The 212,772-nt window shown below is 70.6% G+C and carries 196 protein-coding genes, 2 tRNA genes and 4 pseudogenes; 106 read left to right on the forward strand and 96 right to left on the reverse strand.

Annotated elements, in window-relative coordinates; genetic code table 11:
- Positions 1–191 precede the first annotated feature (191 nt).
- A complete protein-coding gene (locus ACLF6P_RS11475) occupies positions 192–3,284 on the reverse strand; it encodes a VCBS repeat-containing protein (protein WP_415949939.1) in 3,093 nt (1,030 codons plus the stop codon).
- A gap of 305 nt (positions 3,285–3,589) precedes the next feature.
- Between ACLF6P_RS11475 and ACLF6P_RS11480 the strand changes: the two genes are divergently transcribed.
- The 6 genes and pseudogenes from ACLF6P_RS11480 to ACLF6P_RS11505 all read left to right on the forward strand — a co-directional run bounded on the left by ACLF6P_RS11480 (position 3,590) and on the right by ACLF6P_RS11505 (position 13,506).
- Positions 3,590–9,904, forward strand: coding sequence for an RHS repeat domain-containing protein (locus tag ACLF6P_RS11480; RefSeq protein ID WP_415949940.1), 6,315 nt, complete (start codon positions 3,590–3,592; stop codon positions 9,902–9,904).
- Positions 9,901–10,329: a hypothetical protein gene (locus tag ACLF6P_RS11485; RefSeq protein ID WP_415949942.1), complete on the forward strand. Its 429-nt coding sequence runs from the start codon at positions 9,901–9,903 to the stop codon at positions 10,327–10,329. The genes ACLF6P_RS11480 and ACLF6P_RS11485 overlap by 4 nt, the downstream gene beginning before the upstream one ends.
- A gap of 18 nt (positions 10,330–10,347) precedes the next feature.
- Positions 10,348–10,527: pseudogene (locus ACLF6P_RS11490) on the forward strand (type II toxin-antitoxin system RelE/ParE family toxin); the annotation flags it as partial.
- Positions 10,528–10,803, forward strand: a pseudogene (locus tag ACLF6P_RS11495) (citrate/2-methylcitrate synthase); the annotation flags it as partial.
- Between the two features lie 140 nt (positions 10,804–10,943).
- Positions 10,944–11,372 (forward strand): hypothetical protein, encoded by a 429-nt coding sequence (locus ACLF6P_RS11500; RefSeq protein ID WP_415949943.1) that lies wholly within the window; start codon positions 10,944–10,946, stop codon positions 11,370–11,372.
- Positions 11,373–12,144: 772 nt separating this feature from the next.
- On the forward strand, positions 12,145–13,506 hold the full coding sequence (locus tag ACLF6P_RS11505) for a hypothetical protein (protein WP_415949945.1): 1,362 nt from the start codon (positions 12,145–12,147) through the stop codon (positions 13,504–13,506).
- Positions 13,507–13,545: 39 nt separating this feature from the next.
- Here the strand turns inward: ACLF6P_RS11505 and ACLF6P_RS11510 are convergent, their stop codons facing one another.
- Complete coding sequence (locus ACLF6P_RS11510) at positions 13,546–13,956, reverse strand: hypothetical protein (RefSeq protein ID WP_415949946.1); 411 nt, start codon at positions 13,954–13,956, stop codon at positions 13,546–13,548.
- 259 nt (positions 13,957–14,215) lie between these two features.
- On the opposite strand from ACLF6P_RS11510, the gene ACLF6P_RS11515 reads away from it, so the two are divergent.
- Entirely contained in the window at positions 14,216–15,067 is an 852-nt protein-coding gene (locus tag ACLF6P_RS11515) for a helix-turn-helix domain-containing protein (protein WP_415949947.1), read from the forward strand.
- Between the two features lie 18 nt (positions 15,068–15,085).
- The gene (locus ACLF6P_RS11520; protein WP_415949949.1) at positions 15,086–15,277 is read left to right on the forward strand and encodes a hypothetical protein; all 192 of its coding nucleotides are present in this window, start codon (positions 15,086–15,088) and stop codon (positions 15,275–15,277) included.
- Positions 15,278–15,619: 342 nt separating this feature from the next.
- Here ACLF6P_RS11520 and ACLF6P_RS11525 read toward each other — a convergent pair whose 3' ends face one another.
- Positions 15,620–16,198, reverse strand: coding sequence for a GNAT family N-acetyltransferase (locus tag ACLF6P_RS11525; RefSeq protein ID WP_415949951.1), 579 nt, complete (start codon positions 16,196–16,198; stop codon positions 15,620–15,622).
- 182 nt (positions 16,199–16,380) lie between these two features.
- Here ACLF6P_RS11525 and ACLF6P_RS11530 point away from each other — a divergent pair, with 182 nt between their 5' ends.
- Positions 16,381–17,976: a PAS domain-containing protein gene (locus ACLF6P_RS11530; protein WP_415949952.1), complete on the forward strand. Its 1,596-nt coding sequence runs from the start codon at positions 16,381–16,383 to the stop codon at positions 17,974–17,976.
- 157 nt (positions 17,977–18,133) lie between these two features.
- Here the strand turns inward: ACLF6P_RS11530 and ACLF6P_RS11535 are convergent, their stop codons facing one another.
- Positions 18,134–18,928, reverse strand: a complete 795-nt coding sequence (locus ACLF6P_RS11535) for an SIS domain-containing protein (RefSeq protein ID WP_415949953.1) — start codon at positions 18,926–18,928, stop codon at positions 18,134–18,136.
- Positions 18,929–19,250: 322 nt separating this feature from the next.
- On the opposite strand from ACLF6P_RS11535, the gene ACLF6P_RS11540 reads away from it, so the two are divergent.
- Together ACLF6P_RS11540 and ACLF6P_RS11545 are read left to right on the forward strand one after the other, a co-directional pair.
- Positions 19,251–19,943 (forward strand): metal-dependent transcriptional regulator, encoded by a 693-nt coding sequence (locus ACLF6P_RS11540; protein ID WP_415949954.1) that lies wholly within the window; start codon positions 19,251–19,253, stop codon positions 19,941–19,943.
- Between the two features lie 669 nt (positions 19,944–20,612).
- On the forward strand, positions 20,613–21,485 hold the full coding sequence (locus tag ACLF6P_RS11545; protein WP_415949955.1) for an alpha/beta fold hydrolase: 873 nt from the start codon (positions 20,613–20,615) through the stop codon (positions 21,483–21,485).
- A 95-nt stretch (positions 21,486–21,580) separates the two neighbouring features.
- Here the strand turns inward: ACLF6P_RS11545 and ACLF6P_RS11550 are convergent, their stop codons facing one another.
- On the reverse strand, positions 21,581–22,249 hold the full coding sequence (locus ACLF6P_RS11550; RefSeq protein ID WP_415949957.1) for a bifunctional DNA primase/polymerase: 669 nt from the start codon (positions 22,247–22,249) through the stop codon (positions 21,581–21,583).
- A 288-nt stretch (positions 22,250–22,537) separates the two neighbouring features.
- On the opposite strand from ACLF6P_RS11550, the gene ACLF6P_RS11555 reads away from it, so the two are divergent.
- The gene (locus tag ACLF6P_RS11555) at positions 22,538–23,971 is read left to right on the forward strand and encodes a transcriptional regulator (protein ID WP_415949959.1); all 1,434 of its coding nucleotides are present in this window, start codon (positions 22,538–22,540) and stop codon (positions 23,969–23,971) included.
- A gap of 100 nt (positions 23,972–24,071) precedes the next feature.
- Positions 24,072–25,781, forward strand: a complete 1,710-nt coding sequence (locus tag ACLF6P_RS11560; RefSeq protein WP_415949961.1) for a hypothetical protein — start codon at positions 24,072–24,074, stop codon at positions 25,779–25,781.
- Positions 25,782–25,898: 117 nt separating this feature from the next.
- Here the strand turns inward: ACLF6P_RS11560 and ACLF6P_RS11565 are convergent, their stop codons facing one another.
- Positions 25,899–27,209, reverse strand: a complete 1,311-nt coding sequence (locus ACLF6P_RS11565; RefSeq protein WP_415949962.1) for an ABC transporter substrate-binding protein — start codon at positions 27,207–27,209, stop codon at positions 25,899–25,901.
- Positions 27,210–27,379: 170 nt separating this feature from the next.
- Between ACLF6P_RS11565 and ACLF6P_RS11570 the strand changes: the two genes are divergently transcribed.
- The 5 genes and pseudogenes from ACLF6P_RS11570 to ACLF6P_RS11590 all read left to right on the forward strand — a co-directional run bounded on the left by ACLF6P_RS11570 (position 27,380) and on the right by ACLF6P_RS11590 (position 31,013).
- Positions 27,380–27,829 (forward strand): SCO4402 family protein, encoded by a 450-nt coding sequence (locus ACLF6P_RS11570; protein ID WP_415950176.1) that lies wholly within the window; start codon positions 27,380–27,382, stop codon positions 27,827–27,829.
- A 101-nt stretch (positions 27,830–27,930) separates the two neighbouring features.
- On the forward strand, positions 27,931–28,815 hold the full coding sequence (gene purU / locus ACLF6P_RS11575) for a formyltetrahydrofolate deformylase (protein ID WP_415949963.1): 885 nt from the start codon (positions 27,931–27,933) through the stop codon (positions 28,813–28,815).
- A gap of 111 nt (positions 28,816–28,926) precedes the next feature.
- On the forward strand, positions 28,927–29,730 hold the full coding sequence (locus ACLF6P_RS11580; RefSeq protein ID WP_415950177.1) for a putative protein N(5)-glutamine methyltransferase: 804 nt from the start codon (positions 28,927–28,929) through the stop codon (positions 29,728–29,730).
- 212 nt (positions 29,731–29,942) lie between these two features.
- Positions 29,943–30,299: pseudogene (locus tag ACLF6P_RS11585) on the forward strand (TetR-like C-terminal domain-containing protein); the annotation flags it as partial.
- Between the two features lie 51 nt (positions 30,300–30,350).
- Positions 30,351–31,013, forward strand: coding sequence for an HAD family hydrolase (locus ACLF6P_RS11590; RefSeq protein ID WP_415949964.1), 663 nt, complete (start codon positions 30,351–30,353; stop codon positions 31,011–31,013).
- On the opposite strand, the gene ACLF6P_RS11595 is transcribed toward ACLF6P_RS11590, so the two are convergent.
- Complete coding sequence (locus ACLF6P_RS11595; protein ID WP_415950178.1) at positions 30,994–32,217, reverse strand: helix-turn-helix transcriptional regulator; 1,224 nt, start codon at positions 32,215–32,217, stop codon at positions 30,994–30,996. The two genes, ACLF6P_RS11590 and ACLF6P_RS11595, sit on opposite strands and share 20 nt — an antisense overlap.
- A gap of 185 nt (positions 32,218–32,402) precedes the next feature.
- On the opposite strand from ACLF6P_RS11595, the gene ACLF6P_RS11600 reads away from it, so the two are divergent.
- The 5 genes from ACLF6P_RS11600 (at position 32,403) to ACLF6P_RS11620 (ending at position 34,546) form a co-directional block, all read left to right on the forward strand.
- On the forward strand, positions 32,403–32,687 hold the full coding sequence (locus tag ACLF6P_RS11600; RefSeq protein WP_415949965.1) for a DUF7848 domain-containing protein: 285 nt from the start codon (positions 32,403–32,405) through the stop codon (positions 32,685–32,687).
- Positions 32,684–32,866: a hypothetical protein gene (locus ACLF6P_RS11605; RefSeq protein WP_415949966.1), complete on the forward strand. Its 183-nt coding sequence runs from the start codon at positions 32,684–32,686 to the stop codon at positions 32,864–32,866. The genes ACLF6P_RS11600 and ACLF6P_RS11605 overlap by 4 nt, the downstream gene beginning before the upstream one ends.
- A 20-nt stretch (positions 32,867–32,886) precedes the next feature.
- The gene (locus ACLF6P_RS11610) at positions 32,887–33,123 is read left to right on the forward strand and encodes a DUF397 domain-containing protein (protein WP_415949967.1); all 237 of its coding nucleotides are present in this window, start codon (positions 32,887–32,889) and stop codon (positions 33,121–33,123) included.
- Between the two features lie 78 nt (positions 33,124–33,201).
- Positions 33,202–34,113: a JmjC domain-containing protein gene (locus ACLF6P_RS11615; protein WP_415949968.1), complete on the forward strand. Its 912-nt coding sequence runs from the start codon at positions 33,202–33,204 to the stop codon at positions 34,111–34,113.
- A gap of 43 nt (positions 34,114–34,156) precedes the next feature.
- Complete coding sequence (locus tag ACLF6P_RS11620) at positions 34,157–34,546, forward strand: hypothetical protein (protein WP_415949969.1); 390 nt, start codon at positions 34,157–34,159, stop codon at positions 34,544–34,546.
- A 92-nt stretch (positions 34,547–34,638) separates the two neighbouring features.
- Here the strand turns inward: ACLF6P_RS11620 and ACLF6P_RS11625 are convergent, their stop codons facing one another.
- Together ACLF6P_RS11625 and ACLF6P_RS11630 are read right to left on the reverse strand one after the other, a co-directional pair.
- Positions 34,639–35,931: a zf-HC2 domain-containing protein gene (locus ACLF6P_RS11625; RefSeq protein WP_415949971.1), complete on the reverse strand. Its 1,293-nt coding sequence runs from the start codon at positions 35,929–35,931 to the stop codon at positions 34,639–34,641.
- Entirely contained in the window at positions 35,928–36,515 is a 588-nt protein-coding gene (locus ACLF6P_RS11630) for a sigma-70 family RNA polymerase sigma factor (RefSeq protein ID WP_415949973.1), read from the reverse strand. Before ACLF6P_RS11630 ends, ACLF6P_RS11625 begins: the two co-directional genes overlap by 4 nt.
- A 383-nt stretch (positions 36,516–36,898) precedes the next feature.
- Between ACLF6P_RS11630 and ACLF6P_RS11635 the strand changes: the two genes are divergently transcribed.
- Positions 36,899–37,273, forward strand: a complete 375-nt coding sequence (locus tag ACLF6P_RS11635) for an STAS domain-containing protein (protein ID WP_415949974.1) — start codon at positions 36,899–36,901, stop codon at positions 37,271–37,273.
- A gap of 89 nt (positions 37,274–37,362) precedes the next feature.
- Here ACLF6P_RS11635 and ACLF6P_RS11640 read toward each other — a convergent pair whose 3' ends face one another.
- On the reverse strand, positions 37,363–37,797 hold the full coding sequence (locus ACLF6P_RS11640) for a hypothetical protein (protein ID WP_415949976.1): 435 nt from the start codon (positions 37,795–37,797) through the stop codon (positions 37,363–37,365).
- Between the two features lie 229 nt (positions 37,798–38,026).
- Here ACLF6P_RS11640 and ACLF6P_RS11645 point away from each other — a divergent pair, with 229 nt between their 5' ends.
- Positions 38,027–38,542: an EF-hand domain-containing protein gene (locus ACLF6P_RS11645; RefSeq protein WP_415949977.1), complete on the forward strand. Its 516-nt coding sequence runs from the start codon at positions 38,027–38,029 to the stop codon at positions 38,540–38,542.
- A gap of 135 nt (positions 38,543–38,677) precedes the next feature.
- Here ACLF6P_RS11645 and ACLF6P_RS11650 read toward each other — a convergent pair whose 3' ends face one another.
- The 4 genes from ACLF6P_RS11650 to ACLF6P_RS11665 all read right to left on the reverse strand — a co-directional run bounded on the left by ACLF6P_RS11650 (position 38,678) and on the right by ACLF6P_RS11665 (position 44,614).
- The gene (locus ACLF6P_RS11650) at positions 38,678–39,955 is read right to left on the reverse strand and encodes an MFS transporter (RefSeq protein ID WP_415949979.1); all 1,278 of its coding nucleotides are present in this window, start codon (positions 39,953–39,955) and stop codon (positions 38,678–38,680) included.
- Positions 39,948–41,096 carry an aromatic ring-hydroxylating oxygenase subunit alpha gene (locus tag ACLF6P_RS11655; protein ID WP_415949980.1) on the reverse strand — a complete coding sequence of 383 codons (1,149 nt, stop codon included), beginning with the start codon at positions 41,094–41,096 and terminating at the stop codon, positions 39,948–39,950. Before ACLF6P_RS11655 ends, ACLF6P_RS11650 begins: the two co-directional genes overlap by 8 nt.
- Positions 41,097–41,145: 49 nt before the next feature.
- Positions 41,146–42,588 (reverse strand): alanine/glycine:cation symporter family protein, encoded by a 1,443-nt coding sequence (locus ACLF6P_RS11660; RefSeq protein ID WP_415949981.1) that lies wholly within the window; start codon positions 42,586–42,588, stop codon positions 41,146–41,148.
- Positions 42,589–43,054: 466 nt separating this feature from the next.
- Positions 43,055–44,614, reverse strand: a complete 1,560-nt coding sequence (locus ACLF6P_RS11665; protein WP_415949982.1) for a class I adenylate-forming enzyme family protein — start codon at positions 44,612–44,614, stop codon at positions 43,055–43,057.
- Between the two features lie 168 nt (positions 44,615–44,782).
- On the opposite strand from ACLF6P_RS11665, the gene ACLF6P_RS11670 reads away from it, so the two are divergent.
- From ACLF6P_RS11670 to ACLF6P_RS11685, 4 genes are all read left to right on the forward strand, one after another.
- On the forward strand, positions 44,783–46,072 hold the full coding sequence (locus tag ACLF6P_RS11670) for an amidohydrolase family protein (protein WP_415949984.1): 1,290 nt from the start codon (positions 44,783–44,785) through the stop codon (positions 46,070–46,072).
- A 15-nt stretch (positions 46,073–46,087) separates the two neighbouring features.
- Positions 46,088–47,242, forward strand: coding sequence for an acyl-CoA dehydrogenase (locus tag ACLF6P_RS11675; protein ID WP_415949985.1), 1,155 nt, complete (start codon positions 46,088–46,090; stop codon positions 47,240–47,242).
- Between the two features lie 10 nt (positions 47,243–47,252).
- Positions 47,253–48,149 carry an acyl-CoA dehydrogenase family protein gene (locus ACLF6P_RS11680; protein ID WP_415949986.1) on the forward strand — a complete coding sequence of 299 codons (897 nt, stop codon included), beginning with the start codon at positions 47,253–47,255 and terminating at the stop codon, positions 48,147–48,149.
- Between the two features lie 463 nt (positions 48,150–48,612).
- A complete protein-coding gene (locus tag ACLF6P_RS11685) occupies positions 48,613–49,071 on the forward strand; it encodes an ATP-binding protein (RefSeq protein ID WP_415949988.1) in 459 nt (152 codons plus the stop codon).
- Positions 49,072–49,490: 419 nt separating this feature from the next.
- Here the strand turns inward: ACLF6P_RS11685 and ACLF6P_RS11690 are convergent, their stop codons facing one another.
- On the reverse strand, positions 49,491–50,417 hold the full coding sequence (locus ACLF6P_RS11690) for a cyclase family protein (RefSeq protein WP_415949990.1): 927 nt from the start codon (positions 50,415–50,417) through the stop codon (positions 49,491–49,493).
- A 101-nt stretch (positions 50,418–50,518) separates the two neighbouring features.
- Here ACLF6P_RS11690 and ACLF6P_RS11695 point away from each other — a divergent pair, with 101 nt between their 5' ends.
- The 4 genes from ACLF6P_RS11695 to ACLF6P_RS11710 all read left to right on the forward strand — a co-directional run bounded on the left by ACLF6P_RS11695 (position 50,519) and on the right by ACLF6P_RS11710 (position 53,505).
- Entirely contained in the window at positions 50,519–51,430 is a 912-nt protein-coding gene (locus tag ACLF6P_RS11695; RefSeq protein ID WP_415949991.1) for an SDR family NAD(P)-dependent oxidoreductase, read from the forward strand.
- Between the two features lie 172 nt (positions 51,431–51,602).
- A complete protein-coding gene (locus tag ACLF6P_RS11700) occupies positions 51,603–52,670 on the forward strand; it encodes a Zn-dependent alcohol dehydrogenase (RefSeq protein WP_415949993.1) in 1,068 nt (355 codons plus the stop codon).
- Positions 52,671–52,767: 97 nt separating this feature from the next.
- Complete coding sequence (locus tag ACLF6P_RS11705) at positions 52,768–53,088, forward strand: type II toxin-antitoxin system Phd/YefM family antitoxin (RefSeq protein WP_415949995.1); 321 nt, start codon at positions 52,768–52,770, stop codon at positions 53,086–53,088.
- Entirely contained in the window at positions 53,089–53,505 is a 417-nt protein-coding gene (locus tag ACLF6P_RS11710) for a type II toxin-antitoxin system VapC family toxin (RefSeq protein ID WP_415949997.1), read from the forward strand. It begins immediately after the preceding gene.
- 29 nt (positions 53,506–53,534) lie between these two features.
- On the opposite strand, the gene ACLF6P_RS11715 is transcribed toward ACLF6P_RS11710, so the two are convergent.
- A complete protein-coding gene (locus ACLF6P_RS11715) occupies positions 53,535–54,893 on the reverse strand; it encodes an MFS transporter (protein ID WP_415949999.1) in 1,359 nt (452 codons plus the stop codon).
- A gap of 71 nt (positions 54,894–54,964) precedes the next feature.
- Between ACLF6P_RS11715 and ACLF6P_RS11720 the strand changes: the two genes are divergently transcribed.
- The 3 genes from ACLF6P_RS11720 to ACLF6P_RS11730 all read left to right on the forward strand — a co-directional run bounded on the left by ACLF6P_RS11720 (position 54,965) and on the right by ACLF6P_RS11730 (position 56,867).
- Positions 54,965–56,128: a GlxA family transcriptional regulator gene (locus ACLF6P_RS11720; RefSeq protein WP_415950000.1), complete on the forward strand. Its 1,164-nt coding sequence runs from the start codon at positions 54,965–54,967 to the stop codon at positions 56,126–56,128.
- Positions 56,129–56,194: 66 nt separating this feature from the next.
- Entirely contained in the window at positions 56,195–56,434 is a 240-nt protein-coding gene (locus ACLF6P_RS11725; RefSeq protein WP_415950002.1) for an AbrB/MazE/SpoVT family DNA-binding domain-containing protein, read from the forward strand.
- Complete coding sequence (locus tag ACLF6P_RS11730) at positions 56,424–56,867, forward strand: type II toxin-antitoxin system VapC family toxin (RefSeq protein ID WP_415950003.1); 444 nt, start codon at positions 56,424–56,426, stop codon at positions 56,865–56,867. The genes ACLF6P_RS11725 and ACLF6P_RS11730 overlap by 11 nt, the downstream gene beginning before the upstream one ends.
- Positions 56,868–56,958: 91 nt before the next feature.
- On the opposite strand, the gene ACLF6P_RS11735 is transcribed toward ACLF6P_RS11730, so the two are convergent.
- The 13 genes from ACLF6P_RS11735 to ACLF6P_RS11795 all read right to left on the reverse strand — a co-directional run bounded on the left by ACLF6P_RS11735 (position 56,959) and on the right by ACLF6P_RS11795 (position 69,069).
- The gene (locus tag ACLF6P_RS11735) at positions 56,959–57,552 is read right to left on the reverse strand and encodes a flavin reductase family protein (protein ID WP_415950180.1); all 594 of its coding nucleotides are present in this window, start codon (positions 57,550–57,552) and stop codon (positions 56,959–56,961) included.
- A gap of 66 nt (positions 57,553–57,618) precedes the next feature.
- Positions 57,619–58,344, reverse strand: a complete 726-nt coding sequence (locus tag ACLF6P_RS11740; RefSeq protein ID WP_415950181.1) for an enoyl-CoA hydratase/isomerase family protein — start codon at positions 58,342–58,344, stop codon at positions 57,619–57,621.
- Positions 58,345–58,487: 143 nt separating this feature from the next.
- The gene (locus tag ACLF6P_RS11745) at positions 58,488–60,719 is read right to left on the reverse strand and encodes an acetate--CoA ligase family protein (protein WP_415950004.1); all 2,232 of its coding nucleotides are present in this window, start codon (positions 60,717–60,719) and stop codon (positions 58,488–58,490) included.
- A 190-nt stretch (positions 60,720–60,909) separates the two neighbouring features.
- The gene (locus ACLF6P_RS11750) at positions 60,910–61,632 is read right to left on the reverse strand and encodes an HAD family hydrolase (protein ID WP_415950006.1); all 723 of its coding nucleotides are present in this window, start codon (positions 61,630–61,632) and stop codon (positions 60,910–60,912) included.
- Between the two features lie 86 nt (positions 61,633–61,718).
- A complete protein-coding gene (locus ACLF6P_RS11755; protein WP_415950007.1) occupies positions 61,719–61,991 on the reverse strand; it encodes an acyl carrier protein in 273 nt (90 codons plus the stop codon).
- Between the two features lie 51 nt (positions 61,992–62,042).
- The gene (locus ACLF6P_RS11760; protein WP_415950008.1) at positions 62,043–63,071 is read right to left on the reverse strand and encodes a beta-ketoacyl-ACP synthase III; all 1,029 of its coding nucleotides are present in this window, start codon (positions 63,069–63,071) and stop codon (positions 62,043–62,045) included.
- A 29-nt stretch (positions 63,072–63,100) separates the two neighbouring features.
- Positions 63,101–64,084, reverse strand: a complete 984-nt coding sequence (locus ACLF6P_RS11765; RefSeq protein WP_415950010.1) for an AvrD family protein — start codon at positions 64,082–64,084, stop codon at positions 63,101–63,103.
- Between the two features lie 94 nt (positions 64,085–64,178).
- Complete coding sequence (locus ACLF6P_RS11770) at positions 64,179–64,574, reverse strand: nuclear transport factor 2 family protein (RefSeq protein ID WP_415950011.1); 396 nt, start codon at positions 64,572–64,574, stop codon at positions 64,179–64,181.
- Positions 64,575–64,663: 89 nt separating this feature from the next.
- The gene (locus tag ACLF6P_RS11775; RefSeq protein ID WP_415950012.1) at positions 64,664–66,193 is read right to left on the reverse strand and encodes an FAD-dependent monooxygenase; all 1,530 of its coding nucleotides are present in this window, start codon (positions 66,191–66,193) and stop codon (positions 64,664–64,666) included.
- Between the two features lie 29 nt (positions 66,194–66,222).
- Positions 66,223–67,152 carry a DMT family transporter gene (locus ACLF6P_RS11780; protein ID WP_415950013.1) on the reverse strand — a complete coding sequence of 310 codons (930 nt, stop codon included), beginning with the start codon at positions 67,150–67,152 and terminating at the stop codon, positions 66,223–66,225.
- A 31-nt stretch (positions 67,153–67,183) separates the two neighbouring features.
- Positions 67,184–67,597 (reverse strand): nuclear transport factor 2 family protein, encoded by a 414-nt coding sequence (locus ACLF6P_RS11785; RefSeq protein ID WP_415950015.1) that lies wholly within the window; start codon positions 67,595–67,597, stop codon positions 67,184–67,186.
- Positions 67,598–67,656: 59 nt separating this feature from the next.
- Positions 67,657–68,250, reverse strand: a complete 594-nt coding sequence (locus tag ACLF6P_RS11790) for a flavodoxin family protein (protein WP_415950016.1) — start codon at positions 68,248–68,250, stop codon at positions 67,657–67,659.
- A 108-nt stretch (positions 68,251–68,358) separates the two neighbouring features.
- The gene (locus ACLF6P_RS11795) at positions 68,359–69,069 is read right to left on the reverse strand and encodes an ATP/GTP-binding protein (protein ID WP_415950018.1); all 711 of its coding nucleotides are present in this window, start codon (positions 69,067–69,069) and stop codon (positions 68,359–68,361) included.
- Positions 69,070–69,313: 244 nt separating this feature from the next.
- Here ACLF6P_RS11795 and ACLF6P_RS11800 point away from each other — a divergent pair, with 244 nt between their 5' ends.
- Positions 69,314–69,889: a TetR/AcrR family transcriptional regulator gene (locus ACLF6P_RS11800; RefSeq protein WP_415950019.1), complete on the forward strand. Its 576-nt coding sequence runs from the start codon at positions 69,314–69,316 to the stop codon at positions 69,887–69,889.
- 474 nt (positions 69,890–70,363) lie between these two features.
- The gene (locus tag ACLF6P_RS11805) at positions 70,364–71,095 is read left to right on the forward strand and encodes a DUF7873 family protein (protein ID WP_415950021.1); all 732 of its coding nucleotides are present in this window, start codon (positions 70,364–70,366) and stop codon (positions 71,093–71,095) included.
- Positions 71,096–71,502: 407 nt separating this feature from the next.
- Here ACLF6P_RS11805 and ACLF6P_RS11810 read toward each other — a convergent pair whose 3' ends face one another.
- The 6 genes from ACLF6P_RS11810 to ACLF6P_RS11835 all read right to left on the reverse strand — a co-directional run bounded on the left by ACLF6P_RS11810 (position 71,503) and on the right by ACLF6P_RS11835 (position 74,838).
- On the reverse strand, positions 71,503–72,177 hold the full coding sequence (locus ACLF6P_RS11810) for a helix-turn-helix domain-containing protein (protein WP_415950022.1): 675 nt from the start codon (positions 72,175–72,177) through the stop codon (positions 71,503–71,505).
- Entirely contained in the window at positions 72,174–72,572 is a 399-nt protein-coding gene (locus ACLF6P_RS11815; protein WP_415950024.1) for a type II toxin-antitoxin system RelE/ParE family toxin, read from the reverse strand. Before ACLF6P_RS11815 ends, ACLF6P_RS11810 begins: the two co-directional genes overlap by 4 nt.
- Before the next feature lie 217 nt (positions 72,573–72,789).
- Positions 72,790–73,437: an HAD family hydrolase gene (locus ACLF6P_RS11820; RefSeq protein WP_415950025.1), complete on the reverse strand. Its 648-nt coding sequence runs from the start codon at positions 73,435–73,437 to the stop codon at positions 72,790–72,792.
- A 32-nt stretch (positions 73,438–73,469) separates the two neighbouring features.
- Positions 73,470–73,808 (reverse strand): Uma2 family endonuclease, encoded by a 339-nt coding sequence (locus tag ACLF6P_RS11825; protein WP_415950183.1) that lies wholly within the window; start codon positions 73,806–73,808, stop codon positions 73,470–73,472.
- Positions 73,772–74,017: a DUF397 domain-containing protein gene (locus ACLF6P_RS11830; RefSeq protein ID WP_415950027.1), complete on the reverse strand. Its 246-nt coding sequence runs from the start codon at positions 74,015–74,017 to the stop codon at positions 73,772–73,774. The genes ACLF6P_RS11825 and ACLF6P_RS11830 overlap by 37 nt, the downstream gene beginning before the upstream one ends.
- Positions 74,014–74,838 carry a helix-turn-helix domain-containing protein gene (locus ACLF6P_RS11835; protein ID WP_415950028.1) on the reverse strand — a complete coding sequence of 275 codons (825 nt, stop codon included), beginning with the start codon at positions 74,836–74,838 and terminating at the stop codon, positions 74,014–74,016. Before ACLF6P_RS11835 ends, ACLF6P_RS11830 begins: the two co-directional genes overlap by 4 nt.
- Before the next feature lie 59 nt (positions 74,839–74,897).
- Between ACLF6P_RS11835 and ACLF6P_RS11840 the strand changes: the two genes are divergently transcribed.
- The gene (locus ACLF6P_RS11840) at positions 74,898–75,431 is read left to right on the forward strand and encodes an ATP-binding protein (RefSeq protein WP_415950185.1); all 534 of its coding nucleotides are present in this window, start codon (positions 74,898–74,900) and stop codon (positions 75,429–75,431) included.
- Here ACLF6P_RS11840 and ACLF6P_RS11845 read toward each other — a convergent pair.
- Positions 75,353–76,522, reverse strand: a complete 1,170-nt coding sequence (locus ACLF6P_RS11845) for a flavin-containing monooxygenase (RefSeq protein WP_415950030.1) — start codon at positions 76,520–76,522, stop codon at positions 75,353–75,355. The two genes, ACLF6P_RS11840 and ACLF6P_RS11845, sit on opposite strands and share 79 nt — an antisense overlap.
- Before the next feature lie 308 nt (positions 76,523–76,830).
- On the opposite strand from ACLF6P_RS11845, the gene ACLF6P_RS11850 reads away from it, so the two are divergent.
- From ACLF6P_RS11850 to ACLF6P_RS11865, 4 genes are read left to right on the forward strand one after another with little or no spacing between them, the layout of a single operon-like run.
- On the forward strand, positions 76,831–77,280 hold the full coding sequence (locus tag ACLF6P_RS11850; RefSeq protein ID WP_415950032.1) for a DoxX family protein: 450 nt from the start codon (positions 76,831–76,833) through the stop codon (positions 77,278–77,280).
- A gap of 5 nt (positions 77,281–77,285) precedes the next feature.
- On the forward strand, positions 77,286–77,744 hold the full coding sequence (locus ACLF6P_RS11855) for a Zn-ribbon domain-containing OB-fold protein (protein WP_415950033.1): 459 nt from the start codon (positions 77,286–77,288) through the stop codon (positions 77,742–77,744).
- 33 nt (positions 77,745–77,777) lie between these two features.
- Positions 77,778–78,062: a type II toxin-antitoxin system Phd/YefM family antitoxin gene (locus ACLF6P_RS11860; protein ID WP_415950034.1), complete on the forward strand. Its 285-nt coding sequence runs from the start codon at positions 77,778–77,780 to the stop codon at positions 78,060–78,062.
- A complete protein-coding gene (locus ACLF6P_RS11865; protein ID WP_415950036.1) occupies positions 78,055–78,459 on the forward strand; it encodes a type II toxin-antitoxin system VapC family toxin in 405 nt (134 codons plus the stop codon). Before ACLF6P_RS11860 ends, ACLF6P_RS11865 begins: the two co-directional genes overlap by 8 nt.
- A gap of 49 nt (positions 78,460–78,508) precedes the next feature.
- Here the strand turns inward: ACLF6P_RS11865 and ACLF6P_RS11870 are convergent, their stop codons facing one another.
- A complete protein-coding gene (locus ACLF6P_RS11870) occupies positions 78,509–79,450 on the reverse strand; it encodes an NAD(P)-dependent oxidoreductase (protein ID WP_415950038.1) in 942 nt (313 codons plus the stop codon).
- A 139-nt stretch (positions 79,451–79,589) separates the two neighbouring features.
- On the opposite strand from ACLF6P_RS11870, the gene ACLF6P_RS11875 reads away from it, so the two are divergent.
- Complete coding sequence (locus ACLF6P_RS11875; protein WP_415950040.1) at positions 79,590–79,955, forward strand: winged helix-turn-helix transcriptional regulator; 366 nt, start codon at positions 79,590–79,592, stop codon at positions 79,953–79,955.
- A gap of 124 nt (positions 79,956–80,079) precedes the next feature.
- Here the strand turns inward: ACLF6P_RS11875 and ACLF6P_RS11880 are convergent, their stop codons facing one another.
- On the reverse strand, positions 80,080–81,261 hold the full coding sequence (locus ACLF6P_RS11880) for a thiolase C-terminal domain-containing protein (protein WP_415950041.1): 1,182 nt from the start codon (positions 81,259–81,261) through the stop codon (positions 80,080–80,082).
- A 245-nt stretch (positions 81,262–81,506) separates the two neighbouring features.
- Here ACLF6P_RS11880 and ACLF6P_RS11885 point away from each other — a divergent pair, with 245 nt between their 5' ends.
- A complete protein-coding gene (locus ACLF6P_RS11885; protein WP_415950042.1) occupies positions 81,507–82,769 on the forward strand; it encodes an acyl-CoA dehydrogenase family protein in 1,263 nt (420 codons plus the stop codon).
- Positions 82,770–82,789: 20 nt separating this feature from the next.
- A complete protein-coding gene (locus tag ACLF6P_RS11890; protein ID WP_415950043.1) occupies positions 82,790–83,254 on the forward strand; it encodes a nitroreductase/quinone reductase family protein in 465 nt (154 codons plus the stop codon).
- A gap of 115 nt (positions 83,255–83,369) precedes the next feature.
- Here ACLF6P_RS11890 and ACLF6P_RS11895 read toward each other — a convergent pair whose 3' ends face one another.
- Entirely contained in the window at positions 83,370–84,017 is a 648-nt protein-coding gene (locus ACLF6P_RS11895) for a TetR family transcriptional regulator (protein WP_415950044.1), read from the reverse strand.
- A gap of 448 nt (positions 84,018–84,465) precedes the next feature.
- Here ACLF6P_RS11895 and ACLF6P_RS11900 point away from each other — a divergent pair, with 448 nt between their 5' ends.
- Entirely contained in the window at positions 84,466–86,868 is a 2,403-nt protein-coding gene (locus ACLF6P_RS11900) for an outer membrane protein assembly factor BamB family protein (RefSeq protein ID WP_415950045.1), read from the forward strand.
- 147 nt (positions 86,869–87,015) lie between these two features.
- Here the strand turns inward: ACLF6P_RS11900 and ACLF6P_RS11905 are convergent, their stop codons facing one another.
- Genes ACLF6P_RS11905 through ACLF6P_RS11915 form a run of 3 tightly spaced genes read right to left on the reverse strand, consistent with a single transcriptional unit; the run spans position 87,016 to position 89,425 of the window.
- A complete protein-coding gene (locus tag ACLF6P_RS11905) occupies positions 87,016–87,786 on the reverse strand; it encodes an enoyl-CoA hydratase/isomerase family protein (protein ID WP_415950186.1) in 771 nt (256 codons plus the stop codon).
- Entirely contained in the window at positions 87,786–88,265 is a 480-nt protein-coding gene (locus tag ACLF6P_RS11910; RefSeq protein WP_415950047.1) for a Zn-ribbon domain-containing OB-fold protein, read from the reverse strand. Before ACLF6P_RS11910 ends, ACLF6P_RS11905 begins: the two co-directional genes overlap by 1 nt.
- 5 nt (positions 88,266–88,270) lie before the next feature.
- Complete coding sequence (locus ACLF6P_RS11915) at positions 88,271–89,425, reverse strand: lipid-transfer protein (RefSeq protein WP_415950048.1); 1,155 nt, start codon at positions 89,423–89,425, stop codon at positions 88,271–88,273.
- A 110-nt stretch (positions 89,426–89,535) separates the two neighbouring features.
- Here ACLF6P_RS11915 and ACLF6P_RS11920 point away from each other — a divergent pair, with 110 nt between their 5' ends.
- Positions 89,536–91,200: a FadD3 family acyl-CoA ligase gene (locus tag ACLF6P_RS11920; RefSeq protein WP_415950050.1), complete on the forward strand. Its 1,665-nt coding sequence runs from the start codon at positions 89,536–89,538 to the stop codon at positions 91,198–91,200.
- Between the two features lie 23 nt (positions 91,201–91,223).
- Here ACLF6P_RS11920 and ACLF6P_RS11925 read toward each other — a convergent pair whose 3' ends face one another.
- From ACLF6P_RS11925 to ACLF6P_RS11935, 3 genes are all read right to left on the reverse strand, one after another.
- Positions 91,224–91,601, reverse strand: coding sequence for a VOC family protein (locus ACLF6P_RS11925; RefSeq protein WP_415950052.1), 378 nt, complete (start codon positions 91,599–91,601; stop codon positions 91,224–91,226).
- Positions 91,602–91,796: 195 nt separating this feature from the next.
- Positions 91,797–91,949: a hypothetical protein gene (locus tag ACLF6P_RS11930; RefSeq protein ID WP_415950053.1), complete on the reverse strand. Its 153-nt coding sequence runs from the start codon at positions 91,947–91,949 to the stop codon at positions 91,797–91,799.
- Positions 91,950–92,259: 310 nt separating this feature from the next.
- Positions 92,260–95,205 (reverse strand): AfsR/SARP family transcriptional regulator, encoded by a 2,946-nt coding sequence (locus ACLF6P_RS11935; RefSeq protein ID WP_415950055.1) that lies wholly within the window; start codon positions 95,203–95,205, stop codon positions 92,260–92,262.
- A 348-nt stretch (positions 95,206–95,553) separates the two neighbouring features.
- On the opposite strand from ACLF6P_RS11935, the gene ACLF6P_RS11940 reads away from it, so the two are divergent.
- The 8 genes and pseudogenes from ACLF6P_RS11940 (at position 95,554) to ACLF6P_RS11975 (ending at position 105,710) form a co-directional block, all read left to right on the forward strand.
- A complete protein-coding gene (locus ACLF6P_RS11940) occupies positions 95,554–96,786 on the forward strand; it encodes an amidohydrolase family protein (RefSeq protein ID WP_415950056.1) in 1,233 nt (410 codons plus the stop codon).
- A 175-nt stretch (positions 96,787–96,961) separates the two neighbouring features.
- Positions 96,962–97,377, forward strand: a pseudogene (locus tag ACLF6P_RS11945) (PaaI family thioesterase).
- 151 nt (positions 97,378–97,528) lie between these two features.
- Positions 97,529–98,470, forward strand: a complete 942-nt coding sequence (locus tag ACLF6P_RS11950) for an LLM class F420-dependent oxidoreductase (protein WP_415950057.1) — start codon at positions 97,529–97,531, stop codon at positions 98,468–98,470.
- A gap of 119 nt (positions 98,471–98,589) precedes the next feature.
- Entirely contained in the window at positions 98,590–99,372 is a 783-nt protein-coding gene (locus ACLF6P_RS11955; RefSeq protein WP_415950059.1) for an SDR family NAD(P)-dependent oxidoreductase, read from the forward strand.
- 186 nt (positions 99,373–99,558) lie between these two features.
- A complete protein-coding gene (locus ACLF6P_RS11960) occupies positions 99,559–100,680 on the forward strand; it encodes an LLM class flavin-dependent oxidoreductase (RefSeq protein WP_415950060.1) in 1,122 nt (373 codons plus the stop codon).
- Positions 100,681–100,800: 120 nt separating this feature from the next.
- The gene (locus ACLF6P_RS11965; protein WP_415950062.1) at positions 100,801–102,540 is read left to right on the forward strand and encodes an N-acyl-D-amino-acid deacylase family protein; all 1,740 of its coding nucleotides are present in this window, start codon (positions 100,801–100,803) and stop codon (positions 102,538–102,540) included.
- Positions 102,537–103,994 (forward strand): aldehyde dehydrogenase family protein, encoded by a 1,458-nt coding sequence (locus tag ACLF6P_RS11970; protein WP_415950064.1) that lies wholly within the window; start codon positions 102,537–102,539, stop codon positions 103,992–103,994. The genes ACLF6P_RS11965 and ACLF6P_RS11970 overlap by 4 nt, the downstream gene beginning before the upstream one ends.
- Before the next feature lie 159 nt (positions 103,995–104,153).
- Complete coding sequence (locus ACLF6P_RS11975; RefSeq protein ID WP_415950065.1) at positions 104,154–105,710, forward strand: APC family permease; 1,557 nt, start codon at positions 104,154–104,156, stop codon at positions 105,708–105,710.
- Positions 105,711–105,745: 35 nt separating this feature from the next.
- On the opposite strand, the gene ACLF6P_RS11980 is transcribed toward ACLF6P_RS11975, so the two are convergent.
- Entirely contained in the window at positions 105,746–107,284 is a 1,539-nt protein-coding gene (locus ACLF6P_RS11980) for a CehA/McbA family metallohydrolase (protein WP_415950066.1), read from the reverse strand.
- 199 nt (positions 107,285–107,483) lie between these two features.
- Between ACLF6P_RS11980 and ACLF6P_RS11985 the strand changes: the two genes are divergently transcribed.
- On the forward strand, positions 107,484–108,242 hold the full coding sequence (locus tag ACLF6P_RS11985; protein WP_415950067.1) for an FHA domain-containing protein: 759 nt from the start codon (positions 107,484–107,486) through the stop codon (positions 108,240–108,242).
- A 229-nt stretch (positions 108,243–108,471) separates the two neighbouring features.
- On the forward strand, positions 108,472–109,827 hold the full coding sequence (locus ACLF6P_RS11990) for a protein kinase domain-containing protein (RefSeq protein ID WP_415950068.1): 1,356 nt from the start codon (positions 108,472–108,474) through the stop codon (positions 109,825–109,827).
- 30 nt (positions 109,828–109,857) lie between these two features.
- On the opposite strand, the gene ACLF6P_RS11995 is transcribed toward ACLF6P_RS11990, so the two are convergent.
- Positions 109,858–110,322, reverse strand: a complete 465-nt coding sequence (locus ACLF6P_RS11995; RefSeq protein WP_415950069.1) for a hypothetical protein — start codon at positions 110,320–110,322, stop codon at positions 109,858–109,860.
- 148 nt (positions 110,323–110,470) lie between these two features.
- Between ACLF6P_RS11995 and ACLF6P_RS12000 the strand changes: the two genes are divergently transcribed.
- From ACLF6P_RS12000 to ACLF6P_RS12010, 3 genes are all read left to right on the forward strand, one after another.
- The gene (locus tag ACLF6P_RS12000) at positions 110,471–111,328 is read left to right on the forward strand and encodes a TIGR03619 family F420-dependent LLM class oxidoreductase (protein WP_415950070.1); all 858 of its coding nucleotides are present in this window, start codon (positions 110,471–110,473) and stop codon (positions 111,326–111,328) included.
- Positions 111,329–111,411: 83 nt separating this feature from the next.
- Positions 111,412–114,081, forward strand: coding sequence for a bifunctional FO biosynthesis protein CofGH (locus tag ACLF6P_RS12005; RefSeq protein ID WP_415950071.1), 2,670 nt, complete (start codon positions 111,412–111,414; stop codon positions 114,079–114,081).
- A gap of 82 nt (positions 114,082–114,163) precedes the next feature.
- Positions 114,164–114,598, forward strand: a complete 435-nt coding sequence (locus ACLF6P_RS12010; RefSeq protein WP_415950072.1) for a hypothetical protein — start codon at positions 114,164–114,166, stop codon at positions 114,596–114,598.
- Positions 114,599–114,611: 13 nt separating this feature from the next.
- Here the strand turns inward: ACLF6P_RS12010 and ACLF6P_RS12015 are convergent, their stop codons facing one another.
- Both ACLF6P_RS12015 and ACLF6P_RS12020 read right to left on the reverse strand, forming a co-directional pair.
- Positions 114,612–114,815 (reverse strand): DUF397 domain-containing protein, encoded by a 204-nt coding sequence (locus ACLF6P_RS12015; protein WP_415950073.1) that lies wholly within the window; start codon positions 114,813–114,815, stop codon positions 114,612–114,614.
- Positions 114,815–114,931 (reverse strand): Scr1 family TA system antitoxin-like transcriptional regulator, encoded by a 117-nt coding sequence (locus tag ACLF6P_RS12020; protein WP_415950187.1) that lies wholly within the window; start codon positions 114,929–114,931, stop codon positions 114,815–114,817. Before ACLF6P_RS12020 ends, ACLF6P_RS12015 begins: the two co-directional genes overlap by 1 nt.
- 224 nt (positions 114,932–115,155) lie before the next feature.
- On the opposite strand from ACLF6P_RS12020, the gene ACLF6P_RS12025 reads away from it, so the two are divergent.
- The 3 genes from ACLF6P_RS12025 to ACLF6P_RS12035 all read left to right on the forward strand — a co-directional run bounded on the left by ACLF6P_RS12025 (position 115,156) and on the right by ACLF6P_RS12035 (position 119,398).
- A complete protein-coding gene (locus ACLF6P_RS12025; protein ID WP_415950074.1) occupies positions 115,156–117,249 on the forward strand; it encodes a LamG domain-containing protein in 2,094 nt (697 codons plus the stop codon).
- Between the two features lie 209 nt (positions 117,250–117,458).
- Entirely contained in the window at positions 117,459–118,118 is a 660-nt protein-coding gene (locus ACLF6P_RS12030; protein WP_415950075.1) for a Uma2 family endonuclease, read from the forward strand.
- Positions 118,119–118,285: 167 nt separating this feature from the next.
- Entirely contained in the window at positions 118,286–119,398 is a 1,113-nt protein-coding gene (locus ACLF6P_RS12035; protein ID WP_415950076.1) for an ADP-ribosylglycohydrolase family protein, read from the forward strand.
- A gap of 149 nt (positions 119,399–119,547) precedes the next feature.
- On the opposite strand, the gene ACLF6P_RS12040 is transcribed toward ACLF6P_RS12035, so the two are convergent.
- On the reverse strand, positions 119,548–120,330 hold the full coding sequence (locus tag ACLF6P_RS12040; RefSeq protein ID WP_415950077.1) for an SDR family oxidoreductase: 783 nt from the start codon (positions 120,328–120,330) through the stop codon (positions 119,548–119,550).
- 100 nt (positions 120,331–120,430) lie between these two features.
- On the opposite strand from ACLF6P_RS12040, the gene ACLF6P_RS12045 reads away from it, so the two are divergent.
- Complete coding sequence (locus ACLF6P_RS12045; RefSeq protein ID WP_415950078.1) at positions 120,431–121,270, forward strand: hypothetical protein; 840 nt, start codon at positions 120,431–120,433, stop codon at positions 121,268–121,270.
- A 130-nt stretch (positions 121,271–121,400) separates the two neighbouring features.
- Here the strand turns inward: ACLF6P_RS12045 and ACLF6P_RS12050 are convergent, their stop codons facing one another.
- The 3 genes from ACLF6P_RS12050 to ACLF6P_RS12060 form a co-directional block, all read right to left on the reverse strand.
- Positions 121,401–121,610 carry a DUF397 domain-containing protein gene (locus ACLF6P_RS12050; RefSeq protein WP_415950079.1) on the reverse strand — a complete coding sequence of 70 codons (210 nt, stop codon included), beginning with the start codon at positions 121,608–121,610 and terminating at the stop codon, positions 121,401–121,403.
- 286 nt (positions 121,611–121,896) lie between these two features.
- Positions 121,897–122,754 (reverse strand): helix-turn-helix domain-containing protein, encoded by an 858-nt coding sequence (locus tag ACLF6P_RS12055; protein ID WP_415950081.1) that lies wholly within the window; start codon positions 122,752–122,754, stop codon positions 121,897–121,899.
- 225 nt (positions 122,755–122,979) lie between these two features.
- Positions 122,980–123,723, reverse strand: coding sequence for a GOLPH3/VPS74 family protein (locus ACLF6P_RS12060; RefSeq protein WP_415950082.1), 744 nt, complete (start codon positions 123,721–123,723; stop codon positions 122,980–122,982).
- 278 nt (positions 123,724–124,001) lie between these two features.
- Between ACLF6P_RS12060 and ACLF6P_RS12065 the strand changes: the two genes are divergently transcribed.
- Positions 124,002–126,608, forward strand: a complete 2,607-nt coding sequence (locus tag ACLF6P_RS12065; protein WP_415950084.1) for a D-alanyl-D-alanine carboxypeptidase — start codon at positions 124,002–124,004, stop codon at positions 126,606–126,608.
- Between the two features lie 90 nt (positions 126,609–126,698).
- Here the strand turns inward: ACLF6P_RS12065 and ACLF6P_RS12070 are convergent, their stop codons facing one another.
- The 5 genes from ACLF6P_RS12070 to ACLF6P_RS12090 form a co-directional block, all read right to left on the reverse strand.
- Entirely contained in the window at positions 126,699–127,637 is a 939-nt protein-coding gene (locus tag ACLF6P_RS12070) for a MerR family transcriptional regulator (RefSeq protein WP_415950086.1), read from the reverse strand.
- Positions 127,638–127,752: 115 nt separating this feature from the next.
- Positions 127,753–129,462, reverse strand: coding sequence for a TlrC/CarA/OleB/SrmB family ABC-F type ribosomal protection protein (locus ACLF6P_RS12075; RefSeq protein WP_415950088.1), 1,710 nt, complete (start codon positions 129,460–129,462; stop codon positions 127,753–127,755).
- Positions 129,463–129,714: 252 nt separating this feature from the next.
- Positions 129,715–130,656, reverse strand: coding sequence for an endonuclease/exonuclease/phosphatase family protein (locus ACLF6P_RS12080; protein WP_415950189.1), 942 nt, complete (start codon positions 130,654–130,656; stop codon positions 129,715–129,717).
- Between the two features lie 179 nt (positions 130,657–130,835).
- Positions 130,836–131,969, reverse strand: coding sequence for a sensor histidine kinase (locus ACLF6P_RS12085; protein WP_415950089.1), 1,134 nt, complete (start codon positions 131,967–131,969; stop codon positions 130,836–130,838).
- Entirely contained in the window at positions 131,962–132,702 is a 741-nt protein-coding gene (locus ACLF6P_RS12090; protein WP_415950090.1) for a response regulator transcription factor, read from the reverse strand. The genes ACLF6P_RS12085 and ACLF6P_RS12090 overlap by 8 nt, the downstream gene beginning before the upstream one ends.
- A gap of 86 nt (positions 132,703–132,788) precedes the next feature.
- On the opposite strand from ACLF6P_RS12090, the gene ACLF6P_RS12095 reads away from it, so the two are divergent.
- The gene (locus ACLF6P_RS12095; RefSeq protein ID WP_415950092.1) at positions 132,789–133,535 is read left to right on the forward strand and encodes a M15 family metallopeptidase; all 747 of its coding nucleotides are present in this window, start codon (positions 132,789–132,791) and stop codon (positions 133,533–133,535) included.
- A 146-nt stretch (positions 133,536–133,681) separates the two neighbouring features.
- Entirely contained in the window at positions 133,682–134,530 is an 849-nt protein-coding gene (locus tag ACLF6P_RS12100) for a GNAT family N-acetyltransferase (RefSeq protein WP_415950093.1), read from the forward strand.
- 503 nt (positions 134,531–135,033) lie between these two features.
- On the opposite strand, the gene ACLF6P_RS12105 is transcribed toward ACLF6P_RS12100, so the two are convergent.
- The 5 genes from ACLF6P_RS12105 to ACLF6P_RS12125 form a co-directional block, all read right to left on the reverse strand.
- Positions 135,034–135,540, reverse strand: a complete 507-nt coding sequence (locus ACLF6P_RS12105; RefSeq protein ID WP_415950094.1) for a DinB family protein — start codon at positions 135,538–135,540, stop codon at positions 135,034–135,036.
- A 141-nt stretch (positions 135,541–135,681) separates the two neighbouring features.
- Entirely contained in the window at positions 135,682–136,974 is a 1,293-nt protein-coding gene (locus ACLF6P_RS12110) for an NAD(P)/FAD-dependent oxidoreductase (RefSeq protein ID WP_415950095.1), read from the reverse strand.
- Positions 136,971–137,168 (reverse strand): ferredoxin, encoded by a 198-nt coding sequence (locus ACLF6P_RS12115; RefSeq protein ID WP_415950096.1) that lies wholly within the window; start codon positions 137,166–137,168, stop codon positions 136,971–136,973. The genes ACLF6P_RS12110 and ACLF6P_RS12115 overlap by 4 nt, the downstream gene beginning before the upstream one ends.
- Before the next feature lie 141 nt (positions 137,169–137,309).
- Positions 137,310–138,242 (reverse strand): pyridoxamine 5'-phosphate oxidase family protein, encoded by a 933-nt coding sequence (locus tag ACLF6P_RS12120; protein ID WP_415950097.1) that lies wholly within the window; start codon positions 138,240–138,242, stop codon positions 137,310–137,312.
- 176 nt (positions 138,243–138,418) lie between these two features.
- A complete protein-coding gene (locus ACLF6P_RS12125) occupies positions 138,419–138,874 on the reverse strand; it encodes a VOC family protein (RefSeq protein ID WP_415950098.1) in 456 nt (151 codons plus the stop codon).
- A gap of 167 nt (positions 138,875–139,041) precedes the next feature.
- Here ACLF6P_RS12125 and ACLF6P_RS12130 point away from each other — a divergent pair, with 167 nt between their 5' ends.
- Positions 139,042–139,611: a CGNR zinc finger domain-containing protein gene (locus ACLF6P_RS12130; protein WP_415950099.1), complete on the forward strand. Its 570-nt coding sequence runs from the start codon at positions 139,042–139,044 to the stop codon at positions 139,609–139,611.
- A 145-nt stretch (positions 139,612–139,756) separates the two neighbouring features.
- Here the strand turns inward: ACLF6P_RS12130 and ACLF6P_RS12135 are convergent, their stop codons facing one another.
- Positions 139,757–141,088, reverse strand: a complete 1,332-nt coding sequence (locus ACLF6P_RS12135) for a YncE family protein (RefSeq protein ID WP_415950100.1) — start codon at positions 141,086–141,088, stop codon at positions 139,757–139,759.
- Positions 141,089–141,356: 268 nt separating this feature from the next.
- Positions 141,357–141,692 (reverse strand): deoxyxylulose-5-phosphate synthase, encoded by a 336-nt coding sequence (locus ACLF6P_RS12140; RefSeq protein ID WP_415950101.1) that lies wholly within the window; start codon positions 141,690–141,692, stop codon positions 141,357–141,359.
- Between the two features lie 556 nt (positions 141,693–142,248).
- Here ACLF6P_RS12140 and ACLF6P_RS12145 point away from each other — a divergent pair.
- Together ACLF6P_RS12145 and ACLF6P_RS12150 are read left to right on the forward strand one after the other, a co-directional pair.
- Positions 142,249–143,667 carry an ATP-binding protein gene (locus ACLF6P_RS12145; RefSeq protein WP_415950102.1) on the forward strand — a complete coding sequence of 473 codons (1,419 nt, stop codon included), beginning with the start codon at positions 142,249–142,251 and terminating at the stop codon, positions 143,665–143,667.
- Between the two features lie 1,265 nt (positions 143,668–144,932).
- Positions 144,933–146,054: an ATP-binding protein gene (locus ACLF6P_RS12150; protein ID WP_415950103.1), complete on the forward strand. Its 1,122-nt coding sequence runs from the start codon at positions 144,933–144,935 to the stop codon at positions 146,052–146,054.
- 120 nt (positions 146,055–146,174) lie between these two features.
- On the opposite strand, the gene ACLF6P_RS12155 is transcribed toward ACLF6P_RS12150, so the two are convergent.
- From ACLF6P_RS12155 to ACLF6P_RS12165, 3 genes are all read right to left on the reverse strand, one after another.
- Entirely contained in the window at positions 146,175–147,020 is an 846-nt protein-coding gene (locus ACLF6P_RS12155) for a protein kinase domain-containing protein (RefSeq protein ID WP_415950105.1), read from the reverse strand.
- 70 nt (positions 147,021–147,090) lie between these two features.
- On the reverse strand, positions 147,091–147,534 hold the full coding sequence (locus ACLF6P_RS12160) for a glycine-rich domain-containing protein (protein WP_415950107.1): 444 nt from the start codon (positions 147,532–147,534) through the stop codon (positions 147,091–147,093).
- 205 nt (positions 147,535–147,739) lie between these two features.
- The gene (locus ACLF6P_RS12165) at positions 147,740–147,982 is read right to left on the reverse strand and encodes a hypothetical protein (RefSeq protein WP_415950108.1); all 243 of its coding nucleotides are present in this window, start codon (positions 147,980–147,982) and stop codon (positions 147,740–147,742) included.
- Between the two features lie 113 nt (positions 147,983–148,095).
- Here ACLF6P_RS12165 and ACLF6P_RS12170 point away from each other — a divergent pair, with 113 nt between their 5' ends.
- Complete coding sequence (locus tag ACLF6P_RS12170) at positions 148,096–149,445, forward strand: helix-turn-helix domain-containing protein (protein WP_415950109.1); 1,350 nt, start codon at positions 148,096–148,098, stop codon at positions 149,443–149,445.
- On the opposite strand, the gene ACLF6P_RS12175 is transcribed toward ACLF6P_RS12170, so the two are convergent.
- The gene (locus ACLF6P_RS12175; RefSeq protein ID WP_415950110.1) at positions 149,423–149,962 is read right to left on the reverse strand and encodes an NUDIX hydrolase; all 540 of its coding nucleotides are present in this window, start codon (positions 149,960–149,962) and stop codon (positions 149,423–149,425) included. The two genes, ACLF6P_RS12170 and ACLF6P_RS12175, sit on opposite strands and share 23 nt — an antisense overlap.
- A 187-nt stretch (positions 149,963–150,149) precedes the next feature.
- Between ACLF6P_RS12175 and ACLF6P_RS12180 the strand changes: the two genes are divergently transcribed.
- Positions 150,150–150,560 carry a hypothetical protein gene (locus ACLF6P_RS12180; RefSeq protein WP_415950112.1) on the forward strand — a complete coding sequence of 137 codons (411 nt, stop codon included), beginning with the start codon at positions 150,150–150,152 and terminating at the stop codon, positions 150,558–150,560.
- A gap of 114 nt (positions 150,561–150,674) precedes the next feature.
- Here the strand turns inward: ACLF6P_RS12180 and ACLF6P_RS12185 are convergent, their stop codons facing one another.
- From ACLF6P_RS12185 to ACLF6P_RS12200, 4 genes are all read right to left on the reverse strand, one after another.
- Entirely contained in the window at positions 150,675–152,372 is a 1,698-nt protein-coding gene (locus tag ACLF6P_RS12185; protein ID WP_415950114.1) for a relaxase family protein, read from the reverse strand.
- Positions 152,373–152,376: 4 nt separating this feature from the next.
- Entirely contained in the window at positions 152,377–152,778 is a 402-nt protein-coding gene (locus ACLF6P_RS12190) for a plasmid mobilization protein (protein WP_415950116.1), read from the reverse strand.
- 395 nt (positions 152,779–153,173) lie between these two features.
- Positions 153,174–154,499 (reverse strand): DUF3631 domain-containing protein, encoded by a 1,326-nt coding sequence (locus tag ACLF6P_RS12195; RefSeq protein WP_415950190.1) that lies wholly within the window; start codon positions 154,497–154,499, stop codon positions 153,174–153,176.
- Between the two features lie 523 nt (positions 154,500–155,022).
- Positions 155,023–155,256 carry a helix-turn-helix transcriptional regulator gene (locus tag ACLF6P_RS12200; RefSeq protein ID WP_415950118.1) on the reverse strand — a complete coding sequence of 78 codons (234 nt, stop codon included), beginning with the start codon at positions 155,254–155,256 and terminating at the stop codon, positions 155,023–155,025.
- Between the two features lie 465 nt (positions 155,257–155,721).
- Between ACLF6P_RS12200 and ACLF6P_RS12205 the strand changes: the two genes are divergently transcribed.
- Positions 155,722–155,988, forward strand: coding sequence for an XRE family transcriptional regulator (locus tag ACLF6P_RS12205; RefSeq protein WP_415950119.1), 267 nt, complete (start codon positions 155,722–155,724; stop codon positions 155,986–155,988).
- Positions 155,989–157,227, forward strand: a complete 1,239-nt coding sequence (locus ACLF6P_RS12210; protein ID WP_415950121.1) for a tyrosine-type recombinase/integrase — start codon at positions 155,989–155,991, stop codon at positions 157,225–157,227. It abuts the gene before it with no gap.
- A 75-nt stretch (positions 157,228–157,302) separates the two neighbouring features.
- Here the strand turns inward: ACLF6P_RS12210 and ACLF6P_RS12215 are convergent, their stop codons facing one another.
- From ACLF6P_RS12215 to ACLF6P_RS12240, 6 genes are all read right to left on the reverse strand, one after another.
- Positions 157,303–157,638: a deoxyxylulose-5-phosphate synthase gene (locus ACLF6P_RS12215; RefSeq protein WP_415950122.1), complete on the reverse strand. Its 336-nt coding sequence runs from the start codon at positions 157,636–157,638 to the stop codon at positions 157,303–157,305.
- A 105-nt stretch (positions 157,639–157,743) separates the two neighbouring features.
- A complete protein-coding gene (locus ACLF6P_RS12220; RefSeq protein ID WP_415950123.1) occupies positions 157,744–158,076 on the reverse strand; it encodes a hypothetical protein in 333 nt (110 codons plus the stop codon).
- 113 nt (positions 158,077–158,189) lie between these two features.
- Positions 158,190–158,262: transfer RNA gene (locus ACLF6P_RS12225), tRNA-Arg, on the reverse strand.
- 347 nt (positions 158,263–158,609) lie between these two features.
- Positions 158,610–159,740 (reverse strand): hypothetical protein, encoded by a 1,131-nt coding sequence (locus ACLF6P_RS12230; protein WP_415950124.1) that lies wholly within the window; start codon positions 159,738–159,740, stop codon positions 158,610–158,612.
- 221 nt (positions 159,741–159,961) lie between these two features.
- Positions 159,962–160,690: a cysteine hydrolase family protein gene (locus ACLF6P_RS12235; protein ID WP_415950125.1), complete on the reverse strand. Its 729-nt coding sequence runs from the start codon at positions 160,688–160,690 to the stop codon at positions 159,962–159,964.
- Entirely contained in the window at positions 160,690–161,274 is a 585-nt protein-coding gene (locus tag ACLF6P_RS12240; protein WP_415950126.1) for an isochorismatase family protein, read from the reverse strand. The genes ACLF6P_RS12235 and ACLF6P_RS12240 overlap by 1 nt, the downstream gene beginning before the upstream one ends.
- Positions 161,275–161,474: 200 nt before the next feature.
- Here ACLF6P_RS12240 and ACLF6P_RS12245 point away from each other — a divergent pair, with 200 nt between their 5' ends.
- The 12 genes from ACLF6P_RS12245 (at position 161,475) to ACLF6P_RS12300 (ending at position 175,783) form a co-directional block, all read left to right on the forward strand.
- A complete protein-coding gene (locus tag ACLF6P_RS12245; protein WP_415950127.1) occupies positions 161,475–162,473 on the forward strand; it encodes a GlxA family transcriptional regulator in 999 nt (332 codons plus the stop codon).
- 218 nt (positions 162,474–162,691) lie between these two features.
- Entirely contained in the window at positions 162,692–163,051 is a 360-nt protein-coding gene (locus tag ACLF6P_RS12250) for a zinc-binding metallopeptidase family protein (RefSeq protein WP_415950128.1), read from the forward strand.
- A gap of 373 nt (positions 163,052–163,424) precedes the next feature.
- Complete coding sequence (locus ACLF6P_RS12255; protein WP_415950191.1) at positions 163,425–164,915, forward strand: APC family permease; 1,491 nt, start codon at positions 163,425–163,427, stop codon at positions 164,913–164,915.
- A gap of 149 nt (positions 164,916–165,064) precedes the next feature.
- Positions 165,065–166,753, forward strand: a complete 1,689-nt coding sequence (locus ACLF6P_RS12260) for a flavin monoamine oxidase family protein (protein ID WP_415950129.1) — start codon at positions 165,065–165,067, stop codon at positions 166,751–166,753.
- A 122-nt stretch (positions 166,754–166,875) separates the two neighbouring features.
- Positions 166,876–167,976 (forward strand): Lrp/AsnC family transcriptional regulator, encoded by a 1,101-nt coding sequence (locus ACLF6P_RS12265; protein WP_415950130.1) that lies wholly within the window; start codon positions 166,876–166,878, stop codon positions 167,974–167,976.
- Positions 167,977–168,185: 209 nt separating this feature from the next.
- On the forward strand, positions 168,186–169,754 hold the full coding sequence (locus tag ACLF6P_RS12270; RefSeq protein ID WP_415950131.1) for an ABC transporter substrate-binding protein: 1,569 nt from the start codon (positions 168,186–168,188) through the stop codon (positions 169,752–169,754).
- Complete coding sequence (locus ACLF6P_RS12275; protein ID WP_415950132.1) at positions 169,754–170,752, forward strand: ABC transporter permease; 999 nt, start codon at positions 169,754–169,756, stop codon at positions 170,750–170,752. Before ACLF6P_RS12270 ends, ACLF6P_RS12275 begins: the two co-directional genes overlap by 1 nt.
- Positions 170,752–172,626: a dipeptide/oligopeptide/nickel ABC transporter permease/ATP-binding protein gene (locus tag ACLF6P_RS12280; RefSeq protein ID WP_415950133.1), complete on the forward strand. Its 1,875-nt coding sequence runs from the start codon at positions 170,752–170,754 to the stop codon at positions 172,624–172,626. Before ACLF6P_RS12275 ends, ACLF6P_RS12280 begins: the two co-directional genes overlap by 1 nt.
- The gene (locus tag ACLF6P_RS12285; protein ID WP_415950134.1) at positions 172,623–173,504 is read left to right on the forward strand and encodes an ABC transporter ATP-binding protein; all 882 of its coding nucleotides are present in this window, start codon (positions 172,623–172,625) and stop codon (positions 173,502–173,504) included. Before ACLF6P_RS12280 ends, ACLF6P_RS12285 begins: the two co-directional genes overlap by 4 nt.
- Positions 173,501–174,841, forward strand: coding sequence for an amidohydrolase (locus tag ACLF6P_RS12290; protein ID WP_415950136.1), 1,341 nt, complete (start codon positions 173,501–173,503; stop codon positions 174,839–174,841). The genes ACLF6P_RS12285 and ACLF6P_RS12290 overlap by 4 nt, the downstream gene beginning before the upstream one ends.
- Before the next feature lie 105 nt (positions 174,842–174,946).
- Positions 174,947–175,387 (forward strand): DUF6325 family protein, encoded by a 441-nt coding sequence (locus ACLF6P_RS12295; protein WP_415950137.1) that lies wholly within the window; start codon positions 174,947–174,949, stop codon positions 175,385–175,387.
- Positions 175,388–175,420: 33 nt separating this feature from the next.
- Positions 175,421–175,783, forward strand: coding sequence for an SHOCT domain-containing protein (locus tag ACLF6P_RS12300; RefSeq protein ID WP_415950138.1), 363 nt, complete (start codon positions 175,421–175,423; stop codon positions 175,781–175,783).
- 112 nt (positions 175,784–175,895) lie between these two features.
- On the opposite strand, the gene ACLF6P_RS12305 is transcribed toward ACLF6P_RS12300, so the two are convergent.
- Positions 175,896–176,153 (reverse strand): response regulator transcription factor, encoded by a 258-nt coding sequence (locus tag ACLF6P_RS12305; RefSeq protein WP_415950192.1) that lies wholly within the window; start codon positions 176,151–176,153, stop codon positions 175,896–175,898.
- A 262-nt stretch (positions 176,154–176,415) separates the two neighbouring features.
- On the opposite strand from ACLF6P_RS12305, the gene ACLF6P_RS12310 reads away from it, so the two are divergent.
- Positions 176,416–177,654, forward strand: coding sequence for an RNA-guided endonuclease InsQ/TnpB family protein (locus tag ACLF6P_RS12310; RefSeq protein ID WP_415950139.1), 1,239 nt, complete (start codon positions 176,416–176,418; stop codon positions 177,652–177,654).
- Between the two features lie 113 nt (positions 177,655–177,767).
- Here the strand turns inward: ACLF6P_RS12310 and ACLF6P_RS12315 are convergent, their stop codons facing one another.
- Positions 177,768–178,241, reverse strand: coding sequence for an NAD(P)/FAD-dependent oxidoreductase (locus ACLF6P_RS12315; RefSeq protein ID WP_415950140.1), 474 nt, complete (start codon positions 178,239–178,241; stop codon positions 177,768–177,770).
- A 133-nt stretch (positions 178,242–178,374) separates the two neighbouring features.
- Between ACLF6P_RS12315 and ACLF6P_RS12320 the strand changes: the two genes are divergently transcribed.
- Complete coding sequence (locus ACLF6P_RS12320) at positions 178,375–179,052, forward strand: TetR/AcrR family transcriptional regulator (protein WP_415950141.1); 678 nt, start codon at positions 178,375–178,377, stop codon at positions 179,050–179,052.
- 134 nt (positions 179,053–179,186) lie between these two features.
- The gene (locus ACLF6P_RS12325) at positions 179,187–180,827 is read left to right on the forward strand and encodes an acyl-CoA dehydrogenase family protein (RefSeq protein WP_415950142.1); all 1,641 of its coding nucleotides are present in this window, start codon (positions 179,187–179,189) and stop codon (positions 180,825–180,827) included.
- Between the two features lie 29 nt (positions 180,828–180,856).
- On the opposite strand, the gene ACLF6P_RS12330 is transcribed toward ACLF6P_RS12325, so the two are convergent.
- Positions 180,857–181,327 (reverse strand): pyridoxamine 5'-phosphate oxidase, encoded by a 471-nt coding sequence (locus ACLF6P_RS12330; protein ID WP_415950143.1) that lies wholly within the window; start codon positions 181,325–181,327, stop codon positions 180,857–180,859.
- Positions 181,328–181,351: 24 nt separating this feature from the next.
- The gene (locus ACLF6P_RS12335; protein WP_415950144.1) at positions 181,352–182,650 is read right to left on the reverse strand and encodes a M6 family metalloprotease domain-containing protein; all 1,299 of its coding nucleotides are present in this window, start codon (positions 182,648–182,650) and stop codon (positions 181,352–181,354) included.
- Between the two features lie 270 nt (positions 182,651–182,920).
- Between ACLF6P_RS12335 and ACLF6P_RS12340 the strand changes: the two genes are divergently transcribed.
- Both ACLF6P_RS12340 and ACLF6P_RS12345 read left to right on the forward strand, forming a co-directional pair.
- Positions 182,921–183,601, forward strand: a complete 681-nt coding sequence (locus ACLF6P_RS12340) for a TetR/AcrR family transcriptional regulator (RefSeq protein WP_415950146.1) — start codon at positions 182,921–182,923, stop codon at positions 183,599–183,601.
- Positions 183,602–183,797: 196 nt separating this feature from the next.
- Complete coding sequence (locus ACLF6P_RS12345) at positions 183,798–185,321, forward strand: MFS transporter (protein WP_415950147.1); 1,524 nt, start codon at positions 183,798–183,800, stop codon at positions 185,319–185,321.
- 125 nt (positions 185,322–185,446) lie between these two features.
- On the opposite strand, the gene ACLF6P_RS12350 is transcribed toward ACLF6P_RS12345, so the two are convergent.
- Positions 185,447–185,962, reverse strand: a complete 516-nt coding sequence (locus ACLF6P_RS12350) for a MarR family winged helix-turn-helix transcriptional regulator (protein ID WP_415950149.1) — start codon at positions 185,960–185,962, stop codon at positions 185,447–185,449.
- A gap of 188 nt (positions 185,963–186,150) precedes the next feature.
- Between ACLF6P_RS12350 and ACLF6P_RS12355 the strand changes: the two genes are divergently transcribed.
- Positions 186,151–186,912, forward strand: coding sequence for a dioxygenase family protein (locus ACLF6P_RS12355; RefSeq protein ID WP_415950193.1), 762 nt, complete (start codon positions 186,151–186,153; stop codon positions 186,910–186,912).
- A 551-nt stretch (positions 186,913–187,463) separates the two neighbouring features.
- A complete protein-coding gene (locus tag ACLF6P_RS12360; protein WP_415950150.1) occupies positions 187,464–188,471 on the forward strand; it encodes a sigma-70 family RNA polymerase sigma factor in 1,008 nt (335 codons plus the stop codon).
- A gap of 280 nt (positions 188,472–188,751) precedes the next feature.
- Here the strand turns inward: ACLF6P_RS12360 and ACLF6P_RS12365 are convergent, their stop codons facing one another.
- Positions 188,752–189,726, reverse strand: a complete 975-nt coding sequence (locus ACLF6P_RS12365; protein ID WP_415950152.1) for a helix-turn-helix transcriptional regulator — start codon at positions 189,724–189,726, stop codon at positions 188,752–188,754.
- Positions 189,727–189,788: 62 nt separating this feature from the next.
- On the opposite strand from ACLF6P_RS12365, the gene ACLF6P_RS12370 reads away from it, so the two are divergent.
- The 3 genes from ACLF6P_RS12370 (at position 189,789) to ACLF6P_RS12380 (ending at position 192,856) form a co-directional block, all read left to right on the forward strand.
- Positions 189,789–191,369 (forward strand): MFS transporter, encoded by a 1,581-nt coding sequence (locus tag ACLF6P_RS12370; RefSeq protein WP_415950154.1) that lies wholly within the window; start codon positions 189,789–189,791, stop codon positions 191,367–191,369.
- 240 nt (positions 191,370–191,609) lie between these two features.
- Positions 191,610–192,371, forward strand: a complete 762-nt coding sequence (locus ACLF6P_RS12375) for a DeoR/GlpR family DNA-binding transcription regulator (protein WP_415950155.1) — start codon at positions 191,610–191,612, stop codon at positions 192,369–192,371.
- A 155-nt stretch (positions 192,372–192,526) separates the two neighbouring features.
- On the forward strand, positions 192,527–192,856 hold the full coding sequence (locus tag ACLF6P_RS12380; protein ID WP_415950157.1) for a hypothetical protein: 330 nt from the start codon (positions 192,527–192,529) through the stop codon (positions 192,854–192,856).
- 104 nt (positions 192,857–192,960) lie between these two features.
- Here the strand turns inward: ACLF6P_RS12380 and ACLF6P_RS12385 are convergent, their stop codons facing one another.
- From ACLF6P_RS12385 to ACLF6P_RS12395, 3 genes are all read right to left on the reverse strand, one after another.
- Entirely contained in the window at positions 192,961–193,719 is a 759-nt protein-coding gene (locus ACLF6P_RS12385) for a DUF6227 family protein (protein ID WP_415950158.1), read from the reverse strand.
- A 207-nt stretch (positions 193,720–193,926) separates the two neighbouring features.
- Positions 193,927–195,039 carry a P1 family peptidase gene (locus tag ACLF6P_RS12390; RefSeq protein WP_415950159.1) on the reverse strand — a complete coding sequence of 371 codons (1,113 nt, stop codon included), beginning with the start codon at positions 195,037–195,039 and terminating at the stop codon, positions 193,927–193,929.
- Between the two features lie 131 nt (positions 195,040–195,170).
- Entirely contained in the window at positions 195,171–196,403 is a 1,233-nt protein-coding gene (locus ACLF6P_RS12395) for a low temperature requirement protein A (RefSeq protein ID WP_415950160.1), read from the reverse strand.
- Between the two features lie 110 nt (positions 196,404–196,513).
- On the opposite strand from ACLF6P_RS12395, the gene ACLF6P_RS12400 reads away from it, so the two are divergent.
- On the forward strand, positions 196,514–196,714 hold the full coding sequence (locus tag ACLF6P_RS12400) for a hypothetical protein (RefSeq protein ID WP_415950161.1): 201 nt from the start codon (positions 196,514–196,516) through the stop codon (positions 196,712–196,714).
- Positions 196,715–196,748: 34 nt separating this feature from the next.
- Here ACLF6P_RS12400 and mscL read toward each other — a convergent pair whose 3' ends face one another.
- From mscL to ACLF6P_RS12430, 6 genes are all read right to left on the reverse strand, one after another.
- Positions 196,749–197,261 carry a large conductance mechanosensitive channel protein MscL gene (mscL, locus tag ACLF6P_RS12405; RefSeq protein ID WP_415950162.1) on the reverse strand — a complete coding sequence of 171 codons (513 nt, stop codon included), beginning with the start codon at positions 197,259–197,261 and terminating at the stop codon, positions 196,749–196,751.
- Positions 197,262–197,390: 129 nt separating this feature from the next.
- Positions 197,391–197,789 (reverse strand): hypothetical protein, encoded by a 399-nt coding sequence (locus ACLF6P_RS12410; RefSeq protein ID WP_415950163.1) that lies wholly within the window; start codon positions 197,787–197,789, stop codon positions 197,391–197,393.
- Positions 197,790–198,181: 392 nt separating this feature from the next.
- Positions 198,182–199,015, reverse strand: coding sequence for an S-methyl-5'-thioadenosine phosphorylase (locus ACLF6P_RS12415; protein ID WP_415950164.1), 834 nt, complete (start codon positions 199,013–199,015; stop codon positions 198,182–198,184).
- Positions 199,016–199,107: 92 nt separating this feature from the next.
- Positions 199,108–199,440 carry an FmdB family zinc ribbon protein gene (locus ACLF6P_RS12420; protein WP_415950165.1) on the reverse strand — a complete coding sequence of 111 codons (333 nt, stop codon included), beginning with the start codon at positions 199,438–199,440 and terminating at the stop codon, positions 199,108–199,110.
- A gap of 67 nt (positions 199,441–199,507) precedes the next feature.
- Entirely contained in the window at positions 199,508–200,779 is a 1,272-nt protein-coding gene (locus ACLF6P_RS12425; RefSeq protein WP_415950166.1) for an MFS transporter, read from the reverse strand.
- A 429-nt stretch (positions 200,780–201,208) separates the two neighbouring features.
- On the reverse strand, positions 201,209–202,702 hold the full coding sequence (locus ACLF6P_RS12430) for a potassium/proton antiporter (RefSeq protein WP_415950195.1): 1,494 nt from the start codon (positions 202,700–202,702) through the stop codon (positions 201,209–201,211).
- Between the two features lie 263 nt (positions 202,703–202,965).
- On the opposite strand from ACLF6P_RS12430, the gene ACLF6P_RS12435 reads away from it, so the two are divergent.
- A complete protein-coding gene (locus ACLF6P_RS12435; protein WP_415950167.1) occupies positions 202,966–205,734 on the forward strand; it encodes a penicillin acylase family protein in 2,769 nt (922 codons plus the stop codon).
- Positions 205,735–205,752: 18 nt separating this feature from the next.
- Here ACLF6P_RS12435 and ACLF6P_RS12440 read toward each other — a convergent pair whose 3' ends face one another.
- Positions 205,753–206,382, reverse strand: coding sequence for a 5-formyltetrahydrofolate cyclo-ligase (locus ACLF6P_RS12440; RefSeq protein ID WP_415950196.1), 630 nt, complete (start codon positions 206,380–206,382; stop codon positions 205,753–205,755).
- Between the two features lie 102 nt (positions 206,383–206,484).
- On the opposite strand from ACLF6P_RS12440, the gene galU reads away from it, so the two are divergent.
- The 7 genes from galU (at position 206,485) to ACLF6P_RS12475 (ending at position 212,211) form a co-directional block, all read left to right on the forward strand.
- On the forward strand, positions 206,485–207,390 hold the full coding sequence (gene galU / locus ACLF6P_RS12445; RefSeq protein ID WP_415950168.1) for a UTP--glucose-1-phosphate uridylyltransferase GalU: 906 nt from the start codon (positions 206,485–206,487) through the stop codon (positions 207,388–207,390).
- Positions 207,387–208,715, forward strand: coding sequence for a molybdotransferase-like divisome protein Glp (gene glp, locus ACLF6P_RS12450; RefSeq protein ID WP_415950170.1), 1,329 nt, complete (start codon positions 207,387–207,389; stop codon positions 208,713–208,715). The genes galU and glp overlap by 4 nt, the downstream gene beginning before the upstream one ends.
- 214 nt (positions 208,716–208,929) lie before the next feature.
- Positions 208,930–209,418, forward strand: a complete 489-nt coding sequence (moaC, locus tag ACLF6P_RS12455; RefSeq protein WP_415950172.1) for a cyclic pyranopterin monophosphate synthase MoaC — start codon at positions 208,930–208,932, stop codon at positions 209,416–209,418.
- Positions 209,419–209,516: 98 nt separating this feature from the next.
- Positions 209,517–210,017: a MogA/MoaB family molybdenum cofactor biosynthesis protein gene (locus tag ACLF6P_RS12460; protein ID WP_415950197.1), complete on the forward strand. Its 501-nt coding sequence runs from the start codon at positions 209,517–209,519 to the stop codon at positions 210,015–210,017.
- Positions 210,018–210,034: 17 nt separating this feature from the next.
- Positions 210,035–210,649, forward strand: coding sequence for a GNAT family N-acetyltransferase (locus ACLF6P_RS12465; protein ID WP_415950173.1), 615 nt, complete (start codon positions 210,035–210,037; stop codon positions 210,647–210,649).
- Between the two features lie 188 nt (positions 210,650–210,837).
- On the forward strand, positions 210,838–212,052 hold the full coding sequence (gene sepX, locus ACLF6P_RS12470; protein ID WP_415950174.1) for a divisome protein SepX/GlpR: 1,215 nt from the start codon (positions 210,838–210,840) through the stop codon (positions 212,050–212,052).
- Between the two features lie 85 nt (positions 212,053–212,137).
- Positions 212,138–212,211, forward strand: a tRNA-Ala gene (locus tag ACLF6P_RS12475).
- 19 nt (positions 212,212–212,230) lie between these two features.
- On the opposite strand, the gene ACLF6P_RS12480 is transcribed toward ACLF6P_RS12475, so the two are convergent.
- Positions 212,231–212,614, reverse strand: a complete 384-nt coding sequence (locus ACLF6P_RS12480) for a DUF4265 domain-containing protein (RefSeq protein WP_415950175.1) — start codon at positions 212,612–212,614, stop codon at positions 212,231–212,233.
- Positions 212,615–212,772: the final 158 nt, after the last annotated feature.

Consider the following 212,772-nt stretch of genomic DNA (forward strand, 5'->3'; position numbering starts at 1 on the left):
GCCCCTCGGCCCGCTACGTGGGCCCGCCGACCCGCACCCTGGACGACGTCCAGGGTTACGAGGCCTGACCCAGTGCCGGGCCCGCGCCCAGGCCCCACGCCCACGCCACGCCCTCGTGGACGTGGGCGTGGCTGTGGGCGCGTACGGCCCCTTGCGGTACGGAGGTTCCCGTATCGCAAGGGGCCGGGCCGTCAGCTGATCGCCTGGTAGCCGGCGAATGCGAGGGATGCCTCCTTGTAGGTCGTGTGCCCGGTGTCCACTTCGTGGTTGCCGAGGAAGCGCAGGCGGCCGGACCCGGCCGTCGTGGCGAAGAAGTCGAGCGGGTTGCCGCTGTTGTCCGCATCCGGTGCGAGGGCGAACTGCGGCACGGTGTCGGTGGACCAGTTCCAGCCGATGCTGCTGCGCTCGTCCACGCTGATGTCGTAGCCGTACTCGTTCTCCCTGCCGTGGAAGACGAAGAGGCCGCCGGTGTCAGGCCGGTCGTACCGGACCACCAGGTCCGCCTGACCGTCCTTGTTCCAGTCGCCCGGTGCCGCCAGCGTGACTTCGCCGACCGTGGAACTGCCGGTGGCGATGGGGTCGTCCGGTCCCGCCAGGAGCACCGGTTCGCGGTCGCTGTCGAGGCGTCGGTCGGGGTTCCCGTAGTAGAGCCAGATGTGTGTGCTGTCGTTGACGAGCAGGTCGGGGTAGCCGGGAATGTCCTCGGTTCCGTCGCCGTCCGTGTCGATGCCGCCGTCGACGTCGCCGATCGCGAGGATCTGCTTGGCGCCGCCTGACCAGTGGTTGTTCGCCGGATCGTAGACAGTCAGCTCCTGACGTGTGTACGCCGTGCTGCAGTCGGTGCAGGCGAAACCGAAGCCGCTGTTGGGGTGCAGCCACAGGCGGCTTGTGCCGGTGGCGCTGTCCGGCCGGAGGGCGATGAGGTCCTCGTATCCGTCGCTGTTCCAGTCGCCGCGGTGGCTGATCAGGACGTCGTTCCAGTTGTGGTTCGAGGCGGTCCTGTCCGCCTCGGTGACGGTGCCGTCGCCCGCCCCGTAGAAGCGGCGCAGTGTGCCGTCCTTGTCGACGCCCCACAGGTCGGCGTTGCCGTCGCCGTTGAGGTCACCGGGCTTGTCGGGGGTCTTGGGGCCGTTGGCGTAGAACAGGTAGACGGCGGTGTCGGAGGGGTTGTTCGCCTTGTCGTAGCTCTTGGCGTAGACCTGGTTGGCTCCCGTGTTGGTGGGCGTCAGCTTGATGCTCACGGAGCCGCCCGGGCCGGACGGTGTGGCGGTGCGGCGGGTGGAGTCCCAGTCGGTCCAGTACTCGTACTTGGTGACGTCGGAGACCCCGCCGCTGGAGAGGGTGAAGGTGCCTTCGGTCCGCACGGAGCTGGTGTTGTAGGGCCAGCCGTCACTGCCGTCGGGGAACTGGGTGGAGGTCACGCCCGGTGGATAGGAGGGACGGTCGGGATCGAAGACGAAGCGGCAGGTGGTGCTGGGCGTCCAGCTGGACGAGGCGGTGGAGTCCTGGGCGCGGACCTTCCAGCCGAAGATGCCGCCGGCCTTGTCGAGGGCGGCTGCCAGGGTCGCCTTCGGCACCCTCACCTTGGCGATGGTGCCCGAGGAGACGGAGACGGTCTGGTCGAAGATCTCGGCGCCGCCGGCGTAGCTGTTGTTGCCCCACAGCCGGAACTGCGCCTTGACGGTGCCGCCGTCGCGGTCGGAGACCTTGGCGGTGAGGTAGACGTCGGTGTTGCCGATGATCGGGTACGGCGATGTCGTGTCGCAGCCGGTGCTCGGGTTGGTGTCCAGGCTGCCGGGAACGTCGGGAACGGTGTTGTAGGTCGTGGAGAGCACCGCGCTGGTGGCGGTGAAGCGCTTGTAGGCGAACCGGTCGCCCTCACTTGTGGCACGCATCCCCAAGGTGATGTTGTTCCACTTGGAGGACTGCGCCTTCTTGGCTCCGGTGGTCACGTCGAAGGCCAGGTTGCCCGCGGGGCAGGAGGAGCTGTAACCCTTGGCCTCGCTGACGGTGTCAAGCTTCTGGGCCCAGGAGGGCTGTTTGTTCCAGGTGGTGGCGGAGCTGATGCCCCCGGTGAGCCAGAGCTGGACCTCCCGGTGGGTGCAGGAGTACGAGTAGGCGTTCTTGATCCGGAAGACGGAGCTGGAGATCACCTTGTTGGTGTTCCAGAGGTTGTTGGTGTCCATCCGGAAGAACGAGCGGGAGGTGCCGTCGCCGGGGTTGCCGACCCGGGCGTAGGAGGTGACGGAGTCGCCGTCGCCCTCCTGCCAGCCGTTGCCGTTGTAGAAGCCGGTGTTGGCGGCGCTGGAGTAGGCGATCGTCCAGGCTTCGCGTGCCCCGGAGACGGACGGGTCGATGTAGACCGGATACCGGGTGCCTGGGCCTCTGAGGACATCGGTGTCGGGGGTCAGGGCCAGGTGGCCCGCCTCGATGTCGGTGCCCATGGCGGCCTTCTTCGCGCCATAGGGCGGCTCGAAGTCGTGTGCGGGCGGCGGGGGCGGGGGTTCGGTGCTGCGGGCAGATGATGCCGCGGGCCGGGAGCTGTCCCACATCATCGGGGTCGGCGCTGTGAACACCTCCTGTCCGGCCGGGTTGACGGCCCGGAGACTCCCGTGCTTGTCGGCCTCGACGCGCAGTCCCTTCGTGTCCAGGGGCAGCTTGATCTTCCTGAGGGCCGGGTTGGCCGCCGCCTTCGCATTGCGCACGATGAGGAGCTGGCCGAATCCGGCCGATCCCGCCGTGAGCTTCAGGTCCACGTCCGGGAGGACGTCACGGTAGACGACGCTGTCACCGTCCACGTCGGGTGCCGGCAACTTCCCTGGCCAGGACCAGGAAAGGCTCCGGCCGTCACGGGTGACGGTGGCCAGGGGGCCCTTGCCGCCGCCGGAGAAGATCACGCCGACCTCGGTCGCCTTGGCCGAAAATGTGCCGTTCTTGTTCCGCGTCAGCGTGGTGTCGATGTCGACGAACTTGCCTCCGCGGCGGACCCGCTGAGCGGTCGCGAACTGATCTGTGGTGAATGAGCCGTCCGGGTTGGCGAAGGTCTGCGCGGTCTCGGATCTCCGGGACAGGACCTCCACCCGTTTGCCCGACTCGACGGCCTCGGCGAGCGCCTTGGCCTCCTCGGTCGCCTGTTTTTGCGGTGCCGGAGGGGCGGCGGGTGGCTGTCCTGCGGCGGGAGCCGCGCCGAGCAGGGGTGCGGCCAGGGCCACGGCAAGGCCTGCCCCGAGCAGCGCGGTTCGCCTTCTGCGTATACCTGATGGCTCTCTAGATTTTCTTTTCATGGTGTCTCCTTTTCAGTTCCTTCACAACTCATTTCCTGGGGTTGCCCCTCCCGACGCCTGAGCGGGAGGAATGGTTGTACGGGGGGGGGCAAAGGAAAGCCGCAAGGATGTGGAGAGGCGGGAATTACCGCCGTTGAGGCCGGGTTGGGTCGCTTTGCCCCGTTCGGAAACCGGCAGGAGAGGCTTCCTCGTAATCTGCTGGTGGTCCCAGAATTCCGGTGATAGGTTCACGCCTGCTTTTCTGTCGTGTGGTTTCTGTGGGGGGAACTGTGACTCGATCGCGCCCTATGGCGTTTCGTCGTCCTGTGCGAGCGCTCGGGAGACGGGCGCGGATCATCGCCCTGCTGCTCGTCGCCTATCTGGTGGCCGGCCTGCTGGGTGGTCCGATAGCTGCGGCAGCGGAGTTGGAGCTGCGGAAGCTTCAGGAGCCGGACCCGGTGCCTGTCAGCGCGGTCAAGGGCCACAAGCTGAACAAGCCCGACGAGACGAAGAAGCATCCCTTCAGGCCTGATACGAGGGCGAGTTGGCCCACCCCGGGCATGGCTGTCGTGCCGGTGGGGGAGTCACCCAGGAAGCCTGGCCGGGGCAAGGCCGGATCCCTGCCGGTCGCGGCAGCCGAGGGCAAGGAGTCCGGGAAAAGGGCAGCGGTGGCCGCTGAGCAGGCCCAGGTCCAGATCCTCGACCGGAGTGCCGCACAGGCAGCCGGAGTCGATGGCATCCTCGTCGCGGTGCGCGGCCACGGCGACAAGAAGGGCAAGGCTGCCGTCGGGGTCACCCTCGACTACTCCAGCTTCGCGGGCATGTACGGCGGCGACTGGGCCTCCCGTCTGACGTTCCGTGAGGTACCTGCCTGCGCGCTGACCACTCCGGGCAAGAAGGGCTGTGCGCCCGGACGGAGCCTGCCGAGCCACAATGACGCGCAGCGGGAGACTCTCTCCGCCGAGATCGCCACCGATGTCACCACAGCTTCCGCGGACGAGACCGGGCAGCCGGTCCAGCAAGCCTCACCGGTCAGCCGGATCCGCACCTCCACGGTCGCCGACGGCGCCACACTGCTCGCCGTGACCGCCGCCCCCTCCGGCGCGAACGGTACTTTCTCCGCCACCTCGCTGTCCCCGTCGGGGAAGTGGGAGGTCGGTGGCTCGTCCGGCGGCTTCTCCTGGTCGTACGACCTGCAGACCCCGGACGTTCCGGGCGGACTCGGGCCGGATCTGGGCCTGTCCTACTCCTCGCTCGCCATCGACGGGCGCACCGCGGCGACCAACAACCAGGCCAACTGGGTCGGCGACGGCTGGTCGTTGTCGCCGGGCTTCATCGAGCGCCGCTACACCTCCTGCCAGGACGACAAGTCCGGCGGCAACAACCCCTCCCACAAGGTCGGCGACCAGTGCTGGAAGACCGACAACGCCACTCTGTCGCTGGGAGGCAGCTCCGGCGAGCTGGTGAAGGACGACGCCACCGGGGTGTGGAAGAAGAAGATCGACGACGGTACGCGGGTCGAGCGCTTCCACAACTCCGCGCTGGCCAACGGGGACAACGACAACGAGTACTGGCGGGTCACCGCACCTGACGGAACCCGCTACTACTTCGGCTACAACCGCCCCAACGGCTGGGCCGAGGGCAAGGCGGAGACCAACTCCACCTGGACCGTGCCGGTCTTCGGCAACCACGCCGGTGAGCCGTGCCATGCGAGCGCGTTCAAGGACTCGTGGTGCCGGCAGGCCTGGCGATGGAACCTCGATGCGGTGATCGACCCGCACGGCAACGCGATGACGTACTACTGGGCCAAGGAGTCGAACCACTACCAGCGCAACATCGACGCTTTGTACAAGGGCACGCTGACCTCGTACGACCGTGGCGGCTACCTGAAGCGCATCGAGTACGGACTGCGCAGCTCGAACTTCTACGGCACGCCCGCGGCGAAGGCGGACTTCACGGTCGCCGAACGCTGCCTGCCCACCGAGAGCTTCGACTGCGCGGCGGGCAAGTTCACCGAGTCGAACGCCAAGAACTGGCCGGATGTCCCCTTCGACCAGTACTGCGATGCCGACGACGCGTGCGAGTCGAATTCATCTCCCTCGTACTTCACGCGCAAGCGCCTGACCGGCGTCAGCACCTCGGTACGCAATGCCGGTGCCTATCAGAAGGTCGACTCGTGGGCGTTCACCCACCAGTTCCCCTCCACCGGTGACGGCACCGATCCGGCGCTCTGGCTGGCCTCCATCACCCGTACCGGACACACCTCCGGGACGCCGGTCACCCTGCCGGCGGTCACCTTCAAGGGCCGGCAGATGCCCAACCGGGTCGCAGCGGTGATCGACGAGATCCCCGACTACAACCGGTATCGCGTCTACGCCGTCAACACGGAGACCGGCTCCACCATCGGCGTCACCTACTCGGCGCCTGACTGCAGTAGGGACTCCCTGCCGAGCCCGTCGTCGAACACCAGGCGCTGCTACCCGGTGATCTGGTCCCCGCCGGACGCGCCGGCCGAGAACTACGAGCCGTATCAGGACTGGTTCCACTCCTACGTGGTCACCCAGATCCTCGAATCGGACAACACCTCCGGCGCTCCGGTCAAGCGCACCGACTACTCCTACCCGGGCGGGCTCGCCTGGGCGAAGAACGACGACGAGTTCACGAAGGCCAAGCACCGCACCTACGGCGACCGCAAGGGCTACGCGCGCGTCCAGGTCCGTACCGGGGATCCGGCCGAGGGCCAGCAGACGCTGAGCGAGACCCGCTACTTCCGCGGGATCGCCGGCGCGAAGGTCGCCGACGGCGAGGGGAACGAGGTCGCCGATCACGAGGCCTTCAGCGGGATGGTCCGGGAAGAGGCCACGCATAACGGATCGGGTGGCGCACTGGTCTCCGCGACCAGCTACACGCCATGGCGTTCGGCGCCGATTGCGACCCGCTCGCGCTCGGCGGACAACCTGCCGACGGTGTACGCGTACCGGACCGGTACCGCGAAGGAGCAGACCCGCACGACGATCACGGGCGGCAATCTGCGCCGCAGCGAGACGAGCCGCACGTTCGACTCCTACGGCATGGTCGCCTCGGAGTCGCAGAGCGGGGACCTGGCGAAGAGCGGCGACGAACGGTGCACGACCACGTCGTATGCCCGCAACACCGGCAAGAACATCCTGAACACGGTGTCGGAGAGCACCACGGTCGCCAAGGCGTGCGGCACCACTCCGTCCCTGCCCGCGGACCTGGTCGGCATCAAGCGGAACTACTACGACGGCTCGACCACGCTGGGCGCCGCCCCCAGCAAGGGTGCTGTGACCCGCAGCGACGAGAACGACGGCGCGGGCACCGGCTTCGTCACGGTCAGCAAGGCCGCCTATGACGCCTACGGACGGCAGACCGAGGCGACCGACGCGGCCGGAGCCACGACCACCACCGCGTATACGCCGACGACGGGGCAGATTCCCACCGAGACCACCACCACGAACGCGCTCGGCCACACCGCGAAGACCATCACCGATCCGCGGCGGGGCCTGACCACGGCGACGGTGGACGCGAACGGCAAGCGCACCGACATGGAGTACGACGCGCTCGGACGCCTCCTCAAGGGCTGGGGTCCGGGCTGGGCGAAGGCGGACCACCCGACCCAGCCGACAGCCGAGTTCGCCTACCGCGTCTCGAGGTCGGAACCGAACGTCGTCACGACCAAGGTCCTCAACTACCAGGGCTATTACGAGACGTCGTACACCTTCTACGACGGTCTCACCCGCCCACGCCAGACCCAGACGGCGGCGATCGGCGTGAGCGACGGCCGGATCGTGACCGAGACCCGCTACGACACCCGCGGCCAGGTCTGGAAGAGCTACGGCGCCTACTACGCGGCCGGAGCGCCCACGGCCACTCTGGTCGAGGGCGACGACTCCAAGACGCCTGCCGGCGCCGAGACGAAGTACGACGGAGCCGGTCGCACCACGGCCGTCATCTCGCTGAAGTTCGGCGACGAGACCAAGCGCACCGTGACCCAGTACGCCGGTGACCGCACCACGGTGATCCCGCCCCAGGGCGGTACCGCGGTCACGACCATCGTGGACGCGCTGGGCCGCAAGACCACGACCCGCTCGTACACGAACGCGGCACGCACCGAGTTCCAGGACACGACGTACGCGTACAACAAGCACGACAAGCTGGCGAGGATGACCGACCCGGCAGGCATCTCCTGGACCTGGACCTACGACGCCCGCGCCCGCCTCATCGAGGCGGACGACCCGGACAAGGGCGTCTCCAGGACCACGTACGACGCCGCTGACCGGCCGGTGACCACGACCGACGCCCGCGGCATCACGCTCACCACCACCCACGACAAGCTCGGCCGCCCCACGCAGCTCAAGCAGGGCTCCACGGTCCGCGCCTCCTGGGCGTATGACACCGTGGCCAAGGGCAAGCCCGCCTCGGACACCCGATACCTGAACGGCGAGGCGTACACCACGAAGATCAACACCTACAACGACCAGTACCAGCCCACTTCGTCCACCACCACGTTGCCCGCCGGCTCCGGAAGCCTCGCCGGGAGCTACACCTGGACCTTCGGCTACAACCAGTACACGGGCGTCCAGGAATGGGTGAAGCACCCCACGCTCGGCAACCTGCGGGGCGAGCGTCAGACCACCGTGTTCGGCCAGGGCAACCTGCCGCAGACCACATCCGCCGGTGGAGTGGTCATGGTCAATGCCACCAACTACGACGTCTACGGCCGACAGATCCGCACCGAATACGGCACCCTGGGCCAGAAGCTCTACCGCACCCAGGACTTCGACGAGCACACCGGTCAACTCATCCGCTCCACCGTCGACGGCGACATCGCCCTGCGCGTCGAGGACACCCGCTACGGCTACGACCCGGCCGGTAACACCACCCGCATATCCAGCACCTCCGGCCAGGACGCGGCCGCGGTCACCGACACCCAGTGCTTCTCGCTCGACGCCCTGCGCCGCATGACCGAGGCCTGGACGACCCAGTCACCCACGGACAACTGCCTCTCCGGCCCGTCCGCGAGCACGGTGGGCGGCCCGGACTCGTTCTGGCACTCGTACAGCTACGACGCGGCAGGCAACCGCACCAAGGAGACCCGGCACGCCACGGCGACCGGCTCCTCCGACATCACGCGCACCTACAGCTACGACCCGGCAGCCACGACCGCCCCGCACGCCGTGCGCTCCGTCTCGACGACCGGCGGCGCGGACAACGGCAAGACGGAATCCTTCAGCTACGACGCGGCCGGTAACACCGACCAGCGCACCGGAGGCGCACGGGATCAGGACCTGACCTGGGACGCGGAGGGCCACCTCGCCAAGGTCGTCGAGGACGGCAAGACCACGGAGTACCTCTACGACTCCGCGGGCAACCGCATGCTCGCGAAGAACGCGGACGGCTCCACCGTCGCGTACCTGCCCGGTGGCAACGAACTGAAGGTGACCGCAGCCGGCACGAAGACAGCCACCCGCTACTACACCCACGGCGGCGAAACCGTCGCCGTGCGCACCAGCGAGGGCATCTCCTTCCTCTTCGCCGACACCAAGGGGACGGCCCTGATCGCCGTCACCATGGGAGCCGCACAGACGGTCACCCGCCGCAAGCAACTCCCGTTCGGCGCCTCCCGCTCCACGACCGGCATCAGCTCCTGGCCGGGCGACCGTGGCTTCGTCGGCGGCACCACCGACCCCACGGGCCTGACCCACCTCGGCGCCCGCGAATACGACCCGGTCCTCGGCCGCTTCCTCTCCGTCGACCCCCTCCTGATCACCGAGGACCCGACCCAGCACAACCCGTACGTCTACGGCAACAACAACCCCGCCACCTTCGCCGATCCCACCGGCGAGGCGTACCCGGAGTGCGCCAGCGGCCAGTACCACTGCACGTACGGCAAGGGCGGCAGCGGCGACATCAAGACGATCACCTACGGCAAGAACTACGAGAAGGTCACCAAGTCCGTGGGCGGCACCCTCGCCCCGTCGTACGTCAAGTACCGCAACAAGATGCAGTACGCGTGCAGCAAGGACCCCAGCTGCAAGAGCTGGGACGGCAGCCACATCACCAAGGCCGCCAGGGCGGCCGAACGGGCCGCACTTGCCGCCGAGAAGGCGCGGCAGGAGAAGGAAAAGAAGGAAAGCGGGTTCTGGTCAAGCCTTAAACGTGGCGACTTCAAGGGGGCATGGGATGCCAGCGGAGGAAAGGTGGTGAGTGCTACGCATGACTTCATTCAGGACAACAGCACTCTGCTGGGATGGATAGGTGTCGGTTTGGGCATCGCTTCCATGATCACCCCTCTGGGCTGGTTCGCCGGGGCTGCTCTCGTCGGGGGTCTCGTATTGGGTGCAGTGACGACTGCGGATGCGTGCCTTTCCAGCCAATGGGGAAGTTGCGTGATGGGGGCAGCGAGCCTGGGTATGGCCGGCACTGCCGTCGGCGCCAGCAGGTTGGCGTCGTCGGCGCTTCGGGAAGCGGCAACCTCGGGGTTCATAATGCGCCCTGTGTTCAAGGGGGCCGCGTACTTCAATCGAGCTCTCGAGGGAATCGCCAATGTGGCCTCGGTAGGATTCGCGACGGCAGGAACCGTGACGGGTGGAAACCTGGGAGACAACAGGAAGCGATGAGCGACATGATCCCGGCCGATGTGAAAATCGACACGCCGCTGACGGGGGTTAAATTCTCCGTCCGGCGTCGGCTCCGCAGTATCAAGAGGTCGGGTAGAACGGGACTCCTGCTGGTGTCCGAAATTAGAGAGCCCGTAAGGAGCTTCACCTTCAAGGCGGGTGTCGTTTCGGTTCACGAACGGGGAAACGAGCTCTGCTTCGGGAGTCGCGACAGCAAGCGCCCAAAGTTTGTTGAACTGGAGCCCGGGAGTCATAGTCTCGAACTTCGGGTCACGCGTATGCAGGCCGGTAGAAGCACTGTTGCCTCGACGGATATGGAGTTGAACGCGGGGGATATTCTGGTGATTGTGTGCGATCCGGTACAGGCGAACGTGTTCTATCGGCGCAGCCCCAGTAGGGACTCATGGACCGTGGGAATTGCCTGAGAGGGGCATGGTCCCGGCCTGGGGCATCCGCTGGAGGGTTCGCGGGTGCACAACCTCAAGGAGCTGCGCCCCGGCTCTGAGGGACGCCCCGAGATCAGGATTGTGTTCGCGCTCGACCCGTGGCGCTCGGCGATCCTGCTGATCGGCGGTGGCAAGTCGGGGGATTGGTCGGCCTGGCACTGGCGGGCCATCCCCGCTGCCGAGGCCCTGCAGAAGGCGGCCCTCGCCGAACTCCACGCCCGCCGCCCGGACCGCGTCCTGGCCACGAACGTCGAGTTCTGGGCGGCCATCGTCCTCGACTTCGCCGAGGTCCCGGCGAACATGTTCACGTCGATGTTCACCTGCGCCCGCACGGCCGGCTGGTCCGCCCACATCCTGGAACAGAAGCGCACGGGCCGCCTGGTCCGCCCCTCGGCCCGCTACGTGGGCCCGCCGACCCGCACCCTGGACGACGTCCAGGGCTACCGGCCCTGACCCGGGCCACGTTTACGCTCACGCTCACGCGGACGTGGGCGGCCCCTGCGGTACGGAGGTTCCCGTATCGCAGGGGCCGCCGGACCCGGCCGTGGTGGCCCGGGGGACCGCTCGCAGGACCTGGGAGACAGCAGGAAGAGATGAGCGAAATAATCCCGGTCGAGGTGAGAATCGGCACGCCACTGACCGGAGTGAAATTCTCGGTCCGGCGTCGGCTCCGCAGTATCAAGAGGTCGGGCAGAACGGGACTCCTGCTGGTGTCCGAAATCAGAGAGCCAGTAAGGAGCTTCACCTTCAAGGCGGGTGTCGTTTCGGTTCACGAACGGGGAAACGAGCTCTGCTTCGGGAGCCGCGACAGCCGGCGCCCGAAGTTCGTTGAACTGGAGCCGGGGAGTCATCGTCTCGAACTTCGGGTCACGCGTATGCAGGCCGGTAGAAGTACCGCTGCCTCGGCGGAGACGGAGTTGAACGCCGGGGACATTCTGGTCATCATGTGCGACCCGGTGCAGGCGGACGTGTTCTACCGGCGCAGCCCTGGTGGGGACTCATGGACCGTGGGAATTGTCTGAAGGCGGAGTGGGGTGGGGTGGGGTGGGGCCCTGGGGTTGTCGCGGGATCAGGCGCCGGATGATCTTTTGGGCGTCGCCCCGCCACTCTCAAGGCAGAGTGCGCCAGGAGTCCTTGCCGGCCGCTACTGGCGACAGGCCGCATCCCAGGTGTGAAGATCACGATCTGCAGCCGGAGCAGTAGGTATACCCTCAGCGCGGCCCGTGCTGGAATGGCCGGAATCCGGTTGATCGATTGATGGAGCTGGCTGTGTCCGCGATATCCCACGGCGTCACACGCCGCGCCTGGCAGGTGTACCGGAAGCGTGCGCGGATGTGGGCAGCGGCCGGGCCGGCGGCGGTTGTGGGGACGGTTCTGGGCGTATCCGTCGGGTGGGAGGACGCCGCCGTAGCGCTGCTGGGCGGCGGGATGGTCGTCTGCGCGATCGGGGTGGGCGCGCTTGTGATTGCCCGTCGGATGAAGCGGGCGTTGAGCGGAGGGCCGTGGGTGGCTTGCTCTGCTGTGAGGCTGTCGGGGGGCATGGGCGCTCCCATGGTCGTGTTGCGAGACCCCGTCGGCGGCGGGGTGTGGCCGATGGTCGTGGTCGCGGTTCAGCAGCGCTATCACCTGGCGGATCCCGGACCTCGCGGGGTGCTGTGGTGGTGCGGCGACCCGCGGACCGGCGGCGTCCTATCGGTGCCAGGGGGCGAGACGCTGCTGTGGACCCGTCTGCCGCGTACCGCCTTGGAGCGGCGGCGTGCGGTGAGACGTGCGGAGGAGCAGGGGCTCCTGCGTATGCCTGACCCACGACCGGTCGCCCCACAGCCGCCGCTCGCGCCGCCGTCGTTCGCCGCGGGTTCGACGGCGGCGGCGCCCTCTCCTGTGGAGCGACAGGAGACCGGTCGGCGGCGTCCCGTATTCCGGTGGTTGTTGCTTGCCGGGGTGCTGGTGACGGCCCTGGGCGTGTGGGGAGGCAACTCTGCCGACCAGGACCCCTTGATCGAGCTCACGGTGCTTGAGGAGGAGTCGTCCGGCGCGTGCACGGTGCGGTTCACCGACCCGTTCGACGGCCGCAGCCGTACCGAAGCCTTCGTCTGTGACAGTGAACGCTCTGAGCTGCTGTACGACTGGGATCTGGCCTGGGTCGTCTCGTACGGGCCGTGGAAGGGCGACCTGTACAACTCCGACTGGCAGGGCACCCCCTCCAATCATGTTGTCGTGACCGTCCTCCTCTGTGGTGCCGGACTGCTCGCCGTCGGTGGGATCGGGGGGACCGTACGCGGGGTGGGCCGGTTGCGGCGGCGCTGGCGCCCGGCGGATGCGGACGAGGCGGCATGGGCGCAGAGTCCAGGGCTCGGCGCCCGTGTATCACTCGTCAAGCAGAGCGACGAGGAGGAACCACCGCCCGCATCCGAGCTCACCTACGGTTCACTGGCCGCCCTCGCCCGCGCCACCGAGAAGCCCCAGGCGCTTCCGTGGACGCAGCCGGTTTTCGAGGGCGACGTGCGCGGTGTGCCGTGGTGGCGGGTGCGCAGTCTGCTGGTCCTGTCCGGGCTGTACGAGGTGGGGAAGAACACCGCAGCCGTGGTGGGGGCGGTCGCCCTCGCCGTGTTCCTGGTGGGCATCCCCGGGTATCTGATGGCCGCCATGTTCGGGCTGGCCGCCGTGCGGGCGGGCTGGGGAGCGTGGCACAACGTCCCGGCCGCCCGGCTGATCGAGCAAGCCGCCCGGCAGCCCGCCGACCGGCGGGTGCGCTATGTGATGCTGCGCAGGGCCGCGGACGATGCGCCCGTCATGGCGCTCTTTCCCGCCGTTGACGCCGAGGCGGATTCGGAGGCCGACGGCGAGGCCGCAGGCGCCGGGCAGGCGCCCACGGAACTCCTTGAGGTCCGCATACCCGGAACCTCGGGCAAGCAGGTGGAGCGCGCCCCGGCCCCCGAGGGCATCGCCGAACTGCGTTACGCGCCCGCTGATCGCGACATCGTCGTTCCGTTCGTCGAAGGCATGCCGCTCTGGCCGATGCATCCGGTGTGGCGCCTGGATCCAGAGGCTCCCAAGGGTGAGGAGGGTGCGGTCGCCGAGGAGTACCTGCGCGAACTTGTCGAAGATGCGCGCCATGTGATGCCGCGCGATCGGCCGATGAAACAGGACCAGTAGCAGGTGCAGGAGCGGGAGTGAGGTTCCGCGGGGTCGGCGTCAGCGGGGCAGGCGGACCCATGTTCCCGAAGGGTGCGGCGGGGGCGTAGGGGTGGTGGTCCAGGTGCCGTCCCAGTCGTCGACCGCGGCTGCCAGGAGCCAGAGGTCGCGGTGGGTTCTGCGTGGGCTGCTGTCGATGGACGCGATGTGGAGCGTCGTCGGGTGGGCGGTCGTCGCGAGGGAGAGGCGGAAGGGCGCGCCCGGGGCCACACGGGCCGCTGCCGCGGAGAGTTCGGTGACCGTCAAGGCCGTGATCCCGGCGAAACGGTCGTGCCCGTAGCGGTGCAGACTCGCGGTGAAGGCGGTGCGGGCGATGGCGGCCGATGCCGGTACGCCCGGGAGTGTGAGGGTGAGTGCCAGGCCGCCGGTGGTGCGGGTGGGTTGGGTGAGGGGTGCCGTCGGTAAGGACATGCGGGGCTCCCGTCGTTGAGGTGCGGGTTTCGTGAGTTGTGGCTCGTCTCCCTGACGCGGGCCCGGCCCCTCCCAGGGCAGGAGGCTGCGGGCAGGCACGCGCGATGCACTGCAACTCGCTTGCGTGAGCGCTGCGTTACATACGGTAGCGCAAAGAGTGGAACTTTAGGCCCATAAGTTGGGGAACTGTCGGCCCCTTCTGGTTGTCCGGTCTGCTGAGCAGGCAGACTGCACGTCAGTACGGCCCGAAGGGAGCGGCATGGCGGCGAGGACGGCCCCCACCGAGCGGCAGCGGCGGCTCGGTGCCGAGCTGCGCAAGATGCGGAACTCTGCTGGGATGACAGCCGAGTTCGCGGCCGGTCTGCTCGGTGTGGACCGCGGCAAGATCTCCCACATCGAGCTGGGGGTACGGGCGATCAACGCCGAGCGCGTACGCACCCTCGCCTGCAACTGCGGCTGCCGGGATGAGGAGTACGTGCAGGCCCTGGTCGGCATGACCCGGCAAGGGCGGCGCGGCTGGTGGGAGCGCTACCGGGGGTCGCTTCCCGTCGGGATGCTGGACATCGCCGAACTCGAGGCCCATGCGGTCGCGATGCGTGCGGCGTACTCGATGCACATGCCGGGGCTGCTGCAGACGTCCGATCACGCGCTGGCCCTCTTCCGTATGGTGATTCCCCGTCTGCCGGAACAGGAGATCGCGCTCAGGCTCGCGCACCGTCTGGCACGGCAGGAGGTGCTGGACGGCGATGGCGCGCCTCCGTACACCGCGATCGTGCACGAGGCCGCTCTGCGGATGCGGTTCGGCGGCCCCGACGCGGCACGCGCGCAGCTCGCGTATCTCCTGGAGAAGTCCGAGCAGGAGAACGTACGGCTGCTCGTCATCCCCTTCACCGCGGGCGGCTTCCCAGGCGCCGGGCAGACCGTGCTCTACGCCGAGGGGCCGGTGCCGCAGCTCGACACCGTTCAGATCGACAACTCGCACGGGCCGGACTTCCTTTACGCCGACGGACAGTTGGCCAAGTACCGGGCGCATCTCGACCTGATGGAACAGCTCGCGCTGTCGCCCGGCGGTTCACGCGACTTCATCCGGGCCATCGCACGCGAACTCTGAGTGGAGAAGGGACGATCCATGCCGGACATCACCTGGGACGAGCCGTTCTGCGGGGAGGGCAACTCCTGCTTCCGCCTCGGCACGGACGCCCACGGCAACGCCTACATCGCCGTACGCGGGCAGGAGGACCGCTACCTCACGGACAGCCGGGCGGCGCTGCGGCAGATGATCGAGGACATCAAGGCGGGCAGGGTGGATCATCTGTTGTGAGGTGGCGGGGCCTACGGACGCGGCGCCGGGCGCGTCACTGAAGTGCGCTGGTCGCGTACCGGCCGTGGAAAACCGGTTGAAGGTGCGGGCGGGCCTTCCTAGTGTGTGGGGCACACGAGAAGGGAGGTGGTTCGGCAGATGTATGGAAACCGGACGCGTGAGGTGACTGCGGGCTAGCGGCCCGTCGCCACACACAGTGCGGTGCCGGACCAGTGCGGGAGCGAACCGTACAGCCGGCCCAATCCCAAGCAGTCACCCGACCCGCGGGCTCGCCGGTACGTCCGGCCGGCTCCCCTCAGGGGGAACCCGAGCCCGCGGGTCGTCTGCGTTCTCAAGTCGGTATCAAGCCGACCGCAGGTCGAGCCGCATCAGCGCGCGCGGATGCCGCGCCAGTACCGACGTCGTGTCCGCCGCCCACGTGAACCCCGCGCGTTCGAAGTTCTTGCGCAGTCCGGGGTAGGCCATCGTCAGGTCGACGTGGGCGTCGCCGTTGTCCAGGGGATACGCCTCGATCGCCGGGGCGCCGTGCTCGCGGGCAAAGGCCACCGCGCCCTCGATCAGCGCGTGCGAGATGCCCTGTCTGCGGTGGCCGGGGCGGACGCGGATGCACCACAGGGACCAGACCGGGAGGTCGTCCACATGCGGGATCTTGCGGTTGCGGGCGAAGGTGGTGTCCGCGCGCGGGGCGACGGCCGCCCAGCCGACCGGGGTGTCGCCCTCGTACGCGAGGACGCCCGGAGGCGGGTCGGAGCGGCAGAGGCCGGCCACGTAGTCGGCGCGGGCCGAGGGCGTGAGGGAGTTGTTGAGCTTCGACGGGATGCGGTAACTCAGGCAGAAGCAGACGTTGGACGTGGGTTTCCTGGGGCCGATGACGGCTCGTACGTCCTCGAAGTCCGTGGCCGGGCGGACGGTGATGGTCATGGGATCAAGGCTGGCACGGAGGGGGCGGGATGGTCCGGTGGTTCGGGCGGGACGTTTCCGGGGTGCAACGATTTCCGTGAATCAGGTGTGTGCTGTGTCACGTTCGAGTTGAATGATCCGTGATCGATGTTCGGTGGTCTGTGCAATCCGACCGATGGAGTCGACCTGCAGGGGGTGGCCAGGTGAGTGCTTCCCGGCGCAGCGGAACTGCGCAGCCCGCGGACCCGGAGAACCCCGGTGAGGGTTCCGGTGGCGCTTCGGGTGACGAGGGCTCGGATGAGGTGAACCCCGGGGCGGCGGAGCATCCGGGCGGGCCGAGCTCGGCCGGGCTGCTCGCCGCGCTGCTCAACGGGATGGACGCGGCGCTCTGCGCCTTCGACGCGGACGGTGTGGTCACGCACTGGAACCGCGAGGCGGCCCGGATCCTCGGCTGGAGCGCCGAGGAGGCGGTGGGCAGGCGCGGTTTCGCCGGCTGGGCGGTGCGCAGGGCCGATGCGGACGAGGTCGAAGGGCGGCTGCTCGCCGCGATGCACGCGCCCGGGCGGCAGGTGCACGAGTTCGCGCTGGTCACGAAGGACGGCGGGCGGGTGCTCGTACGGACCCAGTCGGCGGCCGTGCCGGGGCCCGACGGGAAGCCGGCCGGGCTGTACTGCGCGTTCAGCGAGGTGCACGCGCAGATCGACCTGGAGCGGTCGATCGCGCTGAGCGAGGCGCTGTTCGACGATGCCGCGTGGGGCGTGGTGCTCGTGGACGCGGATCTGCGTCCCGCGGTGGTCAACTCGCATGCGGCACGGGCCTTCGGCGTGGGGCGTACGGCGGTGCTCGGGCGGCCGCTCGGGGAGCTGCTGACGCAGGGATCGGAGGAGCTGGAGAGCGCGCTCGCGCATGTCCTCGCGGAGGGGGCGCCGCCGGCTCCGGCGGACATGTGGGTTTCGGTACGGGGCGGGGGTTCGGCGGCCGGGGGTGCGGGTGGCTCCCGAGCTGGTGCTGGTGCTGGTGCTGGTACCGGTGTCGGTGCTGGTGCCGGACCCGGTGCGGGGTCCAGAACCGGTGCCGGGTCCGGAGCCGGTTCCGCCGGGGAGCGGCGGTGCTGGCGGAACGGGTTCCTGCGGCTCGGCTCGCCCCTCGCGGAGGAACCGGTTCCGCTCGGGGTGGGCTGGCTGTTCCAGGATGTGACGGAAGCCAAGCTCATCGAGCAGGAGGCGGCGCAACTGCGCTTCCGCAGCAACCAGTTGCACCGGGCGGCCCGGGCGGCCGGCGAGTGCGAGGACCCGATGGAGGCGGCGACCGTACAGCTGGACTTCGCCCTCGCGGGCTTCGCGGACCACGCCCTGGTCGACCTGGCCGCATCCCTCGAACCACCCCGCCTGGTCCGTCTCGCGGCCAGCCCGGCGGGTTCCCCGGGACCAGTGCTCGCCGTCGCTTCCGCGGGGCTGCCGGTGCGGTATCCGGAAGGCCACCCGGCGCTGCAGTGCGTGCAGCGCACGGGGACCGTACGTGCCTCGGCGGGCGGGGCGGGAGCAGGCGGGGCAGGAGCAGGCGGGGCGGGAACGGGCGCGGTGGGAACGGAGGCCGCACAGGGCTGGGCGCGGGCGCGCCAGTGGCCGGAGACGTCGGTGCACGCGCTGTGCGCGGTGCTGCGCAGCCGCGGGCGGACGGTCGGGGTGCTGACGTTTCTGCGCGGCGAGAGCCGGGCGCCGTTCGAGCGGGCGGATGCGATGTACGCGGAGAGCGTGGCGGCCCGGGTGGCGGGGGCGGTGGATCTGGCGGGGCTGTGAGGGCGGGCGGGTACAGCGCGCCCATCCGTCACGGCGATTCCGTCGGTCGGAGCGATCCCGCTGACCGTGGCGGTCCCTCGCCGGTCGCAGCGATCCCGCTGACGTGGCGAGTCCGCCGGTCGCAGGGAACCCGGCCCCACCCGCGCGGCCGACCGCCTCAGTGCCGGTAGAAGATCCGTTCCCCGTACTCCCGCATGATGCGCCCGTTCCACTCGTGCCCGCCGTCCACGTTGCCCGAGCGCAGCAGTGGGGGCTCGATGCCGCGGGAGGCGAGTTCGCCGGCCGCGGAGGCGAGGGTGGCCTGCAGGAGGGCGCTGGTGACGACCGTGGACGCGGGGGCGAAGGGCGCCTCGATGCCCTCGGCCGTCAGTTCCGCGTCGCCGACCGCGATCTTGCTGTCGAGGACGACGTCGCAGTGGTCCTTCAGGTACGTCCCCGAGACGTGCCGGGAACGTGTCTGATCCGCGTAGGCCACGGACGTGACGCCGATGACGCGCAGCCCCAGCGCCTGCGCGTTCATCGCCATCTCGACCGGCAGCGCGTTGCGCCCGGACAGCGAGATGATCACCAGGACGTCGCCGGGCCGGGCGGGCGAGGAGTCGAGGACCGCGCCCGCGAGGCCGTCGACCCGCTCCAGGGCGGAGCCGAGCGTCGCCGGCATGACGTCGACACCGACGACACCCGGCACGGCGAGCAGGTTCATCAGGGCGAGGCCGCCCGCCCGGTACACGAGGTCCTGCGCGGCCAGCGAGGAGTGGCCCGCGCCGAAGGCGAAGAGCCGGCCGCCCGCCTCGACGGTGTCGGCGATCATGCCGCCCGCCGCGGCGATCTGCCCGGCCTCCTCGTCGCGCACCCGCTCCAGGAGCCCGATGGCCGCGTCGAAGTACTGGTCGGCGAGCTTGTCGCCGGCGGACTGGTCGCCGGCGGTCTTGTCGTCGCGCGCAGGGCTCATCGCCTGGGGTCCCTTTCCGGGGGATGGGTGCCAATGTGCCGCGGATCACGGTGCGGTCTGGACCAACCTGCTGTCAATACGGGACCAAGGCGCGGTACGACACGGAATCGGCCGCGCGCGACCCGGAACCGGGCGCCGTACGACCCGGAACCGGGCGCCGTACGACAAGGAACGCAGGTCCCGTACGCCCCGGGAACACCCCCGGCGGACCCCGGAGGGCGCCCGGATCGCCCGGCGCGGCACGGTTGTCGGTCCGATGCGCAACAATTGAGCTCAGGGCGGCGGCAGGACCCGCGCGACGAGACTCATCCGAGGGGCACGTATGTCCGGACTGATCGATACCACGGAGATGTATCTCCGCACCATCCTCGAACTCGAGGAGGAAGGTGTGGTCCCCATGCGCGCCCGGATCGCCGAGCGTCTGGACCAGAGCGGTCCGACGGTCAGCCAGACGGTCGCACGCATGGAGCGGGACGGCCTCGTGGCCGTGGCCGCGGACCGCCACCTGGAGCTGACCGACGAGGGCCGCAGGCTCGCCACCCGGGTGATGCGCAAGCACCGCCTCGCCGAGTGCCTGCTCGTGGATGTGATCGGCCTGGAGTGGGAGCAGGTGCACGCGGAGGCCTGCCGCTGGGAGCACGTGATGAGCGAGGCCGTGGAGCGCCGCGTGCTCGAACTGCTGCGCCACCCGACCGAATCGCCCTACGGGAACCCGATCCCGGGCCTCGAGGAGCTGGGCGAGAAGGCCGAGGCGGACCCGTTCCTCGACGACGGCATGGTCTCCCTGACCGACCTCGAGCCGGGCACCGAGGGCAAGACGGTGGTGGTACGGCGGATCGGTGAGCCCATCCAGACCGATGCCCAGCTGATGTACACGCTGCGGCGTGCGGGCGTGCAGCCCGGCGCGGTGGTCAGCGTGACGCAGGGCGCGGGCGGTGTCCTGGTGGGCAGCAGCGGCGAGGCGGCGGAGCTCGACACGGACATCGCCTCGCACGTCTTCGTCGCCAAGCGCTGAGCCGGGTGTGGGGGCTGACGCCCCCACACCCCCGCTCGGCGGGGCAAGGTGTGGCGGGCTCGGCGCCCCCGTTCTCCCACAAGGTGTCAACTCTCCCCCGCGTCGCGGTAGTTGTGGAGAGTGAATCCAAGATTCACCGGCCGAACGGGCCCGCGGAGAGCGTTTGCGTGACACGCTGTGGTGAGGCATATGAGGGCTCTTGACCGCGTGGGCACCGGCGAGGGAGGGGCGGGAAGATGTGCCGTACAACCCGCCGTACGGAAACGGCGCACGCCTGCCCTGCGCCGCACCGCGGCCGCACCGCAGCCGACCCGCAGGGCGGCCACCTGGCCCTGTGCGGCAGCCGCGCAGCAGAGTGCCCCGGCACCTTGCGGTGCCGGGGCCTGTCCTCCCCTGTGCCGACCCGGAGCCCCGAGCTCCCAGGGTCGGCCCCGCCGGACCGGTTTCCCCGAGCGGTCCGCCTCCCGCAGAAGATCTCCCCTCGGCCGCGCCGGTCAATCCTTGAGCGCTGTCACTCGAACGAGGGGTGTTGCCTGGCGAAGCGGCGGCATCGAATGGGAGTTCGATAATCTGGCCGTACGTTGGACGTGAACGTATGGCCAGGGCAGTGATCTGGGGAGTCAGCGGCGACCGAGGGCAAGAAGCCTGAGCGAGGGGGTGCCAGAACGGATGGTGCGGCGCATCGACGTGACAGGAGCGGGCGGAGTGCGCCTTGCCGCCTGGGAGTTCGCCGATCCCCCGAAGGACGGCCAGCGGCGCGCCGGGCTCGGCCGCGAGCCCGGGGTGCTGTTACTGCACGGCCTCATGGGCCGCGCCGCGCACTGGGCGGGCACGGCACGCTGGCTCGCCGAGCGGCACCGCGCCGTCGCCCTCGACCAGCGAGGCCACGGCCGGAGCGAGAAGCCGCCCGGCGGCCCCTTCACCCGGGAGGCGTACGTCGCCGACGCCGAGGCCGCCCTCGTCCAGCTCGACCTCGCGCCCGCCGTCCTCGTCGGCCACTCCATGGGCGCCCTGACCGCCTGGCAGCTCGCCGCCCGCCGCCCCGACCTCGTCGCCGGCCTCGTCATCTGCGACATGCGCGCCTCCGCGCTCGGCGCGGCCACGCAGCGCGAGTGGACCGACTGGTTCCGCGCCTGGCCGCTTCCGTTCGCCACGCTCGCCGACGTCCGCAAGTTCTTCGGCGAGGACGACCCGTGGGTCGAGCGCCCCAACCCGGCGCGCGGCACGTTCTACGCCGAGGTCATGACCGAGACCGAGGACGGCTGGCGCCCGGTCTTCGACCGCGAGCAGATGCTCAGCACCCGCGAGGCCTGGGTGTACGACGCGCACTGGGAGGAGCTTGCCCAGGTGCAGTGCCCCGCGCTCGTGGTCCGCGGCCTCGACGGCGAACTGGGCCGCGCCGAGGCCCAGGAGATGGTCCGCGTCCTCCCGCGCGGCAGGTACGCGGAGGTCCCCGACGCGGGCCACCTCGTTCACTACGACCAGCCGGAGGCCTGGCGCGCGGCCATCGAGCCCTTCCTGGACGGGGTCCTGACGGCCTGACGGCCTGACGGCCTGAGGGCGGTACGGGGACGACTCGTCTCACGAGAACGGGGGTAAACCGGACACCGGGTGAGACGATCCGTCCCCCAGCCCCGTCAGCGCCGCGCCTCCCGGCCGCAGGCGTAGGCGAGGGCGCTGATCAGCTCCTCCGCGTCCGGGAGCCAGCGGTTGGCCGGAGTGGGGCGGCGGGCCCACTGGGACGCACCCTGGGCGCCGAAGCGGGTCGGCGGCGCGGCGATCCAGTCGCCCTCGCCGAGGGCGCGCAGATCGAGGGAGGCCGGCGGCCAGCCCAGCTTCCGTACGAGATCGGGGGCCTTCGCGGAGGCGCCGGGGAGCACGAAGAACTGCATCCGGCGGTCCGGTGTCAGCGTCACCGGGCCGAGCGTCAGCTCCATCCGCTCCAGCCGGGCCAGCGCCAGGAAACCGGCCGTCTCCGGCACGTCGAGCGCGTCGAAGGTGCGGCCCGTCGGCAGCAGGATCGAGGACTTCGGTTGCTTCGACCACAGCCGCCGCGCCACCGTGGCGCTGCCGGTGGCCTGCGTCGGCCAGTCCTCCCGGGCCGGGTGCGCCCCCGGCAGCGCGCACGCGGGCGCACCGCACGAACAGGACTCCCTGCCGGAGGCGTCCTCGCGGATCTCGAGCCAGGTGCCGGGGAACACGTCCCAGTGCCGCTCCTCCGCATACCGCACCGCGGTTTCGAGCAGCGTCTCGCCTCGCTGCTGGGGGATCCGGTCGGTGGCCTGGGGAGTGATGGTCTCTTCCACGGGGTGTTCAACTCCGCCCCTCACCCCGGGTTACGGGCGACGCGCGCGCCGCGCAGGCGCATCGTTCCTGCATACGGGGCGCATGGGTGCATGGGCGGGGGCGCGCGGGCGGAACGGCCGCGGGGACGGGTAGCCGGACGTGTGGGGTGGTCACGGGGTGTACGGGTGCCCGCATCTTCCCCTTCGTACCTGGGCATTGATCGCACAAGCCGACATAGCCACCTCAAAGTTCCCAACTGCTCTTCACCTGCCGTTACCGACCATTTCGGCGCACACAGGGGGTATCTCATGACCGCGAGGTCTCTCGTGGCGCGGCAGCCGAACGAACGGCTGCAGGCGCTCATCCAGGAAGCAGGCTGCTCCAACGCGGGGCTCGCCCGCCGGGTCAACCTGTGCGGCGCGGAGCACGGGCTCGACCTGCGCTACGACAAGACCTCCGTGGCCCGCTGGCTGCGCGGCCAGCAGCCGCGCGGGCGGGCGCCCTCCGTCATCGCGGAGGCACTCGGCCGCAAACTCGGCCGTACGGTCACGATCGACGAGATCGGGATGGCGGGCGGCAGGAACCTGGCCTCCGGGGTGGGGCTGCAGTTCTCGCCGACCGTGCTCGGGGCGGTCGAACAGGTCTGTGAACTGTGGCGCAGCGATGTGGGACGGCGGGAGTTCCTCTCCGGGTCGGCGGTGGCCTCCTCCGCGCTCGTGGAGCCGAGCAGGGACTGGCTGATCACGGCGATCGACCAGCAGGTCGCGCGGACCGCCGGGGCGCGGGTGGGCGCCGCGGACGTCGCGGCCGTACGGGCGATGACCGAGGCGCTCACCGGGCTCGATCACCAGTTCGGCGGCGGGCATGTGCGGCAAGTGGTTGTGCACTACCTGAACTCCGTGGTCTCCGGGCTGCTCGCCGGCTCCTACCGGGAGGCCGTCGGACGGGAACTCTTCGCGGCGGTGGCACGGCTGACCGAACTCGCCGGCTACATGGCCGTCGACACCGGCCAGCCGGGGCTCGCACAGCGCTACTACATCCAGGCGCTGCGGCTCGCGCAGGCGGCGGGGGACCGCGGGTACGGAGGGTACGTACTGGCCGCCTCCATGAGTCACCTCGCCGTACAGCTCGGCAACCCGCGCGAGATCGCGCAGCTCGCGCGGGCCGCGCAGGAAGGTGCGCGGGGGCGGGTCACGCCGCGCGTCGAGGCGATGTTCCACGCGGCGGAGGCGCGGGGGCACGCGCTCCTCGGGGACGCGCGGGCGACGCAGCTGGTCCTCGCGCGGGCGGAGGCGGCGATGGAGCGGGCGGAGGGGAGCGCGGGGGCTTCGGGCGGGGGCGGTGGATCGGGGTCGGGGTCGGGTTCCGGTGGGTCGGGGGACGATCCGGAGTGGATCCGGCACTTCGACCGGGCGTATCTGGCCGATGAGCTAGCCCACTGCTACCGCGACCTGGGGCAGGCCGGGGCGGCCGAGCGGGCGGCGCTCGAAGCGCTCGACGGGCATCCGCAGACGCGGGTACGGAGGCGGGCGGTCGGGCTCGTCCTGCTCGCGTCGGCGCAGGTGCAGCGGCGGGAGGTGGAGGAGGCGTGCCGGTCGGGGCTGCGGGCGGCGGAGCTGCTCGGGGGGCTTCGGTCGAGCCGGGGGACGGAGTATCTGGAGGACCTGCGGGTGCGGCTCGAGCCGTTTCGGGAGGAGGCGGTGGTGCGGGAGTTCGGGGCGCGGGTGGGGAGGGCCGCGTGAGGGGCGTCGAGCGGGCAGAAGGGTGGTGTGTGTCGGGGGGTTGGTGGGAGCCGGTAGCGTAGGCACGTTTCCAGCGTTCCCCCATTGGTAGGAGTCTCCGGTGACGCAGAGCGGTCAGGGCGAGGAGTCGGCCGTACCCGCAGGTGGTCAGCCGTGGGGTCAGCCATGGGGGCCGGAGTCCGCGCCCGCGCCCGCCCCGGCGCCTGCGGCCGGGGCTGATGCCGATGCCACGCAGTACATACAGCCGATGCCCGGCCAGGGGATACCGGCCGCTCCACCGCAGCCGCAGATGCCGCCCGCCCAGCCCGCGTACGCGCCGCAGGCCGCCCAGCCCGCGCAGGCTCCGCAGGCCGCCCAGCCCGGATACGCCCCGCAGGCCGCCCAGCCCGCGTACGCCCCGCAGGTTCCCCCGGCGTCTCAGCCTCCGCACGCCCCGCAGGGCGCCCAGGCGCCGCAGGCTCCCCCGGCCGCGCAGCCCGCGGCTCAGGTTCCGCCGCAGGCTCCCGCCGCGCCTGCCTTCAACGAGGCCGCGACGCAGATGTTCCAGCCCGTCGTCGATGGTCCCGGGGGCGGGTCCGGGGCGGCCGGTCCCGGGCAGTCGCTGCCCGCGCAGGGTGCGCCCGGTGCGCTGCCGCCCGAGCGGGACCCCGAGGCCACGTACCTCTTCGGCGCGCCCGGTGGCACCCAGGGCGCCCACGGCGGCGCCCCCTCCGCCCACGGCGGCGCCCCCTCCGCCCACGCTGACGCCTCCTACGGCGCCCCCGCCGGTGCGGACGCGCAGGCCACGCAGTACCTTCCGCCCGTGCCGTCCCCCCAGGGCCCCGGTGCCGTGCCGTCCGGTGGGGATCCGTACGGGGCTCCGGCCGGTGGGGCGGGGGACCGGCAGCCGCCCGCCGAGTTCGACCGTCTCTTCCGCAGCGAGCCGGCCGGTGGCGCTGCCGACTCGACCCAGCAGATGCCGCGCTTCGAGCAGCCTGCCCCGCCGCCCGCGCAGGGCCACGGCGGCCGCGCGGCCCGCCGCCGCGCCGAAGACGGTTACGGCAACGGCGGTCACCCCAACGGCGGCTACGGCAACGGGGGACACCCCAACGGCGGTTACGGCGACGGCGGTTACGGCGATGACGGCTACGCGGACGACGGATACCACGGCGGACGCGGGGGCGGCGGCGCCCCCAGCCGCAACCGTGTGCTCGCCGTCGTCGGCGCGGGGATCGTCGTTGTGGGCCTGGCGGCCGGCGGTCTGATCGGGCTGCTCGGCGGCGATGACGACGACAAGGCCGGGAAGGACTCCGAGCCCGCAGCGGCCTCCGTCTCCCCGACGCAGGAGTCCCCTTCGGCCTCCCCGTCCGCCGATCCGGCCGAGGCACAGGCCATCGAGCTCAACAAGCTGCTCGCCGACTCCAACAACAGCCGGGACGCGGTGGTCCGTTCCGTGGAGTCCATCAAGGCCTGCGAGAACCTGGAGGCCGCCGCACGCGATCTGCGGGACGCCGCCCGGCAGCGCAAGGAGCTGGTGACACGGCTGTCCGGTCTGAAGACCGACAAGCTGCCGCAGAACCGGAAGCTTCGGGACTCGCTCAACAAGGCCTGGCAGGCCTCCGCCTCGGCCGACAATCACTATGCGGCGTGGGCGGATCAGGTGGCGCAGAAGAAGGGCTGCCCGAAGGGGAAGCCCAAGGCGACGAACCACCTGCGGGCCGGGAACGCGGCGAGCGGCGAGGCGACGGAGGCGAAGAAGACCGCCGCGCCGCTGTGGAACGAGATCGCCCGCAAGTGGGATCTGTCGACCCGGGCGCCCCACCAGCTCTGACGGCGCGGGGCGTCCGCGGAGCGTCACGGGGCGTCGCGGGGGCGTCGCGGGATGTCCCGAGGAGTGTCGCGGGACGTCCCGAGGAGTGTCGCGGGCGTCGCGGGGTGTCGCGGGACGTCAGATCGTCTGCTCCAGCGTTGCCGTCATGTCCATCGCCGTCCGGCTCACGGGGCGCAGCTGTCCGCCTCGCACCTGCTGGAACCAGACGTGGGCGTTGACCATGCGCGGGTAGTCGCGGACCGCGATCGTGTCCTCGAAGCGCCAGCTCAGCGTGGGGGTCAGGCCGTCCGTGTCGACGCGGACGCCGTCGTTCAGGGCACGGACGACCGCGCGGGCGTTCACGGTGTCGTCGCCGAGTGACTCGACGACCTGCCTGAGGACCGTGTACGCGATCCACGTGTTCTGGACGCTCGCGTCCGCCGGGTCGATCCGGTTGTCGTCGAAGGCGTGCTCGCTGATCACCTTCAGCATCGGATCCCAGCGCACGTCGTTCGCCGCCGGGTACCAGCCGGTGACGTAAGCGCCTTCGTAGATACCGGACTTGCCGCCGCCGCGGTTGATCGCGGTCTGGTCGAGCGAACCGGCCACGGATCCGATCCGTACGTCCTGGAAGTCCTCGCGGACCCGGCGCATCGAGTCGAAGAACGTGGGCGTACGGTCGCCGAGCACCGCCGTCACACACCCCTCGCGGGCCTGCTCGCGCGCACCGTCCTTGCCGAGCGTGGTCGCGAGCGAGACGGGCGCGCCCGCCTTGGCGAGGGCGAGCTCCGCCTGCCGGGTGAAGTCGTTGCCGTCCTCCTTGGCGCGGATGTCCGTGGCGGTGGGGCGGCTGGCCTTCTCCAGGGAGTAGTTGAGGAGTTCGGGCAGGTCGTCGCCGGCGATGGTGTCGGGGCGTACGAGGGAGACCTTGCGGCATTCCTCGGCGAGCTGGCGCCCGTTGCCGGCCATCAGCGCGACCTGCCCGCCGTTCACGGGATACGAGAGCGGGCTGGTGAACTCGTCCTCGGTGAGCCCGAATCCGCCGATGAAAGGGATCTCGGCCGCTTCGAGGGGCGAGAGGAAGGAGCGCCCGTACTGGCTGTACGAGCCGACCACCGCCGTCACCTCGGCCTCCGCCGCGCGCCGGGCGCAGTCCGCGGCGCCGTCGACCGTGTTGTGCTCGTTGCAGGTGAGGACCTTCAGCTCGCGGCCGCCGATGCCGCCGTTGGCGTTGACCCAGCGGGCGTAGGCCTGGGCCATCGCCGGGACGCCAGGCGCGTTGGTGCCGCTGGTGTTCTCCGGCGCCCAGGTCATCACGGTGACCGGCCCGCCCGTGTCGTCGGAGGCGAGGCCGGGGATCGCGCCGCAGCCCGCGGTCAGCGCGGCGGTGACGGCGAGCGAGGCGAGGGCCGAGAGGCGCGAACGGAGGCGAAGAGGGCGGGAAGTCATGGACTGTACCTTCGCGGCGCGGACCGAACCCCTGAGTGAGACGAGCGCAACGGAACGTGACGTCGAGGTGAACAAGGGGGGCCGAAGGGGTCCGGTTGGCGAAGAACGTACGATCGGCAACCGTGCAAAGCTCGGAGAAGTCTTCACGCCGTGGCCGCCGCTCCTCCACCATGGGCGGCATGCCACTGAACGACATGCCTTGGTGGCGCTGGCGCAGCAATGTGCGCTCGGCGCTGCACATGCTCTCCGACCCGGGCTTCCAGCAGGAGTGCTGGCTGGCCGGGCGCGAGGAGGAGTACGGGGACGTCACCGACGCGGTGTACCGCCTGGTCGAGGACACCTGGCTCGACAACTGGTCGGCCGAGAAATACGTCGGCACGATCTTCCGGGACCAGCAGGAGGCCGTCCTCGTGGACGCGGCCGTGCTGCGGGTGCTGCGGATCATGCACGAGGTCGGCGCCGACGCCCCCGTACCGACGTATCTGCAGCACCCCGGCTGGCCCGAGGCCGTACGGGCCGCGCGTGAGGCGCACGTACGGCTCGCGCAGAGCGACGGGGACGATCCGGACGCGCCGCCGCGCACGCTCGAAGTGCTGCGGATCATGACGCGTTCGGCCTGAGGGCTCGATGCGCTCGGCCTGAGGGCCGCGGGTTTCGGCGCAGGTGTCCGCGGGGCGGTACGCGACCCCGGTCACCGGGCCGCGTATGGGATCCTGCCTGGATGAGCGAGCAGTCCGCCCCCGTGCCGTCGCCGTCAGCCGACCAGTACGTCCTCACCCTGTCCTGCCCGGACAAACAGGGCATCGTGCATGCCGTGTCCTCGTATCTCTTCATGACGGGCTGCAACATCGAGGACAGCCAGCAGTTCGGCGACCGTGACACCGGACTGTTCTTCATGCGGGTGCACTTCTCGGCCGAGGCGCCGGTCACCCTGGAGAAGCTGCGCGCCTCGTTCGCGGCCGTCGGGGACTCCTTCCAGATGGACTGGCAGCTGCACCGGGCCGAGGACCGGATGCGGATCATCCTGATGGTCTCGAAGTTCGGGCACTGCCTGAACGACCTGCTGTTCCGCGCCCGGATCGGGGCGCTTCCCGTGGACATCGCGGCGGTCGTCTCGAACCACACGGACTTCGCCGAGCTCGCCGCCTCGTACGGCACCCCCTTCCACCACATCCCGGTCACGAAGGACACCAAGGCCGAGGCGGAGGCGCGGCTGCTTGACCTCGTACGGGAGGAAGAGGTCGAGCTGGTCGTCCTCGCCCGCTACATGCAGGTCCTGTCCGACGACCTGTGCAAGCAGCTCAGCGGGCGGATCATCAACATCCACCACTCCTTCCTGCCGAGCTTCAAGGGCGCCAAGCCCTACCACCAGGCGCACACCCGCGGGGTGAAGCTGATCGGCGCCACCGCGCACTACGTGACCGCGGACCTCGACGAGGGGCCGATCATCGAGCAGGAGGTCGAACGGGTCGGCCACCAGGTCACGCCCGAGCAGCTGGTCGCGGTCGGCCGTGACGTGGAGTGCCAGGCGCTCGCGCGGGCCGTGAAATGGCATGCGGAACACCGGATCCTGCTCAACGGGCGCCGGACGGTCGTCTTCGACTGAGTCCGCGTCTTCGGGAGCCCTGTGCTTCGGTGCCCTCCGCGCCGGAGCCCGCCCTTTCGGAACCCTCCGCCCCGAAAGCCGGCATCGGTCCCGTACGCTGCGAGCGTGATCATGGACGACGAGCCCGCCGCGCCGCCCGCCCTCGCCCCGCTGGCCGCGCGCCTGCGTGCGGCGGGCTGTGTCTTCGCGGAGGACGAGGCCGAACTGCTCCTCGATGCCGCCGCTTCCTCACCCGCCGGCCTGGAGTCGATGATGCTGCGCCGCATCGCGGGCGAACCGCTGGAGCAGGTCGTCGGCTGGGCCTCCTTCGCGGGCCTGCGCATCCACCTCGACCCCGGCGTCTTCGTGCCGCGCCGCCGTACGGAATTCCTTGTCACGGTGGCGCTCGGACTGCCGTGTCCGACGCCGACCGTGGCCGTGGACCTGTGCTGCGGCTCGGGCGCGGTCGGCGCGGCGCTCGCCGCCGCCCTGCCCTCCTGCGAACTGCACGCGGCCGACATCGACCCGGCGGCGGTGGCCTGCGCCCGCCGCAACCTGCCGCCGTCGAGCGTCCACGAAGGCGACCTGTTCGAGGCGCTGCCCGCCTCTCTGCGCGGCCGGATCCACCTCCTGGCCGCCAACGTCCCGTACGTCCCCACCCGCGACATCCCCTTCCTTCCCGCGGAGGCCCGCGAGCACGAGCCCCACACGGCCCTGGACGGCGGCGAGGACGGCCTCGCGGTGGCGCGCAGGGCCGCCGAGGGCGCGGCCGAGTGGCTGGCGCCCGGCGGCCACTTCCTGATGGAGGCGACCCAGGCCCAGGTCCCGCTCGCCCTGCGCGTCTTCGAGGACTCGGGGCTCACCGGGCGGGTCGTCGTGGACGAGGAGTGGGAGTGCCGGGTGGTCGTGGGGACGCGGGCGGGGACGGGCGGCTGAGGAGCGGGGCGGGCGGCTGAGGAGCGGGACGGGCGGCTGACGAGCGGGACGGGCGACCGTCTGGCTGTCCGGCCGTGAGCATGCGCCGCGGCGGCTCGGGCGCCGCTTGGCCGTCCGGCCGTGAGCGTGCACCGCGGCGGCTCGGGCGACCGCCTGGCTGTCCGGCCGCGGGCGGTGTATCGCGGTGGCCTCAGACGAGCACGGTGACCAGCAGTGTGAAGGCCGCGACCGCCGCCGCGGACGGGCCGCGCGAGCGCGTCGCCGCCCTCGCGTACGCGTATCTCGACTTCGCCGAACGCAACCCCGCGGTCTACGAGGCGCTGTTTGACCTCGACGGCGGCCTCCCGTACGCGCGGGAGGACACGCCCGAGCCGCTCAAGGACGCCTTCGCCGCCCTCCTGGAGACCCTGGGCGAGGCCGCCGGCGACGCCTTCGAACCGGCCCTGTTCACCGAGGTTTTCTGGGCCTGCCTGCACGGAGTCGCCACCCTCACCCGCACCGACCGCCTGCCCTCGGAGTACACCGACCAACGCGTGAACCTCTTGGTGGACCGCCTCGGCGTGTACTGACCGTCTTGGGTGCCGTTTCGTCATACCGCCTCGTGGCCCTAGGGTCTGCCCATGATTCGCGCAGTGGTGTTCGATGTCGGTGAGTGCCTGGTGGACGAGACGCGGGAGTACGGCACGTGGGCCGACTGGCTCGGCGTGCCCCGCCACACGTTCGCTGCGATGTTCGGCGCGGTGGTCGCTCAGGGACGGGACTACCGTGACGTGTTCCAAGAGTTCCGGCCAGGCTTCGACCTCTACGAGGAGCGCGAGAAGCGGGCACAGGCCGGCCAGGCGGAGCACTTCGGCGAGGGTGACCTGTACCCGGACGTACGCGACTGCTTCGCGACCCTGCGCGCGGACGGGCTGTGGCTCGGCATCGCGGGCAACCAGACCGTGCGCGCTGGTGGCATCCTCCGCGCACTGTTCGCGGAGGACGTCGACTTGATCGGGACCTCCGACGACTGGGGCGCCTCGAAGCCCGACCGCGAGTTCTTCGTGCGGGTCGCGGATGTCGTCCCGTACGACAACGAGGAGATCCTTTACGTCGGCGACCGCGTCGACAACGATCTGGCCCCCGCCGTCGCGGCCGGCATGCGCACTGCGCTGGTGCGGCGGGGGCCTTGGGGCACCATCCAGTGGGACACCGAGGAGGCGAAAGCGCTCCCGACGTTCCGCGTCGAGAGCCTCCTCGAGCTGCCCGAGCTGATCAAGACGTTCAACGAGCAAGCGCGCTGACCGTCGTCGACCAGCCGTACAGGCGGTCGTCGAGGTTGCGGACACACGACTCGCTCTGGTGCGGGGCCAGCGCACGCCGCACGTCCCGCACTCTGTCCATGCCCGTCGCGTACCAGGTGACCTCCAACTGGTCCAAGGCCTGAGTCGCGTAGCTGCACGCCTCCTCGGGGTTTCCGGCAGCGGCCTCGACGGCGGCGAGATCACCGAGGACGACGGTGCGTTGCTTTGCTGCGTCCTCCGGCAGGTCGTTGAGCACGTGCTGCAGCGTCGTCCGGGCCTGTGGAAGGTGTCCGGCCTGCAACTGCGTGTTCCCCTTGAAGGCAGCCAGCCGGGTTGGGCCGAACCAGTCCAACCACCCTGGCGACACGTTCTCGGAACCTGCCGCGAGGGTGTCCTCGGCATGCCCGATGAGGTGCAGGGCGGTGCGCGCGTTGCCGCACCGGGTCTCGCACTCGGCTTCGACCGCGTCCAGCCAGGCGAGGAACTCGGCTGAGGCAGCCTCGCGGCGAGCGTAGGTACGAGCAGCCACCATGCGCTCAGTGGCCGTGTCCCGCTCACCGGCCCATCCCGGGATGAATGCGGTATGCGCCAGGATCGCCGCTCCCATGATGGCGTCGTCCGCCTCACCCGCGGCCTGCAGCGCTCGAAGCCATGTGCTCTGTGCGCGATCGGGTTCACGGAGGTCGAAGAACTCGATGCGGCCGGCCAACAGCCATGTCTCTGCGAGCGCAGTTGCCACCGACTGCCTTGTCCGACCGGCGGTCTCCTCCAGGAGCGTGCACCCGAGCGTGGCGTGGGCGACCGCGGCGGGATGCAGTGTCGCAGGCGCAACCGTCCAGTACAGACGCCGGTGCGAGCGCGTCACCGCCTCATAGTCCTGGCCGACCGTGGACGGTTGCAGGGCTTGTGTGGATCCGCGCGGGACGGCCGTCAGCGGGACGGCGCCGAGGGCCGGGCGCCGCGCCTCCCGGGCAGGCAGATCGCGCGTCGCCCCTGCGGGAAACCCCAGGTCCGCCAAGGTCTGCCCGAGCAGCCGTGACAATGCCTGCGCGACCTCGGGATGAGGTAGGGGAGGATTCGCGGACTCCCACCTTCGGACCTGGCGCACGCCCACGCTCAATGCGTCGGCCAGGTCTTGCTGGTTTGCGTACCCTGCGGCGACGCGCGCCGACTTGAGCCGCGTGTTTCCCGGTGTTCTCGACACTTCGTCCTCCTCCGCCTCGCTCCGAAGCGTGCCACAACAGGCCCTGTTGAAGCCATAGTTCACGCGCTCGGGCGCAAGAAAGTCCTCTTTGGTGCAGAGAAGTGACCTATTGAAGTCCTCGAACCGGGCTCGCTCGGGCGGGAGTCTGAACACCCACAGAGTCGAGGTGATCGAGGAGCCCCCACATGCAAACGAGACGCACCGTCACCCCCACAGTCCTTCGCCACCCGTCGTGGACGATCGCCGCGGACCGTACCCGGGGCGCCTCGGCTCCGCTGCGGCATGTCGAGTGCACGACGTGCGGCGACGAGTCCCCGACGGTCGCCGTGACCGAGCAGGCCGCCACCGACAGCTGGGCCGTGCGTCACGCCGGAGCCGTTGGACACACCGGATTCCGCGAGGTCGTGACCGCGTACTTGCGAGCCACCGCGGCACCCGGAAAGAAGGGCGCGTCATGGAAGCGAGCATGATCTGTCGCCACTGCGACAAGCCGATCGTGCCCGGCCAGAACTACATCGCGCTCGACAAGTTCAGTGCCAGCGGTGGCGGCATCACCCTGCACGAGCACACGAACTGCCCGCGCACTCCGGCCTACCCGCCCGCCCCGAGGCGCTTCGAGAACTCGGGCGAACACGACACCGAGAAGTGATCTGTCCAAAGGGAGTGACCATGTCTCAGAGCCTGTACGACCGCGACGTGACCGGGCCGTTCGCTGCGCTGTGCGGCGGCGGTACGGACAACGACGGGAACATGGAGTCCTGCATCTCGCTCGCCGAGCTCGCCGGTGGCGGCTACGCGCTCGGTGACACCAAGCCCGAGGGCGCGGGCCGCGAACTGCGCATGAGCGCCGAGGAGATTACGGCCTTCGCGCGGGAGTGGCTCGCCCGCGCGCAGGCTGCGGACTGACCACTCCACAGGTGCCCCGGCCCACAAGGTCGGGGCGCTACCGTCTCTCCCTCAGCTGCGACGGGCCAGGAGATACCCGTGCCTCTTGCTTCGCTGCTCGACAACCCCGCAAAGACACTGACGCCATGGCCGCGTCAGCCGCTGTTCTTCCCGCACGCTCCCGACGCCTTCGAGAACCTGCTCACGCTCAATGAGGCGCTCGACCTCATCGACCACGAGTGCCTCGCCGCGCGCAACGTCGTCCTGGTCAAGGACGGCAAGGTCCTCGAACGACATACGTACATCGACGGTGAGATGCCGCGCCCGGGAGCTCTACGCGCCCACCTCGACGACGGGGGTACGGTCTCGCTGCGCCAACTGCAGAGAGTCAAGCCGTCGCTGGCCCGGCTGCAGCGCGAGATCCAGCAGGAGACCGGCTGCCTGGTCCACGTGAACGCATACCTCACCCCGCCCGGCGCTCAGGGGCTGAAGTATCACTACGACCCGTACGTCACGCTCATCGTCCAGCTCGCAGGCCGTAAGACATGGCCGCTGCACGAGCCTCTCGTCGAGAACCCAGTGACCGAGTACGGCAACTTCCTCGGCCGCGGATTCACCGACGCCGAGCGCAGGTTCCTCGCCAACACCCCGCCCTCGCAGTCCTTCACCCTTACACCCGGCGACGTCTTCTGGCTGCCTCGCGGCTTCATCCACTCTCCGTACGCCGAGGGCGATGAGCCGAGCCTGCACCTCACGTTCGCACTCAAGGAGCGCACGTACCACTGGCTCGCCGAGCAGGTGGTACGCGAGGTTCTCGACCAGGCGCTCGTCGACCCCGCGATGCGCGAGGCAATCCCACCGGGCGAACTCCGGGGAAAGCCGTGGGCCGCAGTGGAGCACGTCCGCGAGTACCTCATCGGTGCGCTCCTTCTCACCGACCCCGAGGAGATGGCCGACCGCGCCCGGACCACGGCCCGCGGATCGACCGCCACTGTCAGCGCCTCGCGCTAGGTCCTGTCTTCCTCGCCCTTCGCTGACCCTCCTGGGAGCCGCCATGCCCCTCTCCCCGCACTGGCACGCCTACGCGTACACCGGCCGTTCTTACACGGATGCACTCATCCGACGGGGTGAAACCCCCGGTAACTACCCACCGATCGAGATCAAGAACTGGCTGACCAGGCCACGCGGCCACATCGCAGCCACCTTCACCGAGATCGAGGAAGCCGTCTCCTGGCTCAAGCAGGAACTCGTCGCCATGCCACCCGCCGGAACCGACTTCTTCCCGATCGACGAGCGCCTGGAACACAGTCGGTCGACTCTGGCCCAGACGGCGGGGAACGATGTGGTCTACGGCTACTACTCGACCTCCGGCCGGTATGTATCGCGCGCACTGATCGCGTGCCCCCGCCGCGGCATCTCCGTATGCCCCGAGAGGCGAACGTAGTCCGCACTGCACAAGAAACCAGCCGCGGGCCCGACCTGTTCGCGTCGGGCCCCGCGGCATGTGCGGGCGGGAGCGGCGGGCGGTACCCGCCGTCACATCCGGCTCAGCGAAGCCGCCGCCGACAGGACCTCGTGGATGGCCCGGCGGTCGCCGTCCTGCCCGGCCGCCGCCTCCTCCGGCAGGACGTGACCGGCGGTGAGGCGGCAGAACTCCACGCCGTCCAGGGCGACATGCGCCACCTCGTGCTCGGCCGAGCCGAGGGCGCCCGGCGAGTCGAGGGCGATCAGCCACTCGCCGCCACCGACCCCCTCCACCTCCAGGCGCAGGCTGCGTCCGGGCGTACCGGCGCGCACCAGGCCGCTGGCCGGTGCGGCCCGCCCCTCGCGGCGGCGCCGGGCGAGGGCACGGGGCAGCTGGCGGGCGGCGAGGTCGATCATCCGGTTGAGGTGGCGCGGTGTCGGCGGTGTGTACGGGTAGTCGACCGCGTCCGCGATATCGCCGGCGTGCACCCAGCAGGCGAAGGCGCGGTCCAGGAGGGAGTCCCGCAGCGGCAGGCTGAACCGCCCGTACGGCACGGACAGCTCCCCGGATCCGCCGCCCGCGAACGACACCGTGCGCACCAGCGCATGCGTCTGTTCCCGCCACGGCATCCGTACGGTGCGCGTCGGCGGGAAGTGCGAGGCCCGCCAGTACGTCTCGGTGCGTTCGCCGGGCGAGGCCTCCTCGGGGGCGATCGGGCCGAGCGGATCCTCCAGGCCGAGCGCGAGCGCCACGAGCCCGTCCACGCTCAGCAGATGCGCGATCACCCCGGCCACGGTGGTCCGCCGGTTCGCGGGACGGTCCGACTCGCCGTCGTACCACTTCAGGCGTACGGGCGCGTGCCACTCGCCGTCGCCGATGTCCTGGAGCAGCGCGTCGAGCCGCGCCGTCTCCGCGTCGTACGGGGCGGCCCAGTCGGGCACGGGTATCCGCGGCGGCCGCCGGTCCAGGCAGCCGGCGAGGACCCGTGAGCGCAGCCCCGGGTCGAGGTCGAGGCTCTCCTCGGGCTGCAGCAGCCCCACCGCGTCCCGCAGCCGCAGCGCCTCGTCCGCGCAGGAGCCGCAGTCGCCCAGGTGCAGTTCGACCGCGGTGGCCTCCTCGGGCGAGCAGGCCGCGAGCGCCCAGGCGCCGAGCAGCGACTTCAGTACGTCGTGCGGCAGTGCCAGGGGCGCGGGCTCCACCGGTTCGGGCAGCGGGCGGCCGCTGTCCTCCACGGACGTCCGCGGCGGCGGGATCCGGGTGGGTGCAGGGGCGCCCGGGTGCTCGTCCCTGTCCGGCCCCTGGCCCCGGCCCCCGCCCGGCTCGTCGTCCGGCTCTTCGTCCGGATCGTGCGGGCCGGGGTTCATGTCGCTCTCCCGTACCCCTGCCGTCCCCGGCCTCCGCCGCCGTTGCCGCGGTCGTTGGCCGAGGAGAGCAGTTGCAGCCCCAGCCGCAGTCGGCGGCGTGCCTCGTCCTCGGTGACGCCCAGGTCGGCGGCGGTCTGGCGGTAGTCGCGGCGCTGGAAGTAGGCGAGTTCGAGTGCGGCGCGCAGCGGGGCGGGCATGGACGTGACGATGTAGTCCGCGCGTGCGGCCACCGAGGCCTCGCGGACCTTGCGCTCCAGGTCCTCGGCGCTGCCGGGGCCGCCCTCGGCGAGCGCCGCCGTGCCCTGGGTGCGCAGCCGCTGCACGGCCTGGCGCTGGGCGAGGCCGGCGATCCAGGAGCGCAGCGGGCCGTTCCTCGGGTCGTAGGCCTCCGGGTTCTCCCAGACGAGGGCGAACACCTCGCGGGTGACCCGGTCCGCGGCGTCCTCGTCCTCCAGGACGCGGTGCGCGAGGCTGTGCACGAGCGAGGCGAAGCGGTCGTACAGCTCGCCGAGCGCGGCGGCCTCGCCGCGCGCGAGCCGCTGCTGCATTCTGCGGTCCCACCGGGGTGGTGCGTTGTTCGCCATCAGGCCCCTCCCGAACCTCTTGACCCGTGCGTGCAGCGTGCGCGGTGCGGGTGTCTGGTGTCCCCTCCCGCCGCTCCCGCCGCGCTGCGTTGTCCCCCGGCTCGAATGTAGTCCGAGTTGTTGTCCGTGTACGCCCCTTTACTGCAATGTGCGTCCGCGGCGGGGCCCGGGATGGTAACGAATGCGTCACCTTCACTCACCCGAGGCAACTGAATGAACCTGACCGAAGTCGATCTAGTTAGATCGAATCAGGCGAAACGTGATAGGGCTTCGGAGGTAAGCCAGGTCTCAGTGGAGAACTGTTTCAGCGGGTAACCGCGAGGGCAGCCGCGAGACCAGGAAGCGAAAGGACTGCTTCCGGATCTTCGAGCGAGAGGCATGGTGTGACGCTCAAGGTGACCGAGGCGGATCGGGGCGGCTGGGCCGTCATCCAGGTCAGCGGTGAAATGGACCTGGTGACCTCCCCGGCCCTGCGCCAGCGTGTCCACGACGCGGTCGCGGACGGCCGCCGCAGCGTCGTGCTCGACCTCTCCGAAGTCCTGTTCTGCGACTCCTCCGGCGTCGGCGTGCTCATCGCCTCCCGCCGCCTGCTGCGCTCCTGCCAGGGCCGCCTCCGCCTGATCCTGCCCGCCCGCGGCGCCGAGGACGGCTCCCACGTCAACCGGGTCCTCGCGGCCCTCGGCGTCCGCCGCCTCTTCGAGGTCTACCCGGACGCGGCCTCCGCGGCGGACGACTCGGCCCAGCCACTGACGGCCTGAGCGGCCCGCCCCCTGCCTCTGAGCGGCCGGCCCCGGCTCCGGGCCGTCCCCGGCTCCGGGCCGTCCCCGTGCTGGCTGCCGGCTGCCGGCTAGAGCTTCTCCTTGGCGACGGCCACCAGCGCGTTGACGGCCGCCTTCGCCCGGGCGGTGCGCGCGTCAAAGTCCTCCCGGCCCTCCGCCTTCGGGATCAGCGACACGAGGTCCAGCGCCCGCTGCGCCGCCTCGGGTACCTCCGGTCCCTCTGTGATGAGCCGCAGCCGGAACAATCCCTCGTACACCTCCACCCGCAGGTCGAAGGCGCGCGCCTTCAGCGCGGCATGCGTCTCCTCGAACTCCCCGCCGTTGCAGATGAGCCACCGCTCCATCTGCGCCCGCCGGTACATCATCAGCGCGCCCGCGTACGCGCTGTACACCTGCAGCCGCTCCTGCCGCAGCTGCTCGCCGCGCGCGAACTTCTCGCCGCGGACCAGCGCCCGTTTCTGGTAGCCCTGGCTCACCACGACGCCCAGCAGGGTTCCCAGCACGGCTATGACACTCGCAACAGCCTCCATACGCACAGTCGATCATGCGGACACCCCGCGCAGCGGCTTGTCCCGGATTCTCGACAGCCTCGATACGGAGCCGAATTTTCCGGGTGTGCAGCGCATACGCCGACGTACGCTCACCTCTGACGTGATTGCCACCGCATCCGAGACTGCCGCGGCATCCGTGACCGCCATCGCACCCCGACGAGTTTCGAGTGAGGCCGCCGAAATGGACAGCGCAGAATACGAGCGCAGGATCGCCGCCCGCTTCGCCCGCTTCGACCAGAACCGCAACGGCTATATCGACCGCGAGGACTTCTCCTCGACGGCGCAGGCCCTGCTCGCCGAGTTCGGCGTGACCGCCCGCTGCGACAAGGGGCAGGCGCTGTACATCGGGGCCGAGGCCTTCTGGCAGGGCATGGCGGGGATCGCGGACGTGATCGGCGACCAGCGGGTCTCGCGCGAGGAGTTCGTGACCAGCGCGGTCAAGCGCCTGCGGGACAGCCCGCAGCGCTTCGCCGAGATCGCCCGCCCGTTCCTGCGCGCGGTCCTCGCGGTCGCGGACCAGGACGGCCAGGGCGTGAAGCCCGCGGACGCGGAACGCGTCCTGCGCGTCCTGGGCGTCGCCCCCTCCGCGATCCCCGTGGTCATGTCCACCCTGGACCCGGCGGGCACGGGCCGCATCCTCGCCGAGGACCAGCTCCTCGCCGCGCTCGCCGAGTACTTCACGACGCCGGAGCCGTAATCCGGCCGGCCTGGGCGAACACGTGCTGCGGCGTGCGCGCGGCTGCGGCTGCGGCAGCGTGCGCGCAGCCGCAGCCCAAGCAGTCGGCCGGCTCGCCCTTGGCAGTCGGTCAACTCACCCTTGCCCGCCCGGGATTCACAGACGGCCGTGAGCAGCGCCTGCCTCGCGCGGGTCCGGCCGGTCCGGCACCACGCGCCCACCGTCGGCTGCGAGACCCCGGGGCCAGGTCTCGGTCGAGCGGAACGCGCCGAGCAGCCCGAGCGCCGAGGTGCCTGCCATGAGCGACAGCGCCGTGGTCCAGCCGGCGCCGCTGTCCGCCACCCATCCGAACAGGGGTTGCAGCGCCGCGGAGGTGGCGAACACTCCGGCGTTGAGCACGGCCAGGGCGGTGGCCGCCACCGCCGGGGAGACCGACTCGCGCAGGGCCGCGAACGACACGGTCACCTGCGAGGCCGCGGCACCCAGCAGTACGTAGAGCAGGACCCCCTGCCATCCCGCGGTCCAGGGCAGCACCGCCAGACCGGTCCAGCCGGCGAGCGCCATCGCGCTGGTGGCCAGCAGGAACGGCTTGCGTCGGCCGGCGCGGTCCGACCAGAGGCCGATCACCAGGCATCCCACGCCGTACGTCACCAGCGCCGCCGTGGTGTACACGGCCGCGGAGGTGTTGGACAGTCCGCGGGTCTCGGTCAGCAGCGGGACGCCCCACAGCCCGGCGAAGGCGTAGAACACGCCATTGGTGCCCATGGTCGCCAGCAGCAGCGGCCACATCTCCCGGCAGCGCAGCGCGGCCACCAGGCCGGCACGCCCACCGGGGCCCGCCCCCGCGGATGCGGCGGGAGCGCCGGGCGGGCGGTCGCGGACCGCCACCGCCACGCCGAGCGAGAGGACGAGTCCGATGAGCGCCACCGCGGCGAACAGCTGCCGCCAGCTGAAGTGCTCCAGCAGCCACGCCGCGGGCGAGCCCGCGACGACGGCCCCGGCGGCGGCCAGCAGCATGGTGACCCCGGTGATCGCTCCGTAGGTCTCGGGCCGGAACCAGTCGGCGTTGTACTTCATGATGCCGACGAACACCACGGACAGACCGGCACCCGTCAGCACGGGCCCGGCCGAGCCCGCGGCCAGGCCGTGGGCGCCGGAGAGCACCAGCGAGCCGGCGGCGGTGACCATGGAGCCCACGGCCACACAGATCCGGGATCCGTAGCGGTCCACCAGGAGCCCGGCGGGAATCTGCGCCACGGTGTAGATCCAGAAGTGCCACGAGGCCAGTGCGCCCAGCTCGGCTCCGCTCGCGTTCAGGCTCGTGGAGAGGGAATCGGCGAAGGTGGCGGGGGCGAACCGGTGGAAGAACCCGAGTACGAAACACCCCGCGAGCACCGACCAGCCCGCGAGCCGGCGCACGCGGTGGTCAGACATCGAGCACCTGGTCCAGGATCCAGTTGTCCAGTCGGTGCACCACGTGCTCCTCGGACACGTAGCACCCGGGCGCGGAGGCCTTCAGTCCTCTCTGCTGGTATTCGGTGATCCAGTCGTCCTCTTCGATGACCTGGTCCAGTCGCTTGTAGTAGCGCTTGGCGACCTCGCTGAAGTCGGGCCGCTCGACGGTGGAGGCGGGGAAGGAGTACCCGACGCGCACGCGGGTGCGCGTCGCGGAGTCCGGGATCTTGTGGATCCACCACATGACGTCCTGGGCGGTGACGAGGAAGAATCCGGGCAGCAGGATGGAGAAGTGCGCTCCCTTGGCGGCGGCGCCGGTCAGACCGCTGGTATGCGGGAAGCCCTGGTCCCGCTCACCCGGATGCAGGGCCGGGGTGTGCTCGGATTCGTGGTAGACGCCGATCCAGTTCCCTTCGGAGACCGGAAGGGTGACCGGCTGTTCACCGATCGAGTCACGATGGATGTGCTTGGTGTGCAGCGTCTCCATGTCCACTTCGGCATAGAGCTTCCAGTTGGATTCGAGGACGTATTCACGCTGCTCGACCGCGACCATCTGCCCGGTCCGGTGCGGGGCGGCGACGGTCGGGATGTAGTTTCCGAGGTATGCGTCCAGGGTGGGTGAGTTCTTGGTGTCCCCGAGGTGCACGAAGATCAGCCCCTCGCGGATTCCGGAGGGCACCTGGAGCAGGTTCCGTCCGAGTCCGGCGAGTTCCTCGCGGCTGTGACCGTCCAGGCCGGGCGCGTGTTTGAGTACGCCTTCCAGGCTGTAGGTCCAGGAGTGGTACGGGCAGCGCATCCCGCGGCAGGTGCCGGACGCGTCCTCGACGACCAGGGATCCGCGGTGCCGGCAGGAGTTGCGGAACACCCGCACTTCGTGGTCGTCGCCGCGCACGACGAGGAGCGGCTCGTCCAGTAAGCGAAGGGTGAAGAAATCACCGGGGTTGGGGACGGATGAGGCCAGTCCCGCGAAGTGCCAGGCAGGGCGGAACATGGCCGCCATCTCACGCTCGAACCATTCCTGATCGCTGTACACCCAGTGCGGCAGGGTTTCCGCGCGTTCACGTGGCAGGCGGGTCCTGGCGTAGTGCCTGGGATCGAATATGTCTTTCGGTGTTTCCATCGGAATTGGACTTCCCTTGTTCTGCGGCGGGTTGAGACTGCTGCGGTCCTCAGGAGTTGGGTGTGACGTTCTTGGCCGGGATCCAGAAGTCGGCGTTCTCGATGCCCAGCTTCACCGGATCGAAGACGGGGTCGATGCCCGCCCGCCGCTGGGCCTCGTAATCCCGCAGTGCGACCAGTGCGGGCTTGGCGAGGAAGATGACGCAGACCATGTTCACCCAGCCGAGCGCGGCGTAGCCGACGTCGCCGATGGCCCAGATGATGTCCGCCGACTCCACCGATCCGTAGAAGACCATGGCCAGGATGGCGATACGCAGCACGTGTACGAGCGCGGAGCTGCTTGTTCCGCCGGTGAGGTAGGTGAGACTGGTGTCCGCGATGTAGAAGAAGGCCACCAAGGTGGTGAAGGCGAACAACGCCAGGGCGATGGCCACCACGTGTGAGCCGCTTCCCGCGAAGACCGTGTCGACGGCCTGCTGTGTGAACGCGGGCCCGGCGTCCACACCCGGAAGGTGCGTCGCGAGCTTCTCGCCGTTCTCCGTCCGGACGTTGTAGCTGCCGGTCACCACGATCATCAGCCCGGTGGCCATGCAGACGAACAGCGTGTCGACGTAGATCGAGAACGACTGGACGAGTCCCTGCTTGGACGGGTGCGAGACCTCGGCCGATGCCGCGCCGTACGTCCCTTCGCCGACGCCTGCGACGTTGGAGAAGATGGCCCGGCGGACACCCCAGGCGATGGCCGCGCCGACGATCCCGCCGAAGACCGAATCGGCTCCGAAGGCGCTGGACAGGATGGTGGCGATGGCGCCCGGTACCCGTTCGGCGTTGACCGCGAGGACGACGAGCGCCACCAGTACGTACGCCAGTGCCATGAAGGGCACCACCCGGTCGACGACGGCGATGATGCGCCTGCGTCCGCCGATGATGACGAAACCGAGGGCGACGACGAGTACGAGGGCGGTCGCCCATGGGCTGATCCCCATGGCCTGTTCGAAGCCCGCCGCGATGTTATTGGACTGGACGCCGGGGGCGAGGACCGCGTACAGGACGAGCGCGGCCGTCGCGGCCACGACCGCAAGCCACTTCTTCCGCAGCCCCTTCTCTATGTAGTACGGGATGCCGCCACGGAACTGGCCGTCGACTCTGCTCTTGTAGATCTGGGCGAGCGTCGACTCGACGAACGCGGTGGCTCCTCCGAGGAAGGCCATGACGGCCATCCAGAACAGCGCGCCGGGTCCGCCGAATCCGATCGCCGTGGCCACACCGGCGATGTTCCCGACCCCCACCCGGCTGGAGAGCGTGAGCGCGAGTGCCTGGAACGACGACACTCCCGCCTCGGAGCGCTCTCCGGTCCGGATCAGACGGATCATGTCCGGTATGCGGCGTATCTGGATGCCGCGCGTGAGCACCGTGAGTATCAGGCCGAGGCCGAGCGCCAGCACGACCAGCGGATTCCACAACCAGTCGTTGAGAGCGACGAGGAAGTCCATGTTCACCCTGCTTTCGGAGGTCAAGGATGAGGAGTGCCTGACGTGGCGTCCGAGGTTCGGGACTGCCGCGAGCGGCAGGTGTGTCCGGAACACGAAGTCGCAGGGCTGCGATGAGTTCGAGGTACCCGCCCGAGCCGATGGTCGAGATGAGCTGCGCCGGAGGGTCACTCCGAGGCTGATCGGCTCCTGTGTTGCACGGCGCTCCCACCAGCCGGTTTTGCCTGCCGGGGAGCGCAGGACCCATGTGTACCATGTTACATGTCACATGTTCTAGGCATGCGTGTGCCGTTGACCCAGCGTGCCGGGCGGGCGTTCATCACGTGGACGGGTCGTAGAGGTCCGGCGGGCCGGGGAGAAGGAGGCGTGCGGACGAACTTGAGCGAACGGACGTCAGCGAGGGGACGTCAGTGAACGGACGTCAGTGAACGGACGTCGGTGAACAGCCTCGCGGGAGGCGGACGGCGCCTCAGGCGAACCGCTCCCGCAGCTTGTACTTGAGTACCTTCCGCAGCGTCTCGTTCCGGGGCAGCGCCGCCACCACCTCGAGCTGCTCCGGCAGCTTGTGCGTGGAAAGGCCCTCCGCCCGGAGGTAGTCCGTGACCTCGGTGAGGGTCAGGGGCGCGGCGCCGGCGGGCTGTTCGACCACCGCGCAGACCCGCTCGCCCCGCGCCTCGTCGGGCAGCCCGATGACCGCCGCGTCACCGACCGCCGGATGCCGGTGCAGGAGATCCTCGATCTCCTTCGCCGAGATGTTCTCGCCCTTGCGGATGATCACGTCCTTCGCGCGTCCGGTGAGCACAAGATGGCCGGATTCCGTCAGATGCCCGAGGTCCCCGGTGATCAGGTAGCCGTCCGCATCGAAGACCTCGGCGGTCTGTGCCGGGTCCAGGTAGCCCTGGCACACCGCCTCGCCCTTCAGCCGCACCTCCCCATCCGTACCGGCGGGCAGCTCCTTGCCCTCCGGGGACGTGATCCGGACGGACATGGCGGCAGGCGGACGGCCCTCCGTCGTCGCCAGGTGCTCCGTGGTGTCGTCCGGCGCGCCCATCGTGATCATGGGCACCTCCGTCATCCCGTACCCGTGGGTGAGTTGGCAGCTCATCTCCCGTACGACGGCGTGGTAGACCTCGGGGGGCTTGGGTGCGCCGCCGCCCGCGAGCAGGCGGAGTGTCGGGATCAGCTTCTCGCCGGGCTGTTTGCGCTGTTCGGCGAGGAACATCGAGTAGAAGGCCGTCGATCCGCCGGCCGTCGTGACCCCGTGGCGCCGGTAGCCGTCCAGCGCCCCGGGCAGCGCGAACTTCTCGAAGAGCACCGCGGGGAACCCGTACAGGAGCAGCATCACCAGGTAGTCGGGCCCGCCGATGTGCGCGTACGGGAAGGCGATCGAGCCCACGTCCTCGGCAGACAGGCGCAGCGCGTGTGCCAGGCAGGAACCGCCCGCGATCAGTGACCGGTCCGTGTGCAGTACGCCCTTGGGGTCGGATGTCGTGCCCGAGGTCCAGTAGATCCACCGCACCGAGGTGCCCTCGGCGGGCGGCGGCGGCAGGATGCGCGGATCGCCGTCGGGGAGCGTGTCATAGGCCTCGAAGATGCCGCGCGCCCCGAGCCGCCGCGCCATCTCCGTGTGGTCGAAGCCCCGCCATACGCCGGGGGAGGCGAAGAAATCCGCTTTGGACTCGCGCAGCGCGAAGCCGACCTCCTTGTCCCGGTAGAAGGGGATGACCGGCGACTGCACGGCCCCGATGCGGGCGAGGGCGGCCGAGAGCAGGACGGTCTCGATCCGGGTGGGAAGCTGCCAGGCGACCACCGTGCCGGGGCGTACGCCCATCTCCCACAGCCCGGCCGCGACCCGCTCGCCGCGGTCGCGCAGCTCGGCGAAGCTCAGGCCGCGGTCGTCGGCGGGGGAGTCCTCGGCCTGGATCAGGGCGCGGCGGTGCGGGGTGCGGGCGGCGCGGCGGCAGATCAGCTCCCAGAGCGTGGGCGCCGAATCAAGACCCGTTCCCGACGTGCCTGCTGACTCGCTCATCACGGACCTCCGTAGCCCCAGGACCACCACAGCTGACGGGTTGTCAGATTGTCGGAGAGCGTATGTCTCCGCGCCTTGTCGGTCCAGAGGTCAGGAAGCTAGCCTCTATCTGACGATCCATCAGAAACAGTCGACGCCCCAAGCGCGTCGGGTGAGGGGACCCCACAAATGGAACTGCCTCGGATCATCAGCGTCGACGACCATGTGATCGAACCCGCGCATCTCTTCGAGACCTGGCTGCCGAAGAAGTACCGGGACCGCGGCCCCAAGCCGCTCACCGCGGGCATCGGCGAACTCGCCTACACCGGTGGCAAGTACCAGATCACGATGGACCCGGAGGGCCCGCCGACCGACTGGTGGATCTACGAGGACCTGAAGTTCCCGTACAAGCGCAATATCGCCGCCGTCGGCTTCGACCGCGACGACATGACCCTGGAGGGCATCACCCGCGCGGAGATGCGGCGCGGCTGCTGGGATCCCGGGGCGCGCCTGGCGGACATGGACCTCAACCACGTCGAGGCCTCGCTCTGCTTCCCGACCTTCCCTCGCTTCTGCGGCCAGACCTTCGCGGAGGCGGGTGACAAGGAGGTCGCGCTGGCCTGCGTGCGCGCGTACAACGACTGGATGGTCGAGGAGTGGTGCGGCGACTCCGGCGGCCGTCTGATCCCGCTGTGCATCATCCCGCTGTGGGACATCGATCTCGCGGTCGCCGAGATCCACCGCAACGCGGCGCGCGGCGTACGCGCCGTCACCTTCTCCGAGATCCCCACCCATCTGGGCCTGCCGTCCATCCACTCCGGTTACTGGGATCCGTTCTTCGCGGCCTGCCAGGAGACCGGCACCGTCGTCAACATGCACATCGGCTCCAGCTCCCAGATGCCCGCCGCGTCGCCGGACGCCCCGCCCGCCGTGCAGGCCTCGCTCAGCTTCAACAACGCGATGGCCTCGATGATGGACTTCCTGTTCAGCGGCGTCCTGGTGAAGTTCCCGCGCCTCAAGCTCGCCTACTCCGAGGGCCAGATGGGCTGGATCCCGTACGCCCTCGAGCGCGCCGACGACGTATGGGAGGAGCACCGCGCCTGGGGCGGGGTGCGCGATCTGATCCCCGAGCCGCCGTCCTCGTACTACTACCGGCAGATCTTCTGCTGCTTCTTCCGTGACAAGCACGGCGTCGCGTCCCTCGATGTCGTCGGCCGCGACAACGCGACCTTCGAGACCGACTACCCGCACGTCGACTCGACCTTCCCGCACACCAAGGAGGTCGCCCTCGACCACGTCAAGGGCCTCGACGAGGAGACGGTCTACAAGCTGATGCGCGGCAACGCGATCCGCATGCTGGGACTGGACTTCGACCGGGGGCTGACCTTCCCCTGGACGGATGGGGCGGCCGGGGCGGCCGGGGTAGCCGGGGTAGCCGGACCCGCTGGACCCGCTGGACCCGCCGGACCCGCGAAGTAGCCGGACGGACGGGCCATGGACCTCACGTACACGCAGGAGGAAGAGGAGTTCCGGGCCGGGCTGCGCGAGTGGCTCGGCCGGGTGCTGCCCACGCTGCCCCCGAAGCCCGATCCGAACGACTGGCCCGGTCGGCGCGCGTACGACACGGGCTGGCAGCGCAGGCTGTACGAGGCGGGGTACGCCGGTCTGCACTGGCCCGTGGACGCGGGCGGGCAGGGCGCGACCCCGACGCAGCATCTGATCTTCCTGGAGGAGACCGAGAAGGCGGGCGCGCCCTACGTCGGCGCCAACTTCGTGGGCCTGCTGCACGCCGGACCCACCATCGCCGCCGAGGGCACCCCGCAGCAGCGCGCCCGCTGGCTGCCGCCGGTGCTGCGCGGCGACGAGATCTGGTGCCAGGGCTTCAGCGAACCCGACGCGGGCAGCGACCTCGCGGCCCTGCGCACGAAGGCCGTACGCGACGGCGACGACTACGTGATCACCGGCTCCAAGATCTGGACCTCGCACGCCGAGGTCGCCGACTGGTGCGAACTCCTCGTCCGTACCGACCCGGACGCGCCCAAGCACCGCGGCATCTCCTGGCTCGCGATGCCCATGGACGCACCGGGCGTCACCATCCGGCCGCTGCGGACGCTCGCCGGGTCCACCGAGTTCGCCGAGATGTTCCTCGACGAGGTGCGGGTGCCCGTCGCGAACCGGGTCGGGGAGGAGAACGACGGCTGGCGCGTCACCATGGTCACCCTCTCCTTCGAACGCGGCACCGCCTTCGTCGGCGAGGTCGTCGCCTGCCGCAGAACCCTCGCCGCCCTGGCCGGCGAGGCGCGCAGGAACGGCCGCTGGGAGGATCCGGCCCTGCGTCGCAGACTCGGCCTGCTCGCCGCCGAGTTCGCGGCCCTGTGGCGGCTCACCCAGTGGAACGTCAGCGAATCCGAGGCCACCGGATCGGTCCCCGGCACCGGCGGCTCCGTCTTCAAGCTGCGCTATTCGCACGCCCGCCAGGATCTCTACGACACGGCCGCCGACGTCCTCGGCGCGGGCGCCCTCGACATGGACCACGCCTGGGTGCTCGACCGGCTCTCCTCGCTCTCGTACACGATCGCCGCGGGCACCTCGCAGATCCAGCAGAACATCATCGCCGAGCGCATCCTCGGCCTCCCGAAGGGCCGGTGAGCAAGCCGCCATGCACTTCCAACTCACCGAGGACCAGCAGGCCCTGCGAAGCGGGATGCGTGAACTGCTCGCCGGACGCTTCGACCGCGAGGCCCTGCGCGCCGCCGTCGACACCGCCGCCGGGGCCCCCGGCGCGCTCGACCGGGGGCTGTGGCGGGAGCTGGGCGAGGCGGGGTTCTTCGCGCTCCGGCTCCCCGAGGACGAGGGCGGGGTCGGCCTCGGCCTCCCCGAGGCGGTCCTCCTCTTCGAGGAGGCGGGCCGCGCGCTGCTGCCGGGACCGCTGATCGCCACCCACCTCGCCGCCGGCCTTGTGCCGGGCGCGGCGGCGGGCAAGGTCGTCGTCACCCAGGCCGACGGGCCGCTGATCGAGTGGTACGAGGCCGCCGACGCGGTCGCCGGGGAGGCGCTCGCCGACGGCGCGGGCACCCCCGTACGCTCCGTCGACCCGCTCACCCCGCTGCACCGGCTGACCGAACCGGCCCCCACCACCGGGCCGCTCGTCGGGCTCCTCACCGCCGCCGAACAACTCGGCAGCGCCGCCCGCACCACCGAGATGGCCGTCGCCCACGCGCGCGAACGCGAACAGTTCGGCGCGGCGATCGGCTCCTTCCAGGCCGTCAAGCACCTGTGCGCCCAGATGCTCGCCCGCACGGAACTCGCCCGCTCCGCCGTCTACGCGGCCGCCGTCACCGAGGACCTCGCCGACATCGCGGGCGCCAAACTGCTCGCCGACGAGGCGGCCGTGCGCTGCGCGCGGGACTGCCTGCAGGTGCACGGCGGAATGGGCTTCACCTGGGAGGCCGACGTCCACCTGCATCTGAAGCGCGCCTGGGTGCGCAGGGAGCGGTGGGTGTCGCAGACCGGATTGACGGAACTCCTCGCCGAGCACCTCGCCGAAGCGGGCTGAAGGGCCCCGGAAGTGGGTGGGAGGACCCCGGAAGGGGGTCGAAGGACCCCAGCTTTCCCCTGAACGGTGGCGCTGAGTGACCGGGCGGGACCCACGTTCGGGTTGAGTCCGCTGGGCGACCCGTCACGGCGCGGAGTTGGGCACTTGCTCCGGTACGCTCCGTGAGGTGCGTGTGGTGGAGCGGTCGAGCCCGTACGGAGTCGCCGAAGCGGCGGCGCCGGAAGCCGCGATGCGCCCCGCACACAGTCCCCGGCCGCGTTTGGGCCCCGGTTGTTCGAGCCCCGCGAGTGCGCGTCGCACAGTATGGCGTATGTGTACTCCTTCGCGCTGGAATATGCCCGAAGCGCTTGTTGGGGTGACTGTACGTCAACCATGCTGTCCCGTACGGGGATCACGTTCCGTGACCCCGCCGTGGCACGAGGCTGTATTCCCAACGGTCCCGCCGGTTCGGATGGTGTGAGCGGTGCAGGTGCTTCAGGTTCAGATGGAGGTCGGAGCCGACCCCGCCGAGGTGGGGCGCGCCCGGAGGTGGGCCCGGTCACGGCTCGCCGTGTGCGGGATGGAGGCGGACGAGCCGGCGGCCGAGACGCTGGTGCTGCTGATCTCCGAGCTGGTCACCAACGCCGTGGTGCACACGGGGCGTCCGGCCGTCGTCCGCATGCTGCTGCCCGAGGTCCCGGCCCCCGCGGGCACGGTCCGCGTCGAGGTCGACGACTCCTCGCCCCGCGCGCCCCAGCCGCGCAGTGCCGACGGCGAGGAGACCAACGGCCGCGGGCTCGCCCTGGTCGACGGGCTCGCCGACCGGTGGGGCTGGCAGGTGGCGTCGAGCGGGGGCAAGCGGATCTGGTGCGAGGTGGACCGGGGTTCGCTGCCGCTCGCGGGGCCTTCGACCTCGTACGAGGACACGCTGCTGATCAGTTGAGGTGCGCCGTTGATGCACCGAGGCGTGCCGACGCGCACGACTGGCGTACCGACGCGCACGACTGGCGTGCCGGCGCTCACGGGTCTGTGTGCTGACGCGCGAGGGTGGTGTGCCGACGCGCACCGGCCGGTGGCGCGCTCACGGCCCGCCCCGAGCACGGGGAGCGCACCCACCGGCCGACACCGGCGATCCAACAGCCGCCCCGCTGGCCCGAGAGGCCGTCCCGGCCTCCGAGAAGCCGTCGCCGATCGCGCGAATCGCACTCGCCGAGGCCGCGGTCGCCCGCATGCGCGGCCGTCCGCACATACGCCCTCGACGTCCCCTCGCGACGAATCGCCACAGACAAGAGTGATGAAACGGACACGTCACGTCAATACCCGGTCAGCGGCCGACTGCACCGGACCCGCAGGTCCGCACGCTCAGAGAACGGCCACCGGTGCCACCGGAGTCCCCGTCCCGCCGACGAAGGGCTCCGGCATCGCGGAGAGCAGGAAGCTGTAACGCCCCTCCTGTGCACAGGCTGTGGACAGTTCCTCCAGATTCCAGTTCTGGCCCTGCAGCATCCCCATCTCGACCAGATGCAGCCCGTGCACCCCGAGCCACAGGTTCTCGATCTCCGGCGGGAAGATCTCGAAGACCATCGTGTCGTTCGCGACCGCCGCCACGTCCCGGGCGTGGAACCACTGCGGCGTACGGATCGAAAGCCCCGGTGAGGGTGTTGCGTAGGCGTGCTTGTCGCTCTGCAGGTACAGCCCCATCTGCCCCGTGCGCACGAGCACGACATCCCCGGCCCGCACCCGGACCCGCCCGAACTCCTCGGCCTCCGCGAGATCCTCCGGCGTCACGGCGTGATCCCCGGGCAGCCGGTCGACCCCCTTCGCCGCCGCCACGTCGAGCAGCACTCCGCGCGAGACGACATGCCGCGCCTTCTCGATCCCGCTGTGCGCGGCGCCGCCGTGCGCCGTGATCGTGTCCGCGGGACGCCCGTTGTAGATCTTCCCCGAGTGCGATACGTGGGTGAGCGCGTCCCAGTGCGTGGCGCACTGCAGGCCCATGGTCACCGCGTCGTCGCTGGTGGCGATCGTGCCGGGCCCGAACATCTCGAAGTTGAGCATCACCATCGTGTGCATCGGATTGACCCGGCCCGGGATCATGCCCGTCTGCACGCCGTTGTCCTGCAGATCGAGCGCGAGCGCTATCCGCCGTCCGCTCCTCACCTCGGCCGCCGCCTCCCGGACCACGTCATCGGTGATCAGGTTCAAGGTCCCCATCTCGTCGTCGGCGCCCCAGCGCCCCCAGTTGTTGACGCGCTTGGCGATGTCGTGGAACTCGGCGGGAAGGCCCATGACGCTCTCCTCAACTTCCTTGGTTGCTGGGGCTTGTGCTCGCGTATCAAGTGCACTCTAGAATCTAACGGTCCGTCAGAAACCGCGGGAAGGGGCACGACGTGGGGAACTTCTTGGCCGGCAAGGTCGTGGCAGTGACCGGAGCGGGCCGCGGCATCGGCCGTGCGGTCGCGCTCGCAGCCGCCGCCGAGGGAGCCAAGGTCGTCGTCAACGACTACGGCGTCTCCATCGAGGGCGGCGAACCCTCCTCCGAGGTGGCCGAACAGGTCGTCAAGGAGATCGAGGCGGCCGGGGGATCCGCGGTCGCGGTCGCCGACGACATCTCGACGATGGCGGGCGGTCAGCGCATCGTCGACACGGCCGTGTCCGCGTACGGGCGGATCGACGGCGTCGTCTGCGTCGCCGGGATCCTGCGCGAACGCATGCTCTTCAACATGTCCGAGGAGGAATGGGACCCGGTCGTCGCCACCCACCTCAAGGGCACCTTCACCGTCTTCCGCGCGGCCTCCGCGGCGATGCGTAAACAGGGCGGCGGCACGCTCATCGGCTTCACCTCCGGCAACCACCAGGGCTCCGTCGCCCAGGCCAACTACTCCGCCGCGAAGGGCGGGATCATCTCCCTGGTCCGCTCGGCGGCGCTCGGACTCCACAAGTACGGGGTGACCGCCAACGCGGTCGCGCCCGTCGCCCGTACCCGAATGTCGGCGAACGTGCCGATGGAACTGAAGGAGATCGGCACCCCGGAGGACGTGGCCTCCCTGGTCGTCTACCTCCTCTCGGACCGCGCCCGCGAGGAGAAGATCACCGGCCAGGTCTACACGATCGCCGGCCCCAAGATCGCGGTCTGGGCCCAGCCGCGTGAACTGCGCGCGGGCTACGCGGAGGGCCCCTGGACCCCGGACCGCATCGCGGACTTCCTCCCGGGAACGGTCGGCACGGACCCGATGCCGATGCTGGCGCAACTGGAGGCGATGGCGAAGGCGGCAGCGAAGAAGGACCGGCCGAACGCGTAGGTGCCGGGCCGGCAACTTCATCCCGTCCAGGGCCACCTCGCACGCCCTTGAGGCAGTGGGGGAGTTTGAGGACGAGCGCGTTCAGCGCGATCGGGGGCATGGGGCGAAGCCCCAATAGGGGGTCCAGGGGCGAAGCCCCCGGGGAGCCCAGGGATCACTAGGAGGAGCCCGCATGAAAGGCGTCATCTTCGACGGCAAGCAGACCCACGTGGTCGACGACCTGGACATCCGCGACCCCGGCCCGGGGGAAGTCCTCGTCGCCCTCGCCGCCGCCGGACTGTGCCACAGCGACCTCTCCGTGGTCGACGGCACCATCCCCTTCCCCGTACCGGTGGTCCTCGGCCACGAGGGCGCCGGCATCGTGGAGGCGGTGGGCGCGGGCGTCACCCATGTGACGCCCGGCGACCACGTGTCCCTCTCCACCCTCGCCAGCTGCGGCGCCTGTGCCGACTGCGACCGCGGCCGCCCGACGATGTGCCGCAAGGCGATCGGCAGGCCGCAGCAGCCGTTCTCCCGCGGAGGCGAACCGCTCTTCCAGTTCGCCTCCAACTCCTCCTTCGCCGAACGTACGATCGTCAAGGCCGTCCAGGCCGTGAAGATCCCCCACGACATCCCCCTGACCTCCGCCGCCCTCATCGGCTGCGGCGTTCTCACCGGCGTGGGCGCGGTCCTCAACCGCGCGCGCGTCGACCGGGGCGAATCGGTCGTCGTGATCGGCGCGGGCGGTATCGGCCTCAACGTCCTGCAGGGCGCCCGGATCGCGGGCGCCACGACGATCGTCGCCGTGGACGCGAACCCCGCGAAGGAGGACTCGGCCCGCCGCTTCGGCGCGACCCACTTCATCGACGCCTCCGCGGTCGAGGACACGAGCGGAGCCGTCCGCGAGATCCTCCCCACCGGCGCCGACCACGTCTTCGAATGCGTGGGCAGCCCGAAGCTCATCCGCCAGGCCGTCGACCTCCTGGACCGCCACGGTCAGGCGATCCTCCTCGGCATGACCGGCGCGAAGACGGAGGCCTCCTTCCTCCCCGCGGCGATGTTCCTCGACAAGTCGATCCTCGGCTGCCGCTACGGCTCCTCCCGCCCCCAGCGCGACATCCCTCTCTACGCCTCCCTCTACCAGCAGGGCCGCCTCCTCCTCGACGAACTCGTCACGTCCACGTACCCGGTCGAGGACTTCACGAAGGCGGTGGAGGACCTGCACGGCGGGCGGGTGGCTCGGGGGGTGCTGACCTTCTGAGTGCGGTGGGTGACGGCACGGTGCGACAGCGGCGGCCAAGGTACGGGCTGTCGCACCGTGCTGTAGTAATGTCGCATTCAGGTCTATCATGTGCGACATGGGCGACGAAGTGTGCGACGTGAAGATCACGGTGCGGGACCTGCAGCGCAATGCCGGTGCCGTGCTCAAGCGTCTTGAGCACGGACAGACGATCACGGTGACGAGGCATGGCCGGACAGTCGCCCGGATACTGCCACCGGACCCTGCCGAGGAGGCGCTCAACCAGGCGGTGGCTGAGGGAATCCTGGACACCGCAGAGCTGTCCCGTGCGCGTACGGCTGCGCAGACCGCCCGGATCCGCAGGGAGCAGCCCTCGCCGGACGGTGACGTCGCCAGTCAGGCGTTGCAGGACCTGCGTGCCCTCGAAGGGGAGCGCTAGATGGCGGCGATCTATCTGGACACATCAGCCGCGATCAAGCTTTTCAAGTCGGAGGCCGAGAGCGACGAACTGGAGCGCTGGCTCGAGCGTCAGGGTTCGCTGGCTGTCCTGACGAGCGACCTCACACGAACCGAGCTGCGCCGGGCACTCTCGGCATGCCAGGCCAAGGACGAAACGGTTGCGGAGGCCGAAGAGTGGCTTGAGGACTGCGCTCTTGTGCGCCTGCGTCCCGTCGTCTTCGACCGCGCGGGGAAGCTGCCGCACACGGGCAGGCTGCGTTCGCTGGACGCCTTGCACTGCGCGGCGGCGCTGAGTCTGGGCAGTGCCGTGAGTGCCTTCGTCGCCTACGACCACCGGCTGGTCGAGTGCGCACGGGCTCTGGGACTGCCCGTCGCCAGCCCGGGAGTCGACTGCTGAGCGGGTCCGGTTGACGCTCGCTCCTGACCCTACGTCGGCTGCGGCGCCCCCGTCCGGTCACCCTTCCGTATCACCACCGCCATCAGCGCCGCCGCCGCGCACAGCGCCCCCGAGGCGTACCAGACCACGTCGTAGGAGCCGAAGGTGTCACGGGCGACGCCGCCGAGGAAGGTCACGACCGCCGCGCCCACCTGGTGGGAGGCGAGGACCCAGCCGAAGACGATCGCCGAGTCCTCGCCGTAGTGCTCGCGGCACAGGGCGATGGTGGGCGGGACGGTGGCGACCCAGTCGAGGCCGTAGAAGACGATGAAGAAGACCATCGGCGGCTGTACGGAGTCCGCGAGCAGCATCGGCAGGAAGAGCAGCGAGATGCCGCGCAGCGCGTAGTAGACACCGAGGAGGCGGCGGGAGTCGAAGCGGTCGGTGAGCCAGCCGGAGAAGACCGTGCCGAGGATGTCGAAGACGCCGATCACGGCGAGCAGTGACGCGGCGGCCGGGACGGGCATGCCGTGGTCGTGCGCGGCGGGCACGAAGTGGGTCTGGATCAGGCCGTTCGTGGAGGCGCCGCAGATCGCGAAGGTGCCGGCGAGCAGCCAGAACGGGCCGGTGCGGGCGGCCTTGAACAGGACGGTGAGGGTGCGCCTGGCCGCGCCCTCGACGGGCGGCGGCTTGGGCACGAACTCCTTCGCCCCGTACGGTGCCACGCCCACGTCGGCGGGGTGGTCGCGAAGCAGCAGCCATACGAAGGGGACGACGGCGAGCGCGGTCAGCGCGACCGTGACCGAGGCGGGCCGCCAGGCGCCGTCCTCGACCATCCACGCCAGCAGCGGCAGGAAGACCAGCTGCCCGGAGGCGCCCGCGGCGGTGAGCAGGCCGGTGACGAGGCCGCGGCGTTCGGTGAACCAGCGGTTGGTGACGGTCGCCGCGAAGGCCAGGGCCATCGAGCCGGAGCCGAGGCCGACGAGGAAACCCCAGTAGAGGATCAGCTGGAGCGGGCTCGACATCCAGACGGTGAGGCCCGCACCGACCGCGATCATCGTGAGGGCGACGGCCACGACCTTGCGGATGCCGAAACGGTCCATCAGGGCGGCCGCGAAGGGCGCGGTCAGGCCGTACAGCGCGAGGTTCACGGAGACCGCGAGGCCGATGGTGCCGCGCGACCAGCCGAAGTCGGTCTCCAGCGGTTCGAAGAGCAGTCCGGGCAGCGAACGGAAGGCGGCCGCGCCCAGGATCGTCACGAAGGCGACCGCGGCGACCCACCAGGCGCGGTGGATGCGCGGGGTGCGGGGCGCGCCGGGCGTGCGCGGCGCGTCCGGGATGCGGGGGGCGTCGTTCGGGGTCCTGGCGCTGGTGGGGCGGCGGGTAGCGGCGTCGGAAGTCTGGGTCACGGGGAACATCCTGTGCGCCGGGGGCGGGCGGAACGAGTGGCCTGATGGTCACTGTTCGATAGGATCGGGCCATGGGATCCAGCGGAGTTGCCGGGCGCGGGGCGTTGTCCGAGAGGGCGTCGTCCGAGGGGGCGTTGTCAGTGGTCGCCGATAGGGTTGAAAGGGCTCGGCCCCCGGGAGGGAGGGGTCTGTCCAGCGCACCCTGTGCACAGCGCGCATCCCGCACACCCGGCGACCACACCCCCCGCCACCGCGTAGCCGTCCTCGCCCTCGACGGCCTGCTCCCCTTCGAACTCGGCATCCCGCACCGCATCTTCGGCCGCCCCGTCGGCCCGGACGGGCAGCCGCTCTACGAGGTGATCACCTGCTCGGTCCGCCCGCCGGGCCCCGTGCAGACCGATGCCGACTTCGCGATCCACGTCGAGCACGGCCCGGAGGCCCTGGCCACGGCGGACACCGTCGTCGTCCCCGCCTCGTACGAGCTGGGCCCGGTGTACGAGGAGGGCCGCCTCACGCCCGGACTGGCCGCCGCGCTCGCCCGTATCCGCCCCGGCACCCGCCTCGTCGCGATCTGCACAGGCGGCTATGTCCTCGCCGCCGCCGGATACCTGGACGGCCGCCCCGCCACCACCCACTGGTGGCACTCGGAGCACTTCCAGTCCCTCTTCCCGCAGGTCTCCGTAGACGCGGACGTCCTCTTCGTCGACGACGGCGACGTCCTGACCTCGGCCGGAGTCGCCGCCGGTATCGACCTGTGCCTGCACATCGTGCGCCGCGACCACGGCATGGCCGTCGCCAACGAGATCGCCCGCCGCACCGTCGTACCGCCGCACCGCGACGGCGGCCAGGCGCAGTTCATCCAGCGCCCGATCCCCGCGGCGGAGCTGACCGCCACCTCCGCGGCCCGCGCCTGGGCCCTCGAGCGCCTGCACCAGCCGATCCAGCTGCGCGACATGGCGCGCCAGCAGTCCATGTCCGTGCGCACCTTCACCCGCCGCTTCCGCGACGAGGTGGGCGTGAGCCCCGGCCAGTGGCTCACCCGCCAGCGCATCGAACGCGCCTGCCACCTCCTCGAATCCAGCGCCCTGACCATCGACCAGGTGGCACACGACTGCGGCTTCGGCACCGCCCAGTCCCTACGGCAGCACCTCATGAGCACCCTCGGCGTCACCCCGACGGCGTACCGCCGCACGTTCCGGGTGGACGGTGCTGCTCGGCTGCGAGCGGTGGTCTGAGCGGCCTGACGAGTAGTATTACGTGTCTCGTGTGACATGTATCGGCCCCCTCGGGAGGCGTGAGACATGCTGCTCAACAGCAAGGGTCAGGTGACCATCCCCGCCGCGCTGCGCGCCAGGTTCAATCTGCGGGAAGGCGATGAGGTCGACGTCATCGAGGTCGATGGCGTTCTGCAGATCGTGCGCGCCGAGGCTGCTCTCACGCCCGGACAGCGGATGGTCCGCCGCATGCGCGGCAGTGCGACGAGCAAGGACGTGGAAGGGCTGAGCACCGACCAGATCATGGAGCTGTTGCGTGGCGAGTGAACGGCTGCAGCTCGCGGGGGACGACGCCCGGCCGCGTACGCTCGTGGACTCGTGCGTCATCCTCGATGTCCTGACGGACGACCCCGCATGGGCGGAGTGGTCGGCCGGGCAGCTCGCACAGGCCAGAGATCAGGGCCTGCTCGTCATCAACCCGATCGTGTACGCGGAGATCTCGGTCGGCTTCGATGCCATCGAGACCCTCGACGCCATCCTCGACGAGGACTACACCCGGCACCCGCTGCCGTGGACAGCCGGGTTTCTGGCGGGCAAGGCCTATCAGCGCCACCGGAAGAGCGAGGGGCAGAAGCGCTCGCCGCTGCCTGACTTCTACATCGGCGCACACGCGGCGGTGGCCGGCTTCCGGCTCCTCACCCGGGATGCCAAGCGCTACCGGATGTACTTCCCGAAGGTGGAGATCATCTGCCCCGTTTGAGCGTCATGGCCGCCTGATCGCCGTGCCCGCCTGATCGCCGTGCCCGCCTGATCGCCGTGCCCGCCTGATCGCCGTGCGCGGCGGTCAGGACTCAGCGGATGAACTGGCCGAATTTCCCCTGGTGGAAGAGGAGCGGCTCGCCCTGTTCCTCGGCGCCGAGGGCGTTCACGCGGCCGACCACGATCAGGTGGTCGCCGCCGGTGTGGACGGCGTGGATGCGGCAGTCGAGCCAGGCCGGGACCTCCGCGAGGCGCGGGGCGCCGGAGACCGGGGCGGCGTCGAAGGTGACGCCGGCGAACTTGTCGGCGCCGCTGACCGCGAAGCCGCGGCACAGCTCGCCCTGGTGCGCGCCCAGGATGTTCACGCAGAACGAGCCCGCCTCGGCGATCTTCGGCCAGGTCGTCGACGTACGCGCGACCATGAACGCGATCAGCGGCGGGTCGAGGGAGAGCGAGGCGAAGGACTGGCAGGCGAAGCCCACGGGGATGCCGTCGGGTGTCGTCGCCGTGATGACCGTGACACCGGACGCGAAGTGCCCGAGCACGCGCCGGAATTCGCCCGGGTCGAGCGGTAACCGCTCGTCCTCGCGCACGGCCCTGAGATCGGGGCGGGGAAGCGCCTCGACGGGTTCGGCGGCCGGAAGCGCGCCGGTTGACCTGAGATATCGGATGGTGGTGGCCGCCATCCCTGCGTGTCCCATCACGCCACTCATTGAACCTGACGGATCGTCAGATTGGAAGGGGTGTGAGGGTCATCGGCCCTCGTACGCAGGTGAGCGGCGTTCCACGAAGCTCGCCACGCCCTCCTTGGCGTCCCGCGTCGTCATGTTGATCTCCTGGGCCGTCGCCTCCGCCGCGAAGGCGGTGGTGCGGTCGGTGTCCAGGGAGGCGTTGACGAGCTGCTTCGTCAGGGCGAGGGCGCGGGTCGGGCCCTGGGCGAGGCGTTCGGCCCATTCGCGGGCCGTCTTCTCCAGGTCCTCCGCGGCCACGACCCGGTTGACGAGGCCGAGCCGTTCCGCCTCTGCCGCCGGCACCGCATCGCCGAAGAACATCAGCTCCTTGGCCCGCTGCGGCCCGACCAGCCGGGGCAGCAGATACGCCCCGCCGCCGTCGGGCACCAGCCCGCGCCGTACGAAGACCTCGATGAACCGGGCCGATTCGGCGGCGATCACCAGATCGCAGGCCAGCGCCAGGTGCGCCCCGATGCCCGCCGCCGTGCCGTTCACCGCCGCGATCACCGGCTTCTCGCAGTCCATGACCGCGGCGATGAAACGCTGCGCACCTCGGCGGATCATCCGCGCCACATCGCCCGCCACGCGCTCGCCACCACCGCTGCCGGGGGACCCCCGCAGATCCGCCCCCGCGCAGAAGCCCTTGCCCTTCGCGGTGATCACCACCGCCCGTACGGAGGCGTCCGCGGAGGCCTCGGCGAGCAGCGCCATGATGCGCTCGCGCTGGTCCCAGGTGACGGCGTTCATCGCCTCGGGGCGGTTCAGTGTGATCCACGAGACGCCGTTCTCGACGGCGTGCAGGACCTCTACGTCTTCAGGCACGAGCTCCCTCTCCTGTGCGTATGTACGTACATCTCTCAGCTGTACGTACGCCCCTCCACGTACGCCTCTCAGCGGCACACAGCCAGCGCGTCCAGCGCCACCGCCCCCTGCCCGCGCGGCAGCACCATCAGCGGGTTGATGTCCAGCTCGGCGAGGTCGTCCCCCAGCTCCAGCGCCATCCGCTGGACCCGCAGCACCACCTCCACCAGCGCGTCCACGTCCACGGGAGGCCCGCCCCGTACGCCGTCCAGAAGTGCCGCTCCCCGCAGTTCGCCGAGCATCGCCCGCGCCTGGTCCTCCGTGAACGGCGGTACGCGGACCGCCGCATCCCGCAGCACCTCCACGAGCACCCCGCCGAGCCCGACCGTCACCGTCGGCCCGAAGAGCGCGTCGTGCGTGACGCCGACGACCATCTCGACGCCCTTCTCCACCATCTGGCAGACCAGGATCCCGTCGAGATCGATGCCCTCGTAGCGCGCGATGTCGGTCAGCTCGCGGTACGCGTCGCGTACCTGGCTCGCGGAGGTCAGTCCGACCTTCACCAGGCCCAGTTCGGTCTTGTGGGCGAGCTGCGCGCCGGAGGCCTTCATCACCACCGGGTAGCCGACGAGCCCCGCCGCCCGTACGGCCGCCGCCGCGCTCGTCACCAGCTGCTCGCGCGGCACCCTGATCCCGTACGCGCGCAGCAGCTGCTTGGCGGCGTGCTCGCTGAGCTGCTGGCCCGGGCGCATCAGCGCCTGCGCCTTGCGGAAGGACGGGGACGGGGTGCGCGGGGCCTCGTCGAAGGGGGAGCGGTAGCTCGCGGTGAAGGAGTGGTGGTCCAGCCAGGCCCGTACCGCCGTGATGCAGTTGGAGAACGTACGGAAGGTCGCGACGCGGGACGAGCCGAGGAGCGTCTCGCGGTACGCGTCCTCCGTGCCGATCGGCGAACCCCAGACCACGCAGACCAGCTTGTCGGTCTGCTCGGCCGCGTCCACCAGGTCCTGCGCCAGCTTGTCGCTCATCGGCGGGAAGGGGCCGGTGATCGGGCAGATCAGGACACCCACGGAAGGGTCGGCGAGGATCGCGTCGATGATCTTCCGCCCGCGCCAGTCGCCGACCGGGTGGCCGCCGTTGTCCACGGGATTCGCCACATTCAGATACGAGGGAATCCACTCGTGCAGCTCGTCCTGCTTGGCCTGCGAGAGCTTCGGCAGCTTCAGCCCCGCCTCGGTCGCGAGGTCCGAGAAATGAGCCCCCGTACCACCGGAGATCGAGTACACGACCACCCCGTCGGCCTGCGGTTTCCGCGCCCGCGCCAACAGGGCGCTGGTGTCCTGGAGTTCGTCGAGCCCGTCGACCCGTATCACCCCGAACTGCCGCATCGCCGCGTCCACCACGTCATCCGCACCGGTCAGCTTCCCGGTGTGCGAGGCGGCCATCCGCGCGCCCGCCTCCGTCCGCCCCACCTTGACCGCGACGACCGGCACGCCGCGCTGCGCGGCCCGGTCGGCGGCCAGCAGGAACGACCGGCCGTCCTTCAGCCCCTCGATATAGCAGGCGATCGCCCCGACCTCGGGCTGCTCCGCGAAGTACGAGAGGAAGTCGGCGGTCTCCAGATCGGCCTCGTTGCCGGTCGGCGCCCAGTGCGAGAGCCGTACGCCGATCTCCTGCATCGCGAAGACCGGACGGCCCTGATGGCCGGACTGGGTGATCAGCGCGATCGCCGGTCCGTCCAGGTCATCGCGGAACTTCTCGAAGGCGTTGAGGTTGGTGTTCGGGCCGAGGAGGCGGATACCGGAACGCTCGACCGCGGCGGTGAGCCGGGTCTGCGCGAGCGCGCCCTGTTCCCCCGTCTCCGCGAAACCGGAGGCGAAGGCGACGGCGAACTTCACCTTCGCCTCGGCGAGTTCCTCGATCACGGGGAGAGGATCACCGACCAGGAGGACCGCGAGATCGACCTGCTCGGGCAGATCGGCGACGGAGGGTGCGCAGGGCAGCCCGAAGACACTCCCGCGCGTCGGATGCACGGGATGGAGCCGGGCCCCGACCCGCTCGGCCCAGGCGATGAGTTGCTTGGTGATCCCGGTGTTGGGCCGGCCCTCCGCATCGGAGGCGCCGACCACCGCCACCGACTCGGGCCGGAAGAACCGGTCCAGATCGGGCGCGTCCGCGTGCAGCGGCCGCCCGCCGACATCGAGATCGGCGGCCCCGCGCGGGGCCGCGACACTGTGCACCGCCGGCGTGGGGCGCTCGCCGCAGGCCACGACGCGGGCCGGGCGGGAGTCGGTGGTGAGGGTGCCGTGAGTCGATCCAAGCATCGCTGACGCCCGCCTCCTGTGTTGTACGTCCTTACGGCCAACAGAACTGACGCGTAGTCAGATTACTGAACTGACGGCCCGTCAGGAACAGGTCTGCGTCGGAAAGTGCGCGGGAGGGGTGTGCGTCGTGCTGTGGGGCAGGCCGGGAGCGTGCTCGGAAAGCGGTGCGGGGCGTGCCGCCCGTTATTCCCTACCCGGCCGCATGAGCCGTCAGGCCTTGCGGCGCCGTGTGAGGTCGGGATGGCTTGGGAGCCCCTGGCAGCAGCAGCCAGGAGCGTGAGCGAGCCAGGCTGCGCAGCTCCTCGTCCCCGCCGACGACCACGGCCGAGCCGGTGAGCCCGAGCATGGGCACATCGGAAATGTGGTCACCGTAGGAGATGCAGTGGCTTGGTGTGGTGCGGTACGCGCCGGCGATCAACCGTACGGCTGTCGCTTTGGCCTCACCGATCATCGGGGGGCGGATGAGCCTGCCCGTGTAGCGCCCATGCGTGATCTCCGGCGGAGTACACCACGTTTCGTCGGCTCCGAGGTATGCGGCGACGGGTTCGAGGCAGGCGGGGAAGGAGCCGGAGACGAGCACCACCGGGTCGCCGTCCCGCTGGTGCCGGCGCAGCGCGGCAAGCGCATGGGGGTTGAGGAATCCGCCATGACGCAGTTCGGTGGCGAACCATTCCCGTGCGAGGCGGGTCACCACAGGGGCACTCGCGCCCTTGAAGTTCTCGAAGTACGCCCGGTTGGTCTCCTCCCGGGGGACACCGATGTCCGTCATCGCCTTGAGGCGCTGGCGACGCTGCTCGTACACGTGCGGGGCGTGGCCGTGGGCGGCCAGGTAGTAGCGCAGAAACCGGAAGAGAGTGGTGTCTGTCGTCAGGGTGCCGTCGACATCGAAGAATGCGATCCGGGTGTGTTTCATCGGGTTCCCGTCAGGTGTGGGGGGAGGGGGCCGGTGCCGGGCGGCACCGGCGGCCTCCCTCTCCCCGTCCCCGGCTTGGCAGGGCGTCAGGCGTCGACGCCCTTGGAGCGGAGGAGCTCGACGACCCCGTCGACGGTGGCGGCTTCGTGGACTTCGTCGTCGGTGACCTCGACCCCGAAGCGCCGGGTGAGGCCGACAGCGAACTCGACGAGGATGAGGGAGTCGAAGCCGAGAAGCTCGAACTGCGTGGTGCCGGTCGTGTCTTCGGGGGCTTCGAACTCGGCTGTCAGGATGCCGAGGAGCTGGTCGGCCAGGGGCTGCGGCTGGGTCTGGGTCTGGGTCTGGGTCTGTGTGGTCATGTCGTATCGCCGATCTGTGCGTGAGGAGATGAATCGCCGTGTGGCCCGGTTTCAGACGGCAGTGAGACCGTCCGGCCAGGTCAGCGCCACCGAACCCCAGGTCAGTCCGCCGCCGAAGGCGGTGAGGAGGACGCGTGAGCCCGGGGTCAGCCTGCCGGAGGCGGTCGCGTGGGCCAGGGCGAGGGGGATGGAGGCGGCCGAGGTGTTTCCGACCTGGTCGATGTTGATGACGGCCCGCTCCTCGGGAATGCCGAGGTGGCGGGCGAGTGCCTTCAGGATGCGTGCGTTGGCCTGGTGACCGACCAGATGGTCGACCTGGTCCGTGGTCCAGCCGATACGGTCGAGCAGCGACATGGCCGAGTGCTGCATCCGGGTCACGGCGGCCGCGAACACCTTCTTGCCCTGCATGGTGAAGTACGGATCGCCCAGCTCGGGGTCGTCGGGGTTGGCCCGCTGCCGCGAACCTCCCGCGGGAATGCGGATGAGGTCCGCCTGGCTGCCGTCGGCACCGAGATCCACGCCGAGCAGTACCCCGGGCTGTTCCACGGTGCGGGCCGCGGACAGGACGACGGCACCGGCTCCGTCGCCGAAGATGACGGACGTGGTGCGGTCGGCGGGGTTGAGGATCGTCGAGTAGGTCTCGGCTCCGATGACCAGGATGCGTTCGGCCTGCCCGGCGATGATCTGCGCGGATGCCGTGGCCAGCGCGTACAGGAACCCCGAGCACACGCCCGAGATGTCGTACGCGGCGGCGGTGCCCAGCTGCAGGCGGGCGGCGACTTCGGGGGCGGTCGCCGGGCAGGGGTGGTCGGGGGTGGTCGTGGCGAGGACCACCGCATCCACCGCACCCGGCTCGGGGGACAGCCCGGCGGACTTCAGCGCTCGGTGTCCGGCCTCGACGGCGAGGTCACCGGTGGAGGTGCCGGGCGAGGCCCAGTGCCGGACACTGATGCCCGTCCGGGTGGTGATCCACTCGTCGCTGGTGTCCAGGCGGGTGGCCAGTTCGTCGTTGGTGATGCGGCGGGGCGGCAGGTAGCTTCCCAGGCCTGTGACGGCGGCGGCCGGCTGGTGGTGTGCCATGTGTGTCTCCTGCGAACTGCGGCGGGCGGTCAGGGCAGAAGGTGGGCGACGTTGCAGGTCAAACGCTTTCCTGCGACCGTCGCGACGATCTGTCCCGTGCGCCAGGTGCCCCGGGAGGTGGGAAGCTTCGCCGGCTTGGCGAGCTCCACGTGAAAGCGCCCGTCGTCGGTGCTGTCCCCGGCGGACGGCGCGATGGTGGTACCGCGCATCCACAAGGTGTTGGACGTGGCGCGGTCCAGGCCGTCCAGCCGGTAGAGAAGGATCTGACCGAGCTGCAGTGCCGCGGTGAACAGGTCGATCATCGTTGGCGGCAGCGCGGCGCGGCGCGTGCCGTCCGGATCCGTGGTGATGCTGAGTTCCGCGCTCGCCGTATGCGCCTCGATGTCGGCCTCGATGGCGTCGAGGAACTGGTGACGGCCCAGGTGGGAGGCGCCGTAGGGGGCGTCGTTCCAGGGGCCGGGAAGATCTTCCGGACGGGCGTAGAAGCCCTCGGCCCGTGAAGCCTCGGCCGTCACGGCGTGTTCCACCACCACGCGCACGGTCATCGAGCCGATGCCGCAGTCCATCGTGGTCAGGCGACGGCCCAGTGCGGCGATGTCGTTGGTGGAATGGTGGGTCGCGAAGACGGCGAAGGAATCGAGGCTCTCCTCGTCCGGCGCGGGACCCGCCTTGATCACGAGAGACCGGATCAGGAACGGGCTGGTGGGCGGCAGGCCGAAGGAGTGCGCGGCGTAGAGCCCGGTGAGCTGGGCAGCGAAGAGCATCGCGTCGATGGTCGACAGGTGCGGGCGCTGCTGGGTGTCCCCCTTACGGGACCAAGTACCGGGTATGCCAAGGCCGGCTGTGGCGTCGACGCGTCCGGGCACTTCGTCTGTGGTGGTCCGGATGGTGATGTCGGTGAGAACGTGTGTGACCCGCTTGAAGCCCTCTCCGAAGAAGCGTCCCTCACGGTTTCCCAACTCATCGTCAGCGGAGCTGATGCGGAGAATGTCCGGCAGAACTGCGGTGTCCATGGAATTGCCCCCTGTGTGACTCCCCGCCCCACGGCGAAGAGGTGTTCGTCGGTCCTCCCGTCCCGCGGCGGCATCACCGCGGGACGGGAGGAGCTCAGTGTTCGTCGGCGAGCTGGGCCGCGAACACGCCGTGGTGGAAGTAGGCCCACAGCTCGGCGATCAGGCCCTGCTCATCGAGGCGGTAGACGTGGATGCCCGCCCAGTTGACGGGCTTCCCGTCGGTGGTGACGACAGCGCCGCGCCAGGAGACGGCGGTCTGGCCGCCGGTGGTGTACGCGTCGATCGGCGTGATGCCGAGGAACGGATCGAAACGGGGAATCACGTTGTGCAGCTTGGCCCGGATGGCCTCGCGCCCCTCGATCGGCCGGCTGCCGACCGGGTCGTGGAAGATCCCGTCCTCGGCGAAGGCCTCGGCCCACAGGTCGGCATCCGCGGCCTGGGAGCCTGCGTAGAACTGATGGACGGCCTTGGGCATGGCGGGAAACGTCATGAGCGGATGAACTCCTGATCAGTAGAGATATGTTGAGAAGAAAGGATATTTGCCACCTGCCGAAGGCTGGGACGGCAGGTTCTGCGCCGCTATGCCGTCGACAGCGCGGGTCGACGCGGGGCATCGACAGCGAGCACTGCGGCAACGCGCCGGTCGGGACGGACCAGCAGGGCGGCCGCGTCCTGCGGCCACATCGCACGGGCGCGCGGATGATGTGCGTCCAGGCGCACCGTGTGGACCACGCCGACGGGCGGACAGCCGGCCAGCGCGGCCCGGTTGTCGGCAAGGTCACGCACCTGAGCGGGGGAGGACCGGTGCCGGACGAGCAGCGTGCTGAGCGTGGCATCTGCCGCCGCGGGCAGCAGACCGACCTGCTCGCCGCCCTCGCGTACCGCCGTGGGCACCCGCGTGCCCTCCTCCAGCCGGTAGGCGCCGGGCAGTTCCGGTGCGTTGGGGGCGGGGTGGTGCGGGTAGAGCTGGCTCCAGCGCGGGGCGTGCCCGGTCAGCTGCTGCTGCAGTGCTTCCTTGTCCGCCGCACTGTGGGCCGTACGCATGCGCTGGACCAAGGGCAGAACGTCGGCGGCCGCGATGGCCTCGGCTGCGGCTTCCCGCCGCTCGGCCTCGTACGCGGCCATGTCGACGGTACCGCCGTGGCGTATCGCGTGGACGATGCGCCAGGCCAGAGCGAGAACATCGCCGATGCCGAGGTTGAGTCCCTGCCCTCCGGCGGGGGCGTTGAGGTGGGCGGCGTCTCCGGCCAGTGCAACCCGGCCGTCCGCCATGCGGGAGGCGATGCGTTCCTGCACCGTGTACTGGGCCACCCGCTCCACCTGCCGCAGCCGCAGCCTGTCACCGAAGCCGAGGGCATCCACGAGAGTGGCGACCTGGTCCGCGGTGACGTGAGCGTTCTTCTCCAGGGCGAGCATCATGTCGGCGGGCCCGGCGATGCGTACCCGCCCCGCGGGCAGGGGAGCGAGGGTGACCATTCCCGCCTCGCCCACATAGATGCCGGTCTCGGGCGCGGTCGCAGGCCGGAGGGGTACGCCTTCGACCAGGAGATAGCTGGCGGGCGCGTGGCGGCCTTCCATGGAGGAACCGAGCCGCGCGCGCACCCGGCTGCCCGCACCGTCGCACCCGACCAGGTACCGGCATCGCACCGTGGTCGGGCCGTTGCCGTCGTCGAGCTGCACGGTCAGCGGCTCGTCCGGCGAGTGGTCCCCGCCCAAGTGGCCTGTGTACGTGGTTCCGTGGCGGAAGTCGACGCCGCTGTCGCGGGCGACTTCCTCGAGGAGTTCCTCGTAGGCGGGCTGGGGCAGATTGAGGTAGCCGTCGACGTTGCTGTCCAGGCCGGTCAGCGGACCGTGGTAGGAACCTTGATGCGTGTGGAAGGAGATCCGCTCCAGCGGGAGGCCCTGTTCCCGGACCGCGGCCAGCAGGCCGAGCGCGTCGAGGAACTCCAAGGTGGGGGCGTGCAAGGTGATGGCCCGTGTCCGCCGGTCACGACTGGTGCTCCGTTCCACGACCGTCACCCGCAGCCCTGCCCGGCGCAGTAGGACGGCCAGGGCAAGACCGGTCGGGCCCGCACCGACCACGAGGACGTCGGTTTCCTGATCGGCCATGAAATGTTGCTCCTCTCAGTCGGGTACGGTCAACGCCGGTCGGTCAACGGGGCCACGGGGTCCGGATCCAGCGCGGGCGGCGGTGTGTCGGGCACGGTGTCCGGGAGGGCCTTCGGCTTCCGCGGCCAGGTGGCTGCGAGGACCGACACGAGGACGGTCACGCCACCGAGCAGCTGCAGCGGGGCGAGGGTCTCACCGGCGATGAGCCAGCCGAAGAAGCCGGCACTGACGGGGCCGAGCAGCGGCAGGGGCGCCGACAAGGAGATGGGCAGCGCCTGGAGACCGGACAGCAGCAGGTAGTAGGCCAAGGCCGAGCAGCCGAACGCGACCCAGAGAAGACCGCCGAACTGCGACAGGCTGATGGAGGGGGGAGCGCCCTCGGTGAGGACCGCGATGGGCAGCAGGATCACGCTGCCGCCGAGCAGGGTCCAGGAGGCGAAAGTGACACCGCCGATCCCCTCGGGCCTGCCCCAGCGGCGTGACAGGACGCTGCCGAGCCCGAGGCTGAGGGCGGAGCCTAGGCCCGCCAGGACACCGAGCAGGTCGAGGCTGCTGTCACCCCGGAACACCAGCAGGGCGACACCGCAGACGCCGACCACCGCGGCCGCGTACTGAACGGGCCGGATCCGTTCCCTGAGTACCGGAACGGCGAAGCCGATGGCGAAGAGGGTGGACAGGGCGCCGATCGTGGCGGAGACCCCACTGGACAGACGCTGTGCCGAGACGAACAGCAAACCGAAGAAGAGGCCGATGTTGAGGGCCCCGACCACGAGGCTGCGCCACCACCACATTCCCTTCGGAAGGGCGGGCTTGAGGGCCAGCAGCAGCAGTCCGGCCGGGGCGGCACGCAGGACCGCGTCCCAATAGGGGCTGGGCGGGAGGTATTGGGCGACGAGATAGGAGGTGCCGCCGATCGTGGGGCCGAGGGCCGTGCGCAGCAGCAGCTTGGTTTGATTCATGGCAGCTCGCTTTGAGGCGTGGGGTGCGCGATCAGGCGGTGAACGCCTCGTGGATGGCGTAGCTGTCCTCGTACATGCGGTAACCGGCGATCCGGCCGTCGACGACCTTGAAGTGCAGCGCGTAACTGTTGGTGAACTTCTTGCCCGTGGCGAGGACCCCGAAGACACAGGTGGCGAACACCACCGCGTCCTGACCATCGGTGACCTTCCCCGTGATCGCGAAGGACTCCGGCGGCGTGAGCACCTGGCCGAAGAGCCCGAAGAACTCGGCGATCTCTTCCTTGGTGGACCTGCTGCCCGCCCACGGCACGTTGGGGGCGCCCGCGACGGTGAAGTCGACCTTGTCGGCGAACAGTTCGAGCAGAGCCGACTGGTTTCCCGTTCCGAAGGCCTCGAAGAAGGCATCGACGGTGTCGGCGGTCGACTTCCGGGTGGTGGTGGACATACGTGTTCTTCTCTTCTCTCGTGAGTCGGGGGCGGTTCGGCCGGTCCTCGGCGGGGACGTCAGACGCCCAGAGCCACTCGGCCGGCGAGGACGACAGCCGTGTGCCGGGCGACACGGGCCCCCAGGTACTCGGCGGTGGCGATATCGGCCTTGTGCACGCCGTCGGCGGGAAGGTCGGCCGGTGTGGTGGCCGCGGCGCCGTTGAAGTACCCCAGGCGGTTGAGGTCGTTCTCGCTCTCGGAGCTGGTGTGCCAGCCCGGGTGCAGACCGAGGTTCACCCAGTTCATCTGGTGCTGGGCGCCGAGCGTGGCGAAGTAGCCGAGCGTGGAGTGCTTGTCCCCTGCCTTGCAGGCGGCGTTCGTGAAGCCGGCGCCGACCTTGTCCCGCCAGGCGCTGGACGCCCAGCGCTTGCTGGTCGACTCGGCGAAGACGTGGAACTTCCCGGCCGCCGAACCCATGTAGGTGGGCGATCCGAAGATGATCGCGTCCGCAGAGTCGAGCACCGCCCACTGCTCGTCGGTGATGGTGTCGACACGGATCAGCGTGACCTCGGCCCCCGCATCGGTCGCACCGGCCTGGACGGCTTTGGCCAGGACGTCGGTGTGTCCGAAGCCGGAGTAGTAGGCGATGGCGACGGTCGGCTTTTCGGGCATGGCGAATTTCCTTCTGTGCGTGAGGTTTGCGGTGTGCGGCTGAGGGAGGGAGAGGGGTGGGTGGCAGAGCCACGGGCGACGAGCGCGCCGGAGCCGTGCAGCACCGTCTCAGGCGGCTGCGGGCGCTCGCTCCGTCTCCATACGGAAGTCCTGCTTGGCGTAGTCCTGCCAGGCCAGATCCATGGCCTCCTGCGTGCTCATCACCGGCTTGAGGTCGAAGAGCCCCGCGATGGTCTCAAGGCGCTCCGGCATGGTTCCGCTGACCACGTGGCAGGGGATCTCCAGCTCATCGAGCGTCTGAAGCAGCATCGTGTCGATGGTCGCGCGGAAACTCTCGTTCATCGGCCGGTGCCCGTCGGCCGCGATGGGCAGTTCGTGCCGCAGGTGCACGTACGCGTCGTAGGTGTCCTTGACGTGCCGCTTGAGAGCGTGCCCGTACTGGTCGACCACCTTGCTGAAGAAGCGCATCTCCTCAGTGAGTTCAACGGCGCGGCCGCCTTCGAGACCGGCTGTGTCGTTCGGGTTCATGCCATGGATGACCCGGCCGGCGCCGTAGAGCCACTCCTGAAGTGACGAACCGTCGGAGATGAACCGGTCTCCGAGGAGCGCCTCTTGAACGGCACGTCCGGTGTGCCTGCGGAGCATCAGCTGCAGGAACTCATCCGGCGACACTTCCGCGAGCTTCTTGCCGGGGAACGTCTCGGGCAGGATCTCGCGGATCGTCCTCGCCAGGGTGCGAGGCACACCGGTGTAGTGGGACAACGCCATCACTGTGGACGTCTTGCCTGCGGAGTAGGTACCGGAAATCGATATGCGCATTCAGGGCAGCCCTTCGAGTCGGAAAGACGTGACGGTCCGTCCGTCTTGAAACCTGGCAAGGGAAACCCATGGGTACGACCGCCCATGGAAAGCCCCCGTGACGTGGCTGGAGCGGCGCTTCCAACCTGTTGGTTGGATCATGGCATAGGCCAATCGCATATGTCCAACCAACCGGTTGGGTGAGTCCTGGCGGGTGTGTGCCGTCGTGCCCAACCAACTAGTTGGGTGAGAGTACCCTTGGGGTATGACAAGAGACACAGACGAGACCAAGCGCCTGCTCCTGGGCGCGGCGCGAGCCGAGTTCGCGGAGTACGGCATCGCGGGCGCACGCGTCAACCGCATCGCGGAGAAGGCGGGAGTCAACAAGGAGCGCATCTACGGACACTTCGGGAACAAGGAGGGGCTCTTCAACGCGGTCCTCGCCCAGGCGATGGCCGAGCTCGCCGAAGCGGTCCGCCCCGGCGAAGGGCCGGTGGGGGAGTACGTGGGACGGGTCTTCGACTTCCACAGTGAAGATCCGACGCTGCTGCGGCTGCTGATGTTCGAGGCGCTCTACTACGGAGATCAGCTGGCGGACAGGACATCCAGTCGGGCCTCCCAGTATGCGAACGCGGCCGAGGGCCTGCGGGACTCCACCGGTTACACCTCGGACCAGGCGGCCCAGCTGTTGCTGACCTTGATCGGCCTCGCGGCGTGGCCGGTGGCGATGCCGCAACTGGCCCGCCTCGCACTTCGCGAGCAGCCGGACAGCACCGAGGCGCGGGGCGATCTGCGGGACTTCCTCGTCGCCTTCGCGGAACGCGCCACCACGCCGGCTTGATCCGAGGCCCGAAGACGGTCTGGACTCTCGGCGCGGAGCCGAGGTGTACGAGGTGAACGGGCCCGGTGCCGGGGGAGCGGCCTTGCGTACCGCAGTCGCTCCCGCGCGTCGGGTGCACGGCGCGCGGCCGCACCCCGACCCGCTCGGCCCAGGCCGTGAGCTGGCCGGTGATTCCGGTGTTGGGCCCGCTCCTCCGGGTCGGAGGCGTCGATCACCGCCACCGACTCGGGAGAGAAGGCAACCGGCCGAGATCGGGCACATCCATGTGCAGCGGCCGCCAACGGAACTGGTGCATGGTGAGACCTCCACCGAGCTGACGGACCGTCGAAAGCGGGTCTGCGCCGGAAAGTACGGGGAGGGGCGGGCGGGGACGGTTCAGCCGCACTCGGGGCGCGTACCAGCCGCACTCGGCGCGCGTACCGACCGCGCCTAAATTCGGATGTCTGTACGGCCCGGGGTTGCTAGGTTCTCCGTGTGCCGAAGTTGAATCAGATCATCGCAGTCGAGAAGGGCGTCAAGTCCAAGGCCCTCCAAGAGCTCACCCAGGCTCACCAGGACGTGCAGAAGCCCGCCCTGCTGGCCGGTATCTCCCGGACGTACCAGCCCAAGGACGAGGAGGGCGAGCAGCTTCCGCCCGAGTCCACTCGGGTGCAGATCAAGGCCGAGGACGCTCTGCGGGCGACCGCCGGAACGCTGACCCGGCTCTTCGATGTGACCGCGACGAAGGACTGGGCGAACCGGTCCGCCGCCGCGGACGTGGTGGTCGACGGTGCGGTGCTGCTGGCCCAGGTGCCCGTCCCGTATCTGCTGTTCCTGGAGAAGCAACTCACCGACCTGCACACCTTCGTGCGCAAGCTGCCGGTGCTCGACGCCTCCGAATCGTGGAACCTGGACCCCTCGACGGACGCGTGGAAGACCGACCCGGTGCGGACCATCCGCACGAAGAAGGTCCCGCGCAACCACGTGAAGGCCGAGGCCACGGACAAGCACCCGGCACAGGTCGAGGTGTACTACGAGGACGTCCCGGTCGGATACTGGACCACGGTGAAGTTCTCCGGCGCGCTGCCCGCCCGGCGGGTCAACGAACTGCTGGACCGGGTCGAGAAGCTGCAGCAGGCGGTCAAGTTCGCCCGTGAGGAGGCGAACAACACCGAGGTCACCGACCAGCGGGTCGGCGACGCGGTATTCGGCTACCTCTTCCGGTAGCCCCCACATTCGCCCTCCGTCGCGAGCGGAGGGTGCGCGATGAGCGCAAGCTGAAACTGATGTTGAAGCTGATCAAGGGGTGTCAGTTGGGGGTTCGAATCCCTCCCCCCGCACCACATGCGGGGGTGGCCCAAGCCTGGCAGAGGCGGCCCCATCAAACTCAGATTCTCGCTCCAGTCTCAGCATTCGCCGCCGAACACCGGATCGACCGAGCGTGGGCGAACATCGACGGATGGGGGTTCAAGTCCCTCCGGCGCCTCTCCCGTGGCGCTGTAGTTCAAAGGCAGAACACGTCGATCTCAACATGACCCGCGGTTCTTAAACGCCGCCGGTGTGCGCAATTGGGTGGCAAGCAGGAGCCCGGGAGCTGGACATGCTCCCGGGCTCCGTCACGTTCCGCTTCCGCATCATGTGTATTCGAGGTTCGCGCCCAGCGGCCTGTACTCGGCGAGGCTGTCCGTAGCCGGGCGATCCTCGTCCCATTCCGGAGTGAACCCGCCGGCCGCGTGAATGGCGGTGCGGATCACCGTTCGCGAAAGACTCACGGCGTCGTCCCGGTCTCCGTAGACGGTCAACTGCACTGTGACCTTGTTCGTGTCGAGGTTTGCCTCGATGTGTCCACTCCCTATGGCGGGGTTGCACTCCCGGAGAGCGGCAAGCTGTTCCTGCACGCTTGCCAGGTGAGCGTTCATGGCATCGGCATTCTCCTGGGCGCTGCCGTCCCCGTGGTTGGTGAGCTTCAGACGCCATGTCACCTGAGTGCGCAGTGGGGGGCTCGCCGCATGATTCTCCTCGAGCGTGATGCTGAGCTTGGCTTCGAGAGCCTCGGCCAGGCGGGTGAGGATGGGGATGGTGGGGGTGACTCCGCCGCCTTCGATGCTGGAGATCTGCGGCTGTGTCATACGGGCGCGCTTGGCCAGCTCGGCTTGGGACAGGCCCAGCTCGGTGCGGCGGTCGTAGACGAGTTGTCCGAGGTCGAACGCGGCCTTGATCTCGGCGCGGCGTGCCTCCACCTCCGGAGGCTCGGTGTGGCCCTCGGTGAGCTTGCGCTCGCGGGCGAGCTTCCATCGGCTGTGGCTCATCGGAGGTCTCCCTTCGTCACGTTCCGCGTCCAAGCCGGGTCATGTCCCGGTTCGTGTGCCGGGCCCTGTTCCTGGCAGGCCTTTATCACCAGGCGTGCCCGGTCCACCTGAGCGGTCTCGCGCTGCTTGGTCTTGCGGAACACGGTCAGCAGAACGATGCGCTGGTCAGGAGCCAGCCAGTAGGTGATCCGGACTGCGAGGCCATCCTGCCCGAGGTGGAATCGCAGTTCGCGCAAGCCATCGCCGAGGTGGCTGGTGTAGGGGTGTCCCAGGGTGGTCGGCGCGTCCACGAGCCGGGACACCGCGTGGTCGGCGTGCAAGTACTCATCGCCGGTCAATCCGCCGAGCCACTCCTTAACCTCCGGCTCCACGTCAACCTGCCAGGGCGCGTCCATACCTCAACTCTATATCTAATCGGTTGTATATTCGCTGAGAAGTACGGGGGGATTCTGGAAGCGGACACCGGGGAGTGTCGATGCGTGGCGTCAGTTGGGAGGAAGTCAAGCGCCAGGTCCGAGAACGGCGGATGGCGGCGGGGCTTCCGGTTCGCTCACGCGAGGAGAAGCGAGCGGCGACGGAGCGGCTGTCCGCCGAGGTGCTTGCGTTGCGGGCTCAGGCCGGGCGTGGTGCGCGCGGGGCAGACGGGAGCAGACCGGTCACGGCCTCCTGGAGCTGACCTGGGTGCTGATAGTGCAGGCCCGTCAGGCCCGCTTCCCGTGCCGCTGTCACGTGACCTGCCGTGTCGTCGACGAACAGGCAGCGGTTCGGTTCGGCCCTCGCGCGGCGCGCGGCCTCCGCGAAGACGCGCGGGTCCGGCTTGGCCGCGCCGACGCGAGCGGTGTTGACCACCGAGTCGAACGCGTCGGACAGGCCGTGCGAGGCCAGGGTCGCTTCGAGGCGCGTGGTGGCATTGGAGACCAGGACCACGGGAACCACGCGTCGTACGGCGGCGAGCAGCTCCATGACCTCCGCGTCGACGCGGCCCGTCTGCGCGCTCCACGCCCCCACCAGCGCCTGCGCCTGCTCTTTCCCGCCGCATGCCCCGGCCAGGTCCGCCGCCACCTGCTCCCGCCACTGCTCGTCGGTGAGCCGGCCGGTGACCGCCGCATCGAGCAGCTCGGTACGGAACGCGGCACGGGCGAGCGTCCCCTCGGCCAGACCCCAGGACCGGTCGAGCGCGCTCATTCCGTCCGGATCCCACAGGTGCACGACTCCGTCGAAGTCGCACAGCACGGCGTCGAAGGGCAGTTGCTCATTCATGCCTGGCGATCATGCCAGCTCCCGGTCCGGGCTCAGGACGGGTGTCTCGGGAAGGTCGAGCTGTCGATGGTCCAGGTGCCGAGTTGGAACGTGTCGCCGAACTTGTACACGCGCGGGGCGGCGCGGTAGCGCGGCTCGCCGCTGGTCGTGTCCGGGTCGGAGTGGACCGTGATGGTCCCGTTCCGGGGGTCGATGATCGCGTAGACCGGGACACCCATACGGGGGTAGTCGCGGAGCTTGGTGATGGAGGCGTTGCCGGGGTTCGACGGGGAGACGACCTCGATGGCTGCGGAGACCGTGGGGGCGAAGGCGGCGAAGTCGTCATCGTCATCTGCTACCGGTCGGCGGCGGCCTGCGTGAAGGCGGTCCAGGTGGCCGGGGCGACGGTGAGGATGGCGGCTTCGGGGCGTTTGGAGTCGCGGATGTGGATGGCGGTGGGGTGGGTGGCTACCTCCACACACCGGTCGTGGACGTTGTCGCTGTACGTCGACTTGCGCCAGTTGTAGGCGACTTCCACGCAGTCCCCGCCGTCGCTACCGCTGTAGCTCGACTTGAACCAGTGCAGTGCGGTGCTGCTCATCGCTCTCCTAGCAGGTGGCCCAGGAGGCCCAGGGTGTCATGCGGGGTGAGGGCCTGTGCTCGTAGCATGGCATGCCTGCGTTGGAGGATGGAGACCTCGTCAGGGTCGGCCACCCATTGGCTGCCTCGTTGGGACTCGGTGTAGGCCAAATGCTGGTGTTCGGGCGTCTCCAGCAATGTGAACGGTCCGTCGAGCGCGGCGTGATGGCGGCTGCCGAGCGGCAGGATCTGTAGTGAGAGGCCGGGGAGCTCGGCGCATGACCGCAAGTGCTGAAGCTGCTCGCGCCCAATATCCGGACCGCCGAAGCTGAGCCCGAGCGCCGGTTCCCAGATGACGAAGCTGACGGTCGGCGGCACCTTTTTGTGCAGGATCTCCTGCCGAGCCATGCGGGCAGCGATCTTGGCGCCGATCTCATCCTCGTCGTAGGCGGGGATGCGTTCTTGAAAGACTGCCCGTGCGTAGCCAGGGGTCTGCAACAGGCCCGGCACCACGGTCGCGTCGTACTTCGAGAGCGCGATGGCCTCGCTCTCCTGCTGGATGTACGACTCAGCCCACAACGGAAACTGATCCACTTCCGGCAAATTGGCCACCGCAGCGGCCAACACCCAACCGGTGCACAGCAGTCGGTCGATCGCTTCCGCGAGATCCGGCAGCAGGGCCCTCCGCCCCTGCTCGATCGACGCGATCGTCACCTCGGCGACGAGGAGCCGTTCCGCCAGCTCCCGCTGAGTCAGCCCGGCGGCCTGGCGCAGGCAGGCGACCTGGGAGCCGATCATCCTCATCACCGAGGCGTTCTTCTGCGGACGTTTCCTCGTGCTCATGCCGGGCAATGTCCCCACCCCCACGCGTACTTGATCCCGTGGCGACTCATACAGCCGAGCTGTACGGGTCGACGCACTGTTCCACGGTAGCCACACTCCGTGACTCTCGACCCGTGAACCTGCGAGAAAGATTCCTCCCGAGGGACCGCCGTTCCGTCCCCGCCGCCAGGCGTTTCGCCCGCGAGGTGCTCGCCGGCTGGGGCTGGCCCGAACCGGACGACCCCTTGCTCTGCGTGAGTGAGCTGGCGACCAATGCCCTGCTGCACGGCGTACCGCCCGGACGCGGTCTGCTGCTGCAACTCCGCTGCGACGGACGCGTACTCCGGATTGAGGTGCACGACAGCGGCGCCGGTGTTCCGCGGATCGTCGACGCCGCTGACGAGACCGGCCGCGGGTTACGCATCGTGGACGCGCTGGCCGACAAGTGGGGCGTGGGGGAGCGGGACCCGGGCAAGACGGTGTGGTGCGAGTTCGTGGCGCGTCCGGCCCCGCGCGCCGGCAGCGGGACCGACGGTCAGCGCGCCACCGCCCGCGCGATCCGCTCCGCGTCGCGGGCGATTTCGCGGAGCATGCCGGAGATCGGGTTCGTGTAGCCGTTGAAGTACAGGCCGGGGGCCGAGGGGGAGGTGCGGGCGCCGTGGACGGTCGGGCGGCCGCGGTCGTCGAGGACGCCGAGGTGGCCGACCAGGGAGTCCAGTCCCCGCTCGTATCCGGTCGCCGCGATCACCACCTCCGGTGCGATCCACGAGCCGTCCGCCAGCTTCACCTTGCCGTCCTCGAAGGATTCCACGGCCGCGACCGGCTCGACGCGCCCCTTGCGTACGGCGTCGATGAGGCCCACGTCCTGGACCGGGATCGCACCTTCCCGTACGCGCGAGTACAGGCCGGTGTCCGGGCGGGGCAGACCGTGGGCGGACAGGTCCGGGACGGACAGTTTGTTCATGGGGCGGGCCAGGAGGTCGACCAGGCCGGTCGGCAGGCGGCGGACCAGGACGCCGGTGCGCTGGGCCGGCCAGCCCGCCGTCGAGCGGCGGACGATGTGCGGGGCGGTGCGGACCGCGAGGCGGACGCGCGAGGCGCCGCCCTCCACCAGGTCGACCGCGATCTCCGCGCCCGTGTTGCCGACACCGACGACGAGGACGTCGCGTCCCTCGTACGGCTTCGGGTTGCGGTAGTCGCTCGCGTGCAGCAGTTCGCCCTCGTACGAGGAGCGGCCGGGCCAGTCCGGCAGGCGCGGGGTGTGGTTGTAGCCGGTGGCGACGACGACCGCCGAGCCGGTCAGTTCGCGGCCGCCGCTGCCGTGCAGCAGCCAGCCGGAGCCGTCGGGGGCGGGGTCGATCCGGGATATCTCGACGCCGGTGATGATCTCCAGCTCGTGGAACTCGGCGTATTTGTCGAGGTATTTGATGAGATCGTCCCGGGCGACCCAGCGGCCGAAGCGGCGCGGGATCGGCAGGCCGGGCAGCGCCGAGAGGCGGCGGGTGGTGTGCAGGTGGAGACGGTCGTAGTGCCGGCGCCAGGACGCGCCCACCCGGTCGGACCGTTCGAGGATCACGGCCCGTACGCCCTTGGCGCGCAGCGCGGCGGCGCTCGCCAGGCCACCGGGGCCGCCGCCCACGACGTACACGGGGCGGTCCTCGGTGCGGTCGATCCCGGGGGGCGGGGTGTGGGAGGTGTCGGCCATAGCGGCAGCGTAATTGGGTGTGGGATTGATAGGGCGCGGTCAAGCGGTAAAGCGGTTGCGAATTGATCACGGGTGGTGTGTGAGGGCACGGGTGGTGCGCGAGGGCACGGGTGGTGCGCGAGGGTACGAGGACGCGCGAGGGCCTGGGGTGCGCGAAGGTCGGGGGTGCGCGAAGGTCGGGGGTGCGGTGGTGCCGCGGATCCGCGCCCGTCCGGTGTGATCGGGTCCAGCCCCTTGCGCACAGCCGCCCCCATCCGCTGAACTGACGTACCGTCAGATGCGGCTCTCGCGTGAGGGGATGTACCCGGATGGAAACGATCTGGCTCAGCGGAGCCGAGTGGGCGGCCGTGCTGCGGATCGGGCTCGGCCTGTGGTGGCTGGAGAGCTGGCGGCACAAGGACCGGAAGGGCTGGTTCGAGCGCGGAACAGGCATCGCCTGGGCCGCCGATGTGGCGGGCAAGCACAAGTGGGGGTTCGTGACGGCCGGGTTCCGGAAGGTCGTCGAACCCCGGCCCAAGGTGATGGCGTACATCGTCGTCTACGCCGAGCTCGCCCTCGCGCTCGGGCTGATCTTCGGCTTCCTGACCCCGGTCGCCCTGATCGGCGGGCTGCTGCTCAACCTGCTGTACCTCGTGCTGATGATCCACGACTGGGCCGAGCAGGGGCAGAACTCGATGATGGCGCTGATCTCCGTCGTCGCCCTCTTCACGATGTCCTGGCAGGCCTGGTCGCTCGACAGCGCGATCGGAGTCTTCTGATGGCCGTGTCTGCGTCTGTCTCCACCTCTGCGTCCGCCTCTGCCGCCGCCCCGGCGTCCGTACGGTACGACCTCCCCGAACCCGACGCCTTCACGGAGCCCTACTGGGCGGCCGCGGCCGAGGGGCGGCTGCTCCTGCGCCACTGCCGCGACTGCTCGCGCACCCACCACTACCCGCGCGAGTTCTGTCCGCACTGCTGGAGCGAGAACGTGGTCTGGGAGCAGGCGAGCGGCCGCGCCACGCTCTACACGTGGTCCGTCGTGCACCGCAACGACCTGCCGCCGTTCGGCACGCGCACGCCGTATGCGGCGGCCGTCGTGGACCTGGCCGAGGGCCCGCGGATGATGACGGAGATCGTGGACTACGAGGAGCGCGCCCTCGCGATCGGCATGCCCCTGGAGGTTGCCTTCCGGGAGGCGGAAGGCTTCCGGGTGGCGGTGTTCCGGCCGGCCCCGATCGCGTAGCGCTCTGTGTCTCATGGGGCTACACTGAAGCGCATGAAGACCATCACGCAGCGCGAGTTCCGGAACAACTCCGCCGCCGTCATGGACGCGGTGGAGGCCGGTGAGACCTACCACATCACTCGCAACGGAATAGAGGTCGCGGAGTTGCGGCCTCTGACCCGCCGTCGGGAATTCAGCGCCGAGGAGCTGGTCGCGCGGGCGCGCGCCCTGCCACCCGTCGACTACGCGCAGATGCGGCGTGAAGCGGATGAATTCTTCGGCACCGAGGACCGAGTGGGCGACCCCGGTGACGACCCTTGGGAGCGGGCTCGTGGGTGAGCGGCATGCCGAGGGCATCCTCGACACCTGTGTGTACATCGACCTGGCAGAGATCAGCCCCGGGCTGCTTCCGGCGAAGCCGAAGCTGACTGTCGTGTCCATGACGGAACTTCAGCAGGGTGTCGCCATGGCCAAGGAACCGGCCGAGCGAGCCAGGCGCACCGAGCGTCTGGGGGACGCAGTCACGGCTTTCAACCCTCTTCCGTTCGACGGCCCGGCGGCGTCGCGCTTCGGCACCATGGTGGCCCTCACTCTGGCTGCCGGCCGCGATCCGCGGCCACGCAGACTGGATCTCATGATCGCCTCGATCGCCTCGGTCCGAGGCCTCCCGCTCTACACGCGCAACGCGGACGACTTCAAGGGCTTGGAGAGCGCCGTCACCGTTGTGGCGATCTGACCGAGCGAGGAGCAGGCACCGGCAATCGGTGGGGGCACCCGTCCGGGCGTCAGGCGGCAGCCGTCGCCGCGTCGGCCCCCGCGTCCGGCGTGCGGATGCCGTCGAGGATGCGGGTCCAGCCCTCGGAGCCGTGGCCGTCGGCGAGGGCGCGGTGGTAGTGCGCCTGCACGGCCCGCGGCAGGGCCGTGTCGATGCCCACGGCCTCGCTGGCCGCGTGGATGTGGTCCGCGGTGGCGCCCATCATGGTGATGTTGCTGCCCTCGCCCGGGTGTTCACCGGCGTCGATCCGGCGGCCGAGCCGGTCCATGCCGTCCGCGGCGATCATGTCGGGGATGGCCCGGAACAGTTGGGTGACCTCGGTCAGGAAGGTCTCCGCGGTGATACCCGCGGAGCCGACGAGCGCGGTGGCGTGCGCGAAGCCCGAGAGCGTGGTGAGGAAGACGTCGAGGTGGGCCTGGTACATCAGCTGGGCACGTCCGGGGTCCTCGCCGAGGAAGCGGGGTGCGCCGATGTGGGTGAGCGCGCCGCGGTGCGTCTCGAAGGCCTGCTCGTCGCCGCTGTAGTACACATAGGCGTGCTCGGTGCCGATCATCGGCGGGGGTACCATCACGCCGCCCGTCAGGAACGCGGCCCCGTGCGAACGGGCCCACGTCGCGGCCTCGCGCGTCTTGTCGGGTGTGTCGGAGCTGAGGTTGACGAGGGTGCGTCCGGGCAGGGCGGCTGTCGCGTCGCTGAGGATGTCCCACATCGCCTGGTAGTCCGTCAGGCTGAGAAGGACCAGCTCGCCGGTCGCCAGGGCCTCGGACGGGGTTGCGGCGAGGCGGGCCCCCTCTGCGACAACCGCCTCTGCCCTGCCGGGAGTTCGGTTCCATACGGTGACCTCGTGCCCGGCCTTCAGGAGGGCCCGGGTCATCGCCTGACCCATCGGGCCCATGCCGAACACGGTGACGGGTGCGAGGGCTTCGGTGCGGGTGGAGGCGTCGGTGTGCATGCGGGAATCTCCCCTGGAGGCCGGGTGGTTGTGGATTCAGTCTCGCCAGCGCCACCATCGGGCGGGAAGTACCCACTAATTAGTGGGGTACGTACCTTTGGGTGAGTGCCCCGCGTCCGAAGCGAAGGGGCGTGTGCGTATGTCTGGCCGTCGAGGTCCCTATATCTGCGGGATCGATGCCGCACTGGACGTCGTGAGCGGGAAATGGAAGGGCCTGGTGCTCTGGGAGCTGCATGCCCACGGCGTCCGCCGTTTCGGCGAACTGCGCAGGGCGCTTCCCGGGGTGAGCGAGAAGATGCTCACGCAGCACCTGCGCCAGATGGAGGAGGACGGCCTCATCCACCGCGAGATCTACGCCGAAGTGCCGCCGAAGGTCGAGTACTCGCTCACCGACGCGGGCGTCGCGCTCAACGAGGCACTGCGGCCGCTCGGCGACTGGGGCAGGGAGCGGCTTCGGCGGAACGGGCTGCGGGTGGTGGAGGTGCCGGAGGCGGCGGCGTCCTGACCTGGTCCGGGCTGACCTGGTCCGGGCCGCCCTCGTCCGCGCGCCGCCCTGGTCCGGACCGTGCTCGTCCGGGGCCGTCCTGCGCGCGCCGCTCTCGTTCGCGCCGCTCTCGTCCGCGCCGCCCTCAGCGCCCCAGGATCACGGTCCCCGAGGAGCAGAACCATCCGCCCGTCCCCGATGCCACGGCCAGCTCGGGCAGCCGTCCGCCCGCCTTGCGGACCTGCCCCTCGCCCGCCTCGCCGCGCAGCTGCCGTACCGCCTCGACCAGGAGGAACAGGCCGCGCATGCCCGGGTGCTGGGCGGAGAGGCCGCCGCCGTCCGTGTTGACCGGGAGCTCGCCGGTGCGGGTCAGGCGGCCCTTCTCGACGAAGGCGCCGCCCTCGCCCTTCGCGCAGAAGCCGAGGTCTTCGAGCGTCACCAGGGTCATGTACGTGAAGGCGTCGTAGATCTCGGCGAGGTCGATGTCGGCGGGGGAGACGCCCGCCCGCTCGAAGGCGAGGCGGCCGCTGACGGCCGCGGGAGAGACGGTGAAGTCCTCCCATTCGGACATCGTCGTGTGCGAGACGTGCTCGCCCGCGCCGAGTACCCACACCGGATCCTTCGCGCAGTCGGCCACGTACTCCTCGGCGACCAGGAGCACCGCCGCGCCGCCGTCCGAGCGGATGCAGCAGTGCAGCTTGGTGAAGGGGTCGGCGATCATCGGGCCGCCGAGCACGTCGTCCACCGTGATCGGCTCGCGGAACATTGCTTCCGGGTTGTCCGCGGCGTTCGCGCGGGCCTGCACGGCGACCTCCGCGAGCTGCTCCAGGGTCGTGCCGTACGCGTGCATATGGCGGCGCGCGGCCATCGCGTACTTCGAGATGAGGCTGTGCCCGTACGGGACCTCGAACTGCAGCGGGCCCCGCGCGCCGAACGAGAGATTCGAGGTGCGGCGACCGGCCTTGATGTCGGCGCGGGCGGTGGAACCGTAGACGAGGAGGACGGCGCCCGCGTGCCCGGCGGCGATGGCCTCGGCGGCGTGCGCCGCCATCACCTCCCAGGTGGAGCCGCCCACGGAGGTGGAGTCGACCCAGGTGGGCTTGAGGCCGAGGTACTCGGCGACCTCCACCGGGGCGAGGGTGCCGAGGCCGGCGGAGGCGAAGCCGTCGATGATGCTTTTGTCGAGCCCGGAGTCCGCGAGCGCCCGGCGGGCGGCCTGCGCGTGCAGGGCGTACGGGGTGGCTTCGTCGACCTTGCCGCAGTCGGAGAGAGCGATTCCGGCCACGGCTACCTTGCGCCGGGGGGTGCTGGATATGACGGAGGGCATGGATCTGACGGTACATCAGATTCTGATTCCGGGGGAGTGAGGGGCGCGCGGGCGTCGGCGCCCGGTGGCGCGTGTCGGCTTCCAGGGGGTGCGTGCCGTCTTTCAGGTGGGCGTGCGCCGGCTTCCCTGGGGTGCGCGTCGATTCCGGGTGGTGTGCCCCTCTGTGCATCTGGCCGCCCACGTCCTAGCATGACGCGCCGTCAGATCCGGGTGCCGCCCATGGTGCCCGGGGGAGGAGCCCGCCCATGGACGCCGCGTTCACCGCCGAGCAGGACGAGATACGCCGCACGCTGCGCGAGCTCATGGCCGAGCGCGCCGGACCCGAGGAGAACGAGGCAGCCGTATGGACCCCCGCAGGGCACGACCCCGAACTGTGGCGTGCCCTCGTCGCCCGGCTCGGCCTGCAGGGGAAGGGGGCCGAAGGGGGTGGTGGGCCGAAAGGTTCACCCCGCACCCCCGGAACCTCCTGTGCCCCCTGCACCCCCACCGGGCTGGCCCTCGCCGGCGAGGAGACCGGCCGCGTCCTGCTGTCCTCGCCCCTGCTCGCCACCGCCGCGCTGGCCCTGCCGCTGATCCGCCGCCTCGGCGGCGAGGAGCAGTGCGGCGAGCTGCTGCCGAAGATCGCCGAGGGCGCGCTGACCGCGGCCCTCGCCGTCCCGGGCGTCGCCCTCGCCACTGCCCTCGGCCTCGCCGGCGACAGCCGCGGCGACTGGTCGGGCGGCGGTCGCGCGGGCGGGGTGCAGGCGCGCCGTGACGAGGAGGTCTGGCGTCTGTACGGGCAGGCCGAGCAGGTACTCGACGGCCACAGCGCCGATGTGCTGCTTGTGGCCGCGCACACGGGGGGCTTCGCCCGTTCGCGCACGCTCCTCTTCCTCGTACGGGCCCGCAGTGCCGGAGTCGTGCGCGTACGGCAGGCCACCCTGGACGAGAGCCGTCCGCAGGCGCGGATCGAACTGCGTGACGCGCAGGCCGAGTTGCTCGGACCCGACGATGCGGCGGCGGTGGCGGAGGCGCTCGCCCGCACCGGCGACGCGGCCGCCGTGGTGCTCGCGGCCGAGGCGGTCGGGGCGGCGGACCGGGCGCTGGAGCGGACCGTCGAACACGCCAGGCGGCAGGAGCAGTTCGGGCGGGCGATCGGATCGTTCCCGTCGGTGCGGCAGCGGCTCGCGGATGTGTACGTGGCCGTACAGGCGGCACGGTCCGCCGTCCACTACGCCGCCTGGGCCGCGGAGAGGGGCGAGGACGGAGCCTTGCCCGCTCGAGCGGAGCCGGGAGCTTGGGGAAGGGGCGGCGGGCTCGCGCTCGCGCAGGCGCTCGACGCGCTGCGGACCGCGGCCGGGGAGGCGGTCCAGCTGCACGGCGGGATCGGCTCGGTCTGGGAGTACGAGGCGCACCGCTACTTCAAGCGGGCCGCGGGCGACGAACTGCTCTTCGGCCCGGTGCACCGGCTGCGCGCCCACGCGGCGGACCATGCCGGGCTCTTCGTGGCCGAGGGGGTGGCGGTCTGATGCCGCCGGGGATCAAGCTCATGCAGAAGGTGTCGTCGAGCCGGCTGTTCATGCGGATCGGGCCGCATGTCGTGCCCGGGCTTGACCGTGCCGTGCACCGGCTGACCCGCGGCAGGGTGATGCTGAGCGCGCGGATGCTGCCCGGTGCGATCCTGAGCGTGAAGGGCGCGAAGAGCGGGATCGAGCGGCGTACGCCACTGGCGTGCATGCCGGAGCGGGAGACCGGCACGTGGGTGCTGATCGGCTCGAACTTCGGGCGGCCCGGACATCCCGCGTGGACGGTGAACCTGCTCAAGCACCCGCAGGCGCGGATCAGCTGGAAGGGAACCGACATCGCGGTCACCGCGCGGCTCCTCGAGGGCGCGGAGCGGGCCGAGACCTGGGAGCGGTGCCTCGAGTTCTGGCCGCCGTACGCGACGTACCAGAAGCGGGTGGATCGCGAGATCAGGCTGTTCCGGCTGGAGCGACGGCAGGAGAAGCGGTAGCGGCGGCCGGAACCGAAAGGGCGGCGGTCGTCCTCTGCGGAGGACGGCCGCCGCCCGTATGACAGGAGCGCGCTCCGGGCCGCTTGCCCGCTGCTTCGCCGCTCGGCCCTCCCCGCTACTTCGTCGGCTTCCTGCCGGTGATGCCCAGGTGGACCAACAGCGCCAGATTGGGCTTGAGTTCGGCCTGCTTCACGCCCCAGGTGGAGAAGCCCTTCTGGTGCGAGGCGACCGCGGCGAGCATTGCGACGAGGGAGCCCGCCATCGCCGCCGCGCTGACGTCCTTGTCGACCTTGCCCTTGTCCTGGAGCTCCTTGACCGCGTCCGTGAGGGAGTTGGTCACCGAGTTGAGGATCTTCATGCGGATCTTGTAGAAGCGTTTGTCGCCCTCGGCGGAGCCCAGGTCCACCACGCGCAGGATCGCGTCGTTCTTCCGCCAGAACTCCAGGAAGCCGTCGACGAGTTCCTGCGCGGCCTGCCAGCCGGCCTTGCCCACCCAGGAGCGTCCGGTGAGCACCTCCGTCAACCCGGCGCCCTCCGCGGCCATTTGCTCCGCGATCTCCAGTACGGCGCCTTCGACATCGGGGAAGTACTGGTAGAAGGTCGCCGGTGAAGTGCCCGCCTTGCGGGCCACATCGATGACCTTGACGTCCCGGTAGGGCGACGAACTGAGCATCTCGCTGAGGCAGTCGAGCAGCTTCTGCCGCGTCGCCTGGCCACGCCGTCCGGCCACGCGGCCGTCGACGGTACGCACTTGTCCTGTCATGCCGTCAGCTTACCGAGGGGGGATCGGGGCGCGATTCGGCCGACTGCAAATGGGGACGGGGGAGAAAGCGGTGGGTTGAGGAGACTCGGGCGATATGGGGGCCGGGGGTGTCGTGCGGGGCGGAGGCCGATCGGGTCACGGGGGTGCGCGGCGGGCGTGATATTGATCAAGTGTTCGAATCGCTATCCAGTGATACGCCGGGTAAGAGGCGACCCTGATTGTGACGGGCGCCATACGGGGCCGAACGGCCCTGCTTGGTTTGCCATGAATTGCCCAGAAATAGGGTGAGACATCCCGATCGGGCCCCGGGTTCGCAACCTCCGCACCGGCCAGGAAGAATCGGGGTGCGGGCCGCCTGGGCGGCTCGGTGGTGAGACGCTGACGGGGAGCATGGGACCGTGCTCCCGGGCGGGTGACCCGCGGTCTCGTACGGGGAGGTGGCAGGCAAGTGGTGGAGCAGCTGACGCAGCGCGATCCGCGCAGGATCGGGCCGTTCGAGGTGCTCGGCCGACTCGGTGCCGGCGGCATGGGTCTGGTCTATCTCGCGCGCTCGGCCTCCGGCCGCCGCGTGGCGATCAAGACGGTGCGGACCGAGCTCGCCGAGGACCAGCTCTTCCGGGTCCGCTTCACCCGCGAGGTGGAGGCGGCCCGTGCCGTCTCCGGCTTCTACACCGCGGCCGTCGTCGACGCCGACCCGCGCGCCGCCGTGCCGTGGCTCGCCACCGCGTACGTACCCGCGCCCTCGCTCGAGGAGATAGTGAACGAGTGCGGGCCCATGCCCGCCCCGGCCGTACGGTGGCTGGCCGCCGGAATCGCCGAGGCGCTGCAGTCCATCCACGGCGCGGGCCTCGTCCACCGCGATCTGAAGCCGTCGAACGTCCTCGTCGTCGAGGACGGGCCGCGCGTCATCGACTTCGGCATCGCCTCCGGCGTCTCCAACACGCGCCTGACCATGACCAACGTCGCCGTCGGCACCCCCGCCTACATGTCGCCCGAGCAGGCCAAGGACTCACGCTCCGTGACCGGTGCGAGCGATGTGTTCTCGCTCGGCTCCACCCTCGTCTTCGCCGCCACCGGACACGCGCCCTTCCACGGCGCCAACCCCGTCGAGACCGTCTTCATGCTGCTGCGTGAAGGCCCCGACCTCGACGGGCTGCCCGAGGAGCTGCGCGGGCTGATCCTCGACTGCATGCATATGGAGGCCGCGATGCGGCCCAGCCCCGCCGACCTGCAGGCCCAGCTCGCCCCGCACCTGTTCGCCACCGGATCCGACGACTCCGGCACCGCCTCGGCCTGGCTGCCCGAGCGGGCCACCGCCCTGATCGAGGCCCGCCGCGGTGGGCGGCCCCCCGTTCGCATGCCCGCGGGGCGCAGCGCCGGAGGCGGCCGGGGCGTACCGCCGCAGCCCGCACAGCCTCCGCAGCCGCCGCGGGCGCCCGCCCAAGGCGGGGCCGGCTCCCCGGGCAGGGACGAGGCCTGGGGGCGCCCGGCCGACCCCGGCCCCGTACGGCTGCCCGGCGCGCCCGTGCCGATCGGGCCCGGTCCGCGCGTCGCGGAGGCCCGGAGGGAGGCCGACCGGCGGGTCGGTGCGCCGGAGGCCTCGCTCGCCGCGTCCTGGTCACGTTCCGCCGCCGCGGCCGTCAACGGCTCCGGGCCCGCCCCCGCCGCTGTGGCACCCGGGCAGCCCGCCCCCGCCGTCGCGGTACCCGGGGAGCCCGCCGCCGCGGCGGCCTGGCGGCCCTGGCGGTTCCGGATGTCCAACGACGTCTGGGGCACCCCGCAGGTCGTCGGCGACCGGGTGTACGTCACCTCCTTCGAGGTGCACGCACTCGACGTCGCCACCGGGCGGCGGCAGTTCAAGACCCGCGACGTGGCCTGGTCGATGGCGATCACCGACGGCCGTATCCACGCCTCCGACGGGCCCACCCTCTACACCCTCGACGCGGACGACGGCACCGACCTGTGGCGCTTTGCCGCGGACGCCTGGGTGTACTCCCTCGAGGCCGACCGCGGCACCGTCCTCGCCGCGCTGCGCGGCGGCACCGTCGCCGCGTACGAGGCGGCGAACGGCGAGAAGCTGTGGGAGATCACCGGAACCCAGACCGACTTCGAGACCCCGGAGGCCGGGCCGGTCATCCACGACGGCACCGTCTTCGTCTGGAAGGACGCGCGGCTGCGCGCCGTCGAGGCCCGCACCGGCGTCGAGCGCTGGACCTACCCCATCGGCGACGCCGCCTCCTGCGGCGGCGTGCCCGTCCGGCTCACGCCCGCCTCCGACGGCGCGGTGTACATCGCCGCAGGCACCCGCGTCCTCGCCATCGACATCGCCTCCGGGCAGGTCCGCTGGCACTTCGAGGCACCCGCGGTCTTCCTCTCGCCGCCCGCGTACGCGCCGGGCGCCGGCGTCACCGGTGGCGGGGTCTACCTCGCCGACTACCTCGGCACCGTCTACGCCATCGACGCGGCGGACGGCCGTGACCGCTGGCGCATCGCCACCGAATCCCGCTCCTCCATCGACCCGCTGCTCGTGGCCGCAGGCCACGTCCACGTGGGCGCGGGCAACGGCCTCTACACCCTCGACGCCGTCACCGGCACCCCCAAATGGCGCTTCCAGGCGGGCGGCGAGATCATCGGCTCCCCGGTCTCCGCGGAAGGCCGTCTCCACTTCGGCTCCGCCGACCACTGCCTCTACACCCTCGACGCGACAGGCGGCCAGCTCCGCTGGAAGCTCGCGACGGGCGGCGAGATCACGGGCGCCCCGGTCGCCCAGGCCGGAGTCGTCTACGCCTGCAGCAAGGACCGCTGCGTGTACGCGCTGGACGCGGTGAAGGGGACGGGGACGTCGCGCTGAGTCGTTTACCTGCGCAGGTACCCGCCGTCTACCTGCGCAGGGCGGCGGTACCTGCGCATGCACCCGGTGGTACCTGTGCACCCGGCGGTACCTGCGCATGCACCCGGTGGTACCTGCGCATGCACGCGGCGGGGCGCCCAGCCGCGTTCACCGCAACCGGAACCCCGCCCCCCGCCGCCCGAACAGTCCCGCCTGCTCCTCGGCCGGCAGGTTGCCGAGGCCGATGAGGGCGGGTGCCTGTGCCGTCGCGCGGGCGCGGGTCGCTGCGGAGGCGGCCCAGACGGCGCGGACCGTGCCCTCCACCGCCGTCGGTGGGTAGGAGGCGATGGTCTCGGCGGAGGTCAGGGCCGTCGGCAGGGCCTCGCCCGGGGCGGTGAGTTCCGAGACCAGACCCACCTCGTAGGCCCGTCGGGCCGAGATGCGTTCCGCTGTTCCCATGAGGGACATGCGGGCGACCTCGCCGAACGGCATGCGCTGGGACATGTACATGGCCTCATAGGCGCTGACCATGCCGTAGGCGGTGTGCGGGTCGAAGAAGGATGCTCGTTCGTCGGCGACGATGAACTCGGATTCGCCCAGGAGGTAGAAGGCGCCGCCGCAGGCCATGCCGTTGACCGCGGCGATGACCGGTTTCCACAGGTCGCAGGTTTTCGGGCCGATGGCGAGGAGGGGGTCGTCGATCGTGTAGGGGGAGGGGGGCTGTGGTACGTCCGCGGTGCGGTCGATGCCGGTGCAGAAGGCCTTGTCGCCGGCTCCGGTGAGGACGATCGCCCGTATGGAGGGATCGAAGCGGAACTCCCGCCAGGCCGCGGTCAGTTCACCGGCCGTCTCCAGATCGACGGCGTTGTGCTTCGACGGCCGGTCGAGGGTGACGACCGCGACGCCCGTGTCCTTGTCGCACTCCACCCGCAGCGCCATCAGCGCTCCAGAACCCACTGCGGCACGGTCAGGTCGCCCTGCCGCGCGAACACCGCCTGCACCTTCGCCCCGATCCTGAGGCGCGCCCGGTCGACCGAGTTCCACGGCGCCCCGGCCTCGGTGACGAGGTTGCCGACGAGGCGGATCCGGGACGCCTCCGCGAGCTCCACGATGATCGCGTTGTACGGGGCCATCTCCGCGTAGGCGGGCAGCAGGGGCGGGTGCGGAAGGACGTAGGACCAGATGCGGCCCTTGCCGCTCATCAGCCGCCATTCGCTGTCGAAGGAACGGCAGTGCGGGCAGCAGGGGCGGGGCGGGAAGCGGAGTTCCCCGCAGTCGGGGGCGGCGCAGGCCTGGACGCGGAGTTCGCCCGCGGCGGTGTACTCCCAGAAGGGTGCGCCGTCGTCGTCGGGGAGCGGGGCGAGCAGTTCGGTCGCGGTCGCGGTCGCGGTCGCGGGGGCCGGGTCGGGTGCGGGCATCGGGATCAGCTCCTCAGGAGTACGGCCGACGTGGGAACGCCCTCGCCCGCGGTCACCAGGCAGGTGGCCGCGTCGGGGACCTGGGCGGTGGAGGTGCCGCGCAGCTGCCTGACGCCCTCGTTGATCAGGTTGAAGCCGTGCACATAGGCCTCGGAGAGGCCGCCGCCGCTGGTGTTGATCGGCAGCCGCCCGCCGATCTCCAGGGCGCCGCCCTCGGTGAACGCGCCGCCCTCGCCGCGCCCGCAGAATCCGTAGCCTTCGAGGGAGAGGGGGATCAGTGGGGTGAACGCGTCGTAGATCTGGGCGACGTCCACGTCCTCGGGCCCGAAGTCGGCCTGCTTCCACAGGTGTCGGGCCGCGGTCCAGGCGGGGCCGGTGAGCGGGTCGTCGTTCCAGTAGTTGACCATGCCGTGGTGCTGTGCGGGCAGGCCCTGGGCGACCGAGTGCAGGTAGACGGGCTTCTGCCGGCAGTCGCGGGCGCGTTCGGCGGAGACGATCACGCAGGCGAGCGCGCCGTCGGTCTCCAGGCAGTTGTCGAAGAGGCAGAGCGGTTCGCTGATCCAGCGGGCGTTCATGTACATCTCGCGGGTCAGCGGGCGCTCGTACATCTGCGCCGCCGGGTTCTGGTTGGCGCGGTTGCGGCAGGCGAGGGCCACGTTGAACAGGTGGTCGCGGGTCGTGCCGTACTCGTGCATATGGCGCCTGGCGAGCATGCCGATCTCGTCGGCGGGGCGCAGGAGTCCGTACGGGCGGGTCCACTGTGCGGGGGTCGGCAGTTGCACCTGGGTGTTGGTCCAGGGGCGTTTGCCGGAGCCGCGTTTGCGGGAACGCCAGGCGACCGCGACGTTCGCCTGGCCGGTGGCGACGGCGGAGGCGAGGTGCGCGAGGGTGGCGCAGGAGCCGCCGCCGCCGTAGCCGACCTTGGAGAAGAAGGTGACATCACCGGCGCCGACCGCCTTGGCGACCTCGACCTCGTCGGTCTCCTCCATCGTGTACGAGGCGAATCCGTCGACCTCCGCGGGGTCTATCCCCGCATCGTCCAGAGCGGCCAGAATGGCCCGGCACGCCAGGGTTTTCTCGGATTCGGGAAGTTGTTTCGCGAAGGGGGTCCGGCCGATCCCGACTATCGCTGTTGCGTCCTTCAGTGTCGCCGCGGCCATGGCCACCTCCGAGATCAACTGCCGTATCCCAGCACGCATCCCTGCTGACAGCGGGGAAGGCTACAGCTAATCTGACGGATAGTCAGCTACTGCGGCGGGAGGGCTTGGGGATGGGCGGGGAAGCGTACGAACAGCACCAAGAGGTGCGGGAGCTGCCCGAGGACGAGCGGCGGACGCGGGGGGACCTCGAATGGGGCAGCATCCCGGGGCTGGTCCGCGCCGCCGCCCGGCGGTACGCCGAGCGGGAGGCGGTCGTCGAGGGCCGCACCCGGATCACGTACGCCGAGCTGGGCGAGCGCGTGGAGCGCGCGGCCGCCGCGTGCATCGCGAGCGGGGTGAAGGCGGGGGACCGAGTGGCCATCTGGGCGCCCAACACCCTCGACTGGATCGTCTCCGCGCTCGGCGCGGTCGGCGCGGGAGCGGTGCTCGTACCGCTCAACACCCGCTTCAAGGGCACGGAAGCCGCGTACGTACTGGAACGCTCGCGCGCCAAGCTGCTGTTCATCACGGGCACCTTCCTCGGCACCTCGTACGTGGCATCCCTGCGCCGCGCCACCGCGGAGGGCACCGGCGACGGCCCGCTGCCCGCGCTGCCGCACCTGGAACAGGTGGTCGTCCTCTCCGACGACGCCCCCGACACCTTCCGAACCTGGAAGGACTTCCTCGCCGCCGGTGAGGGCGTGACCTCCGCCGAGGTCACCGCCCGCGCCGCGGCCGTCGAGGGCTTCGCGCCCTCCGACATCATCTTCACCTCGGGCACCACAGGGCGCCCGAAGGGCGCCGTGATCACCCACGCACAGAGCCTGCGCGGCTACGCCACCTGGAGCGAACTCGCGGGACTCGCCGAAGGCGACCGCTACCTGATCGTCAACCCGTTCTTCCACACCTTCGGCTACAAGGCGGGCATCCTCGCCTGCCTGATGCGCGGCGCGACGATGGTGCCGCAGCCGGTCTTCGACGTGGACACCGTCCTCGCCAACATCACCGCCGAACGCATCTCCGTCCTGCCCGGACCGCCCACCCTGCACCAGTCGCTCCTCGACCACCCGGCACGCGACCAGCACGACCTCTCGGCGCTCCGCCTCGTCGTCACGGGGGCGGCGGTGGTGCCGCTGCAGCTCGTCGAACGGCTGCGCTCGGAACTCGGGATCGCCACCGTGCTCACCGCGTACGGGCTCTCGGAGTGCAGCGGGATCGTCACCATGTGCCGGCGCGGCGACCCCGCCCGGGTGATCTCGGAGACCTCGGGCCGGGCGGTCCCCGGCACCGAGGTCCGCGCGGTCAACCCGGCGGGCACAACACTCGGGCCGGGCGAGCCCGGGGAGATCCTCGTCCGCGGATACAACGTGATGCAGGGCTACTTCGAGGACCCGCAGGAGACCAAGAAGACGATCACCCCCGACGGCTGGCTCCGCACCGGCGACGTCGGCGTCCTCGACGAGGACGGCAACCTGCGGATCACCGACCGCATCAAGGACATGTTCATCGTCGGCGGCTTCAACGCCTACCCGGCGGAGATCGAGCAGCTCATCGGGCTGCACCCGGACATCGCGGACGTCGCCGTGATCGGCGTCCCCGACCCGCGGCTCGGCGAGGTCGGCAAGGCCTACGCCGTGCGCCGCCCCGGCTCGACGCTCACCTCCGACGACCTGATCGCCTGGTCACGCCGCGAGATGGCCAACTACAAGGTGCCGCGCCAGGTGGAGTTCGTCACCGACCTGCCGCGGAACGCGAGCGGGAAGGTGCTCAAGAGGGAGCTGCGGGGGCGGGCCTGACGTGGTGCGGGCGTGGGGAGGGCTCAGCCCTGCGCCCGCTCCTTGTCACTGCGCTCCACGCAGAATTCGTTCCCCTCGGGATCGGCGAGAACCTGCCACCCGCGCCCGTCGGGCTTCCGCAGGTCGTTGACGACCGTGGCCCCCAGCGCGAGCAGCCGCTCGACCTCCTCGTCCCGGGAACGGTCATGCGGCCGTACGTCGAGATGGATCCGGTTCTTGATCGTCTTGCCCTCGGGCACGGTCACGAACAGGATCGTCGTCCCCTCGTGGATGACCGACGCCTCGGGATCCCCGGGAAAGTCGTCATCGGCGAGCCTTCCCCCGATGACCTCCGCCCAGAACTTGGCCTGGGCGTAGGGGTCGTGGCTGTCGAAGGTGACGTGGTTCAGGAAAGAGCTCATGCGCGCATCCTGGTCACGGGCACCCGAGCGTGCAACCGAATAGTCGCGGTGGTGGGTGGGTCGGCGTGCGGACGGCCTTCGCACACGAGGCCTTCGCGGGCGTGCGCCCCAGCCTGCGGACGCAGGTCGGCCGCGGCAGCGGGCTCCCCCTCCGCGCTGCCGCGGCCGACCGATCCCCCGTGGTGAGTGAAGTCGTTACGCGCCTTCCGAACCGGCGTGGCTGTCGGTCGGCTTGGCGGGCTCGCTGCCCGCGTGGCTGTCGCTCAGCTTGATCGGCTCGCTGCCCGCGTGGCTGTCCTGCGTGGTGATCTCTTCGGCCTCGCCGGGCTTGCTCGTGGACTCGCTCATCGTGCTCCCCTGTATGTCCTGATCGATGATGTGGAGCGCCCGTTCGGCGACTCCCCCGAGGATCGCCGAACGGGCGTTCTGGATCGCCCACCCTAGAGGGTGGTCATCCCCGGCGAGCCGTCTGCCCCCCGACGCGACGGGCCGCCGAGAAAGAGCATGGAGGAGCGGCATAAACGTTCGATGAACGCCTCGGCACGGCACGGCACGACGCTGTACGGAACGACCCTGTACACAGGGCACTGCGGACCGCCGCGGCCGACGCCTTCGGACCGCCGTGGCCGACGCCTTCGGGCCGCTGTGGGTGACGCGTTCAGGCCGCCGCGACCGGGGTGAGCAGGCCGCGGACCTCGTCGGCCTCCGGCGCGCCGGAGGCCTCGTACAGGCCGAGCGCCTCGCGCCAGCAGGCCCGTGCCCGGTCCGTCTGGCCGAGGGCGTCGAGCGCCTTGCCGAGCGCGGTCAGCACGTTGGCGCGCGCCCAGTCCCCGCCGATGCAGCCGAGCGACAGGGCCTGCTCCGCGTGCAGCGCAGCCGGTGCGGGCCGGTGGGCGGCCAGGTGGGCCTGGGCGATCCGCAGGTGGGTGGTGCCCTCCCACAGCCGCTGCCGGTTCTCGGTGAACACGGTGAGCGCCGAGTGCAGTTGCTCAAGCGCCTCGGCGGGCCGAGCGGCTGCCGTGAGGGCGATGCCCATCGCGAGCCGGCCGTTGGCGAGTCGTACGGTCAGACCCAACTCGTCGTAGATGCCGATGCCTTGCCCGGCCAGCCGCACCGCGTCGTCCGTATGACCCATCGAGACGAGGATCCGGGAGAGGTTGCACAGCGCGCTGGCTTCGCCCGGGCCGTTCCCGTCGGCGCTGAACGCCTCGATCGCATCGCGCAGGTACCGCTCGCCGTCCGCGTACTCCTTGCGGTAGAGCGCCAGGATGCCGCTCTCGTTGGGCGCGTTCGCCGAGGTCCACGGGTCACCTGCGAGCTGCCCGAGCGCGGCGGCCTGCCGTGCCCCCTCGGCCGCCTCGTCGAACCGCCCGAGCCGGCTGTGCACCTGGCTCAGCGTGGTGCGGGCCCGGCCCTCGGCGCGCGGGAAGCCCGCGGCGGCCTCCACCGCGGCGAGTGCCGCCGTCTCGTACGAGCGGGAACTCGCCCCCGACTCCCCGAGGTCCTTGGCGACGAGCAGCAGGTCGACGGCCCGCTCGAGGCTCTCGCCCGGCAGCGACTGCCGGACGCAGGCCAGGATGCAGTCGGCCTCGGCGTGCAGCCAGTCCAGGGCCGCCTCGCTGCTCGGGAAGCTCAGCCCGGCGTGACGGGTCGGCGCCAGATGCGAGGTGGTGCGGTCCCCGGGCCGCTCGATCGCGTACACCTGCGCCGCCGTCGCCAGGTAGAAGTCGAGGAGCCGGGACAGCGCGGCGGACCGTTCGCTCGGTGGCTGTTCGTCGCGTTCCGCGCACGAACGCGCGTAGAGGCGTACGAGGTCGTGATAGCGGTAGCGGCCGGGGGCCGCGGATTCCACGAGGGAGGCGTCGACGAGGGATTCGAGGAGGTCCTCGGTCCGCTCCTCGTCGAGGTCGAGGATCGCCGTGGCCGCCGCGAGCGAGATGTCGGGGCCGTCGGCGAGGCCGAGCAGGCGGAAGGCGCGGGCCTGGGCGGGTTCCAGCTGCCCGTAGCCGAGTTCGAAGGTGGCCTTGACGGCCAGGTCGCCCGCCTGGAGTTCGTCGAGGCGGCGCCGCTCGTCGGCGAGCTTGGCGGCGAGGACGGAGACCGTCCAGGTGCGGCGCGAGGCGAGCCGGGAGGCGGCGACGCGGATCGCGAGCGGCAGGAAACCGCAGGCCGCGACCACGTCGAGCGCGGCCTCGCGCTCGGCGGCGACGCGCTCCTCGCCGACGATCCGGGTGAAGAGCCGCAGCGCCTCTTCGGGGGACATGACGTCGAGGTCGACGAGGTGCGCGCCCGCCAGGTCCACCATGCGCTGGCGCGAGGTGACGAGGGCCGCGCAGCCGGGGGTGCCCGGCAGGAGGGGTCTGATCTGTGCGGCGTCGCGCGCGTTGTCGAGGAGGACGAGGACGCGGCGGCCGTCGAGTATGGAGCGGAACAGGGCCGCGCGCTCCTCCAGGGTCGCCGGTATCGAGGCGTCCGGGGTGCCGAGCGCCCGCAGGAACGCGCCGAGCACCGCCTGCGGTTCGGCGATCCGGTGTCCGGCGCCCTGCAGGTCGGCGTACAGCTGGCCGTCGGGGAAGTGGGCCCGGGCCGCGTGCGCGACATGCACGGCGAGGGTCGTCTTGCCGACGCCGCCGATGCCGGCGACCGCGGAGACCGCCATGACCTGCCCGCCCTCGGCGGCGGCGAGTATCTCGCTCAGCTCCTTCACGAAGGCGGCGCGCCCGGTGAAGTCGGCGACCGTCGCCGGGAGCTGGGCCGGTTTGACCGGCGCCGGGGACGGTTCGGACAGCGGCGCGGCGGGTTCGGCGAGCGCCGGGTCGGCCTGGAGGATGCGCCGGTGCAGCTCGGACAGGCCCTGGCGGGGGTCCACGCCCAGTTCCTCGGCGAGCAGGCGGCGCGTGTCGTCGTACACCGCGAGCGCCTCGGCCTGCCGTCCGCTGCGGTACAGCGCCAGCATCAGCAGTTCGCGCAGCCGCTCGCGCAGCGGGTGCGCGGCGGTGAGCGCGGTCAGTTCGGAGACGGCCTCCGCGTGGCAGCCCTGCTCCAGGTCCATGTCGAGGCGCGCTTCGAGCAGCTGGAGCCGCCATTCGGCGAGCCGGGCGCGCTCGGTCTCCGCGTACGGGCCGGGGACGTGGGCCAGCGGCTCCCCGTCCCAGAGGCCGAGCAGCCGGTTGACGGCGTCCCGCGCCCGGCACAGTTCGCCGCCGCCGCGCGCCTTCTCGGCCTGCGCCCACAGCTCCTCGGCCAGGGTGAGGTCGAGGGCGTCGGCGCGGAAGCGGATCGCATAGCCACCCGCCTCGCTGACCAGCGAGTCGGGGTCGAGGATCTTGCGCAGCCGGGAGGCGTACGTGCGCAGCGCGGCAAGCGCCTGCGCGGGCGGGTGCTCGCCCCAGATGCCGTCGATCAGCTCGGCCGCCGTGGCGGTACGGCCCTGGCGCAGCAGCAGCGCCGTGAGCAGCGCCTGCTGCTGTGGTGATCCGGTCGGCAGCAGCTCGTCGCCGCGCCAGGCCCGTACCGGCCCGAGCACGCTGAACTGCAGCGGCGGCGCAGCCTCATGCACCGCTTCCGGACGCCGCTGGGCCGGTACGCGCGGTACACCGTCCATCCTGCTCCCCCTGGCCCCTGTTTTGCCCTGATTCGGTGCGACTCCCGTCGGGTGTACGGGAATCACCCGGCCCAGTTTGCCTTGTGCGGGCCCGTGCCGTCAGCAGCGTGCGAGACCTCTCACCGGGTCCGCACAGGTCGTGACGCCGGGCGGGGGCCGGGTGGGGGGCGGGTGGACGCCGGTCGGAGCGGGGCGTGGGCCGGACGGGGGCCGGTCGTGGGCCGCGGGGTGCTGCTCGCGGGGTGCCGCCCGCGCGCCGCTGGGGCCTCGGTGAACCTGCGTGAACCTGAGCGAACCGGAGGCACCCAGGGAGCTGACGATCCGTCAGATTGGGGCTACCGTGGTGACATGGAGACCTTCCCGAAGATCATCTCGGTGGACGACCACACGGTTGAGCCCCCCAACGTCTGGCGGGACCGGCTCCCGTCCAAGTACCGCGACACCGGCCCCCGGATCGTACGGGCACCCCTGAAGGAAATGACCTTCCTCGGCGGCAGGTTCGCCCCCGTGATGGGCGCGCCGGGCGACGACGGGCCGATCGGCGACTGGTGGGTCTACGAGGATCTGCACCGCCCCCTGACCCGCCTCGACACGGCCGTCGGCTACGACAGGGACGAGATCAAGCTCGAGGTCATCACGTACGAGCAGATGCGGCCGGGCTCGTTCAGCGTGCCCGAGCGGCTCGCGGACATGGACGTCAACCACGTCCAGTCCGCCGTCTGCTTCCCCACCTTCCCGCGCTTCTGCGGCCAGACCTTCACGGAGGCCGAGGACCGCGAGCTCGGCCTGCTCGGGGTGAAGGCGTACAACGACTGGATGGTGGAGGAGTGGTGCGGCCCCGACGCGCAGGGCCGTCTCATCCCGCTCACCCTCATACCCCTCTGGGACGCGCACCTCGCCGCCGAGGAGGTCCGCCGCAACGCCGCCCGCGGCGTCCGGGCCGTCGCCTTCTCCGAGATACCCCCGCACCTGGGCCTCCCCTCCATCCACACGGACGAATGGGACCCCTTCCTCCAGGCCTGCGACGAGACCGGCACCGTCATCGCGATGCACATCGGTTCCTCCTCGAAGATGCCCTCGACCTCCCCGGACGCCCCGCCGGCCGTCGGCTCCACCATCACCTTCGCCAACTGCTGCTTCTCGATGGTCGACTGGCTGATGAGCGGCAAGTTCGAGCGCTTCCCGAACCTCAGGATCATGTACGCGGAGGGTCAGATCGGCTGGATCCCGTACATCCTGGAGCGCGCGGACGTGGTCTGGGAGGAGAACCGCGCCTGGGGCGGGGTCGCCGACAAGGTGCACCGCCCGCCGTCCGAACTCTTCGCGGAGCACGTCTTCGGCTGCTTCTTCGACGATGCCTTCGGCCTGAAGAACCTCGACGCGATCGGCGTCAGGAACGTCCTCTACGAGACGGACTACCCGCACTCGGACTCCACCTGGCCCAGGTCGAAGGAGGTCGGTCAGTCCCAGATGGGTCATCTGGCGCCGGACGTGGTGGACGCGCTGGTGCGCGGGAACGCCATCGACCTGCTGGGGCTGACGGCGGACGGGCTGTGGGGGCCGTCGGCGCCGAAGGTGTGACGCCGGAAGCGGGGCGCGCGTGAGCCCTGCCGTTTGCGTGCGCCCCGCCTGTGCCCGTCACCCCCGCTTGTGCGCGTGACCCCCGACCGCCGGTGCGCGTGCCCCCGCCCGCGTGGGCGCGTGCCCCCCCCTGCCCGTGCGCGTGGCCGCCGCGCGGGCGGGGGAGAACCACTGCATGACGACCCTCACACCCGCAGAGGCCGAGAAGATCCTCGCCGCCAACTTCGCGCCCTGGGTCCTGGACCTGGGCCTCACCGTCGCCGAGACCGGCGACCGGCACGCCGTACTGCGGCTGCCGTGGTCCTTGCGCCTGGCCCGCGAGGGGGCGGGCTCTCGGGGCAGGCGCTGATGGCCGCCGCGGACACCGCGACGGTGATCGCCGTGGCCTCGGCGCGCGGCACCTTCGTGCCGATGACCACCGTCCAGCAGTCCACCACCTTCCAGCGTGCCGTGCTCGACGCCGACGTCCGCATCGAGGCCCGTCTCACGAAGCTCGGCCGCCGTATGGCCTTCGCCGACATCGACATGACCGCGGAGGGCTCGTCCGAACCCGCGGCGCGCGCGAGCACGGTGTACGCGCTGCTCGGCTGAGTCCGCAGGCCGGACCCAGGCCGGACCCAGGCCGGACCCAGGCCAATCGGCCCGGCCCGGCCCTGTCCCCACCCCTTGCCTGATGGCCCGTCAGGTACCACGATGTGCCGGTACCTGGATATGACGGGGCGTCAGATAAGGGGTGTGCGGCATGGCGTACGAACAGGGGCGGCTGGTGTACGGGATGCAGCTGCCCATTCAGGCACAGAGTGCCATCTTCGCCGAGAGCTGGGAGGCGGAAGCCGGCCCGCGCGAGCTCGTCGAGATCGCCCGGACCGCCGACCGTGCAGGATTCGACTACATCGCCAACTGCGACCACATCGCCATCCCGCGCCGCCTCGCGGACGCCATGCGCACCACCTGGTACGACCCGGTCGCCACCCTTTCCTACCTCGCCGCCGTCACCGAGCGCGTCAAGCTGCTCAGTCATGTGGCGGTCGTCGGGCTCCGCCACCCGCTGGCCACCGCGAAGGCCTATGCCACCGTCGACCACCTCTCCGGCGGACGGCTGATCCTGGGGGTGGGGGCCGGGCATGTGGAGGAGGAGTTCCAGGCGCTCGGCGTCGACTTCGCGGGCCGCGGGCGGCTCCTCGACGAAACCGTGGACGCACTGAAATCCGCGCTCGGCCCGGAGGAGTACCCCGAACACCACGGCGAACGCTTCTCGTTCGCCGACCTCGGCCAGCGACCGCGCCCCGCCCAGCCGCACGTCCCGATCTGGATCGGCGGCTCCTCGTCGGCCGCGATGCGCCGCGCCGCCACCCGCGGCGACGGCTGGCTCCCACAGGGCGACCCGCGCACCAAGCTCCCCGCGAAGATCGCGCGCATCAGGGAACTGCGCGAGGCGGCCGGTGTCCAGGCCCCGCTCGTCATCGGCACGATCACCGAACCGCTCTACGTTGGCGAGCCCGCCTTCGACACAGGTCCGTGGACCATCAGCGGCAAGGCGGAGGTGATCGCAGCGTCCCTGCGTGCCTACGGGGAGATGGGCGTCCACCAGCTCCAGATCCGCTTCCCGAACCGCAGCCTCGCCGAACTCACCGACCAGATGGCGGCCTTCGGCTCGGAGGTCGCCCCACTCCTGAACGATTGACCCCGCACCCCCCACCGAGCCACCACCAAGGGGACGATTCGCCTCGCCGGAACCCGGCATCCCGGTCAGGAAGTGAGGTGAATCGCCCCCCAATACCTTCACGACAGGGAGGCCCCATCATGGGCAAGCTCGACGGACGAGTCGTCATCGTCACCGGTGCCGCGCGCGGGCAGGGCGAGCAGGAGGCGCGGCTCTTCGCGGCCGAAGGCGCGAAGGTCGTGCTCGCCGACGTGCTCGACGAGCAGGGCGAGGCGGTTGCCAAGGAGATCGGCGACGACGCGCGCTATGTCCACCTCGACGTGAGCCGGGAGGACCAGTGGGCCGCCGCCGTGGCGGCCGCCAAGGAGTCCTTCGGGAAGGTCGACGGTCTGGTCAACAACGCGGGGATCCTGCGCTTCAACGCCCTCGTCGACACCCCGCTCGAAGAGTTCATGGCCGTGGTCCAGGTCAATCAGGTCGGTGCCTTCCTCGGCATCAAGACCGTCGCCCCCGAGATCGGCGATGCGGGCGGCGGCACGATCGTCAACACCGCCTCGTACACCGGTCTCACCGGCATGGGCGCGGTCGGCACGTATGCCGCGACCAAGCACGCCATCGTCGGCCTCACCCGCGTCGCCGCGCTCGAACTCGCCGGCATGAACATCCGCGTCAACGCGGTCTGCCCCGGCGCGATCGACACCCCGATGTCCAACCCCGCCCAGCTCGACCCGGAGGTCGACCAGGAGGAGATGAGCGCCGCGCTCGACGAGCTCTACCGCAAGCTCGTCCCGCTCGGCCGGGTGGGCCGGGCGAAGGAGGTCGCCGACCTGGCGCTGTTCCTGTCCGGGCCGGACTCCTCGTACATCACGGGTCAGCCGTTCGTCGTGGACGGCGGGTGGCTGGCGGGGGTGAGCGTCGTCTGAGCCCTGCGCTCCCCTCCCCCCGTCCCTGATGGGTCGTCAGTATTGACGCTCGCGGCAGGGGGTGGAACAGTGCGAAGCGGCTGATCTGACGGAGTGTCAGATCGGTGCGTGCGTTGCCGGCGACGCAGCCGCTCGGACGCAGCCGCTCAACCGATGCGCGGGACCGACTCAGGACGGTGAACCTCCTTGGAATTCGGCATATTCGTACAGGGATACGTGCCCGACACCCGACGTGCCGTGGACCCGCAGGCCGAGCACCACGCGCTGATGGACGAGACCGAGTACGTCATCCAGGCGGACAGGTCCGGCTTCAAATATGCCTGGGCCTCCGAGCACCACTTCCTGGAGCAGTACTCCCACCTCTCCGCCAACGAGGTCTTCCTCGGCTACCTCGCCCACGCCACAGAGCGCATCCACCTCGGCTCGGGCATCTTCAACCCGCTCGCCGCGGTCAACCACCCGGTCAAGGTCGCCGAGAAGGCGGCCATGCTCGACCACCTCTCCCGGGGCCGCTTCGAGTTCGGCACGGGGCGTGGCGCGGGCAGCCACGAGATCCTCGGCTTCCTGCCCGGCATCGACGACATGAACGCCACCAAGGAGATGTGGGAGGAGACCATCGCGGAGTTCCCCAAGATGTTCCTCCAGGAGGAGTACGAGGGGTTCCGGGGCAAGCACTGGTCGCTGCCGCCGCGCAAGGTCTTCCCGAAACCGTACGGGGGATCCCACCCGGCCATGTGGTACGCGGCGGGCTCCCCGACCTCGTATGCGATGGCGGCGAAGAAGGGGCTCGGCGTCCTCGGGTTCAGCGTGCAGCGGGTGCAGGACATGGAATGGGTCCTGGAGCAGTACAAGGGCGCGATCCAGGAGGCGGAGCCGGTCGGGGGCTTCGTCAACGACAACGTGATGGTGACGACGACCGCGATCTGCGCGGAGACCCACGAGAAGGCCGTGCAGCTCGCCATCGACGGCGGGCTCAACCGGCTCCAGTCGCTCGTCTTCTACTACCACGACACCTTCCCCAAGCCCGAGGGGCTGCCCGTCTGGCCCGAGATGCTGCCCGAGTTCAACGAGGACATCGTCGAACTCCTCATCCAGGAGGAGCTCCTGGTCTGCGGCGATCCGGACGAAGTCCTCGCCCAGTGCAAGCGCTGGGAGCAGGCGGGCGCGGACCAGCTCTCCTTCGGCATCCCGGTGGGGCTGCCCAAGGAGGACGTACTCACGACGCTGAGGCTCGTCGGCGAACACGTCATCCCGAAGATCGACACGGACCCGGTCCACCGCACGACGCGATTCCGGCAGTCGGCTTGACGCGGAACGGCCCGCGCACCCCGCCCCACGTACAGGAAACGGCACCCCACCCCACGTACAGGAAACGGCACCCCACCCCACGCACAGGAAACGGCACCGCACCCCCCGAAGGGACCCGTCATGCTCGACCACCTGATCAAGGGCGCGACCGTAGTCGACGGCACCGGCGCCCCCGCACGCGCCCTTGACGTGGGGATCCGCGACGGCCGGATCGCCGTGATCGCCGAGCCGGGCACGGTCACCGAGGAGGCGCGGACCTCCGAGGACGCCACCGGCAAGGTCCTCGCCCCCGGTTTCGTCGACCCGCACACCCACTACGACGCCCAGCTCTTCTGGGACCCGTACGCCACTCCGTCCCTCAACCACGGCGTCACCACGGTCGCGGGCGGCAACTGCGGCTTCACCCTCGCGCCCCTGAACCCGGAACGCCCCGAGGACGCCGACTACACCCGCCGGATGATGTCCAAGGTCGAGGGCATGTCCCTGGTGGCCCTCGAAGATGGCGCCCCCTGGAACTGGTCGACCTTCGGCGAGTACCTGAACGCGCTCGACGGCCGCATAGCCGTCAACGCGGGCTTCATGGTCGGCCACTGCGCCCTGCGCCGCCACGTCATGGGCGAGGACGCGGTCGGCGGCCGGCCGACCCCCGAGCAACTGCAGCAGATGCTCGACCTGTTCCACCAGGCCATGGACGAGGGTGCCTGGGGCCTGTCCACCACCCAGTCGTCCACGCACTCCGACGGCGACGGGAAGCCGGTCGCCTCCCGCCACGCCGAGCCCGCGGAACTCCTCGCCCTGTCCAAGGCGGTCGGCGAACACGAGGGCACCCAGCTGGAGGCGATCGTCGCGGGCTGTCTCGACCAGTTCGACGACGACGAGATCGACCTGTTCGTCGACATGACGGCCGCGGCCGGACGCCCCCTCAACTGGAACGTCCTCACCATCGACGCCGCCGTCCCCGAACGCGTCCCCCGCCAGCTCGTCCCCTCCGAGCGCGCCCGCAAGGCCGGCGGCCGGATCGTGGCACTGACGATGCCGATCCTGACACCGATGAACATGTCCCTCGGCACGTTCTGCGCCCTCAACCTCATCCCCGGCTGGGGCGAGATCCTCGGCCTGCCCGTCCCGGAGCGCATCGCCAAGCTGCGCGATCCCGGCGTACGCGCCGAGATGCTGCGCCGCGCCGACTCCAAGGAGGCGGGCGTCTTCCGGCGGCTCGCCCACTTCGGCCGCTACGTCATCGGCGACACGTACTCCAAGGAGAACGAGGGCCTCACCGGCCGCATCGTCGACGACATCGCCGCCGAACGCGGCCAGGACCCCTTCCAGTGCCTGGTGGAGATCTGCGCCAACGACGAGCTGCGCACGGTCCTGTGGCCGATGCCCAGTGACAACGACCAGGCCTCGTGGGAGCTGCGCAAGCAGGCCTGGCAGAACGAGGACATCATGCTCGGCGGCTCGGACGCGGGCGCCCATCTGGACCGCATGTGCGGAGCCCCGTACACCACACGCTTCCTCGGCGACTGCCTGCGCGGGCGGAAACTGGCGACGCTGGAGCAGGCGGTGAAGTGGCTCACCGACGATCCGGCGCGGCTCTTCGGTCTGATCGACCGCGGCCGGATCCAGGAGGGCTACTTCGCCGATCTGGTCCTCTTCGACCCCGAGAAGATCGACGCGGGCAAGGCGACCCTGGTCCACGACCTGCCCGGCGACAGCCCCCGCCTCGACTCCAAGGCCCTCGGCGTCAACGCCGTCTGGGTCAACGGCGTCGAGGCCATCCGCAACGACAAGGTCACCGGCGCCGTGCCCGGCAAGGTGCTGCGCTCCGGCCGGGACACCAGGACGGTGAGCACGAAGTGACGCACGGACAGCGCCTGTTCATAGGCGGCGAGTGGGTCGAGCCCGAGTGCGGCCACTACGAGGTGATCAACCCCGCGACGGAGGACGTCGTCGGGCTCGCCCCCGAGGCCTCCCGTACGCAGGTGTACGAGGCGGCGGCGAATGCCCGTGAGGCATTCGAGACCTGGTCGCGTACGAAGCCGGAGGAGCGGGCCGCGATCCTCGCGAGGACCGCGGAGATCATCCAGGCGAACGCCGCCGAGTACACCGAGCTGGCCCGCGCGGAGACCGGCGCGACCACCGGGACCGCCCGCGGCATGCAGGTCGCCGTCGGTACGGCCCGCTTCAGCCGGTACGCGAAGGGCGCGCTCGAACCCGTGGAGCGCGCGCTGGTGCCGCAGATCAACGAGGCGGGCCCGATGGGCAAGGCGGGCGCGTTCGGCGCGATGGAGGTGCGCGCCCCCGTCGGCGTCGTCACCTGCATCACCTCGTACAACAACCCGTGGGCGAACCCGGCGGGCAAGGTAGCCCCGGCGCTCGCCATGGGCAACACGGTCGTGGTGAAGCCCGCGCCGCAGGATCCGCTGTCGGTGTACAAGATGGCTCAGGCGCTGGAGCAGGCGGGCGCTCCGGCCGGGGTGGTGAACGTCGTCTCCGGCACGTCCGTGGAGGTCGGGCAGGCGGCCGTGGACTCCCCGGATGTGGACATGGTCAGCTTCACCGGGTCCACCGGGGTCGGCCAGGCGATCGGCGAGGTCTGCGGGCGTGGGATGAAGCGCCAGCTCATGGAGCTGGGCGGCAAGGGCGCGGCGCTCGTCTTCGACGACGCGGACCTCGACTCGGCCGTGATGGGCATCGGTACGACGTACGCCTTCTACAGCGGCCAGATCTGCACGGCGCCCACGCGGGTGCTGGCCCAGCGCGGCATCTACGAGCAGCTCCTCGACAAGCTCACCGGCTATCTCGGCTACATGGTGGTGGGCGATCCGGCCGCGAAGGGCACGGTCGTCGGTCCGGTGATCTCGGCGGCGCACCGCGACCGCGTCGAGTCGTACATCGAGCTGGGGAAGAAGGAGGGCGCGCGGCTCGTGGCGGGCGGCGAGCGCCCGGCGACGGACCGCGGCTTCTACGTGGCGCCGACGCTCTTCGCGGACTGCGGCAACGACATGCGCATCGTCCGTGAGGAGATCTTCGGCCCGGTCGTCGTGGTCGTCCCCTTCGACGACGAGGAGGAGGCCGTCCGCCTCGCCAACGACAGCGACTACGGACTCCTCTCCTACGTCTGGTCCGGTGATGTGGCCAGGGCGTTCCGCGTCGGTCGCCGCCTGCGCTCGGGCGGCGTCGGCATCAACACCATCGGCCGCAACATGGAGGCGCCCTTCGGCGGCTTCAAGCAGTCGGGCGTGGGCCGCGACTGCGGTTCGTACGCGCTGGCGGCGTACAGCGAGCTGCAGTCTCTGGTCTGGACCACCTGAAGCGGAATGAAGGCCGCCGGAAAATTTTGAATCGGGATAAAACGGACAGTGCTGCGGTTTCCGTGTAGCGGAACTCCTTGGCGTCACGGGCTGTTGGGCCCGAGAAGCCGCTGATCAACGCCCTGCGGCGTGGAAACCGCAGCACTTAACGTCCTCTGCATGACGCAGTTGGAAACCCGGCCCCGGGCCGGAGACGCGGTGACCGCCGCCCCCACGGGCAGCGGTGTACGAGGCAAAGGCCTCGGCGGGAACTCGGTAGGACTCGTCGGCGGGGCCGTGATCGGCGTGTCGACCGTCGCGCCCGTCTACTGTCTGACCGCGACCCTCGGCCCCACGGTCGGTGAGGTCGGGGTGCAGATGCCCGCGATCTTCCTCGCCGGCTTCCTGCCGATGCTGCTCGTCGCCTTCGCCTACCGCGAGCTGAACCGGGCCGTACCGGACTGCGGCACCTCCTTCACCTGGTCCGTGAAGGCCTTCGGGCCGCGCGTGGGCTGGATGTGCGGCTGGGGGCTGCTCATCGCCACCGTCGTGGTGCTCTCCAACCTCGCGGGCGTCGCCACCTCGTTCTTCTGGCTGCTCGCCGGCGAGATCAGCGGCAGCGAGAGCGTGGCCGCCCTCGACGGCAACAAGGCCGTCCACGTCCTCACCACCCTCGCCTTCGTCGCCATCGCCACGGCCATCAGCTACCGCGGCATCACCGCCACGAAGTGGGTCCAGTACGCCCTCGTCGGCCTGCAGCTCGCGGTGATCGTCCTCTTCGCCGTCATGGCCGTCTCCCAGTCCGGCGAGGTCGCAGGATCCCTGGACTTCTCCTGGTCCTGGATGAACCCCTTCGCCGTCGAGTCCTTCGCGGCCTTCACCGCCGGTCTCTCCCTGTCGATCTTCATCTACTGGGGCTGGGACACCTGCCTGTCCATCAACGAGGAATCCACCGGCAGCGCCCGGACCCCGGGCCGTGCCGCCATGCTCGCCATCGTCGTGATCGTCGCCTCGTACCTGATGGTCGCCATCGCCACCCAGATGTACGCGGGTGTCGGCGAGGAAGGCACCGGCCTGGGCAACCCGGACACCGCCGACAACGTCTTCGCCACCCTCGCGGCCCCGATCATGGGCTCGGGCCTGGGCATCCTGCTCTTCCTCGCCGTGCTCGCCTCGGCCGCGGCCAGCCTGCAGACCACGTTCATCCCCGTCGCCCGTACGGTCCTCGCCATGTCCACGTACGAGGCGCTGCCCGCCCGCTACGCGCACGTCCACCCCCGGTTCAAGACCCCCGGCCGGGCCACGATCGCGGCCGGTATCGGCACCGGCGTCTTCTACAGCGTGATGACCGTGCTCAGCGAGAACGTCCTCGTCGACACCATCTACGCGCTCGGCCTCATGATCTGCTTCTACTACGCGATCACGGCCTTCGCCTGCGTCTGGTTCTTCCGCCACGAGCTGCGCCGCTCGGTCCGCGACCTGCTGGTCAAGGGCGCGCTGCCGGGCCTCGGCGGCCTGATGCTGACCGCCGTCTTCGGCCAGACCCTCTACGACATGTGGGACCCGGCCTACGGCTCCGGATCCTCCGTCCTCGGCATCGGCTCGGTCTTCGTCATCGGCGTGGGCCTGCTGCTCCTCGGCCTGGTCATCATGCTCGTGACCGCGCGGCGCAGCCCGGCCTTCTTCCGCGGCGAGGTGCTCACGAAGGAGACCCCGGCGCTGGTCGTCCCGGAGTAGCGGACTGCTTTCCGGCTCCGCCCGCGCGGCGGGGTTCAGCGCCCCAGGAAGACCGGGTTCGTGAAGGCCGCGAGCGGCCCCGGGAGGGGCGGCAGCTGCGAGGGGTGGCGGACTTCGGCCCGTACGTACGAGGCGTACGAGGGCGTGGTCCGCCATTCCGCGGTGAGCGTGCCCGAGGCCGGGACCGGCTCCGAGGTGAAGAGCGTGCCCTGGTCCGTGACGAAGCGGAGGGTGCACCCGGGGACGCCCTCCGCCGCCAGCCGGACGGTCACCTCCGCGTCGTCGGCGACCCGCAGCCGCTCCCCGATCCCGGCATGCTCCCCGCGGCCGCCCGCCACCGAGAAGTCCACGGACACGGCGGCCGACTCGGCCACATAGGAGTGCCCGGCGCGCAGGCCCGCCTGGATCGCCTCCCGGGTCAGATCCTCCGCGAGGACGACCGTCTGCGGGGTGCCGACCGCGTCCGTGGGCCGGTGCGCGTCGCTGTTGCCCATCGCCGGGGTCCAGGAGCGGGGATCGGCCTGCAGGGTGGCGTCCCAGGACTGCAGGGACACCTCGTCGTCGGGCGTGAACGGCCCGTTCCACACCTCCACCACATCCGCCTCGCCGAAGCCGAACTTCCAGGCGCAGCCGATGCAGGTGGCATGCGGATGCGCCGGGACGACGAGACCGCCCGCGCGGCGCACCTCGCGCGCGTAGTGCCCGAAGCGGTGGTCGCGGGCCCGGTAGCGCCAGTCCACCCAGCTGCCGCCGTCCATGCCGAGCGCCACGATGTGCCCGTTGCGGGTGGTGATCTCCTCACCGGTCATGATCAGCAGGTCGTCACCGGCCTCCGCCGCCCAGTGGGCGTGCGCGGCATGCGTGTTGTGCTCGGAGGAGTTGATGAAGTCGAGGCCCGCCGCGCGGGCGGCCGCCGCGATCTCGGCGAGGCTGCGCCTGCCGTCCGAGTACCAGGAGTGCAGATGGCAGTCGCCCCGGTACCAGGCCCGCCCGCGCCCGGCGGCCCGCTCCGGCGGGTACACCGGTTCCGGCTCCGGTGCCTGCTCCCCGTACCCGAGCGTGATCGTCACCTCGTACGGCAGTCCCTGCGGCGCGACCGTGTACGGGCCGAGCGCGATGTTCCAGGTGCCCGGGCGGATCCGGCCGGGAATGTAGCCGGGCGTCGCCTCGTCGGAGCGCAGGAAGAAGTCACCGCGCGCCCCTCCCGACCAGCCGCGGAAGCCGGGGCCGCCGAGGCGGGTGCCGCGTTCGTCGAAGATGCCGATGTCGAGCGCGTTGCCCTGGGTGCCGGGCGGCACGGGCGGCTTCTCGTACGTGTACGAGACGCGGATCTCGCATACGCCCTCGGGCACCTCGACGGGCAGATACACATAGTCCGGCGAACCGGTGGGCAGCGTGCCGCGCACCACCCTCGTCTCGCTCTTCGTCCCGCTCTTCGTCCCGCTCTTCCCGGTTCCGTCCGGTCCGCGCTCCTCGGCGCCCGCGAAGGTCACGGTGCCCAAGGTAGACGCGACGGCCGTGGCCGTCAGCAACAACGCGCGTCTTCCCATGCGGTGTTCATCGGCGCGATCCATGGCATTCACGGGATTCACGGGATTCACGGGATTCACGGGATCCATGGAACAAGCCTCGTGCCGAGGCGTGAACCGCGTCCCACGGAAAGAGGTTGTGCGGATGGCCAGTTCGTGCGCCGGGAGCCGTCCGGAGCCTGTCTATGATGTCGTGGCTCCGCACAGGGGAAGACCCAAGGCGTCCAGGGGGAGGGCAGCTTCGGTGGAGAGCATCATCGTCGTTCCGGGCGAGCCGGCGCGGCAGGACAGCAGGATCACGCTCGGCCCGGGGGACACCCTCGGCTTCGGGCGGGGCGAACAGCCGCCCGGCGGCCCCGGCACCGACGCGTGGCTGTCGATCCCGCACCCCAGTGTCTCGCGCACCGCGGGCGTGCTCACCGCCAGCAGCACCCACTGGTCGCTGAGCAACCTCAGCACCACCGCCACCTACGTCGTCGACAATCCCGAAGGCGCCGGTGAACACGTCAAGGTCGCGCCGGGGCGGCTCGGCGCGCCGATGCCGTTCGAGTTCTCCCGGGTGGTGCTGCCCAGCTCCGGCGGGCTGCTCGGCTTCGACGTCTGGGCCCCGCGCCACGACTACGCACAGGACCCGCAGGACGGCTCCGCGATCAGCGGCGAATCCACCGCCCTCGCCTTCCCGCTCGACCGCAGCAAGCGCTACTTCCTCGTGCTCGCCGCCCTCTGCGAGGACCGGCTGCGCGGCGAACCGCACGCCTCCGCGCCCACTGTCGCCCAGCTCACCGAGCGGCTGCGGAAGGTGTGGCCGCAGGCCACCCGCAGCGCCGTGCAGTGGAACATCGACTATCTGAGCGTGAAACTCCAACTGAGGCCAGGACCCGAGGACTCGGACCCGGCGCGCCGCCTTCACGGCAAGAAGGAGGCCCTGATGTCCTTGGCGCTCCGCTTCGATCTGGTGAGCGAGGACGACCTGGCGCTGCTGTCGGGACCGGCCTCCTCGTAACCAGGGGTGTCCGGCGCGACCCGCGGACGCCCCTCGACACCCCTGGATACCCACGGACACCCCTGGATACCACGGACACTCCGGGACATCCCCGGATACCCCCGGATACCCCCGGATACCCGATACCCCCGGATCCCCCCGGGACAACACTCCTGGACGCCCCGGACACCCCCCGGCCGCCCAGAATCCGCCCCGAGCAAGGAGGTTCACCATCACCGGCTCCCTGTCCGTGCCCGAGGGCTACCGCATCGGCCCCTGGACCGTCGGGCCCGCACTCGGCTCGGGTGCGTTCGGCGCCGTGCACGCCGCCGAACGCACCGCCGAGGACACCGCGCCGCTGCCCGGGAGCGGGGAACAGCCGCCGGCCCGCGCCGCGCTGAAGTTCCTGCCCACCGGCACCCGGACCCCGCGCCAGCTACGCCACCTGCGCGACCTCGCCGAACGCGAGGTCGAGGTGCTGCGCACGGTCCTCGAACCCCGCCTGATCCGGATGTACGACGTCCTCACCGTCGACGACCCGGACCGCCCCGAACTCGACGGCGCCACCGTCCTCGTACTGGAACAGGCAGCATCCAGCCTCGATGTACTGCTCGCCGAGAACACCCCACCGGCACACGGTCCGCAGCTGCTCGCCCAGGTCTGCGAAGGCCTCGGGCAACTGCACCGGGCCGGCTGGGTGCACGGCGACCTCAAGCCCGGCAACGTCCTGCTGATGCCCGACGGCACCGCCCGCCTCGCCGACTTCAACCTCGCGGCCGAACTCGACGGCACCCACGCCTACGCACCCGCCTTCGCGACCCCCGACTACACCCCGCCCGAACTCCTCTGGTCGCAGATCGGCGCACAGGGGCGGCAGATCCGCCCCAGCGCCGACATCTGGGCCTTCGGCGTCCTCGCGCACCTCGTGCTCACCGGCGGCCGCCACCCCTTCCCCGGGCTCACCCCCGACGCCCGCAGGGAGGCGGCCGTCCGCTACGCGCGCGGCAAGGAAGAGCTCTCGCTGTCCGCCGAACTCCCCCTCGTATGGCGGCAGATCATCGCCGACTGTCTCGCCCGTACGCACGAGGAGCGGGCCGGGCACGACGCCGCCTCGCTGCTCGCACGCGTCGAGGCGGCGGCCGCGCCCGAGGGTCGGGAAGCCAAGCGGTCGCGCCGACCCAGGGTGCTGCTCGCGGCCGGTGCGGTGGCGGTTGTCCTCGCCGTGGCGGCCGCGATCGGCTTTGCGTTCGATGGTGGCGGTGACCCGGACAAGATCGCGGGCGGCTACGACCGCTGTATCGCGGGCAGTGTCTGCTTCTTCACCGAACCGGCGGGCCAGGGCGAGATGTGCGCCTGGGTCGGTGACGACAATGCCTGGGCCACCGGCAAGGTGAAATGCAGCTGGGCCGAACGCAAGGGCGCCCGGTCCGTCTTCAACAACGGGATCGCCGACACCGCGGGGTTCGTCCACGTCCGCTACTTCGCCGACGAGGATCTTGAGGGCTTCATCGGCTGCATCCCCCGGGGTGAGCGGCAGGACTTCACGGAACCACTGCAGGCGCGCTCCCACACCTGGGCGAAGAAGTGCGAGGACCCGTCCCGCTGAACGGGTCCTCGCCTCACCGGGTCAGAAGGATCAGGGGTAGAAGCGCGGGCCGATCTTGCGGACCGGCTCGTTCGAGTTGCACTCGCCGCCCCACTTGGCAGTGCTGATTTTGGTTGCCTCGCCCGGGAAGTTGACGTATGAGCCGGAGGACGGCGAGGACGAGCCGGTGTTGTAGTGAAGGCAGCCCGTGACATTCGCGAACGAGCCGTCGGTGTAGTAGATGGTGCCGGTGTAGCGGATGTGGTCGGCGCCCGCGTACGCCTTGCCGTTGTTGAAAAGCGACTTGATCTGGTACCCGGTGCCCGTCCAACTGCCCGAGCTCTTCGAAACGATGGTCCGGCTCAGGTTGCTTCCGTTGTACGCGCAAACATAGCCGGACGGACAGTTGTTGACTGTGTAGTTGCCGGCCTGGGCAGAGCCCGGGACGGCCACGATCGCGGCGGCGGCTGCAGTGGTGGCGGCGACGGCCGACCAGGCGCGCAGGTGCTTTGCCATGGTGCTGGTTCCCCGAATTCCCTTGACGTCGCTGGACGTGATCGACGTTAGGCAAGGCGAGGGCCAGAAGGGTACTCGTATCCACTAGTACTCCGGATCTCGTTCCGGCGCCTATGGACTTGCCGCCCCCCACCGGTTAGGAAGCCCCATGGACATCTCGGCGACGCTGTACCTGACGGACGAGACCATCACCCCCGTACGTCTCGCGCGCGAGCTGGAGCAGCGCGGCTTCGCGGGTCTCTATCTGCCCGAGCACACCCACATCCCCGTGAGCCGCGCATCCGCCTACCCGGGCGGCGAGATGCCGCCGGAGTGCGGCCGCATGCTGAGCCCGTTCGTGGCGCTCGCGCAGGCCGCCGCCGTGACCTCGCGGCTCGCGCTCGGCACCAACATCACCCTCGTCGCCCAGCACGACCCCGTCGACCTCGCCAAACAGATCGCCAGCCTCGACCACTTGTGCGCGGGCCGCCTCACCCTCGGCATCGGCTACGGCTGGAACCGCGAGGAGGCCGCCGACCACGGCGTGCACTGGCCCACGCGCCGCGCGCTCGTACGGGACCGGATGGCGCTGATGCGGGCGCTGTGGAGCGAGCGGCCGACGGCGTACGAGGGGGAGTTCGGGAGCGTCGCCGCGAGCCAGGCCCATCCGAAGCCGCTGCGCCCCCCGCGCGCCCGCAGGTCGGGGCCGCCGCTCGTGGGGCCGCGGACCCTGATCGGAGGTGCGGCCGGGCCCCGGCTCTACGGGGAGATCGCGGACTTCGCGGACGGGTGGATGCCGGTCGGCGGCAGCGGCCTCGGCACGCACCTCCGGGAACTGCGCGGCGCGTGGGCGGAGGCCGGGCGGGCCCCCGAGGACCTGTATGTGGCGGTGACGGCGGTCGTGCCCGAGGCCGGGAAGCTCGCGCACTACGCGTCGTCGGGCGTCGACGAGGTGATCCTGCAGCTGCCGGCGGCGGGGGAGGACGAGGTCCTGAAGACCCTCGACGCCTTCGGGCGGTACGTATGAGCGAGGGCCGTCGGCGAACCGGCCCCTTCTCTGTGATCAACGGCTCCCGGCGCCCTGTCGGTGATCGCTCTTATGCTCGATCCATGACTGATCAGCAGCAGGCAGGCACGTCAGGCGCGGCGGGCACGTCAGGCGCGGCGGGTGCGGCAGACACGGCGGGCACCTCCGCGCCCACCGCGGGCCCCACCGCCAACGCCATGCGCCGCGCCCTGAAGCGGGCGCGCGACGGCGTGGCGCTCGACGCCGCCGAGGCGGCCGTGCTGCTGCAGGCGCGCGGCGCCGACCTGGCGGATCTCACCGCCTCGGCCGCGCGGGTACGGGACGCGGGCCTTCAGGCCGCGGGCAGGCCCGGGACCATCACGTACTCGAAGAGCGTCTTCATCCCGCTCACCCGCCTGTGCCGGGACAAATGCCACTACTGCACCTTCGTCACCGTCCCCGGCAAACTGCGCCGCGCCGGGCACGGGATGTTCATGTCCCCGGACGAGGTGCTCGACATCGCCCGCCGTGGCGCCGAACTCGGCTGCAAGGAAGCCCTGATCACCCTCGGCGACAAGCCGGAGGACCGCTGGCCCGAGGCCCGCGAATGGCTCGACGCGCACGGCTACGACGACACCATCGCGTACGTACGCGCCATCTCGATCCGCATCCTGGAGGAGACCGGCCTGCTGCCGCACCTCAACCCCGGGGTGCTCTCCTGGAAGGACTTCCAGCGGCTCAAGCCCGTCGCCCCCTCCATGGGCATGATGCTGGAGACGACCGCCGAGCGCCTGTGGTCCGAGCCCGGCGGCCCGCACCACGGCTCCCCGGACAAGGAACCGGCCGTACGACTCCGCGTCCTCGAGGACGCGGGCCGCTCCTCCGTCCCCTTCACCTCGGGCCTGCTCATCGGCATCGGCGAAACCTACGCCGAACGCGCCGAATCCCTCTTCGCGCTGCGCCGCATCGCCCGCGCCTACCACGGCATCCAGGAACTCATCATCCAGAACTTCCGCGCCAAACCGGACACGGCGATGCGCGGCATGCCGGACGCCGAACTCGACGAACTGGTCGCCACGGTCGCCGTCGCCCGCCACATCATGGGCCCGTCGGGCAACCTACAGGCACCGCCGAACCTGATCGCCGGCGAGTACGAGCGGCTCATCGAAGCCGGCATCGACGACTGGGGCGGCGTCTCCCCGCTCACGATCGACCACGTCAACCCGGAAAAGCCCTGGCCGCAGCTCGACGAACTCACCGAGCGCTCGGCCTCCGCCGGCTTCGAACTCCGCGAACGACTCTGCGTCTACCCGGAGTTCGTCACCCGAGGCGAACCCTGGCTCGACCCGCGCGTCCTGCCCCACGTCCGCGCCCTCGCCGACCCGGCCACCGGCCTCGCGATCCCCACCGCGCCCGTCGTCGGTCACCCCTGGCAGGAACCGGACGAGGGCTTCACCTCATCCGGCCGCACCGACCTGCACACCACCATCGACACGGAGGGCCGCACCGGCGACCGCCGAGAGGACTTCGACGAGGTCTACGGCGACTGGGAGGCGCTGCGCGAGGCGGCGGCCCCGGGCATGATCCCCTCCCGTATCGACTCCGACGTACGCGCGGCACTCTCCGTGGCCGCCGACGACCCGACCCGCCTCACCGACCCCGAAGCCCTCGCCCTCCTCCACGCGGACGGCCCCGCCCTCGACGCCCTCACCCGCATCGCCGACGACCTCCGCAAATCCGTCGTCGGCGACGAGGTCACCTACATCGTCACCCGCAACATCAACTTCACCAACGTCTGCTACACCGGCTGCCGCTTCTGCGCCTTCGCCCAGCGCCGCACCGACGCCGACGCCTACACCCTCTCCCTCGACCAGGTCGCCGACCGCGCCGCCCAGGCCTGGGACGTGGGCGCGGTCGAGGTCTGCATGCAGGGCGGCATCCACCCGGACCTCCCGGGCACGGCGTACTTCGACATCGCCCGCGCGGTGAAATCCCGCGTCCCCGGCATGCACGTCCACGCCTTCTCCCCGATGGAGGTCGTCAACGGCGCCTCCCGCACCGGCCTGTCCATCCGCGAATGGCTGACAGCCGCTCGCGAAGCGGGCCTCGACTCCATCCCGGGAACGGCCGCCGAAATCCTCGACGACGAGGTCCGCTGGATCCTCACCAAGGGCAAACTCCCCACGGCCACCTGGATCGAGGTCGTCAAAACCGCCCACTCCCTGGGCATCCGCTCCTCCTCCACCATGATGTACGGCCACGTCGACCAGCCCCGCCACTGGCTCGGCCACCTTCGCACCCTGGCCGCCATCCAGCAGGACGCACTCTCGAACAACCTCGGCGGCTTCACGGAGTTCGTCACCCTCCCCTTCATCCACACCAACGCCCCCGTCTACCTCGCGGGCATCGCCCGCCCGGGCCCGACGGACCGCGACAACCGCGCGGTCACCGCCATGGCCCGCCTCCTCCTCCACCCGTACATCCCCAACATCCAGACCAGCTGGGTGAAACTCGGCACGGAGGGCGCCGCGGAAATGCTCCGCTCGGGCGCGAACGACCTGGGCGGCACCCTGATGGAGGAAACCATCTCCCGCATGGCGGGCTCCTCCTACGGCTCCTACCGCTCCATCAAGGACCTCACCGCCATCGCCGACGCGGCAGGCCGCCCGTCCCGTCCGCGCACGACGCTGTACGGGGAGGTCCCGGAGGAGCGGGTCCGGGCGGCGCGGGCCTCGGACGGGCATCTGCCGGAACTGCTGCCGGTGGTGGACTGAGGGTGACTTCCCGCAAGAGTCTGGTCCTCGTAGTCCAGTGCGGTCGCGTCAGATAGGGGAGCGGGTGCTGCTTGGAGTCTGGGTGCTGCGTTTCCTCGCGGCCGTTGCCGTGGGCATGGTTCCGCCGTTCCTGCTCGTGCGCGTTGTGACGGCGGTCTTCGAAGCGCAGTCAGAAGGTGAACCGCAGGTTCTCGACTGGTGGCCCGTACTGGGGGAGGCAGCGTTGTGGAGCACCGCCGACGTCGGCCTTCTCCTCGGCGCGCTCTTCATACTGAGGCTGGTGTTTCCCGACTTGATGTTCCATCGGTCGGGGAGGTGGCTCCTGGTGCTGGGTGCCTCGGCCGTGGCCGGTCTTGCCTGCGGTGTCCTCTACTCCTCCGTCTCCTCAGGGGGAGTGGGCGTTGTGGCGTTGATGTACTGCCTGTTCTCCTTCACCGCGCTGCTGTCGTCGGGCTTCGTCGCGCCCGCGCTCCTGACGCCGGACGTCGGCCGTGGGGACCAAGATCGAGGCCAGTGAGCTCCTTCGGGCCTCACCTCTGCGTTGGTTGCGACTGTGTGCTGATCCGGGAGGTGAATGCGGTCCAAGCCGCCGGGGACGTGTGGAGTGTCGGGCCGTTGGTCTGCTTGGAGCCGCGGACTGTCACCGTGCTGGGGATGTTGCTGGCGACTTCGACGCATTCCTGGTGCGTGTCGCTGCTGCTGCAGCTGGACTTGGGGAACTTGAACTCGGCCACTACCTACATGTCGTTGCCGGGTGGTTGCCGATGGCCGAGGCCCGGGCGTAGTCCGGTGTCTGGAGCAGACCGGGGATGAGCGCGGCCTGCCAGGGCCGTGCGGCTCGTCCCGGAATGGGATTATCGCGAACTCACGGCCGACGTCGAGTTACTGGTGAGCGAGTTCGCCGGGACTCGCCCCCTCCGAACCCGCGCCCAAGCCGCGCGGACCAGCGCTCCGGCGGCGAATATTCCAGTTGAGGTGTCAGTGATCGTTGTTAGCCTCCTCCTGCTCACCAGGTCGGTGAGCACATCAAAGGGAGGGGTTTCTGTGGACGGACAGAGGACGCGAAGATCAGGCATGCTCCTGGGAGGCCTGGCCCTCGCGGTGGTACTCGGGACGCCGGGGGTGGCTGTCGCGGCGGAGAGCCAGCCACCGCTGCAGCCGGCGGTGGCAGATCTGGCCACCAGTTCCAAGGCGTGCACATCGGGGGATGCGCGCCCGTACCTCGACCATGTGCCGCGGGTATCCGCGAAGCTGTACGCCGCGGACGAGTCCGACCTGGTGTCCGCCGAGTTCGAGGCCTGGTGGAAGGACAGCGAGGGAGTCGAGCAGCGGCGCTCCCTGACCACGGGGGCCAAGACCTCCGGATCGCCGTTCAGCTGGCAGCTCCCCTCCGATGCTCCCGCGGACACGGTCGTCTCGTGGCGGGTTCGGGCCAACGACGGAGAGGCCGTCTCGCTTTGGAGCGACGAGGGCTCCGGCAAGGTCTGCCAGTACATCTATGACGACGCCAGCCCACTGCCGCCCGAGGTCCGGTCGGACGACTACCCCAATGACGACACGTGGACGGAAGGTGTCGGTGACTACGGTACGTTCACCGCGGACTCGGCGTCCGACGACGCCGTGGCCTACGCGATCTCGTTCAACGGCGGTACGAACCGCATCGTGCGTCCCGAGCAGCCGGGAGGTCCGGTTTCCGTCAGATTCCTCCCGGTGAGCTCCGGGCTGAACTGGGTCGAGGTCCAAACACAGGACCGGGCGGGGCGGCGAAGCTCCCCGACCAACTACCAATTCCGGGTCAGTTCCGGCCGTGAGCCGGTCGCCCGCTGGAATCTGGCCGATGCGGCGGGCTCGTCCACCGCAGAGGCGGTCAGCGGCCCCGAGGCCCGGGTGGACAAGGGTGTCACTTTCGGTGCCCCCGGACTTGAGGGCACGGAGCTCACCTCGTCCGCGTCCTTCTCGGGCAGTACCCATGGGTTCATCACGCCGGATGCAGACATCGTCGACACGACCGGGACCTTCGCGGTGAGCGCCTGGGTGCGGCCGAGCCGTACCGACCAGGCGATGACCGTGGCATCCCAGGACGCCGCGAAGGGCGACGCCAGCGCCTTCACGCTGGGACTGCGGGCGGGCTCGGAGAAGCCCGTCTGGTCCTTCGACTTCGGTGGCGCGCGGGTGACCGGCGGGACGCCGGAGACCGGGAAATGGGCCCATGTGATGGGTCTGTACGACGCCGAGACCGGCCTTGCCCGGCTCTACGTGAACGGCAAGGCGGCAGGTGACGGCGCCAAGGCCGAAGCGGCTGGGAGCGACGGGGACTTCCAGATCGGGCGGGTCCGGCGCAGTACCGGCTACCGCGACCGCTGGCATGGTGAGATCGGCAACGTGCGCGTTCACGACCGTGTGGTCGTGCCTTCCGAGGTGCAAGAGTTCGCCAAGCGCAAGCCCGTCGAGCGCGGCCACTGGAAGCTGGAGAGCGCGACGGACGGCAGCAGCCCGGAGCTGCACGGGGGCCAGGCGCTGAACTTGGGCGAGGGCGCCTCCGTCTACCGCCAGCCGACGGCCGGGTGCATCCCGGAGCTCGACCCCGACTGCCCGCAGATGAAGGAACCGCTCGAAGGTGAAGGCTTCCTCGCACTCGACGGTGAGTCGGCTTATGCGGCGACGAGCGGTCCGGTGGTCGACACCGACGCCAGCTTCACCGTGAGCGCCGTGGTGCGTCTCGCCGACACCGTCCCCGGCCACCCGATGACGGTGCTCTCGCAGGGCGGTGAGCATGGGGACGCCTTCAAGGTGCGCTACGACCCGGCTACCGAGCGCTGGGAGCTCGTCATGACGGCGGCCGATGAGCCGGGTGCGCAGGAGACCGTCGTCGGGCAGTACGCGTACCCCGACGGCGGCTGGGGCTGGGGCCACGAGGTGACCGTGGTCTACGACGACGCTGCCGGCAAGGTGACCCTCTACGTCGACGGCCAGCTGGATCAGGGCGCGTCCGCCACCTTCCGGACCTCCTGGCGGAGCTCAGGCCCCCTGCAGATCGGCCGCGGCAAGACCGCCGACGGCTGGGGCGAGTACCTGCACGGATCCGTGGACGAGGTGCGCGTCTTCTCCGGCGTCGTCGACGAGAACCGGATCGGCACCCTGCGCTGGGGCATGGAGCTCCCCCGGTGACCGTCGCGTAACGGCAGGCCGGGCGGATCCGGCCGCCAGGGCGGCGCGCCCCTGCGGCGCGCCGCCCTCAGCCGTGACCGCGTACGAGGGAGTCCGGCCTGGCGCGCACCTGCCGGAGCCGCTGCCGGTCCCGGACTGACGAACCGCGCGTCACCGCCCGTTACGGTCCGCTACCGTGGAGACGGCAGAACGTGAACCGTGGAGGCGGCGTGTCATCGAGCGGAGTCGAAGCATCCGGATTCAACCTGCCCGAGAAGCTGACCTGGGAGGAACTCCAGGAGCTTCCCGACGAAGTCGCCGAGGGCATCGAGCTGTGGCAGGGCAGGCCCGTGTGGAACAGGCGCGGCCCGAGTGAGCACCAGCGCTTCGCCAGGCGGCTGTGCAACGGGCTCGAGGCCGACGCCCGTAGAGCCATGCGGGAGGGAAGCGACAGCGAGCGGCGGCTGTGCTGGCAGGTCGAGGTGGAGACCAACGTCTTTTTCAAGCCTGACAAGAGCAGCTTCCTCACTCCCGACTTCCTGGTCTACCGCTGTCTGCCGCGCGGGTCCGACATCTTCACCGAGGACACCGTCCTCGTGGGCGAAGTGCTCTCCCGCTCGGACACCCCCGGGCGCAGGCAGTGGAAGATGGACCGCTACGCGGAGGCCGGGATCCCCTGGTACTGGGAGATCGAGCTCGACTCCGGCAAGACCTGGGACATCACGCGCGTGCTGGCGTATGAGTTGGTCACCATCGACCAGTCCGGGCTCGCCGTCAAGCCGCTGCGGCCCGTGATGTACGCGGCTGTCGGTGAGTGGGAGCCGGGCATCAGCATCGAGTTCCCCGAGCCCTTCGGCATCAGCGTCACCTGGGAGGACCTGGCGTTCTGAGAGCGCGTTCGCCGACACGCTCCGAGTCCGAGCCCGTGCCGGGGGCCCGCCCCCGTTCGCCGAGCTGAAGGCGCCGATACCCGCGGTGCCCGAGGCCTGATTCTCGTGCGAGTGGTCGATTACAGTGCTGGCGACGGCGGGGGAAGGCGCGCGAGGGGGAGTGTGCGGTGAGGGCCGGGACGCCCGTGTGGGGACGGGCCGAGCAGCAGGATTTTCGGAGCCGGGTGCGGGGGACGCTGCTCGGGGGTGCGTTGGGGGATGCGCTCGGGGCACCGGTGGCCGGGATGGCACTCGGTGAGGTGCGGCAGGTGTACGGGGCCGAGGGGCTCGTCGATCTCGTTCCCGCGTACGGGCGGCGTGGGGCCGTCACGGCCGGGACGCAGCTGACCTTGTTCACCGTCGACGGGCTCATACGCGCCCAGGTGCGCCGCGACACCGGGGCCTGGCATCCGCCGAGTGATGTGCACCGGGCGTATCTGCGGTGGGCCGCCACGCAGAGGGAGTGGGGGCCCGACGAGCGGCGCAAGGACGACGGGTGGCTGGCGCGCAAGGAGTGGCTGTACGCGCGGCGGGATCCGGACCGGGCGCTGCTCACGGGGTTCGGGGACGAGCGGCTCGGGACGATCGAGCAGCCGAAGAATCCGGGCGAGCGCGGGCCTGCGGCCGCGGCCCGGTCTGCGCCGTTCGGGCTGCTCGTGGGATGGGAGCCGCAGCTCGTCATGCAGTTGGCGGTGGAGTGTGCGGTGCAGTCGCACGGGCATCCCGGGGCGTATCTGAGTGCGGGCGCGTTCGCTGTGCTCGTGCATGCGCTCGCGTGTGGGGAGGCGCCGGACGCCGCGGTGCAGCGGGCGCTCGGGCTGCTCGCCGGGCGGCCCGGGCACGAGCCCGTGAGCGAGGCGCTCCAGCAGGCGGCCGGTGCGGTGCGGCAGGGGCCCGCGGGCGATGTGCGGGTGGACGCGCTGGCCGGGGCGCGTACGGCGGAGGCGGCGCTCGGTGCGGCCGTGTACTGCGCGCTGGCCTGCGAGGACATACGGCACGGGCTGCGCCTCGCCGTGAACCACGGCGGTGACTCGGCGGCCGTGGGCGCCCTGACCGGTGCGCTGCTCGGCGCGATGCACGGCGAGACGGCGCTGCCACCGGCGTGGGTGGCCGAGCTGGAGGGTCGGGCGACGCTCCTTGAACTCGCCGATGACTTCGCGATGGAGATGACGCAGGGCGCGGCCCTGCACGGGCCGGGGGTTTCGGCGCCGGGGTGGCTGGCGCGGTATCCGAGGGTCTGAGCCGACCGCCGGGAGCCGCCCGCTACCCGGGGTGGGTCTGAGCCGACCGCCGCGAGCTGCCCGCTACTCGGGGTGGGGCTGAGCCGACCGCCGCGAGCCGCCCGCTACCCGGGGTGGGGGCTGAGCCGACCGCACGCGAGCGCCCCCGCTCAGCGCATGATTTCCCCGGCGTTCACAAGGAGTTGCTGTCCCGTGATCGCCCGTGCCCGGTCCGAGGCCAGGAAGGTGCACGCGTCCGCCACGTCGCCGTCCGTCGCCAGGTCGGGGAGGGCCATCCGGGACGTGAGGCGCTCCTTGACCTCGTCCTCCGGCGCGCCTTCGGTGTCCGCCGTGAACCGGACCCACGCTTCCACCGGCGGCCCCCACATCCAGCCGGGCAGCACGGTGTTGACCCGGATCCGGTCGGGGCCGACCTCGCGGGCCAGCGAGTACATCGCCGAGGTCAGCGCGCCCTTGGAGGCCGCGTATGCCGCCTGCTTCACCTGCGAGGGCGCGGCGATCGCCGACTGGGTGCCGACGAAGACGACCGCGCCGCCGCGCTCCTTGAGCGCCGGGAGGCAGGCGCGCGTCATACGGAGCGTGCCGAGCAGGTTGGTGTCGATGACGCCCTTCCACGTCTCGAAGTCCGCGTCCTGCAGTCCGCCGAAGTAGCTGTCCCAGGCGGCCACATGGATCACACCGTCGAGCCGTCCGAAGCGCCGCACCGCGAGCGCGGCGAGGGACTCGCACTGCCGCTCGTCGGTGATGTCGGTGGCCTGGTACGCGGTGTGCTCGCCGTCCGGGTCGATCTCGGCGGCCGCCTTCGCGAGGTTCGCCTCGGTGCGCGCCCCGAGCACGGCGTTCCCGCCGTCGCGCACCACGGCGGCGGCCACCTGCTGGCCGAGCCCGGCGCCGACCCCGGAGACGAGCACGGTCCTGTCCTGCAGCAGCACGGCGACCTCCGGTGGGGTGCGGGGCTCTGGTGCATTTACTGACGGGGCGTCAGAGTAGGGGCGTTCGGCGGAGGACGGAAGAGGAAGGAAGGTGGGCGTCATGGGTGAGCAGACCCGCAGCGAGGTCTACGCGGAGCTGGCCTCGGTCGGCCCGTACGGGGTGCATCCCGGGCACGCGCTGATCACGATGGTGGAGCCGCACGCGGGCCACGAGTTCGCGTACAACCGCTGGTACGAGGACGACCACTACTACGCCGGTGCGATGGCGATGCCCTGGATGTACGCGGGGCGGCGCTGGGTGGCGACCCGCGATCTGCAGCTCCTTCGCTACCCGGAGAAGTCCGCGGTCGCCCAGCCCGTCACCGCCGGCTGCTACATCTCCACGTACTGGGTCACCGAGGGCCGCTACGACGACCACATGAAGTGGACCGTCGGCATCAACAAGCGGCTCAACCGCGACGGCCGCGTCTACCAGGACCGTACGCACGTCTTCACCTCGTTCCAGGACCACGAGGCGAGCGTCTACCGGGACGGAGCCGCGGGCCCGCGCGACTACCACGCGCTCGACCACCCGTACCAGGGCCTCGTCGTCGAGGTGATCGACGCCGAAGGGCCCGGGCAGCGGGCCGAGTTGCTGGAGTGGCTGCGCGCGAAGCACCTGCCGCGCAAGCTCGCGGGCTCGCCCGCCGCCATGGTGATCATCTTCCGCCCGACCCCGCTGCCCGGTGACAAGATGACGTACGTGAAGCAGGTCGAGGGCGTCGACACCCGCCTCACGCTGCTCTGGTTCCTCGGCGCGGACCCTCGCGAGCACTGGGCGGAGCACTTCGCGCGCCGTGACGAGGAGGTCGCCGAGTCGGGGCTGGGGCGGGTGGAGCTGGTGGCGCCGTTCATCCCGACGCTTCCGGGGACGGATACGTACGTGGATCAACTGCGCTGAGGCGGGGGAGTGCACATGGGCATGGCCGAGCCCCCTCGGCCAGGTCGGCGTAAACCGGTCGAGAGGGCTCTTCAGATGGTGCCTGTGGCGCCCGGGGCGCCTGTGAACTTGTCGTGCGTCATGTCCGGACTCAACCGAGGTGGTACGCCCCCCGGTTGACCTGGCCGACGAACGCGGTCCAGGTGTCGGGACCGAACGCGATGGCGGGCCCTTCGGGAACCTTGGAGTCACGTACCGCGACTTCGCGCAGGACGGGGGACCTGACTTCGATGCATGCGCCGTTTCCGGTGGAATACGAAGACTTGGTCCACGTATTCGTGGCGCCTTGCTGGATTGCCATGTTCGCTCCGCTTTGTGCTGGTGATGAGTGCTGGTGTCACCGTCCCAGGCCCCTCGGGCCGATGACGGTTGGTGTCGATCGGGTCAGGTGGTCATTGATCTGATCGACGTGATCGACGCTACTCGCCGGCATCGCAATATGGCTCGGCCGTTCACTCGACCGGATGGGATATTCAAGCTGGGTCTTCCCGTGCGACGAGGCGAGGGTGTACCTTGCCGTCGCCTTCCCGCCCTGGTCGGTTCCATGCGGTCCGCGGAGGTATTGCGCACCCATCATCCGGGAGCCGTCAGCGGGCGTATTCCTTGGCGATCCCCGTGATGAACTGCCGGGTTTGGTCCGCATTCAGCGCCTGTGCCCGAAGATGTTCGTACATCATCGTGTACTTGTGGACGTCGTTCGCTTTCTCCAGATAGAGATCGCTGGTGACGCCTTCGATGTAGACCACGCTGGAATCCGCGGCATCCGGGAATTCCAGAATCGCGTACTGCCCGTTCACGCCGGGGTGCGCTCCCATGTCGAAAGGGATCACCTGGACCGTCACATGGGGCAGTTTGGACAGGTCCACGAGATGTTCCAGCTGCTCGATCATCAGCTGCTTGTTGCCGACGACCCGCCGCAGGGCCGCCTCGTCGAGGACCGTCCACAGCCGCAGCGGGTTCTCCGGGGCCTGGATGCGCTCCTGGCGGCGCATCCGGACCTGGACGCGCTTGTCGATGTCGCTCTGCGGCGTCTCCGGGAGCGCGCCGGTGACCAGCGCCTCCGCGTAGCCGCGCGTCTGCAGCAGGCCGGGCACCACCTGCGGGTCGTACGCCCTGAGCGAGGCCGCGTCGGTCTCCAGCCCGATGTACACCGAGTACGGGATGTCGCCGAAGGCATGCCACCAGCCCTGCTGGCGGCTGTCCTTGGCCATCTGCATCAGCGAGTCGACGATCCGGACGTCCTCGACCTCGTAGACGCCGCACAGATCGCGGACATCGCGCTGACTGATCGACCTGCGGCCGTTCTCCAGGCGGGAGATCTTCGACTGCGAGACGAGCAGGCGCTCGGCGACCTCCTCGGCCGTCATGCCCTTGAGCTCGCGCAGACGGCGCAGCTCCTGGCCCAGGCGGCGGCGCCTGACTGTGGGATTGACGTTGGACGCCACGGGATGTGCCACCTCTCCGGCAAGCGGTCTGTTGCTGGTCAGCTGGTTCGCTAGTTAGCGAGATTGCCACCAACGGCACGTGCCGCGCTGGAAAACGTGTCATCTGCAGGGGGTCCGGGCCCGCGGCAACCAGGCCCCACGCGAACGCGCGGGGCGGCGCCCGGCGACTGCCGGCCAACCACCCCGCGCGAAGGCGGGAAACCCGGTCGCCAGGGCCTGTCGGCCCTAGTGCGCGACCACGCGGGCCATCGAGCCGCGGCGCGGCTGCGTGGGCACCCGGCCGCCGTCCGTCGTGCCCGCCCTGACCTGCGGCCGGCCGCCCGCGGGGGACCGGCGCGGTTGCGCCGCCACTCCGTTCTGCACGTCCATCACGGCATGCGCCACGAGGCCGCCCATCGGGTCGTGCCGGATCAGATCGCGGAGCCGGGAGCGCGATGAACGCCCCTCGTTCCCCGGATACAGGTGCTTGCCGAGACCGACCGCGTGGGCCAGCGCGGCGAGCGCCGCGGTCCGCGGGTCCGGTGGTACGCCGGTGCGGATCGCCGAGTCGAGTCGTGCCCTGATCTCGCGGCTGATCGCCGTCTCCGTCGCCTGGTAGCGAGTCGTCGGCAGCACCCCGCACATCTGGCCCTCCACGGCTTGCACCATGCCGCAGCGTTCGAGATGTGAGAGGTACGTCTGGCGCAGCCCCAGCCGGGGCCCGCCGATCCAGTGCACCGCACGGACCGGAGCGCCACGCCTTCGCAGCAGCTCCAGTGCGCAGTCCAGTGTCGGATCTCCTGTCGGCCGTGCTGTCACCACGGCGATACGATCCCCGTCTGGGGCTATCCGTCCGGCCAGCGCCAGCTCTACTAGCTGTGCACCTGCCAGACCTAGGTCGAGCGACTGCGGCTGCGCTGTGGTACCCGTGGCCGGGTCCAGAGCGAGCAGCAGAAGCTCCTCCGGAATGGTTCTGCGGCTCCTGCCCATCCATGCCTCCCCGCGTGGATGTCTGACAGGGTGACCCCTCTCACATTCATCTGTCGAGAGTGCGTGGGGGCTTTGTGCGGGAACCAGTAGGTATGTCGTTCTCGTCTAGCCAGGGGGCCAACCCCGCAGACGGGGACACTGGTACATGGTTCGGACACCGCCGTACGTGCGGCGGGATGCCCTCGTGGGCAGTCGAAGCGGTGATGGGTACGGGTCGTTCACGCTGAACGGGCCGTACGGGCGGTATGGATCGTTCAGGTCGTAGCTAGGAGGCATCGGTGGCGGGCGAGACCCCGGACAGGGCGCAGCGGCGGGACTCTTCGGGGTCGAACGGTCCGGCGGCGCCGGAACCTTCGACGGCGACGGGGGCCGGGGCGGCGCGCGCCGTGGATCCGCGCCTGGCCGTCTCCCGCGAGGCCCCGCCGGAGACGGCCCCGGAACCGACGGCCACGCCCGCCCAGGAGGACGAGCCGGGGATCGACCAGGCGACCGCGGTCTTCTCGACCGCCGGGTTGGTGCGGTCCGACGAGGAGGCCGCCGCGGGCGGTTCGTCCGGTGGTGGGGAGGGCTCGTCCGGTAGCGCGGGCGGTTCGTCCGGTGGTGGTGAGAACTCGTCCGGCGACGGCGAGGGCTCGTCCGGTGCCGATGACGGTGCGGATGATGCCCGGCTGCGGGCTGCTGTGGCGGCTTGGGTTGCCGGGGAGGAGGGGGAGGGGGCTGAAGTCGGGGCGGAGCCCGAGGTGACGGTCTCCGCGGCGGAGCCCGAGGCTGACGTTGAGCCCGAGCCCGAGCCCGAGCCCGGGCCGGAGTCTGAGCCCGTGACCGAGCCGGAGTCCGCGACCGAGCCGGAGCCCGGGACCGAGCCCGAGCCGGAGGCCGGTTCTTCGCCTGAACCCGGTACGGGGTCTGCGGCGGATGCCGGTGAAGACAAGGGTGGGGCGGCCGAGGGGGCCGAGTCCACGGGAGCGGCGTCGAAGGGCGCCGAGTCCGGGGATGCCGTCGAGGCTGAAGACGAGCCGGCCGTCGATCAGGCCACCGCCGTGTTCAAGGCCGTCCCGCCTTCCGTCGACCAGCCGACGTCGACCTTCCGGACCGTACGCCCGGACGCCTCGTCCGACACCTCCGACGCATCCGCACAGCCGTCGGGTGCGAAGTCCGATGCGCAGCCGGATGTGCAGTCGGATGTGAGGTCGGATGCGAAATCCGATGCGAAATCCGATGCGCGCCCGGACGCGAAGAAGGACGATCCGGCGGACGTAGGCGCAAAGCCATCCGCTGCAGACGCAAAGCGCGAGCCCGTGACTGCCAAGCCCGAGCCCACGCCCCGCGCCGAGCCCACGCCCCCCGCCGAGCGCACCAGCAAGTTCGTCCCGCTCAAGTCGCTCGACGAACCTGCCCGTAAGCCGGAACGTTCCGGGACCCAGCCCCGCACCAGCGGCTGGCCCCAGGTCGGAACCGGAGCCGGAACCGGAGCCGGAGCGGCAACCGGCGCCGCATCCACATCCGCGCCCACCCCCACCCCCGCAAACGCCGGCCCCGAGCGCACCGCCCAGCAGCCGCTGCCCCCCAAGGCCCCGCTCGACCTGCTCGCCGAGCTGACGAACCGGCCGCCGCCACCGGAGACCCCGCTGCGTACGGTCGGGCGGCGGGTCAAGATCTGGACACCCCTGGTGCTCCTTCTCGCGATCGTCTTTGCGGTAGCACAGTATCTGCGCCCGCTCCCGACCCCCACCCTGAGCCTCACCGCCCCGGAGACCGTGAGCTTCGAGGGCGACGAGCCGCAGATCCCGTGGCCCGACCAGGGGCAGGCCGCCCTCGACGTCGAGGGCATCGGCAGCTTCGGCACGTACGGCGAGCAGAAGCCGGTGCCGATCGCCTCGGTCGCGAAGGTCATGACGGCGTACGTGATCCTCAAGGAGCACCCGCTCAAGGGCAAGGACAAGGGCCCGATGATCACCGTCGACCAGGAGGCCGAGGACCACTACATCTCCGGCAGCAAGGAGCTGGAGTCCGTCGTCGACGTCAAGGCGGGTGAGAAGCTCAGCGAGTACGAGGCGATCCAGTCGATCATGCTGCCGTCCGCGAACAACGTGGCGAAGCTGCTCGCGCGCTGGGACGCCGGGGACGAGAAGGCGTTCGTGCAGAAGATGAACGACACCGCCGCGGACCTCGGCATGAAGAACACCACGTACACGGACCCGAGCGGCCTGGACAAGACGACCGTCTCCACGGCCGAGGACCTGGTGAAGCTGGGCCGGGCCGCGATGGAGATCCCGGTGTTCAAGAAGATCGCCGGCCAGGGCTCGTACAAGCCGAGCAACGGCCGCGGCGACCCCAACCGGGGCGACGGCTCGCTCTGGTACAACTTCAACGGCCTCGTCCCGACCGTCTCGATCGGCATCAAGACCGGTACGTCCACGGCCGCCGGCGCCAACCTCCTCTTCGCCTCGACGCAGACCGTCGACGGCGAGGAGCAGATGGTGATCGGCGCGGCACTCGGGCAGTTCGCCAAGCACACGGGCTCGAACATCGACGAGGTGTACGCCAACAGCCGCAAGCTGATGGACGCCGCGGAAGAGGCCCTCACGTCGAAGACGATCGTGCAGAAGGGCGATGTCGTCGGCCAGGTGGACGACGGCCTCGGCGGCACGACGAACCTCGTCGCCACCGAGGACGTCAAGGCCGTCGGCTGGCCGGGCCTCACCGTCCGCCTCGACCTGCGCGCGACGGACGGCGAGGAGCTGCCGCACACGGCGGCGGCCGGAACGGAGCTCGGCATCCTCACCGTCGGCGACGGCAAGGCGGAAGCCGTGACCGTCCCGGTCGCCCTCGACTCCGCCCTGGCGGAGCCGACCCTCGGTACGAAGCTGACCCGCCTGCTCTGAGCTCGCCTGCCCTGAGCTCGCCTGCCCTGACCCGGCAGGGCTGCTGCATCAGCCCTGCCGGGTCAGCCCTGCCGGGTAAGGGCTGCCAGGTCAGGGGCCGACGGGGTACGCGATGTCGCAGGCCTCGTCGTCCGGGCCCAGGCCCTCCCAGTTCGCGAAGTACACCTCGCGGCACGGGCCGGTGATCGTCAGGCCCTGCTCCTCGACCCACCGCTCCACCGCCTCGTAGGCCGCCAGGATCTGCGGATACGCCACCTGCGCCTTGGTGACGCGGGTGTACGCGAGGCGGTGGGCCGGTTCGGTGCGGGCGGTGATCGCCGGTCCCTGCCGTCCGGCCCAGGCCCGCGCCGCCGCCGTGTCCGCGACCGGGACGCAGCTCTCCGCGGGTCCGTCGCTCTCCTGCGTGACCTCGGAGTGGTACGCGACGAACGGCGCCGCGACCACACCTCCGCACTCCTGGGCCGCCTTCTCCAGACGGCCGAGCGACTCCCCGATGAACGCGGGCAGTTCGGGCGCGAGCACGTGCCGGCTCTCGCCGAGCACGGTCCGCTCCGGTACCTCCACCGTGTGGATCTCGAACTTCTCGTACATCTCGTGCCTCCTGCCTGACAGCCGTCCACGGAGGAAGTGCACCAGCGTCCGCTGGGCGGCGAAGCGCTCCTCGACGTCCGCCCAGTACATCTCGACGGCCTCCGCGGCGCGGGCGTCGTCGAGCGTGAGGATCTCCTTGACCGTCGCGAGCGGCATGTCGAGCTGGCGGAGCAGCGCGACCAGGCGGGCCCGCTCGATCTGCGCGGTCCGGTAGAAGCGGTAGCCGCTGTCCGGGTCGACGCGGGCGGGCGAGAGCAGGCCGAGCCGGTCGTACAGCCTGAGCGCCTTCGCCGACAGGCGGGACCGGGACGCGAACGCCCCGATCGTCAGCCACTCCTCGTCACGCCCACCGTCACGCCCGCCAGCACGCCTACCCACACGCTTGCCGTCATGCTCATCGGCACGCGTACCGTCCTGCTCGTCGTCGTGGTCCGTCATGGGCACCATCCTCATGGGCACCAGCCTCCGTGCACCGGGAGGCCTTCCTCCCGGTGCACGCAACCTTGTGCTTTTCCCCAGGGACAAGGTCAAGCGCGCAGGCGTTGGCCTGAGGTCACCGCATGAGCGCCACCGGAACGCCGTCGGCGAGTTCGAGGCGGGTTCCCTCGAACCGTTCCCGCATCCGCCGGTCATGGGTGACCACGACCAGCGCGCCCTCGTAGGAGTCCAGTGCCTCCTCCAGTTCCTCCACGAGTGCGGGGGAGAGGTGGTTCGTCGGCTCGTCGAGCAGGAGCAGGTCGACCTCCTCCGTGACGAGCCGGGCCAGTTCGATACGGCGGCGCTGGCCGTACGAGAGCTCGCCGACCCGCAGTTTCAGATCGGCGGACCTGAACAGGCCCAGGGACAGGAACAGTTCGCGGTGCTCGTCGACCGTCCCCGGCCTGCCGTACGCGAACGCGCGCAGCACGGGCCAGGCGGCGGGCCACGGCGTCTGCGCCTGGCGCAGATGCCCGACCCGGCCGCGCACGCGTACGGTCCCGGTCCCGGTCCCGGTCCCGGTCCCGGTCCCGGGTTCGAGCTCCCCGGCGAGGAGCGCGAGCAGGGTGCTCTTGCCCGCCCCATTCGGACCGGTGACGAGCAGACGCTCGGACGGGCCGATCCGCAGCGAGGGCAGATCGAGCCGGCCGGGCAGGTGCACTCCGGTGAGCTCGGCCGCGAACGCGTCGCCGCCGCCGCTGCCGATCACGTGATCCCGCTGCATCCCGCTCTCCGGGGCCCGCCGGATCTCGCCGCCGAACCGCAGGGGGGCCGGCGGCAGCTGAGCCGGGTCCGCGGTGAGGCGCGCCACCCGCTCCTTCGCGTTGCGGATCCGCACCATCGCCCCGTGCCCACGCCCGCGCGCCCGGAACGAGCCGTGTCCGAAGACCGCGAGCGGCACCTTGCGCGGGATGGCGTCGAGGTGTGCCACGTTGGACTCGGCGAGTCTGCGGGCGCGGGCGAGATCGTCGCGCCACTGTTCGTACTCCTGGATACGGCGCCGGCGTTCGGCGGCCTTCGCCGTGACATAGCCGCGGTAGCCGTCGCCGTAGCGCGTCACCCCGGCCTCGTCGACCTCGAGGATCGTGCTGGTGAGGTTCTCCAGGAACACCCGGTCGTGGGTGACCGCGACGACCGTGCCGCGCCTGCGGCGCAGGTGGTCCTCCAGCCAGCCGATGGCCCGGTCGTCGAGGTCGTTGGTGGGTTCGTCGAGCAGCAGGAGCTCCGGTTCGGCGGCCAGGGTCGAGGCGAGCGCGAGCCGGGAGCGTTCGCCGCCGGACAGCGTGCCGAGGCGGCGGCCGCGGTCGAGTCCGGGCAGGCCCAGACCGTGCAGCGCGATGTCGACGCGGGCGTCCGCCTGGTAGCCGTCGCGGGCTTCGAAGCGGGCGAGGGTGTCCGCGTGCGACGTGAGTGCGGTGTCGAGATCGGGGCCGCGGAGCGTTTCCATGGCTTCCTCGGCGGACCTCAACTCCCGTTCCATCGCCCGGATATCGGCGAGCACGACATTGATCGCGTCACGCACCGTCGCCTCCGGTGGCAGCTCCAGGCTCTGTGCCAGATAGCCGGTGCCGCCGGGTGCGGTGACGGTCACCTCGCCCGTGGTGGGGGCGAGTTCACCGGCGAGCAGCTTGAGGAGGGTGGACTTGCCCGAGCCGTTGTCGCCGATGATGCCGACCTTCTCGCCGGGCTTGACGGTGAAGCTGAGGTCGTCGAGGACGGGCTCGGCGCCGGTCTCGTAGCGCTTGGTGACTTCGTGAACGGAGAGCTGGCCGGTTGGCGCACGCATAGGTGGGCCCCCTTCGGTCGGGACGGGCGGGATGACGGCACGGCGCGCCGGCCGCGGAGCGAGGCTCTACGCGGCGGCGTCGGCGGTGATCACAGGGAACCCATGCCTGCGAAGGTACGGCATCGCGAGCGGTTTGACAAGACGGATCGTCTCGTCTCGCTTCGCGCGTCAGCGGGACCTCGCGCCCGCGGGCCCTCTCGCCCTTGTGCCCCCGCGCCCGCCCGTCACCGCCCGCCCGTCACCGCCCGCCCGTCACCAGCTGATCCCCGCCGCCACCGGGAGATGGTCGCTGCCCGTGGCCGGAAGCAGCCAGGAGCTCTTCGGCTGCACGCCCTTCACCAGGATCTGGTCGATGCGGGCAACCGGGAAGGACTTCGGCCAGGAGAAGCCGAAGCCGGCGCCCGCCTGCTCCTGCGCCGAGGTGTAGTGGGAGGTGATGCCGTCGAACGCGCGGTCGTCCGTCGTGCCGTTGAAGTCGCCGAGCACGACCACGTGCTCGCTCTTCTCGGCGGCGAGCACCTCGGTGAGCGCGGCGGCGTTACGGTCACGGCTATCGGTCCGGAAACCGCCTCGCGGCATGAGGCGTACGGACCCCAGGTGCGTCACGTACACCGTGAGTGGACCCTGGTCCGTGGCCACCGTGGCGCGCAGCGCCCGGTTGCCGGGCAACTTCTCCTCGGCCGGCTTGGCGGCCCCCAGCGGACCGGCGTCCTGCGCGATGTCGACCGTCCTCGCGTCCGAGAGCGGCAGCTTGCTCCATACGCCGACCGTGCCGAGGACCGTGTGGTGCGGGTACGTCTCCGTCAGCTCCTTCTCGTACGTGGCGAGGGCCTGCGGGGTGATCTCCTGCAGCGCCAGTACGTCCGCGCCGGAAGCGGCCAGCGCGCGGGCCGTGCCGACCGGGTCGGGGTTCTCGGCGGCGACGTTGTGGCTGACCAGGGTGAGGTCGGCGCCGGACTGCTGCTTGTCGGCGAGCAGACCGCCGAAGAGGCTCAGCCACGCCACGACGGGAAGCAGCAGCGCGAGAAGCGCGGTGGCCGAGCGGCGCCACAGCGCACCGGCGAGGAGCACCGGGACGAGGACGCCGAGCCACGGCAGCAGGGACTCGACCAGGCTGCCGAGACCGCCGGCATCCGGGACCTGCGCGTGCAGCAGCAGGACCAGACCGAGCAGCAGCGCCAGCGCGGTGAGCACGGGGCCGCGCTTCCAGGCGACGGGGGCGGCGAAGGCTCGGACCGTCTGGCGGACGCGTCCGTTTCCGCTGCCGCTGGGCGCCCCGGTGCGCTCATCGGACTCGGCCGTCCGGCGCGTGTCCGGCTCCGCAGGCGGGGTGTCCTTTGTTGCTTCTGCTTCTGCTGCTTCTGTTGCTTCAGTCACTGATCGGGTCCCTGGACTCTGAACGGCTGCTCGGTGGCTGGGGGTGCGTGCGGGGGCGGCGGAGGCAGTCGTACGACGACACGGAGCCCGCCCTCGGGGCGTGCGCCGATCGTGAGCGATCCCTCGTGCGCCTCGGTGATCCGCTGCACGATGGCCAGCCCCAGGCCGACTCCCGCCTGATCGTCGTGGATGCGTTCCGTGCCGCGCCGGAAGGGCTCGGCGAAGCTCGCGACCTGCTCCGGCGAGAGCCGCGCGCCCGTGTTCTCGACGGTGAGACTCGCCTGACCGGGGCCGGCGGCCGCGGTCACCCACACCTGGCCGTTCTCGGGCAGGTTGTGCACGATCGCGTTGTGCACGAGGTTCGTCGTCACCTGAAGCAGCAGCGCGTGCGATCCGAAGGCCGGGGCGATCCCGCCCGCGACCGTCAGGCCGATCCCGCGCTTCTCGGCGAGCGGCAGCAGCGTCTCGGTGGCCTCCTCCGCGAGCAGCGACAGGTCGACCGGTTCGCGGGTGAAGGTGCCCTGGTCGGCGCGGCTCAGGACGAGCAGGGCCTCGGTGAGGTCGATGGCCCGGGTATTGATGGCGCGCAGCCGCGCGTACACCTCGGCGGGATCCTGCGACCGGTCGCTGAGCGCCACGTCGAGCACGGTCTGTGTGGTGGCGAGCGGGGTGCGCAGTTCGTGCGAGGCGTTCGCGGCGAACCTGCGCTGCTCGGCGACGTGCGCTTCGAGCCGCGCGAGCATCCCGTCGAAGGCGTCGGCGAGTTCGCGGAACTCGTCCCTGCGGCCCGGCAGCCGGATGCGGTGGGTGAGCGATCCGTGCGCGGCCAGCCGGGTGGCATCGGTGATACGGGTCAGGGGGGCGAGCATCCGGCCCGCGAGGATCCATCCCCCGACGAGGCCGAAGACCAGAAGGAAGACCAGTACCGTCGCGGCCAAGGGGGCGAAACCGCGTACGAAATCGGTGCCCGGGGTCTGTCTCCAGGACCCTTCCGCGTTGGTCTGCAGCCACCCCTGCTGCAGCATGAACCACCCGATGGCGGCGAGCAGCAGGGAGCCGGCGAGCAGTACGAACCCGGCGTAGCTGAGGGTGAGCTTGAGCCGGGCGCTCGGCCCGGGCCGCCTATCCATGCCGGCCGCCGTCCTCCGGGGCTTGGATGCGGCGGCCGTTCTCCGGGGCTTGGATGCGGCGGCCGTCCTCCTCCGGGGCCTCGATGCGGTAGCCGAGGCCGGGCACGGTGGCGATCACCCACGGCTCGCCGAGCCGTTTGCGCAGGGCGGACACGGTGATCCGTACGGCATTGGTGAACGGGTCGGCGTTCTCGTCCCAGGCCCGTTCCAGCAGCTCCTCGGCGCTGACCACACCGCCCTCCGCGGCCACCAGCACCTCAAGGACGGCGAACTGCTTCCGCGTCAGCGCGACGAACCGACCCTCGCGGAACACCTCACGCCGGAACGGATCCAGCCGCACCCCGGCGATCTCCCACACCGGCGGCCTGCTGTACGCCCGCCGCCGGTCCAGCGCCCGCAGCCGCAGCACGAGCTCCTGCAGCTCGAACGGTTTCGTCAGGTAGTCATCGGCCCCGAGCTCGAAACCGCTCGCCTTGTCGTCCAGACGGTCCGCGGCCGTCAGCATCAGGATCGGCATCCCGCTGCCGGAGGCGACGATGCTCCGGGCGACCTCGTCGCCGCTGGGGCCGGGGATGTCCCGGTCCAGTACGGCGATGTCGTACGCGTTGACGGCAAGCAGCTCAAGCGCCGTATCACCGTCGCCGGCGATGTCCGCGGCGATGGCCTCCAGGCGCAGTCCGTCGCGGATGGCCTCTGCCAGGAAGGGCTCGTCCTCGACGATCAGCACTCGCATGCTCCGAGGCTACGAGCCGGGACATATCGTCAGCATATTGAAAACGGGATACGCGGCGGCAACACGCTGCGGCCTTGGCTGCGGGTATGAACCTCACCAGTTTCACGACTCGCGGGGGCCGCGAGGCCTGCCGTGCCCGTACGCGTATGGCCGCTCTGGTGCTCGCCGGGGCGGCCCTCACCGCAGTCGGGGGGACCGGCTGCCAGTCGGCCGATCCCTCCTCCTCGGCCGATCCCTCCGCTTCGGCCGGGCAGCCTCCCGGGGCCGAAGACACGCCACCCGAGTCCTTGCCTTCGCCCTCGACCTCGCGCTCCTCCTCGCCGTCCTCCTCGCCCTCGCCGTCGGACGGCACCGCCCGGCCGCGCCCGGACCACCGACCCCTGGGACAGGCCGACGGAGCGGTCCCCTCCGGCACCCGCGTCTTCGACGACCTCCCCGCCGTCTCGAACCTGGAACCGGCCCTCCGCACGGCCCTGCGCCGCGCGGCGACGGACGCCGCGAAGGCGGGCGTCACCTTCACCGTCAACAGCGGCTGGCGCTCGGCGGCGTACCAGGAGGAACTCTTCAGGAAGGCGATAGCCGAACACGGCTCGAAGGAGGAGGCCGCACGCTGGGTGGCCACGCCCGCCACCTCCCAGCACGTCTCCGGCAAAGCCGTCGACCTGGGCACCTTCCGCGCCACGACCTGGCTCTCCGGCCACGGCGCCGCGTACGGCCTCTGCCAGATCTACCGCAACGAGCCCTGGCACTACGAACTCCGCCCGGCCGCGACGTCGCACGGCTGCCCGCCGATGTACGCGGACCCCACCGACGACCCGCGGATGGGGCAGTGACCGTCCGCGGCCCGGGACAATTGGCCCACAGATCTGGCACGCCAGTGGCCCTGCCGCGTACGTCATCGGCGGCTAGGTTCGAGGCTCTCGCCTTCCTTGCCGCTCGGTGGTCGCCCCCGCCGGGCGAAGACGAACAGGAGCCATCCATGGCCGACCCCTCGCCCCGCGGTGATACGGAAGCCCGTACGGCAACCGGCGCGGAAGCCCGTACGGCAACCGGCGCGGAAGCCCGTACGGCAACCGGCGCGGACGCCCGTACGGCTGCTGGTCCGGAAACCGGTGCGGCAAAGCGCCAGGCGCGCAACTCCGCCGCCTTCTGGGCTGTCGTCGGCCGGCACCGTGGCCACGAGGTGATCCACCGCCGCGGCTTCCTCGCGGTGCTCGGCGACGAGCGCGCCGGAGCACGCTTCCTGCTGCAGGAACCGGACCTCGCGGCGGAGGAGACGGCCGAGCTGACGGAGCTGGCCCGCCGCTCGGTCGGCCCGGTGGACGTCGAGGACCCGTTCACCTCGACCGACCTCACCCACCTGGGCATGCGGCACTGGCAGATGCCCGTCATGCTGCGCCCGCCGGGCCCGGTCCCCGAGCCGGCGCTCGAGGTGACGCCCGTACGCAGCGCACCGGACCTGCAGGCCGCCGAGCGCATGGTGATCGCCGGCTTCGGCCTCAAGCGCTTCGAGCCCTACCGGCCCGGCGAGAAGTTCCCGCCGACGCTCCTGGAGGAGCCGGGCGTGGCCCTGTTCCTCGCCCGCCTCGACGGCGAACCGGCCGGCGCCTGCGTGACCGTCACCGACAACGGGGCCGCCAGTCACTACTGGGTCGGCACACCCCCGGAGCACCGCTCCCACGGCATCGGCCGCGCCGTCATGCTCGCTTCCCTGGCCCCCGTGTCGGCCCTCCCGGTCACCCTCACCGCCTCCCGCCTCGGCCGCCCGCTGTACGAGTCGATCGGCTTCACGGCCGAGGCCATGGCGACGTGGTGGTCCTCGCAGTGACGCCCCGGAACCGCGGTCGCGATGACGGCTCCTGCCGCCCGTCGTCACCGTCCACCGGGGGCGGTGCGGGTGGCCATGTGCGCCTGGCGCACCCGTCCGTCGGGAGTGAACCGGCCGAAGAAGCAGACCTCGGTGGCGAGGGCCTTTGCCGGCCGTGGCCGAACGGATCACCGACGAGGCCGTCGCCGCGATGGACGCAGCAGCAGCCGAGGGTGGGGCCGCAGCCGAAGGTGGGGCCAGGGCTGGGGCCGACTCCACCGCCGGATCCACCGGGGACGCACTGCTTCGCATGCTCGACGCCGGGGCCGGCGTGACGGACCGCTACCCCGTACTGCTTCCCGTCGACTGGCCCGTCGCGGCGACGATCCCGCTCGGGCATACGGCGAGCACGGAACAGGGCGCCGGCCGACTGCCCACGACGGCCGCACCAGAGGCCCTGCGCACCAGTCTGCTCCGCCTGCTCGGCGCTGCCCCTGCGGATCTCCAGGGGGTGTCTCCACGCCCTAGTAGCCGGTCGACCCGTCGAGCAGCTCGCGCAGGATGTCCAGATGCCCGTTGTGGCGGGCCGTCTCCTCGACGAGGTGGTGGAGGATCCAGCGCAGGTCGACGTGGAGACCGTTGCGGATGGGCCGCTGGGCCTTCGTGTCCAGGCTGTGCCCGGCGGCCAGTTCGCGGTACCGGGCGCTCTGCTCCGCGTACTCGTCGAGCAGCTGCGTGAGCGGGAAGTCGACGGCGATCCGCATCTCGCGGTCGGGGTCCTCGTCGGTCCAGGGCCCCTGGTCCTCCTCGCCGAGGAAGATCACCTGGAACCAGTGGTACTCGACCCAGCGGAGGTGGTTGATCACCCCGCTCATGGTCATCAGCGGCGATCCCGGCAGCAGCGCCTTGCGCGCGTTCTCCTCGGAGACGCCCTCGCACTTGTGGCGCGCGGTGTCACGCGCGTAGTCGAGGAAGGTGGTCAGCTGCGTGCGCTCGTCCCAGGCGGACGGGGTATCGCCGATTCGTGTCATCGCGCGAGCGTCCCTGATCAGGGCGCCTGTTGTCGAGGCGTTTATTCCCCGCCCCACCCCCCTCGCCCCCACCCCTCTCGCCCCGTCCCCCTCATCCCGTCCCCCTCATCCCGTCCCCCTCATCCCGTCCCCCTCACCTCTTCACGCCGCCACTGCCCCGGCTTCCTGGAGCGCGCTCCGGTAGGCCCCCAGCCGTGCCGTCCGTCCGACGGTCAGGGCGCCGACGAGGCGGCCCGCCCGGTGGTAGCTGACCTCCAAGCGGCGGCCCGGCAGGTCGTGTTCGAGGATCCGTGCCTCGTCCGCGGCGGCGGGCAGGCCTACGGAGCGGATCCTGGCCCCGTACAGGTCGGACCAGAACGACGGCACCCCGGCGAAGACTTCGGGTGTCCGAGGGGCCAGCAGGTTCGCGGCGGCGGCCGCGGCCTGCTCGACCGCGTTGGTCCAGTGGCCCAGCGCCAGCCGCTCCCCGTCCGCCAGCCGTTGCGGTACGCGGGCGATATCGCCGGCCGCGACCACGTTCGGCACGACCGAGCCGTCCGCCCTGAGCACCCGCAGATACGGATCGCAGTGCACCCCGCCCTCCAGGGCCAGCCCGGAACCGGCCAGCCAGCCCGTCGCCGGGACCGCGCCGAGCGCGAGCACCGCGAGGCCGGAAGCGAGCGAGGATCCGTCGGAGAGCCGAACTCCGCCCAGCCGCCCGTCGGATGTGGTGTCGAAGCCGGTGACAGTGGTACCGGTGCGCAGGTCGATTCCGGCCTCCCGGTGCAGGGCGGCGATGTACGCGCCGACCCCGGCACCGATGGCCCGCCGCAGCGGCTGCGACTCGGCCTCGACGAGCGTGACGTCGAGCCCGCGGTGCCGGGCGGCCGCCGCGATCTCACCGCCGAGGAACCCGGCGCCGACGACCACCAGCCGCCGCCCCGGTTCCATGGCGGCCCGCAGGGCGAGCGCGTCGTCCCGGCCCCGGAGCGTGACCACGCCGGCGGGCGGGGCCGGGCGGCTCGCGGGCCAGCCGCGGGCGGCCGAGCCGGTGGCGATGACCAGCCCGTCGTACGGGAGTCCGGCGCCGTCCTCCAGGGTGACCGTACGGGTCTCCAGGTCCAGGCCGGTGGCGGGGCGGCCGAGCAGCCAGTCCGCCGACAGGCCTTCCGGCCGCGGCAGTTCGGTCGCCTCGGGGCGTACGTCCGAGGTCAGGACCTGCTTGGACAGCGGGGGCCGGTCGTACGGCAGGTGCGGCTCGTCGCCGACGATGCTCAGGGTGCCGGTGAACCCCCGGGCACGCAGGGCCTCCGCGGCCCGCAGCCCGGCCAGCGAGGCACCGACGACCACGACGGACCTCAGGGGCTCCGGGGCCGGGTCCGACTCCGACTCCGGCGGTCCCGCGGGTCCGCCGCCGTCGACGCAACTGACGGTGGTATCACGCGTCCTGCTCATGGCCGGTCCGGGGAGACGGTGATGGCCCGCACGGGGCACACGGCGGCGGCCTTCTCGACCTTGTCGCGCAGCGCGTCGGGCGCTTCGCCCTCGTGGACCAGGTAATCGTCGTCGTCGAAGGAGAAGACCTCGGGCGCCGCGAAGACGCACTGGCCGTGGCTTTCGCACAGGTTCATGTCCACGCTGATCTGCATGACGGGCTCCGTTGCGGTCGAGGGGGAACGGGTGTTGTGTGACTGTGCCGGTCAGCGGCGCAGCTGACTTGGCCGCACCGGTCAGCGGGGCAGCCGACTTGGCCGCGCCGGTCAGCGGGGCAGCCGACTTGGCCGCGCCGGTCAGCCGGCCGGCGGGTTGAAGCGGGAGTAGCCGGGGTCGCTCCAGCGCAACGGCGACGCCGCGGAGACCTCCCGTACGACCTCCACGGAGAACTCGACCAGCCGTTGCGCCCCCGGCACCCGAGCCACCTCCTCGGCGTCCCACACGGTCCGAGCCTTGCCGGACAGATGCAGCACCGCGCCGGTCTCCCAGTCCGGGAACAGCAGGCCCGCGGCCGGGTTGAGCAGCAGATTGCCGAGCGTCAGGAACATGGCGTTCCCGACGTAGTCCGGCCAGCGCAGCAGGGTCGGGGAGAGGACCTGTACGAAGCCGGGGTTGCCGCCGCGGTGGGAGGCGTCGGCATCGCCGCGGTCGGAGGCGGTGGCGACGAAGAACGTGTCCGCCGTGCTCACCTGCAGCTGCTGGGCGGTGCTGAGCGCGTCCGCCGACACGACCGTACGGCCCGAGGGGCCGCCGTCGTCCTGCGCGGGGCCGACCCGGCGGTAGTCGCGTTTCTGGAGGTACTTGGGGCAGTTGGAGATGACCTGGTCGAGGTCCACACGCAGCGCGCCGCCCGCGCGACGGGCGCGGCCGTTCATACGCATACGGCGCCGGGTGGCCGGCTCGATGGCGATCATCCCCAGCCGAGCGGGGGCGTCCGGGCCCGCCGCGTCCAGGACGGCGGCGAGCGGATCCTGCGGGACGGGGAGCGCGTCCACGACGAGGGTGCGCGGATCGGGCACGCTCAGGAAGCCGGGCTCCCCGGTCAGCTGGGTGGCCCAGACCCGCCCCTCGGCGTCGGCGCCACCCAGCACGATCAACGGCTGCTCGGCCAGGAAGTCCCGCGCGACGGGCGGAATGCTCTCCCCGATCCCGCCGAGCGAGAACCGCGCCTGCTCGGCAAGCCCGGCCCGCGCCTGCACCGCCACCTCACCGCTGTGATACGTGCCCACGGCTGGTCTTCCTTTCCGAACATGGGGATGAGCTGAGGGAGTTATGCGCCGGGGCCGTGGGGGCCTGGAGGGCTGGAGCCGGGGTTGGGGTCGGGCAGCGCCCCGCCGTCCGAGCCGCACCCGCACTTCGGCCCCAGCCCCAGCCCCCGGCGGTGGGGGCACCCGGAGGGGAGGGCCTAGAAGAACCCGCAGGTGGGCGCCCCGGCGGTGGGCGCCTCCGTCCCCTCCGCACCGGACGGCGCGTAGACCTCCAGCCGCGTCCCGTCGGGGTCCGAGAAGAAGATGCCGCCGGAGGCCGCACCCTCGCCGTGCGGTACGACACCGTCGTACGCGAACTCCGCCCCGAGCCCGCGCAGCACCTGCTCCGTGGCCCTGACCTCCTCGACGGTGTCCACCTGGAAGGACAGGTGGTGCAGCCCCGGCCGGTCCACGGCGAACGTGCCAGAGCTCTGCTGCCAGAGGGTCACCAGGAGCTTGCCCTCGCGGCCGAGGAAGGCGAAGCGGCGGCCGTCCTCCTTGCCCTCACCGATCACCTCGAAGTCGAAGACCTCCCGGTAGAAGGCCAGTGAGCGGTCCATGTCGGTGACGTTCAGGCCGACGTGTCCGGTCTGCAGGTTCTTCGCCTTGCTCATCGTTCAACACATGCCTTCGGTCGGGGCTGCGAGTCCGCCTCGCAACCGGTGAAACTCACTTTAAGGGTTAGGTTCCCCGATGTGCAACCACTGATCAAGCAATAACCGGTTACCGTGGAGCCGGAGGGCCGCACCGCCCACCGCGCAGCCCAGGAAGGACCCGAACCGTGCCGCCACCCCCCGAGACCGATCCCAGGCCGCTGACCGGCGAGCCCCTCGCCATCGACCTCCTGAACACCCGCTGGATCGACGGCACGGGCCGCCACGACCTCCTGGACACGGTGGAAGGCCTGGCCGTCTGGCTCGCGGGGGAGGCGGTACGCGAATCCCTGGGCGACCGCCCCGTACCCGTCGACCGGCACACGCTGGACCAGGTACTCCAGGCCCGCGCGGCCCTCGACGAGGCCGTCGCCAGCCCGGGCGAGCCGTCCGCGGCAGCGATCGAGGCCGTCAATGCCGTCCTCGCACACGGCTGCGTACGCCACGTCCTCGCCGCGGACGGCCCCGCCACCGTCATCGAGGCGGACACCCCCGGCCGACTGCCCGGCTGGGCGGCGGCCGCGGACTACCTCCGCCTCCTCGCCGACCGCCCGGACCGCATCCGCGCCTGCGGAAACCCGGACTGCATCCTGCACTTCTACGACGTCTCCAAGAACGGCACCCGCCGCTGGTGCTCCATGGCCGGCTGCGGCAACAGGGCGAAGGCGCAACGGCACTATGCGCGCCACAGGAACTGAGGGGCGGCGCAAGGGGTCGTGAGGGGTCGTGAGGCAACGCCGCAGGTGGTGACAGCCCTGGGGCAGCCAGGAAGCAGCCAGGAAGCAGACAGGCCCCGGAAACCGCATGACCTGCGGTTTCCGGGGCCCTCATCCTGGTGGGCAATCAGCGGCGAGTGATCTCCACCGTCGCCTCCGCCGAGGCCGCCGTGTGCCAGCGGTCGCCGCCGTACGACACGACGTAGCGGACTTCGCCGGGCTTGGCCGGGGCGTCGGTCGCCGTGAAGGTGCCGTCGGCCGCCACCGGTACGGAGCCCAGGGAGACGCCCTCGGGGTCTGCGGCGTCGTGCCGGGTGACCGTGACCGTGGTTCCGGGCGCGATGCCCGGGGTCAGCGTGCCGGTGAGGGTGAGCGTCGCACGCTTCCTGCTGGTCGCCGGAGCGTCGAGGGCGACAGCCGTCTGCACGGGCGTGGCGACCGACAGGGAATGGAACCGGAGCCCCAGGACCCCGCTCTCCCTCGTCACACTGAAGAGCCGGCTCCCGTCCGGCGCCCAGGCCAGGCCCCGGACCGCCGCCGACTGCGTGGCGTCGCCCACCTCGTCCGAGGTCAGCGGGGCCGGGGCGCCCGGGGCGTAGACGGACACGTCCGGTACGTCGGCGCTCGTGTTCTGCGTGGCCCCCGCCACCGTGCCGTCGGGTCCGGCGGCGACGGCCACGGGCGAGGCCGGGTCCGGAGCGGCGTGCGTCGCCATGTCCGACAGGTCGTCGAGGTTGAAGGCCCGGTACCCCGGCGAGATGACGGCGGCGGTCAGGATCGAACGGCCGTCCGCTGTCACGGCGATGTCCCGCAGGCCGTTCATCTCGGTCCCGGACAGCACCCGACGGTTGGCCATCACGGGCGAGCCGCTGCTCACGTCGTACACCGTGAGGGTGTTGCGGTTGGGGCTGCCGGTGCCGACCACCAGCACGTTCGGGTCGGCGGGGGAGGAGACGAGCTCCGCCCCGAAGTCCAGCGAACTGTCCAGCCCCAGCGCGATGGCCGGTTCGGCGGCGCCGATGTCGATCGATCCGAGGTCACCGCTGACGCCGTAGCCGAACCACAGCTTCCCGCCCGCGACCGCAACGCTCCACGGTGCGATGCCGTCCCCCACGTGGTACCGCGCGGTCTCCGCCAGCGTCGCGGTGTCGTAGGCCACGATCGTGTCGATGTCCCGCGCGGCCACGTACAAGGTCTGCTCGTCGGGCGAGAGCGCCAGGCCGCCGGCCCCCGGGAGGCCGCTCAGCCACGTGCTGTTTCCGTCGTAGTCCGACACCACGACCCGTCCGTCGACGCCGGCCGGCATGCTGAGGAAGATCTTGCGATGACTCCCGTCGACCTCCATGTCGGCGAGCTGGTACATCGGCAACGACACACCGGTCGCCGCGTAGGCCGGGGTCGTTCCCGGTATGACCAGCAATGCGGAACCGAGCGCCGTGGCGAACACGGCACTCAGCATGCGTCTCGATCCACGCATGGTGGAAACCCCCTCTGTGTCCTGTGAGTTCACACCGGCAGCCCCCCTCGACCGACCGGCGGAGACGACGTCCGACGCCGTCGTCGATCATTCTGCGCCGAGACATGTGGATCATGTGCCCTTCTTGCCAAGAAAAGGCACCAGTCTGCGCAGGCGCCCCGCCCCACCAGCGCGGACGGGAGATGGTGCTGGGCGCGCTCAACCCGGCGTCGCTTCGACGGTGCGGCGGAGCGACCCCTGCTTCGGGCTGCTAGGGCAGGTCGTGGCGGACCAACGCCTGAGCGAACGGTTCTCCGGTGGCCCGGGCGTAGGCCATCCGTTCACGCACCTCACTGAGGGTGCGTGGGCGGTAGCCGGGGCCTCCGCAGCAGCTCTTGTGGAAGCGCACACCGGCGTGCAGCAGCACGGAGAGGGTGCGCCAGGCGGCGGTGTCCCGCCTCTTGGGTGCCGCGAAGGCGGAGCCGACATGGATCAGTGGTCCGGCGCAGCGTGGACAGACCCGGGCGTGGTCGTGGTACCCGGGGTAGGGCTGCTTGTACGAGGCCCGGCAGGGCAGGCAGACGTACGAGGTCTTTCCATGGGCCATGCGGGAAGGGTAGGGCCACCACAAGGTCGGGCTCGACAGATTTCCGGCCTGCTGCGCAGGCCCCCTCCAGTAAGGGCGAGGCGGCGACAGCCGACCGTACTCCGCCCGCAGCCGCGCGTGTGCCATAGGCGTGCCGCGAGGACGAAGGCCCTTCCCTCGGTCGGGTGGAAGGGCCTCTGACCTGCCTTGTTCTCTGTGCCCCCGGCAGGATTCGAACCTGCGACACCCGCTTTGGGAGTGGGAACGAATCTCTGACGGGTGGTGCTTGGCTGTGCCGCGTGGTGCTCTTCTGCCTGGTCAGCGCCGCGCGGCATGACCGGCCATCCGGCTCAAGACGGCTCCTGCTACCCCGTCCGCTCACGCGCCGCCCACGCATTCGGCGGCCGGGGGACGCCCAGCGGCGGACATGCTGTGGCGCCGAAGGCTGACTTCTCCCGTGGGTGTACCGGGGTGAGTAGCCATCCTCTCAAGGCAGCCTCTGTCACTAACGTAAATGTTACTAACTGTGATGTTAGTATCCGTGAGGGGCCTAGGTATCACCTTGGAAGGCGAAGACATGGCAGATTTCGTGGGCAGGCGGCACGAGCTCGAGACGCTGGATCGCGCGCTGGGCAAGGTGACGGCCGGGGTCGGTGGGGAGCGGCCCGGGCGGTGCGTGATGCTTCGAGGACGCCGCCGGGTGGGTAAGTCGCGGTTGGTGGAGCGGTTCGCCGAGAGGTCCGGTGCGCCGTTTCTCTTCTACGCCGCCACAGGGGCGTCGCCGGGGGCGGACCTGGAGCGGCTCAGCCTGGATGCGCAGTCATCCAGCCTTCCGCTGGCGAATCTGCTGTCCGCGGCCCGCCCGGCGAGTTGGGATGCCGCCTTCGATGTACTGGCGGCGGCGCTGCCGCACGACCGGGCGAGCGTGGTGGTCATGGACGAGGTGCCCTATTTGATGGATGCGGAGGGCGCCTTCGAAGGCATGCTTCAGCGGGCCTGGGACCGAGTGCTGGAGACGAAGCCGGTTCTGCTGGTTCTCATCGGCTCCGACCTGTCGATGATGGAGGCGCTGAACAGCTATGGACGCCCCTTCCACCAGCGCGGACGGGAGATGGTGCTGGGTCCGCTCAACCCGGCGGAGGTGGGCGAGATGCTCGGCCTCGATCCTGCCTCGGCCTTCGACGCGGCCTTGATCACGGGTGGACTGCCTCTGATCTGTGCAGAGTGGACGCACGGCGCCGGGATGTGGGAGTTCCTGCACGCGGCACTCAGTGATCCGGTCTCGGCCTTGCTGGTCTCGGCGGAGCGCTCGCTCGCTGCAGAGTTCCCCCAGCAGGTGCAAGCCCGCACTGTCCTCTCGGCGATCGGCAGCGGTGAACGAACGTTCTCCAATATCGCCCGCGCCGCCGGCGGGATCGGGGCGACCCCGCTCCAGCGGTCGCTGGGAATCCTCGCGGACAAGCGGGTGATCGCGGCGGAGCTTCCCGTGTCCACGCGGCCTTCGAAGGATCGTCGCTACCGGGTCGCGGATCCCTACCTCCGCTTCTGGCTGAAGCTCCTGGGTCCGGCGATGGAGGAGATCGAGCGGGGACGGGGTGACCTGACGCTGCGGCGCATCCGCGAAAACTGGACCAGCTGGCGTGGCAGGGCCGTTGAGCCTTTGGTGCGTGAGGCGCTGGCACGGCTGCTGCCCGACGCGAACCTCCCCGCCGCCCCCGCCATCGGCGGTTACTGGACCCGTACCAACGATGTGGAGATCGACGTCGTGGGAGCGGACCGCGCGCCAATCGCCAAGGAGTTGTTGTTCGTCGGCTCGGTGAAGTGGCTGGAGAACTCCCCATTCGACCGGCACGATCTCGCGGCGCTGCACCGACACCGCGCTGCGCTCACGCCTGCTCCCGTGCCTGTGATCGCTGTCTCGCGCAGCGGGACCGACTGCGCGGGGCTCGACGCTGCGTACGGCCCGGCGGAACTCCTCGCGGCGTGGTCCTCCTGAGCGCGCCGGGATGCATGTTGGTGTCGGGGCGTACGGCCTGTCGGCCGAACTCGGGTCGGCCGAGCCTCTCGCCCCGATACGCGATCTTGCCTTGGTAAGTCCGCCTGGACGCGACAGGGGACTGGACGCAACAGAGAAGCAGAGGTGCACCAGGGTGTCGGTCGCTTGCCTGGGCCGAGCCGCCCAGACCAGGTCCACCGCGACCTCGGCACCGTGCCGACAACCTCGACGAGGGCGTCCTTCCGCTCACGCAAACGGCCCCGGACGGGGAGTCCGAGGCCGAATGGAATACCTCCCTGGGGAGAAACCCCAGGTCAGAGCGTGATGCGTGGTGCCCCCGGCAGGATTCGAACCTGCGACACCCGCTTTAGGAGTTTCCTCTGAGTGGGGCTGTGACCTGCGGAAACGTGGCCCACAGGGTGCCTGGCCTGGGAAGATAGCCCTCCGTAGTTCCCGCGTGTTCACAGGGTTTCCCGACCTCATGTGTGCTGAATGCGTTCTGGCGGGGGCTGTTCGAGAGGCAGCCACCGGCGCCCCTCGGCAAGTGTGAGGCGTCCTGCCACTCGTGCAGCGAATGAACGCGGCGGGGTGCTGACCTGGGGTTTCGCGGGAATATTTGCGTTGACCTGGGAGAACTCCTCTCGGTAGTTCTCACGGGTCAACGCCGTTTCCCGGGCTCGTGTGCCCTGGATGTGCCCTCGCGGCCACTCACCGGAGAGCGCCTTGCTCGGCTGACGGACGGGTAGTGGGCGGCTTCTTGGACACGGCTTTGCAGAACGCCTTCGGACTGCCGGCATGGTCCCCGCAGTCACCAGGGGCTTCGATGCGGGCAAGAAGGCGATGGGACGCAAGCGGTTCATCGTTACCGCCACACGACCCCTCCCACGTGCCAGCCGTGAGACTTCAAGCAGGGGCTGATCAGTCAAGCCGTCCGATTGCGCAGCCGTCCGGGCGGGAAGCCGAACGGCTCACCCGGGATCCACGGACGCACCGGACCGAGGCGGGACTTTCCTGAAATTCGTGGCTCCGCGGCTGCCGAAACAGTGCCGCAGACGGTCCTCGGAGGGCCGCGGCGGACCCTGCCGTGCCGGCGCGCACTCCTCCCGGCCGACCGCTCCTGATCGCCCTTCAGGGGGCTGTCCATGGCCTCGCCGGATCGGCTCTGACCTGGTGTCTTCTTGGGAATCTCCTAAGTTGGGAGAGTTCTGTCGGACACCCTCGGAGGGGGCATCATGAGCGGGGAATCCCACACGTACGACGCCAGCATGATCGTGGTGCTGGAGGGCCTTGAGGCCGTTCGGAGGCGGCCCGGGATGTACATCGGATCGGTCGGTCAACGCGGCCTTCACCACCTGGTGCTCGAGGCCGCCGAGCCGGCGCTGAACGAGATCCTCGGCGGCACTGCCAGCCGTGTCGAGATCACTCTCACCGCCGACGGCGGCGTCCGTGTCGCCGACGACGGCACAGGTCTCGCGGTCGGGCACGCCGGTCACGAAGACGGCCTTCCGCTGGAGACCCGGCTGACCGAGCTCTTGGGCGGGGCACCACCCGCTGATCGGCGCTCGCTGTTCGGCGGCTCCTTCGGCATGGGGCTGGCCGTCGTCAACGCCTTGTCGAGCCGCCTGACGGCAGAGGTATGGCGCGACGGCGCCCGCTGGGTGCTGGCGTACGAGCAAGGCGTGCCCGTCGGGCTGCCCGTCCGCATGGGGCCGGCTGATGCCAGTGGGACCACGATCACCTTCTGGCCCGACGCCGAGATCTTCGAGACGCTGGAATTCCCGTTCGACACACTGGCCGAGCGCCTGAGGGAACTGTCCTTCCTGAACCGCGAGCTGGCCATCGCCTTGACCGATGACCGCGACCCCACGTCGCCCCGGGCCGTTCGTTTCCGCTTCCCCGGCGGCTCGCGGGACCACATCGCGGAACATGGTGCCCCGCTCCACCCGGACGTGATCGGCTTCGAGCGCGAGTACGCCGAGATGGAGGGAACCGTGGAGGTGGCCCTCCGCTGGAGCGACGGCCGCGACGAACGGATCACAAGCTACGCCAACAGCCTGCCGACCACCGGCGGTGGCACACACGAACTCGGCTTCCGGGACGGCCTGGAGGCCGCGCTCACCGCCTATGCCAGAGAGCAACAGCTGCTCAGCCCGTCCGATTCCGACTTCGCCCCCGTCCAGCTCGGCGCGGGCCTGACGGCTGTCGTGTCGGTGAAGCTCGACCGGCCCGAGTTTGAGGGGGCTCCCCGACGCCGTCTGGGCAACAGACCGGTCCGCGCCTGCGTCACCGAGGCTGTCCGAGAGCACCTGACCGCCTGGCTCCGCGCCAACCCGGCGCAGGCGACTGCCGTCATCGCCCGGATCTCGACGGCCGCCCGCCACCTCTGACAGCAGCACGCCGAAGACACCGAAGCCCAGGTCCGGGTGGTCCCCCGGCCCGGGCTTCGGTGGCGCAGATGGCCGCAACAACCTCACCAGCCACAGGGAACGTCAGATCTCACACCAGTCTCAGAGATGACTCAGAGTGTTGCCCACTTCGTGGATATTGGGCCGGTCTTCAGGGTTGTGGTTGAGCATCGCGTCGATCAGCTTGCCGAGTTCGCCGGGTGCCTTGACCCGTCGGCGTCTGCCGTTGGCCACGGCTTCGCGCTGAAGGGGACGAGGGGCATCGTCGGGGTAGTCGATGGCTCGCCAGCCGGTGGCGGAGATCAGGAGGGAGGCGCCGAGGGCGTAGATGTCGGCTTCCGGTGTCGGTTCGGCTTCGCCGGTGGTGAGGACGCTGCGGGCGATCTCGGGTGCTTCGTAGTGGACGAGGCAGCCGCGGAAAGGGAAGTCGAAGGCGTCGGGCACAGGGCCGCCTCGGGCCAGGGCGAGGTCGATGAGGTGGGTTTGTTCCGGGCCGATGATGAAGTGGGCGGGTTGGACGTCGCCGTGGGCCCAGCCTTTGGCGTGGAGTTCGGCCAGAGCCTTGACGCAGTCCAGCGCCACGCTGGTGTGCGGTTCCGTCGGCGGGTCTTGGCTGCGGCAGGGTTCCCACAGGTGGTAGAGGTCCGGGCCCTCGCGCCAGGGCTGGATGTTCCATGTGCCGTGCTCCCACTCGCCGTAGGCGAGGTCGGTCAGGCCGAGGCGGAGCAGTACGGCTGCTTCGCGTGCGGGTGCGAGGGCGGTCCAGGGCTGGGCGGGCCAGCCGGGTGTGGCTTCGATCGGATAGCCGAGTTTCACTGCGTAGTGCCCGCGGGGGCTGTGCACTTCCCAGACTGCGGAGCCCCGGCGGTTGAGGACCGGGCGCCGGGTGGTCGGGGTGAGGGCGTCGAGCACGACGGTCGGGAGTTCAGGCGGCGGCGGCTCGGGCATTGTCTGCTCTCCTTCGGGGCGAGCGCGGCCGGCCACGAGCCGTGGCCGGCCGCGCTGCTGCTGTCGTGTGCTACGCCTGACCGTAGGGGCGACCGCAGTCCGAGTCGCACTGCGCGAGGTTCGCGCCGTCAACGGTCCACAGGTCGTCGAAGACCATGAAACCGGCCGCCTTCATGGCGCGGGCGGAGGCGCTGACCATCTCCGGCTCGCGGGGGCCGCCGCCGGGCTTCGGGTTGTGGTGCAGGAAGCGGCCCGCGTGACGTTCGCACAGCGCCGCGTATTCCTTGGTGTGCAGGATCAGCGCGTGCAGGCCGAAGTCCACGTCGTCCGACGGAACCATGGGCACGGTGGCTGTCGCCGCGGTGACCACGAAGGCCACCGCCTGGTCCGCGATCCGCTCGGCGCGCTCGGGCGTCTGCCCGTTGTGCTGGACCATGAACTGGGTGAGGCTCCGGAACAGTTCGTCGCCGGCTGCCGCGCGTCCGCTCTTCTGGTCGTTGGCCGTTGCTGTCATGCGTTTTCTCCTTGTGTGAGGCGGTGTGTTGTGGGGTGCGGGGTTGGGTGGCACGTCCCGGACGGGGCAGGGGAGCCGGGAATTGGCACCCGCCCGGGGCGGCCCGTCTACTGGCCCATGGCGAGAGCCATGCCGATCACCAGGCCACAGGAGACGCTGACCACGACGATGAGCAGGACGCCCGCGTAGCGGCCGATCGTGCGCATCACAGTGGGCCCCGGCTGTGGCCGTGCCTGATGGCCAGGCGTGCGCTCAGTTCTTCTCGCGCACTCGGCACCACCACGCTGTCCGGCTTGGCGTCCCACTCCGTGCCGCCGCCGACGGGCCGTATCTGCACACGGCCGCCGATCTCGCCCATGACGACGCCGATGCGGTCGCTGGTGAGGTCCTTGGCCAGTTCGCCGATGCCGGGTCTGGTCTGCTGGTTGCTCGCCATGAAAAGGAGCATCGCGATGCGGTACGTACCACCGAAAGGCCAGGCTGATTACCCAACTTGGGTAACATCGCGGTACGTGGAGCATCAGCGACGTTGCGTAGCCCTCGCCGTAGGAGAGCTTGCCCATGCCCGATCGGGAACGGCCACCGGAACTGCCCGCCAGGCTGCTCGTCGATCCCGAGATGATCCACGCGTGCCGGGTACGAGACTTCGCCAGGATCTTCCGGCTGGTGAAGACCAGGGCGGGCATCTACCCGTCGATGATCGCCAGACGCTGTGACCTGACCCCCAGCCGGGTCGGCGAAGTGATGGCGGGCCGTCGGCAGCTGCAGCACATGGACGTCATCGAGCGCATCTCGGACGGCTTACGCATCCCCGGCGACTTGCTCGGGCTCGCACGCCGTCCCTGGGAGACGCCGCAGGCGCTCGCCGTCACCGAGCGCGAGGCACCCCCGGCGACGACGGCAACCTCACCCGTGCGGCCGACGGCCCCGGCCCTCCCCGGACCCGATGTGGACAGCATTCTGGCCCTGGCCAGCCGCACCAGTCTCAACACCGCCACGCTGGAAGCCTTCCGCTCCTCGATCGAGGACTACTGGCGACGTGACGACCAGCACGGTGGCGAAGCGCTGCGGCCGGCCATCGTCGGCCAGCTCCGGCACGTCGTCGGGCTCCTGGAGGAGAACCGGCCGCCCTCCATTCGGCACGGCCTGTACGGCATCGCGGCCGAGTTGGCGCGGCTGGCGGGCTGGACCTACTTCGATGCCCGCCAGTACCACCAGGCCCGCGCGTACTTCACCGAGGCACTGCAGCTCGCCAAGGAAATCGACGACCGGCAGTTCATGGCGAACGTCCTGGCCTGCATGAGCCTGCAGGCCACCTATCAGGACAAGCCCGCGGACTCGCTGGCGCTCGTCACCGCCGCACAGGACCAGGCGAGATCAACTCCCAGCGCCACGCCACGGGTCCTGTCGATGCTGTCCATGCGCGAAGCCTTCGCCCACGCCACCCTCGGCAACCGCGACGGCACCCACCAGGCCATCAGGGACGCGCACCACCACTTCGAACAGGCCCGGACCAGCGACCCGGACCCGTCCTGGGTGGCCTATTTCGACGAACCCAAACTCATCGTGGACACCGGCATCGCCCATGGCCGGCTCGGCGAGGCGGCAACCGCGGAACCGCTGATCGCGGATGCTCTGCGGCGAGAGGACCGCTCCAATCAGCGCGGCCGCGCTTTCCACTCGTTCTGGCTGGCCCGGACCCAGCTCGACCAGGGAAAGATCGACCAGGCATGCCAGACCGCCACCCAGGCACTCGGGCACGCCTCCACCGTTGCCTCCGAGCGGGTGTCCGGGCACCTCAGAGAGTTCTACGACCAGCTGGCACCGCACCGGCACGAGCCCGTGGCACTGGCCTTCGAAGCGCGGCTGCGTGAACTCCTGCCCCGCGTCAGCGGATCGCCTCGTCCATGAGCAGATACAACAGCCCCACCAGAGAGCCACTGCTCACGATCTCCCGACGGTCGATCATGCCCCGGACCTCCGAGAGGGGAATCCACTCGATGCGGTCCGACTCGTTCTTCTCCGTCGGAGGCCCGGCATAGGTGGCGCCGTCGATACGGAACACATGGTGCTGCGAGTCGGTGATCCCGTTGGCCGGCTCGGCGTAGATCAGGGGCTTGATCGGGCCGGGACGCCAGCCCGTCTCCTCAAGCACCTCGCGTGCCACCGCCTTCTCCGGGGTCTCGCCCTCCTCTTCCTCGACGAGCCCCATCGGCAACTCCCAGGCCCACGAGTCGGTGATGAAGCGGTGCCGCCACATCATCAACACCTCCTGGCGGTCGTTGACCACGGCAGCCACGGCCAGGTGCCGCAGACGCACCACGTGGTACTCCCACCTGCGCCCGTCCGGCTGTTGAACATCAACCAGGCACAGGTTCACCCACTTGTTGGTGTAGATCTTCCGCTCGCCGTGGGTCTTCCACTCCATACGTGCGGCCCCTCTCGTGATCGGTCTCCAGGATCTCAGACCGACCGGACCGTGGACACAGGTTCAGGGCCTTTTCGCGTCAGCCTGACGAGATAACCTGACGGAGCTGTGGGGCGCTTGAAGGCGGTACGCAGGCGCTCCGCCCCCTGCGTCCTGCCGTGGCTGAACGCGCTGGTAAAACTCCGTCATGACGTACCGATTCACTGCTCGTACCGCCACCACAGAGATCGACCCTGACGGCTACTTCACCGAAGCTGCTCTCGCCGAAGGTGAGGACGGAAGCGGATTCATCCTGATGTTCATGGCGGGCGAGGACGACCCAGATGACCAGGAGGTCGCCTTGGGCATGGACACACACTGTCTGGTCACGGCCGGACAGGGGACCGCATACGGCTGTGTACGCGAAGCCGTTCTGACGGGCAACGTCCTCCGCGTCTCGCTCAGCCCCGAAGCACTGGAGGACTTGCGGTTGAGCGACAGCGAGATCGAGGCCGTCATCGAAGCCCCGGCCGAGGACGTCGCCCTGTTCCGCGAAGGCCTTGCCCAGGTGCTCGCCTACGGTCGTGCGGACGCTGTGCCCATTCGTGTAGCCGTCTGAGCCAGCCGTCGAACCGTGACCGAATTACGTGAAGTCGAAGGCGCGACCCGTGGGGAGTTGCGTGACCGTCGACAGGAGCGGCGTCATATGACGGCAACGGCCGTGTGACGAGGGTCAGCGCCGACGTGGTTGCGCATCTCGCTGTGATATGCCGACCGCCAGGTGGTGCGGGCCATGTACCCGCGCTGCGGTGCTGCTTGCCTTGGCTGCCTGCGCACGTGGGCCGGGTGCGTGGCGTTCGCCGAGGCGGCGGATGCGCCATGTCAGTGTGCGTGCGGGACTGTGGGCGTCGTCCAGTGTGCGTTGCCTGACTGCCTGATCCAGGAGCGTGCCCACGCTGTGCCCAGCGCCTTCCGCATGGGCGAGAACGGTGGCGAGCGAGTCCCAGGCGGGGTCGGCCAGGATGCGTTCGGCGTCTTCAGGTGCCGTCTGGCGGATGTGATGGGCGAAGCGGCGCTGTGTTTGAGGAGTGGGAGCGCTTCGGGCGAGGTGGGCCAGGACTGGCTCGGCGATCCTCCCGTGCGCGGTATGCAGGTGGACGAGGGCCTGCTTGGCTGCTGCTCCCTGTTGGGCGTGCTGGCGGGTGCGATGCCAGTGCATCGCGAAGGCGACCGCGGTCAGCACACCGTCCAGGAGCATCGCCAATCCGGTGCCGTCCCCGTCGCGAGGGTGCTTGCGCCAGATCGACTGGATGCTGCGTCGCAGCACCCACGCGCTGTCAAGGTCGGCGGCGATACGGGAGCGGGTGGCGCGCTCGAACGCAGAGGCCGCGCAGTCGAGTTCGGCCCGCACGTCGGCCGGCGCGGTGAAGGGCAGCAGGTCGAGTGCCATGCCGAGACCAACGAGCTGCCCCTGTGCCGTGTGCTCGTCGCTGTCGGTGAGGTGGTGGGGGATTCGGCCGACGGCAGCGGCGGCCTGGTGCCACGGATTGCCGGGCCGCATGCGGGCGCGTTCGGGGCGGGTGGTGTCGAGGCGTTTACGGATCCGGGGCAGGGCAAGGTCGGGGGCCAGCGTCGAACCGGAGAACCACACCGGCTCACCCTGGCCGTTGGTGTCGCCGGGCAACGTGAAACTACAGCCGAGCGCATCGCCGGACGGGCCGCGCTTGAGGCGGACCTCCACCCCGGTCGCGTCCAGGAGGGCGAAGAACTCGGCCTCATCGGCCGCTGCCGCGACTGCGCGGCGCACGCGTCGGCGCAGGACATCGCGGCTGGCGGTCTCCTGGCCCAGCCGCCTGCCTTTGAAGTGCTCCTTGCTGGTGGGCTGCCTGGCGGCGGTGCCGTCACCAGGCTTCAACCGCCGTAGCCCGTAGTCGATTTCTATCGTGCGGGCCTCGCGCTGGACGGCGCGCTGGTCGTAGCCGCGTTCGGGGCGGCGGCCGTCCTGGCGTACGAGGGTGGCGGCGATGTGGATGTGGTCGTCGGCGTGGCGGACGGCCACCCAGCGGCAGGCTTCCCCGTCGCCTTCGGGCGCGATTCCGGCGGCGGCCACGATGCGGCGGGCGATGTCGGCCCACTGTGCGTCGGTGAGGATCGGGTCCTCGGGTGCGGCGCGAACGGGGCAGTGCCACACGGTGTCCTTGGGCGCCTTGTCGCCGAGCATCTTGATGGGCTGGTCGAGCTGTGCCACGAGCTGCCTCTCCACGTCCTTCGGGTCGCGGTGAGGGCTGCGGCCGGGGTCGGGGGCGAAGCCGTTCCAGGACGCCACCAGATGCGGATCGGTGTGCTCGTTGGCGCGGCCCTTGCCGAAGAGGTAGCGGATGGTGCGACGCGTGGCGTCCGACCCCGTACCGAGGATGATCTTCGGTATCAACGGGTCACCGTCCTTCCGTGACTTGAGCGACGGCGGTGTCCAGCTCGGCGATGGATGCCTCGACCTGTTTCAGGAGTTGTTGGACGGTGTCGGGGTGGGGCCAGGCGCCGTCCTTGTTGAGGTGGTGGGCGAGCTGGTTGAGGTTGCCGCCGATCTTGCCGAGCTGTCCGTTGGCGGACATGAGCGCCTTCGTCATGGCGCGGTAATCGGCGACGGCGGCCGTGGGATCGTCGGCGCGTGCGGCGGCGAGTGAGCACTCGGCGACGTAGCCGCCGGGCTGCATGCGGCTCAGGGCGGCGGCGTTCTTGACGAGGGCGATCTCGTCGTCGTTGTAGCGGGGGTGGACGCGGTGCTCGCGCAGTTGCTTGTCACGGAGGCGGCGACGCGGCGCAGGTTGCTGCGGCACGTTCGGCGACGGATCGACGACCCCTCCTTCGGCTGGCTCCCCTGGGCCGGTCGACTCCGGTGCGGCCTCGGCGCCGGATGCCTCCGCCCTCTGTGGGGCGGAGGCCGGGTAAGGACTCCTTACCCGACAACTTGCTGCGCTGTCTGGGGCTGAGGTGGTGTGCAGTTGCTGCTGGGTTGTGGGGGGTTCGTGGTGCTGTTCGTGCATGGGGGTGCTCCGGTGGTGAGGTGGTGGGAGGTGTGTCACGTGCGTCGCATGCGTCCCATGCCTGGTCAGGGCAGGTACGGACACGTGGGCAGGTACGGAGTTGTCCGTCCCGGTGAGGACATCCGTCCCCGCGCTGACCTGCGCGGGGACGGATGCGACGCGGTGATACGGACCCAGGGGGAGGTGGGTCAGCGGCCGTACTTGGGGCCGACGGGGCCGCCGGGCGGTCGGACGGGCAGCGGGCCCGCCGGGGTGGCGGGCGGCTTGCCCTGAGCGGTCCGCCGCGCGGGGGTGGCATCGTGCGTACGCGCTGCCTCGGTGAGGTCCGGGCAGTGGCGGGCCCAGCTGTCGAGGAACCGGTTGCGGGCGTATCCCTTGGCCTGCCTGCCCTGGTCGAAGCGGTAGTTGGCCGGGCGGATGTCGAAGTCCCGCAGCAGTTTCCCCAGGTGGTAGGCGTTGAGCCCGTTGGTGCCGTGCTCTGCCCAGGGGGCGTCGGGGTCCTGGAGCAGGGTGGTGACCAGATCCAGGCTGGACAGGGCCTCGGGGTTGCCGTGTGCCTCGAAGACGCGGTGGATGTCGCGCAGGAGCCGCGTCTTCAGGTTGGTCTGCTCGTCCTGGACGGCCTCGAAGCGGGTCATCGCCACGCAGGCCGCACGGGCGCTCGCGGGCCAGTGGCCGCCAGCCAGGTCGGCGACGATGACCAGTGGTTCCCAGGTGTCCGCCGCCCGGTCCTGCACCGGCATCGTCGGAACCATGCGGCCGGCCGTGCCGCGCAGCGGAGTCAGCCAGGCGGTCAGCCGGTCACGCAGCGCGTTGAGTTCGGGAACCGAGTAGCGCGAGCGGAACTGGGCGACCTTCTGGCCCGGCTTGCGCTTCTGCATCCGCAGCACGACCGCCCGGTCCATGATCGTGTCCGGCAGGTCACCGATACCCGCGAGCGCGGCCATTGCGAAGGTGGGATACGCGGTGGGCTTGTGCTCGGGCCCGGAGATGCGCCAGGCGGGCCGGTTGCGCTGATGCCCGGCGTTGAGGAGGCCGCGCAGGTCCTCCTTGTCGCCTGCCTTGGGGCCGAAGATGGTGTCGGCCTCGTCCACCAGGAGGGTGGGCGGGTTCTTGCCGATGACGCGGAAGATGACCGCCGGCGAGGTGTTCACCGTCATCATCGGCTGCTGGACGGTCTCGTGGAGCACGTCCAGCACCCGGGACTTGCCGCAGCCCTTCGTCGGTCCGACGACCGCCAGGCGCGGCGCGTGCTGCAGGGCGGGCTGGATGTGCGTGGCCGCCACCCAGAGGGTGACCGCGGTCAGAGCTTCCTCGCCGGGGAGCACGACGTACCGGCCGACCGCCGCCCGCAATTCATCGAGTAGCTCCGCACCCTCACCCGACCCCTGTTGCCCAGAGCTTCCCGGTCCCCGAGCAGGCCGGGGACCGGTCCCGTGATCCGGTCCCCGTGCATCGAGAGGACCGGTCCTCTCCCCAGGGGTGGATCCCGCCACGGGGCTGTCGGTCCCCAGCGACTGGCGGGGACCGTCCTCACGGTCCCCGTTCCGGTCCCCTGCTGGAGCTGTAGCTTCTTGGGGACCGGTCCTCGCATTCTCGCCGCTGACCTGCTGGTTTGTTCCGGATGTCGATACGGGGACCGGGATGTGCGGGGACCGGGCGGCGGGGACATCGCCGGGACGGTCCCCAACAGTGGCAGCAGCAGACGGCTGGGGACGGTCCTCGTGTTCTGCCGCATTCGCCGGTTGCTCGGCGGTCCCTGATGCCGGGGACCGTGTGCCCGCCCGGTCCCGGCGGCGGCGCCAGGGGATGCCTGCGCCGGGGACCGCGGGAGTGGGCCAGCCGGTGGGGGAGGTGTTCGTGGTGCTGGGGGACGTAGGGTCCTCCATAGGCGTTCCTCTCCGGTGAAGGGCAGGACGGGCAAGGTCCCGCCCCTCACCAGCTCATTCGTTCAGGGGTGGGCGATCAGTTGGGAAGTCTTCGGCCCTCGGCGTTGGCGCGCCGGGGGCCGCTTCGTTGTCAGCGCCGGACGCGGAGTCAGGCCGTCAGGTCGTACGACGTCTGGGAGTCCAGCCACGCGTCCACCTCTCGCCAGCGGTAGCGCAGGTGACGGCCGACCTTGTGGACGCTGGGGCCGGTGCCCCGGTACTTCCACTGGTAGAGGGTCTTCACCGGTACCCCGAGGTAGGCGGCCACGTCGGCGGGATTGGCGAGCTGGTCACGCGCGGCGCCGGCCAGGCGCGGGGAGTGGTTCGGCAATGGGGTCTCCATATCGGAATCAGGGTTTTGGATGGCAGACGTGGACAACAAGCCCACACCACTCGCGTAAGCAAGCAGAGTGGATTCTGAGCCCCCGGCTAATTCCCTCGGCTTGGCCGGGGAAGACCAGAACAGTAAGGGCGGATCGCCGGTTGCCGAAATCAATCCCGCGGAAGCAGAAATTTTCCGCGGAGAAGCGACTTGCTGAGGTGCCGGAATCCGATACCTCAGCAGGTCAGAGGTGGTGTCCAGCCGCCAGTGGCGGCGCCGCCAGCCCGCGGGACACCGCACCTCGAATCACCCCAAAACCCCCACTACTTTGGCGCGGCGGGAAGATAGCACAACCTCCCGGCTGAAACGGCTCGCGATGTGCCGGAATTCGACGAGACGAACACCACTTCGCCCCCGAGTGGCTTCTGGAGAGTTTAAGAACCAACTCTTGCCAAGGCGGTGGGCCGCAAGTTACAGCTACCTGTCATGCCCAACCGACCTGTTGAAATAGGCTCCGTCAGCCTCCACGCCGCCCGCACCATCGAGCACCTACGTCTCATGCGCAGCCTGCCCCAGCTCGCCGCCCGCTGCACCGCGCTGCGCCGTCCGATGACCACCACCGCCCTCAGCCGCACCGAACCCGCCCGGCGTTGCGATATCGACGACTTTGTCGTTACCGCGCTCGGCGTTCCTCTCACGGCCCTGCTTCTGCCGCTACCGTCGGTGTCCATTGATGACCGGAGGGGGTGCTAGTTGGCGCGGGTCTGGATTGAGGACCGCATAGGGCACGCGGCGTATGTGCGCGCCGCAGCGGACGCCAAACGGACGGGTCGTACGCCGCCGGGGCGCTACCGCGTGCGCTGGTACGACCCCGACGGCAAGCCGAGGATGAAGACCTTCGCCCGCAAGGTCGACGCCGAGGCGGAGCGGACGAGGATGGAATCCCGTCTCAACGACGGCTCCTACCGTGATCCCGCCGCAGCGCGGGTGAAGTTCGCAGAGGTGGCGGAGTCCTGGCTGGCCGCGCAGATCCATCTCAAGCGCTCGACCCGGGGCCGCTATCGCGGCGTTCTCGACGTCCACGTGATCCCCAGATGGGGCACCACTCCGCTGGACCGCATCCACTTCGAGGACATCGCCGAGTGGCTCGCGGACCTGCTGTCCGGCGAGGCAACCGGCGGCAGAAAGCTCAGCCCTCGTTCGGTCCGGAAGGCGTACGTCGTCCTCAGCCGCGTTCTCGGCTACACGGTCAAGGCCCGTCGCCTGCCGGTCAACCCGGCTGTCGGCGTGCCCCTGCCGAAGGCGACGCAGACTGACCACGTGTACCTCGACGACATGCAGGTCGACGCGCTGGCCAACGCGTCAGGCGCCTACCGGGTGTTCATCCTGCTGCTGGCCTACACCGGCCTGCGCTGGGGCGAGGCATCCGCGCTGAAGGTGGGCCGAGTCGACCTGGACGCCTGCCGGGCCCACATCGTCCAGGCGTATGTCGAGGACAACGGCAAGCTCTACCTCGACACCCCCAAGAACCACGAGCGCCGGTCGGTACCGATCCCGCGGTTCCTGGCAGAGGAGCTGAAGCCCCACGTCCAGAGGCGGGGAGATGATGAGTTGCTCTTCACCGCTCCGCAGGGTGGACCGCTGCGGGCCCGCAACTTCCGTCAGCGGTTCTTCGCGCCGGCGGTTGTGAAGGCCGGGCTGGGGCATCTCAAGGTCACTCCGCACAAGCTGCGCCATACGGCGGCCTCGCTCGCCATCGCCAGCGGCGCGGACGTCAACGTCGTACAGACGATGCTGGGCCACAAGTCGGCGACTCTGACCTTGGACACGTACGGGCATCTCTTCCCGGACCGCCTGGACGAGGTCTCGAAGAAGATGCACAAGCGCCGTTCCAAGCAACTGGCCAAAGCGAAGGCCAAGCTGGAGAAGGCGGAGAAGAAGGCCCGCAAGGCCGCAGAGGCAGTGGCCGTCCTGGAAGACGATGCCGCGTGATGTGTGCCTTATGTGTGCCGTGTATGACGGCAGGGGGTGCCGGCGGCGCGGCAGGGCGACTCCTGTTTCGGGCTGTTAGGGCAGGTCGCGGCGGACCAACGCCTGAGCGAACGGTTCTCCGGTGGCCCGGGCGTAGGCCATCCGCTCGCGCACCTCGCTGAGGGTGCGTGGGCGGTAGCCGGGGCCTCCGCAGCAGCTCTTGTGGAAGCGCACACCGGCGTGCAGCAGCACGGAGAGGGTGCGCCAGGCGGCGGTGTCCCGCCTCTTGGGTGCCGCGAAGGCGGAGCCGACGTGGATCAGTGGTCCGGCGCAGCGTGGACAGACCCGGGCATGGTCGTGGTACCCGGGATAGGGCTGCTTGTACGAGGCCCGGCAGGGCAGGCAAACGTACGAGGTCTTTCCATGGGTCATACGGGAAGGGTAGGGCCACCACAGGACCGGGCTCGACGGATTTCCGGACTGCTGCGCAGGCCCCTTCAGCAGAGGCGGGGCGTCGACGGCCGACCGTACTTGCTTCTACTCGCGGCCGCGGAGTTCTGCGTCGATCGCGTCAGCAGCATCCTCGGCGGCCAGCTCACTGATCTCTCTGGGGACCTCGCGGTCGTCATACACGAAGAGTCTTGCGTCGACGACGTGGGTCTTCGGGGACCAGCCGAGGCGACGGGCCGCCTCGCGTGCAGCACGACGGACGTCCTTCAGCTCGCCCATCTCCTCAAGATCGCCGCTGCTCAGGATCAGCTGCCCGTGGTAGCCCCGGTAGCGAGGCTTCAATGACGCCCGCATCAGGCCCTCCAGGCGGTCGACCAGCTTCTCGTGCCGACGCCGGGCCAGCTCATCGTTCGCGGGCATCTCGCACAGCTCCCCACCTCTGCCCGCAGCCGCATGTGTGCCATATGTGTGCTGCGAGGAAGAAGGCCCTCCCGTCCGATGGACGGAAGGGCCTCTGACCTGGAGTTTTGCTGTGCCCCCGGCAGGATTCGAACCTGCGACACCCGCTTTAGGAGAGCGGTGCTCTATCCCCTGAGCTACGGAGGCGGGGCTCTGTGGGAAATTGGGAGGGTGTCCGCAAGGTCCCGTTCGATCTTCCGCTGGAGCCGCTGGCACGCTGCCCGTGGAGGCTGCGCACCGGCGCCAGTGTAGCGGGTGAGCCCGGCCGTGGCTGAGGTGGGCGGTGGGTGGATGGGGTCTGTTCAGGGGCTGTCAGCTGTGACCAGGGCGATCGAGCTGATCATCCAGGTGTAGCCGAGGTAGCCAAGGCGTGCGGCGTGCTCCACCTCTGCGCCTTGCTCGACGGTGCTGCTCGTGCTGCTCGCGCTGCTCGCGCTGCTCGCGCTGCTCCGCCTGCTCCGGGCCGTGGTCCGGAGCAGGCGGGGTTTCAGGGGCTAGTGTCGGACCGGGCACACCTCCGTGGTGACCAGGTTGTAGTTGGGGGCAGCCATCGGAGTCGTCGTGTTGCTGCCGAGCTGGATGAGGATCTCGTCGGACAGCAGGTCCTGCTGCCCCTTCAGCGCGTCGGCGACCTCGGTGTCCTTGGGGAAGACCATCTCGGCGGCGATGTTGTCCTGCACGATCCGCGCGAGGTTGTCGAGCGCGGTGAAGATCGGATCCGCCGGCGGCTCCAGGCCGGGCAGGTCGATCAGGTGGGTGGCGACCTTCGCCGCGTTCATGCAGTCCTTGATGATGATGGTGTTCTGGTTGAGGACGCTCGTCGTCCACTGCGACAGCACCACGCAGTACAGGTCGGCCCACGCCTGCTCGCCAAGCTGGGCGCGCCAGGTCTTCATGATGTCCTGCACGCCCTTGATCTGGGCCTGTGAGGCATGCTCCATGTTGGTGCGGATGTCCGGGTAGACGCTGCCCGAGAAGGCCTCGAAGGACGCCATGTCGAACCTCTCGTCCGCGATCGAGGCGTGGATGAACTTCTGAGCGCCGTCGAGGATGTTGCCGCAGGACGTGGTCAGCGCTGTGGGCAGACCGGCGTAGGCGAGCTGGCGGCGGGCCGTCTTGAGTTTGGCGGCGTAGGCCCGCAGCGGCTCGATCCACGCGGTGGACGTGTCGCTGTTGAACGCCACCATGACGAGGTCGTGCGGATCGATGCGGTCGGCGTTGGGCACGTTCGGCACCTTGTCCGCCAGGTACGAGGCGATCACGGAGAAGATCCCGAGGGGGACGTGAGCGATGGACTTGGCCAGCTCGAAGGTCTCTGCCACGGGGTTGGTGGACTGCTGGCCGTCCTTGGTCACGAGGGTGAACCGGCCCCCCTTGGCGTCGTTCTGCACGACGACCACCGGGGAGAGATGTCGGATCAATTCGGCTTTCAGAATCGCGTAGTTGTCACGCATTCCGGCGTTGACGGCGAGCATCGACGACCGTGCCGTCTGCTGGCTGACCGCTTCGACGGCCGTGCCGTCCGCTACCGCGGTGTCTGCGGAGCTCGGGGATGCGGAGTAGCCGAGCAGGGCCGCTGTTCCGATGCCGGTGGCGCTGCCTATAAACCCTCTGCGGGTAGCCATCTTCGTTTCCTCCAACGGGTTTTGCTGATGTGTTCGCGGCGGTTCTTCGACGTGGGGATCGAAATCATGGGGGGAGAACTCTCGGGTTGGGGTGGGGGATTGGGGGGAGTAGGGGGTTGGGGGACGGGGGTGAGGCTTTGGAGGGCGTGGGGTGTCGAGCCCATCGGCGGGGGAAAGACCTGCAGTTCCTTCCGCCGCCTAAGTCGGGTGGTTGCGGCGCGCTACTCGATGTCGCTCTGGTGGGGAACCACGACGCCGAAGCGGTCCTGGATCGTGGCGAGCGCGGACTCGTGGACCTGCTTGGCGGGGATGCCGTTGGGGTTGCCCTTGACCGGCAGTGGCCGGGTCGCGGAGGCGTCGGCCACCACGGTCGGGTTGTAGCCGTTGTAGACGGCGCCCTCGGTGGTGAACAGGGTGCACATGTGGGTCATGAACCCGGCGATGATGACGTTCTTGCGGCCCGTCTTCTTGAGCTCCGCGTTCAGGTCGGTGTCGTGGAATCCGTTGGGAACGGCCTTTTCGACGACGGCTTCACCCTTGGCCGGCTTGAGCTCAGGAATGATCTGTCCGGCCTCCGACTTGAGGTCGTAGCCCTTTTCGACGATGTGGATGACCGGCGTGTCGGCCTTGCGGGCCCGCTCCAGGAGGTCCTTGGTGTGGTCGACCGCCGTACGCCAGCCCGTGAGTTCCATGGGGCCGCTGGTGTAGACGTTCTGGTAGTCGACGAGGATCAGCGTGGCGTCGGACAGTTTGGCCGGAGTCTCGTCGAGCTTCATGATCGTGCGCAGCGTCGTGGTGTCCTTCGCCACGTTCTGCTCGGATGACGAGGACGGCTTCCTGTCGTTCTGGTCGGTGCGGGCGGAGGCCTCGGTGTCTCCACCGCACGCGGTCATGGTGGCAGCGAGCAGCGCCGAGGCCCCCAGGGCGACGAGCGAACGCAGCGGCTTCATCAGACGATCTCCTTCTGAGAGGCGGTGACGACCCCGTACAGGTCGGCGATGGTGGCGAGAGCGCCCTGGTGCACCTGGCCGGCGGGGACGTCGGCGCCCACGACGGGCAGCGAGCGGGTGGCGGTGGCGTCGGCGGGGACCGTGGGACGGTTACCGTTCAGGAAGGCGCCCTGTGCCGTGAACGCGACGCACATGTGGGTCATCCACCCAGCGATGACGACGTCCTGCCCCTCCTCGACGTGGCTGGCCAGGTCGGTGCCGGCGAACGCGTTTGGGACCTGCTTGACGACGACCGGCTCGCCCTCGGCCGGGGCGACCTTCGGGTGGATCCGGCCGATCTCCGCCCGGATGTCGTACGGGGTGCCCTCCCCGCCGTCGTTGATGACGTGCACGATCTTCGTACCGGATGTACGGGCCCGGGCCAGGAGTTGCGCGGCGGCGTCGAGGGACTCCTCCCAGCCGTCGAGTTCCATCACGCCCTGGGTGTAGGTGTTCTGGAAGTCGATCAGAATGAGCGTCGATTCGGCCAGCTTCGCGGGCGTCTGGTCGAAGCCGTTCAGCTCGCGCAGCGTGGTCCTGGACATGGGGGTACCGCCTTTGCATCGCGTTGGGGAGACACGGCCCGCTGTCGGCCTTCTTGCTGGTCCGGGGGCTGTGTCCACAACGCTATGAGCCCGCTGCGGTGTCCACAATGACGCCTAACATGCAGAAACCGACCTCAGGTCGGGTGGACACGGCGACAGCAACGGCAGGCGACACAGCGGCACCAACGACAGGGGGAAGCGTGGCGGACACCGCGAAACGGCTCATCGTGGTCGTGATCTTCGAGGATGTGGATCTGCTCGACATCACCGGGCCGCCGGAGGTGTTCGCGCTGGCCCGCCGGGAGACCGCGGACGCGGCCGACTATCACGTGGTCCTCGCCGCCGAGACCATGGATCCGGTCACCACCGGCGCCGGTGTCCGCGTCCTGCCCGACCTCACCTTCGAGCAGGCCGCCGGGCGCAGCATCAACACCCTCATCGTGCCGGGCTCGGTGAAGGTCGACGACGACCGGCGCGTCCACCCCCTCGTGGACCCCGCACTGGTCGCCTGGGTGAAGGTTCTCGCGGCACGGACGCGCCGGATCACGTCGGTGTGCGTCGGGGCGCATGTGCTCGCCGCCGCCGGCTTGCTCGACGGCAAGCGGGCCACCACGCACTGGTCGACCGCACAACAACTGGCCGCCGACCACCCGGAGGTGGAGGTCGACGCAGACCCGATCTTCATCCGCGAGGGCAATGTGTGGACCGGGGCCGGAATCAGCGCCTGCCTCGACCTCTCCCTCGCCCTGATCGCCGACGACCTCGGTGAAGCCGTCGCGCTGCGCGTGGCCCGCCAACTCGTGATGTACCTCAAACGCCCCAGTGGCCAGAGCCAGTTCAGTGTCCCGCTGGAACAGATCTCCACCACGCGGCGCATCGAGGACCTGCGCCACCACATCCTGCGGCATATCTCCGAACCGCTCACGGTCACGGACCTCGCCGCGTACGCCCACGTCAGCGACCGGCATCTGACCCGTCTGTTCAAGAACGACCTGGGCACCACCCCCCACGCGTACATCGAGTCGGTGCGCGTCGAGAAGGCCCGCCACGAGCTGGAGACCTCCGACGCCACACTTGAGCGCATCGCCTCCCTGTGCGGCTTCGGCACGACCGACACCCTTGTACGGGCCTTCCGCCGTCGCCTCAACACGACACCGACGGAGTACCGGCGCCGGTTCCGGGTGCCTCAAGCGCTCTGAGAGGGAGTGCCGCAAGGCCCCGCGGCTCGTGTCAGGTGGGTGGCAGCGCCCGGTCGGCGACGAGCAGGACAGTGATCGTGCGGGCCACGAGCGGGATGCACATCGCGACCGTCCCAGGTGCGTACACAGGCGGTTCAGCGAGCCAGCAGGTTCCTGACCGCCACCGTGATGTCGCCGGGTACCTCCTCGGCCATGAAGTGCCCCGCTCGGGTCAGCCGATGCTCCAGATCCGGCGCCCACGCCCTCCACGCCGCGGCAGCTGGGTCGCGGCCGGACTGCCCACCTTCCGCCGCGTCGTCGGCGACGACCGAGTCGTCGAATCCTCCGCGACCCTCGGCGACGACGACGTCTCCGAGTTCGTCAACAAGTACGGCGGCCTGTACGTCATGCTCGGCGCCCCGGACGCCGCACTGAACGCCGACGGCGTTCCGGTGCCGGTCGAGGGCGGACGCGGAATGGTCGCCAACCACAATCCGCACTTCTACCTCGACGACGACACCCTCGTCACCGGCGTCCGCCTGCACGCTCACGTAGCCGTCGACCACCTCGCCGGGCGCCTTGTCCCGGCCACCGGGTGAACAGCTGGCCGGCCCTGGCTCCGGCATCCCGGGTCCGGCCGGGCGTTGCGGGGCGTTGCGGGGCTCTTGGGGCGCTTCAGGGCGACAACTCGTCGTATCCGCCGGGCATTTGTGCGACTTGATGTCCGTTGTGGCCTGAGTCACGTCGCGAGCATGCTGCGCGGTCATGACAACTTCCTCAGCGAGTTCCTCGCCGCCCTCCGGACCTCCGTCGACGGAGGGTTCCGGGCCGCTCTCCGGGCCCCTGCCCTCGCCGGGTTCCGGTGGGCCGGGGCCTGGTGCGCCGGGATCCGGTGCGGCGGAGGGAGGTGTGCCGAAGCACGATGTTCAGCGGCTCAAGGCCAACTCCGTCGGCCTGGTCGGTGTCGTGTTCATGGCTGTCGCGACGGCCGCGCCGATCACCGCCATGACCGGGAACCTGCCGATCGCCGTCGGCTTCGGCAACGGGACCGGCGCTCCCGCCGGCTACCTCTTCGCCACCCTCGTCCTGACCGTGTTCTCCGTCGGCTATGTCGCCATGGCCAAGCGGATCACCGCGGCAGGAGCCTTCTACGGCTTCATCTCACACGGCCTCGGCCGGGCCGCCGGGATGGCCTCCGGCATGCTGGCGGTGCTCGCGTATGTCGTGTTCGAAGCGTCCATCGTGGGCGTGTTCTCGTATTTCGCGAAGACGACGGTCGCCGACCAGCTGGGCATCGACCTGCACTGGACCCTGTACGCGGGGCTGATGCTCGCCGTCACCGCGGTTCTCGCCTACTTCGACATCCATCTGACCGCGCGCGCCCTCGGCATCGTCCTCGTCGCCGAGATCGCGATCCTGTTCGGTGTCGCGATGGCCGTCGCGGTTAACGGCGGCGGCCCCGACGGCATCCCGCTCGAACCCGTCAACCCCGGCAACGCGTTCACCGGCGCCTCGGCCGGGCTCGGTCTGTTCTTCGCGTTCTGGTCGTGGGTCGGCTTCGAGTCGACGGCGATGTACGGCGAGGAGTCCCGTAACCCCAAGCAGATCATCCCCAAGGCCACCCTGATCGCCGTCGTCGGCGTCGGCCTCTTCTACATCTTCGTGTCCTGGATGGCCATCGCGGGCAACGGCCTCAGCGAGTCGGTGCGGCTCGCGACCTCGGACAGCCCGCTCGACGTGTTCTTCGCCCCGACCGAGACGTACATCGGCGCCTGGGCCGTGACCGCCTTCCAGTGGCTGCTGCTCACCGGCTCCTTCGCCTGCGGCATGGCCTTCCACCAGTGCGCCGCCCGCTACTTGTACGCGATCGGCCGTGAGGGCTTCCTGCACCGGGGCCTCGGCCGTACGCATCCACGGCACGGTTCCCCGTACATCGCCTCGTGTGCCCAGAGCGTCATCGCGGTCACGCTCGTGGGGCTGTTCTGGGTGACCGGGCAGGATCCGTACATCCATCTCTACACGCTGCTCGCGATCCTCGGCACGATGGCGATCCTCATCGTGCAGACACTGTGCTCCTTCGCCGTCATCGGCTACTTCCGGCACAACCATCCCGAGGACCGGCACTGGTTCCGTACGTTCACGGCGCCGCTGCTCGGTGGGATCGGGATGAGCGCGGTGGTCGTGCTGCTCCTGATGAACATGGAGACGGCGGCGGGCACGGCGGCCGAATCGGTCTTCTTCCGGCTGATCCCGTGGATCGTGGGCACGGTGTTCTTCGGCGGGCTCGGGCTCGCGCTCTTCCTCAGGGCCAGACGGCCGCGGAAGTACGAGGTCATCGGGCGGATCGTGCTGGAGGACGCGCAGGAGCGGGGCGACGAGGGAGCGGGCGGTGGGGAGGGCGCGGGCGCCGGAGCCGGTGTTCCCGCGCAGCCCGGGCCGTCGCGTACGGACGAGCACAGCTGACCGACGAGCACATCCAGGGACCACCCCGGCACCGACCGGCAACCCCAGCACCGACCGGCAACCCCAGCACCGAACCCCGACACCGACCGGCCCCCCGACACCGACCGGCAACCCCGGCACCGACCGGCAACCCCAAGGGAGAGACCCCCATGGCACGCACCAATCCGATGCACCAGCTCAAGCGCCTCGCCGCCGAGCACCGCGATGCGGAACGGCTCGGGCTTCCCGTGGCCGAACTGCGCGGACTGCGCGCGGAGGCCGCCGCGCGGCCGGGCGGGACGAGCCGGCGCGCGCTGCTCAAGCGGGCCGGTGCGGCCGGTCTTCTCGCGGGTGCGGGCGTGGGTGCCGGCGCGGGGCTCGCGTCCGCCGCGCCGCAGGCGTCCGCCGCGGCCCGTACGCCCCGCAAGCCCGGCAAGGGCGGCTCCGATGCCCGTATCGCCGTGGTCGGCGCCGGGATCGCGGGTCTGACGGCGGCCCTCACCCTGAAGGACGCCGGACTGAACTGCACGCTGTACGAGGCGAATCCGGACCGGATCGGCGGCCGGATGTGGACCCAGCGCGACCACTGGGCGTACGGCCAGAGCTCGGAGATCGGCGGCGAGCTGATCGACACCAGCCACAAGAAGATGCTGCAGCTGTGCCGCCGGTTCGGCCTCGGCGTCGAGGACTTCGCCGCGGCCGGGCCCAACGGGGCCGAGGAGGTCCTCTGGTTCGACGGCGCGTACTACCCGCGCTCGCAGGCCGACGAGGACTTCAAGGGCGTCTACCAGGCGCTGCGCAGCGATCTGCAGAAGGCCGGGGAGGTGATGTGGAACCAGACCACCGAGCACGGCACGATGCTCGACCACATGAACCTGCGCGAGTGGATCGACTCCCGCGTCCCCGGCGGATTCGCCTCCAGACTGGGCCAGTTCTTCGATGTCGCGTACAACATCGAGTACGGGCTCGACACCGTCGAGCAGTCCTCGCTCGCCCTCGTGCTGCTCATGGGCTACCAGCCCAATCCCGGGCACTTCAACATCTGGGGCCTGTCCGACGAGCGCTACCACATCATCGGCGGCAACGATCAGCTCCCGCACGCGATCGCGGAGGAACTGCCCGCGGACACCCTGCGCCACGGCTGGTCCCTCAAGGCCGTACGGGCCAACGGCGACGGCACCCAGACGCTGACCTTCGACGAGGGCGGCAGCACCCGGACCGTCACCGCGGACCACACGATCCTGTGCGTGCCGCTGCCGGTCCTCAAGCAACTCGACCTGAGCCGCGCCGGGTTCGACACCCGGATGACGAACCTGCTGCGCGATGCCCGGATGGGCATGTGCACCAAGCTCAACATGCAGTTCGGCTCCCGCCCCTGGCGCGGCACCGGTCCCTGGCCCGGGGTCTCCGCGGGCGACACCTTCACCGGCGACGCGCTCCAGCAGGTCTGGGACACCACCAAGACGCAGCCGGGCAGCGGCGGCATCCTCATCCAGTTCAACAGCGGCAGCGAGGCCGCGGCCCTCGCACCCGCGAACCCGTTCGCGACCGAGACGGACCCGTACGTGCGCGAGCTCGCGAACAGCCGGCTCACCGCCGTCGACCGGATCTTCCCCGGTACGAAGGCGGCCTGGACCGGCCGCGCCCAGCTCTCCGCCTGGCACCACAGCCCCTACGCCCAGGGCGCCTATTCGAGCTGGCCGGTCGGCTACGTGAGCCGCTACGCCAACTACGAGGGCACCGCGCAGGGCAACATCCACCTCGCGGGCGAGCATTGCGCGTACGACTTCCAGGGCTTCATGGAGGGCGGCGCGAGCGAGGGGGAGCGGGCCGCGCGGGAGATCATCGACGCCGTCTGACGGGCACCCTCACCGCGCACGTCTGACGGGCACCCTCACCGCGCACGTCTGGCGGGCACCCTCACCGCACGTATATCGCACGCGAGTTCCCCTGGGGGGTGTCTCCCCCTAGGGTCGAACCCGTGCGCGAGAACGACGAGAGAGTGCAGGAAAACAGCGTTGCGAGCACAGGCACGCCGGATTCCTCCCAAACGGGGCGGCCCGGTGCGGGAGTCGCGTTCTCCGAGCAGGATCTGGCTCTGATCGACGCGCTCCAGTCGGCGCCGAGGGCGCCGTGGTCCCGCATCGGGCGGGCGCTGGGCGTGGACGCGACGACGGCCACCCGGCGCTGGGAGCGTCTGCGGAGCGCCGGTCTTGCCTGGGCCACGGCCTACGACTCGGCGCGGGCGGCCACGGTCGCCTTCGTCGAGGTGCGGTGCCGGCCGGGCCGGATGGAGGAGGTGAGCGTGGCTGCGGCCGGGCTGCCGTGGGTGTTCAGCGTCTACGAGACGGCGGGCGACTTCGATCTCCTGCTCTCCGTCGCCGCGGCCGATCCCCTCAGGCTCAGCCGCTCGGTGCACCGCGTCATCGGGGGACTGCCGGGGGTGCGCTCTCTCCGTATCCGGCTGGGTATCACGCTGTACGGCGAGGGCGGTGACTGGCGCATCCGGGCCCTGGAACCCGCCGGTCGCGCCGCGCTGCCGGCCGCCCCCGTGCCGAGCCGGACGGCCTACGGAGCCCGTGGCCTGCGCCGGCTCTCCCCGGAGGACCAGGCCCTCCTCGACGCCCTCGGTGCCGACTGCCGCCTGGGGTACACCGCCCTCGCGGCCGCGACGGGGATGGGCGAGCACACGGCCCGCCGCAGGGTCCAGCGGATGCTCAAGGACGGTGACATCACCCTGCGCTGCGACCTCGCGCTTCCGCTCGCCGGCCTGCCGACGGTGGTCGTCTACCGCGCCTCGGTGCCGCACGCCCGCCTGGAGGCGACGGGAGCCGCGCTCGCCCGCCTGGAACAGGTACGGCTGTGCGCGTCCGTCAGCGGGCCGCACAGTCTCCACCTCCAGGTGCTGCTGCACGGGCTGGGCGGCGTCGATGCCTTCGAGGCGGTGCTCGCCGACCGCTTTCCGGCCGTGGAGGTCAGGGACCGCACGATCACCGTGCACACGGTCAAGCGGATGGGCTGGCTCCTGGACGACAAGGGCCGCGCCACCGGGCGGGTCACGCCCGCCCCTCCTGAGCTCTGACAAAGCCCTGCCCGCACCGGTGAGCGGAGGGGGCGGGGCGCGGGGCGGGTGGGCCGGGGGCCGGGGGATGTGGCGCGGTTTCCTGCACGGGATCGGCTTCCGGAGGCGGATTCATGCAATTCCGCGGCGTTGTGGGAAGTGGCCTGTTTCGTATGCCGCACCAGAGCGACGCGCCCGCCCTCCACCCTCAGCCCACCAGGAGATCTGCCATGTTTCGTTCGCGGTTTCTCAGTGGCGCCGTCATGGTCGCCGCCACGTCCCTTCTGGCCTCCGCGTGTACCACCGGCTCCGGTGACGGCTCGTCGTCCGACGGGCGTAGCGGCGATACCACGGTCAGGGTCGGACTCGTCTCCGACATCACCTCGTTCGATCCGGCCAAGGGCGTGGGCGCCACGGACTACGTGGTCACGTCGCTGCTGTACCAGCCGCTTGTCGGCCAGGACACGGGCGGCGCCTACGTCGCCGGCCTCGCCGAGAAGTGGACCTCCACCCCGACGAAGACGACCCTCACCCTGAAGAAGGGCGTCACCTGTTCCGACGGCTCGAAGCTGACGGCCTCGCAGGTCGTCGCCTCCCTGGAGCGCTACCGCACCACCGCGGCCGGTGCCACGTTCACCTTCGGCCCGGCGAACGCGGGTGCGAAGACCACGATCACCGGCGACGACGAGACCGGCACGGTCACCATCACCACCGCCACCCCGTGGGGCGAGGTGCTCAGCGGGCTGTCCACCACAGCCGCCGGCATCGTCTGCAAGGCCGGAATCGACGCGGGTGACTCCGCCCTCGCCCAGGGCGCCGTCGAGGGCGCGGCCTCGGGCGCGTACGAGATGGTGAAGTCCCAGCGCGGCGCCTCCTACGAGCTGAAGCTGCGCCAGGGCTTCGACGCGTTCCTGCGCTTCTCCTCCCTGTCCTCCGGACGCCCCGCCGACCGGCTCAGGATCCAGGTCGTCAAGAACGAGTCGACACTCGCCAACCAGCTGCAGACCGGCGCGCTCGACCTGGCCCCGATCACCGGCCCGGACGCCGCGCGGTTCGCCGACGACAAGAAGCACACGATCACGTCGGCGCCGCTGGTGCGCAACTACATCGGCTTCAACCAGCGTCCCGGGCGCCCCGGCGCCGATGCCGCCGTCCGCAAGGCCGTCGCCCAGGCCGTCAGCGCCACCGCGTTCAACAAGGTCTTCGGCGGCACCGGACAGATCATGACCTCGTACGTGGACGAGAACGCCGCCTGCGTCTCCACCGATGCCTCGCTGCTGACACCCACCGACGCGGCCGCGGCGAAGAAGGTCCTCAAGGGCGTCACCATCAAACTGGCGGGCTCCAACGCGGTCGCCGCGGGCGCCGGCAACTCCTACGTCGCCGAAGCCCTGCGGGCCGCCGGCGCCGACGTGAAGCTCACCAACGCCGACAACGCCACCTGGGCCACGGACGTCCCCGGCAACCAGGGCGACTGGGACCTCACCGTCTTCCCCTCCATCAACGGCAATCTGGCACGCCACGGCGCGTACTTCCTGGGCGACGAGCCCGCCGACGGCGGCCTGAACTACGGAGCGGTCGGCAACGAGTCCTATGCCGCCGCCTATGTCGCCGCCACCGCGACCACCGACAGGAACGCCAAGTGCGCCGCCTGGCAGAAGGCCCAGGAGGCCCTGCTGAAGGCGAACGACGTGGTGCCGCTGGCCACCGTCGACGTCAACTACATCGCCCGCAAGGGGCTGTCCTTCGCGACGCCCGCCGGCTCCCTGGCGATCTCCACTCTCCGGGTCACCGACTGATGGCGACCGCCCTCGCCGACGGGACGGCTCAGAAGTCCGGGCGGCGCATGCCGACGCTCGGCCCCTGGGCCTCGTTCCTGCTGCGCCGCCTGGTGGGCGTCATCGCCGTCGCGGCGACGCTGGTCGCGGTGACGTTCCTGATGGTGCAGCTCATCCCGGGCGACCCCGCGCGAGTGGTGGCCGGCGCGGACGCGAACTCCGCGGACATCGCGCGGGCCCGCCACGAGCTGGGCCTGGACACCTCGCTCCTCGACCAGTTCGGCACCTACGTGAGCGGGCTGCTCCACGGCGACCTGGGCGCCTCGTTCCAGACGAAGGAGCCGGTCGCCGAGATCATCGCCACCCGGCTCCCGTTCACCGCCGAGATCGCGTTCTGCGCGGTCCTCTCGGTCCTGCTGCTCGCCGTGCCGATCGGCCTCACGGTCGCCGCGCGCGCCGGGCGGCGGACCGACAGCGCGTTCACCTTCGTCACCGGACTGGTCGGCTCGACGCCCGAATACATCATCGGCACGCTGCTGGTCCTCGGCTTCGCGATCGGTCTCGGCTGGTTCCCTGCCGCCGGCGCCGAGACACTCTCCTCGCTCGTGCTGCCGATCGCCGCGCTCGTGCTGCCCGGAGCCTGTGTGATGTCCCGCATCGTGCGCCGCGAGGCGGCGGCCGTGCTGTCCCAGGACTACATGCGCACCGCGCGTGGCCGCCGCCTGCCGCCGCTGCGCCTGTACACCCGCCACGCGCTGCCCAACCTGCTGACCGGGACCCTCACCATCGGCGGCATGAGCCTCGCGTCGCTGCTCGGCGGCACGGTCATCGTCGAGTCGGTCTTCGCCTGGCCCGGCATGGGTCAGCGGGTCGTGGAGGCGATTCTGGCGCGCGACTACCCGGTGATCCAGGGCTGTGTCCTGGTCCTTGGCCTCCTCGCGGCCGTGCTCAACCTGCTCGTCGACATCGTCCTCGCCCTGCTCGACCCGCGCACCCTGGCCGGAAAGGGAGGCCGCTGATGCGGCGCATACGCTGGAATCCGCTGCTGGTCGTGGGCCTGACGGGGCTGGGTCTGATCGCCGTGCTCGGCATCGTGGGCCCCCTGGTGTGGGGCGATGCGGCGCGTGCGCTCAGCGGCGACGCCCGCGCGCACGCGGGTGCCGGCCACTGGCTGGGCACGGACCCGCTCGGCCGTGATGTGCTCGCCCGCACCCTGGTCGCCACCCGGCTCACCCTGGTGATGACCCTCGCCGCGACCGCGATCGCCGCTGTGGCGGGCATCCTGCTCGGCACGGTGGTGTGGGTGTCCGGACCGCGCGTACGGGAGCTGGGCCTGCGTCTGATCGACGTGATGATCTCCTACCCCTCGCTCATCCTCGCCCTGGTGGTCGCCGCCGCCCTCGGGGCCGGACCGACCGCCTCGATCCTGGCGATCGGCCTGGGCGGCTCCCCCGCGTTCGCCCGTCTGACGGCGAACATGGCGGCCTCGGTCGCCCAGCGGGACTTCGTGACGCAGGCCCGTCTGATGGGCGTACCACCCCACCGGGTCCTGGCCCGGCACCTGCTGCCGAACATCTCCGGGCCCCTGCTCGTGCTGCTCTCGGTGGCGTTCGCGCAGGTCCTGGTCGCCCTGTCCGGTCTGTCCTTCCTCGGCCTGGGCGTGCAGTCGCCCGACTACGACTGGGGCGCGCTGCTCAGTTCCGGCCTGGAGGCCATCTACACCAACCCGGCCGAGGCGGTCGGCCCCGCCGTGGCGGTCACCCTCACCGGCGTCCTCGCCGGCTTCGTGGGCGACGGCCTCGCGGCGGCGCTCGACCCGCGCGACGGTGGTGCGAAGGCCAAGGCGAGGGCGAAGGCGAAGGCGAAGGCCATCGCCGCGGCGGCCACGCCCACGACGACGAGGCGGTCGCTGTCCGCCGACGCGCTGGTGAAGGCGCACGGTCTGAGCGTCGTCCTGCCGGACGGCACACGCCTCGTCGACGACGTCTCCTTCCAGGTGATGCCCGGCGAAATCGTCGGCCTGGTCGGCGAGTCCGGCTCCGGCAAGTCCCTGACGGCGATGAGCGTGGCGAAGCTCCTGCCGGAGGGCCTGACCGTGCACGCGGGCGAACTGGCCCTGGACGACCTGGACCTGCTGGCCTCGCACACCGACGCCGCGCGGCTGGCCACCGAGATCGGCATCGTGTTCCAGGACCCCTCGGCCTCCTTCAACCCCGCCCTGAGGATGGGCGGCCAGCTCACCGAGACCCTCCGCGTCCATCAGGGCCTCCGCAAGGCGGAGGCCGCCCGCCGCGCCGTCGCCGCTCTGGAACAGGTGAGGATCAAGGAACCGGAGCGGGTCGTGCGGCAGTATCCGTACGAACTGTCCGGCGGGATGCGCCAGCGCGCGATGATCGCCGCTGCCCTCCTGCCGGGCCCGAAGCTGCTCGTCGCCGACGAGCCGACCACCGCACTCGACGTGACCGTCCAGGCCGAAGTGCTCGGCCTGCTCAGGGACATCAACCGCGAGCGCGGCACCGCCATGCTCTTCATCTCCCATGACATCGACGTCGTCTCGGACCTGTGCCACCGCGTCGTGGTGATGTACGCGGGCCGGGTCGTCGAGGAACTGTCCGCGGCCGACCTGCGGGACGGCCGCGCCCGTCACCCGTACACCAAGGCCCTGCTGGCGGCGAGCCCCCGCCTGGAGGACACGAACGCGGACACGGACTCGGCGGAGCGCCGGCCGCTCGCCACGATCCCGGGCCGGCCGCCGGCCCCCGCCGACCGCCCGGCCGGCTGCGCGTTCACCGACCGCTGCCCGGTGGCGCTCGACATCTGCGCCGGCGAACTGCCGCTGCTCGCCGACGGCGTGGCCTGCCACGCCGTACACAAGGAGGTACAACCCGCGTGAGCACGTATCCGTCCGGCACGTCCTCGTCCGGCACACTCTCGTCCGGCACGTCCTCGTCCGGCACACCCCCGTTCGGCACATCCTCGTCCGACACGGCCGCGTACAAACTCGCGGTCGACGGCCTGACCGTCACCTTCGGCCACGGCAGGCGTGCCACCACCGTGCTGCACGGCGTGTCCACCGGGGTGCGGGCCGGGCAGACCCTCGGCCTGGTCGGCGAGTCCGGCTCGGGCAAGTCGACCATCGCCAAGGCGATTGTCGGCGTCAATCCGGTCCGGTCCGGCCGCATCACCCTCGACGGCCGGGACCTCACCGGCCTCGGAGGCCGCGAACTGGCCGCCGTGCGCCGCCGGGTGCAACTCGTCTCCCAGGACCCGTATGCCTCCCTCAACCCGCGCATGACGATCGGGCAGGCCGTCGCCGAGGCCGTCGACCCGGTGAGGGCCGACGCCCGCAGGCACGCGGCCACGGTGGAACGGTGGCTGGAGACGGTCTCGCTGGACGGCTCGGCGGCGGACAGGTACCCGCACGAGTTCTCCGGCGGGCAGCGCCAGCGCGTCGCCGTCGCGCGGGCGCTCGCCGTGGAACCCGAGGTCCTCATCGCCGACGAGATCACCTCCGCGCTGGACGCCTCCGTGCAGGCCGAGGTCCTCAACCTCCTTCAGGAACTCCGCCGTTCACTGTCATTGACCATGGTGTTCATCTCCCACGACCTGGCCGTCGTCCGCCACGTCAGCGACGAGGTCGCAGTCCTGTGCCACGGCGAACTCGTGGAGCAGGGACGGGTGCACGACGTGTATCGGGCGCCCCAGCACTCCTACACACGCCGCCTGCTGGCGAGCGTGCCGACCTCCGGAGCGAAGGAAGAAGCAGCATGAGCGAACAGGCCAGCGGACAGGCGGGCGAGCAGGCCGGCGGACAGGCGGGCGGGCAGGCCGGCGGACAGGCGGGCGGGCAGGCCGGTGGACAGGCCGGCGAGCGGGCCACCGCCGTCGCCCGCCTCACCCAGGATCTGACGTCCGGGCTCAGGACCGGCGAACTGGAGGATTTCTACCAGGACCTGCACCGCCACCCGGAGCTGGCGTTCCGGGAGCACCGCACCGCCGCGAAACTCGCCGGAAGGCTGCGCGCCGCCGGCTACACGGTGACGGAGGGTGTCGGTGGCACCGGCGTGGTCGGCGTACTCGCCAACGGCGACGGGCCGGTGGTGTGGCTGCGCGGCGACATGGACGCGCTCCCCGTCCAGGAGGCGACGGGTCTGGAGTACGCCTCCACCGTCGACGGCGTCATGCACGCCTGCGGGCACGACGTGCACGTCACCTGGCTCGCGGCCGCCGCCGAGGCCCTCGCGGCCGCCCGTGAGACCTGGTCGGGCACGCTCGTCGTGGTGGGGCAGCCCGCCGAGGAAGCCGACGGCGGCGCGGCGGCGATGGTCGCCGACGGCCTGCACCAGCGCTTCCCCCGCCCCGACGTCCTGTTCGGCCAGCACGTGGCACCCGGCCCCATCGGCCTGTACATGCACACGCCTGGCCTGACCATGTCGGCCTCCGACGACATCGATGTCGTCGTACACGGCCTCGGCGGCCACGGCTCCCGCCCCGAGTCGACCGTCGACCCGGTCGTCACGGCCGCGTACATCGTCACCCGCCTGCAGTCCGTCGTCGCCCGCGAGGTCGCGGCCCGGGACTCGGCCGTGCTCACGGTCGGCCGTTTCCACGCCGGTACCAAGAGCAACGTCATCCCCACCGAGGCACGGCTCGCCCTCAACCTGCGCAGCCAGGACCCCAAGGTCCGCGAGCGCGTGCTCACCGCCGTCCGCCGCATCGTCGAGGGGGAGTGCCACGCCGCCGGCTGCCCGGTCCCGCCCGAGGTGACGCTCCGGCCCGGCTACCCCAACACGGTCAACGACGCCGCTCTCGACCAGGAGATCGCGGCGGTCCACCGCGCGCTGTTCGGCGCGCACACCGTCCACGACTTCGGCCCCGCCATGGGCAGCGAGGACTTCTCCCTCCTCGCCCCCCAGGGCGTGCCGTACGACTTCTGGCACGTCACCTCGACCCCGGTCGCCGTCTGGGAGGACGCCCCGGGCGAGGAGCCGGCCGAGAAGTTCGCACGCGTCCCCGGCAACCACAGCCCCCTGTTCGCACCCGACCTCTCCGTGCTCGTCCCGGGCGTGCGGACCCTGGTGTCGGCGGCGCTCAGCCGACTGGCCTGAGGGTCCGGCAGCAGCCTCACCGCCACGCGTCGGAAGGCGGATCACATGGCGGCGGCCTTATGATCCGATCAACCCGTTTTGTACCTCAGGGAAGGCGGCCCGCACGTGCCCAGTGGTCTGGAGATCGACAGCATCGGACCGGTCGACGTCGCGGTGATCGCCTTCGAGGGGAACCGGTTCAACGGTGAGGTCGCGCCCGCGCTGCGGGATCTGCAGAAGGACGGGACCGTGCGGGTGCTCGACCTGAGTTTCGTACGCAAGGGCGCCGACGGCAGCGTGGAGATCGTGGAGCTGGGTGACGCGGAGGTCGACGCGGACTTCCGGCAGGTCGTCGAGGCGCCGTTCGACCTGTTCAGCGACGAGGATCTGCACCGGATCGGGGACGAGCTGCCCGCGCTGTCCTCGGCGCTCGTCGTGGCCTGGGAGAACAGCTGGGCCGCACGGCTCGGCGCCGCGATCCGGGGCTCGCACGGGGAGCTGCGGATGTTCGAGCGGATCGACCGGGACACCGTGGCCGCGGCGGTTGCGGCGCTCGACGCGGCCTGAACGTCCTCGTACCCACGTAGGAGAGGGAACGGTATGCCTCAGCGTTTCGGGCGGCCCGGGCTGCTCGGCACGATCGCCCGTACGGCGGTCATCTCCGGGACCGCGTCCGCGGTGTCGAACCGGGTCAACCGGGGGATGGCCGAGCGGGATATGCGGCGGCGGGCCGAGGAGGAGTACCAGGCCCAGCAGGCGGTACAGGCAGCCCAGGCTCAGGCCCAGGCGGCGCAGGCGCAGGCGCAGCCCGGGCAGGGCTGGGGGAACCAGCCCGCCGCCCCGGCTCCCGCGGCGCCGGTCGACCGGGTCGCCCAGCTCACGGCGCTCGCGGAGCTGAAGGCGCAGGGCCTGCTCACGGATGAGGAGTTCGCCGCGGAGAAGGCCCGGGTGCTCAACTCCTAGCGGGTGCCCCGGCGGCATGATCCGCCAGGTACCTACTGGACGCAGGCACCTCCCGGAGCCAGGCACCCCGGAGCCAGGCACCTCCCGGAGCCAGGCACCCCGGGAGCCGGTCTCAGGCGTGCGGCTCGGTCAGCCCGTGCCGGTACGCGAAGGCTGCGGCCGCCGTGCGCGAGGTCACCGAGAGCTTGCCGAAGATGTTCGACAGGTGGCGTTCCACCGTGCGTTCCGAGAGGACCAGCTCGGCGGCGATCTGCGCGTTGGACCGGCCTGTGGCCACCAGGCGGAGCACCTGGACCTCGCGCGGTTCGGCGTGCTGTTCCCGGAGCCCGACGGTGGCGATCGGTGCACCGGGTCGGCGGTCTCCGCGCAGTAGACGGTGCCCGCCGCCTCATTCCACCGACTTCAGCGTGATTCTTGCGAGGAGCCCCAGGGGTTCACCCCTGGGAGGAATCGCATCCTGTGCTGGCGACGCGGAGCGTCGCAGCATCGTGCCTGTCGTGGGAGCGGAGCGCCCAATATGCCTGCCCGACGGAGTCGGGGAATGCGAACGCGTGGGCGAGTGATCGCCGGTCATGGTGAACGGGCGGGGCGCTGGGTACATATGTCGGACAGTCGCACTAGCGTTGGGGGTTGTGAAGCTGGTGGTGCAGGTGAAGCTGCTGCCGACGCCTGTGCAGGCGGCGGCGCTTGAGGCGACCCTGCGTGCCTGCAACGAGGCCGCGACCTGGGCCTCAGCGATCGCGTTCACCAAGGGCGTGAAGCGGAATTTCACGCTGCGCGAGCACACCTATGGCGAGGTTCGGACCCGGTGGGGGCTGGGTGCGCAGGCCGCCCAGCATGTGATCAAGAAGACCTGCGACGCGTACGCCACCCTGAAGGCGAACCTGAAGGCCGGGAACCTGGGTAAGCCCACCTCCCAGCGCTATCGGCGGGCGGTCGGGAAACCGATCGCGTTCCGCCCCGAGGGTGCGCAGCCCTATGACGACCGGATGCTGTCCTGGCAGTACGCCCAGCGGCGGATCTCGATCTGGACAGTCGCGGGCCGGGTCAAGGATGTGGCATTCACCGGCTCGCCGGAGCAGCTGGCCACGTTGGCGCTGCACCGGCGGGGCGAGTCGGACCTGGTGTGCCGGGACGGCATGTGGTTCCTGCTGGCCACCTGCGAAGTCCCCGAGGCCGAACCGAACACGTCCCCGGACGGATTCCTCGGCATCGATCTGGGCATCGTGAACATCGCCACCACCAGTGACGGCGAGATCATGGCCGGACGGCAACTCAACCGGATCCGGGTCCGCGAACGCACCCTGCGCACCAAGCTGCAGACCAAAAACACCCCGTCCGCCAAACGCCGGTCGAAGAAGCGGCGACGCAAGGAGGCGCGACGGGCCAAGGACATCAACCACAAGATCGCGAAACATGTGGTGGCCGAGGCAGAACGCACCGGTCGCGGAATCGCCCTCGAAGATTTGACGGGCATCCGCGAGCGGGTACGGCTTCGCAAGCCCCAGCGGGCCACCCTGCACAGCTGGAGCTTTCACCAGCTGGGGCAGTTCATCGCGTACAAGGCCCGCAAGGCCGGCGTGCCGGTGGTGTACGTCGATCCGGCATACACCTCGCGCACCTGCGCCGAGTGCGGCCACATCGACAAGGCGAACCGGGTGAGTCAAGCCCGTTTTGCGTGCCGGTCCTGCGGATTCGTTGATCACGCAGACCGCAACAGCTCCTGCAACATCCGCGCCCGCGCGGAACAGTTGTGGCGACGCGGGGCGCAGTCAACCGCCCCAGACCCACCCCCGAAACCCCGGAGTGGGACCAGACGCAAGCGCCCCGCCACAGCCAGTGGCGCCCGCTGTGCAAGCCCGTCGCTTTAGCGACGGGTAGTTGACAATAGGCGCCACAGACCTGCTTGGCTCTCCCATGCGCACGTTCCCCACGTACGTTCCCCACGTAACGGTCCACACGTACGTTCCCCACGTACCTTCCTCTACGCGGCGACCGGCACGGGCCGGGCGGCGGCGCGCCGGGCGATATGCCTGGCCAGATAGGCCGAGTCGCGGCTCACTCCGTGGATCTCGCCGGAGGCGAAGGCGTACTGGAAGGCGAGGCCGCAGAAGTAGAGGCCGGGCACCTCCTCGACCACGCCGCGGTACTCCACCGGCCAGCCGTTCTCGATCGGGACCGGCAGGTCGATCCAGTCGAAGACCTGCCGGTAACCGGTCGCCCACACCACCGTGCCGACGTCGAAGGACCTCCCGTCGGCCAGACGCGGCAGCCCGTCCTCGACGCCGACGATGTGCTTGGTGATCCATTCGACGCCGCGCTCCTCCAGCTGCGCCCGCTTGATACGCAGCTGAGGCGCCCCGTGGTAGCGCAGCTGCCTCATCACCTTTCGGCCCATGGGGGTGCGCCGGGTGGGTACGGCCTGGCCCGCCCCGATTTCGGTGTGTTGTGTGCTCATACCGCCGAGGCTAGGAATCCGCCGCGGACAGGGCATCGGCCGCGCTACCCAACCGCGGGATCCGGCCGCTGGTGGAATCACCCACAGGGGCCGGACCGTGGCGGGAAGGTCTGAATGATGGTTCACTTCTTTCATGGCCTACCGCAAGACCCCAGCCGAGATCAGTCGCCTCGAAGCCGCCCGCGAGCGGCTCGTCGGCTGCGCCACCGAGGTCGTCGCGGAAGTGGGCTGGGCACAGGCGTCCGTGACCGCCGTCGCCGATGCGGCAGGGATGGCGGCGGGCTCGGTGTACCAGCACTTCCCGTCCAAGGCGGCGCTCGCCGTCGAGGTGTTCCGGCGGGCCGCCGGACGCGAGGTCGAGGTGCTCGGGGAGGTGCTGCGCGGCGGAGGCGATCCCGTCGGGCGGCTCGCCCGCGGCGTCGGCGTCTTCGCCCGCCGCGCCCTGGAGAACCGCGGCCTCGCCCACGCCCTGCTCGCCGCCCCCGCCGAACCGGCGGTCGGCGCCGAGCGCCTCGACTTCCGGCGCCGCTACCGGGCGCTGTTCGCCGAGGTCGTACGCGAAGGGGTCGCGGTGGGCGAACTGCCCCCGCAGAACACCGAGATCACGGCGGCCGCCCTCACCGGCGCGATCGGCGAGGTGCTCGTCTATCCGCTGGGGGAAGCGGCCGATGTCCGCTACGCCGATCCCGGCGCGGAGGCCGTCGAGGTGCTCATCGCCGACCTCACCGCCGCCGCCCTGCGCTGCGCGGGCGCCCCTGCCGTACCGCCGTCCGCCGTACCGCCGTCCGCCGTACCGCCATCTGCCGGGTGACCCACGGCGCGTGCACGCCCGTCGTACCGCCGCCCGCACGCCCGCCGACCACCGCCGCCCGCACGCCGAACCACCTGCCGCGTGACCCCGCCGCCGTCCACGCCCACCACCCGTGACCCCCTCCGGAGGCCCAGATGACCACCAACCCCACCGGCGTGACCCACGAAGTGACCAACCAGGCCCCACCGTTGACCGGCCACAACCCGGCCGACGACGCCGTACTCCTCGAAGGCGTACGACGGGAGGGCGCGGACTGGCACGTGGACGAACTGCTCGGCTTCGGCAAGCTCGTCGGCGGCGAGGAGGCCCGCACCTGGGCCGAGCAGGCCAACCGCTTCGAGCCCGAACTGCGCACCCACGACCGCTACGGCCACCGCATCGACGAGGTCGACTTCCACCCCGCGTACCACTCGCTCCTGACCGCCACCGTCGGCGCCGGCGCGGCAGGTTCCGCCTGGGCCGACGCGCGGCCCGGCGCGCATGTGGCCCGCGCGGGGACGTTCATGCTCGCCACGATGATGGAGCAGGGTCACATGTGCCCGGTCTCCATGACGTACGCCGTCATCCCCGCGCTGCGCCGCGCACCCGAACTCGCCAAGCTCTACGAGCCGTTGCTGACCAGCCGCGTCTACGACCCGGGCCTGCGCACGCCTTCGCAGAAGCGCGGACTGCTCGCCGGGATGGGCATGACGGAGAAGCAGGGCGGCACGGACGTACGCGCCAACACCACCGCCGCCGTGGAGCAGTCCGACGGGACGTGGCGGCTGCGCGGCCACAAGTGGTTCACCAGCGCCCCGATGAACGACCTGTTCCTGGTCCTGGCGCAAGCACCCGGCGGCCTCTCGTGCTTCCTCGTCCCGCGCGTCCTGCCCGACGGAACCCGCAACACCTTCCGCATCCAGCGACTCAAGGACAAGCTGGGCAACCGCTCCAACGCCTCCAGCGAGCCCGAGTTCGACGACACCGTGGCCTGGCTGGTGGGGGAGGAGGGCCGGGGCGTGCGCACCATCATCGACATGGTCACCATGACCCGCCTCGACTGCGTGCTCGGCTCCGCGGGCCACCTCCGCGAATCCCTCGCCCAGGCCGCCCACCACACCCGCCACCGCTCCGTCTTCGGCCGCAAGCTGATCGACCAGCCGCTGATGCGCAACGTACTGGCGGATCTGGCGCTGGAATCCGAGGCGGCGACCACGCTCGGGCTGCGTCTCGCGGGCGCCGCGGACCGGGCACAGCGGGGCGATGCGGGCGAGAAGGCGTTCCTGCGGCTTGCCACCGCGGTCGGCAAGTACTGGGTGTGCAAGCGGCAGCCCGCCTTCGTCGCCGAGGCGCTCGAATGCCTCGGCGGCAACGGCTACGACGAGGCATCAGGGATGCCGCGCCTCTACCGCGAGGCCCCGCTCAACGGCATTTGGGAAGGCTCCGGCAACGTCAACGCCCTCGACCTCCTGCGCGCCCTGGCCCGCGAACCCGCCTCGCTCGACGCCTTCCGCAGCGAGGTCGAGGCGGCCGCAGGCGCGGACGCCCGCCTCGACTCGGCCTGGCGCGGACTGCGGGGCGAACTCGCCCTGACCGAGGACGCCGAGATCCGCGCCCGGCGCGTGGTCGAACGCGCCGCCCTGGTCCTGCAGGCCTCGCTCCTCGTCCGCCACGCCCCGCCCGCCGTCGCCGACGCCTTCTGCGCCTCCCGCCTGGCGGGCGACTCGGGCTTCGCCTTCGGCACGCTGGCCGCCGGGACGGACTTCGGGGCGGTGCTGGAGCGACTGCCGGCGTGAGGCGGGGAGAGAGGGGTGGGAACAGGCTCTCACCCCTCGGGCCGCCGCCACTCCTCCTTGTGCCCGAAACCCTGCCCGTTGTCGATCACGCGCAGCCATACGGGCACGAGCTCCCACAGCGTCGCGGAACCCACGGCGGCGGCGAGGCGCGGGTCCTCGGCGACGTAGGGGAAGGCGCGCAGGTACGCGCCGCGGGCGGCGGCCTCGGCCTCCTCCGGCACCCGCCGCCCGATGCCCCGGCCCTGCACCCCGCGGATCGTGGTCCACGTCTGCCGGTCCGCCTGCGCGGTGAACGCGACGGCGGCGGTGGGGGAGCGGTCGGCGAGTACGGCCCCGTGGACCGTGCTCGGCGAGCTGAGGAAGAGCAGACTTCCGGTGTCGGAGAGGGCGTAGAAGACGGCGCAGGCCTGCGGCTGGCCGTCGCCGTCGATGTACGCGAGGTTCAGTGTGCTGTGTTCGGCGAGCGCTTCGAGGAAGGCCGACGGCGGGGTATGGGTCACGCCACCAGGGTGCACCCCCGGCGCCTACCCCCGGCGCACCCGCACCTTCACCCGTCCGTCCGCCTCCTCGGACACCACCGTCACCCGTATCCCGTGCTCCGTGTCCTCGAAGCTCTCCCCGGGCGCGTACGGCGCGTCCGAGAGTTCCGCGTGCACATTGGGTTTCCGCGTGCAGCCCCCGGAGTCCCGCGCCGAGTCGGCCACCGTCACGGGCCCCTGTCCGGTGTCGACCTCGGCGTCGACCCGGTACACGAGCACCCCCGGCTTGCACACCGCCTCGTCGTTGCCCGCGCGGGTGCGCAGTTCCAGCGCGTACCCGGTGCGCTCGTCGAGCGGTATGAACGCCAGCTTCGTGTCCTCGCCCTTCAGCGCGAGCGGGCTGAGCAGATGCTCGGAGACCCCGGGCGCCGAGGCACACCGCACCTGGCTGTCGTCGAGCCAGCCGAGTTTCCACTTGTGCCAGCCGAGCAGGTCGTTGTTGGCTCCCCAGTCCTCGCTCATGATGTCCCAGTGCCCGACGGCCCCGCCGCCGTCGGCGGTGTACAGGTCGGGCAGGCCGAAGACGTGCCCGTTCTCGTGGGGCAGCACCCGGTAGCCGGTCTCGTGGTACGAGCCCGAGCCGTCGTCCTGGCGGCTGTAGACGAAGGAGGCGTTGGCGACGGGCACCCCGTCCGCCACGGGCGCCTGGTGGTTCCCGGCGAAGGTCACCGAGAGCACGGTGTCCAGCGCGGAGGGACCGGCGTTCGGGGTGACGAGTATGTTCACGAGGTCGTACGCGGCGAAGTCCACGTCCGGGTCGGCGGCCCGCACGATGTCCGTGACCAGCGCACGGTAGCCGGGATCGAAAGGGGCGCCGCGCTCTATTCCGTACGCGGCGAAGTCCTGCGGCATCCGCAGCCAGTCCTTGACCGGCGTCTCCGGCCGGTAGTCGAGCCGTCCGTAGGAACTGGCGGCGAACCACTCGCGGGTCTGCGGGAAGAACTCGCCGTGGCGCTCCAGCGCCGTGCCCTCGCCGGGGGCGTCGGGGAAGTCGACCATGAGGTTCAGGGCGCGGACGGTGCCCGTGGAACGGGCGTAGCCGGGCGGTGTGGGCACGCCCTCGGACATCTGCACCCCCATCGAGCCGGTGATCATGCACGGGCCGAGGGGTGAGGAGCGGGACGCGGACACCGGGCCTGCCGCGCTGCCGGTGCGGGCGAGGAGCTGTCCGGTGCTGGCCGTGGCGGTCACGGAGAGGACCAGCGCCGAGGCTGCTGCCAGCCAGGTGCGACGCGGCCTGGATATCCACCGGGGCCTGGATATCCAGTGGCGGGACAGCTGCATGCGAGGGCCTTCCGGTCCGGCGCGCGGCGGCGGAGGGCGGCCGCGTCCTTCGGGGCGGCAGTACGTGGTGCCGCGTCCTTGACGATCACCCTGTGCCGGAGGCGCGACACGCGCGCGCTGGGTGCGCCGATCGTGGGATTCTCGCGACGGGAAGGTGTGAGGCGGGTCACGTGGGGGTGGGGAAATAACCGGGGAAGCTCTCCCCGTTTAGACTCGTGTATGTACGAAACGGGGATCCACTCCCCGGATCAGTGAAAGGAAGCCCGGGATATGGCCACCGCAGCCGACGCGGCTACCTCGGACACCGCACCCGCCGCCGAACCGCAGCGCCGCACGCCCCGCCCGCGGGCCGACGCACTGCGCAACCGTGAGCGGATCATCGCGGCGGCCCGGGAGATGTTCGTCGAGTTCGGCCCCGAGGTCCCGTTCGACGAGATCGCCCGCAGGGCCGGTGTCGGCAACGCCACCCTGTACCGGAACTTCGCCGACCGAGCCGAACTCGTCCGCGAGGTCGTCCGCTCCGTGATGGACCGCGTATCGGACCGGGCCGAGCAGGCGCTCGCCGAGGAGAGCGACCCCTTCGAGGCGCTGCGCCGCTTCGTGCACGAGGCGGCCGACGAACGGATCGGCGCCCTGTGCCCGATGCTCTCCGGCGACTTCGAGCAGGCGCACGCGGATCTCGACGCTTCCCGCGACCGGATCGAAGGCCTCGTCGACACGCTGATGGAGCGGGCGCGCAGCGCGGGGCGGCTGCGCACGGACGTCGCCGTCGGCGACCTGATGGTCGCGCTCTCCCAGCTCACCCGCCCCCTGCCCGGCTCGGGCTGCGTGAACTTCGACCAGTTCGTCCACCGTCACCTGCAGCTCTTCCTGGACGGCCTGCAGGCACCGGCCCGGTCCGAACTGCCGGGCACCGCAGCCACTTTGGAGGACCTCCGCAAGAACGGCTGACCGGACGGCGTCGGCACCGATGAATCCCGGCGCCTCGCACAGTCACCCCTACGAACCTCTTCTTCTTCCGCCTCCTTCTCCTTCTTCTCCTCCTTCTGCTCCTCCCTTACGACTCTCTTCCCTCTCCTCCTTACGACTCTTCATCGCGTGCCGCCGTGCGCGCGAGCTCTCACGAAACACCGAGGTGGGTACCCCCATGTCCGAAACAGCCCCCAAGCCCGGCGCCGGGCCCGACCCGAAGCGATGGACCGCCCTGGTCTTCATCGCCCTGGCGCAGCTCATGGTCGTGCTCGACGCCACGATCGTGAACATCGCGCTGCCGACCGCCCAGCAGGACCTGGGGATCTCGGACGGCAACCGGCAGTGGGTCATCACGGCCTACGCCCTGGCCTTCGGCGGCCTGCTCCTGTTCGGCGGCCGGATCGCCGACCTGTGGGGCCGCAAGCGCGCCTTCGTGACCGGCCTGGTCGGTTTCGCCGGTGCCTCCGCGCTCGGCGGCGCCGCGACCGGCGAGGCCATGATGCTGATCGCCCGCGCCGCACAGGGTGCCTTCGGTGCGCTGCTCGCACCGGCGGCGCTCTCGCTGCTCGCCGTCATGTTCACCGATGCCAAGGAGCGCGCGAAGGCCTTCGGTATCTACGGTGCGATCGCCGGTGGCGGCGGCGCCGTGGGGCTGATTCTCGGCGGGGTGCTCACCGAGTACCTGAACTGGCGCTGGACCTTCTTCGTCAACATTCCCTTCGCGGTCGTGGCCGCCCTCGGCGCGTACTTCGTGATCCGTGAGCCGGCCGGCGGCCGCAACCGCTCGCCGCTCGACATCCCGGGCGTGCTCCTGTCGACGCTGGGTCTGGTCGCGCTCGTCTACGGCTTCACGCGCGCCGAGTCCGAGGGCTGGACCGACTCCCTGACCGTCGTGACGTTCGCCGCCTCCGTGGTCCTGCTGCTCGCGTTCGTCCTCACCGAGCGCCAGGTCCGCTCGCCGCTGCTGCCGCTGCGCGTCGTGACCGACCGCAACCGTGGCGGTGTCTACCTGTCGCTCGGTCTTGCGGTCATCGCGATGTTCGGCCTGTTCCTCTTCCTGACCTACTACCTGCAGATCGTCAAGGGCTACAGCCCGGTCATGACCGGCTTCGCCTTCCTGCCGATGATCGCCGGCATGATCACGGGCTCGACGCAGATCGGCGCCCGGCTGATGACACGGGTCCCGCCGCGCCTCCTGATGGGCCCTGGCTTCCTGGTCGCCGCGCTCGGCATGCTGCTCCTGACCCGCCTCGACATCGACTCCTCGTACGCGATGCTGATCCTGCCGGCGCAGCTGCTGCTCGGCCTCGGCATGGGTACGGCGTTCATGCCGGCCATGTCGCTCGCCACCCTCGGAGTCGAGGCGCGGGACGCCGGTGTCGCCTCCGCGATGGTCAACACCTCGCAGCAGGTCGGCGGCGCCATCGGCACCGCGCTCCTGAACACCATCGCCGCCTCGGCCACGACCGCATACCTCGCGGACCACGCGGGCGGTGCCACGAACCCGCAGCTGCTCCAGGCGCGCGCCATGGTCGAGGGCTACACCTCGGCGATCTGGTGGGCCGTCGGCATCCTGCTGGTGTCCGCGGCGCTCGCGTTCACCCTCATCACCACCAAGGCGCAGAGCTCGACGCCGGTCGCCTCCGGCGGCGGTGCGGGTGCGGACGAGGAGGCCACCCTTCCCGCGATGGCGCACTGACACCCGTACGGCAGGCGCGCTGATGCCCGTTACGGCAGGGCGCGCTGATGCCTGTACGGCAGGGCGCGCCCTGACGGGCGCCACGGCACCCGCTCGCGCAGGCGGTCGGGTGCGCGCGTAGGCGCTCAGCGCAGCCAGGGCAGATCGGCACCCGCCTCACCCGGCTGAAGTCCCTCGGCGACGATCTTCATGATCTCGCCGAGGGACTTCTGCTGTTCGGGGGTGAGCCGGTCGAACAGCGCCTGCCGTACGGCGGTGACGTGCCCGGGTGCCGCGCGGCGCAGCACTTCGGTGCCCTGTTCGGTGAGGATCGCGTTCTGGCCGCGCCGGTCGGAGGGGCAGTCCTCGCGGCGGACCCAGCCGTTCTTCTCCAGGCGGGCGACCGCGTGCGAGAGCCGGGATCGGGTGATCTTCGTCTGCCTGGCCAGCTCGGTCATCCGCATCCGCTGCCGGGGGGCCTCGTCGAGCTGGACGAGCAGCGCGTAGTAGAGGTGCGGCAGCTTGGCGTCGCGCTGCAGCTGGCGGTCCAGGTGATCGTCGAGAAGCATGGTGGCGTGCAAGTAGGCGCGCCAGGTCTCTTGTTCCGTATCGCTGAGCCACCGGGGCTCGGCCGGGTCCTCGTTCTTCTTCACCTTCGCCATGCTTCCACTGTACGGAAGGGTTGCTTGAAGGTTGAAAGAAAACGGGCGCGGGAGTAGCTTGAGGGTGTGCTTGAACTTTCAAGCATGTGATCCGTGAGGGAGCCGCCATGAACGCCGCAGCCGCATCCGCCTCCGCAGCCGCATCCGCCTCCGTAGTCGGGTCCGCCTCCGCGTTCGAGGGTGGGCGCATGCCCGCGCTCTATCTCTCGCACGGCGCCCCGCCACTCGCCGACGACGAGCTGTGGCCCGGACAGCTCGCCGCCTGGTCCGCCGTACTGCCCCGGCCGAAGGCCGTCCTGATGGTCTCCGCGCACTGGGAGGAGGCCCCACTCGCCCTCGGTGCGACCGAGACCGTCCCCCTCGTCCACGACTTCTGGGGCTTCCCCGAGCACTACTACCAGGTCGAATACGCGGCCCCCGGGGCGCCGCAGCTCGCCGCATCCGTACGGAAGCTGCTGCAGGCGCCCGGCATCCCGGTGCAGGACATCCCCGACCGGGGGCTCGACCACGGCGCGTACGTACCGCTCGTCGAGATGTACCCGGACGCCGACATCCCCGTCCTGCAGATCTCCATGCCCACCCTCGATCCGCGCCGCCTGATGGACATCGGCCGCAGGCTCGCGCCCCTGCGTGACGAGGGCGTGCTGATCGTCGGCAGCGGCTTCTTCACCCACAACCTGGCGGCGCTGCGGCAGGGCGGAATCCCCTCCTGGTCCACGGAGTTCGACGCGTGGGGGCACGAGGCGCTGGAGGCGGGTGACGTGGACGCGCTGCTCGACTTCACGGTCAAGTCCCCGGCCGGACGGCTCGCCCACCCGCGCACGGAGCACTTCGCTCCGCTGTTCGTGGCGATGGGGGCGGCGGACGCGGCCGGCGAGTTGGATGCGCAGCGGTCGGTGATCGACGGGTTCTGGATGGGGCTGGCCAAGCGGTCGGTGCAGTTCGGCTAGGCGGTTCGGCTAGGCGGTTCGGCCTGCGGGGCGGGGAGGGTTCGCGGGGGAACTGGTGGCGAACGTGAGCCGTTGGTGGGGTGTGGGGTGTGGGGTGTGGGTGGCCCTCGGTCGGGTGTCGGGTGTCGGGTGTCGTCGGTCGGTTGCCGGCCGTCAGGGCGGCCGGGCGGTGCAGGCAACCGGAGTGTGGTCCTCGCCGTCTCTTCGGGCAGGGAAGCGGGCGGGCCGAAGGCGCACCCAGCGGGCGGCCTGACGCCCGGACGGTGTGTGACGCCCGTCTCATTTCGCGGGCGCCGAAGAAGCCGCCCGGGGGGTGCGGGGAAGCCCGGCACACCAGGCCCGACCTGCACCTTTGTGTCATCGCAGGGCGTCGGCCGGGCATGCGGCGGTGCATAGTACTGCAAGATCGCGAAAATTGTTGGGCGTACTGGGAATTCTGTCCGGATTCCAGTCGTTGTTTCCTTCGGAAGCGGTAGTCAGTCGTTATCGGACCGCCGCCCCTGGAGTCCCGAAGACCACCAGCAGGTCCCATTCAACGCAAGGGAGCACGCATGGCAACCCGTGCCGTCGCCCGTCGTCAGTCCGCCAAGGGCGAGACCGACGGGGCAAGCAGTGTTCGCGTCGGAACCGGTGAGATCGCCGACCGCGACCTGGTCGGCATGTATCTGGACGAGATAGCCCGCACCCCGCTGCTCGACGCCGCCAAGGAGGTCGAGCTCTCGCAGATCATCGAGGCGGGGGTGTACGCACGGCAGATCCTCGACGGCACGCTCGAGCAGGCCACCGAGACCGGCAAGGACGCGAGCCGCGAGGAGCTCGAGGCGCTGATCGACGACAGTGAGCGGGCCAAGGACGTCTTCATCCGCTCCAACCTCCGCCTGGTCGTTGCGGTCGCCCGCCGCTACCCGCGCTCGGGGCTGCCGCTGCTCGACCTGATCCAGGAGGGCAATGCGGGCCTGGTGCGGGCGGTCGAGAAGTTCGACTACCGCAAGGGCTTCAAGTTCTCCACGTATGCCACCTGGTGGATCCGGCAGGCCATCACCCGCTCGATCGCCGACCAGTCGCGCACCATCCGCCTCCCCGTGCACCTCGTCGAGGAGCTCGGCCGGATCCGGCGCGTGCAGCGGGAGTTCAACCGTGAGCACGGCCGCGAGCCGGAGCACGCCGAGATCGCCGCGGAGCTCGGCGCCAAGCCGGAGCGCGTGAGCGACGTGCTGGACTGGGCACGTGACCCGGTCTCGCTGAACATGTCGGTGGACGACGACGGGGACACCCAGTTCGGCGACCTCCTGGAGGACACCTCGGCGGTCTCCCCCGAGCAGTCCGTCCTCACGTTGCTGCGCAGCGAGGAGCTCGACGACCTGATCGGCCGCCTGGACCAGCGCACGGCGTCCATCATCAAGATGCGCTACGGCATCGACGACGGGCGCGAGCGCACCCTGACGGAGGTGGGCAAGCAGCACGGCCTGACCCGCGAGCGCATCCGCCAGATCGAGAAGCACGCCTTGCTGGAGCTGAAGAAGCTCGCCCGTGACACGGGCTTCGACGCGGCAGCGTAACCCCCGCGACGGGGCCTCCCCCCCCGTCCCCCGAGACGAGCCCCCGGCGCCTCCCCCCCCCGGCGTCGGGGGCTCACTGTGTTCGGGGAGGGGTGGTGGGGGCGTGGTGGGGGCGTGGTGGGGGCCCGATGGGTGTGGGGGCGTCGGGGCTGCCTGCACCCGACAGAGATTCGGGGGCGCATGGGCCGCAGGCCCCGCAGGGCCCAGGGCGTCACTCCCGGGGGTGCAGGGGCGGAGCCCCGCGGGGGTGTGGGGGCGTCAGCCCCCGCACCCCCTGGCGTCAGCCCCCGGATGCCTGCGTGAGGCGTGTGGCCAGGTGGGCGACCTGGTCGGCGAGTTCCGCGGGGCCGTGTACCCGGAAGTTCACGCCGGTGAGGGCGAGCCGGATCGCCACCCATTCCACGGAGTCACGCACCGACGCCCGCACCCGGCAGGCGTCGTCACCGGAAGGGACCGGCGCGCCGAAGGACGGCGGCAGACGTCGGGCGAGCTCCTCCGCCGGCGCCTCGAACGTGACGTCGATCTCGACGGACGGCGCCGAGCGCCACACCGTCGCCCGCATGAACTCCTCCACATCCCCCGTCGGCACCTCCCGCGGAGCGAACCGCGCTCCCGTGGCGAACGGCTCGGTGACCCGGTCGACCCGGAACGTACGCCAGTCGTCACGATCCACGTCGTACGCGATGAGATACCACCGGCGCCCGGAGGAGAGCAGCCGGTACGGCTCGGTCAGCCGCCGCGTCCGCGCCCCGTCCCCCGCCTCGTAGGAGAACCGCAGCCGCTCGTGCCCGGAGGTCGCGGAGGCGAGCACCGTCAGCGTCTCGGGCGCGATGCTCGCCGAGTCCCCGCCGCCCCCGTACACGTACGAACTCGTCGCGCTCTGCAGCGCGTTGACCCGGTGGCGCAGCCGCGAGGGCAGCACCTGTTCGAGTTTGGTGAGCGCCCGTACCGACGCCTCCTCGATGCCTTCGACCGCATGCCCGGCCCCGGCCCGCAGCCCGACCGCGATCGCCACGGCCTCCTCGTCGTCGAGGACGAGGGGCGGCAGCGCCTTGCCTGCGATGAGCCGGTAGCCTCCGTCGGCCCCCATCGTCGCCTGCACCGGATAGCCGAGGTCACGCAGCCGGTCCACGTCGCGGCGGACGGTCCGTCGCGAGACCTGGAGGCGATCGGCGAGCTCACTGCCCGGCCACTCGCGTGGCGTCTGCAGGAGCGACAGAAGCTGCAGCAGTCGTGCGGGTGTGTCTGTCGTCATGTTCCGAGCATGCCTCGTAATTAGGTCGTGATCTGTCCTACATGACGTTTAACGTACTTCCCATGACGAACACAAGCAGCAGCGCGCAGGGCCCTGCCCAGGCCGTGGGGCAGGACGCGGACCCGGGGGACCGGCGGCGGTGGATAGCCCTGGCCATCGTGATGACCGCATCGTTCATGGACCTCGTGGACGTGACGATCGTCAACGTCGCGCTCCCCACCATCACCCGCGACGAGGGAGCCACCCCCAGCCACATCCAGTGGATCACCGCGGGATACGCCCTGGCCTTCGCGGCCGGCCTCATCACCGGCGGCCGCCTCGGCGACATCTACGGCCGCAGGAAGCTCTTCCTGATCGGTATCACCGGCTTCACCATCGCCTCGGCGCTCTGCGGCTTCGCCGTCAACCCGGACATGCTCGTCGCCTCCCGCATCCTGCAGGGCGCCACGGCCTCGCTGATGGTGCCGCAGGTCCTCTCGATCGTGCACGCGACCTTCCCGGCGCATGAACGCGGCAAGGTCTTCGGCCTGTTCGGCGCGATCGTCGGCCTCGGGGCGGTGACCGGACCACTGCTCGGTGCACTGCTCACCCAGTGGAACCTGTTCGGCCTGCAGTGGCGCCCGATCTTCCTGATCAACCTGCCGGTCGGCATCGCGGCCCTGATCCTCGGCCGCAAGTTCATCAGCGAGTCCAAGGCACCCAAGGCCCTCAAGCTCGACCTCGTCGGCGTGGTGCTCGTCGTGACCGCGCTGCTCATGGTGATCTACCCGCTGACCCGCGGCCACGAGCTCGACTGGCCGCTGTGGGGCCACCTCATGATGGCGGGCGCCCTCCCGGTCTTCGCCCTCCTCGTCGCCTACGAGCGGTACAAGGCGAGGAAGGACGGCTCACCGCTGATCGAGCTGCCGCTGTTCAAGGTCAAGAGCTTCGCGGCGGGCATCGCGGTGCAGCTGACCTTCGGTCTCGTCATGGGCATCTTCTTCCTGGTGTGGACCCTCTACATGCAGGAAGGCCTCGGCTGGAGCGTCCTGAAGGCGGGCCTGACCGGCATCCCGTTCTCGATCGCCGTCTCCACCGCGGCCGGCATCTCCGTGCAGAAGCTTGTGCCGCGCTTCGGCCGCATGGTCCTGCAGTTCGGCGCCCTGACGATGGGTGCCGGCATCCTCCTCTACGTCTGGCAGGCCGGCCACTACGGCACGGACATCACGCCCTGGCTGATGGCCCTTCCGTTGATCGTGATGGGTATCGGCATGGGCCTGATCGTGGCCCCGCTGACCGACGCGGTCCTCTCCGAAGTGCCGCGCGAACACGCCGGATCGGCCTCGGGTCTCATCAACACGACCATGCAGGTGGGCAACGCGCTCGGGCTCGGGCTCGTCTCGGTGGTCTTCTTCGGGCAGCTCTCCTCAGCCGGTGGGCCGCAGGAGCCGGGCGCGGAGTCCCCGGTCGTCCGCGAGCTGATCGGCCTGGAGTTCGCGGACGCGTTCCAGCACGCGCTGAAGTTCGTCGCAGTCATCCTCGTCGGCATCTTCCTGGTGATGTTCGCTCTGCCCCGCAGGTCGAAGCAGCACGTGGAGGGTGGGGACGCCTCCGCCACCGAGGACGCGTCCCCGGCGGACGAGGAGCCGGCGCTCGTCCACTGACCGAGCCTCACCGCACCACGCCCGGCGCCCTCGCATCCTCGCGGTGCGAGGGCGCCGGGCGCTTGAGGCGCCTTGTCGGCCCGCGGAACGCCACTCATCCCGGGCCATAAGCCTCCCCGCCACCGGGACCAAAGTCCGTTCTTGCCCGCATCGGGCCCGAATCTGGCTGTTTGAGCGGCGCGTAGCCGTAGGCTGGTACAGAACCCACAAAAACGGACAGGAAGGCGGAGTCGAACCCTTATGTACGCACCGGAGCGCCAGCAGGAGATACTCCGCCTCGCCCGCGAGGGCGGCCGGGTCGACGTGCTGTCGCTTGCCGAGGAGTTCCAGGTCACCGCCGAGACCGTACGGCGTGATCTGAAGGCACTCGACCGGGCGGGCCTCGTCCGCCGTGTCCACGGCGGCGCCATACCGGCGGGCCGCCTCGACTTCGAGCCCGGGCTCACCGAACGCGAATCCACCGCCGCCGGGCAGAAGGACCGCATCGCACGGGCCGCACTCGCCGAACTGCCCGCCGAAGGCAGCGTCATCCTCGACGCCGGCTCGACCGTGGCCCGTCTCGCCGCCGAGCTGCCGCTCGAATCCGGCCTCACCGTCGTCACCCACTCGCTGCCCACCGCCGCCCGCCTCGCCGACCATCCCGGCGTCCAGCTGCACCTCGTCGGCGGCCGCATCCGGCACCGCACCCGCGCCGCCGTCGACGCCTGGGCCGTGCGCGCCTACGGTGAGATCCGCGCCGACGTGCTCTTCCTCGCCGCCAACGGCTTCTCCGCCGCCCACGGCCTGACCACCCCCGATCTCGCCGAGGCCGCCGTCAAACGCGCCGCCGTCGCCGCCGCCCGCCGCGTGGTGCTGCTCGCGGACTCCACCAAGGCGGGCGAAGAGCACTTCGCGCGCTTCGCCGAGCTCACCGAGGTCGACCTGCTCATCACCGACGCCGACCTCTCCACGGCCGACACCGCGTCCATGGAACGCGCAGGCCCGAGAGTCCGCCGCGTCTGACGCACACGGCCGCCCACACCTCCCGCCACCTGGACGGATGCGCCCCCGAGGCCTGCCGTACCAGCCTCCCGAGGGCGTGCGAGATGCATCACTTCGCGGTCAAAGTCCCTTTCGGGCCCTGTTGAAATACCCGCCGGTAAGGTTCACTTGCCCGCATGTTCGATCAGATCTCGGCAGTACAGCAGATCGGTCTGACGGTGCTCCTCGTCGTGTCCGTCGGCTGGGTCGTCGGCCTGGTCCGTGCCATCCGGCGTGACCGCCGGGAGATCGCGCTCCGGGAGCAGAAGCAGCGCGAGGGCGCGAAGCCGACCCGGCTGGGGCGCGAGGGCGCGAAGCCGACCCGGCCAGGGTGCGAAGGCGCGAAGCCGGTCCGGTTGGCGGCCGTGCCACGTCAGTCCGCGCCGCAGCCCTGCGAGCGTGTCGACCTCACCGCCGAGGAGCGCGAGGCCTTCGCGGGCCTGGTCAGCCGGCTGACGGACCGCTGACCGGCTGCTCAACGACCCCTCACCGACTGCTCACCGGCCGCTGACCTCCGAGCGCCCGTTCCGCGGCCGCCCGTTCCAGGGCCGCCCGTTCGACGAGCGCCCGCTCACCGCTTGGCGCGGCGGCCCTCCATGACCGCGCGGGCCCGATCCTCCTCCCCGTACACCTCGCACACATGGCGCCCGTCCGGCGACCGGGTGTGCTCCACCTCCCACAGGCTCAGCTCCCGGCCGTCCGGCAGCAGGAACGCGTGCTCGTACAGCGTGAACCCGGCCTCCGTGCACCCCGGCCGCCCGAACGCCTGGGTGATCTGGTGCGCCACCGCCGTGCGCAGCAGCCGCGCCGTCTCAGCGGCGGGTCGGTCCGGGTTCTCCGCGCGGCGCAGCAGTCGGCGGGCGTGGTCCGCCGCGTCCTCCTGCGCGAAGTCGTCATACGCCCGCCGCGGCGCGGGCGCGATCAGCAGAACCGTTTCGAGGAGCAGCGGCTCGGCGGGGGACTGGCCGGGCTCCGCGGGCATGCCCAACCGGTCGCGGTGCGGGTGCGGTTCGGCCGGGAAGGGCAGCCAGGATGCCGCGGTGTGCACATCCTCGGCCTCCGTGTACAGCTCGTGCTGCTGCTCGCCGCGCGCCGTCGCATTGTGCACCAGCTCCCACAGGACAAGGACGCTGCCGTCGGCGAGCAGCCAGGTGTGGCGGTATGTCTCACGGTGTAGCCCCGCGCTGTGCTGCGCCGAGTGCAGCGAGACATCGTGCGCGAGGGCCGTGTCGAGGCAGGCGACCGTCTCGTCGGGCAGCTCGAAGGAGTTGAGGGCGCGTCCGAGGAGCAGGCCGGCCTGCTCCGGGGGGGTCTGGTTCGGAACGCTCAAGGTGTCTCCCGGCGTTGCTGTGCTTGCCGCAGCGCGGCGGCGCTTGCTGCTTGTGACCTCTCGGCCGCTCACCGTAGTGCCTGGGTCGGACATCATGTCCGTCGTTCGGGAAAACGTACGAGACTTCCGGGCGGTTCCCGGATGGCGTGCGCCGGGCGGAAGTCGCCGCGCGCCCCTGCATCGCCAGGCCTCCACGGCCCCGGGCAGCTACCCGTACAACTCCCGGTACGAGGGGAACTCGCCGCCCGGCCCGTTCACCCCGTCCGCCGCCTCCACGGCCTTCACGATCGCCCGCGTGACCGTGTCGGCGGCCGCGGCGAGCAGCTCGTTCACGATGCGCAGCGCTGCCGACGGCCCTTCCGGGAGCGGCTTCTCCTGCGTCGCCAGGGTGAACACGGTGTCCCCGTCGTGCAGCAGATGCACCGGCCGTACGGCACGCGCGATCCCGTCATGCGCGGTGCCCGCGAGCTTCTGCGCCTGGGCGCGCGTGAGCGCCGCGTCGGTGGCGACCACGGCGAGCGTGGTGTTCAGGGGCGCACCCGTGCCCGCGGCGGCCTGGAGCTCGGCGGTACGCGCCTTCGCCTCGGCCAGCCGCGCCTGCGCCCGGGCATGCACCTCGGCAGCCGGCAACGGCTCGGGCACCTCGGACGGGCCGAAGTGCTTCCCGTACAGGACGCCCGTGCGCGGATCGGCCACGTCCCCGACCGCGTTCACCACGACCAGCGCGCCCAGTGTGTGCCCCGATTCGAGCCGTACGCTCGCCGTGCCGATTCCGCCCTTGAGCCCGCCGGCCACGGCACCCGTACCCGCGCCGACGGAACCCTGCACGACCTGCGCCGCCCCCGTGCCTTCCGCGCCTTGGGAGCCCTCCGCGCCGCGGGACGCGGCGGCCGCCTCCGCGGCCTCGCGTCCCGAGGACGCATCGGGCCGCGCCCGCCAGTCGCCGCCCCGCCCGAGGTCGAAGACACACGCGGCGGGCACCACGGGGACGACCCGACCCGGGCCGCCCACCGGAAAGCCGCGCCCCTGCTCCTCCAGCCACGCCATCACACCCGAGGCCGCGTCGAGCCCGTACGCACTGCCCCCGGTCAGCACCACCGCGTCGACGCGCTGCACCAGATTCCGCGGATCGAGCGCATCCGTCTCCCGCGTGCCGGGCCCGCCACCGCGCACATCCACGGCGGCCACGGCCCCGCCCTCGGGCGCGAGCACGACGGTCGTCCCCGTCAGCCGGCCGTCACCGGTGCGGGTCGAATGGCCGACGCGCACGCCCCGCACGTCCGTGATCGCGTCCCTGGACTGGTCGGTGCCGTGTTCCATGCTTCATACGTACCATGCACCGGCCATACGGGAGTTGGGGCGCGGCCCGGCATCGGCGCGGCGCCCCGCGTCGCTCGCCCCATGCCCGGCCCGCGCACCACGACCGGGGCGGCTCACCACCCGGGCGCCGCTCACGTGGGGCGGGCCTCGGCGCGGACCATGCGGGCCGTGAGCACCGTGCCCGTGGCGACCGTCGCCGCGAGCACCAGGCCCGCCGCGAGCACCGCCCAGTGCCCGGCGAACGTGCAGGCGAGAACGGCCACCGCACTGCACGGCAACACCAGTTGCTGGGCGAGGCCCACCTTGAAGTGCCGTGAGTGCAGCGCCCACACCGTGATCAGGTACAGGGCCGTCGGCACGGTCACCGCGGCCGCCGCCGCGAACGTCGAGATATGCGCCTCGTGCAGGGCCTCCTCGACCGCCACCTCCAGACCCGCACCGATCGCCGCCGCCGTTGCGAAGATCACGTAGTGCCCGTAACCCCACAGGAAGGCCTGCCGGTTGGAGCGCAGGTGACCGTGGATCGGCACCACGAAGTAGATCCACCAGACGGCGAACACGATCAGCAGCCCGCCCGCGGCGACGGGCAGCAGCTCGTCCAGCGCGTCGTTCTCCTCGATACCGGACTTCACGGCGACCGTCGCGGCCGCGATCGTCTCGCCGAGCACGATGATCGTGAACAGGCCGTACCGCTCGGAGATGTGGTGCGCGTGCCAGGTGGTCGTGTGCCCGCGCTCCGCGACGACCGGCACCGCCATCTCGACCAGCGCCATCACCAGGAACACCCACGGCAGGGCGCTCTCCGGCGCGAACAGCAGCGCCGTCCAGCCGATCTGGGCGATGACGATCCCCGTCGCGTATCGCAGGGCCATCGTCCGCTCGGCACCGCTCGCATGCCGCGCGGCCCGCAGCCACTGCGTGACCAGGGCGAGCCGCATCACCACGTACCCCAGCCAGACCACGAAGAAGTCGTGCTCCAGGAAGGCGCGCGAGACGCCCGCGGCGAGGATCAGCACACCGGCGATCTGGATCAGGGTGACCACACGGTAGAGGGCGTCGTCGTTGTCGTACGCGGAGGCGAACCACGTGAAGTTCATCCACGCCCACCAGATCGCGAAGAAGACCATCGCGTAGTCGAGGATGCCCTCGCCCGCGTGGCCCTCGGCGATCGCGTGCACCAGCTGCACTCCGGCCTGCGCGACCGCCACCACGAAGCACAGGTCGAAGAACAGCTCCAGCGGTGTGGCCGCCCGGTGCCCCTCCGCCCGGTTGCGGGAGACGAGCGGCAGCAGGGGGCGCGGGGGTCTCGGGCGGCTCGGCTTGCCCGGTCCGGCGGATGCTGAGGGTTCCGGTTCGTACGTCATGCCGGACAGGGTGGCAGCGCGAGGACCGCCGGGCCGCGCGGCGGGGCCGGTGGCCCGGGCCGTCAGCCTCCTTGGCGCAGCCCTCCGCGCCCCGGCCGTACCCTGGACGCATGAGCGCCACCCCGAAGCCCCGCGAGGGCGAGCAGCCCGAGCAGCCGAAGCCGAGGCCCGCGCTGGCCTTCGACGACCCGCTCGACCAGCAGTCCTCGGACGATACGGACCGGGGCTGGGGCGAGCGCCCCACGTCCGGCGGCGACAGTGCGGCCGACCTCGCACGCTTCCTCGACGAGAAGCCGCCGCACCACATCTGAGCGCCTGCCGCAAGCCCGGCGGGCTTGCGGCCCGCTAGCTCTGACCCGCGCCCGGCTGACCGGAAGCGCCCGGCTGTCCGGGACCGGCCTGCCCCGCCGCACGCTGCGCGACCAGCGTGTCGCGGATCTCCTTGAGCACCTCCAGCTCGGTGACCTCGAGCGTCTCGTGGACGCCTTCCTTCGCCTTGCGCCGGGCCTCCGCCTTGGCCAGGTACTTGGCCATGGGCAGCACCATCAGGAAGTAGACGACGGCGGCGGTGATCAGGAAGCTCAGGGTGGCGCTGAGCACCGTGCCCCACATGATCGGGATTCCGGAGACGACCTCGCCGTCCACGTACTCGCACGGGCCCTTGAGGCACGAGCTGTAGTCGTCGAGGTCCTCGGTGCCGAACGCCCCGACCAGCGGGTTGATCACGCCCTTCACCACGGAGTTCACGATGTTGGTGAACGCGGCGCCGATGACGACCGCGACCGCCAGGTCGACCACATTCCCGCGCATCAGGAATGCTTTGAAGCCTTCCCACAGGCTGGTCTTGTTCTCGCTCACCGTGGAGCCTTTCGTCGCTGCTTGCATGGAAACGGAAGCTGCCATTAGGCCCGGCGGTCCGAAGCGGAGTCCAATCCATGCACACGAACAGGTGAGTTGGCGAACTACCGCTCGCGCGGCGCCCGGTGCTCATCGCAGCGTCACCGCGAGCGAGGTGCCCGCGCCCGCTCCCACCAAGGCCGTCGACACGGCACGGGGTGCCTCCAGCACCACCAACGCGCCCCCGCCCGGGCTCTCCTGGCCCTCCCGGTCCGCCTCGGGCACCTGCGCCACGCGCACGTCGGTGGCCACGATCCGGGCCCGTCCGTTGTGCCCGCCCGCAGCCACCACATCGACCCGGTCGCCGGGTTCGAGCAGGCGCACGGCCGCGGCATCGGCGATCCGTACCGGGGCGGACACCAGCTCGACCGGGCGGGCCGCCGGTGCCGCGGCGGCCTCGCCCGCATCCGTACGGGGCTCAGGCCCCGGACTGCTCCGCGCGCCAAGGGCCAAGGTGGCGGCTGCGACCGCGAGCCCGGCCGCGAGCACGCGTCTGCGCCGTCGCAGCGCTCTCCGCAGCCGCGTGCTGCCCCCTCGTACATGCAGTGGGGAGAAGTGCGGCACATCGCAGGAGGGTGGTGGAACCGCGGCGGTCGCGGGCGAGTGCGGAGCCGAGGGATCCACGGGAGCCGAGGGATTCACGGGAGCCGAGGGATCCACGGGAGCCGAGGGAACTGATGGCTCCGCGGAGGACTGCGACAAGGCCTCCTGAGAGGCCTGCGGAAGGGAACATGTGGAGGACACAGGGACCACGGGGATCACCGCCTGACGTGAGAGGACGTCGCCGAACGCCCCTCACGATCCACCTCTCGCCGAGATCCCGCCGAGCCCTGTGGACAACCAGCCGGTTGTGGAGAACCCCGTCACCCGTACGGGCAGCCTCAGGGAAGCTCGATCCCCAGATCCCACCCGTCATGCGCCCGCGTGCACAGACAGGACCGCTCCGACGTCTCCGGAAGCGCCCCGACCACGTCGAAGAGGACCTCACGAAGCCGCCCGACGTTCTCGCCGAACACCTTCAGGACCTCCGTGTGCGAGACCCCGTCACCGGTCTCGGCGCCCGCGTCCAGGTCCGTCACCAGCGAGAGCGAGGTGTAGCAGAGCCCCAGTTCGCGGGCGAGCACCGCCTCCGGATGTCCGGTCATGCCGACCACCGACCAGCCCATCGCCGCATGCCATTGCGATTCGGCGCGGGTCGAGAAGCGCGGCCCCTCGACGACCACCATGGTCCCGCCGTCCACCGGTTCCCAGTCCCGCCCGCGCGCGGCCGCGAGCGCGGCACCGCGGCCGACGGGGCAGTACGGGTCGGCGAACGTCGTGTGGACGACGTTCGGGACGGTGCCGTCCGGCAGCGGATGCCCGTCGAAGAAGGTCTGCACCCGCGCCTTGGTGCGGTCCACCAGCTGGTCGGGCACGAGCAGCGTCCCGGGCCCGTACTCGGCGCGCAGTCCGCCGACCGCGCACGGACCGAGGACCTGGCGTACGCCCATGGAGCGCAGCGCCCACAGGTTGGCCCGGTAGTTGATGCGGTGCGGCGGCAGGCTGTGCCCGCGCCCGTGCCGGGGCAGGAAGGCCACGGTCCGGCCGGCGAGCTCGCCGAGGAAGAGGGAGTCGCTGGGCGCTCCGTAGGGGGTTTCCACCGTGACCTCGGTCACGTCCTCCAGGAAGGAGTAGAACCCGGAGCCACCGATCACACCGATCTCTGCGTTCGCCATGCGGTCAGCGTAGTCATACGCCTGAACCCCGCCGCCACGGAGGCTGCGGGGTTCAGAAAAGCGTAAGAAACGTAAGAAGCGCGTCCGGGACGTCAGGCTGCCGACGTCGAAGACGAGGAGGCGGGTGCCGAGGACGAAGACGACGAGGACGAGGACGAGGACGAAGCGGACGACTTCGAAGCGTCGGACGAGGACGTCGAGGACGACGAAGAGGAGGACGACGAGGCAGGTGTGCTGCTCGACGACGAACCGCGGCTGTCGTTGCGGTAGAAGCCCGAGCCCTTGAACACGATGCCGACGGCCGAGAAGACCTTCTTGAGGCGTCCCTGGCAGCTCGGGCACACGGTCAGCGCGTCATCGGTGAACTTCTGCACCGCCTCGAGGCCTTCGCCGCACTCGGTGCACTGGTACTGATACGTCGGCACTTGCTTCCTCCTGGCACTCTCACTCGATGAGTGCTAACGACGGTCCATAGTGACCTATTCCCCGGGATCAGTCCACCGTGGCGAGCGCGCGGTGACCGACACCACGTGCCACGGTCCGCCCCGCGGAGGGCGGCGCGAGCCTGCCGCGCAGCGCGAACAGGGTCAGCAGCGCGAGCGCGGTGGCGGCCGCGGGCACCAGGAATCCGTAGCTCGCGCCATGCGCGTCGGCCAGCCGTCCGGCGGTGGTCACGGCGGCGGCCTGCCCGAAGGCGACCGCGCCCGTCAGCCAGGTGAAGGCCTCGGTGCGGGCGGAGGCCGGCACCAGCTGCTCGACCAGCGTGAACGCGGTGATCAGGGCCGGTGCGATGGACATGCCCACGAGCAGGCCGACCAGGGCGAACATCGCCACCGAGTCCAGCGACCACAGGGTCGCGGCGAACACGGCGAGCGAGGTGTAGCCGAGCAGCAGTCGGCGGCGCGGCCCGATCTTCCAGGCGATGGCACCGCAGGCGATGCCCGCGACCATGTTGCCGGTGGCGAAGATGCCGTACAGGAGGCCGTTCACGCCCTCCTGGCCGATCTCCTCGGCGAAGGCGGTCAGCGAGACCTGCATGCCGCCGAAGACGGCGCCGATGCCGAGCAGCGCGACGATCAGTGCGCGCACGCCCGGGATGGCCAGCGCGGAGGTCGTCCTGCCGTGCTCGGCGCCCGTGGCGTGGCGGGGGGGCTGGGTGGAGCGCTGCGCGGCGAAGAGGAGGCCGCCGGCGAGGGTCAGGACCGCCTGGGCGGCGAGGCCTGCGCCCGGGTGGATGTAGGTGCACAGCGCGGTGGCCAGGACGGGGCCGACAACGAAGGTGAGCTCGTCGGTGACGGACTCGAAGGCCGCGGCGGTCGGCAGCAGGTGCCGGCGCTCCGGGTGGTCGAGTACGGCGGCCCAGCGGGCCCGGACCATCGGTCCGACCTGCGGCACCGAGGCGCCGGCCGGTACGGCCGCGAGGAACAGTGCCCACAGCGGGGCGTCCGCGAGGGCCAGGGCGGTGAGCAGGATCACCGCGGCGGCGTTGATCAGGACGCCGGGGATCAGGACGGCGGACTGTCCGAAGCGGTCCGCGAGCTTGCCGCTCTGCGGGGCGAACAGGGCCATGGAGATACCGGTCACCGCGGCGACGGCGCCCGCGGTGCCGAAGGACCCCGTGGTGTGCTGCACGAGCAGCACGATCGCCATCGTGAGCATCGCGAACGGCTGCCGGGCGGCGAAGCCGGGCAGGACGAAGGAGAGGGCACCGGGTGTGCGCAGGAGCTGCCCGTAGCCAGGGCGGGACTCGACCGTGGACGCCACGGTCCTTGCCTTTCTGCTGCCTGGTAGCGGGCCCGTATGGCTATCGCCGAGAGCTGTCCTCGTGCGCAGGGATCGTCGGTGATGCCGGTCCCTGCGGGGGTCTCGGCCGCCGTGCGAACGCGCCAGCTCTGCGTCAGGCAGAGGTGATTCGTTTTCGGTTCACATTGATTGTACGGGTTTCTGCGTCCGCGCGCCTCGGAAATGCCAACCTCGGGCCACGTACGGCCTGCGATTAACGCCACACCGGCACCCGAACCGGCACCGGCACCCACGACCGCCCCCGGCGCCCGACACCTGCCCCGGCCCAGCACCCGCGCCCCGACCGCCGCCCGCACCAGCGACCACCGCCGCCCGGCACCGGCACCCACACGCCGCTCACCCGGCTCAGGACACCCCGGCCCAGGACACCCCGGCCCAGAACACCCCGGCTCAGGACACCCCCGTCCCCAGCCACCCGGCCAGCTTGCCCCCCTGCCCGACATCCCGCAGCCGCTTCTCGGTCGCGTCCCGTACCGGATCCGTGGCCACCACGAGCAGTTCGTCGCCGCGGCGCAGCACCGTGGTGGGCCCGGGCACGAAGGACTTCTCGTCGCGTACGACGAGGGTGACCGCCGCGCCCGCGGGCAGCCGCAGCTCGCCGACCTCGACGCCGTGCATCTTGGAGCTCTCCGGGATCGCCACCGAAAGCAGATGGCCGCGCAGCCGCTCCAGCGGCGCGGATTCGACGCCGAGGTCGGCCGCCTCGCCGGACTTGCCGAGCTTCAGGGCGCGGGCGAGCCAGGGCAGCGTCGGTCCCTGGATCAGTGTGTAGACGACGACGAGCACGAAGACGATGTTGAAGATCCGCTCGTTGCCCCTGATCCCGGAGACCATCGGGATCGTGGCGAGAATGATGGGCACCGCGCCGCGCAGCCCGGCCCAGCTCATCAGGGCCTGCTCGCGCCAGGGGATGCGGAAGGGCAGCAGGCCGAGGAGGACCGAGAGCGGGCGGGCCACCACGGTGAGGATCAGCCCGATGACCACGGCGGGCCAGAAGTCGCCGATCAGGTGGGACGGCGTGACGAGCAGTCCGAGCAGGACGAACATGCCGATCTGGGCGATCCAGCCGAGCCCGTCCGCGAAGCCGCGGGTGGCCGGCCAGTGCGGCAGCTTCGCGTTGCCGAGGACCATCGAGGCCAGGTAGACGGCGAGGAAGCCGGAGCCGTGCGCGCTCGCGCCCGCCGCGTAGGCCGTGACCGCGATCGCCATGACGGCGATGGGGTAGAGGCCGGAGGCGGGCAGCGCGATGTGCCGCAGGCCCCAGGCGCCGAGGAAGCCGACCGCGAGTCCGATGGCGGCGCCGATCGCGAGCTGCAGCGCGATGTCGCCGATCAGGACGTACCAGGCGCGGACAGGATCGATGGAGGAGAAGGCCACGACCAGGATGACGACGGGGGCGTCGTTGAAGCCCGACTCCGCTTCGAGTACGCCCGTCACGCGCGAGGGCAGCGGCACCTTGCGCAGCACGGAGAAGACGGCCGCGGCATCGGTCGAGGAGACGACCGCGCCGATGATCAGGGCCTGGCGCCATTCGAGCCCGACGAGGTAGTGCGCGCCCGCGGCGGTGACGGCGACGCTGATGGCCACGCCGGCCGTGGACATCACCATCGCGGCCGGCAACGCGGGCCTGATGTCCTTCCACTGGGTGCCGAGGCCACCTTCGGCAAGAATCACGACAAGTGCGGCATAGCCGATGACCTGCGTCAACTCCGCATTGTCGAAGGTGACGTTGAAGATCCCGTCCTGGCCGATGGCGATGCCGATGCCCAGGTAGAGGAGCAGGCTCGGCAGGCCGCTGCGCGAGGAGATCCGTACGGCCGCGACGGCGATGAGCAGGACGAGTGAGCTGATCAGAAGGAGCTCGTTGAGCTGATGAACAGTCAGTGGCCGTTCCTTTCCGTGCGTGGCGGTACTTCGTTACCTTACCTAATCGTTAACGTTTTCTTGACGGTGAGACGGCGGCCGGGAGGGTCACCAGGACGGCGGAACCGACTCCGCTTCCTGACGCGCACCGAGCTGCGCCTAAGGTTGCTCCTGCACTCAGGGACCTGTCCGAAGTCGCCCGCCACTCGCCCGACGTCAGGCCCCCGAGGACCCCAGGACCACCGCACGGCACACCGAGGCCGGCAAGGACCACAAGGACAGCGATGCCCGCGAACACCACCGCCACGTCGGGTGGCCGCACGGCCGGCCGCAAGAAGGGGCGCCGTCTCCGCCTGTTCGTCATCGTCCTCGCGGTGGCCCTCGTGGCGGGCCTCGGCTTCGGCGCCTGGTGGAGCATCAGCACCGTGCGTGCCTCCCTTCCGCAGGTGAAGGGTTCGCTCACCCTCGACGGCCTCTCCGCGCCCGTGGACGTACGCCGGGACGCCCAGGGCATCCCGCAGATCTACGCCGACACCGCCGAGGACCTGTTCCGCGCGCAGGGCTACGTCCAGGCGCAGGACCGGTTCTGGGAGATGGACGTACGCCGCCATCTGACCTCGGGCCGGCTGTCCGAGATGTTCGGCAAGGGGCAGGTCGACACCGACGCGTTCCTGCGCACCCTCGGCTGGCGCCGGGTCGCGCAGCAGGAGTACGACGAGGAGCTCTCCGCCGAGACGAAGAAGTACCTGCAGGCGTACGCGGAGGGCGTCAACGCCTACCTCGACGTCGAGGACGGCAAGGCGCGCAAGTCCGGCGAGGACATCTCGGTCGAGTACGCGGCCCTCGGCTTCACCACCGACTACGAGATCGAGGAGTGGACCCCGGTCGACTCGGTGGCCTGGCTCAAGGCGATGGCCTGGGACCTGCGCGGCAACATGCAGGACGAGATCGACCGCTCGCTGATGTACAGCCGGCTCGGCCCGAAGCAGATCGCCGAGCTCTATCCCGGCTACCCGTACAAGACGCACGAACCGATCGTGCAGGAAGGCGCGGTCGACGGCGCCACGGACACGTACGAGCCGAAGGCCTCCGCCACCCGTGGCCAGGCGGGTTCCGGCTCCGCGAACGGCCTGCAGAGCGGTGAGACGGGCGCGGCCCTGGGCACCCAGCTCGCCGGCCTCTCGAAGGTCCTCGAGAACATGCCCGACGCTCTCGGCCCCAACGGCAACGGCATCGGCTCCAACTCCTGGGTGGTCTCCGGCAAGCACACCACCAGCGGAAAGCCGCTGCTCGCCAACGACCCGCACCTCGCGCCCATGCTGCCCTCGCTCTGGTACCAGATGGGCCTGCACTGCCGCAGCATCAGCGAGAAGTGCCAGTACGACGTCTCCGGCTACACCTTCTCCGGCATGCCCGGCGTGATCATCGGCCACAACCAGGAGATCGCCTGGGGCATGACCAACCTCGGTGCCGACGTCACCGACCTGTACCTGGAGAAGATCCAGGGCGACGGCTATCTGCGCGACGGCAAGGTGCAGCCGTTCGAGACCCGCAAGGAGACCATCGAGGTCGCCGGCGGCAGGAGCCGCAGCATCACCGTCCGCGAGACCGACAACGGCCCGCTGGTCTCCGACCGCAGCGAGGAGCTCAGGGACGTCGGCGAGGAGGCGCCCGTCGAGAGCGCGGCCCCCGACCGCGCCGACGGCTACGCGATCGCGCTGCGCTGGACCGCCCTCGACCCGGGCCGCTCCATGGACGCCGTGTTCAGCCTCAACCGGGCCACGGACTTCAAGCAGTTCCGGGCCGCGGCCGCCCTCTTCGAGGTCCCCTCGCAGAACCTGATCTACGCGGACCGCGAGGGCAACATCGGCTACCAGGCGCCCGGCCGGATTCCCACGCGCGCCGAAGGCCACGACGGCACCCTGCCCGCGCCCGGCTGGGACTCCGGCTACGACTGGACCGGCTTCATCCCGCAGAAGGCACTGCCCTACGAGTACAACCCGAAGCGCGGCTACATCGTCACCGCCAACCAGGCCGTCGTCGACGAGTCGTACCCGTACCCGATGACCCGGGACTGGGGCTACGGCGCCCGAAGCCAGCGCATCAACGACCTCATCGAGTCGAAGATCGAGGGTCGCGGCAAGGTCTCGACCGAGGACATGCGCACGATGCAGATGGACTCGCGCAACGAGATCGCGGTGAAGCTGACGCCCCTGCTGCTCAAGGTCGACATCGAGGACCCGGACGTACGCGACGGCCAGCAGCTCCTGGAGGGCTGGGACTACACGCAGAGCCCGGACTCGGCGGCCGCCGCGTACTTCAACGCCGTGTGGCGCAACATCCTCAAGCTCGCCTTCGGCGACAAGCTGCCCAAGGAGCTGCGGGTCGAGGGCGACTGCATCAGCGTCGAGCCCGCCGACAAGACCGGCCCGGTCGACGACCCCGACGCCCGCGTACGCGAGTGCGGCCAGCGGGACCCGGACGCGGCGCAGCCGGACGGCGGCGACCGCTGGTTCGAGGTGGTGCGCCGGCTCGTCGACGACGAGGACAGCCAGTGGTGGCACACCGACGCCACCCGCACCGATCCGGCGACCAAGACCCGTGACCAGCTGTTCGCGCGGGCCATGGAGGACGCCCGCTGGGAGCTGACCGCCGAGCTCGGCAAGGACATGGACACCTGGAGCTGGGGCCGGCTGCACACCCTGGAGCTGAAGAACCAGACCATCGGCACCGAGGGCCCCGGCTTCATGCAGTGGCTGCTCAACCGCGGCCCGTACGAGCTCGGCGGCGGCGAGGCCGCGGTCGACGCGACCGGCTGGAACGCGGCCGGCGGCTACTCGGTGATCTGGGTGCCGTCGATGCGGATGGTGGTCAGCCTCGCCGACTTCGACAAGTCGAAGTGGGTCAACCTGACCGGTGCGTCGGGGCACGCGTACAGCCCCAACTACACCGACCAGACCGAGAAGTGGGTCAACGGCGAGCTGTACGACTGGGCGTACGGGGACGAGGCGGTCGAGGAGGCCACCGAGAACCACCTGGTGCTCAAGCCGTGAGGCCCTGACGAAGGCCGCTCAGAACGTACGCACCCCCGCGGGGGTGACCACCGCGTGCACGGGGTGGTCGTGCGGTTCCGCCGGAACCCGCGCGACCACCTCGTTCTCGTAGAGCAGCACCACGAGCCGCGGATGCGCACCGGCCCGCTCGAGCCGCGCCAGCACCCGGTCGTACGAGCCGCCGCCGCGCCCGAGCCGCATGCCGCGCCCGTCGACGGCGAGGCCCGGCAGCAGGACCGCATCGGCCCGTGTGACGGCCTCGGGGCCGAGTCGCTCGCCGTCGGGTTCGAGCAGGCCGCGGGAGGCCGGCGAGAGCCGATCGGCGCCTTCGTACGCGGCCCAGTCGAGGTCGTTGTCCGCGAGCAGCACGGGCAGCAGCACCCGTACGCCGCGCTCGCGCAGGGCATCGAGCAGCACCCGCGTGCCGGGTTCGCGGCCCACGGAGACATACGCGGCGACCACCGCGCCCGGGGTGTTCAGGGCGGGCAGCGCGAGCGCCCGCTCGCTCAGCGCGGCGGCCGCCACCTGCACGTCATCCGCCGTCAAGCCTTTCCTCATGTCGAGGAGTTCCCGGCGCAACCCGGCCTTGGCAGTCTTGTCGTCGCTCACGCGCCCGGCGGTGTCGTCGGGCCTGCGGTCGGGGTCGATTGTCACAGGTCGTCCACACCGATCACGTCCAAAGCACCTCAAAGGGAATCAACTGAGCGGAACCAAATGTTCCGCCCGTTCTCAGCGGATATGGTGCGGGGCATGACTGAGCGCCCCACCATCACCAAGGCTGTCATCCCGGCAGCAGGTCTCGGCACCCGCTTCCTGCCGGCCACCAAGGCGACCCCGAAGGAGATGCTTCCGGTCGTCGACAAGCCGGCCATCCAGTACGTGGTGGAGGAGGCCGTGGCGGCGGGTCTGTCCGATGTCCTGATGATCACCGGCCGCAACAAGCGCCCGCTCGAGGACCACTTCGACCGCAACTACGAGCTGGAGAACGCCCTGGAGAAGAAGGGCGACGAGAGCCGCCTCGCCAGGGTCCGGGAATCCAGCGACCTGGCCACCATGCACTACGTGCGCCAGGGCGACCCCAGGGGACTCGGCCACGCCGTCCTGTGCGCCGCCCCGCACGTCGGCCAGGAGCCCTTCGCCGTCCTCCTCGGCGACGACCTGATCGACGCCCGCGACCCGCTCCTCAAGCGCATGGTCGAGGTCCAGGCCCGTGAAGGCGGCAGCGTCATCGCCCTCATGGAGGTCGACCCCGCGCAGATCCACCTCTACGGCTGCGCGGCCGTCAAGCCGACCGGCGAGGACGACGTCGTCGAGATCACCGGCCTGGTCGAGAAGCCCGACGCCGCCGAGGCACCCAGCAACCTCGCGATCATCGGCCGCTATGTACTCGCCCCGGAGATCTTCGCCATACTGCGTGAGACCGAGCCCGGCCGCGGCGGCGAGATCCAGCTCACCGACGCCCTGCAGAAGCTCGCGACGTCCGACGAGGGCGGACCGGTGCACGGCGTGGTCTTCGACGGACGGCGCTACGACACCGGGGACCGCGGCGACTACCTGCGCGCCATTGTCAGACTCGCGTGCGAACGTGAAGACCTGGGCCCGGAGTTCAGGACCTGGCTTCGCAGTTACGTCGACGAGGAGATGCAGCAGTCTTGACCAGCACCACGGATCAGGCCGCCCCCGTGTGGTCGGTGACCGAGCACCTCGAGGACATCCTGGCGACCGTACGGCCGCTGGAGCCCATCGAGCTGCAGCTCCTCGACGCCCAGGGCTGTGTCCTCGTCGACGACGTCACCGTCCCGCTCTCCCTGCCGCCCTTCGACAACAGCTCCATGGACGGATACGCCGTCCGGACCGCCGATGTCGAAGGCGCCAGCGAGGAGTTCCCCGCCGTACTGGACGTCATCGGGGACGTCGCGGCGGGCAGCGCGGGCGGACTGACCGTGGGCGCGGGCCAGGCCGCGCGCATCATGACCGGCGCACCGCTGCCGCCCGGCGCGGAGGCGGTCGTCCCGGTCGAATGGACCGACGGCGGGCTCGGCGCCGGGCCCGCCGGCAGCATGACCCCGCACAGCGCCTCGCCCGAGGGCGCCACCGGCCAGGTGCGCGTGCACCGGCCCGCCGCCGCCCGCGCGCATGTCCGCGCCCAGGGCAGCGATGTGCGGGCCGGGGAGCGGGCGCTCGCCGCGGGCACCGTGCTCGGGCCCCCGCAGATCGCGCTGCTCGCCGCGATCGGCCGCGCCACCGTGCGCGTACGGCCGCGGCCGCGGGTGGTCGTCATGTCCACCGGCAGCGAACTGACCCAGCCCGGTGAAGGCCTCGGCACCGGGCAGATCTACGACTCCAACTCCTTCGCCCTGACCGCCGCCGCGCGCGACGCGGGCGCCATCGCCTATCGAGTCGGCGCGGTCGACGACGATGCCGAGACCCTGCGCTCCACCATCGAGGACCAGCTGATCCGCGCGGACCTCCTGGTCACCACGGGCGGCGTCAGCGTCGGCGCGTACGACGTGGTCAAGGAGGCGCTGCAGGGAGCCGGGGACTGGGGGGAAGGGGCCGGGGAGGGCGCCGGGATCGAGTTCCGCAAGCTGGCCATGCAGCCGGGCAAGCCCCAGGGCTTCGGCACGATCGGCCCCGAGCACACGCCGCTGCTCGCCCTGCCGGGCAACCCCGTCTCGTCGTACGTCTCCTTCGAACTCTTCGTACGGCCCGCGATCCGCGCCCTCATGGGGCTGAAGGACGTCAGCCGGCCGAGCATCCGGGCCGCCCTGGAGTGCGAGGAGCCGCTGTCCTCGCCGAAGGGCAAACGGCAGTTCCTGCGCGGGGCCCACGACGCGGAGGCGGGCGTGGTCCGGCCGGTCGGCGGCTCAGGATCACACCTGATCGCGGCCCTCGCGCAGGCCGATGCGCTGATCGTCATCCCCGAGGACACGGCGGAGGTCGCCCCCGGCACGGAACTGGAGGTCGTCCTGCTCGGCTGACCGCCGCGCTCGGGCTGGCCCACCTGCCCCGCCTGCCCCACCTGCCCCACCCGGCCCCGCGCCGTCGTCCGCGCGCCCATGGCCCGTCCCTGCGCTCCCGGGGGCGGCCCGGCGCCCGAGACGGGTACCGTGTCGCCCACACACGGCCCGCGGCACGGCCCCCGCACAGGGCCCGGCCCGGCCGCCGATGGCCCGGACGGGAGCGCAGCAGCACATGAGCACGCAGGACCGCGACTTGTCACTCACCCATATCGACGAGGCGGGCGCCGCCCGCATGGTCGACGTATCCGGGAAAGACGTGACCGAGCGCATCGCCCGCGCCTCGGGCCGCGTGCTCACCTCGCCCCAGGTGATCGCGCTGCTGCGCGGCGAGGGCATGCCGAAGGGCGACGCGCTCGCCACCGCCCGCATCGCCGGGATCATGGGCGCCAAGAAGTGCCCGGACCTCATCCCGCTGTGCCACCCGCTGGACGTCTCCGGCGTCAAGCTCGACCTCTCGGTCGCCGACGATGCGGTGGAGATCCAGGCCACGGTGAAGACGACCGGCCGTACCGGCGTAGAGATGGAGGCCCTCACAGCCGTCTCGGTCGCGGGCCTCACGGTCGTCGACATGATCAAGGCCGTGGACAAGGGCGCCGTCATCACGGACGTACGGGTGGAGTCCAAGGCGGGCGGGAAGTCGGGCGACTGGAGCCGAGGATGAGCGGCGCACCGCAGGCAGCCGGGGCTGGTTCGGCGGACCGTCCGGGCATCGCGTCCGCGCCCCCGTTCCCCGGAGACGCCGGCGCGCTCGGTCCCGCCTTGCTGGCCCCGTACGCCGCCTTGGTCGTCACGGCCTCGAACCGAGCGTCCTCGGGTGTCTACCCGGACAAGGGCGGGCCGATCCTGGCAGAGGGACTCGCAAGTCTCGGCTTCGCGGTCGACGGCCCGCTGGTCGTCCCGGACGGCGACCCGGTGGAGCAAGCGCTGCGGGCCGGTTCCGCAGCAGGCTACGACGTGATCCTCACCACCGGAGGCACCGGGATCTCGCCCACGGACAGGACCCCCGAAGCCACTCGTCGCGTCGTCGACTACGAGGTGCCCGGGATCCCGGAGGCCGTACGGGCGTTCAGCCTCGACAAGGTGCCGACCGCGGCGCTGTCCCGGGGCCTCGCGGGGGTCGCCGGCCAGACGCTGATCGTCAACCTGCCGGGGTCGACCGGGGGCGTGCGCGATGGTCTCGGCGTACTCCAACCGATCCTCGTCCACGCGGTCGACCAGATCCGCGGGGGCGACCACCCCAGGCCCGGGAGCCCGAGCTGAACAGCACCGTCTGGCCCGTGCGGCTGGTGGACCAGGACGTGGTCCTCCGGCCCATCAAGATGCGCGACCACAGCGCCTGGCGCGAGGTCAATCGCCGCAACCGCGACTGGCTGCGTCCCTGGGAGGCGACGGTCCCGCCGCCCGCGCCCGGCGGCCCGCCCGTGCACCGGCCGACGTACCGGCAGATGGTCCGCCATCTGCGCGCGGAGGCCAACGCGGGCCGGATGCTGCCGTTCGTCATCGACTACCAGGGCCGGCTCGTCGGACAGCTCACGGTCGCCGGGATCACCTGGGGTTCCATGTGTTCGGGCCATATCGGCTACTGGGTGGACCAGTCCGTCGCGGGCCGAGGCGTCATGCCGACCTCCGTCGCCCTCGTGGTCGACCATTGCTTTCGTACCGTCGGCCTGCACCGCATCGAAGTCTGCATTCGCCCCGAGAACATCCCGAGCCGCCGCGTCGTGGAGAAACTCGGATTCCGCTCGGAAGGCCTGCGCCCGCGCTATCTCCACATCGACGGGGGCTGGCGCGACCATCTCGTCTTCGCCCTCACCGCCGAAGAGGTACCCGAGGGGCTGCTCGCGCGCTGGCAGCAGACGCGCCGGCTCGCGGGCCGTGACCAGGACACGTGACCAGGGCGTGTGGCCGGAACAAATAAAATATTTGTTCGAAATGAGTGCCACTTGGGTGTGAATATGCCGGGAATCGAAGCCTGCTGATCGGATCAGTCACAAAAAAAGTTCGAGATATCAGCCAGATCGTGCGACACACCGGCCCAATTGGCAGATGGCCCCACCGAAACCCCTCTACCGTGTGAGGCGTGAGCAGCAGCGGCCTCATCTACGCAGTCATCGTCGGGGCCTGGGCCGCCTACTTGGTGCCGATGTGGCTCCGTAGGCAGGACGAGCTCAACGAAGCCCGTCCGACGGAACGCTTCAGCACCGCCATCCGTCTGCTGTCCGGACGGGCGGGCATGGAGCGCCGCTACGCCAAGGGCCTCAAGGGCCGAGGCGAGAGCGACGAGCCCGGGTCGGAGCCGGCCGACACGGATCCCCTGGCGGGATCCGTCGACGTCCGGTCCTTCGCCGCACCCTCATCCGCGGAACCCCCGGAAGAAGCGGACGGGGACCCCCGCGATGCCCGCGATGTTCGCGATCCCCACGAAGCCCGCGATGCCCGTGATGTTCGCGATCCCCACGAAGCCCGCGATGCCCGCGATGTTCGCGATCCCCACGAAGCCCGCCCCGTCGACCCGCAGGCCGCCGCACGTGCCCGGCGCTCGAAGGTGCTCGCGCGCCGCCGGCGTACGACGATGCTGCTCTTCCTCGCGTTCACCCTCGGCTCGGTCGTCGCCGCGGTCGGTGGACTCCACCTCCTGTGGGCGCCCGCCGTCCCCGCCGTCCTCCTGAGCGCGTACATCCTGCACCTGCGCGCCCAGGAACGCCGCCGCTTCGCCTACGTCATGGACCGCCGCCGCGCCGAACAGGCCGCCCGCCGCCTGCGCGAACGCAGCGCCGCACAGCGCCGCGAGCAGGCCGCCCGCCAGGAGCCCGCGGGCCCCGACCTCGCGGCGGACCGGCGCGCCCTGGTCGAACAGACCGACCACGCCGAGTGGGTCGACCAGCAGCGCGAGCGGGGTGGAGCGCGCGGCGACAGCTGGGACCCGGTCCCGGTCCCGCTCCCCACCTACGTCACCGCCCCGGTCGCCCCGCGCGCCCACGGCGAGGTCGACCTCGGCGCCCCGGACACCTGGAGCTCGGCCCGCTCGTCCTCGGCGGACACCTCCACCCGAGGCCGTGCCGCCCGCGCACCCGAAGGCGCCGCGCCCGCCGAGCACACCGAAGCCCAGGCCCCTGGCCCCCAGGCCCCCGACCCGCGGCAGGCCAAGCCCGCAGGGCCCCGCCCGGAGCGCCCCTCGGAAGCCCAGGCCGCCGCCCGCCGCGCCGCCTCCGGCCGCCGCTCCCGCGAGCGCGGCCGCACCCCGCTCTTCGACCAGTACGCGGACCCGGAACGCCCACGCGCGGCCAACGAGTGACCCCTGATCCGGACCGCCCATCTGACCAGCGCGGAACGGATTTTTGAGTACCCGGATCGGGGTGCTAGAGTTTCACTCGTTGCAAGGGCCTGTGGCGCAGTCTGGTAGCGCACCTCGTTCGCATCGAGGGGGTCTGGGGTTCAAATCCCCACAGGTCCACCGCAGCGCCGTTCACGAGTCAACTCGTAGGCGGTTCACGAGATCCCGTCCGATCACTTCGATCGGGCGGGATCTCGTCGTTTCCGGGCTCGTCGGGCGTTGAAGTCGGTCTGCCTTCGGTCCTGTGCTCTGTCGGAGAGCGGTGCTGATTCGCGCGATGCGCCCCTGGTGAGACATCCAGTGCGACTATCCGGAAACTCTCGATGCCGTCGCCTGTCGTGCCGAGATTGTGGAAGATCTCCAGAACGCTCTGCCGGGCTGCGGCTGATCCGCCGTCCTTCAGCACGATCAGCCGGATCGTGCAGTTCTCTGAAGCTCGGACCGTCTCTCCAGCCACGGGGTGTTGTCCAGCCGCACGGTGTCGTCGCCGAGGTCCATGGCCCACACGCCCGCCGGCGGTCACCGGATCCGGACGGTGGCGCAGGTGAACGTCCGTGTCCTGGAGCAGCGCCAGGGTGACTGCGATGCCAGTCAGCTCATCGGCATCCTTTGGACTGCGCAGGCGCTGAGTTCCTAACTGACGTCAAGTAGTTCGTGGTGTTCTTGAGGGTCGGTTCGTAG

Source organism: Streptomyces lothianensis (assembly GCF_047779955.1).
Classification (GTDB): Bacteria; Actinomycetota; Actinomycetes; order Streptomycetales; family Streptomycetaceae; genus Streptomyces.

Bases quoted from the DNA above. Each gene is read 5' to 3' on its own strand.
- ACLF6P_RS11475 (WP_415949939.1), bottom strand. From the start codon at position 3,284: ATGAAAAGAAAATCTAGAGAGCCATCAGGTATACGCAGAAGGCGAACC.
- ACLF6P_RS11485 (WP_415949942.1), top strand. From the start codon at position 9,901: ATGAGCGACATGATCCCGGCCGATGTGAAAATCGACACGCCGCTGACG.
- ACLF6P_RS11500 (WP_415949943.1), top strand. From the start codon at position 10,944: ATGAGCGAAATAATCCCGGTCGAGGTGAGAATCGGCACGCCACTGACC.
- ACLF6P_RS11505 (WP_415949945.1), top strand. From the start codon at position 12,145: ATGCCTGACCCACGACCGGTCGCCCCACAGCCGCCGCTCGCGCCGCCG.
- ACLF6P_RS11510 (WP_415949946.1), bottom strand. From the start codon at position 13,956: ATGTCCTTACCGACGGCACCCCTCACCCAACCCACCCGCACCACCGGC.
- ACLF6P_RS11515 (WP_415949947.1), top strand. From the start codon at position 14,216: ATGGCGGCGAGGACGGCCCCCACCGAGCGGCAGCGGCGGCTCGGTGCC.
- ACLF6P_RS11520 (WP_415949949.1), top strand. From the start codon at position 15,086: ATGCCGGACATCACCTGGGACGAGCCGTTCTGCGGGGAGGGCAACTCC.
- ACLF6P_RS11525 (WP_415949951.1), bottom strand. From the start codon at position 16,198: ATGACCATCACCGTCCGCCCGGCCACGGACTTCGAGGACGTACGAGCC.
- ACLF6P_RS11535 (WP_415949953.1), bottom strand. From the start codon at position 18,928: ATGAGCCCTGCGCGCGACGACAAGACCGCCGGCGACCAGTCCGCCGGC.
- ACLF6P_RS11540 (WP_415949954.1), top strand. From the start codon at position 19,251: ATGTCCGGACTGATCGATACCACGGAGATGTATCTCCGCACCATCCTC.
- ACLF6P_RS11545 (WP_415949955.1), top strand. From the start codon at position 20,613: ATGGTGCGGCGCATCGACGTGACAGGAGCGGGCGGAGTGCGCCTTGCC.
- ACLF6P_RS11555 (WP_415949959.1), top strand. From the start codon at position 22,538: ATGACCGCGAGGTCTCTCGTGGCGCGGCAGCCGAACGAACGGCTGCAG.
- ACLF6P_RS11565 (WP_415949962.1), bottom strand. From the start codon at position 27,209: ATGACTTCCCGCCCTCTTCGCCTCCGTTCGCGCCTCTCGGCCCTCGCC.
- ACLF6P_RS11570 (WP_415950176.1), top strand. From the start codon at position 27,380: ATGGGCGGCATGCCACTGAACGACATGCCTTGGTGGCGCTGGCGCAGC.
- purU (WP_415949963.1), top strand. From the start codon at position 27,931: ATGAGCGAGCAGTCCGCCCCCGTGCCGTCGCCGTCAGCCGACCAGTAC.
- ACLF6P_RS11580 (WP_415950177.1), top strand. From the start codon at position 28,927: ATGGACGACGAGCCCGCCGCGCCGCCCGCCCTCGCCCCGCTGGCCGCG.
- ACLF6P_RS11590 (WP_415949964.1), top strand. From the start codon at position 30,351: ATGATTCGCGCAGTGGTGTTCGATGTCGGTGAGTGCCTGGTGGACGAG.
- ACLF6P_RS11600 (WP_415949965.1), top strand. From the start codon at position 32,403: ATGCAAACGAGACGCACCGTCACCCCCACAGTCCTTCGCCACCCGTCG.
- ACLF6P_RS11605 (WP_415949966.1), top strand. From the start codon at position 32,684: ATGATCTGTCGCCACTGCGACAAGCCGATCGTGCCCGGCCAGAACTAC.
- ACLF6P_RS11610 (WP_415949967.1), top strand. From the start codon at position 32,887: ATGTCTCAGAGCCTGTACGACCGCGACGTGACCGGGCCGTTCGCTGCG.
- ACLF6P_RS11620 (WP_415949969.1), top strand. From the start codon at position 34,157: ATGCCCCTCTCCCCGCACTGGCACGCCTACGCGTACACCGGCCGTTCT.
- ACLF6P_RS11625 (WP_415949971.1), bottom strand. From the start codon at position 35,931: ATGAACCCCGGCCCGCACGATCCGGACGAAGAGCCGGACGACGAGCCG.
- ACLF6P_RS11630 (WP_415949973.1), bottom strand. From the start codon at position 36,515: ATGGCGAACAACGCACCACCCCGGTGGGACCGCAGAATGCAGCAGCGG.
- ACLF6P_RS11645 (WP_415949977.1), top strand. From the start codon at position 38,027: ATGGACAGCGCAGAATACGAGCGCAGGATCGCCGCCCGCTTCGCCCGC.
- ACLF6P_RS11650 (WP_415949979.1), bottom strand. From the start codon at position 39,955: ATGTCTGACCACCGCGTGCGCCGGCTCGCGGGCTGGTCGGTGCTCGCG.
- ACLF6P_RS11655 (WP_415949980.1), bottom strand. From the start codon at position 41,096: ATGGAAACACCGAAAGACATATTCGATCCCAGGCACTACGCCAGGACC.
- ACLF6P_RS11660 (WP_415949981.1), bottom strand. From the start codon at position 42,588: ATGGACTTCCTCGTCGCTCTCAACGACTGGTTGTGGAATCCGCTGGTC.
- ACLF6P_RS11665 (WP_415949982.1), bottom strand. From the start codon at position 44,614: ATGAGCGAGTCAGCAGGCACGTCGGGAACGGGTCTTGATTCGGCGCCC.
- ACLF6P_RS11670 (WP_415949984.1), top strand. From the start codon at position 44,783: ATGGAACTGCCTCGGATCATCAGCGTCGACGACCATGTGATCGAACCC.
- ACLF6P_RS11675 (WP_415949985.1), top strand. From the start codon at position 46,088: ATGGACCTCACGTACACGCAGGAGGAAGAGGAGTTCCGGGCCGGGCTG.
- ACLF6P_RS11680 (WP_415949986.1), top strand. From the start codon at position 47,253: ATGCACTTCCAACTCACCGAGGACCAGCAGGCCCTGCGAAGCGGGATG.
- ACLF6P_RS11690 (WP_415949990.1), bottom strand. From the start codon at position 50,417: ATGGGCCTTCCCGCCGAGTTCCACGACATCGCCAAGCGCGTCAACAAC.
- ACLF6P_RS11700 (WP_415949993.1), top strand. From the start codon at position 51,603: ATGAAAGGCGTCATCTTCGACGGCAAGCAGACCCACGTGGTCGACGAC.
- ACLF6P_RS11705 (WP_415949995.1), top strand. From the start codon at position 52,768: ATGGGCGACGAAGTGTGCGACGTGAAGATCACGGTGCGGGACCTGCAG.
- ACLF6P_RS11710 (WP_415949997.1), top strand. From the start codon at position 53,089: ATGGCGGCGATCTATCTGGACACATCAGCCGCGATCAAGCTTTTCAAG.
- ACLF6P_RS11720 (WP_415950000.1), top strand. From the start codon at position 54,965: ATGGGATCCAGCGGAGTTGCCGGGCGCGGGGCGTTGTCCGAGAGGGCG.
- ACLF6P_RS11725 (WP_415950002.1), top strand. From the start codon at position 56,195: ATGCTGCTCAACAGCAAGGGTCAGGTGACCATCCCCGCCGCGCTGCGC.
- ACLF6P_RS11735 (WP_415950180.1), bottom strand. From the start codon at position 57,552: ATGGCGGCCACCACCATCCGATATCTCAGGTCAACCGGCGCGCTTCCG.
- ACLF6P_RS11740 (WP_415950181.1), bottom strand. From the start codon at position 58,344: ATGAACGCCGTCACCTGGGACCAGCGCGAGCGCATCATGGCGCTGCTC.
- ACLF6P_RS11745 (WP_415950004.1), bottom strand. From the start codon at position 60,719: ATGCTTGGATCGACTCACGGCACCCTCACCACCGACTCCCGCCCGGCC.
- ACLF6P_RS11750 (WP_415950006.1), bottom strand. From the start codon at position 61,632: ATGAAACACACCCGGATCGCATTCTTCGATGTCGACGGCACCCTGACG.
- ACLF6P_RS11755 (WP_415950007.1), bottom strand. From the start codon at position 61,991: ATGACCACACAGACCCAGACCCAGACCCAGACCCAGCCGCAGCCCCTG.
- ACLF6P_RS11760 (WP_415950008.1), bottom strand. From the start codon at position 63,071: ATGGCACACCACCAGCCGGCCGCCGCCGTCACAGGCCTGGGAAGCTAC.
- ACLF6P_RS11765 (WP_415950010.1), bottom strand. From the start codon at position 64,084: ATGGACACCGCAGTTCTGCCGGACATTCTCCGCATCAGCTCCGCTGAC.
- ACLF6P_RS11770 (WP_415950011.1), bottom strand. From the start codon at position 64,574: ATGACGTTTCCCGCCATGCCCAAGGCCGTCCATCAGTTCTACGCAGGC.
- ACLF6P_RS11775 (WP_415950012.1), bottom strand. From the start codon at position 66,193: ATGGCCGATCAGGAAACCGACGTCCTCGTGGTCGGTGCGGGCCCGACC.
- ACLF6P_RS11780 (WP_415950013.1), bottom strand. From the start codon at position 67,152: ATGAATCAAACCAAGCTGCTGCTGCGCACGGCCCTCGGCCCCACGATC.
- ACLF6P_RS11785 (WP_415950015.1), bottom strand. From the start codon at position 67,597: ATGTCCACCACCACCCGGAAGTCGACCGCCGACACCGTCGATGCCTTC.
- ACLF6P_RS11790 (WP_415950016.1), bottom strand. From the start codon at position 68,250: ATGCCCGAAAAGCCGACCGTCGCCATCGCCTACTACTCCGGCTTCGGA.
- ACLF6P_RS11795 (WP_415950018.1), bottom strand. From the start codon at position 69,069: ATGCGCATATCGATTTCCGGTACCTACTCCGCAGGCAAGACGTCCACA.
- ACLF6P_RS11800 (WP_415950019.1), top strand. From the start codon at position 69,314: ATGACAAGAGACACAGACGAGACCAAGCGCCTGCTCCTGGGCGCGGCG.
- ACLF6P_RS11810 (WP_415950022.1), bottom strand. From the start codon at position 72,177: ATGAGCCACAGCCGATGGAAGCTCGCCCGCGAGCGCAAGCTCACCGAG.
- ACLF6P_RS11815 (WP_415950024.1), bottom strand. From the start codon at position 72,572: ATGGACGCGCCCTGGCAGGTTGACGTGGAGCCGGAGGTTAAGGAGTGG.
- ACLF6P_RS11820 (WP_415950025.1), bottom strand. From the start codon at position 73,437: ATGAATGAGCAACTGCCCTTCGACGCCGTGCTGTGCGACTTCGACGGA.
- ACLF6P_RS11830 (WP_415950027.1), bottom strand. From the start codon at position 74,017: ATGAGCAGCACCGCACTGCACTGGTTCAAGTCGAGCTACAGCGGTAGC.
- ACLF6P_RS11835 (WP_415950028.1), bottom strand. From the start codon at position 74,838: ATGAGCACGAGGAAACGTCCGCAGAAGAACGCCTCGGTGATGAGGATG.
- ACLF6P_RS11845 (WP_415950030.1), bottom strand. From the start codon at position 76,522: ATGGCCGACACCTCCCACACCCCGCCCCCCGGGATCGACCGCACCGAG.
- ACLF6P_RS11850 (WP_415950032.1), top strand. From the start codon at position 76,831: ATGGAAACGATCTGGCTCAGCGGAGCCGAGTGGGCGGCCGTGCTGCGG.
- ACLF6P_RS11860 (WP_415950034.1), top strand. From the start codon at position 77,778: ATGAAGACCATCACGCAGCGCGAGTTCCGGAACAACTCCGCCGCCGTC.
- ACLF6P_RS11870 (WP_415950038.1), bottom strand. From the start codon at position 79,450: ATGCACACCGACGCCTCCACCCGCACCGAAGCCCTCGCACCCGTCACC.
- ACLF6P_RS11875 (WP_415950040.1), top strand. From the start codon at position 79,590: ATGTCTGGCCGTCGAGGTCCCTATATCTGCGGGATCGATGCCGCACTG.
- ACLF6P_RS11880 (WP_415950041.1), bottom strand. From the start codon at position 81,261: ATGCCCTCCGTCATATCCAGCACCCCCCGGCGCAAGGTAGCCGTGGCC.
- ACLF6P_RS11885 (WP_415950042.1), top strand. From the start codon at position 81,507: ATGGACGCCGCGTTCACCGCCGAGCAGGACGAGATACGCCGCACGCTG.
- ACLF6P_RS11890 (WP_415950043.1), top strand. From the start codon at position 82,790: ATGCAGAAGGTGTCGTCGAGCCGGCTGTTCATGCGGATCGGGCCGCAT.
- ACLF6P_RS11895 (WP_415950044.1), bottom strand. From the start codon at position 84,017: ATGACAGGACAAGTGCGTACCGTCGACGGCCGCGTGGCCGGACGGCGT.
- ACLF6P_RS11905 (WP_415950186.1), bottom strand. From the start codon at position 87,786: ATGGCGCTGCGGGTGGAGTGCGACAAGGACACGGGCGTCGCGGTCGTC.
- ACLF6P_RS11910 (WP_415950047.1), bottom strand. From the start codon at position 88,265: ATGCCCGCACCCGACCCGGCCCCCGCGACCGCGACCGCGACCGCGACC.
- ACLF6P_RS11915 (WP_415950048.1), bottom strand. From the start codon at position 89,425: ATGGCCGCGGCGACACTGAAGGACGCAACAGCGATAGTCGGGATCGGC.
- ACLF6P_RS11920 (WP_415950050.1), top strand. From the start codon at position 89,536: ATGGGCGGGGAAGCGTACGAACAGCACCAAGAGGTGCGGGAGCTGCCC.
- ACLF6P_RS11925 (WP_415950052.1), bottom strand. From the start codon at position 91,601: ATGAGCTCTTTCCTGAACCACGTCACCTTCGACAGCCACGACCCCTAC.
- ACLF6P_RS11930 (WP_415950053.1), bottom strand. From the start codon at position 91,949: ATGAGCGAGTCCACGAGCAAGCCCGGCGAGGCCGAAGAGATCACCACG.
- ACLF6P_RS11935 (WP_415950055.1), bottom strand. From the start codon at position 95,205: ATGGACGGTGTACCGCGCGTACCGGCCCAGCGGCGTCCGGAAGCGGTG.
- ACLF6P_RS11940 (WP_415950056.1), top strand. From the start codon at position 95,554: ATGGAGACCTTCCCGAAGATCATCTCGGTGGACGACCACACGGTTGAG.
- ACLF6P_RS11950 (WP_415950057.1), top strand. From the start codon at position 97,529: ATGGCGTACGAACAGGGGCGGCTGGTGTACGGGATGCAGCTGCCCATT.
- ACLF6P_RS11955 (WP_415950059.1), top strand. From the start codon at position 98,590: ATGGGCAAGCTCGACGGACGAGTCGTCATCGTCACCGGTGCCGCGCGC.
- ACLF6P_RS11965 (WP_415950062.1), top strand. From the start codon at position 100,801: ATGCTCGACCACCTGATCAAGGGCGCGACCGTAGTCGACGGCACCGGC.
- ACLF6P_RS11975 (WP_415950065.1), top strand. From the start codon at position 104,154: ATGACGCAGTTGGAAACCCGGCCCCGGGCCGGAGACGCGGTGACCGCC.
- ACLF6P_RS11980 (WP_415950066.1), bottom strand. From the start codon at position 107,284: ATGGATCGCGCCGATGAACACCGCATGGGAAGACGCGCGTTGTTGCTG.
- ACLF6P_RS11995 (WP_415950069.1), bottom strand. From the start codon at position 110,322: ATGGCAAAGCACCTGCGCGCCTGGTCGGCCGTCGCCGCCACCACTGCA.
- ACLF6P_RS12000 (WP_415950070.1), top strand. From the start codon at position 110,471: ATGGACATCTCGGCGACGCTGTACCTGACGGACGAGACCATCACCCCC.
- ACLF6P_RS12005 (WP_415950071.1), top strand. From the start codon at position 111,412: ATGACTGATCAGCAGCAGGCAGGCACGTCAGGCGCGGCGGGCACGTCA.
- ACLF6P_RS12025 (WP_415950074.1), top strand. From the start codon at position 115,156: ATGCTCCTGGGAGGCCTGGCCCTCGCGGTGGTACTCGGGACGCCGGGG.
- ACLF6P_RS12045 (WP_415950078.1), top strand. From the start codon at position 120,431: ATGGGTGAGCAGACCCGCAGCGAGGTCTACGCGGAGCTGGCCTCGGTC.
- ACLF6P_RS12050 (WP_415950079.1), bottom strand. From the start codon at position 121,610: ATGGCAATCCAGCAAGGCGCCACGAATACGTGGACCAAGTCTTCGTAT.
- ACLF6P_RS12060 (WP_415950082.1), bottom strand. From the start codon at position 123,723: ATGGGCAGGAGCCGCAGAACCATTCCGGAGGAGCTTCTGCTGCTCGCT.
- ACLF6P_RS12070 (WP_415950086.1), bottom strand. From the start codon at position 127,637: ATGACGGACCACGACGACGAGCAGGACGGTACGCGTGCCGATGAGCAT.
- ACLF6P_RS12075 (WP_415950088.1), bottom strand. From the start codon at position 129,462: ATGCGTGCGCCAACCGGCCAGCTCTCCGTTCACGAAGTCACCAAGCGC.
- ACLF6P_RS12085 (WP_415950089.1), bottom strand. From the start codon at position 131,969: ATGGATAGGCGGCCCGGGCCGAGCGCCCGGCTCAAGCTCACCCTCAGC.
- ACLF6P_RS12090 (WP_415950090.1), bottom strand. From the start codon at position 132,702: ATGCGAGTGCTGATCGTCGAGGACGAGCCCTTCCTGGCAGAGGCCATC.
- ACLF6P_RS12095 (WP_415950092.1), top strand. From the start codon at position 132,789: ATGAACCTCACCAGTTTCACGACTCGCGGGGGCCGCGAGGCCTGCCGT.
- ACLF6P_RS12100 (WP_415950093.1), top strand. From the start codon at position 133,682: ATGGCCGACCCCTCGCCCCGCGGTGATACGGAAGCCCGTACGGCAACC.
- ACLF6P_RS12105 (WP_415950094.1), bottom strand. From the start codon at position 135,540: ATGACACGAATCGGCGATACCCCGTCCGCCTGGGACGAGCGCACGCAG.
- ACLF6P_RS12110 (WP_415950095.1), bottom strand. From the start codon at position 136,974: ATGAGCAGGACGCGTGATACCACCGTCAGTTGCGTCGACGGCGGCGGA.
- ACLF6P_RS12115 (WP_415950096.1), bottom strand. From the start codon at position 137,168: ATGCAGATCAGCGTGGACATGAACCTGTGCGAAAGCCACGGCCAGTGC.
- ACLF6P_RS12125 (WP_415950098.1), bottom strand. From the start codon at position 138,874: ATGAGCAAGGCGAAGAACCTGCAGACCGGACACGTCGGCCTGAACGTC.
- ACLF6P_RS12135 (WP_415950100.1), bottom strand. From the start codon at position 141,088: ATGCTGAGTGCCGTGTTCGCCACGGCGCTCGGTTCCGCATTGCTGGTC.
- ACLF6P_RS12140 (WP_415950101.1), bottom strand. From the start codon at position 141,692: ATGGCCCATGGAAAGACCTCGTACGTCTGCCTGCCCTGCCGGGCCTCG.
- ACLF6P_RS12145 (WP_415950102.1), top strand. From the start codon at position 142,249: ATGGCAGATTTCGTGGGCAGGCGGCACGAGCTCGAGACGCTGGATCGC.
- ACLF6P_RS12150 (WP_415950103.1), top strand. From the start codon at position 144,933: ATGATCGTGGTGCTGGAGGGCCTTGAGGCCGTTCGGAGGCGGCCCGGG.
- ACLF6P_RS12155 (WP_415950105.1), bottom strand. From the start codon at position 147,020: ATGCCCGAGCCGCCGCCGCCTGAACTCCCGACCGTCGTGCTCGACGCC.
- ACLF6P_RS12160 (WP_415950107.1), bottom strand. From the start codon at position 147,534: ATGACAGCAACGGCCAACGACCAGAAGAGCGGACGCGCGGCAGCCGGC.
- ACLF6P_RS12165 (WP_415950108.1), bottom strand. From the start codon at position 147,982: ATGCTCCTTTTCATGGCGAGCAACCAGCAGACCAGACCCGGCATCGGC.
- ACLF6P_RS12170 (WP_415950109.1), top strand. From the start codon at position 148,096: ATGCCCGATCGGGAACGGCCACCGGAACTGCCCGCCAGGCTGCTCGTC.
- ACLF6P_RS12175 (WP_415950110.1), bottom strand. From the start codon at position 149,962: ATGGAGTGGAAGACCCACGGCGAGCGGAAGATCTACACCAACAAGTGG.
- ACLF6P_RS12180 (WP_415950112.1), top strand. From the start codon at position 150,150: ATGACGTACCGATTCACTGCTCGTACCGCCACCACAGAGATCGACCCT.
- ACLF6P_RS12200 (WP_415950118.1), bottom strand. From the start codon at position 155,256: ATGGAGACCCCATTGCCGAACCACTCCCCGCGCCTGGCCGGCGCCGCG.
- ACLF6P_RS12205 (WP_415950119.1), top strand. From the start codon at position 155,722: ATGCCCAACCGACCTGTTGAAATAGGCTCCGTCAGCCTCCACGCCGCC.
- ACLF6P_RS12215 (WP_415950122.1), bottom strand. From the start codon at position 157,638: ATGACCCATGGAAAGACCTCGTACGTTTGCCTGCCCTGCCGGGCCTCG.
- ACLF6P_RS12220 (WP_415950123.1), bottom strand. From the start codon at position 158,076: ATGCCCGCGAACGATGAGCTGGCCCGGCGTCGGCACGAGAAGCTGGTC.
- ACLF6P_RS12230 (WP_415950124.1), bottom strand. From the start codon at position 159,740: ATGGCTACCCGCAGAGGGTTTATAGGCAGCGCCACCGGCATCGGAACA.
- ACLF6P_RS12235 (WP_415950125.1), bottom strand. From the start codon at position 160,690: ATGAAGCCGCTGCGTTCGCTCGTCGCCCTGGGGGCCTCGGCGCTGCTC.
- ACLF6P_RS12240 (WP_415950126.1), bottom strand. From the start codon at position 161,274: ATGTCCAGGACCACGCTGCGCGAGCTGAACGGCTTCGACCAGACGCCC.
- ACLF6P_RS12250 (WP_415950128.1), top strand. From the start codon at position 162,692: ATGCTCCAGATCCGGCGCCCACGCCCTCCACGCCGCGGCAGCTGGGTC.
- ACLF6P_RS12255 (WP_415950191.1), top strand. From the start codon at position 163,425: ATGGCTGTCGCGACGGCCGCGCCGATCACCGCCATGACCGGGAACCTG.
- ACLF6P_RS12260 (WP_415950129.1), top strand. From the start codon at position 165,065: ATGGCACGCACCAATCCGATGCACCAGCTCAAGCGCCTCGCCGCCGAG.
- ACLF6P_RS12270 (WP_415950131.1), top strand. From the start codon at position 168,186: ATGTTTCGTTCGCGGTTTCTCAGTGGCGCCGTCATGGTCGCCGCCACG.
- ACLF6P_RS12275 (WP_415950132.1), top strand. From the start codon at position 169,754: ATGGCGACCGCCCTCGCCGACGGGACGGCTCAGAAGTCCGGGCGGCGC.
- ACLF6P_RS12280 (WP_415950133.1), top strand. From the start codon at position 170,752: ATGCGGCGCATACGCTGGAATCCGCTGCTGGTCGTGGGCCTGACGGGG.
- ACLF6P_RS12290 (WP_415950136.1), top strand. From the start codon at position 173,501: ATGAGCGAACAGGCCAGCGGACAGGCGGGCGAGCAGGCCGGCGGACAG.
- ACLF6P_RS12300 (WP_415950138.1), top strand. From the start codon at position 175,421: ATGCCTCAGCGTTTCGGGCGGCCCGGGCTGCTCGGCACGATCGCCCGT.
- ACLF6P_RS12315 (WP_415950140.1), bottom strand. From the start codon at position 178,241: ATGAGCACACAACACACCGAAATCGGGGCGGGCCAGGCCGTACCCACC.
- ACLF6P_RS12320 (WP_415950141.1), top strand. From the start codon at position 178,375: ATGGCCTACCGCAAGACCCCAGCCGAGATCAGTCGCCTCGAAGCCGCC.
- ACLF6P_RS12325 (WP_415950142.1), top strand. From the start codon at position 179,187: ATGACCACCAACCCCACCGGCGTGACCCACGAAGTGACCAACCAGGCC.
- ACLF6P_RS12335 (WP_415950144.1), bottom strand. From the start codon at position 182,650: ATGCAGCTGTCCCGCCACTGGATATCCAGGCCCCGGTGGATATCCAGG.
- ACLF6P_RS12340 (WP_415950146.1), top strand. From the start codon at position 182,921: ATGGCCACCGCAGCCGACGCGGCTACCTCGGACACCGCACCCGCCGCC.
- ACLF6P_RS12345 (WP_415950147.1), top strand. From the start codon at position 183,798: ATGTCCGAAACAGCCCCCAAGCCCGGCGCCGGGCCCGACCCGAAGCGA.
- ACLF6P_RS12350 (WP_415950149.1), bottom strand. From the start codon at position 185,962: ATGGCGAAGGTGAAGAAGAACGAGGACCCGGCCGAGCCCCGGTGGCTC.
- ACLF6P_RS12355 (WP_415950193.1), top strand. From the start codon at position 186,151: ATGCCCGCGCTCTATCTCTCGCACGGCGCCCCGCCACTCGCCGACGAC.
- ACLF6P_RS12360 (WP_415950150.1), top strand. From the start codon at position 187,464: ATGGCAACCCGTGCCGTCGCCCGTCGTCAGTCCGCCAAGGGCGAGACC.
- ACLF6P_RS12365 (WP_415950152.1), bottom strand. From the start codon at position 189,726: ATGACGACAGACACACCCGCACGACTGCTGCAGCTTCTGTCGCTCCTG.
- ACLF6P_RS12370 (WP_415950154.1), top strand. From the start codon at position 189,789: ATGACGAACACAAGCAGCAGCGCGCAGGGCCCTGCCCAGGCCGTGGGG.
- ACLF6P_RS12375 (WP_415950155.1), top strand. From the start codon at position 191,610: ATGTACGCACCGGAGCGCCAGCAGGAGATACTCCGCCTCGCCCGCGAG.
- ACLF6P_RS12380 (WP_415950157.1), top strand. From the start codon at position 192,527: ATGTTCGATCAGATCTCGGCAGTACAGCAGATCGGTCTGACGGTGCTC.
- ACLF6P_RS12390 (WP_415950159.1), bottom strand. From the start codon at position 195,039: ATGGAACACGGCACCGACCAGTCCAGGGACGCGATCACGGACGTGCGG.
- ACLF6P_RS12395 (WP_415950160.1), bottom strand. From the start codon at position 196,403: ATGACGTACGAACCGGAACCCTCAGCATCCGCCGGACCGGGCAAGCCG.
- ACLF6P_RS12400 (WP_415950161.1), top strand. From the start codon at position 196,514: ATGAGCGCCACCCCGAAGCCCCGCGAGGGCGAGCAGCCCGAGCAGCCG.
- ACLF6P_RS12415 (WP_415950164.1), bottom strand. From the start codon at position 199,015: ATGGCGAACGCAGAGATCGGTGTGATCGGTGGCTCCGGGTTCTACTCC.
- ACLF6P_RS12435 (WP_415950167.1), top strand. From the start codon at position 202,966: ATGCCCGCGAACACCACCGCCACGTCGGGTGGCCGCACGGCCGGCCGC.
- galU (WP_415950168.1), top strand. From the start codon at position 206,485: ATGACTGAGCGCCCCACCATCACCAAGGCTGTCATCCCGGCAGCAGGT.
- moaC (WP_415950172.1), top strand. From the start codon at position 208,930: ATGAGCACGCAGGACCGCGACTTGTCACTCACCCATATCGACGAGGCG.